The following is a 230,686-nucleotide window of genomic DNA, read 5'->3' as shown; positions in this document are numbered from 1 at the left end:
AGCCATACGAGCCAGACGTACGGCTGAAGTACACCGTCCGCTTGGCGTCCTTGATCATCTGGAGCACAAAAATGTCGGCACGCGCGAGGAATCGTGGCTGCACCACCGCGTGGATGTTCCCCACCTGGAACATTTGTGGCTCACGAATTTCCTGGCCGAGCGGTACAGCGTCGGCCTGATCCATCGTGATTTCCATCGGCGAGCCGGTGGGCTTGATCCACTTCTGTCCGCGATACACCGCAGGCCCCTTGGCCTCGTCATAATCGTATACGGGACGGCGAATCATCTGCCGCGTGTACCAATCGGTGTTGAGCAGCGAGGTGTTGGCAATGAGCACGTCCTTGCGCACGCCGAGCACTTCCTGAGCATACCAGAGCGGGAAGGTGTCGTTGTCGCCCACCGTCACGAGAATGCCGTACGGCTCAACGGAGTTAAGCATGTCAATGGCAAAATCAGCGGTGTCGGTTTGCCCACGGCGCGTGGACGACTGCCAGTTGGCAAACAGTGGCACAAAGGCCAGCACCAGCACCGGCGCGGTCAGCGCCCAGGCGCGATTCGTTGGCAGTTCAATCGTCTCGCGGCCGAGGACGTGCTTCTCGCGACCAATGATCGCGGCCAGCGATTCCCATACATAGATGAGGCCGAGCGAGGCCCACACGCTCCACGCCGAGAAACTCCACAAATAGAAGTAATCTCGATCGCGCACTTCTCGGTTCACGGTGTCGCCGAGTTCCGGGTCCTGACTCGCGCCGTACTTAAAGTTCAGATAGTAGATGAGGCCGAGCGTGAGCGTGAACATGAGCGGCCCAAAGAACGCAAAGCTGCGTGGGTCTCGCTTCCAGTGCACCCACCCGCCGAGCAGGCCGAGCACGAGGAACACCGACGCCAGCGCCAATTGGAGCGCCACATGCTCGCCGTGGGCGTCACGCACCCACTGCCACTTGAAGTAGAGCCACCACATGCCGATCTGCGCGCTCAACGGTGCCTGACGCTCGCTCAACTCGGGCTTGCCGTACTGGCCGCGGTTGAAGTTGTACATGAACGCGTCGTAGGTGCCCTTCGAGAACGTGCAGTTGACGTTGAGCCCCGCGCGGCAGGCCGTCGGTTCGCCTTCGTTCACGGCGGGGAAGTGCGCGGCGCGAATGGGCTGCGTGGCAAAGCTCGAGCCGCCCACGAACATCGCGGCGGCGCACGCCAGCAACAGCTGCCAGCGGAGAATCCATTTGGGACGACGAATCAGCACGGCGAGGCCTACGGCGGGCATCGCAAGAATGCCGGCCATGTGCACCGCGTAGCCGAGTCCAAGGATGTAGGCAATGAGTACCAACGTGCGGTCGGCCTTGGGGCCGTCCGGATCGTCGCACCAGCGCACCGTGAGCCATGCAATGATCGCGAGCCCAGCGAGCGACACCGTGTACACCTTCTCATTCACCACCGACTGCGACCACACGGTAAACGCGGTGCCGCCAATCAGCGCGGCCAACGCGCCGCCGGCAATGCGCTGCCAGCGCTGCGTGAACCAGCCCACGAGCACGCGCTCTGTGATGAGGAACCACATCCCTGCGCTCACAGCACTGGAGAGCGCGGCAAGGAGGTTCACGCGCATCGCGATCGTAGGAGCGATGGGCAACAGCGTGAACACACGCCCGAGCAGCACGAAGAACGGATTCCCCGGCGGATGCGGAATGCCGAGCACGTAGGCGGCGGAGATGTACTCGCTCGTGTCCCACATCGCCGTTTCGGGCGAGAGGGTGAGGATGTACAGGATCATCACCATCCCCGCCGCGATGGCTGCGGCGAGATAGGACGGGCGATAGTCGAGTTCCGTGCGGGCCGATGTCGTCATTAGATCTGAATTCCGGAGGAGCGATAACGAGGATAACCCTGAAATCTCATCGGAGGTCACCGAGAGGGGAAGCTCCAGCGCCTGCTCCAGGGCGCCCTCCCAGCGGCGCCCCTCGGCTGGCCCTGGGGGGCGGACTAGTGCCGGAAGGTGCGCCGGCCGGTAAAGATCATGGCAATGCCGTGTTCGTTGGCCGCGGCAATGACGTCGGCGTCACGCACCGAGCCACCGGGCTGCACGATGGCCGTGACCCCAGCTGCGGCGGCTTGGTCGATGCCGTCGCGGAAGGGGAAGAAGGCGTCCGAACCGAGCGAGGAGCCCGCGGTGGTGTGGCTGGCGGCGGTGGCCTTGTGCGCCGCAAGGAACGCGGCGTCCACGCGCGACATCTGCCCGGCGCCAATGCCAATAGTCGCGCCGTCGCGGGCAAGCACGATGGCATTCGACTTCACGCTCGCCACCGCACGCCACGCAAACAGGAGATCCTTGTATTCGGCAGCCGTCGGTTTGCGCTCCGATACCACCTGCCAGTCGGCGTCGTCGAGGCGGGCGCTGGCGCGCTCCTGCACCAGCACGCCGCCGCGCACGGTCTTGAGGTCAAACGAGCCCGCGGGCACCGTGGCCGTACCTTCGAGCACGCGCAAATTCTTTTTCTCAAGCAGAATGGCGAGCGCATCGGGCTCGAACTTGGGTGCCACCACGCACTCCACAAAGAGCGAGGCTACGGCCTTTGCGGCTTCCACGTCCACCGGCACCGTAAACGCAATCACCGAGCCGAAGGCGCTGGTGGGATCGCAGGCGAGCGCCTTCTTGTAGGCTTCCACCGCAGAACTTCCCGTGGCAAGGCCGCACGGGGTGGTGTGCTTGACGATCGCGCAGGCCGTTTCGCCTGCAAACGGATCGGAGGCGAGCAGCGCGCCTTCGAGGTCGAGAAAATTATTGAACGAAAGTTCCTTGCCACCAAGCTGACGCAGGGCGCCGAGTCCGGCGCCCGGTTCGTCAACATAGAACGCGGCATTCTGGCCGGGGTTCTCGCCATACCGCAGCGACTGCTGGTGTTCGAGCGCAATCGTGAGACGCTCGGGGAACCGGTCGCCGCGCTGTGCGGCAAACCAGCGTGCAATCGCGGCGTCGTACGACGCCGTGTGTTCAAAGACCTTGGCGGCGAGGGCTCGGCGCAGATCGCCGGCATCAGCGCTCGTCGCGCCGGCGGTGATGGAGGCAAGCACGCGCTCGTAATCCGCGGGGTCCACCACGGTGTAGACGCTATCAAAGTTCTTGGCCGCCGAGCGAATCATCGATGGTCCGCCAATGTCGATCTGTTCAATCACTTCGTGCGGTGCCACGCCAGCTCGGCGCGCGGTGGCGCGGAACGGATAGAGGTTCACGCAGACGAGATCGATAGGCTGAATGCCGTGGGCCGCGATTGCGGCCATGTGTTCGGGCAAATCGCGTCGCGCGAGCAGGCCACCATGCACGGCGGGGTGGAGCGTCTTCACGCGCCCGTCGAGCATCTCGGGGAACTGCGTCACGGCGCTCACGTCGGCGCACGGAATGCCGGCGTCGCGAATCGCCTTGGCGGTGCCGCCAGTGGAGAGTAGCTCCCAGCCGAGCGTGTGCAGAGCCGAAGCGAAGTCGGTGAGGCCGGTTTTGTCGGAAACGGAGAGCAGGGCGCGTGGCATGGGGCGTTCGCGAGGATGGAGTGAGCTAGGACGCGCGCTTGGCGCGTTGTTCTACAAAGGAAAGCAAGGTGCGCGGATACAGTTCATGCTCGGCGGCCAGGACGCGCGCGCCGAGTGATTGGGCGGTGTCGCCAGGGAGCACCGGGACGTGCGCCTGCGCGAGAATGGCGCCGCGGTCGTATTCGTCGGTGACGAGATGCACGGTGGCGCCGGATTCGGTGTCACCGGCGGCGAGCACGGCTTCGTGCACGTGGTGGCCATACATACCAGCGCCGCCAAACTTCGGGAGCAGCGCTGGGTGAATGTTGAGGATGGCGCCACTCCAACGACGCACGACTTCGGCGGGCACGAGTTTGAGATAGCCGGCCAGTACGACGACGTCCACGCGATGTTCGAGCAAGAGCGCTTCGAGCGCCGCGCCGTCGGACGGTTTGGCAATAACGGCCGTGGCAATGTGCCGTTGCCGCGCGCGTTCGAGCGCAAAGGCTTGCGCGCGGTTGCTGGCGACGAGCACGACCTGCGCGGGCGGCGCACTGCGTGAGGCAAGCGTTTGTAGGATGGACTCGAGGTTCGAGCCACTCCCCGAGGCGAGCACCGCGAGGCGCATCATACGTGCAGGATCATGTGCACGGCGTCGGTGAGCGTCGCGGCTACTTCCAGTTGCTCGCGTGCTTTGGCGAGGTCGTCGGGCGGCGTGGCGGCGTTGGGTACGAGAATGCCGCGCCCGCCAAAGTGCAGCGCGGGCGCAATGTCGCGCCAACGATCACCCACCCAAACGGAATCCTTGAGACTTACGGCGAGCTCGAGCGCGGCCTGCGTGTAGAGGGCCGTGCCTGGCTTGCGGCATTCGCACGGACCGCCGAAATCGGGGTGATGCGGGCAGAAGTAGTGGCCGTCAAGAAAAGCGCCGCGTTCGGCGAGCAGATCGTCGAGGCGCGCCTGCACCGCGCGATAATCAGCTTCGGTGAGCAGTCCGCGGGCGATGCCGGACTGATTCGTGACGATGATGCTGGCCCACATCGCGTAGTTGAGGCGACGCACCGCGTTGGCGGCGCTGTTCACCAGCTCCACTTGCTCGGGCGCTTTGATATAGCCCACATCCTGAATGAGCGTTCCGTCGCGGTCCAGAAAGACCGCGGCGCGCGCTTCGCGAATGTTTGACAAGTGGTCTCCTGTGACCGCGAGTTGGGCTCGTGCGAGCACGCCAGAATGCGGGTTATGCGTCATGGGGCAGCAACCGGCCGCGCGTCACCGGTCGCGTGCTGCGTGGATGCGTGCTGCGTGGATGCGTGCTGCGTGGATGCGTGCTGCGTGGACGCATCGAGGAGGCGCGCGGAAAGTCGCGCGTCGTCGTGGGGTGCAACGGCTCGCAGGTCGAGGAGCAGGCGTCCGTCGGCCACGCGTCCAACAATGGGCATCGCATGGTCACGCAATGCCGGCTCTAGCGCCGCGTCGGCCGCAATGGCGTACGAGGGAATGCGCGCGGTAGGGAAGGCGCCCCCGCCAACGGTTGCGTCGGTGGCCACGACTTCCACGTTCAGGTGACCGCCGCGCAGCTGTGCGGCCAGTGCCTCTGCGCGCGCTTTCAGTCCGTCGGCCGGTGCGGTGAGCATGGAGAGCGCGGGGATCTCACGTACGGCCCGCGCCGGATCACGATACAGCGCGAGTGTGGCGTGGAGTGCGGCGAGGGTGAGCTTGTCTACCCGTAGCGCACGCGCCAGCGGGTTCTGACGCAGCGCCCCAATGTGCGCCTTGCTCCCGAGCATGATGCCGGCCTGCGGGCCTCCGAGGAGTTTGTCGCCGCTCATCATGACCAACGAAGCACCGGCACGCACCGCGTCGCGCGCAGTTGGCTCGCCCTGCAGTCCCCATGGGGCGAGGTCGAGCATGAGCCCGCTGCCGAAATCGTACAGCAGCGGCACTCCGCCCTCAGCGGCCACCGGCGCGAGGTCGCGCACGCTCACTGACGCCACAAACCCTTCGAGCGCGAAGTTGCTGCGGTGCACACTGACGATGGCGCCCGTGGTCGCGGAGAGGGCGCGCCGATAGTCGTCGGCATGGGTGCGATTGGTGGTGCCCACTTCCACGAGTCGCGCACCACTGCGCGTCATAATGTCGGGTACGCGGAAGCTACCGCCGATCTCGACCAACTCCCCGCGCGAAATGATCGCGTCGCGGCCATCGGCGAAGGTGTTGAGCGCGAGCACCAGCGCTGCGGCGCAGTTGTTCACGACGAGCGCATCTTCGGCGCCAGTGAGTTCGGCGAGGAGCGCCGCGCAGTGCACGTGGCGCGAGCCGCGAGCGCCGGTGGTGGCGTCGTATTCGAGCGTGGAGAATCCGCCGGCCACCTCGCGAATGGCGTCGAGTGCGACCTCCGCGAGCGGGGCGCGTCCCAGGTTGGTGTGGAGTACGACGCCGGTCGCGTTGATGGCGCGCCGGAGCGTCGAGCGTTCGCGCCGCGTCACATGGGCGCGCACGGCGGCACACCACCCCGCCGCATCTACTGGCGCGGCCGCGGGTTCTCGGCGCGCCGCCTCAATGGCATCGCGCGCGGCGTCGGTGACGAGTGAACGCGGGGCGTCGCGGAGCAGGGCCTGCACTCCCTCATACTCGAGGAGAGTGCCCACCGCCGGCAATGCGCGACGCGGATCGGTCACGGTGTGTGCGACTCCGGTGGTTTTCCGGCGATGGGCGTCACGGGAGGCTTTTTGGCGGCAAGTGAATCGGCAACGGCTTTCTTGAGCGCAGTGCTGTCGACTGCCGGTTTTTTTACCGCGCTGCTGTCTGTCGTTGCCTTCTTCACCGCGGTGCTGTCGGCACTCGGCTTTTTTGCGGGCAATGAATCTGCTGCGGTTTTCTTTGTGACGGATGGCGTCGACGTCGCCGACGGTGCAGCGCCCGGCTTTGCGCCTGGGGCGCCGGCGCGTTTCGTCGTGTCCTTGGGTGCCGGCTTGGGGCGGTACACCATCTTGCTATCGGTTTTTCGCACGGCGCCGTCGAGCGCGATGGCACCGGTGAGATGCACACGTACAGTGTCGCCAATCTTGAGTGGCGCGACGAGTTGCAGCACGTAGTCGGACACTGGGGCGGCGCGGGCGGGTTTCGGCGCGGGTTCGCGTTTGACCGTGTCGCGCGACGCTTTCACGGCATCAATCTGCGCCTGCGCAATGGAGTCGCGTACCGCCACCGCTCGCACAGAATCCGCCTTGGCTCGCGCCGTGCGGGTGGCCTTCGTGGTGTCGGCCTTGGCGAGCGAGTCGTCGCGTTCTTTTTTGGCGATCACTGCGAGCGAATCAAAACGTGAGGACGCATAAAGCGCGCGAATCGCGCGTACCGACGAGTCTTTGTTCAGCAAGACGAACTGCGACACCGCGAGCGGCGACGCCGGGTTGATCGGTCGGTCGAACTTGATGCGGAGCGCCGTGGAATCCACCAACGCGATGTCCGACATCTTGGGCGGAATCGAGTCGTGCGAAAACACATAGAAGTCGCGGCGCGCCGAATCGGTGAGCGTCAGCGTCACCGTGTCCCACGGTTCGTTGCGATCCTTCTGCCGATTGCGATTCTGGTCGAAATAGGCGCGCACCCGCAGCTCTGCCGACGGCGGCGTTTGCGCGAGCGCAAAACGACCGAGCGAATCGGAGGCGGTGAGCCACACGAGTGTGGTGTCGGTGCCGAGCATTGCCTCAATGCGAGCGCCGGCAATCACCTTTTGGCCAATCCAGTCGAACACCACGCCGCGCACCACGCCACGGGGAATTGAATCGCCGGTGGAGAATACCGTGAACAGCGCCTTCTTGATGTCGTTGTTGCTCAGGTCCGAGAGCCCAGGGAGCAGCGTGACGGTGTAGGCCGTGTTAGGGCGCCATCCTTTCTTGGGATGAATGGCGATCTTGGTGCGCTGCCAGTCCACCACTGGCGGTCCGTCTGACGGAGACACCACCACGATTTGATCGAGCGTCGGTGCCGTCTTGGGGCGTTCACTCACCACTTCGTCGAAGGTGAACACTACGTCCTTCACCTTGGCGCGCAGCGCGCCAGTGTCAGGCGTCACCGACAGTAACACCGGCGCTTTTTTGTCCTTGGCGCCGCCCGGTGGCTGACCCATCGACGCGCACGCCACGACCAAGGCCCACGCGACCGCGGCCAACGCCATCACCGGTGGGCGCGTGCTCACTCGGCGACCAGCGCGCGCACTTTGGCGTCGAGTTGATCGCGGCGCGCGGTCCAATCGCGTTCCTTGGCACGTTCCGCTTCCACGAGCTCCGGCGGCGCCTTGTCGGTGAACTTGGTGTTGCTCAACCGGCCGCGTAGTCCGCCGAGTTGTTTGTCGAGATTCTCGAGCTCCGCACGGAGCCGAGCGATTTCCTTGTCGAGATCCACCACGCCAGCGAGCGGTAATACGAGCTCGGCACCGCCGCGCAGTAACGCGTGCGCGGCCGCGCCCTTCGGCGCCGCGTCGGTGCTGATGGTGCACTTGGCGAGGCGCGACACAAACGCCACTTCGGTGAGCAGCATGGCCACCGCGTCGCTCGCACCGGCGAGATGCGCGGTAATCTGCTGACCGGGTGGAATGGAATAGTCCGAACGCAACTGCCGAATAGCAGTGATGGCGCGCTGTGCAAGATCAAAGGCTTCGTCACCGGTGCGAAGCGCGGGAGCCGTGGGCCACTTTGCCACCGCGATGAAGGTGCCAGGCGTCCACGTGGGAAGCCGGCGCCAGAGCGTCTCGGTGATAAACGGCATCACAGGATGGAGCAGCCGCAGGGCTTGGTCGAACACGTGGGTGAGCACAGCGCGCGCCACTTCGCGGTCATCGCCGGGCTGCTGTAGACGACCCTTGGTGGCTTCGACATACCAGTCGGCGAGTTCGTTCCACACAAAGCGGCGACCGGCTTCGGCGTATGCATCCAACCGGAGGCCGGCGTTCCGCTCGGCTTCGGGCCAGTGCCCGTCGCGTGGACGCGCGGGGCCAAAGGCCGTTTCGCATTCGGCAATCGTCGCGGCGAGGCGATTCAGAATCCAGCGGTCGGCGCCGGTGAGGGCGTCTTCCGGCAGATCGTGGAAGGCACGCACCGGTTCGTTCCCGACGCTCATCAGCAAGAAGCGTCCGATGTTCCAGAGCTTCGTGGCAAAGTTGCGCCCAGGGGCAAATGATTTATCGAGATCGGTGGGGTCGAGCATCACATCCACGCCGAGTCCCATCCCCTGCACAATCGTGTAGCGCAAGGCGTCGGCGCCGTAGGTGGCCACTACGTCGAGCGGATCAATGCCGTTGCCGAGGGACTTCGACATTTTGCGATGTTGCATGTCGCGCACCGTGCCGTGCAGATACACGGTGTGGAACGGCGCTTCGCCAAGGCAGTAGTAGCCGGCCATGATCATGCGGGCCACCCAGAAGAACAAAATCTCTGGTGCGGTGATCAGCACGTCGGTGGGGTAGAACGCGCGCAGGTCTTCGGCGTCGGCGTTCGGCCAGCCGAGGGTGGAGAAGGGCCAGAGCCACGACGAGAACCAGGTGTCGAGAACGTCGGTCTCCTGCGTCACCGCGCCACCGCATTTTTCGCAGGCGGTGGGATCGTCGCGATACGCCTTCTCAAACTGGCACGCATCGCAGCGCCACACGGGCACGCGGTGTCCCCACCAGATCTGCCGCGAGATGTTCCAGTCGCGGATTCCTTCCATCCAGTTCACATACACGGCTTCCCAGCGCTCGGGGAGCACGCGAATGCTGCCATCACGCACCGCCTGCAGGGCAGGGGCGGCGAGAGGCGCCATCTTCACAAACCACTGGTCACTCAAACGCGGCTCCACCACAGTGTCGCAGCGGTAACAGTGGCGCACGGCGTGCACGCGTTGGTCGATTTTGTCTACTAGCCCGCGTGCGGTGAGCGCACGCACAATCGCTTTGCGCCCAGCGTCGCGGTCGAGCCCCACAAACTCTGCCGGCGTGCGCGCGCCTTCGGCGGCGGGGTCGTCGCGCAGAAAACCGTCGGGGGTGATGATGACGGGCTGGCCGAGGTTGTGTCGCTTGCCCACTTCAAAGTCGTTGGCGTCGTGCGCTGGTGTGATCTTGAGCGCGCCGGTGCCGAACTCACGTTCCACGTACGAGTCGGCAATCACGGGGATGAGCAGCCCGTTGAGCGGATGCACCAGCGTACGCCCCACGAGATCGGCGTAGCGGTCGTCTTCGGGGTGCACGGCTACCGCGACGTCGCCCGGAAGTGTTTCGGGGCGCGTGGTGGCGACCACGACGAAGCGTGATGCGTCATCGCTGACGGGATACCGAATGTGATAGAGCGCGCCCGTTTCGTCGGCGAACTCGGCTTCTTCGTCGGAGAGCGAGGTGAGGCAACGCGGGCACCAGTGAATGACGCGGTGGCCGCGGTAGATGAGTTCGTCGTCGTAGAGGCGCACGAATACTTCGCGCACGGCGCGCGAGAGCTCGGGGCTGAACGTGTAGGCGGTGCGGTCCCAATCGCAGCTGGCGCCCACGGCGCGCAACTGCTGGAGGATGACGCCGCCGGTCTGCGCCACATGTGCTTTGACACGTTCCACAAATGCGTCGCGCCCGAGGGCGTCGCGCGAGCTGCCTTCTTTGGCGAGCGCTTTTTCCACGATGTTCTGCGTGGCAATGCCTGCGTGGTCGGTGCCGGGCACCCAGAGCGCTTCATCGCCGACCATCCGGCGCCAGCGGATGAGCACATCCTGCGCCGTGTTGTTGAGTCCATGCCCCATATGGAGCACGCCCGTGACATTGGGCGGCGGAATCACAATCGTGAAGGGATCACGGTCGCCGCCATTGTGGCGCGAGCGCTTGGGGTCGGCGCGGAAAACGCCGGCGGCTTCCCACTCAGCGTACAGGGCACGCTCGGTGGCCCCCGCGTCGTAGAGCGGCGGGATCTCGGACGGGTTACTGGGATTCGTCATTTGGTTGAAAAATAGTCGCCCACGCCCCCCCTTTGCTATGGTTTGGCACATAGCTCCAACGAGACGCGCGGGTTAAGTTATAGGCATATCCCCCGCCGGAGATTCGCCGTGGCCGAGCCCAACAGTCGTGGAAGCAGTGTTCGGGGGCTGGCCCTCTGGGTGGCGTTTAGCCTCGTGCTGGCGTTTGGCGTGGTGCTCTACTTCCGATTTGCCGATCATATCACACCTCTGCTCGACGTGGTAACCGACCGATGACCGTTTCGACCGCCGACGCCTCTCAGATTCTGACCCTCGTCCTTCCCGATGGTGCCACCCGAGAGGTGCCCTACGGGACGCTGCCGAGCGTGGTGGTCGGGTCCATTGGCCCGCGCCTGCTACTGGCGGCGATTGCCGTGGCGGTGGACGGTGAGATTCAGGATTTGCACACCCCGCTCCGAAAGGGGGGCGCCTTTCAGGTGATCACCGATAAGGACCCGCGGGCGCTCGGTGTGCTGCGCCACTCCGGCGCGCATATTCTGGCCACCGCGGTCCGCCGCCTGCGTCCGGACGCCAAGATCGGCTTTGGCCCGGCTATCGACGACGGTTTTTACTACGATTTTGAGGTCTCCAAGCCGTTCACCCCCGAGGACCTCGAAGCCTTTGAGGCGGAGATGGTGAAGGTCACGGCCGAAAAGCTCCCGTTCGTGCGTGCCGAAGTCAGTCAGAGCGAGGCGCGCACAGTCTTTGCCGACGATCCGCTCAAGCTGGAGCGTCTCGAGGACTTTGAAGGGAGCGACGAGATTATTTCCACGTACACCGACGGCCCCTTTGTGGATCTCTGCCGCGGCCCGCACGTGCAAGACACGTCGTATCTCAAGCACTTCAAGCTGCTCTCGGCGGCCGGCGCCTATTGGCGCGGCGACGAAAAACGGCAGATGCTCCAGCGTATTTACGCGACGGCCTTCTTCAAACGCGAAGAGCTCGACGCGCATCTGCACCAGATGGAGGAATCGCGGCGCCGTGACCACCGCGTGGTGGGGCGGCAGCTCGATCTCTTCCATTTCTTTCCGGTGTCGCCAGGCGCGGCCTTCTGGACACCGCGCGGCACCACGCTCTACAACACGCTCCAGCAGTTTGTCGCCGAACGGCAGCGCGAAGAGTTTCTCGAGGTAAAAACGCCGCTGCTGTACACGAAGAAGCTGTGGGAGCAGTCGGGTCACTGGGGGAAGTACAAAGAGAACATGTTCCTCGTGCTCAATAACGAGACCGAAGAGCACGACATGTCGCTCAAACCCATGAACTGCCCGTCGCACCATCTGTTCTATGGTTCGCACAAGCATTCGTACCGCGAGTTGCCGCTGCGCTACGTCACCTTTGACGTGCTGCACCGCAATGAGCTCTCCGGCGCGCTCTCTGGCCTGACGCGCGTGCGGCAGTTTGCGCAGGACGATTGTCACGTGTATCTGCGTGAAGATCAGATTGCCAGCGAGGTGAAGTTCTTGATGGACTTCATTCTTGGCTATTACGACACCTTTGGCCTCACCGCGACGCTCAAATTTGCGACCCGTCCGCCAGAGCGCATTGGATCGGATGAATTGTGGGATCGCGCCGAGGGTGCGTTGCGCGCCGCGCTCGAGAGCACGGGCCGTCCGTATCAGTTGAAGGAAGGGGACGGCGCCTTCTACGGCCCCAAAATTGACTTTGACGTTACCGATTCCATTGGACGTCATTGGCAGTTGGGCACCATTCAGCTCGACTACAACGCGCCAGAGCGCTTTGACCTCGAGTACGTGGGCGAGGACAATGCGTCGCACCGTCCGGTGGTCATTCACCGCGCCGTGAGTGGGTCGTTTGAACGGTTCATCGCCATTCTCATTGAGCACTTTGCCGGTGCGTTCCCGGTGTGGCTCTCGCCCGAGCAGGTGCGCGTGTTGCCGATTGCCGACGACCTCGCCCCGCAGGCGCAGGAGATTGCGCGCAAGATGCGCGACGCGGGCATTCGCGCGTCGTGCGACGACCGTTCGGAGACATTGAACTACCGTATTCGCGACGCCGAAACCATGAAGGTGCCGTATATGGCGGTGCTGGGCCGACGCGAAGCTGAAGGTGGCACGCTCGCGGTGCGCGTGCGCGGCACGGGCAAGAAGCAGGAGATTTTGTCGGTGGATGACTTTATTGCGCGCCTTTCCGAAGAGATTCGCACGCGGGCTCTGACGCCGATGGGGGCGGAGGCCTGATGCGCCGCGCGGTTCGGGTGTTCGGCTGCGTTGGACTCACCGTCCTGTGCTGGTCGTCAGCCGACGCGCAGCGTACGCCGCTCCCGATTGGCGCTCGGTATTCGCCGCCGTCGCACGCGGTGACACTGCCTCGATGGTCCGCGCGCCCGACGTTGGACATGGTGTCGGTGGCTGGTACGCCGCTCTCTGCAACGGCGGCGGCGCCCATCACGCGTCCTGACCTTGAGCCAGGTCGCGTGGTCGGCGAGTTGGTCGTGGGATCGTACGCGGGCATCACGGGATTTTTCCTCGGTCATTATGTTGGGCAAGTCGTCACGGGTTGGGTTGCAGATCCCGAAGACGCGACGCGTAGCCGTATTGCTTTTGTCACTGGAGTCGCCGGCGCGTGGGTTGGTACCACGGCTGGCGTTTTTGCTATTGGCTCCATTGGCAACCAAACCGGATCGCTCGGCACCACCGCCTTTGGGGCGGGGATTGGTGCGGTGGCCGGTGCTGTGCTCGACCGTCTCGTCTTTGCGCCGCGCAGCGGCAACCCCACCGCGGGAGCATCGGCGGTGCGCTGGGCCGAGACAGTTGTGGAGTCGTTTCTTCCATCCATTGGCGCTACCATCGCCTTCAACTCAAGCCGGAAGTACAAATGACAGATACGTCGCGCATCCCCGTCATCATCGCGGGCGCTCGCACGCCCATCGGACGTTTTCTTGGTGGACTCGCGCCGCTCACCGCGCCGGAACTTGGGGCGGTGGCCATTCGCGCCGCGATTGCGCGTGCCGGCATTGATGCGTCGGAGATTGGCGAAGTGATCATGGGCAATGTGTTGCAGGGCGGCGTCGGCCAGGCGCCGGCGCGTCAGGCCGCGATGAAAGCCGGCGTGCCGGGCACGGTCCCCGCGCTCACCATCAACAAGGTGTGTGGTTCCGGGTTGCAGGCGGTGATGCTCGCAGCGCAGGCCATTCGCGCTGGTGATGAACAGCTGCTCGTGGCCGGAGGACAAGAGTCAATGTCCAACTCGCCGCATTATGTGAGCGGGATGCGCAACGGCATCAAGTTCGGCAATCAGTCGATGGCCGACGGTCTCATTCGCGACGGCCTCTGGTGCTCGTTCTATGATCGCCACATGGGCGGACACGCCGAGTATACGGCCAAGAAGGCTGGCATCACGCGGCAGCGGCAGGACGAGTTCGCGTATGCGTCGCACCAAAAGGCGGTCGCGGCGATTGAAGCGGGCAAGTTCGCCGGAGAAATTGCCAAGGTTGAGATCGCGGGCAAAAAGGGCGCGACGGTGATCGACACCGATGAGAGTCCGCGCAAAGACACGTCGGTTGAAGCGCTGGGCAAGCTGAGGCCGGCCTTTGCGAAAGACGCGCCCAAAGATATGAAGCCCGAAGAACTCACCGTGACCGCCGGCAACGCGCCGGGGCTCAACGACGGCGCCGCGGCGCTCGTGATAGCGAGCGAAGCCTACGCGAAGGCGCATGGCCTTCCCATTCTCGCCCGCATCACCGGCTATGCATCGGGTGGCGGCGATCCGCAGGATTTGTTCTTTGCGCCGATTCTCGCCGTGCAGAATATGATGAAGAAGACCGGCATGAAGATCAGCGACTACGATCTCATTGAGGCCAACGAAGCCTTTGCGAGCCAGGCGCTCGCCAATGGCGACGGGCTCGGCTGGGATCCGTCGCGCGTGAATGTGCACGGCGGTGCGATTGCGCTTGGGCACCCGATTGGTTCGAGTGGTGCGCGTATTCTCGTGACGCTGCTGTATGCGTTGCAGGATCGCGGACTGCGCACGGGTTTTGCGACGCTCTGTTTGGGCGGCGGCAACGCGGTGGCGCTCGGCGTCGAGCGCGTCTAACCGCGGTCCGGCACGCCCCGCAACGCGAGCGACCGCATGCGCGCGCTGTTTGAGACCGCCGACGGCGCGCTCCGCGCGCCGTGGCGGATTGTACTCTTCTTTGGCGTCACCTTTGTTGCCGGCGGACTGATTGGCGGGTTGGTGTATCCGCTGGTGGCGCTCACACCGCTTGTGCAGTGGGCGCGCGAGTACCGTGTGCCACTCGATCAACTCGGTGCGCTCCTCGCGTTAGGGGCGGCCAGCTGGTTTTGCCTACGGCTCGACGGCCGCGGCGTACCCGCATGGACGCGCGTTGGGCTCGCGCGCGCCGACTGGAATGTGCGTTCGGCGAGTTACGGCTTCGCCGTTGGTGCGCTGGCCATACTGGTGCCCTGTGCGCTGTTACTGGCGACAGGGCGCTTTTCATTTGAGAACGTGGCGACACCCGAGTCATGGTGGGTGGCCACGCGGTCGGCGTTGTTCATTCTGACGCCCGCGGCATTGGTGGAGGAACTGGCGATGCGCGGCTACCCGTTCACCGCGCTTCGCGAGTCGCTCGGTGCGGGGTGGGCGGTGGCGCTCACGAGCATCGTGTTCGCACTGCTACATCTGTTCAATCCGGCGCCCACGATGATGTCCACCGCGACCGTGGCATTGGCCGGTGTGCTGCTGGCGGCGGTTCGACTGGCCACGGGGAGTCTCGTGGCAGCGTGGACGGCGCACCTCGCCTGGAACCTCATGCAGGCCGCCGCGTTACATGCGCCGGTGAGTGGGCTGCCGCTCGGGACCCCCGGTTACCGGCTCCTCGATCATGGTCCGGTCTGGCTTACCGGCGGGGCATGGGGGCCAGAAGGCGGGCTGGCCGCTGCGGCGGGGATGCTGGTCGCTACTTTTCTATTACTGCGGCGTGGCAACCGAGTTGCTGTGCGCGCAACCGGAGAGGACCTCCTCTCCGCGACAACTGTGGAGAACTGACCAATGAGTGATACGATTGCCGTGATCGGCGCTGGGCAGATGGGGAATGGCATTGCGCACGTCTGCGCGGCGGCCGGCCTCTCCGTGACGATGATCGATGTGTCGGCCGAGGCGCTCGCGCGCGGCAAGGGCACCGTCGAGAAAAACTTGGACCGTCAGGTGAAGAAAGGAACGCTCGACGCCGCAGCCAAGGACGCCACGCTCGCGCGTATTGCGACCAACACCGACCTCGGCGCCGTGGCCGGCGCCTCGTTTGTGATTGAAGCCGCCACCGAAAATCCCGCGCTCAAGTTCAAAATCTTCGCGGACATCGACCGTCTGGCGCCGGCTGGCGCCATTCTGGCGACGAACACGAGCTCCATCTCCATCACGGAGATTGCCGCCAAAACAAAGCGGCCCGCCGATGTGATCGGGATGCACTTTATGAATCCCGTGCCCGTGATGCAGCTCGTGGAGATCATCCGCGGCCTGGCCACGAGTGAGGAGACCGTCACGCGCACATTGTCGCTGGCCACGCTGGTGGGGAAGACGCCGGTGCAGGCCAACGATTACCCCGGCTTCATTGCCAATCGCGTGCTCTTGCCGATGATCAACGAGGCCGTGTACTGCGTGATGGAAGGCGTCGGCACGCCGGAAGCGGTGGACACGGTCATGAAGCTCGGCATGAATCATCCGATGGGGCCGCTCGCACTGGCCGACCTCATTGGGCTCGACACCTGCCTCGCGATTCTCGAGGTGCTGCACGACGGGCTTGGCGACTCCAAGTACCGCGCCTGTCCGTTGCTTCGCAAATACGTCGCGGCCGGCTGGCTGGGACGTAAGTCGGGACGTGGCTTCTACGAGTACAAGTAACCTGCACCCGCTGAACGACTCGCCCCCCGCTTCCGTAATTATCTGTAATGACTGACGCATCACTCACGCCGCTGACCGCTGATCAGGCCGAAATTCAACGCACTGCTCGCGCCTTTGCGCGGGCGGAACTCGCGCCGAAGGCGGCGGAACTCGACAGAGAGTCGCGTTTTGACCCCGCGCTCATTGGTCAGCTCGGGGAACTTGGCTTTCTCGGCATGCTCTTGCCCGAGGAGTACGACGGACTCGGCATGGACAGCCTGACGTATCTCCTCGCTCTTGAGGAGATTGCGGCCGCCGATGCTTCGGCGGCCGTTTTAATGTCGGTGCACAACTCGCTCCCCACGCAGATGTTGCTGCGCTACGGATCCGAAGAGCAGCGCAAGCGTTGGTTGCCGCCGATGGCGCGCGGTGAGATGCTCGGTGCCTTCGCGCTCTCGGAGCCGGATGCCGGTTCCGATGCCGCCGCGTTGCGCACGCAGGCCGTGCGCGACGGTGACCATTGGGTGCTCAATGGCACCAAGGCGTGGGTCACCAATGGCAACTGCGCCGGCGTGATTCTCGCGATGGCGCGCACTGATACCTCGGAGTCGCGCCGCGGTGGGCGCGGGATCTCGGCTTTTATTATTACGCCCGACTTGCCGGGCTTCCACGTGAGCAAGAAAGAGAACAAGCTCGGGCTCCGCTCGTCGCCGACCGTGCAACTCACCTTCGACGACCTCCGCGTGCCAGCGGACCGGCTGCTCGGCGAAGAAGGGATGGGCTTTGTGTACGCGCTGCAATCGCTCGAACACGGACGGATGGGAATTGCGGCGCAGGCGGTGGGCATCGCACAGCGTGCGCTGGATCTTGCGATTCAGTACGCGAGCGAGCGTAAGCAGTTCGGTGCGCCCATTCACGATTTTCAGGGCATTCAGTTCAAGCTGGCCGACATGGCGTGCCGCGTGACCGCGGCGCGCGCGTTGCTTCATGCGGCGGCGATGATGAAAGATCGCGGCGAGAGTCCGGGCGCCTACACGTCTATGGCCAAGCTGATGGCGAGCGAAGCCGCGATGTGGGTGACCACGCAGGCGATTCAAGTATTCGGTGGCTACGGCTACACCAAGGATTACGACGTGGAGCGTTTGTTCCGCGACGCCAAGGTCACTGAGATTTACGAGGGCACGTCAGAAATTCAGCGGATTGTCATTGCGCGGTCGCTTCGGCTACCCGAGTAACACGTTCTTTCCCCCTTTCATTCGAGCTTTCCATGAAGGTGTTTGACACGCTCTCTGAGCTTGGCCACGAACAGGTCGTGCTCTGTCACGACAAGTCCACTGGCTACCGCGGCATTATCGCGATCCACGACACCACGCTTGGCCCCGCGCTCGGCGGCACGCGCTTTTGGAACTACGCGACCGATGACGAAGCCATCACCGATGCGCTCCGCCTTTCGCGTGGCATGACGTACAAGAATGCCGTGGCCGGCCTGAACCTCGGTGGCGGCAAGTCGGTGATCATTGGCGACAATCGCACCGCCAATCGCGAAATGATCTTCCGCGCGCACGGTCGCTTTGTGGAATCGCTCGGTGGCCGCTATGTGACCGCCGAAGATGTGGGCACCGGCACGGCCGACATGGACTACGTGCACATGGAAACAGACTATGTGGCCGGCCTCGCCAACAAGTCCGGTGATCCGTCGCCCGTCACAGCGCGCGGCGTGTTCCGCAGCATTCTCGCGTCGGCGCAGCATCGCTGGGGCTCCACCGATCTCACGGGGAGAACCGTGACGATCCAAGGGTGCGGTAATGTGGGCCGCTACCTCGCCAAGGAACTCACGGCGGTGGGCGCCAAGTTGATTGTGAGCGACATTCGCGCCGACAAAGTGCAGGCGATTGTGGATGACTGCGGCGCCAAGGCCGTGGAAGGCGACGCGATCTTCTCGCAGAAGGCCGACATCTTTGCCCCGTGCGCGCTCGGTGCGATTCTCAACGATGATACGATTCCAAAGCTGAACGTCGAGATCGTCTGCGGCGGCGCCAACAACCAGCTGCTCGAGCCCAAGAAGCATGGCGAAGCGCTGGAAAAGCGCGGCATTCTGTACGGGCCGGACTTTGTGGCCAATGCCGGCGGTGTGATTAACGTGTACTCGGAACTCGCGGGATGGACGCGCGAGCGCGCGCTCCGGAAGGCCGACGAAATCTTCGACACCTTGCTCGGCATCTATCAGATTTCCAAGGAGCAGGGCGTGCTCACGTACGATGCGGCCGACAAACTCGCCGAACGTCGCCTCGCCGCCGTGCGCGGACTCACCAAGACCTGGCCCCAGTGGCCACGGAAGAGCTGATGGCAGAACGAATCCCGATTGCGTCAGACCACGCTGGTTTTGCGCTAAAGGAATCGCTCAAGGCGCGGCTCACCGCGCTTGGTTTTGAGGTGCAGGACCTCGGCACCAGTTCCGAGGCGTCTACGGACTATCCCGACTACGCGCATCCGCTCGCCGAGGAAGTCTCGACGGGCGAGGTGACGCGTGGCGTGCTGATCTGCGGCACGGGGCTGGGTATGTCGTACGCGGCCAATCGTCACGCGCATGTGCGCGCGGCGGTGGCGTGGAACCCCGAAGTGGCAGCACTCGCGCGGCAGCACAACAATGCCAACGTGCTGGTGCTGCCCGCACGTTTTGTAACCGAAGTAGAAGCCGAAGCCATTTTGCAGGCTTGGCTCGACACCCCCTTCGACGGTGGGCGACACGAACGCCGCGTCGAAAAAATTGAACTCGAGGGAGATTCGCAATGAGTGGATGGCCTGCATGGGACCGCGCGGAAACCGGCGCCGCACTGCGCGCGAGTGATCCCGAAATCGCGCAGCTGATTGATGAAGAAGTGCGTCGGCAGACCGACGGCCTCGAGCTCATTGCCAGTGAAAACTTTGTGTCGCCCGCCGTGCTCGAAGCCATGGGGACGGCGCTCACCAACAAGTACGCCGAAGGGTTGCCGGGCAAGCGGTACTATGGTGGCTGCGAAGTGGTGGACAAGGTGGAGCAGCTCGCCATTGACCGCGCCAAGAAACTCTTTGGCGCCGATCATGCCAATGTGCAGCCGCACTCGGGCGCGTCGGCGAACTGGGCGGTGTACCTCGCGTTCTTGAAGCCGGGCGACACGGTGATGGGGCTCGACCTTTCGCAGGGCGGTCACCTCACGCACGGCTCGCCGGTGAACTTCAGCGGCTTGCTCTACAACATTGTGTCGTACGGATTGGACGACAACGGCCTCATTGACTACGACGCGATGCGCGCCAAGGCCCGTGAGCATAAGCCGAAGATGATCATTGCCGGCTATAGCGCCTACTCGCGCGTGGTGAACTTTGCCGCGTTCTCGGAAATCGCCAAGGAAGTTGGCGCGATTCTCCTCGTGGACATGGCGCATTTCGCGGGGCTCGTGGCCACGGGAGTGTATCCGTCGCCGGTGCCGTACGCCGATGTGGTCACCACCACGACGCACAAAACGCTGCGCGGCCCGCGCGGCGGCATGATTCTGTGCAAAGCGGAGCACGCCAAAGCGGTGGACAAAGCCGTGTTTCCTGGCACACAGGGCGGACCGCTCGAACATGTGATTGCGGCGAAGGCCGTCTCGTTCCGTGAAGCATTGGAACCGGCGTTCAAGGAGTATTGCACGCAGATCGTGGCCAACGCCCGCACCCTGGCCGCAGCACTCGCGGCGCGCGGCTATCTGATTGTGAGCGGCGGCACCGACAACCATCTCATGCTCGTGGACCTGCGCTCCAAGAACATCACGGGGAAGGTGGCGGAACTCGCGCTCAACAATGCGGGCATCACCGTCAACAAGAACACAGTGCCGCGCGAGACGCAGTCGCCGTTTATCACCAGCGGCATTCGTATTGGCACGCCGGCGGTGACCACGCGCGGAATGGGCGCGGCGGAAATGGAGCGGATTGCCGGCTTTATTGACCGCGTGCTCACGGCGCCCGAAGACGCCGCAGTGCTCGCGGCCGTGCGCGCCGAGGTCAAAGCGCTGACGGTCGCGTTCCCGCTGTACCCAGGGAAGTAGGCAGGCGGAAGCCCCCCACCCCCGCGGCGGAGACTGGTCGTTTACTAGCCTCCCTGCCGATATTATGAAGGTGCGTCGGGCCCGGTGGGCGGGTGCCGCGCGGGGGTGGCAATGGCTGAACTGGCATTTCGCGATGGCGTGATGGACCGCATTCGGTTGCGCGAGCCTCGGTTTTCCGAGGCCGGCTACCTATTTGTGCTTGCCGCCCTCGAGTTTTGCCAGACGCGGCTCCCGGAGCGTCGCCATCTCACCGGCGCGGAACTCGCCGAGGGATGCCGCGATCTCGCGCTGGAGCGCTACGGACTGCTGGCCCGCATGGTCCTCGCACACTGGGGCGTGACGCGCAGCGCCGACTTTGGCGACATCGTCTTCACGCTCGTGGATCTGGGATTGCTCCTCTCGCAGCCCAACGATTCGCGCGACGATTTTGCAAACGTCTTTGATTTTGCGACGGCGTTCGATCGCGACTATCCGTGGAATCGTCCTTTTACGGCGTAGGATGCACCGCATCATGACCGTGCGCGTTGTTACCGCCGCGGAAGCTGCCGAACTCGACCAGCGCGCTATTGCGGACGGCACGTTGTCGCGTGAACTGATGCGCGCCGCTTCTGCCGCGACGGCGCAGTCCGTGCTTCAACGCTTTGCCGCTGAGGCGGCGCGCGGCGTTGCGATCTACGCAGGTGTGGGCAATAACGGCGGCGATGCCTGGCGTGTAGGCGCACTCCTCGCGCGCTCGGGCCTGCAGGTGCGCGTGCACAGCACGGGCGCCGCGCGATCAGCAGACGCACAGGTGGAGCAGCGCGAGGCGCTCTCGGTGGTGCAGTCGGGCGAACCCGACGGCAGCGAAGGGGTTGTCATCGACGGGCTCCTCGGCACTGGTGCCACGGGCGCGCCGCGCGATGCGGTGGAGCATGCGATTCGGCTCATGCACGAACGGCACCATGCGGCGCGCGTGGTCGCAGTTGATGTGCCAAGCGGCGTGAATGCCACCACCGGCGAGTGCGCGGGGGTGCATGTGCGCGCGCACCTCACCGTTACCTACGGCTCGCTCAAACGCGGGTTGCTGCGCAATCGCGCGGCGGCCGGTGCAATACTCGTGGCGGATATCGGGCTGGGGCGTGTGGCGTCGGGGTGGAGCGATCTCCCCACGCTGGTCGATGCAGACTTTGTGCGCCGAGCGGTGCCACCGATTGTTGCCGATGCGCACAAGGGCACACGGCGCCGCTTGCTCGTAGTGGGCGGTGCGGCGGGAATGGCCGGTGCGTCTATTCTTGCCGCACGCGGTGCCATGCGTTCGGGGATCGGGATGGTGAAGTTGTGCGTGGCGCCGCAGAGTCTCGTGGCGGTGCAGGGTGGCGAGCCTGCTGCAATGGCGGCGCCCTGGCCTACCGACGACGCCGAAGCCGCCGCGCTCGGCGCGTGGGCACACGCGATGCTGATTGGGCCGGGGCTTGGTCGCTCGCCAGAAGCGGGTGCGTTGATTGAGCGTATGCTCGGGGCGTTCGCGGGACCCGTCGTGTTGGATGCCGACGCACTCAATGCCTTTGAGGGGCGTCGCGAGCAGCTCGCCGCGTTCCTCCGTGGGCGCGCGGCGGTGATCACACCGCACGCCGTCGAGTTTGGCCGACTGATGGGGGTGAGCCCTGCGGTGGCTGATGAGGAGCGATTTGATGCCGCTCAGCAGGCAGCTCGTGAGCTGGGATGCACCGTGCTGCTCAAAGGGGTGCCAACGGTGATCGCTAACTCCACGGAGCGATGGGTGAGCGCCTCAGGCACACCCGCCCTCGCCACGGCGGGAAGTGGCGACGTGCTCGGTGGCATGGTGGCCACCCTCCTCGCTCAGACCGGTGACAGCACCACCAGCGCGGCTGCTGGTGCGTGGGCACATGGGCGCGCCGCCGAGATGGCGGGGGCAGGCTGGGGAGTCCGCGGGGTGACGCTCGACGACATCCTGCTCGCGCTCCCCACCGTCTGGCAGCTCTCGGATGTGCCGCTTTCGCCTCCTTGGCTGGCGCAGCTGCAGGCTGTGGTGGAGCACTCGGCGGTCGTGTAGCGGCTGGCGCCTGCCGATACTCGAAGATTGGTGCTCCCCGCGGCGCCGACCCTCGCAGCAGAGGGGCTTCTACGCCGACGCGCTATGGAAGCCGGTGTAGGCGATTAGTTTTGATCACGGAATCCCCCTTCACGAACATGGCGAATATTCACCTCCCGCTCGGGCCAGGCAGCGAGTTCGACACCGTGCGCGCGACACTCGCGCGCTGGGGGTCGGTCGCGCGCGGCACCGGCGACGACGGCGCCGTGCTCGACGTGGGGGAGGGGCGCCAACTCGTGGTCAGCACCGACACGACAGTGGAGAACGTCCACTTCAAGCGCGGATGGTTTTCCAGCAACGAAATCGCCTATCGCGCCGCCGCGTCGGCCATCAGCGATCTCGCGGCGATGGGCGCCGAACCCCTCGGCATGCTGATCTCCATGACGCTGCCCGACCGGTGGCGCGCTGAGAGTATGGCCTTTGCGGACGGCTTTGGCGCGGCGGCTCGCGCCAGTGATATCACCATCATGGGCGGCGACCTTTCCAGTGGGAGCGAGCTGAACTTTTGCGTGACGGTGCTCGGGGCGGCTCTGCCAAACCGAATGCTGAGTCGCGCTGGCGCCATCCCCACGCAGGCGCTCTGGGTGACTGGGGCGCTCGGCGGTCCGCGATTGGCGTTGCAAGCGTTGCAGCGTGGGGTGGTTCCCATACCGTTGCATCGGGACCGATTCGTACGGCCATTGCCGCGCTTGCGCGAGGCGCGGTGGCTCGCCGCGCACGGTGCAACCTCCGCCATCGACATTTCCGACGGCGTGATTGGCGACGCCGCGCACATTGCGGCGGCGAGTCGCGCACGGTTAACGATCGAGCTCGAGTGGCTTCCCGTGATCAGCGGCGCCACCATGGATGATGCCGCGCAAAGCGGTGAAGAGTACGAGTTGCTCGTGTCGGCCACGGATCAGCTCGATGCGGCGGCCTTTGCGAAAGAGTTTGGTGTCCCCATTACGCGCATTGGTGTGGTAGACGTCGAGGACGAGCGTGGCCCAGGGTTGGATGTGCTACGCGGTGGGCGGCGAGTGCCAACGCCGCGTGGCCACGACCACTTTTTGGCCTAATGCGCACGGCCGCTGCGGTATTCGCGCTGATCGTCTCGACGATCTTCTTTGGCACCCTCGTCATTATTGCGTCCTTGCTCGGCGTCAAAGACCGAGACGGATCGATTTATGATTGGGCGCCGCGCTGGTGGGCACGGTGCATTGTCTGGGCGTCGCGCGTGAAGGTCGTGGTGCACGACGTGCCGGGCGCGCGCATTGGGCGCCACGTGTTTGTGGTCAACCACGTCACGCTGTTTGATGTGCTGGCGGTGGCCACCGTGGTGCCACGCGTGAAATTCGTGGCCAAAGCCGAGCTCGCGAACATTCCGCTGTTCAGCCGTGCCATGCGATCGGCGGGGATGGTGTTTATTGAGCGCGCTAATCGAAAGGCGGCGTTCGAGTCGTACCGCAACGTCGCGGGCCGCATTAGCGAAGGGGGCTCCGTGGTGGTCTTTGCGGAGGGCACGCGCGGTACGTCGTACGCGCTCCGACCGCTCAAGAAAGGCCCCTTTGTGCTCGCTATCGACGCCGCGGCCCCGGTCGTGCCCACGGTAGTGTACGGCACCATGCAGGTGCTCACCCGCAACCCGTTCCGGGTGTACGGGGGCACGGTGCACGTCCATTTTCTTGAGCCCGTTCCCACGGCGGGGCTCGATTATGACCAGCGCGACACCATCGCGGCCAAGGTGCACGCGCGGATGGCCGAGGTGCTCCGGTCGGAGTATGGGGTGGAGAGCCCACTCTGGGAGCCACGACGGGCTGTGATCGGCTAGATTTAGCGGTGCGGTGCTGCGTGTTGCACGCGGTGCCGTCGCGTCGGTGGCGCCGCTTCGCCGAATGGTTCGCGTGTTGGTTTGACCTCCGCTCTCACCTCTCCGATCATGTCCGCTATCACCAGCGTTCTCGCCCGCGAAATCCTCGATTCGCGCGGCAATCCGACCATCGAAGTTGACGTCCTCCTCGAAGACGGTGGCGCCGGACGCGCCGCGGTGCCGAGTGGCGCGAGCACCGGCTCGCACGAAGCGCTCGAACTGCGCGACGGCGACCCCAAGCGTTACGGCGGCAAAGGCGTGCGCAAAGCCGTGCGCAATGTCGAAGAAAAAATCGCCCCCGTACTACGCGGGCGCGAAGTGAGCGATCAGCTCGACATCGACCGTGCGCTCATTGAACTCGACGGCACCAAAAACAAATCCAAGCTCGGCGCCAATGCGATGCTTGGCGTGTCGATGGCTGTGGCGCGCGCCGCGGCGGTGGATGCGGGCTTGCCGTTGTATCGCTACCTCGGCGGCCCGCTTTCGCGCACCCTCCCCGTGCCGATGATGAACATCATCAACGGCGGTGCGCACGCCACGAACACGGTGGACCTGCAAGAGTTCATGATTGTGCCCGTGGGCGCCGAATCGTTTGCCGATGGTCTGCGCATGGGCGCCGAAGTGTTTCATGCGCTCAAGAAGGTGTTGGTCAAGCGCGGCTTTGCGACGGGTGTGGGTGACGAAGGCGGCTTTGCCCCCGATCTCAAGAGCGACGAAGACGCGATCAAGGTGATTCTCGAAGCGGTCACCGCGGCGGGCTACGCGCCTGGCACCGATATTTGCCTCGCGCTCGACTGCGCGGCCAGCGAACTCTTTGACAAGGGGAAGTACACCTTCAAGAAGAGCGGCGCCGGCACCAAGAATGCGGAACAGATGATTGAGCTGTATGACAGCTGGATCAAGAAGTATCCGATTGTGTCTATTGAAGACGGTCTGGCGGAAAACGACTGGGCCGGCTGGGCCAAGCTCACCGCTGCGCTCGGTGACCGTGTGCAGCTCGTCGGCGACGATCTCTTTGTGACGAACGGCGAGTTCTTAGGCCGCGGCATTGATGAAGATGTGGCCAACGCCATTCTCATCAAGCTCAATCAGATTGGCACCGTCACCGAGACGCTCGAGACTATTGAGATGGCGCGTCGCAACGGCTATCAGAATATCATCTCGCATCGCAGCGGCGAAACCGAAGACACGTTCATTGCCGATCTCGCGGTGGCGACGAACGCGGGGCAGATCAAAACCGGTTCGGCGAGTCGTACGGACCGCGTGGCCAAGTACAATCAGTTGCTGCGCATTGAGTCGGAGCTTGGCGCGCACGCGGAGTATCCGGGCGGCGCGGTGTACGGCATTGGCGACTAAGAGGGCCGCGGGCGTTGACCGCGCCACGACGATCAAGCGGGCGTTGATCGGCGTGGTGCTGTTAGCGGCGGTTTTCTTTGCGGTGCAGGGGGGCGAGTGGAGCACGCTCGACTTGCTGCGCCAGCGTCAGCGGCTCGCACGGATGGAAAAAACGGTGGATTCGTTGCAGAAAGAAGTGGATTCGCTCAAGGCCTACAAGAAGGCGTTGGAGACGGATCCGGTGTTACAGGAGAAGATTGCCCGCGAGGAGTTTGGGATGGTGCGGGGCAACAAAGAACTGCTCTACCGCTTCACGACGCCGGAGAAACGCGACACAGGGCAGAAGAAGCGTCGCTAACCGTGTTTTGCGTGTGAAACAGGGGCAAAAAGAGCGAAAAACGCTTGACTGCAGGCGTAACCGGACTAGCTTTCGATGTAATGACGCGGGGTGGAGCAGCCTGGTAGCTCGTCGGGCTCATAACCCGAAGGTCGCGGGTTCAAATCCCGCCCCCGCCACTGATATCGACGGCCGGTTCCGAAAGGGGCTGGCCGTCGTTATTTTCCGGAGGCTCGGGGAGAATTCCGAGAGTTTGGCAGGGTAGCTCAGCTGGTTAGAGCACGTCACTCATAATGACGGGGTCGCGGGTTCGAGTCCCGCTCCTGCTACTACGCAACACGAACAACGAAAAGGGCGGGTGTCACCAGATCGGTGACGCCCGCCCCTTTTCGTTTTCCCGGATGTCTTGCTTCCTCTCCTACGGAACGATCGGCGGACTCCAGAATCCTGGTGTGCTCTTGGCGGTGGCGCTCACTTCGCCAGAGAACATCATTGCGTTGAAAATCATACGGAAGCTACCGGTCGGCTGCCCGCGCCATTGCGGCTGAAATCCAAAGAGCACCACGTGGCCCTTGCCCTTCTTGACGTCGAGCGCAGCGGCCTGACTCTGCAGGTACTTGGCGCCGCCGAGGTAGCCAGAGCGGAGCGGGGAAGCAGTGAACTTGGCGATAACGGAGCCGTCGAAACCGTCGAGCGTAGCGAAGACTGGGCTACTGCTCACCACGACGTCCGCTGTTTCCGGCATGCCCGCCATCACCGGATGGAGCGGGTCCACATTCACCTGCATAATCGACACGCCGGTAAAGAACTCAGCGCGCGGCAACCCCGCTACCACGTTGCGCACGGGAAGGCGCAGTGCGGCGATCGCGGCCGTGGCGCCCTGATTCCAAGCGACAATCGTACCGCCGTCCGACACAAAGGCGTCCACGGCTTTGGTGCGTGATTCGCCCGCAAGAATGGCCGTGCTGTCGACGACGCCGCCACCGCGACCTCCGCGACCGCCGCCCGCTCCACCACCGGCACCACCGCGTCCACCACCAGCACCGCCCGCGCCGAACGCCTGTGACGCCATCACAATCACATCAAACTTCGTGGTGAGCTCACCGGCCTGCAGGTCGGCAGGGCCAATGAGTTTGTACGAATAGCCGTGCGTGTCGAGCAACCATTCGGTCCAGCCTTCATCCATGTTGCCCGCCGCCGCCTTGTAGAGCGCGATGCGCTTGGGCGCCAACGCTGATGCCGGTAGCGACGCCACACGCTCCGCGCGCAACGACAGTTCGGCGGCCCATGCATCGGCCTTCGCAGGGGCCACGCCAGTCACAGCCCAGCGTTCAGTGCCGCGGCCGCTGTTGCCGACATAGCGTGCGGTCGCACCGTCCGCGAGGGCCTTGGTGACAAAACGGAAGCTGTTGTTCTGCTTGGGATCGAGCAGGATATGTTCACCGCTGCCCGTGATGGCGCCGCTCGCAGCGACAATGCCAGCCGCGACGGCGTTGGTCGTGAAGGGAAAGTCTGCCGACTTGCCCCACGCTTCGGCGGTGCCTTTGACGGGCTTCATCGCGGAGCGGAACTCCGTGGAGAGCGGCGTCTTGGCTTCGACGACATTGACACCCATCTGGAACGGCAGCGTCCAGCCGGCGGCATCATACGGAAGATCGTCGCCCATGTCGGGATACTTCTGCACTTCAAAGATTTCGCGCACCAGCTCGCCGAACTCTTGGTCCATTGGAACGACCCACGTGCCCTTGGGATAGCTGGTGCCATCCACCGAGGCATCGCGATCGAGTTGGCTGATGCGGACGCCGTGAAAGGCAAAGCGGCGCAGGAGTTCCACCGGTGCCATAGCGTCGCGCTGTTCTTGCGGGACGATGTAGGCGTAGGGTCCGCTCGTGCGGTACTTCTTGATCACGTCGCGCCCGGACTGATAGCGATTGTACAAAATCTCTTCGCGAAACTTTGCCGCAAACTTGAGCGTGGCACGTGAGGCGGTGACCATGTAGTTCACCGCGTCGCGCAGATGCCATTCACCGCCGGCCCACGGACTCAGGTAGAGCGCCTGCGGGCGCAGGTCGCGGTATTCGGTGGGGAACGTCTCGGGACGGCCGATGGGTTTTGGCGTGGCGCAGTTTCCACCCTGCGTCTCGGTCCACCACGACGGGATGTTCTGATACACGGGCATGTAGTCGATGTAGCCCGGGTAGTACGCGTCGAAGGTGGCGAGCATATGTACGCCACCCGGCTGCCCGTGGGCGTCGAGTTCCTGTGCGATGTACGTGCCAATCGAGTTGACGATGCGCGCTGGGATGGCCGGCGCGCGCAAACCCACGGGGTCGGCGAACGGCGGAATCCACATCCGCGTCGGTTCCGGCGACGACTGATGGTGCACGTAAATGATGTTGGGCTCCCACTCGCGCCACACTTTCTGAATCACGCGCGACTCCACGACGTTCATCATGTAGCTGTCGCGGTTGTTATCGTGGCCCACGTACTTCTCGTAGAGCTCCATGGGGCCGGTGTTCTTTCCAGCGTATTGATCGCGGCACCAGTTCACCACAATGTCCTGACCATCCGGATTGATCGATGGCCATAGCACGAAGATCACATTGTCGAGTACCTCGCGGATCTCCGGTTCATTGGCGCGAGAGAGCACATCCCAGGCGAGCAACGGCGTGTGTTGCGATCCGGCAATTTCGGACGCGTGCAATCCGCCGCTGATGTCCACAAACGCGCGCCCTTCGCGAGCGAGCGCATGGGCCGCGCTGTCGGTCAGCCCCTCAGGGTGCGCGAGTCGCTGCGCGATTTGACGGTAGTGATCGAGTTTAGCCAGGTTCTGCGGCGATGAAATGACGGCCATCGTCCACGGCTTGCCGGACGCCGTCTTGCCGACTTCCAGCAGCTTGATCCGATTGCTCGAGGCCGCGAGCCGTCGGAAGTAACCGATCGACTGTTCGTAGTCCACCAGTTGGCTGTCGGCGCCGACGGCGAATCCGAACACCGATTGTGGCGTGGGGATCGCGGAACGGGCGGGCTGGGCGGCAGCAATCCCAGACGCAAAACCGCTCGCGGCGAGCAACGAAATCAGCAGTCGGCCGAGGGCGGCCGAACGGTGTTGCGCCAACATGAGGAACTCCCAGTCGGAGGGCTGGCGCAGAGACTCGGCGTCGCCCGGTGTGGAAATGCTTCTCGCTCTATCGTATGATGCATGCTTCTCCATCCTTTCGGGAGTAGCACACCATGCGCGGCATTCGAGTGATCCTTACCCTCGGGCTGGTCGTTGCGGCCACGACACCGGTCTTTGCCCCCCTCTCCGCGCAGGCCGCGAAAGGGCGTGTGCCCGAAGTGGACTACGGCAAATGGGAAACGCCCGCCGCCGGCGAACTCTCCCCCGACGGTACGTGGATGGCCTACGAAATCCGCCGCGTGAACGGGAGCAATGAACTCCGCTACCGGCAGGTCGGCGGCGCGTCAGAAAAGACCGTACGTATGGGCACGTCGCCGCAGTTCACACGCGACAGCCGCTGGCTCGTCTACACGATTGCGCCGGACACCGGCGCAGCGGCGGGTGGTGGTCGTGGTGGTCGTGGCGGCCGGGGCGGGGCAGCAGATGGTGGCAGTGCCGCAACGCGCAACAAGGTTGGCATTGTCGACCTTCGTGCCGGCACAACGCTCGCCTTCGACGACGTACAGTCCTTTGCGCTCTCAAAGAATGGCGCGCAGGTGGCCTTGCGGCGCTATCGCGGTGCAGGCGCTCCAGGGGCCACGGCGCCACGCGGCGCCGACCTCGTGGTGCGCGACCTCGACCGCGGCACACAGGTCACCTTTGGCAACGTGGCGGATTTTGCGTGGAGCGATACAGGAGCGCTCCTCGCCATGACCGTGGATGTGGAGGGTCGCACCGGCAACGGCGTGCAGCTCCTCGATGCAACCACCGGCACGCTTCGATCACTCGACGCGGGCGACCACACCTACTCCGGTATCCTCTGGCGCGCGAAGAGCGCCGACCTCGCCGTCTTCCGCAGTCGCACGGATACGGCATTCGCCGACACGAGCCAGGTGGTGGTGGCGTGGAAGAATGCCGCTTCAACGACCGCGGCCCGCGTGGTATATGATTTCTCGTCCGACGGACGCTTCCCCGCTGGCATGCGCGTGCCGTCGTACCGCGCCCTGCAGTGGAATGGAGACGGCAGTGCTCTGATCTTCGGCATGGCGCCGCGCGAGGCAAAGCCGGCGCCAGCGGGACGTGGCGGCGCAACGCCCGCCCGCGTGCAAGTGTGGCACTGGAAAGACGTGCGCCAGTTTCACCAGCAGGAAGTCAACGCGGTGCAGGATCGCACGCGCACGGTGCCGGTGGTGTGGCACCTCGCCACGAATGGCGTGGTGAAGCTGACCGACGATCCCTATGAGAATCTGCAGTTCTCTGAAACGCGGACCGCGGCGCTGGCGCTCGACGCATCCCCGTACTTCAAGGAATCGCTCTCTGGCCGCTCGTACCGCGACGTGATGCGTGTGGACGCAACCACCGGAAAGCGCGAGTCCGTGATCAGTAAGTCGATCGGCTCAGCATCGATCAGCCCGAGTGGGCGCTATGTGCTCTACTCGCAGAAGGGGCAATGGTGGAGTTTTGACGCCACCAACGGCAAGCGCGCGAATCTCACGGAAAAAACCAAGGCGAGTTTCGTCGACCTCCAGGATGATCATCCGACGCCAGAAGCCGGTATGTACGGCGTGGCGGGGTGGGGTCCGTCGGAAACGGCCGTGTTTGTGTACGATCAATTTGATGTGTGGCGCCTGAACGTGGACGGCTCCGCCGCCGAGCGCCTGACGCGTGGACGGGAAGATTCGACGGTCTATCGCAACGTGTCGCTCGATCCTGACCAAGGCGGCGGTGGTCGAGGCGGTCGCGGTGGGTTCGGTGGCGGCGGCGCAGCGACAATTGATCCGACCAAACCGATCGTGTTGTCCACCACTGGCGAATGGAATAAGAAGAGTGGGTACGCCAAGCTCGCCGGCGGAAAAGTGGAACGCCTGGTCTGGCGCGACAAAGCGATCAGCGGTCTTCAAAAGGCGCGCGACGCCGAGCACTATCTCTTTCTCGAGCAGAGCTACGCCGATTCGCCGAATTATTTTGTGGCGACCTCCGACGCGTTGGGTGCAGCGCAGGCGGTGTCGAAAACAAACCCGTTCCAGGGCGACTACGGCTGGGGCAAACAGGTGCTGATGGATTACAAGAACAAGCGCGGCGACAAGATCCAGATGATGCTGACGTATCCGGCCAACTACCAGCCGGGAAAGAAATATCCAATGCTCGTCTACTACTACGAAAAACTGTCGCAGGGCTTCCATGCGTACGTGGGGCCGAGTGACCGCACGGTGTACAACACGCAGAACTTTAGTCAGGAGGGCTACTTCGTTCTCCGGCCCGATATCCTGTTTCAAAAACGAAATCCGGGGTGGTCTGGCCTCGACTGTGTAACGTCAGCGGTGAAGACGGCGGTGGCGCGCGTCGCAGATATCGACGCCAAGAAGGTCGGCGCGATGGGACATTCGTGGGGCGGCTATCAGTCGGCCTTCTACGCGGTGCACGGGTCCGACACATTTGCGGCGGCGATTGCCGGCGCGCCGCTCACCGACCTCGTGTCGTTCTACGGCTATACCTCGGGCAACTCCGGACTCGCCGAAGCGCAGCATTTTGAAACGGGGCAGGAGCGCATGGACGTTTCGTTGTGGGAAGACCGCCAAGCGTTCATCAGGAACTCCACCGTGTTCGCCGTGGACTCGCTGCGCATTCCGCTCTTACTCGAGGAGGGCGACGCGGACGGCAATGTGAACGCGTATCAGAGCCAGGAGCTCTACAACTTCGCCCGTCGCCTCGGCAAGCAGGTGGTGTACCTCGTGTACGAAGGCGAAAATCACAACGTGGCCCGCGCCGAGAGTCAGCGCGACTACCACACGCGGCAAATCGAGTGGTTCGGGCACTTCCTCAAGGGCGATGCACCGGCCGACTGGATTGTGAACGGCGAGACGTATCTCCAGCGTCAGCGCATCCTCAAGGGCGCGACCACGCCAGCCGCTCGCCCGGGGGGCGACGGCGGCTCGCGGTAGGGCTGGAGACGCGGCATTTTAGTGTCCATGAGATGCGCATTCGATCGAACCCAGCATCTGCGTAGCGCTGGGCGTAGTACCGTTGATTCCCCATTGTCCCAGAAATCAGGAGCTCCACGCATGGCCCGCAGACTCCTCTTGGCAATTCCGCTGGCGTTCCCGATCGCCTTCGCGACCGCGTTCGGCCAAACCGCCGATCCCGGCAAGGCGGTCGCGCCCATCAAGGCCGACTACGCCCTCACCAACGTTCGCATCGTCATCGCCCCAGGCAAGGTGATTGAGAAGGGCACGGTCATTACGCACGACGGACGCATTGCTGCCGTAGGCGCGACCGTCGCCATTCCCGCTGGCGCGGTGAAGCTGGATCTCACGGGGCACACCGTTTACGCAGGGCTGATCGATGCCGCGACGAGCATCGGCCTCCCGAGCCCATCGCGCGCGTTGCCGGCTGCCGCAGACGCATCTGCCGCTGCCGCTGGTGGACGCGGCGGCCGCGGTGGCGCGGCGGCAGTCGCTGGTGGTCGCGGGCAGCCGCTTGGCGGTGCGGCCGCTCCGCAGCCGCCGGTGGTGCTCCCAGAAATTGATGCGGGCGCAGAAGCCGCCGAGATGTTCGCGCCGACCGACGATCAACTCAAGGCGTTTCGCGCCGGCGGCGTCACGACGGTTGGCCTCGTATTCGATGGCGGGATCTTCCCCGGCCGCGTCGGCGCCGCGCTGACTGGCGCGCAGGCCGGCGGATCGCTGTCGTTGCGTGCTGCCGCCGGGCAGGACGTGGCGTTCGGATCCAAGCGCGGTGGTGCCTACCCGGCGACGGGAATCGGCGTGGTCGCCTACATCCGGCAGGCATATCTCGACGCGCAGTACGAAGCGCGGCTCGACAAAGCATTCAAGGCCGGCGTTCCCGCCGCGCGCCCGTCAAACGACCCGATGCGCCGCGCCATGATGTCGGCGGCCATGAACGAAATGTCGTCGTGGTTCGTGGCCTCCACCGAGCGCCAGATTGCTCGCGTGGCTGAGATCGCCAAGGAGCTAGGACTCAAGAGCCCGGTGGTCGTCGGTTCGCAAGAAGGATGGCGGAGTGCGGCGGTCCTCAAGGCGAGTGGCGCGACGGCGGTGGTGAGTTTGCAATGGCCGTCGCCCGACTCCATCACCGGCCGCGAGTTCCTCGCCGTCGGTTCGGGCAAAACGGGGAAGGCGCCGAGCGCAACGGCTGCGGACTCCAATGAAGTGCGGGCTAATGCGGCGGCGCTGACCAAGGCCGGCGTACCGGTCGCGCTCGCGTCGTACGGTGGCGAGAGTGGCGCCACCTTCCGTGACCGTATTCGTATGACGATCGCGGCCGGTATGAGCCCCGACGATGCGCTCCGCGCTGCTACGGTCACGCCGGCGTCCGTGCTCGGCATCACCGCTGCCGTCGGCACCATCGAGGTGGGCAAGTTGGCCAACTTCGTCGTGGTGAGTGGCAACGATCTCTTTGCCGCCACGAACCCGATCAAGCACGTCTTTATTGAAGGCCGTCTCTACTAACCATGGACTCCCACATGCGAATCCTCAACGGATGTACCCTCGCAGTCCGAGCCCTCGGCGTTGTGAGTGCGGCGGTGGCAGTGGCCGCCACGCCCACGCGGCTCGCGGCACAGGACCTCGCGATTAAGAACGCGACGATCATTACGATCGCACGCGGCGACATTGCGAACGGCACCATCCTCGTGCGCGGCGGCAAGATCACGGCCGTCGGCACGAACGTCACCATCCCCGCGGGCGTCCGCACGATTGACGGCACCGGCAAGTTCGTGATGCCGGGCCTTATTGACGCGCACTCGCACTCCGCGCTCGAGAACGGCATCAACGAGGGCACGGAGTCGGTGACGCCCGAAGTGCAGGTGCAGATCAAGAACGACGATCCGGTTATTTACCGCGCCCTCGCGGGCGGTGTGACGGCGGCGCTCTTGCTGCACGGCAGCGCGAACACCATCGGCGGTCAAGCGCGCGTCATCAAGATGCGGTGGGGTCAGTCGGCGGACGAGATGCTCTTCAAGGGCGCCTTCCGCATTGTGAAGTTCGCGCTCGGCGAGAACGTTACGCAGGCGAGCTCCACGGCGCCGGCCGATCAGCGCCGGTTCCCCATGACCCGCATGGGCGTGGAGTTCACGGTGCGCTACTGGTTTCAGAAGGCCAAGGAATACGATCAGGAGTGGAAGGAGTATCGCGATGCGGTGAAGACGAACGCCAACGCGATGATGCCGCGCCGCGACCTGCGGCTCGAAGCGCTGACCGACATTCTGCACGGCGACCTCAAGGTGCACTCGCACAGCTATCGTGGCGACGAAATCCTGATGCTCATCCGTGTGGCCGAAGAAAATGGTTTTAAGGTGCACACCTTCCAGCACGTCCTCGAGGGCTACAAGGTCGCCGACGAAATCGCCAAGCACGGCGCGATGGCGTCGACCTTCGCCGACATGTGGGCGTACAAGGCCGAAGCCTGGGATGCGATTCCGTTCAACATGGCGCTGATGTCGCAACGCGGCGTGGTGGTGTCGGTCAACTCCGATTCCGACGAACGCATCCGCCGGCTGTATCAAGAGGCGGGCATTGGTGTGCGCTACGGCAACATGCCCGTGAACGAAGCGCTCAAGATGGTGACGCTCAATCCGGCGAAGCAGCTCGGCGTCGACAAAATGGTCGGCACGCTCGAGACGGGGAAAGACGGGGACATTGCGGTCTTCTCCGCGCACCCGTTCGCGCCTGACGCCATGGTGGAATACACGATTGTGGACGGCAAAGTGCTCTTCGAGCGCGCCGAAGCCAACACGCTTCGCAAGATTGCCGACAAGACGCAGGGAGGCACGCGCTAATGCATCTCAAGACGAAGCATCTCGCGCTATTCGTGGCGACCGCGCTGGTGGCGGCGAGCGCGACGAACGCGGCGGCACAGGCCGGCGCTGGTGATGAAGGGACCTTCTTCATCAAGGGCGGCACGGTCGTGAACCCCGGCGGGCAGAAGATGCCCAACACCAACATCCTCGTCCGCAACAACCGGATTGTGGAAATGGGCCCGGCGGCACAGCCGGCCGATGCCAAGGTGATTGACGCCACTGGCAAGTACATCTACCCCGGCATGATCGACGCCAACACGGGGCTCGGGCTTGGTGAAGTCGGTGGCGTCCAAACCATGGGATTGCGCACCGAGATGGGGGAGTTCAATCCGCACATTCGCGCCTTAGTCGGCCTCAATGTTGAGAGCGAACTGCTCGGCGTGACGCGCATGAACGGCGTGACGTCGGCGATCACCTCGCCGACCGGTGGTGTGATTAGCGGCCAGGCGGCGCTCATCAATACGGCGGGCTGGACGTGGGAAGATCTGTCCGTCGCCAAGTCGGCTGGGATGGTGATCAACCTGCCCGGCAGTGGCGGCGGTGGTCGTGGTGGTGGGCGTGGCGGTCGAGGCGGTGCTGCGGCGAGTCCGACGCTCGTCGCTGACTTTGAACGCTTCATGACCGAGTCCAAGGAGTACAACACGGCGCGTGCCTCGGGCTCGGCCAAGCTAGATCTGATTTATGAAGCGATGCGGCCGCTCCTGAACAAACAAATTCCGGCCATTATCACCGCCAACGGGGAAGCGAACATTCGCGCCGCGGTCGCGTTCGGTGAGAAGTGGGGGATTCGCGTCGTGATTTCGGGCGCCAGTGAGGCGTGGAAGGTCCGAAAGTTTCTCGCGGACAAGAAGATTCCCCTTATTCTCGGATCGCTGGAGTCGGCACCCGGCGACGACGTGCCATACGACGAGATCTATGCACAGCCCGGCCTGCTCTACGAGGCCGGCGTGAAGTTCGCCTTCTCCACGGGAGCGGGCTCCAACGCGCGCCACGTGGCGTTCCACGCCGCGCTGGCGATGGCGTACGGACTGCCGTCGGACGGCGCCCTCAAGGCGCTCACGATTTGGCCCGCCGAAATCTTTGGCGTGGAGAAGGAGATCGGGTCCATTGAGAAGGGCAAGCTCGCCAACTTCTTCATTACGACCGGCGACCCGATGGATCTGCGCACGCAGGTGGTGGAGGTGTTCATCAAGGGCCGCATGCTGGCCGACGATGATCGTCACTCGCGCCTGTATGCCAAGTACAAATCGCGTCCGCTGCCGATCAAACCGTAGCGGCGGCGCGGTGCATGACTCGTTCGCGGCAGCCCGTTCCTTGGGCTGCCGCGAATGCATTCAGGGGGGTGCGGCCGCATTCCCGGCGCCGACGTGCGCGTCTGACTTTGCGGAGCGCGCTTCCGTTTTGCTTGACGGGACTCTCCCGATGTCGTAATGTCCTCGGTCTCAAAGTGCCGGCCTGTCGCACATCCGTGCGTTCCAAGGCCAGCACGGCACGCCAATCGCCCCCCCCGATCGCGTCGCACCCCGTTTCTTTTGCGGTGTGACCGTGCCCGTCGCAAGCCGAGTGGACTGTTCCTGACGCCGCTGTCGCTCCGACGCCATCCCTAGGAGAATACCGCATGTCGAGTCTCACCCGCCTGAGGTCGTACGTTGCATTCGTCGCCGCATGGCTCCTGCTCGTTGCGGCGGCCCTGCCGCTCGCAGCACAAGGAACAATTGCCGGTACCGTGACGGGCGGCGAGTCCGCTGCGGCGCTCGCGAATGCCCGCGTGATCGTGGTTAACACCTTGCTCACGGCCACCACGGACGAGCAGGGCAAGTTCACGCTCCGCAATGTCCCAGCCGGAAGCGTCGCCGTCATGGTGATGCACGTGGGCTACCAGTCGTTGCGCAAACCGGCCACGGTGACGGACGGTGCCACCACCAGCCTGGACTTCAAGCTCAGCGTCGCGGTCGTGCAGCTGCAGGAGGTCGTGACCACGGCCATTGGCCAGCAGCGGCGCGTGGAGCTCGGCAATTCCATCACGACGCTCGGCGACGTGGGGAAGAAAGTCGAGGAGATGAAGGTCACCTCGGTCGCCGACCTCTTGGTGGCGAAGGCGCCGGGCGTTGTCATGCTCCCGGGCTCGATTCTCGGTGGCGCGCCGACAGTGCGCATCCGCGGCACCTCTTCGATTAGTCTCGGCAACCAGCCGATCTACGTGGTGGACGGCGTCCGATTCAACGCCAACACGACGACCGGCAATGGTAGCACCAACTTCTCGCTGTTGAATACGCTCAATCCTGAGGAAATCCAGGACATTGAGATTGTGAAGGGCCCGTCAGCGGCCACGCTGTACGGCACGTCGGCGGCCAACGGCGTCATCGTCATTACGACCAAGAAGGGCAGGGCCGGTGCGCCCCGCTGGTCGTACTTCGGCGAAATGGGCAGCGTGCAGGATCGCAATAACTATCCAATGATGTATATGAACTGGGGCCATGCTCCAGGCTCCACCACGCCAATCCGTTGCCAGCTCGCGTTGATGTCGACGCCCGCGGCGCAGGGTGGTTCGCCCTGTCTCACCGACAGCTTGACGCACTATCTCCTGCTGCGCGACCCGGCCCGCACGTTCATTCACGACGGGCAGACCAAGTCGTACGGCTTTAATGTGAGCGGCGGATCTGAAGCAGTTCGGTACTTTATCTCGACCGACGCCACCGACCAGTGGGCGCCAATCCAGATGCCGGCGTTCGACCAGCAGCGGTTTGCCGACGCCAAGGTGCCGGTGAAGTCCGACTGGCTGCATCCGCTCGCGCAGCAAACGGTGAACTTCCGCGCCAATCTTAACGCGACGATGTCGCCCAAGCTGGACATCGGTGTGAGCTTTGGCTTCAATAAGTCGAACAACCGGATCATGCCGTCCGACGCCGCGTTTGAGGCGCTCTTCTACACGGGCCTCCAGAACTACGGATTCCGCGGCCCTGGCCCAGGCAAAATCACGACGACGGCTGAGGGCGCACCGCTCAACGAGTACTACCAGTACGCGCCGGGCGACGTCATGCAGGAGAGCTACAAGCAGGATTTGCAGCGCTTTCTCCTGAGCAGCAATGCCCTCTGGCGTCCGTACTCGTGGATGCAGAATGACTTTACGATGGGCATCGACTTTGCCAGCTATGACTACTACCGCATCTGCCGACTGAACGAGTGCCCGGTGGCCAGCACGCAGCGCATCGGCGTGGTGGATGACCGTCGCACTGACCAGCGCAACTTCACCACCAAAGTCTCCAGCACGGTCAACTACGACGCACGGTCGTGGCTGAACCTGAAGACGACGGTCGGCGCGGAATACAACAACATTGAGTCGGACGGACTTGTCACCAACGGATCGGGGCTCCCGCCCGGTGGTAACAGCGTGGGCGCCGCGGCCACGCGCACGGCGAGCAACACCCAACCGACCGTGGTCAAGACGCTGGGCTTCTTCGTGCAGGAGCAGGCCAGCCTTCGCGATCGCCTCTTCTTGACCGCCGCGGTTCGTACCGACCAGAACAGCGCGTTCGGCTCGAACTTCCAGAAGGTCGTGTACCCCAAGTTGAGCGCCTCGTGGTTGGTATCCGACGAGCCGTTCTTCCCGCAGAAGAAGTGGCTCCAGTCGCTGCGCCTGCGCGCGGCATTTGGTGCGAGCGGCGTGCAGCCTGGCGCCACGGCCGCACTCGTCACGTTCACCGCGGCGAGCTCGAGCATCCCCACGCGCGGCACGACCTCGGGCATCAATACGCCGGGCCTCGTGGCTGCGCAGCCGGGCCTGCCAGATCTGAAGCCTGAGACCTCAAAGGAATACGAAACGGGCCTCGACGCGCAGCTCTTCGACGGCCTCGTGCACGTGGACTACACCTACTATCGCCGCCAGAGCTACGACGCGCTGATCAGCGTGCCGCTCGCCCCTTCGTCGGCGGCCTCGCAGCTCTCGGTGCTCCAGAACGTGGGCTCGATCCGGAACTCGGGTCACGAACTGCAGATTACCACGCAGCTGTTCGACCGCCCCAACTTTGGGTGGGATGTCACGATCAACGGCTCGCATAACACCAACATGGTGGTCAACCTCGGCTTCGACGCCTCCACCAATGCACGCCGCGTCATTGGGCAGGGCCTGACCACGCAGCAGCGTGAGGGGCTCCCGATCAACGGCCAGTGGTACCGTCCGTTCACGTATAACGACGCCAATCACGACGGCGTGCTGCAGTGGAACAAGGACGATGCACTGTCCGAGGTGCACGTGGACTCCGCCCTCAAGTTCCGTGGCGTGACCGCTCCACGTGACATTTTCTCCATCCAGAACGGCTTCGACCTGTTCCGGCACACGTTGCGCATCAACATGTCGTTCGACTACAAGGGCGGCTTCAACGTCCAGGACGGCGGCAACAACTTCCAGTGCAACACCGATCCGCGCGCCTGCGCCGAAACGCAGGATCCGAAGTCTCCTCTTGGTGAGCAGGCGCGGAACATTGCCAAGACCTACGGCTCGAACCTCGGGGGCACGAACTACAAGACCGCGGCCGGCTACTTTATGAACGGCCAGTTCTGGCGCTTCCGCGAGTTGTCTTTTGTGTATCAGTTGCCGGGGATCGCCACCAAGTCGTTGCGGGCGCAGAAGGGCTCCAGCGTGGTACTCAGCCTCCGCAACATTCATCACTGGACCGGCTTCTCCGACATTGATCCCGAGATCAATCAGGGGCTCGCCCAGAATGACAACCAGACGAACTTCCAGTCGGCCCCTCCGCCGACGTACATCACGCTCCGTTTCAATCTCAAGTACTAACTCACCCCATCGAGGACGAGATTCATGACACGAAATGATCATCGCGCTCGATCGGCCGTAGCGACGGGCTGCATTATTGCTGCCGCCTCGCTCTTGGCGTTCGCGTGCAAAGACTACACCAAGGAACTGCTCCAGCCAGAAAACCCGGGCATCGTCGGCTCTGACGCGGCGGGCTCGCCGTCGGCCGCCGCGGCCTTGCGGATTGGCGCCATCGGTCGCGTGAAGCTGCTGGTGAACTGCGCCAGCCTCGAATGCCTGTGGCAGGAAACAGGCATCATGACCGACGAGTTCAAGAACGCCGATTTCCAAAACACGCGGCAGGACATCGACCAGCGTGCGATCACAACCGATAACCCGACCATTCCGTACACGCAGGTCACGCAGGCGCGTGGATTCGTGATCACCGCCATCGATGCGATGAAGACCTACGTGCCCACGAACACGGCGGACATCGGCGAGCTTTACATGTCGCTCGGCTTCGTCGAGATGTCGATGTCCGAGGCCTATTGCAACGGTATTCCGCTTGGCAGTGCGCTCAAGGGCCAGGTGGTGCTCGGGCCGCCGCTCACGAACCTACAGGTGTACGACGTGGCGAAGGCGCATCTGGATTCGGCGCTCGCCGTCAACGTCGGCGGTGATGCCGGTAGCCTCTTCATCCGGCAGGCCTCGTCGATCATCAAGGCGCGCATTCTGGTCAACCAGGGTCAGTACGCGGCGGCCGCTGCGGTCGTGTCCGGCATCCCCACGGCGTTCCAGTACGTGTGGACGAGCAACCCGGGCGACAACGCTGACGACAACGGCATCTGGGGCAACATCAGCAACACCGCGCGCATGAGCGTGGCCGACAGCTTCGACATCGTGAACGGCACGTCGAACTTGATCAAGAACGCGCTCCCCTTTGCATCGGCCAAGGATCCGCGTGTGCCGGTCATCCCCGGCAGTCAGGCGGTTCCGAAGGTCATCGCCGAAGACGGCGCGACCCCGCATTTCGTGCAACAGATCTGGAACCGTGATGATCCGCTTCCGATCGCGTCCGGGATTGACGCTCGCCTGTTCGAGGCCGAGGCACAGCTCAATGCCAATGACTACACGGGCATGGTGGCTACGCTGAACGCCCTGCGCGCGGCCGCACCGAAGATTGGCGTCTATCAGGTGCCGGCCATGGCGGCGTTGGCCAGCGTGCCGGCCACCAAGAGCGATGCCGTCACCCTGTTCTTCCGTGAGAAGGGGTTCTGGACCTTCGGACGCGGACAGCGGCTCGGCGACCTCCGTCGCATGATCCGTCAGTACGGCCGCACCGAGGACAACGTCTTCCCGAAGGGGGTCTACTTCAAGGGTGGCGTGTACGGCGCGGACGTGAACATGCCCGTGCCGGACGGCGAGAAGGTGAACCCGGCGTTCACCGGCTGCATCGACCGCAAGGCGTAGCCCAACCGCAGGTTTGCAGGCACACCGCGCGCCACGGAGTCCGCTCCGTGGCGCGCCGTGCGTTTGGCCCCTTCGTTGCCCTTGTGCGTCCGCTCCAAGAGTCATAGCTTCGGGAGTATTTTGGTATACCAAATCGTATACTAAGGGGCCTGCCGCCTCGACGGCGCATGAACCCATTCTCTGATCTGCGGCCGATGGCTCCGGGTCGTGAGGCGGGGGAGGGCGTGGAGCGAGCAGGGCGCGTGGCGTGGAGCTGGTTGGACTTCCTCACATGAGGTACAGATGCTGAAGACACGGTGTCATATGCAGTTCGCGGCCGGAGTCCTGATTGCCGGACTGGCCTTCACCCGCCCACTCTCGGCGCAGGAACCGTATCCCGGATTCGACGCCTATGTGGCCAAGGCCTTGGTCACGCTTCGGGTGCCCGGCGCCGCGGTCGCCATTGTGCGCAACGACACGGTGCTCTACGTCAAGGGATTCGGCGTGCTCGCCGCCGGCAGTCAGACGCTGGTCAACGAACGCACCCTCTTTGAAATCGGCTCCAGCAGCAAGGCGTTTACCGCCACGGTCGTGAGCATGATGGTGTCGGACGGCAAGATGAAGTACGACGATCTTGTCTCCAAGTATTTGCCCGACTTCAAGCTGGCCGATCCGGCGGCGAGCGCGCAGGTCACCCTGCGTGACGCCTTGTCGCATCGCAGTGGCATTGGCCGTGGCGAGCTCATTTGGATTGACGCCGGGACGTCGCGCGATGATGTGTTGCACCGCGTGCGGTTCCTCCGTCCCGAGTCGAGCTTCCGCTCCAAGTGGTCGTATCAAAACATCATGTTCCTCGCCGCTGGTGTCGCCGCCGGCAACGCAGCGGGCAGCACGTGGGACGACCTCATTCAGCAGCGCATCTTCACGCCGCTCGGCATGACGTCGAGTGCGCCGACGTATAAAGGAGTCACGACCCCGAACGTCGCCACGCCGCACTCCATGGAAAAGGACACCGTGGTGCGAAAGGGGCAGTTCAACGCCGAGAACATCGCGCCGGCGGGATCTATTCTCTCGAATGCGGTGGATATGGCGCAGTGGCTGCGCTTTCAGATGAACGATGGTGTGGTGGGCGGCAAGCGCTTGGTGAGCAGCGCCGCACTGAAGGAGACCCACACCTCGCAGATGCTCGTCGGAGCAGGTGGTCCCGGTGGCGGCGAGCAGACGCTGTTCAATACCTACGGGATGGGATGGTTCGTGCAGGATTATCGGAAGGAGTTGGTCTGGCAGCACGGCGGCAACACGCCCGGCATGACGACCGCGGTCGGGATGATGCCGGAGAAGAAGCTCGGTGTCGTCGTGCTCAGCAACACGGATCACACGCAGCTGCCCGACCTGCTGATGCACTACATCTTCGACCGCCACCTCGGCGCCCCAGTGCGCGATTACATCGCGGAGGCCACCGCGCGAGCCGCGGCGCGTCGGCCACCGGTTGATACGACGGCGCCGCATGTCGCCGTGTCCGCGCCACTGCCGCTCACGACGTACGTGGGCACGTTTGTGGACAGCATGTACGGCGAGGCCACCGTGGCGCTCGTGAACGGCAAGCTCGAAATGTCGCGCGGTTTGGTGCGCGGAACGCTCGAATACTGGAACGCGAACAACTTCCGTTGGTGGAATAACGGTTCCATTAGTGCGCTGAGTGCCTTCATCAAGTTTGAAGTCACCCCCGACAACAAAGTGACAGGGTTGTACTACGGCATGGCACCCGACATTTCGCTGCTCACGCGCAAGGCGACGGCCGGCGGTGGCCGTGGCGGGCGCAGTGGTGGGGCGGGGAACTGACGCGATGACACTCAAGACGAACTACCTCACGCACCGCCGCCTAGCCGTGCATACCGTGGGTGCGATGGCGTTCGCGTTCGCGACGGGGTGCGCGGGCTTGCACACCTCGGCGACGAGCGGCAGCCCCGCAGCGGACGAACCGTACGATCTCGTGATTGCCAACGGCCGCATTGTGGATGGCGCGGGCAACGCGTGGTTCTATGGTGACGTGGCCATTCGTGGGGATCACATTGCCAAGATTGTTCGACGTGGGTCCGCCGAACGGCTCGTGGCGCGCCGCAGCATTGACGCCACCGGATTGGTGGTCGCGCCAGGGTTTATCGACATTCAGGCGGGCGGCAACTACGTCTCGGGCGACGGGCGCGACGTCAGCAAAGTGACGCAGGGTATCACGACCGAGATTTTTGGTGAGGCATACACGGGTGCTCCAATCAGCGAGCGCTCACTTGAGAATTCGTCTCCCGCTGCCGCGGCGGCGGCCCGCCCGTTTATGGGGCCGCACGGATTCGACGCCTGGCTCAGGGCGATGCAAACCCACGGCATCTCGCCAAACGTCGGCGCATTTGTTGGCGCGAGCACGCTTCGGGTGTTCGGCATGGGGATGGCGATGGGCGCGGCGACCCCAGCCGCAATGGATGCCATGCGCGGCGCGATGCGCAATGCCATGGAAGACGGCGCCTTCGGGCTCGGCACCGCTCTGATCTATCCGCCGGGCAACTACGCGAGCACCGAAGAGTTGATCGAGGTCACGAAATCGATGGCGCCCTATGGCGGCATCTATATCACGCATATGCGCTCCGAGGCCGATCAGGTGCTCGAGGCTATGGACGAGGCGTTGCGCATTGGCCGCGAGGGTGGTGTGCCCGTTGAGATCTATCACCTCAAGGCGGCGGGCGTTGGGAACTGGAGCAAAGAAGCCGCGATGATCGCCAAAATCGATTCGGCGAGAGCGACCGGCTTTGATGTGCAGGCCAACATGTATCCGTACACCGCCGGTGGCACCGGCCTCGCGGCCTGTCTGCCGCCTTCGGTGTCGGCCGACGGGAAATTGTTCGCCAATATTTCGAGCGACGCCGAGCGCGCCAAGATTCGCGCGGAAGTCGCGCACCCCACGAGTTTTTGGGAGAGTCTCTGCGAGCAAGCGACGCCGCAGGGCGTGCTGATTGCCGGGCTGCGCAGCCCCGCAAACCAAAAGTGGTCGGGCCACCGTCTCTCGGAGATTGCCGCAGGAATGGGCAAGGACTGGCTCGACACTGTCATGGACTTGCTGAAGTCCGAAGGGCGGGACATTGGCACGATGTACTTCCTGATGAACGAAGACAACGTCAAGCTTCAGCTCAAGCAGCCGTGGATGAAGATTGGCACCGATGCCGGTGGTAGCGATCCAGACAGCACCAAGGCGTTGGCGCATCCGCGGTCGTACGGCACTTATCCGCGCATCTTGGGCAAGTACGTGCGCGACGAAAAAGTGATTCCGCTCGAAGACGCCGTGCGCAAAATGACGAGCGCGGTCGCGCAGCGCCTGTTGATCACCGACCGCGGGCTTCTCCGTCCGGGGATGTTTGCTGACATTGTCGTCTTTGATCCGCAGCGCATTCGGGAGAACTCCACGTACGAAAAGCCGTTGCAGCTGTCGACGGGGATGCATCTGGTGCTGATCAACGGCGTCGAGGTGGTGCGGGACGGCCGTCACACGGGGGCGAAGCCGGGGCGCATTGTGCGCGGGTCGGCGTGGCGCTCCGGTGGGAAATGACCAGAAGCAGCTGGATTTGAGCGCTCGGAACGACCGTTGAATTAACGTATGTAAGGGAAAAGGGAAGATTCTACTCGGCGTTACAGGCCCGCCGGTAAAAGAGCGGAAGTCGTCCAACCCCTCTGAGGGTTGGGCGACTTCCGCTTTAACGGGCGATGGCCGACCGCATTTCGGCCACCGTCGGAAGTCCGTTTCACGACAGAATGGCCAATGGAGTCAGGGATATTCGGATAGCGCCTTTGCGCTCCTGTACGACAGATTGTGGGAGACGACTCCCATCTGCATAAGGCATTGATGACGCGGACGAAGCGGCGCGGCTTGTTGAAGCACTCACGGCTGGCGCCGAACGCGCCGCCGGTCTGCGTGTGGCGTTGTGCGCCGGAGCGTGCCGCCTATGACGGATCGCGAGCGCGCCCTCGACCTCGAAGAATGTTGGCGGACCTCCTCCGACATCTTCTTGTTGCTCGACCGGACGGGAACGATTATCGACGTGAATCCGGCAATCGTGCCGACGCTCGGATGGTCCGTGGCGGCTACTCAGGGTCGCGATATCGCCACTCTCGTGCATCCGGATGATTGCGCGCGGATGCAGGACGCACTGACCGGCCTGCGCGCGGGTGTGGCGCTCGGAAGTCTGAGCCTTCGGCTTACGCGCGAGGACGGTCAGTATCGCCAAATGAACCTCCGGGCGGGCGCCGTCTCCACTGACGGTCGGTTTATGGTGGTGGCGCGCGATGTCACGCTGTTTCAGCAGACGATGCGCGAGAACTTTCGCTTGACGCACGCCTACCACTTCCTGCGCCGTGCGTCCGATGTAAGTCGTCGCGCCGCCACTCGTGAAGCGTTGTTCGCGGACGCGTGCCGCTGCGCGGTGACCGACGGAAATTTCAGACTAGCCTGGATTGGCATGCTCGATCCTGTGACCGGGGTCCTGCGTGCAGTAGCGACCGCCGGTGTCGGCCACGACACCCCGAATGGTCTGCCGTTCAGTGCGGACCCTGACGGTTTCGGCCAAGCGGCGCGCGAAGGGCGCACGGTCGTGTTCGCAGATTTTGAACTCGATGCTACGCCAGCACCGTGGCGCGCGGCGGCGATCGTGTACGGACTCCGATCCTCGGCCTCGCTTCCATTGACGGCGAACGGCACGATCGTCGGCGTGCTCACGGTCTTCGCCGCAGAGGCGGGCGCCTTTGGCGACGACGAAGTGATCCTCCTCGGCGACGTGGCCGCTGAGATTTCTGCGTCGCTCGGTGCTCTTGAGCGGCGAGAAGAACAGCAACGCACCGAAGCCGCGGTGCGCCGTCTCGAAGCGCATCAGCACCGGACGCAGCGGCTCGAGAGTGTCGGCACGCTGGCGGGCGGCATCGCCCACGACCTGAACAACACGCTCGCTCCCATCGTCATGGCCGTCGGGTTGCTGGAGCGGCTGCCGCTCGACGAACGGGCCTCGCGCCACCTCAAGACCATCGAAAAGAGCGCGGCGCGCGGCGCGGCTATGGTGAAGCAGGTGCTGAGTTTTGCGCGTGGCCTCGAGGGAGAAAAAGTCGCGATGACGGTTCGGCACGTCGTCAACGATGTGGCGAAAATGCTCGACGATACATTACTCAAAGACGTTCGCGTCGAGGTCGTGGCCCCGCGAGAGTTGCCGAGTGTGATGGCAGACCCCGCGCAGCTCCATCAAGTGATGCTGAGCCTGTGCGTCAACGCCGTGCAGGCGATGGAAGGGCACGGGCTGCTACGGATCGTCGCGGAGGAGGTAACGCTCGAGCAGGCCGCCGCCCTCGGAATCGCGGGTGGACGAGCGGGGCATTTCATCTGCATCAGCGTAACCGACACCGGCCCTGGAATTGTCCCGGGTGTGCTCGATCGCATCTTTGAACCCTTCTTCACCACCAAGGCCGCGGGGCAAGGCACCGGGCTCGGACTATCGACGAGCCTGGGTATCGTGCGCTCGCACAACGGTTTCATTGGCGTCGAAAGCATCGTCGGGCGCGGCTCGATGTTCCGCGTGTATCTCCCCGTGGTCGAAGAGTCCGCAGAGCCGGCCGCACCTCGCACATTCGTGGGGACGCCAGAAGGGCACGGAGAGCTTGTCTTGGTCGTGGAGGACGAGGACGATGTGCGCGAGCTAGTGCGCGAAACCTTGGAACAGTTTCACTTCCGCGTGCTGACCGCGCGCGACGGCGCCGAGGGCGTGGCACTTTTTGCACGCGATGGAAATGACATCGCGGTGGTGTTGACGGACATCAAAATGCCGGTCCTCGACGGTATTGCGATGACCCACGCGATTCGCCGCCTGCGTCCCAACGTTCGCGTCGTGGCCATGAGTGGTGTGGATGCCTCGCTGGCCGACGCCGAACGCCTCGTACATGAGAGCGTGACGCGCGTGATGCAGAAGCCGTTCGAGGTCGCCACGCTCGTGCGCACCGTGCGTGAAGCGCTCGACGCACCCCTGCCTGCGACGGCAGCGATGCACAGCAACCCGCCTACCGGCGCGCCTCCGATACGAGGCGATCAATGACGACCGCTGCTCCGGTTTTCACAGGGGAGGCGCTCCCTGCCGTGCTAGTGGCGGCGTGGCAGGACGCGCCGTATGCGGTCGCGTTCGTGGATACCGAGTTGTGCGCCCGCTGGGTGAATCCCGCGTTTACGGCGCTCACGGGCCGTCCATACGCGGATCATCTTGGGCGCACGTTGGCGGCATTGCTCCCGACCTCGCATCCCTCACTGGAAGATCGGGCGCGCGAGTCATTGCAACGTGGGGTGGCGGTCAGCGGTGTGCGCGTGGAAGCCGTTTCGGGTGACGCACTGACTCACCGGCTCCGTGCCACCATCCATCCAGTGTACGATAGCGATCGCACGCGCGTCGGTGCGTGCGTGATGTGCACGGACATTTCGGACGAGAGCCGATTGGTCGAGGAGCTCTGGCACGCGCAGAAGCAGGCGGCCGCCAGTCAGCTCGCCAATGTGTTTGCGCACGATTTCAATAATCTGCTCGTCGTGATTCAAGGCTATTGCGAACTGCTGGCGATGAAAGCGAGCGACGAGACGTTGAAAGACCGGCTGGGCCGAATCCATTCGGCGGCGGAAGCGGCGGCAGGGCTTTCGCGTCAGTTGCTGGCGCTCAGCCGCCGGAGCGCCGGCGCCATAAGTGCGATTGATCTGAATCTGCTCCTCCGTACGCTGCGTGCGGCGGTCGAGCGCGCCTTACCTCCGAATATCAATAAATCATTTCTGCTCGACGAATCCCTCGGCCTCGTGCTGGCCGACGCCGGCCAGATTGAACAAGTGGTGATGACGCTGGTGCTGCAGGCCATCGGGGCGATGCCGACGGGTGGCACGCTCAAGGTGGAGACCGCGAATACCACGGTGAGTGATTCGAACGTGATGGCAGGGGTCCTCGTGGCGGGGGAGTACGTGCGGCTCTCGGTGAGCAACTCCGGAGCCGCAATGAGTGCTACGGAGCTCGCAACACTCTTTGAGCCGGAAGTCCCACCCGCTTCGCCCGACGTGTGGACTGGTATTGGACTGCTCGCCGTGCGTAGCATCGTGCGCGCGTTGCACGGAGAGCTTCAGGTGGAAAGTGTCCCAGAGCACGGAACGAGGTACACCGTATGGTTGCCGAGGCAGATCGCGGCGACGGTGGCCGCGATGCCAGCGATACCGCCGACTCCGGGTGCCCGCGCGATTTCCGTGCTCTTTGTAGAGCCCGACGCGCTCGTGCGTGACGCGATCTCTGCCGGACTAGCCGAGCACGGTTTTGAGGTGGCGGTCGCGTCTACCGTCAACGAAGCGCTTCGGATTGCCGCCTCGCCCACAACGACCGTGGATGTGCTGGTGACAAGTGATGTGTTTGCCGACGGCGATGGCCGAATGCTGGCCGTCGAATGCAAACGGATGCTCCCCGGCGTGCGTATGCTCGTCGTCACGAGTGGCACAACGCGTACGCAGCAAGGGGCCGGCTCTGACTCAGTGGCCTGGCCGTTGCTGGCAAAGCCATACACGCTGCAGGACGTCGTGCGCACCATTTACGCCACGCTGTATCCCGCGTCAGCGGGAACGATCGAATAATCGCCCCAACTTCTCCCACAGACTCGCCCCCCATGACTGACGACTTCTCCGCACTCCGCGTACTCATCGTTGACGACCAAGTCCACGTGCGCAAGTTTGTGCGCGACCAACTGCTCATGTTCAATGTGACGCAGGTCGAGGAGGCGTCGAGCGGCCGCGCCGCGCTCCAGACGGTGACGGCGCCTGGCGCGGCATTCGACCTCATCCTCTGCGATCTGCGGATGCCGGAGATGGACGGCATCGAGACCATTCGCACCATGGGCAAGCTGGGTTTGCAGTGCACGGTCGCCATTCTCAGCGTTGAGGACGAGCGCGTCATTGAAAGTGCCGGCCTGCTGGCCACGCTCGGTGGTCTCCATATTGTCGGCGAGGTCTCCAAGCCGCTTACGGCGGACAAGCTTGAGGCGGTACTGCGGAGAACCACGGAAGTTGCGGCACCGCCTCCCGAGGACGCACCGGTGATTTCCGAAGCCGAGGTCGCTGAGGCACTCGAGCGAAAAGCGATGGAAATTCACTATCAGCCGAGAATCGTGATGCGGAGTGGCGTGTGCGTCGGCGCCGAGGCCCTCGTACGGTGGACGCATCCCACACACGGCGTCATTCGGTCCGACGCCTTGCTCGCGCTCGCCGAACGGTCGAGCTCGCAGTTGAGCACGCTCACTCAATTTATTTTGCGCGAAGCCGTGGCGGCTTGCGCCCGCTGGCAGGCCGATGGACGCGAGATCGGCGTGTCGGTGAATCTGTCGCCCAAGGTACTGGGGCAACTCGATCTCCCCGAGTTCATTGAGCAGTTGGCGCGCGAACACAAAGTGCAACCGGCGCGGATCACGATCGAAGTAGGCGAAACGACCATTGGAAGCGATCTCGCCACCCTGATTGACGTGGCCGCACGGCTGCGTATCAAGGGATTCCGGCTCGCGCTCAACGACTTCACCGGCGTGCATTCCGGCATCGAAGAAATCCTCAAGATTCCGTTTGGTGAGTTAAAGTTGTCGCGCGAGTGCGTGGACGGTTGTTCCAGGTCCGACAGCAAGCGCGCCATGGTCGAAGCGGGCCTCGCCCTTGCGCGAAGTCTCAAGCTCGCGACGGTATGCGCGGGTGTGGCCAGTCGCCCAGACTGGAATCTGCTCGACGAACTCGGATGCGAAGTGGGACAAGGCAACTTTATTGCGCATGCCATGCCGGAGGCGGGACTCGGGATTTGGGTCACGCAATGGATGATGCACAACCAATAACGCGCACCACCGGTCACACGCACCACCGAACACCAGCGCCACCCACATCACGAGACGCCACCCCCCCCGAACTGCTGTTACGAAATGCCCCCCATTCCGTTGGCCCAATACGCGGCACTGGTCATTGACGACCAGGAAGAAGTGCGCGAATACGTGCGGCTCGTACTCGAGACGCTCGGCGTGGGGCGCGTGGTGACGGTTGGCAGCGGACGAGAGGCGTTGGCGGCCGTAACGGTGCCGGGCACACAGTTTGATCTGATCCTCTGCGATTTGCAGATGCCGGAGTCTGACGGCGTTGAGACGCTGCGGGCCCTTGCCGCCGTGGGAATTGAGGCGTGGGTGGTGGTGATGAGCGTTGAGGAACCGCGCATTCTCGAGACGGCGGGCATGTTGGCGGCGGCCCAAGGGCTACATGTGCTCGGCGCGGTGCGAAAGCCGGTAGACCTTCGCCGCATGGCGTCGCTCCTCTCGCAAATGACGACGGCCGCTGCCACGCCACAGCGCGCCGCCGTGGTGGCTCCGACGGGCGATCTCCCCGAGGCGTTTCGTCGCGGCGAGATGCACCTGCACTATCAGCCGAAGGTGCACATGAAGTCCGGCCGGTTCAGCTCGGCCGAAGCCCTCGTGCGATGGCAGCATCCCACGCTCGGACTCATTCTGCCAGGCGCCTTTGTTCCGTTCCTCGAGAGCTCAACGGAGTTCGCCGACCAGCTCAATGACTATGCGCTCCAGGCGGCCATTAGCTGTGCGGGGCGATGGCGCGCGGATGGACGAGACCTCGCGGTCGCGGTGAATCTCTCGGCGAGCGCCTTCGACAAGCTGGACCTTCCCGAGCGCATTGAGGCGATGGCGCGCGACGCCAACGTGCCGAATGATCGCATCACGCTCGAGCTCACGGAGACGCAGGTCGCACGCGATGCGAACCGAATGTCTGAAGTATCTACCCGGCTACGACTCAAGCGGTTCAATCTCTCCGTGGATGATTTCGGCACTGGGAATTCCGGTCTCTCGCACTTACGACAGTTGCCATTCAACGAGATCAAAATTGATCGCGGCTTTGTGCACGGTTGTTCTACGTCGTTTACGCAGCGATCAGTGGTGGAGGCGAGCCTCGCGCTTGCGCGCGATCTCGGGATGACATCAGTGGCAGAGGGTGTGGAAACACGAGAGGACTGGAATCTGTTGGCTGAACTCGGGTGCGATATGGTGCAGGGCTACTATGTGGCGCGGCCCATGTCAGAGTTAGGACTCACACAGTGGGTGCCGCAGTGGCAGGGTCGGGTCGCGTGATGCCCCCACGAATTCCACTCGCGCCCGCCCGCAGTCCGGAAGACCGGGTCGTGCCGCCGCGCGCGCTCGTGATTTCCCTCATGGCGTTTGCCGTGCCCGTGGTGGCCGTGTTGAGCTTTCCGGATTTCACCAATGCGGGGTTCGGAACGCTCGTGTGGCTCCCCGCACTGATCCCCGCGTTTCTGCTCGCGTACTATCGCGGGCTCCGTGGTGTTGCCGTGGCACTCGCCGGCGGCATGGCGGTGATCACGGCAACGCAGGTGAGCGTGGTGGCATTCGACATTGCCGAACCCAACTGGTCGCTCTTGCTGGCGATTGTGCTGGTGTATCTCGTGGTATCGATTGGCATTGCCGTGCTCGCGGAGGCGCTCAACCGTGAGCGGCGGTCGGCGGAGGATATGGCGCTTGTTGACCGACTGACGGGCTTGCCCAACCGCCGGCAGTTGGATGTGGCACTTGAGACGGCGTTCGCCGCCGCGGAACGCGGGCATCCGATCACGGTGGTGGTGTTCGATCTGGACCACTTCAAACGCGTCAACGATACCCACGGTCACGCCGCAGGTGATGACGCGTTGCGCCAGTTTGGGGAGGTGCTGCGTGACAATACGCGCGGGCAGGACCTGTCGGCGCGTTTTGGCGGAGAAGAGTTTGTGTCGGTGTTGCGGGCGAGCGAGGCGGCATCGGCGACGGTGTTTGCCGAGCGCGTGTTGCACCAAATGCGCGAACGGCAATTTGCGTGGGGCCGGCAGACGGTGAGCGCGGGTATTGCGGTGCATCAGCCGGGGATGGGGTCATATGAGGTACTCCTCGCCGCCGCTGATCGGGCGTTGTACACCTCCAAGAGTGAGGGACGCGATCGTGTCACCACCGCAGCGGAGTTCGCCGTGCCAACGCCGGAGTCGACAGCGATCGTGACGCCGATGAAAGCAGGCGAGGCGACGCCAAGCAAGGAACGTCTCTTTGTCGTGGATGACGACCGTGAGGTACGCGAATCGGTCCGGCTGGCGCTCGCGGGCGAAGGGTATGACGTGTGGGAGACGGACGATCCCAAGGAGGCGATCCGCCACTTTGCTGCGGTGGGTGAGGCGCGACGTCCTGCAGCGATCGTGACAGACGTGATCATGCCGGGCATGACCGGGATGACGATGATCGACCAGATCACGGCCATCACACCGGCTGTGCGCGTGATCTACATGTCCGGCTACGTGCACGGTCCCGTATCCTGGGCCGGAGCGCCCGGGGCGGTCGTGGCATTTCTGGACAAACCATTCACGGTCAATGCGTTGCTCTCGACCGTCGACGAGGTACTACACCGTGCGCTGGAGGCGCGGCTGACGGCTAGACCGTAGTAGGGGTGCAGCGGTGAAGATCACTGCGTGGCAACGGGTGCCACGACTGCGTGGAGACAGCATGGCGAAGATTCTGCTGGTAGACGACGAATTCGCGGTTCGCGAACTCTTGGCCGAGGTGCTGGAACTCGATGCGCACCTCGTCACGCAGGCCGACGACGGCGCATCCGCCATTGCGGCGGTCGAGCGTGAGTTGTTTGATCTCGTGGTCACGGATCTTGTGATGCCAGACAAAGAGGGCATTGAGACCATCATGGAAATCCGGCAACGGTGGCCGGCGTTGAAGATCATTGCGATGTCCGGCGGTGGGCGGGGCGACGCCGCCGACTATCTCGACATGGCGGCCTCACTCGGTGCAGCGGCCACCTTGCAAAAGCCATTCTCGTCGCAGCTGTTGCTCGATACCGTAGCGCAGGTGCTGGCCACGCCGCCGGCGGACTCTCCCTCGTCACCGCGGTAGGAGCGCGAGCGCCGATGTCCGTTGAACGCGACAGCGAAACGATCGCTCTTACTCGTGTCTCCCAGTTCGGTGGAGCGCTCGCCCTGCTGGGGATCTTGACGGCGCTCGCGTGGGGCATCGGCGAATCGCGGTGGACGGAGATCGTCGCCGATGGCACACGGCTGATGCCGGGGGTGGCGCTGCTCTTTCTTGCGTTCGGGCTTGCGGCCCGATCCGCGCTCCTTCAGCGCGAAGGCGTTACGACGGCGCGGTATGATGTGGCCGGCGCTGCCCTCACGTTCGCGTTGCTGTTGCAAAGTGCGGCGTGGACCCTGTGGCAGATTGGTGCGCCGCGACTGTCGCTGATCACGCGCGCAACGGATCCAGACGCCCTGTTGCCGCTGTTCTATGTCGAGTGGCAAGTATTAGTGCCGTTCGGAGTGATCGCGTTGCTGGGGCTCGACCGTGCGCTCTACCAGCGGTATGGTCGGCGCCTGCTCATGGGCCTGGGGGGGCTCCTCGCGATGCTCCTCCTCCTCCTCAGCGGGACGGCCCTCGTGTCGGCCCTGTTGGGCGCGCCTTTACAGTGGAACGATACGACCATCCTTCCCCCGGCGAGCGCACTGGCGATTGCGTTGCTTGGCACGAGCTTCGCCATGCGTCTCCAGCGCACGGAGTGGCCGCGGAGCGTGCTGGTAGATCGCGAGGGCAAGTCGGCCCATTTGTCGTTCGCATCGACGTTCGGGCTCGTGGTGCTGGTGTTCGGCGGAACTGTTGTCGTCGGGTTTCGTGTCGCGTACGAGCAAGCGGCGGCCGCTGCGCAGCAAGAGGTACGCGAAAACCTGCGTGTCATTGTACACGCCAGGTCACGGCAGGTGACGACGTGGTTGAGCGAGCGCCGCGGGGACGCCGAGATCGTGACGCGCGCGCCGGTGTTGGCAAATGCTGTCAGCGCGCTGTTAGCGAACCCTCGCGATGCGCGCACGCGAATGCAGGTGACGGCGACGTTCGAAGCCATGCGAAATGCCAAAGGCTTCACAGACATCACCCTCTTTGATCGCGCGGGTCGACTGGTGCTGACCGTTCCCGCCAGTGAGGAAGGCTTGACCGCTGGCGACGATTCCGCGATACGCCGGTTCTCGGCATCCCAGCAAACGGTGGCGTTTGAAGACTTGCATCGCGACGCGGCTGGTGGGCACACGCACCTCGCCTTTTACGCTGCGGTTGGGCGAGCGGCCGGCGGGGCGGCGGAACAGCAAGGCGTCGTCCGCTTTCAGTCGAACGCGGCGCAAAGTCTATTTGCGGTCACACATGACTGGCCATTTGAGAGTGAGACCGGTGAGTTCGTGCTTGGGCGCACCGGTCCAGACAGTGTAGAGTTTTTGAGCGATGTGCGATTCGACCGCGGACTCGCGATGACGAAGAAGGCGACGAACGATCCGACGACGCAGCTGGCGCTCGTGCAGATGGCGCGCTCCCCGGGTGAACTCACCGGGCGGGCGGTGGATTACCGCCAGCATGCGGTGCTCTTCGCAGGCATCCACGTTCCACGGACGCCATGGGTGTTGCTGGCAAAGATGGACCGCGATGAAGTGTTAACGCCCGTGCGGCGCACGTTCTTGCTCAATCTGCTCCTTGGGCTGCTCGTCGTCGTGAGTCTGTCGTATGCCGTCGCCACGCAGTTGACGAGAGGGAGCCATCAGGCCCTCGCCCGCGAGTTGAAACTCTCTCGGCAAATAGCTGCGGAAGCAGAGGCTCGGGCGGCCAGTGAGGCCCGGTTCGGTCGTGCGGCGCGCGCCACCAGTGACGGGATTTGGGAGTGGAACTACCGCGACGCGTCGCGCTACTATTCGCCTCGGTGCGAGCAACTGCTGGGCTACGAGGTCGGCGAGATGGCGGCAGGCGGGCTCCGGCTGATGGAGTTGATCCACCCCGACGATCGTGCCCGTGTGCAAGCCGCGCTCGATGCGCACGCCGCGACCGATGTGCCGTACGCGATTGATCAGCGTATAAGGAAGAAAAACGGCTCCTACCGTTGGTGCCACGTCCGCGGTGAACTGGAGCGCGACGCCGAAGGAATGCCTCTTCGCTTTTCGGGAACCGTCCGAGACGCCGAAGATCAAAAACAGGCGGACCTCGCATTGCGGGGCGCCCTAGCGGACGCGCAACGCTTCCGGGACGCGCTCGATCACGTGCCGACCGTCGTGTTCATGAAAGACACGCACGGTCGGTACACCTACGGGAATGTGCCAACGCTCGCCACACTCGGCGTATCCGCCGACCAGTTGATTGGGTCTGATGATCGCGACTATTTCCCGGCCGACGCCGTCGCGCGCATTCAGGCGGTCGACGAGCAAGTCGTTCGTGGTGAGCCGGCGACCAATGAGTTCGAGTCCGCTCTGAATGGCGAGTCCGTCACGTATTTGCAGGTCAAGACCCCCATCCGCGTGAACGGTGATAGCGGAGCGGTGACGGGCCTCCTCGGAATCTCCGTCGATATCACCGCGCGCAAGCAGCAAGAGGCACGCATCCGTCGCCTCAGCGAGTTCTACGCCGCAATTGCCTTTGCCAACGAGACGATGGCGTCGAGCCGCAGTGAAAGGGAGTTGTTTGAGGGCATCTGCCAGGCGGCGGTGAGTTACGGAAAGTTGCAAATGGCGTGGATCGGCGTGATCAACGAGCACACGGGGAACGTAGTTCCAGTCGCGAACGTCGGGGACGACAACGGCTACTTGCAGAATGTCGAAATCTCGGTCGATCCTCACCTGCCATCGGGCAGGGGGCCAACCGCGCGCGCTATTCGTGACCGTGTTCCGTTCTGGGTGCAAGAGTTTCTGCACGACCCCCTGACGGAGCACTGGCTGGCGCGCGCGGAGAAAAGTGGATGGAAGTCGAGCGCCGCGCTTCCCCTGTTCAGGAACGGTGAGGCGGTGGGCGCTCTGACGCTCTACTCGTCGGAGCCGAATGTCTTCGATGAAGAAGTGCGGCGACTGCTTGTCGATATGGCCGCCAATATCGGCATCGCCCTCGAACGCTTCAGCAACGAAAAAGCGCGTTTGGCGTCGGAAGTGGCGCTGAGCATCTCTGAAAAGCGTCTCCGGCTCGGACTGCAAACGGCGAGCACCACCGTCTTCAATCAGGACGCACAGTTGCGGTACGTGTGGATCTACCATCCACAGGGGCTGCACCTGCCATCCGATCCAATTGTCGGCGCCACGGACGCCGAGCTGTTCCCGGCGGATGTGGCCGCGCGGATCACCACGACCAAACAGCGCGTGTTGCAGAGTGGGAACGCGGAGCGCGAGGAGTTCGTGATTCGCCGGGACGGAATCGTGCATGTCGCCGACATGGTGATTGAACCGGAACGTGACGCGGGCGGCACGGTCATTGGAATCGTCGGAGCCTCGGTGGACGTGACCGCGCGTTGGGACGCCGAACGGGTACTCCGTTTGCAAGGCGCCGCCCTTGAAGCGGCGTCCAGCACCATTCTGATCACCGACCGCGAGGGCGCGATTGAGTGGTGCAACGCAGCGTTCACCACCACCACCGGATACACCGCGGAAGAAGCGCTCGGGCGCCGGACCGGCGACATCGCAAATACGGAGCCACAGAATCGGTCCGCGTACGAGCGGATGTGGGAGGCGATTCGTGAAGGTCGTGCGTGGACTGGCGAGTTGGTCAATCAACGCAAGGATGGATCACTCTTTACCGAAGACGTTACGATCACGCCGCTTCGTGACGACGCCGGCGCGATTACCCATTTTATCGCGGTAAAACAGGACATCACCGAGCGAAAATCTCTCGAGGAACAGTTCCGGCAATCGCAGAAAATGGAATCGGTCGGGCGGTTGGCCGGCGGCGTGGCGCACGACTTTAACAATATGTTGAGCGTCATTCTTGGCCGTACAGAGCTCGCCCTTCGGCAAGTGGAGGGAACGCCCAAGTTGAAAGCGGGCCTCAACGAAATTCATTCCGCCGCGCTACGATCGGCTGAACTCACGCGGCAGTTGCTCGCGTTCGCGCGCAAACAAGCGGTGATGCCCGTCGTGCTGGATATTAATGTGGCAGTGGCGAACTCTATCAACTTGCTCAAGCGACTCATCAGCGAGGATGTGGCGCTAGACTGGCAACCGAGCGAATCCGTCTGGCCAACCTATATGGATCCGGGGCAGGTGGATCAGATCATGGCCAACCTGTGCGTGAACGCACGAGACGCCATCATGGGTCACAGCGACTTCGCCCCCGCGTCTGGCTTTGGTACGGTGATGATTGCGACCTCCAACTGTCGACTCGACACCGAGTTCTGCGCGTTACACATCGACGCCCAGCCGGGTGACTACGTGCGATTGACCGTTCGCGACAACGGCTGCGGTATGTCGAGCGACGTGCGGGCGCGAATCTTCGAGCCGTTCTTTACCACGAAATCCGTGGGCGAGGGCACCGGACTTGGCCTCGCGACCGTGTACGGCGCGGTGAAGCAGAGTCACGGATTTATCCTCGTGACCAGTGCGCCTAACGAGGGCACGAGCTTCGATATCTATATCCCGCGGCACACCGGCGTGATGCCGAGAAGCCTTCCACAGCAACAGGAAGAGGTCGAAGGGGGCACGGAAACCATCCTACTCGTTGAGGACGAACAGCAGGTTCTCAACCTCACCAAGTTGGCCCTGCGCGAACTTGGCTACACTGTCATCGGTGCGGGCAGCCCCGCCGAGGCACTCCGTCGTTCCGTGGAGTACCAGGCGCCGATCCACCTCTTGCTCACCGATGTGGTTATGCCAGGGATGAATGGCCGGCAACTCGCAGAAATGCTCTCGGAGAGCCGCCCGGACATGAAGATCCTTTTCATGTCGGGTTATTCGTCCCAAGTGGGGTCGGGGACGCCCGTGCTCGATGCGCAGGCTCCCTCTCTGGCCAAGCCATTCACACTGGCGGCACTGGCGCTGAAAGTGCGCAGCGTCGTTGGGAGCGCGTCGGCGGAGTCAGAGCGGTAGCGAGCTACGCTGTGCCATCCAGTGTAGCAGTCCGGATTCCTCCATCGCGGGAGCGATGAATGGCCCCTGCGCTCCCTCGCACCGCAGGACGCCGAGGAGCTCCCAGTCGGCGCGCTGGGCAACGCCGAGCGCCACCGTCGAGAGTTGCATGCTCCGTGCCACCGCCAGGGTCGCCTCAATCGCCATCCGCTGGCGCGCCGACGCTGCGCATCCGTGCACGAGTGTGGGATCGAGCCGCACTTCGCTGAAGGGGAGTGTGGCGAGTTTGGCCATCTCGGGTACCGTCCCCGTGCAGTGGTCCAGCGCGAGCCGGAATCCTTTCAGCCGCAAGCGCGTCGAGCAATCAATCACAGATGCGGCGTCGCTTTGCAACACTTGCTCTGGCATCTCGATCGTGATCTTCGATGCCAGTACCTGACGTTCGAGCGCGAGCGACTCGATCAACTCCGGCAGATCGAGCGTCGTGAACTCGAGTGGCGACACATTGATTGCCACTCCCACGTCGCTACCGCTCTCCTGCCACCGTTCAGCGGCGGCAATTGCCTCGCGCACCGTGAAGGTTGTCAGCTGGTTGAGGAGGAACGTCGGCGCCTGTGCTGCACATTGCATCACCACGCCCTCAGTGAGCGGGCCGTGTGACGGGTGATTCCATCGGAGGTGGGCTTCGGCGCTTACGCAACTGCCATCGCTCGTTCGCACCGTCGGTTTGTAGAGGAGCGAGAGCTCGCCGTTGGTGAGTGCGGCGCTCAAGTCGAGGTCGGCCAACGCTGGCGTCGCCAGCTCCGGCGCTGCCTGCGGAGCAGGGGCGAGGCGCGCACGCACGCGTTGGAGCACCGGTTCCAATTTTTCCAGCGTCAGGGGTTTTTCCATGGCCCCCACAAGGTCGAGCCCGCCCAGTGTCGCCAGCAGCCCAGCGCTCTCAATGACGCGTTCCTGCTCCACACTGAGAATCGCGACCGCAGAGCGAACACCCATCCGCGCCATCGTGCGAATGGTCTCCACGCCATCGGTGTCGGGCATGCGCAAATCGCAGATAATGAGGTCGAACGCCGCGCCGGGCTCGGTCACCGCGTGAAGCGCGGACCGCCCATTACTCGCTTCGGCAATGCGCTCGACGCCCAAACTTCCGAGGACGGCACTTACCCATTGGCGCACGTGCAACTGGTCGTCCACAACCAGCACACTCAGGTCCGAATAATCTTCCGTCACGGGAGGGGGGTCCGCGTTGCGCGCCGGGGCGCGAGTGGCACCGCGAGTGGCGCGGCCGCCGAAATACATTGTATTAAAGGTAGCGAGGCTCCCCGTAAGTGCAAAAGGCACGACGGTAGGGGCCGCGCGCTTTCCCAACTGTCATCCCCTCGGCGTACAATCCAGCTATGCTCACAGAACTCAGCGTCATCGTTATCGTCGCCGTCGTTGCCCTCACGGCGGGTGTTGCCGGCTGGTTTATTGCCAAAAGCCGCGGCCCCGCGGAGCAGGGGGAGCGAATTGCGACGCTCACAGCCGAGGGTGCTGCCCGCCAGTTGCGCATAGCGGAGTGGGAAGGCGCTGCGCGCAAACTGCAGGAGGAGATGGGCGCGCTCCGCGCGGAGTTGTCACGCGCTCACGCGGAGCTGGCGGCGTCCGCAGCGGCGCTACAGGCCGAGCGCGCGCAGAGTGGCGAGAAACTCGCGCTGCTCACCGCGGCGCGCGAAGAACTCTCGAACCAGTTCCGCACGCTCGCCGGCGAAATTATGGACGACAAGAGCAAAAAGTTTGTCGAGCTCAACTCGGCGGCTATCACGCAGTTGCTCACGCCATTGCAAACCGATCTCACTGGCTTTCGGCAGAAGGTCGAGGAAGTGTACGTCAATGAGTCCAAAGACCGGAGTGCGCTCGGCGAACAGTTGCGCGCGCTCACGGAGCTCAATGGCACGTTGCGCGACCAGACCACAAGCCTCACCAAAGCCCTCAAGGGCGACGCCAAAGCGCAGGGCGACTGGGGCGAAGTGATTCTCGACAGGCTGCTCGACAGTGCTGGGCTCATTGAGGGACCGCACTACCGGCGTCAGGAGTCGCATCGCGACGGCGATGGCGAGCGCGTGATTCCCGACGTGGTACTCTATCTCCCCAACGACCGCCAGATGGTGGTGGACTCCAAGGTCACGCTCACTGCGTACGCCGAGTTTACCGCGGCGACGACTGATGAACTGCGCGAGGTTGCGCTCAAAGGGCACCTCGAGGCCGTGCGTCGCCACATTAAGGGGCTCTCGGAGAAGAACTACCAAACGCTGTACGCGCTCAAATCGCTCGACTTTGTGGTGATGTTCATGCCCATCGAGGGCGCCTTTATGGCGGCGCTCACGAGCGACAAAGATCTCTTTCAGCTCGCGTGGGAAAAGAACGTCTTGCTGGTGAGCCCGAGCACGCTGCTCTTTGTGGTGCGCACGATTGCGCATGTGTGGCGGCAGGAGCAGCAGTCGCGGAACTCACAGGAGATTGCCAAGCGGGGGGCGGCGCTCTACGACAAGTTCGTCGGATTCGCGGGAGACCTCGCAAAGGTCGGTGATCATCTCACCAAAGCGCGCGGGAGCTATGACGATGCGCGCGGGAAGTTGATTGATGGCGCCGGAAATTTGGTGCGGCAGGTGGAGATGCTGCGCGAGCTCGGGGTGCGGCCGACGAAGGCGATGCCAGCGGATTTGGCGGCGGCGGCGGGGGATGAGGGGGAGGGTGGGGAGGCAAAGCGGCTTCTGGTCGAGGAGTAACCGTCGCCGCCGGAAACGGTTTCACTCGGATACGCCTTGCCTGTTAGGCGGTGTGACTCGCGCTGGCTTCCAAAATAGTTCGGGACGAACTGTCCCACTCCCCGCGGACAAAACAATCTCTTTCTGGACAGTTTGTCCGTCAGAGGCCGCTGTAGCCTATGTGGTTCACGGCACACTTCCTGCCGCTCATGAGTCTGTAACCAAGACCCATCGCCGCTCCGATTGTGACCGGCGACTTGGTTTCCACCTCGTTAGCCCTCCCAGACTTCCGCGCCTGCGCGCGCGGTGGGTTCGGCAAATGACGCGGGCCCTCACGACGGTTGCGGAATGCACGCTACTTGCACGCATGCACGCTGGGCTGTCGATCGGGCCCCCGATGACGCGATGGGCGCGACGCGTACGACCGCCCGGTTTCCGTCCCGCTTGCGGCCCCGAGCTGGCTTCGGACTCGTAGAACTCATGATCGCCGTCACCATCGCCGCCATCCTCGCCTCGATGGGCGTGGTCCGCTACACACAGGTGCGTGAGCGCGCCGTCATCGCAGTGATGGAATCGGACCTCCGAAATCTCGTCACGGCCGAAGAGGCGTGGGCCTTTGAGCACGGGGGCGAGTATGTGGCGACGCTCGATTCGCTGCGTCCGTGGTTCCGCCCCTCCGCGGACGTCGAGATCAACGTGACGCTCGTGACTCCGCAGTGGTGGACCGCCACGGCGCACACAGAGGGCACGGCCACCCGCTGCACCGTCGCGGTGTTCCCTGGGAGCAGTGCGGGCTCCGAACTGGCGACCTGTTCCGCGACGCCTGCGGATTCTGTTGCGGCGGTCAAGAAGTAGCACGTCCTCAAATCGAGAGCGCTGGCGCTCGGTCGGCAGCGTTTGGCCTTGGCCTCTTGGCGCTTCCTGGCCCGATGTTGGGCGGGGCGCCGGCGGCAGGTGTAGTGATGGGCGCGCTACTCTATGGGCTCTCAGTGTGGGTAGACACCCAGACCGGCCGTATGTTCGTCCTCCCCACCGACACCGTTCACCTCTTAATCCCGGCCCGCTCCACCACCAGGCCATAAATGGCACTCGGTCGCTAAATTCCGCCTCAACCCCTCGGCGGAGTTCGCGCAGTGCAGCAACACATACTTCCGGATCACAGCCACATCGGCCGCGTCGACCTCCAAGTCGGCAACCTTGCGGCCTCGCTCGATTTCTACACCCGCATCCTCGGCTTTCGGGAGCACGCTCGCGACGGCCAGGTCGTGACGCTCACCGCGCAGGGCAGTGACTCCGCCCTCGTGGTGCTGCACGAACGTCCGGGTGCACCGCACGTGCCGGTGCGAGGCCGACTCGGACTATTCCACTTCGCCATTCTACTCCCCGACCGCCCCTCGCTCGCACGATTTTTCGCGCACCTCTCCGCGCTGCATGTGGAAGTCGGCGCCGGCGATCACCTCGTGAGCGAAGCGTTCTACCTGCAGGACCCCGACGGACTCGGCATTGAAGTCTACGCCGACCGCCCGCGCGACCAATGGACGCGCACCGCCAATGGCGTAGAGATGGCCACCCTCCCCGTGAACATCGCCGACCTGCTCCCCGCCGCAGGCAACATCCCGTGGAGCGGCATGCCTGCGGGGACGGTGATCGGTCATATGCATCTGCATGTGGGCGATCTTGCCGCGGCGCGTCAGTTCTACGGTGCAGAGATCGGGTTTTCCGAAATGGCCGCGCTCCCTGGCGCGAGTTTTCTCGCCGCGGGCGGCTATCACCATCACCTCGGCGTCAACACGTGGGCCCGCGGTGCTGAGTCGGCCCACGACGACGAAGCGCACCTGCTCGAGTGGACGCTCTGCGTTCCATCGGATGGGTTCGACGCTGTGCGCGATCGGCTCAACGCGGCGGGCCGCGCACTCGATGAGGCGGGCGCGAGTTTCTTGGTGCGCGATCCCTGGGGAACGGCTGTGCGCGTCCGCGCCGAGTAACTGAGGGGCAAAAAAACGTCGGCGCGGAATATTCTTCCGCGCCGACGTTTTGTATTGCGATCTTCAGCGCGAGCCGCTCAGCTCCGGACGCCCGCCGCGCCCGCCGCGCCCACCACGGCCGCCCCGCTCATCACCACGATCGCCACCCTGCGATCTGGCCTGCGGGAACTCGTTGTTGAACTCCACATCCTGCTCATCCAGAAATGCTGCCGCCTTCTTTCGTTGCGCGTCGTCTGGGAGCGCCTCCAGTACCTCACGCACATCGGCGCGCCGACGGTCCTGTAGCGAGTCGGCGAGCAACAACAGTTGACGCATCTGCGTGATCGACACGCGGCGGGCGTTTTGCGCGCTCGAATCGTTGGCCGACGCATCGCGTGGGTCCATCTTCGGCGGACGAAAATCCTTCTGCAGTGAGTCGTAGCGTACCAGCAGGGAACCGTTGCGCTCAAAAATGCGCATCTGCATCGCCTTGAACGCCGTCGTCTGAGAATCACTCAGCGAGAGTTTCTTGCGCTTGTCGAGTACGAGCGTGGCGGGGTTGTATTTCTCGAGAGACTTCGCCGCTGGAAACTTGATTTCCGGCTGCCGGCTTCCGCCTCCCATGCCACCGCCGCGACGACCGCCCATACCGCCGCCGCCCATTCCTCCCATGCCGCCCATCCCGCCCATGCCACGCTGCGCGTCCGCACTCGCAGCCGCGAACAGCGCAATGACGATCAACCATGATGCACGACGCACGTGTGCCTCTCCTCAAAAGTGATCAGCGCCCGAACAACGCCGCTGACTTGACGATGACCTGCGCTACTCCCCAGACCGCCGGGACCAGCACCACCAACCACGCGAGCGCCACCTTCCAGCGCTCGCCGCGCGATAGCTCACTCATGCGTACCCCGCCACCAGAGCGACGGATCCACGGGCCGCACGCGAGCGTTGGCCATCATACCGAAGACCAGTAGCCCCGCCATTATGTACATGGTAACGGTATACGCCTCGGCTTTGGGGACGCCCCGGCCAATCTGATACTCCCGGATGTAGTTCACGAGAACCGGTCCGGCTACCCCAGCCAGCGACCACGCGGTGAGGAGGCGCCCGTGAATGGCCCCCACATGCCGCACCCCAAAAATGTCTCTCAAATACGCGGGAATCGTGGCAAAACCGCCGCCGTACATCGACATAATCACCACATAGAACGCCACGAAGAGCGTCACGCTCCCCGCGCGTCCGACGCCGGGTACGGCGGCGTACAGGACGGCGCCGAGCGCGAAGTACACAGCGTACGTGCGCGGCCGACCGATATAATCCGACAACGATGACCAGATGAAGCGACCCGCCATGTTGGCGAGGCTCAAGAGCCCCACAAAACCCGCCGCTGCCCCTGCGCCTATGCTGCCGGGAAACATCTCCTGAATCATCGGCGACGCTTGGCCGAGCACGCCGATCCCAGCCGTCACGTTTAGGCAGAGCACCGCCCAGAGCAACCAGAACGTCTGCGTCTTGATGGCGCGATCCACATGCACGTCGCGCGGCGCCTCAGCGGCGCGCGCGGCGCGCGCGGCGTTCGCCGCTCCTGCTCCCATCGGTGGCGTCCACCCCGGGGCAGGGAGTCGCACCGTGAACACGCCAAACATCATCAACGCGAAGTACAGCGCGCCCATCGCAATAAACGACTCGGCGACACCCATGGAACTCGCCGTGCGAAAGTGCGCCATCAGCGCCACTGCGAGCGGCGAGCCGATCATCGCGCCGCCGCCGAATCCCATAATGGCAAGCCCGGTGGCCATTCCCGGGCGATCGGGAAACCACTTCATCAACGTCGACACGGGCGAGATGTAGCCGAGTCCGAGTCCGATGCCGCCCAACACCCCATAGCCGAGGTAGATCACCGCGATGTTATGCGACCGGACGCCGAGCGCTGCGACCAGAAACCCGCCCGCAAAACAGCAGGCGGAAGCAAACATCGCCTTGCGCGGACCGGCTGCTTCGAGCCACCGTCCAAAGGTGAAGGCGGACAGGCCGAGAAAGACGATCGCCACGCTGAAAATCCATCCGATGGTGCTCAGCTTCCAATCGTTGGGGGCCGCGTGGTCGATGCCAACGAGCGTGGAGAGTGGCAGATTGAATACACTGAACGCGTACGCCTGGCCAATGGAAAGGTGAATGGCGAGCGCCGCTGGGGGCACACGCCAGCGGCTGAAGCCGGCGTGTGCGATGGAGCGGTCGCGGTCCAGAAAGGTCAACAGTGGCATAGGAGAAGTTCGAGTGGCTAGAAAAATGGAGCACAGGCGCCTGCGCCGCATCTGGGGGAAGGCAATCCTGTTGGTCGCCGTCGTCGTCGGCCCATCCGTCGTGGCGAGCCAGAGCTCCGTTCACGCCGCCCCGTCACGCACCCGCATCGTGATGCTCGGGACCGGTACGCCCATCCCCGATCCCGACCGCAGTGGCCCCGGCGTTGCCATCATTGTCGATAGCGTCCCCTATTTGTTCGACGCCGGGGCGGGGATCGTCCGCCGCGCCAGCGCCGCGCTCCGCAATGGTGTCCCTGGACTCAAAACTTCGCAACTCAACCGCCTCTTCCTCACGCACCTCCATTCTGATCACACGCTCGGCCTCGCGGACGTGCTCTTCACCCCGTGGATTCAGGGCCGCCGCGAACCGCTCGAACTCTTTGGCCCACCGGGCACCGCGCGCTTGCTCCGCGGCATCACCGACGGCAACACCGAGGACATCGCCGAACGCGTCGCATCTGCAGGTGGCCCAAGTGCCGAGGGATGGAACGCGAATGTGCACGAGATAGCCGAAGGAATTGTATACAAAGATGCGCGCATCACCGTGCGTGCCTTTGCCGTGCCGCACAGCGCGTGGCGCTATGCCTTCGGCTATCGCATTGAAACGCCCGATCGCACCATCGTCATCAGCGGCGACGCGCGGCAGAACCCCGCCGTCGCCGAACAGTGCCACGGCTGCGATGTGCTCATTCACGAGGTGTACTCGGACGCCGGCTTTAGCACCGTTCCTGCCGCGCGACAGCCCTATCACGCGCAGGCGCATACCTCCGCCACTCAAGTCGGCGCCGTTGCGACCGCTGCGAAGCCCGGCGTGCTCGTGCTCTATCACCAGTTGTACTTCGGTGCGAGCGACGAGCAACTGCTACGCGAGGTGCGTTCGCGCTACACGGGGAAAGTGGTGAGCGCGGTGGATCTGCAGGAGTTCTAGCCCGCGACCACTGGCGCCGCGCACGCGCCGCCGCTATCCATTCTCTCGACAGCCGCCAGGGGTACCACGGCACAGTGCCGGGGTTGAGATAGTCTCTTGGAACCTGACCCGGTTTAGACCGGCGTAGGGAGTGCGGCGTGACGCATCGGAACATCGGCGCGCCACCCGCTCGTTCGGGAGGCGCGCATTCTTTTTTGCGCGTCGCTCGTGCGGGCACCACTCCGGATCGTCACTACCCGCCACGCGGAGCGACCCGGCAATGCGCAGGAACGTACGGAGCGTCAACACACAGTCCGTCTCACGCCATGCGGCACGACTCGACGGTGCTCGCACACTTGCAACGCGCGTCGCGCGCGTGACGCGCGTGGCGCTCGTGGCGTTGTGCGTGATTCCCGCGGTGGCACACGCACAGGCCACCGCCACCGCCAGCGACAGCGCCCGCGCGCGCCGCGACTCGCTCGAGCGTGTGGTCATCACCGCCGTGCGGCCCACCATCGCAGCACCCACCGCACAGTCAATGATGGGGCGCGACGACATCCAGCGCCGCTTCGCGGGTCAAGACGCGCCCCTCTTTCTGCAATCGCTTCCGGGTCTCACTTCGTACTCGGAGGCGGGCGGCTACTCCGGCTACAGCTACCTCCGCCTCCGCGGCGTCGATCAAACACGCCTCAACATCAGCGTAGACGGCGTGCCGCTCAATGATCCCGAAGATCAAGTGCTGTACTTCTCCAACGTCCCCGACTTTCTCTCGAGCATGCAATCGGTGCAGGTGCAGCGCGGCGTTGGCGCGAGCGCCTTTGGCACAGCGTCGTATGCGGGCTCGTTGAACTTTCAGCCCGTACCGCTCGCCACCACGCCGCGGGGCGGCGCCGTTGAAATCACTGGCGGTTCGTTCAACACGATGCGCGCCAGCGTGCAAGGCGCCACCGGCATGCTCGACGGTGGCTTTGCCGCCTACGCGCGCCTCACCAAGCAACACACCGACGGCTATCGCGAGCACTCGGGCAACGACGCCCAGTCCGGCTTTGTGAGCGCCGCCTGGTTCAGTGACCGCTCTGCGCTCAAGCTCACCGGCTTCGCGGGCGTTTCTGGAATCCGCGAAGCATACCTCGCCGCACCCGAAGCAGACCTCGCGGTCAATCGCCGCCTGAATCCGCTCACCGAGCACGAAGGCGATCGCTTTCATCAAGAGATGGCGAGTCTGCAGTACTCGCGCTCCATTGGCGCTGGCACCACCTGGTCGGCCACGGCGTATCGCAACTCCGCCGCTGGCGCCTTTGACGTGGACTTCGGCGACGGCACCATCGGCAATTATTTTCTCGCGCATGTGTGGTACGGCGCCTTTACCGCGCTCAATGTGCGACGCGGCACTCTCTCCTTCGATGCCGGCGCGCACCTGAGCGACTACCACCGCGATCACGCGCTCGCCATGCGCCCCACGCTCTCGCTCCGCGAGTACACGAACACCGGCTACAAACAAGAACAGAGCGCCTTTGCCAAGCTTGCCTACGACGCCGGCTCCTGGCGTTGGTCTGCCGACCTACAACTGCGTCGGGCTGCCTTCCGCTATGCCCCCGATGCGCACGCAGGCATTCCCGAAGCGAGCCTTGACTGGACCTTCGTCAATCCAAAAGTCGGCGTCACTTGGCGCGCGTCCAACGAGATCACGCTCTACGCCTCCTACGGCCGCACGGGCCGCGAACCGGCGCGAGGCGATCTCTTTGCTGGTGCCGATGACGTCAATGCGACCAACGCCGCCTCCGTCCTCCCACTCACGCGCGTCCAACCCGAAACACTCGGCGATCTCGAAGTCGGGGCCACCTGGCACGCGGGTGACTTGACGGTGCAGGCCAGCGCTTTTGATATGCAGTTCCGTAATGAGATCGCCCCCATTGGCCAGCTGAGCCTCACGGGGAGTCCGCTCCGCAAGAATGTTGGGAGCAGTGCCCGCACCGGCATCGAGCTCGATGCCACCTGGCAGGCGACGGCGCACCTCACCATCACCGGCAACATCGCACTGCTGCACGCGCGCATTGATCGCTACACCGACGATGCTGCCGCCATTACCTACAACAACGTCGAACCCCTGCTGTCGCCCCCGGTCGTAGCCAATCAGCGGGTGGAGTGGCAACTCTCCACCGAGTGGTCGCTCTCCCTCGGCGGGCGCTTTGTGGACCGCATGCGCCTCGCCAACGACGGCAACGCCGCGATGGTCGTCCCTGCCAACTGGCTCGCCGACGGCGGGCTCACTTGGCAGCACGGCGGCTGGCTGGTGCGGGCCCAACTCGCCAACCTGCTCGACGCCAATGCCTATGCTGGGGGCTACGCCGCCGAAGGAACGCGCTACTTTTATCCCGTGGCGTCGCGCAACGTACTCATCACAACGCGCCGCTCGTTCTGATCGACGCCGGGAGTCCTCGCGCGGCGCTCGAGTAGCGTGTCGCGCGGGGACTCTCTTCTTTCCCGGAAGGCGTCGTGCGTCTGTTTCGTTCCTCTCTTGTCTGCCTCGCCACCGTCCTCGGCACCTCCACCGCGGCCGCGCAGAACGCTGGCCCAGTGGCACAGCAATACCGCGCCGTCGCCGACCGCATCATCGATGGTGCGCTCGCCGACAGCACCGCGGCGTGGAACCGCCTCGCTGCCTTCACCGATTTCTCGGGCTCGCGCCTCAGCGGCTCCCCCGCACTCGAGCGCGCGATTGACTGGATGCTCGCCGAAATGAAAAAGAGCGGACTCGATAACGTCCGTGGTGAACCGGCCATGGTGCCGCATTGGGTGCGTGGGCGCGAGTCGGCCGCACTCGTGCAGCCGCGTGCCGCCAATCTCCCAATGCTCGGGCTCGGCGGCAGCGTTGCGACTCCTTCCGGTGGCATCACCGCCGAAGTGCTCGTCGTCAACAGCTTTGACGATCTCACCAAGAAAGCCGCGCAGGCCAAAGGAAAGATCGTGTTGTTTGATGTCGCCTTCACCAACTACGGCGCCACGGTGGCGTACCGTGGTGGCGGTGCGAGTGCGGCCGCGCGCGTTGGTGCCGTTGCGGCGCTGGTCCGTTCGGTGACGCCGTATTCGATGCGCACCCCGCACACCGGCGGCATGTCGTACGACACCACCGTCGCCAAAGTCCCGACGGCGGCCATCACCGTCGAAGACGCGATGATGATTCACCGCATGACGAACCGCGGTGAAAAGGTGGTTGTGCATCTTGAGATGGAAGCCCGCACGCTCCCTGACGCGCCGAGTCGCAATGTGGTGGGCGAGCTCAAGGGACGCGAATCCCCCGACGAAGTCGTGGTCTTCGGCGGTCACATTGATTCGTGGGACGTTGGGCAGGGCGCCATGGACGACGGCGGCGGCATCGTCGTGGCGTGGGAAGCCATCAACCTGCTCAAGAAACTCGGTCTTACGCCGCGCCGCACGATTCGCGTGGTGGGATGGACCAACGAAGAAAACGGAAGCCGCGGGGGTCGCGCCTACGCGGAGACGCATAAAGCCGAAGCCGGCAAGCATGTGCTCGCCATCGAAAGCGATGGCGGCGTGTTCTCGCCCGCGGGATTTGGTTTTACCGGTTCCGACTCCGCCCGAAGCATCGTGCGCCAAGTGTCTTCACTCCTCGCGCGCATTCACGCCGACTCGCTCGGCGCAACCGGCGGCGGTGCAGACGTGGGCCCCCTTGGCCCGCTCGGCGTACCGCTGATGGGGCTCGAAGTGGATGACAGTCGTTACTTCTGGTTCCACCACACCGAGGCCGACACCATGGACAAGCTCAGCCCCGCCGAGATGCAGCGGTGCGTCGCGGTAATGGCGGTGATGGCCTACATCGTGGCGGAGCTCCCGCAGCGTTTACCGCGGTAGGCAGAGCGCACGCCCTATTTCCCACGTAGGTGGTCGGCGGGGAGCCCGTTGTGTGCTCCCCGCCGTCCGCGTTAGGGGGGGCGCTTCCGCCCTCCCCCCTGTCGCTGGCGTGAACACGGGTGGATACTACATACCAGCGGTTTGCATCTATTCACCTGTCAACAGTTTCTCCTTCCGAACGTCCATGCCCGAACGCCTCGCGTTACAGGATGACATTCGTCAGAAGAGTCCGTTCCGAAACACGGCGGAAGAAGCGACGCTGAGCATCGTGCGCACCGCGACGCTCATTCGGCGCGCGGTGGCCGGTGTCGTGGAGCAGGCGGGGATTTCGCCGGCGCAGTACAACGTACTGCGCATTCTGCGAGGCGCGGGGCAGGGCGGACTGCCCACGCTCACCGTGCGCGATCGGTTGATTGACGAAGCGCCTGGCATCACGCGACTGCTCGATCGTCTCGAGGCCGCCGAGCTCGTGCGGCGCGAGCGCTCCACGCCGGACCGGCGTCAGGTGATGTGCGTCATCACCGCCCAGGGGCTCGCGTTGCTCAAGAAACTCGACGTCGTCATTTCGAACGCCGACGAAACGGGCGGCGCCGGCCTCACCGACAAAGAGCAACTGCAGCTCGTGACGCTGCTCGAAAAAGTCCGCGCCTCTATGCCGCGTCCCAGCGCGAAAGCCGGAACACCGCCCACCAAATGATGGTTAGCGCGTCGCGCTGAGTCGTACCACGCCGCGCATCACCAGCGCCGACGTCAGCGCGAGCAGGCCGGCAAAACACAGCGTGAGCGCGTACACGCCCACCGGCTTCACCGAGAGCACTCCACTCAGGACCGTGGCGACGCGTCCAATCGGCGCGCGCGCCGATTGGAGCAACAAGAGCGCAGCCCACGATGTCATCGCAGCAAGTCCGGTGAGCAGTGCGCCACCACGCTGACGCGCGGTCAGCGCGCCATCAGCGAGACCCACCAAGAGCACGCCGAGCCAACCGATGGCCACCGTGGCCGCCGCAAAGGCGGCGGCAATGAGCGCAAAGCGTAGCGTGCGCATTAGCGGGGCTCCGGTGTCAGAGTGAGTGTGGACCGCAGCACCGAGCCTGCGAGATCGGCCGGGCGGCGCGGAAAGCGCAGCGTGTCGAGCTGGCCTTCAGTCCATTTACGCAGCTGGTTGTCGTAGCGCGAGCTCACGGGGTTCCCCGATTGTCCACCAGGGTAAATCCCCCACGCGCGCACCTCTGCGCCCATTTCCACCACCATGCGCCAACTCGCGCCGTGCGTGCCATCGCCCGACGACGGGCTCAAGGTGGCCGGCGCCGACGGCACCGCCAAGTCGAGGCGTGAGAGTGCCGGCATCCGCAACAAATGCCAGATGTTCGCGTGCCGCACATTCGACCACTGCCACGCTGCACCAGGCGCGCCGAACTGCTTCACCAGCAAGGCGTAGCCCGCCACAATCGACTGACGCAGAATCGCGTCGCGATCCTCTACTACATCCTTCGTTTCACGCACATCCCACCAGGGACTATTCGGCTGCTGCAACAACTCGGCGAGCACCATCGTGTTGGGTGTGGCAATGCGCTTGGCGCGCTCGGGTCCGGTGGGAGCCGGAAGTTGGAGTTCGTCCCACGTGCGACGGCTAATCTCCGAGACAATCGCGTCATAAAGCGCGGCGTGATCGTTGTCCTTCGCAAACGAACCATCCCACTCGCGCAGCATGCGGGCCGCGTGCGCGAGAACGGTATCTGGTGCCGGCGCGTGATCCGCTGCCTGCAGGAGCGCCGGAAGGAAGAATCCAACCTGCTCACTGCGCGGATCTGTTTGATACCGGCGCATGGCGTCGGGTGTCACCTGCGAGTCCGCACGTAACAACGCGTTGATGCGCATCGCGCGCCACGGCGTGGGCCAATCCCAGCCGAGATACCCAGCATCTACCTTGGGGTCTTTGGGCTGCTGATTCGCCGACGCCAAATATCCCTGCGCGGGATCGAGCGACTGCGGATACTCCTTGAGCGCACGCCATCCTTGCCAATCGTTGGCGCTCACGCTGCCGTCAATTAGCACGTCGCCTTTCGCTTGTTGCGCGGGGCGACGCGGATACAGACCAGTTGAGCGAATGCCAATGTGCCCCGCACGATCCGCCGTCAGCACATTCTGCGCGGGGGCGGGGTAGGGCTCCCACGCCGTCATCACATCGAACACCGACTTCGCGGAGTTCGTATGACGGAACGACTCGAGTACCGGTGCCACCGACGATTCGGTCACCAGCCAGCGACGCGAAATCCAGCGTGCGCCGGCGTGCACCATAGCGCCGCGGTGCGTATGGTAAATCGTGTCGGCCGCCAGCGTCTCGCCACGCTTGCCGCGATATTGCTCCACGCGCACCGTGAGTGGCTTCCACTCGCCGTCGAGTTTGTATTTGGTGGGGTGCGCGGGGTCGTCCACCGTTTCTACGTAATAGTCGGCGACGTCGGCGCCCGTGTTCGTTTCGGTCCACGCCACATCGCGATTGAATCCAATGGCCACCAGCTGCGATCCCGCAAAGGTCACACCGTAGGCATCAAGCGTGTCCGGTACGATGAGATGCGCTTCGTACCACACCGACGGCAGCGACAGCGCAAGATGCGGATCGCCCGAGAGCAATGCGTGCCCCGCCGCCGTACGGCGCGGTGCGACCGCCCAGTTATTGCTTCCCACCACCACTTCTCCACCGGGACGATCACTCACCGCGAGCGTCGCCGCCTGCTCGAGCCCGAGCGCCAGCGCGAGTTTGACGCTATCCGTGGGGTGCGGGTCAGGAATTCTCACATAGTCGAGCCGCGGGGCGCGTTGCCCGTTGGGTTGAATCGGTTCGACGATCGGCGCGTTCTCAGGAAAGAGGGCGGCCACCGCCGCCGAACCAATCAACGCTTCCACCTGTGCGCGCTGGAGTTCCCCTTCGCTGTACGCGAGCGTGAGCCCCATCCGCGCCTGCAGATACGCGGTGTACACGGGCTTCCAATGCATGGGCGTGGCACCGAGCAGGTGATACTCAAATGGCACGTCACTCGGGGTCATCTGATCGATGAATGCGTTGACACCATCGGCATAACTCTGCATGGCGCGTCCAGCGAGCGAGGTGGGCGAGACCGTCGCAAAACTCCGTTCCGCGGACCAGGCGAGCCCTTGGGCTCGCGCGGTTTTGTCGAGCGGCAACGCACGTGCGCCGACGAGTTCCGCCAGCGTGCCGGCCACCGCGCGCGTCTGCATTTCCATTTCGAACAGACGGTCGCGCGCGTGCACGTAGCCGAGCGCGCGGTACACGTCGTCGGTGTTCTGCGCAAAGACATGCGGCACGCCGCGGTCGTCGTAGCGCACATCCACCGCGCTCCGCAATCCGGGGATCGTCGCACCAGCGCTCACGGGAAGTTCCGCGCGCGAGGCCACCGCCCATACGCCGTGTACAGGGTCGAGGAATCGGCCGAGGGCGGGCGCCGCGCCCACCGAGCGCGAGCCCATGAACAGCGTGAACGCTAGCCCGAGTGCGGCAAGCACCGTGGTGAACAGTTCGCGCGTGCGCGAGTGTGACGGAGGAGGAGTCATGGGATAAGCAGAAAGGTCAGTTGTCGCCGCTGATGAGCGAGCCGAGTCCGCCGAGCACGCTCCCTTCTTCGCGACGGCGCCCTCGGCCGAGGGGCGAGGACGCGACGATCTTGTCCGCGAGTCGCGAGAAGGGAAGGGTTTGCAGAATCACACGCCCCGGCCCCGTGAGTTGCACAAAAAACAATCCTTCGCCGCCGAAGAGCGCCGTTTTGATTCCCGGCACCCGCTGAATGTCATAGTCCACGCTGGGCTGCAATGCCACAAGACAACCGGTGTCCACGCGCAGCCGTTCCCCCGGCTTCAACTCCATTTGTACGAGCGCGCCGCAGGCATGCAAAAAGACGAGGCCGTCGCCGGTGAAGCGCTGGAGAATGAATCCTTCACCGCCAAAAAAACCAGCGCCGATCTTTTTGGTGAATGCAATGTCGAGATTGATGCCGCGTGCCGCACAGAGAAAGCCATCTTTTTGCGCCAGCAGTTCGCCGCCCCACTGCTGGAGGTCGCAGACGAAGATCTTGCCTGGCACCGGCGCGCTAAAGGCCACGTCCCGTCGCACCGTCGCGGCATTGCCAAAGAGTGTGACAAAAAATGACTCGCCGGCCAGCATGCGTTTGCCAGCGCCCAGCAGCTTGGTGAACAGGCCGCCCCCTTGGCTGTTGGGGTCGAGCGTCGTCTGCATTTCGATGCCGTCCTGCATGTACATCATCGCGCCGGCCTCAGCCATCACGGCTTCGCCAGGATCGAGCGTGATAATGACCCCTTGCAGGTCATCGCCAATGAGCTTGTAATCGATGATATCGGCGGGCATCGGGCTGTCCTCGGAGGCAGAAGCGACCGGATCGGGGGGAGCGCGGTCTATGTGCTGAACATAGAGCTCACATAACGGCGAGAGCAATCGGATAGTGCCAAGTGGTGCCAAAAAGCCGACATCGGTCAAAATGCCCGATTTTGCTAATTTGTGGCTGATTATTGGATCGTTTTTAGACTGCAGAATATTGAGGGGTGTTGTGACGCCAGAATCCCTTGCAGGGTAGATAGATAACAGAGGCCCGACCCCTCCCCGGGAACCTCTGGTGCAACGTTAATATTTGTTTCAACGTTACATGTTGTTCGACCCGCACTGCGGTCGTCCGATCGTTTCCCTCCTCCCGGGGCCGGACTGCTGCGTGCCGTTTCCCTACCCACCACGGAGTTCACGATGAGAGTTGCCGCTCAGCGGACCTTGGTGCGCGTGTTCTTGTTCTCGTTTGCTCTGCTTCTGGGGTCCGCAGCTGCGGCCCAGGCGCAGGCGACGATTACGGGACGCGTCACCGCCGAGGACAACAAGGAGCCGATCGGGGATGCCCGAGTTATCGCTCTTGGTACGAACGTGTTTACGGTCACGAACGCAGAGGGGCGGTATACCCTGCGGAACGTGCCCGCCGGCGCGCGAGAGATTCGCGTGCTGCGCGTGGGCTACACCGAAATGAAGAAGACCGTCACCGTGCCCGCCTCGGGTAACGTGACGCTCGACTTCTCGCTCGCGGCCTCCGTTGTGAAACTGCAGGAAGTCGTCACCACGGCAACGGGTGAGCAGCGTAAGGTCGAGCTCGGCAACACGGTCGCCACGATCGACGTGGCCAGCCGCGTGGCCGAAGCCCCGGTCAAGAACTTCGGCGATCTGCTCGCGGCCAAGGCGCCGGGCGTGCAGGTGCTCCCGTCGAACATGACCGCTGGTGGTAGCCGCGTGCGTATCCGCGGTACCAACTCCGTGGCACTCTCCAACGACCCGATCTACGTCATCGACGGCATCCGTATGACGTCGGGTAACGGCACGAACATCGGCGTGGGTGGCACGGCGCCGAACCGCGTGAACGACATCAACCCGGAAGAAATCGAGAACATCGAAATCGTAAAGGGTCCGTCGGCCGCCACGCTGTACGGCACGGACGCCGCCAACGGCGTCATCGTCATCACGACCAAGCGTGGTCGTGCCGGCGCCCCGCGCTGGACGGTGTTTGGTGAGCACGGCGTCATCAACGACCGCAATGACTATCCGGCTCAGTACGCCATCCTCGGCAAGACCCCGGGTTCCACCACGCAGCGCAAGTGCCTGCTCAAGGAACTCTCGGTGTCGAACTCCACGCAGTGCGTGATGGACAGCGTCTCGGTCAACAACATCTTCAAGAATCAAGATCTCACGATGATCAAGCTGGGCGTCCGTGACAACTACGGCGCGCAGGTGAGCGGCGGCACGGAGAACGTCCGCTACTTCGTGAGCATCGACAACCAGAAGGAAACGGGGCCGTTCGGTATGCCGGCCTTCAGCGACCGTCGCCTGCAGGACACCAAGACCGCGATCCTCGGTGAGTGGGGCCGTCCGAACGCCCTTGGTCAGACGTCGTTCCGCGCCAACATGAACATCGCCGTGAGCCCGAAGCTCGACCTTACCGTGAGCACTGGCTTCGTGCGCCTCGACCAGCGCCTGCCGCAGGTCGACAACAACGTGAACAGCTTCTGGTACAACGCGATGATGGGACCGGGTTGGCAGGGTGCCGGCCCAGGCTACACGGGCGTCGGCTCGCTGGGCCAGCCGCTGATGGGTTACCTCAGCTTCACGCCCGCCGAAATGTTCCAGTACACCACGAGCCAGAACCTGCAGCGCTTCATTAGCTCAGTGAACGCCAACTGGCGTCCGCTCGGCTGGCTCCAGGCTCGTGCTGACGTCGGCATGGATCTTTCCGATCGTGACGACTACCAGCTCATCCGCTTTGGCCAGGGCTCGGACTTCGGTACGAACCGCCTTGGTACCGCGGCCGATTCGCGCGCCAATATCCGTAACTTCACCTCGAACTTCAGCGGCACCGCCACCTGGCAGCCGCGCTCCTGGTTGAACGTGAAGTCCACGGTCGGCGTGCAGTACATCAACTTCAAGAACGACGCGACCACCGCGCGCGGCAGCACGTTGCCGCCGGGCGCCCAGACGCCGGCGACGGGCACCATTCCGTCCATCGGCTCGGGCACGACGCAGCAGAACACGCTGGGTGCTTTCATTGAAGAGCAGGCCGCGATTCGCGACCGTCTCTACGTGACGGCCGCCGTCCGCTCCGACCAGAACTCCGCGTTCGGCACGAACTTCCAGCGCGCGTACTACCCCAAGGCCTCGCTCTCGTGGGTGGCCTCGGACGAAGACTTCTTCCCGCGCCTGAAGTGGCTCGACCAGCTCCGCCTGCGCGTGTCGTCCGGTGCTTCCGGCGTGCAGCCGGGCCCGACGGACGCCCTGCGTTCCTACTCGACCACCACGACCTCGATCGCCGGCACGGATATCTCGGGCCTGCGCTCGAACCTCCTCGGCAATCCGGAGCTCAAGCCGGAACGCACGTCGGAGACCGAACTCGGCTTTGACGCCAAGCTGCTCAACAGCCGCGTGAACCTCGAAGTCACGTACTACAACAAGCACACCGAAGACGCGCTGTTCAGCCTCACGATCGCGCCGTCGGCTGGTACGAACGTGTCGAGCGTCCGCTACAACCTCGGCGGCACGCAGAACACCGGCATCGAAATGCTCCTCAACGCGCAGGTGGTTGACCGTCGCGCGCTGGGCATCGACATGACGCTCTCCCTCTCGCACAACGGCAACAAGCTGGTGTCGCTTGGTAAGGACTTCACCGGCAAGCCGCTGCCGACGGTGGGCCTCAACACGACCGTGCAGCAGGCCGCCGGCTATCCGGTGTCTGGCTACTGGTCGCGTCCGTTCACGTATGCGGATGCCAACAACGACGGCATCATCACGCCGAACGAAGTGCAGATCGACACGGTGTGGCGTTTCCGTGGCTATTCGCAGCCGCGCGACGAAATCTCGCTCACGACGGGCGTGGAACTGCTCCAGCGTCGTCTGCGCATCAACATCTTGGCCGACTACAAGGGTGGTTCGAACCTCTTCAACAACGAAGAAGGGTTCCTCTGCCAGCAGTCGACGAGCTGTCCGTACACCTCGACGCTGCATCCGTCGCTGTACAACCAGGCGCGGACGGTGGCCGAGCGCGATTTCGGCACGCTGAACACGCAGTGGGGCTACGCCGAGCCGCTCCGGTTCTGGCGTCTCCGTGAAGTGTCGGCGACGTACACGCTCGCTGATCAGTGGGCCACGCGTTACCTGCGTGCCAAGGGCGCCAGCATCAACCTCGGCGTCCGTAACATCAAGGTGTGGACCAAGTACACGGGTGTGGATCCGGAAGCGAACTACAGCGAGTCCAACACGCAGCAGACGCTGCTGACGGCGGGCCCGCCGACGTACTTCCAGTTCCGCCTCAATCTCCGTTACTAACCCACGGCCGAGATCCTAACGATGACCAATATGAACCAGATCATCCGCCGGGTTGCCGCCGCCGGGACCGTCATGGTCCTGGTCGGGTCGCTGGCTGCGTGCGAAGGCACGCGGCACCAGCTGCTCGACGCTGCAACACCGGATTTGATTAGTCCGAGCACCGCGACGTCGTCTGACGCCGCCGACGCCCTGCGCGTCGGCGCGCTGGCGCGCGTCCGTAACATCACCGCTGGCGGCGAAGGCGCCTGGTTGCTGGGTGGCCTGCTCGCCGACGAGTGGAAGTCGTCCGACACGTTCTCGCAGCGCAATGAAACCGATCAGCGCACGGTTCAGGAAAGCAACGCGAACGTGCAGTCGATGTACCGCGAGATCCACCGCGTGCGCAACTCGGCACGCGAAGCGATCAACGCGCTGAAGCAGTACAAGCCCGCGCCGGCGTGGGGCATTAGCCAGATGTACTTTGCGATGGCTCTTGCCGAAGTGGAGTTGGCTGAGTCGTTCTGCAACGGCATTCCGCTGTCGGATGCCAGCACTGGCTCCATCGTGTATTCGGCGCCGCAGACCAACGCCGCCATCTACGCGCTGGCCAAGGCGCACCTCGACACGGCACTGGCCAACGCAACACCGGCGACGGATGCCGGTGCGGTGGCGATCAAGAACTCCTCGCTCATCCTGCAGGCTCGGGTGCTCGTGGAACTCGGTCAGTTCAGCGCCGCCGCGGCTGCCGTCAATGGCATCCCGACGTCGTTCTCCAGCCTGGTCACCACCTACTCGCTCACGTCGGGCGACAACCAGATTTGGAGCTTGAACAACAGCGCCAAGCGCTGGACGGTGGGCGACAGCATGGATGCGTCCGGCGTCATCGGCAACGCGATTCCGTTCGCGTCGGCCGGCGATCCGCGTTTGAAGGTGACGGGCACGACGCTCGGCACGTCGTCGCTTGGCCGTGGTTTTGACGGCTCGACGAACTTCATTGTGCAGAACAATTGGGGCCGCAGTGACGCCACGAACATCGTGAGCGGTCTCGACGCGCGCCTCATCGAAGCGGAAGCGGCGCTCAACGCGAACAACATCTCGGGGATGATGACCATCCTCAATGCGTTGCGCACCGCACCGCCCCAGATCGGCATCAACGCCGCCACGGCTGTCACGCCAGCGGCGATGGCAACGCTCCCCGACCCGGCCACGCAGACGGCGGCGGTGGATCTGTTCTTCCGTGAAAAGGCGTTCTGGACGTTCGGCCGCGGTCAGCGGTTGGGCGACCTCCGCCGCCTCGTGCGCGTCTACGGCCGCACGCAGGACAAGGTCTTCCCGGTGGGTACGTTCTTCAAGGGTGGCCCGTACGGCACCGACACGAACTTCCCGGTGACGACCGACGAATACAACAACCCGAACTTCACGGGTTGCATTGACCGCAAGTCCTAAGCGATTGATGGCAGGGTAAAGGAAAGAGCCGGCCGGGGCAGGTGCCCCGGCCGGCTCTTTCTATTTGTGCGCTCACAAGGTGCGAAGGCTAGATCGTATTTGGTCGTTTGCGGTTTACGGTTAACCGTTAACGGTTAACGGCTAACTGTAAACGACCGAAAACGAGCAGTGCCCCTATTGCCCAATCCGCGCCCGCAACGCGGCCTTCCACTCCGGCGTCGCCGTAAACAAATCATCCGGAAACGCCCGCCCACGCACCATCGACGAAAAGATCGGTCCGCCTTCGTACGTGTTGAGCCCAGTCCCGGCCAAGTACTGCAACCGCAAGTTCCGGTCACGATTGATCTGCGCGTCGGCTACCCACGTCTTGAGATCGCTCGCGGAGGCTGCAAACGTGCTGAACAAGTCGAGCGGCGACTGGAACCCCACCTCCATGAGCGACGCGGCAACCGCAGCGTACTTGGGGTCGCGCATGCGCTGCTCGAGCGCCGGAATATCAATCTTGAGTGGTTCGTTCTGGCCGAGCAACACCACGTCGTAGCCTTTGCCTTCCATGTTGTTCGCCCACACGGTGCCGGTGGGGAACACCGCGAGAAAGGTGGCCACTTCGCTCTTCACGGCCTCGAGGTTGCTCTCGTAGAGCGGCACCCACTGCGTGACCACACCGCCTGGGTTCAGGTGCGCCTTGACCGCCTCGAAATATTCCTTGGTGTAGAGCGCCGCCGCGCCTTTGACCCACGGATGAATGGGGTCGGAGGTGATCACGTCGTACTTGTCGCGCGTGGTGAGAATAAAACTGCGCGCGTCGTCAAAGGTGATCTCGGTGCGATGATCGTGCATCACATCGTTGTTTTCTTTTTTGAAGTAGGTGCTCACCACCTGCGGAATCAACGGCTCAATCTCGCAAATGGAAATGTGCTCAACGCCAGGGTAGGGGACGAACGAACCCGCCGTCACGCCGGCACCGAACCCGACGATCAACACGGACTTGGGGTTCGGATGCACCAGCGCCGGCAGGTGCGCGAGCATCCGTTGGAGCTTCATGTCCTGCGAGAGGTTCGACGCTTCCACCTTGCCCGCCACGTGGAACTGCGTGGCGCCGCTGCTCTTGAGCGTGGCTACGGCAATGGACGAGTTCATCCCCTCGCCCACGTACACCACGTCGAGTTGGCCGAGCCAGGTCACCATGTAGCGCCCATACGCGACCAACAGCGCGGGTACTTCGGCCACGCGGGGGACGATGGCAACGGCGCCTACGAGCGTCGTGACGAGCGCCGCCTGCGCCGCGATGCGCGTGGAGAACAGTTCGCTCGCAAACAACAGCAACGCAGCGACGGCAGACACAATCACCAGCGCCTGCGATGCACCGTGTGTGCCGACCTGCGGAACCAGCACGAGACTGAACAGCAAGGCACCAATAATCGCGCCCACGGTGTTGGCCGCGTACACGCCGCCCACGAGGCGGCCGGAGTCCGCTTCACCACCGGCCACTGCGGCGAGGGCGAGCGGAAAACTCGCGCCCCAGAGCACCGCGGAGGGCAATACGGCCCAGGCAGCGCGCGTGACGTCGAGGTGCATCGTGAACACAGGGCTGGGCGCCAGCGACGGGTTGATGGGCCAATACGGGAGCACGTCGGCGATCATCCACGCGCCGTAGGCCACCATCACCATCTGCAGCGCCTGCACCCAACCAAAGGCGAGGCGCGGATTGCGCAGCCGACGCGCCATCGCCGAGCCGCCAGCGCTCCCAATGCCGAGCCCCGCGAGAAAGACCGCGAGAATAATGGAGAACGTGTATGTGGAAGCGCCGAGCATCAACGAGAGCAATCGCGTCCACACGACTTCAGCACCCAATGCCGCCAAGCCTGAGAGCGCGATTCCCACGTACACCACCCAGCGGAAGGGCAACGCGGCCACACCGCCAGCACCGCGGCCCACAAACGAGACGTCAGCCACATCGGGGGCAATCTGCGCCACACTCGGCGCATTCTTTGCCAACAACCACGCGGCACCGGCTACGGCGGCGTTGAGCGCGGCCGCAACAAATGTGGCGGTGGAGAGATCGTAGCGGCGCAGGAGGTAGAAGCCAGCGAACATCGCGCCAATCACCGCGCCCGCCGTGTTGCCGCCGTAGAAGAACCCAAGCCACGACACACCGCGCGGCGACGACTCAATCCAGCGCGCGATGGCGGGGAGGGTGGCCCCCATGAGAATCGTGGGGGGGAGTAGGCAGAGCGCAGCCACCACGGCTCGCATCACAATCGCTCCGGCTCCGTGCCCAACCGCGGGCGAGTAGAGCGCCCCTACCAACGGCACCAGCCCGAGCACGAGCAAGCCAATCACGCCAATCCCCAACTCGAGCGCGGCATACACGCGCAGCGGATGATGGTGCGTGGGAAGTAAACGGGGCAGGGCGAGACTGCCGATGCACATCCCACCCATAAAGGTGGCGAGCAGCACGCCGAGCGAAATGGCCGAAGAGCCGATCACCAGCTCGAGGAGCTGGAACCAGACCACTTCGTAGATGAGGGCGCAAAGTCCGCTGCCAACAAAGAGCAGGAGGAGCAGCGGGAGCGCGTTACTGGCGGGAGCGGCGGCGGAGGCGGATTGGCGTGTGGACATATGTAGACGATACGCACTCGCCGCCGAAATTGCTTATCCCGCCTACACGCCTGCGGCCGCTGCGGCGGCGGCGAACTCAGCGACGATCTGCGCGGCGGGCTCAATGGCGTGAATGCCGGCCACGCTCCGCCCCGCCTGCCAGTATTCGGCCTCCCCCACACCCTGATTGAGCGACGTCTTCATTTTGCGCACGGCATTGAGCGCGAACCAGGTACGCGCCCAGCGCTTGGTCCGGCGGCCGCGCAGCATCCACCGCGCAAAGGGCCCCGCCTTGGTGCCGAGTCGGCGCACGTAGTCCGTGGTGATCACGCTCACGGGAACGCCCGTGAGTCGTTCGGTGAGTGTGATGTCCGATTCCACAGCGTTGACAATCGCCTGTTTGTAGGCGTCGCTCGCAATGCACTCCGGCGTGGCAATGAAGCGCGTGCCGAGCTGCACGCCCGCATAGCCGAGTGTGAGTTGCTCCACAAACTCCGACGGTTGTCCCACGCCGCCGGCGGAGACGAGCGGCACGCCGAGTGACGCAAGGTCTTCGAACAGTTGCTGCGGGGTGGCACCACCCGTGTGGCCGCCGGCACGATTGTTCACCGCAATGAGTCCGTCGGCGCCACCGTCGAGCCCCTTGAGGGCCCAGCGTTTGTCGGTCACGTCGTGGTACACCACGCCGCCCACGGCGTGCACACGGTCGCACACCCACTTGGGATTCCCAAGCGACGTGATGAAAAAGCGGACGCCTTCTTCGAGTGCAATATCCACCCACTTCACCATGCGCTCGTGGTAGAGACTCGAGCCCGCCTCAACCAGCGCATTGAAGCCAATGGGTTTGTTGGTGAGTTGGCGAATGCGACGGAGCCCTTCGCGGTATTCGTAGCCGTACACATACGTGAGCGAGATGGGCTGCACGATGCCAATGCCACCCGCTTCACTGACGGCCGCGATGAGTTCCGGATTGCTGCACGGATACATCGGACCGCAAATGAGCGGTACTTCGATGCCGGCGTGTCGAGTAAAAGCGGTGGCAGTCATGATGTTTTGGTGGGCCCGAGACGCCAGCGGACTGTGGCGCGCGCTACGAGCGCGCCCGATTCGTCGGTAATGTCGGAGGTAAAATCGTACTCGGCTTCCACCGTGAGGTCGGGGAGTGTGACGCGGCTTTCGGCGGTCACGGTGCCGCGCGCCTTCTTGAAATACTCAATCGACAGCTTGGTGACGATGCCGCGATACCCCGGTGGGAGCATCGTCATCATCGCACCGCCACTCGCGAACTCAGCCACGTTGATCAGTGCCACGGCGTGAATGGAGCCCAAGTGCTGTTCCAGCCGCCGGCGCTGGCGGATGCTGATGCGCGCGTGCCCCGGTTCAAGGACTTCGACCCGTGGATTGACCGAGCCGGTGTAGGGCACCATCCACTTCACGAGCTGCGTGAACAGCCACCGTCCGCCGGGAAATCGGGAGAGGGCACGGTGCGTGCTGAGCAGGCGCTGGCCGGGCGAGTCGTTTCTTGGCATTCGCAGAACTTATCTTATTGTGGTCTCGTTCGCTTCCCCCGCGGCAACTGTGCCTGCGGCGAAGGTGGCTGTCCCCCTTTTTGCGTCCAACCGATGTCCGCCTCTGCTCCGATTACCCCGCCAGTTGCCCCACGCATTCCGCACGTGACCGTTCTGCACGGGGAAACCCGCGTGGACGATTACTCCTGGATGCGCGACCGCGAGAACCCCGAGGTGATCGCGTATCTGCGCGCGGAGAACGACTACACCGAGGCCATCACCAAGCCGACCGTGGCACTGCAAGAGGCGCTCTATCAGGAGATGATCGGGCGCCTCAAGGAAGACGACAGCCGCCCACCCGAGCGTCGCGGCGACTGGTGGTACTACTCGCGCACGGAACAGGGAAAGGCCTATCCCATCTTCTGCCGGAAGCGCGGCACCGTGGATGCGCCCGAGGAGATCTATTTTGACGAGAACGCCGAGGCGGCGGGACTCGAGTTCTATAATCTCGGCGGTTTCGAAGTCAGCCCAGATCACCGCTGGCTCGCGATTCTCGAGGACACCAACGGCTACGAAGATTTTGTGTTGCGCGTGCGCAATCTCGAGACTGGCGCCTGGCTCGTCGATCGCATTGAAAAGCTCGCCTTTGGACTCGCGTGGGCGAGCGACAATCAGACGCTCTTCTATTTGACCACGGACGACGCCAAACGTGCGGACCGCGTCTGGCGCCACGCGCTCGGCGACGCGCGGTCGAGTGACGTAGAGGTGTACCACGACTCCGACGTGCGCTTCAATGTTGGGGTGGGGCGCACGCGTAGCGGCGCGTACCTGTGCATTTCGAGCGCGAGCTTTACCACCAGCGAACTGTGGCTGATTGACGCCTACCAGCCGAGCGCCGCGCCGCGCGTGGTGGCGCCGCGAGTGACGGATGTGGAGTACGATGTGGCGCACGGCGGTGCGTGGCTTTACATCACCACGAATCGCGATGGCGCGCGCGACTTCAAAGTGATGCGCGCGCCGGTGCAGGAGCCCAGCGCGTGGGAAGAATGGATGCCGCATCGCCCCGGCGTGTTCGTGGAAGGGATTGATGTGTTCGCGCGCTACGTGGTGGTGCAGGAACGCCGTGCCGGCCTGCGCCGGCTGAGTGTGACGGCGCTCGCCGATGGCGCGCAGCACGACATCGCGTTCCCCGAAGCCGCGTACGGCGTGGACTTGATGCGCAATCCGGAGTTCGATCAGCCCGCGCTCCGTTTTCTGTATTCGTCGTTCGTGACGCCGCCGACGGTGGTGGATTACGACCTCACCGCGCGCACCCGCGTCATTGTGAAGCAGGATGAAGTGCTCGGTGGCTACGATCCCTCGCAGTACGCCATTGAGCGTGTGATGGCCCCCGCGCGCGACGGTACACTCGTGCCGGTCTCGATGGTGTATCGCACCCCGTTTGTGCGCGACGGCGCTCGGCCGTTGCTGCTCTACGCCTACGGATCGTATGGCTACACGATGGAGCCAACCTTTGCGTCGGCTCGCATGTCGCTCGTGGACCGCGGCGTGGTGTTCGCCATTGCCCACGTGCGAGGCGGGCAGGAGATGGGGCGCGCCTGGTACGACGACGGCAAGATGCAGCACAAAATGAACTCGTTCACCGATTTCATCGATTGCGCGGAGTATCTGCTCGGCGAGCGCTACACCTCGCGCGAGCGGCTTTCGGCCAACGGCGGGAGCGCTGGCGGCTTGCTGATGGGCGCCATTCTCAACCTGCGCCCCGATCTTTGGAAAGCCGTGGTGGCCGACGTCCCGTTTGTGGACGTGATCAACACCATGCTCGACGATTCCATTCCGCTCACCGCACAGGAATGGGAGCAGTGGGGAAATCCGCACGAGGCGGAGGCGTATGCGTACATGCGTCGCTATTCGCCGTACGATAACGTCGAGGCCAAGGGCTATCCGAGCCTCTTGGTCACGAGCGGGATCAACGACTCACGGGTCGCGTTCTGGGAGCCCGCCAAATGGGTGGCGCGGCTCCGCGCGCTCAAAACCGACACGAATCCGTTGCTACTCAAGATGCATCTTGGGGCTGGGCACGGCGGAGCGAGCGGGCGCTATGAGCGGCTCAAGGAAACAGCCTTTCGGTTTGCCTTTATTCTCGACCAAACGGCAGTGACGGCCACGCCGTAGCGGCGTGCGTTCGCCGCGTTCGGCGAGAAGCACGATGTTACGCGGAACATCACAAAGCTGATATTAGCGATATATCGAACATAGTATATTTGTGATTCAACTTTTCGGGGTGAGGGGTCGATGCTCCGAGTGATGCGTGTATCCGGTCCTCGCCCTGCTTTCCAATCCCGCCTGTCCGGCGGGGGGATGTTGCGCGCACAGATCGGCGTCCTGACCGGCGTGTTGACCGGCGTGTTGACCGGCGTGTTGACCGGCGCCCTGACCGGCGCCCTGACCGGCGCCCTCCTAGCCGTTGCCGTCCTGGCACCAACGCCGCTTCAGGCACAGAAGAACTGGACGCTGGGCTCCCCGTCCACCCTGGTGGAGCAGGTGCAGGGAAAGCCCGCGATGGTCGAACGCCTTACCTCGCTGGGGTACGAGGTGTGGCATTTTGGCGAGAGCTGGGTCCGCCTCGGCTCCCGCGAAGATCGCGTGGTGGGCTTTTTCAACGCCGGGTCGCTCAAGGTGCGCATGGCTCCGGGCGCCGACACCACGCGCGAAGCCACCTTCACCGTGGGCTCCTCGCGCGACGATCTGCTGCGGCTTGAGGGAACCCCGACCGCCGTGCAGGAGCGCGCCGACGTTGGTGAGCAGTTCCTGCGCTACGGTCGCGCGGTGGTGCGTGTGAATGTGGCGGACAGGAAAGTCCGTGCCTGGGACGATCCCGCGCGCACCCTGCACGTGCGCGCGGCAGGCGCAGTGGCGCAGCACCTCGCCCCACATCCCACCGCCCCGGCGTCGCTCTCCGCAACCGCCACGCTGGTGGACGACGGCAACGACGGCGTGCTCGATGCCGAAGAAGGTGCCGTCGTCACCGTGGTGCTGCGGAACGACGGCAAGGGGACCGCATACGGTGCCACGCTCGCCATCACGTCGCCGGGCGCGCACGCGGCCGTGCGCATCGTTTCTGCCGCGCGCGCCGACTCGATTCTCCCGGGCCGCTCCGTCACCCTCCGTGCGCAGATTGCCGCCGGTGCCACGGTCGGCGACGGCGAACTACCGCTCGATGTGACCGTGCGCGAGGACAACGGCTTTGATCTCGACCCGCCATTTCGCATCGTGGTGCGTACACGCGCCGCGCGCGCGCCGCGCCTTGTGCTCGACGGCATTGGCGTGGCCGATCAGTCGGGGAACGGGCGCATTGAGCCGCGCGAGATTGTGGATATCACCGCACGCATTGCCAACCGCGGAGCGGGGGATGCGCGCGAGGTGCGCGTGACCATCACGCCAGGCGCGGGCGTCCTCCTCACCCCCGAAACGGTCCGCGACGTTGCGCTCGGCACACTGCACGCGGGCGAGGTGCGCGACGTGCACCTCACCGCGTTCACCAACTCGCGCGCCGACGGCTTCCCGCTTTCGCTTTTGGTGCACGAGGCGCGCGAACGCTTTGATACCACGTTCGTGCTGCCACTGGCGCTCGATCGCCCGCTCGCGAGTGTGCCCGATCTGGTGGTACGTGCCCGCGACACGCGCGCCGTCACCGCCTCGCCGCCGCTCGTGGTGGACGTGGACAGCGGCATTCCCCGCGGACGCGAACGGCGCAACGTGGTAGCGGTGGTGCTCGGCGTGGAACGGTATCAGCATGCGCCAGCCGTGCCGTTCGCGCGGCGCGACGCCTCGGTGTTCCGCGAATACGCCACACGGCTCTTTGGCATTGGCGACGACGCCGACCGTCTGTTCTTCCGCACCGACGACGAACTCACCGGCAGCGAACTGCGCAAAGTGTTCGGCGCCGGCGGATGGCTCGCACGCCGGGTAAGCGCCGAGACGGACGTGGTGGTCTATTACGCCGGTCACGGTGTGGCCGATCTCAAGACGCACGCGCCCTATTTGCTCCCTAACGATGCCGACGCCAACTATCCGGCGCAGACGGGATACGCGCTCGACGAACTCTATCAACGCCTCGCCGCACTCGGTGCGCATTCGGTGACGGTGTTCATTGACGCCTGCTTCAGCGGCGGCACGCGCGAGGGCGGATCGCTCTTTCCTGGCGCGCGTGATGTGCTCGTGAGCGTGGAACATCCGGCACTGCGCAGTGAGTCGATGGCGGTGTTCACGGCATCCGGCGCAGACCAACTCGCGAATGTGTCCGCCGACGAACGGCACGGTCTCTTCACCTACTGGCTCCTCAAGGGGCTGCGCGGTGGAGCCGATGCCGACACCGATCGCCGCGTGACCGTGAGCGAGCTCGAACAGTTTCTGCGCGCCAAGGTGCCGCCGCAGGCCGCGCGGCAGGATCGCGAGCAGCTGCCGCAGGCCTTGGCGCGAAATAAAGGGCGCGTGTTAGTGGAGCTGCCATGACGGTGCGCCACGAAGGGCTCCCGGTGCGGTTGCGCGTGATGTTACTCACTGCGGCGTGCTTGCTATGCTCGCTCGCGGGGACCATCCGTGCACAGGGCACGTGGGTCGAGGTGGAGCGCTATGAGCCGTTGGTGGGATCGCGCTCATCCGACGACGTCAAACGCGACGCGCTCTACGGTGCGATCGCGGAGGCCGTGCGTCGCGTCGCTGGTGTTCGCGTGCAGGGGACGGAGTTTTCGTCGCGTACCGATTCTGCTGGACGTGTGGTGGACCATTACGCTGAGGCAGTTCGCCTCGATGCTGCTGGGCGCGCGACGGGGTGGACAGTTGTCAAAGAAGAGTGGAGCGCCGCCAAGCCGGGCACGAAGAGCGCCGCGGTGGTGTATCACCTCATTGTGCGTGTGCGGGTAGAGCGCGAGGCTGGCACAGCGGACGCGGGCTTCACGGTGCGTGTGCAGCCCAACAGCGACCGCTTGCGTGTGCGCGGTGCCGATTTGAAGGGGAACGACGAGTTGGTGGCGCGGATCACGGCAACCAAGCGCGCGACGCTCACGGTAGTGATTATTGTAGATGACTCGGTGTTCGTGCTCGCGCCGAGTGCGTATGTGGAGGCGCCAGAAGCGGCGCCGGGTGCGACGGTGGAAGTGCCGGATGCCGCCTCGCGAGAGGCGGGCATCCGCTTCCGGGCCGCGTTGCCAGCCGGTGTGGCATCGCGTTCGGAGCTGTTGGCGGTGGTCGCAACCCTGCGGCCAGTGCCGCTGTTTTCCGGTGCTGGGAATGGTCAGGGGCGCGATACCGGCGTCCTGACGCTCGGAGAGTTCAATAAGTGGCTGGTGGGGATCCCGCTGGACCAGCGGGCGGTGGCTCAGGTTGCCATTGAAGTGCAGAAGGTGCCGTAGGCGACCGATACTACAGTAGAGAAACCGTGGAGGGACGGTGAGACAGTCATGGGGAGTACTGGGATTGGCCGTATTGGCGATGTCGTGTGCGTCGGCCCCGACGCTTGAGGAGGGGCCCGCGAGCGCGCGCACGTTGAAGGCCATGCCGAATTGGTATAAAAAGCCACCGGCGAGCGACAACAAGTACGTCTATGCGCCGGCGACAGCGACGTCGCAGGATCTGCAGGTTGCGGTCAACAAGGCGCAGGTCGAAGGGCGTTCGGTGTTGGCTGCGCAACTCGAGGTCAAACTCGGCGCACTCACCACGCGCGCGACTGAAGAAGCGGGCGTATTGGGCGACGCCACGCTGCGTGATGCGTACTCGCAGGTCACGAAGGCTGCCGTGGCTTCCGTGCTCGTGGGAACGCGGGCCAAGGAGCAGCAGTTTGCCATCGAAGCGGGGCAGTACCGCGTTTGGGTGCTGATGGAACTGCCGTTCCCGGTGGCGGGCAAGCGGTTCTTAGATCAGCTGAAGAGCCAGGAGCAACTGTTCGAGCGCATCCGGAACACCGAGTCGGTGAAGGCGCTCTACGAAGATGTCATGAAATACGAAGGCACCGGCGGCGTGCGGAAGCCGTAGTCACGGCGCGGTGCAGAATTGAAAACGGCGGCGCGGGGAATTTTCCCCGCGCCGCCGTTTCGTTTTCCAGCAACGACCGCTAGTGCCCTTCGTCCAGTGCCTTGATCTCTTTGATCAAGTTGCCCAGCACGCCCTTGGCATCGCCGTACATCATGAGCGTGTTGTCCTTGAAGAAGAGCGGGTTCTCAACGCCGGAGAATCCGGTGCCCTTGCCGCGCTTGATCACGTATACGGTCCGAGCAGTCCACGGCCGGAAGATGGGCATGCCGTAGAGCGGGCTGCCCTTGTCGTCTTCGGCGTCCGGATTCACGATGTCGTTGGCGCCGATGATCACCGCGATGTCGGCGGTGTTGAGCACGCGGTTGGCGTCATCCACGTCGGTCAGCAGGGCGCCGTAGTCGATGCCAGCTTCCGAGAGAATGACGTTGAGGTGTCCGGGCATACGGCCGGCCACCGGGTGAATGGCGTACTTCACGTCGCCACCCTTCTTCTGGATGAGCTCGTGCAGTTCGCGGCACACGTGCTGCGCTTGTGCCACGGCCATGCCGTAGCCCGGGATGATCACCACCGAGCCCGCGTAGGCGAGCTGGAGTGCCGCATCTTCCGGCGTGATGGTCTTCGACTCGCGGGCCTCGCCAGCCTTCTTGGCGCTGCTCGCAGGGGTGGCGCCAAAGGCTCCGAAGATCACGTTGGCAAAGGACCGGTTCATGGCCTTCGACATCATCATCGAGAGGATGAATCCGCCCGCGCCCTCGAGCGCGCCAGCAATGATCAGCACGTTGTTGCCAATCGCAAAGCCGGTCGCCGCGGCCGCGAGGCCGGCGTACGAGTTGAGCAGCGAGACCACCACTGGCATATCACCGCCGCCAATCGGCAGCACCATCGACACGCCAAGGAACAGGGCGAGGCCCACCATCGCGTAGAACGCCCAGGCTGTTTCCGGGTGGAGTACCAGCATCGTGAGGCAGCCAAACGCCACTGCCATCAACAGCAGGTTGAGTGCGTTCTGTCCCTTGAACGTGATCGGGCGTCCCGTAATCAGTTCCTGCAGCTTGCCGAACGCCATGAACGAGCCCGTCACCGTCAGTGCGCCGAACAGCACTTCAAAGCCGAGCGCCGCTGCCGTGCCGCCGGTGAGTCCGGGCGTGAGCCCTTCAGCGCCGGGCGCATACGCGTGGCGGTATTCCACGATGCCCACCAGCGTCGCGGCAATCGCACCAAAGGCGTGTGAGAACGCAATGAACTGCGGCATCGCCGTCATTTCGATCTTCATCGCCATCGGATAGCCGGCCGCTGCGCCGATGACCAAACCGATAATGATCCACTGATACGTGATGATCTCATGGTTCAGCAGCGTGCCCACCACGGCGAACAACATGCCGAGGGCGGCCTGCTGCATACCGAGTCGCGCATCCGCTGGGCGCGTGAGCGACCGAAGGCCAAGAATGAACAGAATCGAGGCCACGAGGTACGAACCCTGCACAAACAAATCCTGCGCGCCCATCGCAGCGGAGGAATCGGCGACGAGAACCAAAAGTCCGTAGGTCACTTGGCACCTTCCGTCGTCGCGGACTTCTTGGGACCGCCGAACATCGCGAGCATGCGGTCGGTAATCAGGAAGCCGGCCACCACGTTCGTCGCCGCGCAGATCACCGCAATGAAGCCGAGGATCGTGGAGACCTTCCCGTACTGTCCGCCGGCGGCGACGATCGCGCCCACGAGCGAAATGCCGGAGATCGCGTTGGTCGCCGACATCAACGGCGTATGGAGCAGGGGCGGGACTTTCGAAATCACGAAGAAGCCGATGAAGCCCGCGAGAATAAAGACGTAGAGCTGGAAGATCTGGGTCATGATACGGCCTGTCCCTCGTGCGTCACCAGCATCGGGCCAGTGATCTCGTCCGTGGCGTCGAGCACAATCCCGTTGTCCTTCGTGATGTGCTGGAGGAATGTGAGGAAGTTGCGGCTGAGCATCTGCGACGCATGGAACGCCGCGGTGCTCGGCAGGTTGAGCGGGCCGAGGACGGTGACGCCGTGGGCGACGACCGTTTCGCCGGCCTTCGTAAACGAACAGTTGCCACCGGTTTCAGCCGCGAGGTCTACAATCACCGAGCCCGGCTTCATGCCGCGCACCGCGTCTTCGGGGATCAGAATCGGCGCTTTGCGGCCCGGAATCGCGGCCGTGGTGATCACGAGATCCATCTGTTCGAGATGTTTGGCGATGGCGGCCTGTGTGAGGCGCGCATCTTCCTCGCTCTGCTGCTTGGCGTAGCCACCGCTGCCTTCAGCGGAGGCGGTGAGCTCAATCTTGAGCGGCGTGGCGCCGAGCGACTGAATCTGCTCCTGCGCTGCGGGGCGAACGTCAAAGCCGCTCACCAAAGCGCCGAGGCGCTTGGCGGTGGCCATCGCTTGCAACCCAGCCACGCCCGCGCCAATCACAAAGCACTTGGCCGGTGCGAGCGTCCCTGCGGCGGTTGAAAGCATCGGGAGCATTTTGGGGAGCGCGCCGGCGCCCATCAGCACGGCTTTGTAGCCGCTGACGGTCGCCTGTGAGCTCAGCACGTCCATGGACTGCGCGCGCGTAATACGCGGCACGCGCTCCATGCCGAGCAAGGAGATTTTGCGACCAGAGAGGGCCGCAAGCACGTCAGGCTGACCCGCGGGGGCCCAATAACTCACAAGCGCGCTCCCCTCGGGAAGCGCGCGGCATTCGGCGGTCGTCGGTGGCTGCACCTTGCAGGTCAACCGAGCACCGGTCACGACGGCGGCAAAGTCTGCGGCAATCGTCGCCCCGGCGGCCTCGTACTGGGCGTTAGAGAAACCGGCGGACAGCCCGGCATCCGACTCGACGGCGACCGTTGCCCCGGCCTTGACGAGTTTGGCGACGCTCTCAGGAACCAGGGCCACGAGCGCTTCGCGCTCGGCACGTTCCCGTGGGACAGCTATATGCATGGATCGAACGGGTTCGAGGGTCGGTTTTGGGCGCGCACAGCGAGCAGCGCGCCGATACGGCTACAACCCCTAAATCTACAGTACGGGGCTTGCTCACGACAAATGCCGAGATGCCCTTCGTTGTGTCAGCGTTCTCCCCACAAACGGCCGCTTCGGCGGGCATTTCCTCTGATTGTCTCCGGACGTCCCAGGGGCGATTGTTCACCGTCACAATCCTGCCGCCACCGCCTACTCGGTACGTCTGCCATGCATAAGGAAGTGCTGGACCCCGTTGCGAGTCGCGCACTCGTCCCCGAGCTCGCCGCGACCCGTAACCCCAACGTCTGGGTCTATAAGTACCACGACGCTGCCAACGGTTGGACGCTGAGCATTGCCACCCACGCGGAGCCCGGGTCGCACAAACTCTCGCTCGGCGGCTTTCGCATTGCGCCGGAATCGCGCACCTCGGCACCAGGCTTTACGCCGGACCGCGAGGCCATTGGTCTTGCGATGGGAATGGAAGAAAAGGTGCACTGGTCGCGCGTCATCAAAGTCGGCGGCCCGCTCGCCGTGCGCGACATGACGCGCATTGTCGGCGGCAAGTGTGTGCTCGTCCCCGCATCCGATTCACGCGTGGGTCAACCCCGCGATGCGGCAATGCTTGATTGGGCCGTCGCGTGCTTAAAAGACATGGAAGCGTCGGCTGGCATCTATCTCACCACGGGGCAGGACCTCGGGCACGGCACGATGTTCGACGGCGTGACGCCCTCGCTGGCGTATCTCAATGCGCGCTACAAGGGCAGCGTCGTCGCCGATACGTCAAAGCCGACGGGCGAAGGCAACTACCAACTGCTTCACGGCATGCTGCGCGCGCTCGGCCGCGACATGCGCGGTGCCACCGTGGGGCTCCTCGGCTGCGGCAATATTGGTATGCATATGCTCGAGTGTCTGCGCACCGCCGGAGCGACGGTGCTCGCGATGGAAGCGCGTGAGGAGCGTCGTGCCGAACTCGAGGCGATGGGGATTCGCACGTGGGGCAAAGACGACAAAGTCGCATTTCTCGCGCTGCCCATGGATGCCGTTGCGGTCAACGCCGCTGGCGGCACGCTCGACGCAATTGCGGTGCAGGCGTGCGGTGCCAATCCCCGTCTCCGCGTGGTGTGTGGATCCGAGAACATGGTGATGCCGGATGCCGCACTCGCACTCCAACTGCGCGACGCCGGCAAAGTCTACGCGCCCACCGAACTCGGCGGGATGATGGGCTATCTCACCGCCGTCGAGGAATACATGGCGCACCTCGTCGGATTGCCGTTCGACGTGCACACCCTGTACGAAGCGGCCAAACGGCTTGAAGTGGCCGGCTTTGAAGCCACCGAGCGCGTGCGCACGGGTGGGTTCGTCGAATCGTTTGAGGACGCCGTGGTGGGACTTTACGGGGATGTGGTGTAGCGGTCGCAGCGCGTGCTTGCACTGAGGCGCGCGCTGCTATTGAAGGCCTTATCGCTGCCGGAACCGCGCGATCGCCGCGCGCGTGAACGGACTCAGCACGAGCGTACCGCTCATCCGCGCGCGGTCCGCGAGCAGGGCATCCCATCCCTCGGTACCGGCCCAAAACGCCTCCTTCATGAGGCGCATCGCATCGGGGTTCGACCCGGCGAGCGTGGTGGCCAGCGCGTCCATCTGCTGGTCAAGCGCCGCTTCGTCCGCCGCCACCGCGGAATACAGACCGTGCTGGGCACACCACTCGGCGCTCCGCCAATCCGCGTCCACCGACATGGCGCCGAACGCCGCTAGGCCAATCTTCTTTTCGATGACCGGCCCCACCACGAACGGGCCAATCCCCACGGCGAGTTCGCTGAGCTTGGCCGGGGCCGTCGCCACGGCAATCGCATAGTCGGAGGCCGCAATGAGCCCCACGGCGCCGCCGGCCGCTTTGCCGTGCACTCGCGTGACCACGAACTTCGGCGCGCGGATCATCGCAAGAATGACCCGCGCGAATCCACTGAAGAACTCGGCGCCGGCGTCGGGCGTGTCCACCGCCACGAGTTCATCAAACGAGGCGCCTGCACAGAACGGCCCGCGGCCACCACTGCGGAGCACGATCACCGTAGCCTCAGGGTTGCGCCCCTCCGTCTCCACCGCGCGTGCGAGTTGTGCGAGCAGGGCGGCGGGGAGCGAATTCCCCTTGGGGTGCTCAAAAGTGATGGTCGCGACGCCCGCGTGGTGCGAGGTCACGACTCCACCGGACGCAGCGGAACCTTGGTCGTGGGCCGTCATAGCAGGGATTGGTTCGATTGTCGAAAGACTGGAAGAACTCTAGATTAGTGGAATGATGCCGAATCCCCCAGAACTCGCCAGTGGTGCGTCCGCCGAAGCGGCCCGCGATGTAGCGCGCGAAGCCGCCTTTGACGCTCGCATCGCCGCCGGCGAGTCCATCGAGCCCAAAGATTGGATGCCGGAGCGCTATCGCAAACAGCTCATCCGGATGATGTCCCAGCACGCCCACTCGGAAGTGGTCGGGATGCTTCCCGAGGGGAACTGGATTACGCGTGCGCCGAGCCTGCGCCGCAAGATGTCGCTCATTGCCAAGGTGCAGGATGAAGGCGGGCACGGGCTCTACATCTACTGCGGCACCGAGACGCTCGGCGTAGACCGGCACGACCTCGTTGAGCAGCTGCTCAATGGCACCGCGAAGTATTCGAGCATCTTCAACTACCCGACGTTGAGTTGGGCCGATATGGGCGTCATCGGCTGGCTCGTGGACGGCGCTGCGATCGTGAACCAGACGATCCTCGCCAAAACATCGTACGGCCCGTACGCCCGCGCGATGATCCGCATTTGCAAGGAAGAGAACTTCCACAAGCGTCAGGGCTACGAGATTGTGGCGACCCTCGCCAAGGGCACGCCAGCGCAGCGGGCCATGGTGCAGGATTCCGTGAATCGCTTCTGGTGGCCGTCGCTCATGATGTTTGGGCCGTCGGATACCAACTCGCCCAACTCGGGTGAGCTCCTGCGCTGGAAGGTCAAGCGCAAGACGAATGACGAACTCCGTCAGCGGTTTGTGAATCTCACGATTCCGCAGGTGCAGGCCGTGGGACTCACGGTGCCGGATCCCGATCTCACGTACAATGCTGCCACTGAGGAGTGGGAGTTTGGCGCGATCGATTGGGCGGAGTTCAACGAGGTGATTCGTGGCAACGGTCCGTGCAACCGCGAGCGCATTGCGGCGCGACGCGCGGCGCACGACAACGGACAGTGGGTGCGCGAGGCCGCGACGGCTCATGCGGAGAAAAAGATGACGCACAAGACGGAGGCCGCATGACCGACAGCCAGTGGCCGCTATGGGAAGTGTTCACGCAGGGTGACCAAGGCGAGCCATTCGAGCATGCCGGCAGCGTGCACGCCGCCGACGCCGAGCAAGCGATGCAGAACGCACGGGACGTGTACGCACGCCGCGGCGAAGCCATCAACCTCTGGGTTGTCCCAGCCGCGGCCATTGTCGCGTCTGCTCCGAGTGACGCCGGCCCCTTTTTCGATCCCGGCAACGACAAAGCCTATCGGCATCCGCAGTTCTATAAAGTGCCCAAGGGAGTGAAAGTCTTTTGAGCGCCACGTCGCCCGCAGGACCGCGCTCGACCTCTGTCGAGAATCCGCTGTTTGAGTTTCTCGTGCGGCTCGGTGACGACCGCCTCGTGATCGGCCACCGCATGGCCGAGTGGTGCGGTCACGGCCCGATTCTCGAGGAAGACATTGCCCTCGCCAATATCGCGCTCGACTACACCGGGCAGGCGTCGGCATTGCTGGCGCTTGCTGGAGACGTCGAAGGGAAGGGGCGCTCCGATGATGCCCTCGCGTATTTCCGTGACGAAACCCAGTTTCGCAACGCGCAGATCACCGAACTGCCCATTGGGGATTTTGGGTTCACCATCGTCCGGCAGTTCCTCTTTGATTGCTATAGCGTCCTCGTGTGGGAAGCGCTCGCGTCATGCGGCCACGCCACGCTGGCTGGCATCGCCGCCAAAGCGATCAAAGAAGACACGTATCATGTGCGCCATTCCAGCGAGTGGATGCGGAAGCTTGGCGATGGCACAGCCGAGAGCCACGCGCGTGTGCAGGCGTCGCTCGACGCGCTGTGGCGCTACACGGGTGAGCTGTTCGAGCGTGACGCTGTTGATGATGCCGTCGCCGCGCTGGGCATTATTGTGCCCCACGACGCACTCGCGGCGCGCTGGCGTTCGCTGGTGGACGGCGTGCTGCGCGAGGCCACGCTCGTGGTGCCGGCGGCGCCTGGGCCGATGGTCACGGGTGGGCGTCGCGGACGCCACACCGAGCATTTAGGGCACATGCTCGCTGAAATGCAGATTGTGGCACGGTCGCATCCCGGCGCCAGCTGGTGAGCACCCCCGCGCTCACGCGCGATGAGCTGTTCGGCATTCTCGAAGAGGTCAAAGACCCCGAGGTGCCTGTGATCAGTATCGTGGAGCTTGGGATCGTGCGCGACGCAGTGGCAGGGGACGGCGGCGTGACGGTGACGATTACGCCGACGTATTCGGGCTGCCCGGCGATGCGCGTGATTGAAGACGACATCCGTGCGGCCTTCTCCGCGCGCGGCGTTCACGAGGTGCGCATCAGCACCGTGTACTCGCCCGCGTGGACCACGGATTGGATTGGCCCCGACGCGCGCGAAAAATTGCGAAAGTTCGGCATCGCCCCGCCTGTGCCCGTCGAGGCTGGTGGGCTCGTGACGCTCACGCGCCGCCGTGCGGCGGCGGTGTGCCCGTACTGCGGATCGCGTGACACGGTATTGCAGAGTGAATTCGGATCCACCGCGTGCAAGGCGATTCACGTCTGCCGTGGCTGCCGCCAACCCTTCGACGAGTTCAAGCCGCTATGACCGACACCGCACTCGAAGAAGGGTTCTTTGGATGGTGGCATGCCGGCACCCCAGCGGCACGCAAAGCACTGATGGCGGCGGCGTTCGGCTGGATGCTCGACGCGTTCGACGTGATGCTCTATGCGATGGTGCTCGCCTCGGTGATCACGGACCTTGGCCTCACCAAGCCGCAGGCCGGGTTGATGGGGTCAGCGACACTGCTGGCGGCCGCTGCGGGCGGCATCTTCTTTGGATTCATTGCCGACAAATTCGGACGCACGCGCGCCCTCATGGCGAGCGTGCTCCTGTACTCGGTCTTTACGGCGATGTGCGGGCTGGCGCAGAACCTCGCGCAGTTTGCGGCCTGCCGCGTGCTCCTCGGGATCGGCATGGGCGGCGAATGGGCGAGCGGTGCGGCGCTGGTGTCGGAGCACTGGTCGTCCAAACACCGCGGCCGCGCGATGGGCTTGATGCAGAGTGCGTGGGCCATTGGCTACGGCGCCGCCGCGATTGTGACGTGGATTGTGCTGCCGCGCTTCGGATGGCGCGCGGTGTTCTTTGTTGGCGTGCTCCCGGCGTTGCTGGTGTTTTGGGTGCAGCGCAACGTGCAAGAACCGCCGCTTTGGCTCGAGCGAAAAGCAAAGCGCGCCAAGGATGCCGCCGACCGCGCTGCGGGTATTGCCGTGCCGAATGCGGACGCGATTACACCCGCGCCTGGGTTCCGCGATCTCTTTCGTGGCCCGTTACGCCGCATTACGATCGCCGTCACGTTCATGAACGCGTGCACGCTCTTCGGCTGGTGGGGGCTCAATACGTGGATCCCCGCGTATCTCTCGTTGCCCACCACGCAGGGTGGCATTGGGGTGAGTACGGCCGTGATGAGCGGGCTCGTGCTCGCCATGCAGGTGGGGATGTGGTTCGGCTACATCTCCTTTGGCTACATCGGCGACGCGGCCGGCCGCAAACGCACCTACATCTCGTTTTTGTTGATGGCGAGTGTGCTGTTGCCACTGTACGGCGCCATGCGATCGCCCGTGGTGCTCTTGGCCCTCGGACCGCTCGTGGCATTCTTCGGGACGGGTTATTACAGCGGCTTCGGCGCACTGACGGCCGAGATTTACCCCACGGAGATTCGCGCCACCGCCCAGGGGTTCACGTACAACTTGGGGCGCGTGGCCAGTGCGGCGGCGCCCTTTATTGTCGGAACATTGGCTGCCTCGCGCGGGTTCTTTGCGGCCTTTGCCGTGAGTGGCGCGGCCTTTCTGCTGGCGGCGCTGGCCTGGCGCTGGATTCCGGAGACGCGGGGGCGGGAGCTGGCCTAGGACGCGGTCACGCGACGGCCGAACGTGGCTCTTTTTCCTAAAGGGTTGCTCGCAGGATTATATTTATAAGTTGTCGATCTCCTGCTCCCCGGACTGTTCCACCAACTCGCTCCTCCCATGCACATTCTGGTCGTTGACGATCACGATTTCACGCGCTCGATGACCGTGCGCCTGCTGCACGACATCGGCCAAACCGATATCGCCGAATGCCGCGATGGCGCGGAAGCGCTGGTCTCGGCGCGAGCGCAGCGCCCGGATGTCGTCCTCAGTGATTTGAATATGCCGGGCATGGACGGCATGACATTTATTCGTCAGTTAGCCAAAGAAAAACTCACGGATTCACTGATCATTTTGTCCGGACTCGAACTCAGCGTGTTGCGCGCCGTCGAGTCGCTGGCGGTGGTGTCGGGGCTCCGCGTGCTCGGAGCCGTGGCGAAACCCATCCGGAAGGACGCGCTCGCCTCCATGTTGCACGCGCACAATAATCCGCAGAGCGCGTCGGGAAACGGCGGCGACATCGATCTCGCGGGGCTCGAGCGCGGTATTGCGATGGAGCAATTCAAGGCGTGGTATGTGCCGATCCTCGATGTCACGTCGCTGCGTACGGTGGCGCTTGAGGCCGTGCCGCGCTGGGAATCGCGCGAGTACGGAACCCTCATGGGCATCACCGCGCTGGCCTCGGTGGATCGTCTCGCCGCCGCGCCGGAAGCGGCCAAACAGATCGTGCGCGATGCGATGCTCGGTGCCGCGCTCTGGCGTCAGATGGGATGGCGCGGGACGGTCATCGTGCCACTTGGCCTCGGGGCCCTCCGCGACGACAATTTGCTCGACTGGATTCACGCGCAGGCGCGAATCAACGGCATTTCCGGTCATGCCTTTGCGATTGCGCTCGAGGGTGCTGCATTTACCGAAGACGCGGGCACGGCGGCCTTTGCGTTGGCGCGCGCGCTGATGCACGAGTTCGCCGTTACCGTCCATCTCCGGACGCCGGAAGACCTCGCCGCCATGAACCTCCTCACGGCGAGTAGCACCATCACCTGCCCGGCGAGCTGGGTATCAGATCCAGTGCTCCTGCATCGCGTCCACGAATGCGCGAGCCGGATTCGCGCGGTGGTCGGTGTGACCAACGTGGATGAGGCGCGGCTGCTCGACACGATGCACGAAGCGCGGGTTCATCTGGTGCAGGGGGCCGCGGTCGGCGAGCCGTCTGGCGCGGCGGAAACGTACGAGACGCACTTGCGCGTGTCGGGCTGAGACTCGTCGGCATGGACCCGAACTATCTGCTCGACCTGACCGACGACAATCGGACCATCACGAAGGAAATCCTTCTGGACTTCGTGCGGAGCGATGCGGCAGACCGCGCGAACCTTGCTGTCGCGCATCAGGCGGGCGACACCAAGGCCCTGAATATGCTGGCGCATCGCATCAAAGGGGGCGCGCGGTCCATCGGTGCCGTGGAATACGCGGCAATCGCCGAGGATATTGAGAAGGGGGCCCTTAAGGGAATCGAGTTTCTGCGCGGCGACGTCGAAGCGCTGGAGCGGGCCGGTGTGGCGCTCGCCGCATGGGTCGCGCGGTTCCAGTAGTTTCGCTCTATACCGTGCGCGTTTTCCAGCGCCCACGCGCAAACAATGCGCGGCTGATGAGCGCGAGGAGCGAGTAGGCCACCGCCACCGCTATGAAGATCCCGCGGAATCCCGCCGTGGTGTGCTCGGCGAGAAGCCAGGCGAACGGAATCTCAAACGCCCAGAATACCGCCAAGTTGATTAATGTCGGCGTTCGCGTGTCGCCGGCGCCGTTGAACGCCTGTGTGTACACCATGCCGAGCGCGAACATCGGAAAGCCCAGCGCCATCGTGCGCAGGCCGAACGAGGCCACGTCGCGAACAGCCTCGTCATGCGTGAAGGCCGCGATTAACCAGGGCGCTCCAATCAAGAACAGCACGCCGACGATTCCGAGAAACCACACGTTATAGCGCGCCGCGGTTCGAACGGCCTGTGCGGCGCGATTGGGATTTTGGGCCCCGAGCGCTTGGCCGACCATCGTCGCGCCGGCGCTTGAGATGCCAAACGCGGGCATGAGCGCCAACATCATAATGCGCACCGCGATCGTGTAGCCAGCCATCGCCACACTGCCAAAGCTCGCCATCACGCGGACGAGTCCAATCCAACTCACCGTGCTCACGGTGAACTGAACCGTCGCGCTCACCGACATGCGTGCGAGCGTCTGAATCGTGTTCCACTCCACGGTGAGATGCCGACGCTTCACCGCGAGATGGCCCGACCCACGAGCGAGACGCGAGAGCGCAAACACCACGCCCGTGCCGCGGCCAATGGTCGTGGCCACGGCGGCACCCATCACCCCCAACTTGGGGAAGGGTCCGAGTCCGAAAATGAGAACTGGGCCCAGCAAGATGTTGATCCAGTTCGCGAGCCAGAGGACGCGCATCGCGACGGCCGCATCGCCGGCGCCGCGAAAGGTCGAGTTGATGATGAACAGGAGGAACGCCGAGGAACTGCCGCCCAACATCACGCGCGTGAAACCGGTGCCGGTCGCAATCACGGAAGGTGACGCCCCCATCAGCGCCAGCAGCTGTGGCGCAAACACGGCGCCCGCTACAGCCAGCACGGCAGACGCGAAGCCGCCAAGGAGGATCGCTTGCACGGCGCCTCGCGCCGCCGCGTCGGCATTCTTTTCGCCAATGCGCCGCGCGACGAAGGCCGCACCGCTAATGCTGAGCCCAATGGCCACCGTGTAGATGATGATCATCATCGTCTCGGTGAGTCCCACGGTGGCCACCGCATCGCTCCCCAACCGACCGACCCAGAACACGTCGGCCACGGCGAAGAGCCCTTCCATGATCATTTCCAGCACCATCGGCACCGCCAACAGAAATATGGCGCGGCCAATGTTGCCTTCGGTGTAATCGTGGTGCGAGCCACGGGTGGCGTCGCGCAAGTCGCGCCACCACGAGTGGGTGTCGGGCAACGCCAATTCGGCGGTGGACCCGCTGGGCTTGTGCACGGGGAGCTCCGAGACGAGAGCGGTGGCTACTGCGCCAAGACCGCGCGAATACGATCGGCGATTGTCTCCGCCGTCGGCACCACCACGTCGAGCAAGTCGGGGTGGTACGGCATCGGCACGTCGGCCACCGCAAATCGATCCACCGGCGCGTCGAGATGCCAGAACGCGTCACGTGCGATCGTCGCGGCGATCTCCGCACCAAAGCCGGCGGTGATGGTGTCTTCGTGCACAATCAAGCAGCGCCCCGTGCGCCGCACGCTGTCGAGGACGGCCTCGCGATCCCACGGTGCGATCGTGCGCAGGTCCAGCAGATCCACGTCGCCCACCGCATCGGCCGCCGCAAGGCACCGCAGCGCCATCGCGCCCCAGCTCACGACGGTGATACCGGTTCCCGAGCGCAGATGATTCGCGCGCCCAAATGGGATGACATAGTGGTCGCCGGGATACCGCGCACTGCCATCGCTGGTCATCAACAACGAACGATGTTCAAAAAAGATGGTGGGATTCCCGCTGCGCATCGCGGCGCGCAGGAGCCCGACCGCATCGGCCGCATTCGACGGCATGGCCACCTGCCAGCCGAGCGCATGGGCCCACGTCACTTCAGCACTCAACGAGTGCCAGGGATCGCCCACATCCTTCCCGAATCCGCCGGGGAGCCGCACCACCATCGGAGCGGCAAACCGATTCGCCGTGCGCCAGCGGAGCGTGCCGCAGTTGTTCAACTGTTCGGTGGCGGGGTCGGCATACTTTCGAAATTGAATTTCTGCCACAGGCATCAGCCCGGCAATCGCCATTCCCACGGCGCGCCCGATAATGCCTTCTTCGGACAAGCTCGTGTCAAAGACACGCCCCTCGCCGAATTGTTTTTGCAGGCCTTCCGTGACGAGATGCACGCCACCCTTGCGGCCCACATCTTCGCCAAACACCGCGACGCGCGGGTTCGCCGCGAGTTCGCTTCGGAGTGTGCGGCGAATGGCCTCAGCGAAACGCACCATGTCGCCTTCGGTCTCCGCGATTTCCGTGGTCGGGAGCGCCGCCCGTGCCGCCGGAGTAATGCCACCGAAGGCCACTGGGTCACCGGGCCGTGCAACCTCTTCGTACACAAAACGCGAAACAGTGGCGGGGTCCGGTGCAGGGCGGGCTCGTGCGGCTTCGACGCCTTCGGCCACTTCGCGCTCCACCACTCCCTCAAGCGCGGTCCATTCCGCGGCGCTCATCACCGCCGGAACGAGATAGTCACGCAAACGGGGCAGCGGATCGCGTGCGGCGTCGGCGGCAATCTCCGCTTCGGAGCGGTAGCCCTTTTGATTGTCCGGTCCCGAATGACTCGAGAGACGCGGCACCGTGAGTCGCACGAGCGCTGGGCCAGCGCCCGACCGTACATGCGCCACGCATTCTTTCAGGAGCGTGGCGGTGCTGTGCGGGTCGCATCCGTCGCCGTTGCGCACGAACAGATTTGCAAACGACGCGAGGTTGGCCGCGATGTTCGCGCCCGGCGTTTGCATGTCGCCCTTGACCGAAATGCCGAGGCCGTTGTCTTCGATATAAAACAGCATCGGCAGTTTGAGCGTCGTCGCCATCGTAAGCGAGGCCCAGAATCCGCTGGTGGCAACCGAGGCGTCGCCACCGAGCGCCGCGGCCACACTTCCCGTGTATGTGGCATCGCCAAGCTGATCACGATGATACGTAATCGCCTGCGCCCAACCGGCGGCGGGGGTGTACTGCGAGCCGACGTCACCCGACATCGGCAGCACCACCGCGCCCTCAAGGTTGGGGAAGTTGCACACCACACCAATGTCGCGGCCGTCGCTGAATCCGCCCGAGCGGCCGAGCGGGCTCGCTAGCGCATCTTCAATCGTGAGGCCGAGGGAGAGGAGGAGCGGGCGCGAACGGTAATACGCGCCCGCCGCATCGTGGCGGTGGTCCAGCAGCGATCCGAGGATCACCTGCGCCACATCGTGGCCGCGTGCCGAAAACTGGTAGAGCACCACGTGCTCGCGGGGCACGTTCGCCCGATTGCGATTCGTGGACTCCTCGAGGTCGTCGCACGCGCGCGACACCAGCACATGGTACGCGATGCGCTTCCAGTCGAAGCCGCCGAGGGGTTTGGCGCGGGAGCGCGGAGTTGATGCCATCCCTAAATCTGGCCGGGCGCAGGGGTGAATGGGAGAGCTGGCGTTCTCTGGCGCGTCGGGCGGCCCAACGCTCGGCTGAACGCGAATCGGCCAGCCTCCGTTCCCCGCGGCGTCCGCGACCTCGTCCTTCCGTATGGTGTGCCAGCCACCTCCGGCATCGTATCTTTAGGGATGGCAACGCGGCCGCCTCCCTCCGCGCCCACAGACCGAGGTCCCTCGATGGCCGACGACAGCATTCTCTATTCCGTAGACTCCGGCGTTGCGACGATTACGCTCAACCGTCCCGACGTCCTCAACAGCTTTACCCTCGCCATGGCGCGCGCCTTGCTCGACGCGCTCGCGCGCGCCGCGGAAGACGCGGCCGTGCGCGCCGTGTTGCTCACCGGCAATGGCCGTGGTTTTTGCGCCGGCCAGGATTTGGCGGAGGTACTCCCCGCCGCTGGTGGGCCGATGCCGGATATTGGCGCCGTGGTGATTGCGGGCTATAACCCGATCATCCGTGCCATTCGCGCGCTCGAAAAGCCCGTCCTTTGCGCGGTGAATGGCGTAGCAGCGGGTGCCGGCGCCAACATGGCCTTTGCCTGTGACATTACCATCGCCGCCGAAGAAGCGAGCTTCGTCGAGAGCTTTGCCAAGCTCGGTCTCATACCGGACACTGGCGGCACCTACTTCATTCCGCGGCTCGTCGGGCACCAACGGGCCACAGGGATGTTCTTTCTCGCCGAAAAGATTCCGGCCGCCAAAGCCAAAGAGTGGGGCCTCATCTGGGACGTGGTGCCGCTCGAGAAGTTGCAGGCCACCACGCACCATCTGGCAGTCACACTCGCTACGCAGGCGACGCGTGGGTTCGGCCTCACCAAGCGTGCGCTCAATCATTCCCTTGGCGCCACCCTCGACGATCAACTCGACTTTGAAGCCAAGTCGATGACCGAGGCGGGGCAGACCAAGGACTACGAAGAGGGCGTGCGCGCCTTTCTCGAAAAACGAAAGCCCTACTACACGGGACAGTGATGACGCTCTCGCAAGACTCCGTCATCGGTGTGGTTGGCGCGGGCGCGATGGGGCAGGGGATCGCCCAGGTCGCGGCCGTGAGTGGCCACCGTGTGATCCTCACCGATACGGCACCGGCCGCCATCGAAAAAGCGCGGGCATCACACCGTGCGTCATTCGATCGCGAGGTCGACAAAGGGCGGCTCACGCGCGCTGCGGCCGACGCAGCCGTGGCGCGACTGCACTATGCCGCCGGTGACGGCGACGTCAACCTTGCCGCGATGGCGGAGTGCGCGCTGGTCATCGAAGCGATCGTCGAAGACGCGTCTGCCAAGCAGCGACTCTTTCGTGCGCTCGAAGCCATCGTCGCTCCCGACTGCGTGCTGGCCACCAATACATCGTCGCTCTCGGTGGGGCTCATCGCCTCAGCCTGCCAAGCCCCGCAGCGCGTGGTGGGGATTCACTTCTTCAATCCCGCGCCCGTGATGCCGCTGGTGGAGGTGGTGCCCGCCATCACGACGGCGGAGCAGGTGACCGCCGAGTCGTGCGCAGTCGTGCGTGGCTGGGGCAAGACGGTCGTCGTGGCGAGCGATACCCCAGGATTTATTGTCAATCGCATTGCGCGACCGTTCTACGGCGAGTCGTTGCGTTTGCTCGAAGAAGGAGTGGCCGATTGCGCCACCATTGACTGGGCGCTCAAGAGCATCGGTGGCTTCAAAATGGGGCCGTTTGAACTCATGGACTTCATTGGCAACGACATCAACTATGCCGTGACCTGTTCAGTGTTCGAAGCCATGTACTACGATCCGCGCTATCGGCCCGCACTCACGCAGCGGCGCCTCGTTGAGGCGGGTCTGCTCGGCAAAAAGAGCGGCCGCGGATACTACGACTATCACGCGGGAGCAGTCGCGCCGAAGCCCCACACCGACGCGGCGCTCGGCCAGCAGATTGTCGATCGTGTGGTAGCGATGCTCATCAACGAAGCCGCCGAGGCGCTGCACCTGCGCGTGGCGACGGCGCAGGACATTGACCTCGCGATGACGAAGGGCGTGAACTATCCACGCGGGTTGCTCGCGTGGGCCGACGAGATTGGCGCGGGCGCCGTGCTCGCTCGACTCGACGCGCTGCGCGCCGAGTACAACGAAGACCGCTACCGCGCGAGTCCGCGCCTGCGCCGCGTTGCGGCCGCCGGCGGGAAGCTCAACGTATGACGGCCATCGATCCGCAGACCCTCGCCGAGCGCGTCGTCATCCAGATGATGGGCAACGACGCCTTCTCGCAATGGCTCGGTATTGAGGTGACGGACGTCGCGCCGGGCTGTGCGACGTGCACGATGGATGTCCGCGCCGAAATGGTGAACGGATTCGGAACCTCGCATGGCGGCGTGGCGTATTCGCTCGCCGACAGCGCGTTTGCATTTGCTACCAACAACTGTGGACGCCTCAGCGTCGCTGTGGATACGACCATGAGTTACCCGGCCGCCGTACGTCCAGGTGATCGGCTCACGGCTGTGGCCGTGCAGGAATCGACCAGTAAGCGCCTCGCGTTCTGCACCGTAACAGTGCGCAATCAACTCGGCGCCGTGGTCGGACATTTTCGCGGAACCGTATATCGCACGCAGGTGGATCACTTTCCCGAGCTCGGCAACACGCTCGGCCTTCCCTCGACTCCCGTATGACTGACGCATTCATCATTGACGGCGTGCGTACGCCGATCGGAAACCTCGGCGGCGCGCTGAGTTCGGTGCGCGCCGACGATCTCGGTGCACACGCCATTCGCACTCTGTTGGCGCGCAACCCTGCGCTCGACCCCGCTCGTATTGCTGATGTGATTATGGGGTGCGCCAATCAGGCCGGCGAAGACAACCGCAACGTGGCGCGCATGGCGTTGCTACTCGCCGGTCTGCCCGTAACGGTGCCCGGCGAAACAGTCAATCGGTTGTGTGCTTCTGGCCTGAGTGCCGTCGCACAAAGCGCGCGCGCCATTCGCTGCGGCGAAGGCGATGTGCTGATTGCCGGCGGTATGGAGTCAATGACACGCGCGCCCTTTGTGCTCAGTAAGGGCACCACACCGTTCGCGCGCGACGTACAGCTGTTCGACACCAGCCTCGGCTGGCGTTTTGTAAATGCAAAGATGAAGGCGCTGCACGGCACCGACTCGATGGGCGAGACCGCGGAGCATGTGGCCGCGCAGTACGGCATCACGCGAGCCGATCAAGATGCCTTCGCGGTGCGGTCACAACAGAAGGCGGCGGCGTCGCGCGCGAGCGGACGATTCGCGATTGAGATTGCGCCGGTGGAAATTCCGCAGAAGAAAGGCGACGCGCTGAAGGTGGAGCACGACGAGTTCTTGCGCCCCGATACGTCGCTGGAAACGCTCGCCAAACTCAAGCCCGCCTTCCGGACGGATGGCCAGGGCTCCGTCACCGCCGGCAACGCCTCTGGGCTCAACGATGGCGCGGCGGCATTGCTGCTCGCCTCGGGTGCTGCGGCACAGGAACTCGGCCTCACGCCGCGCGCTCGTGTCGTGGCAAGCGCGGCGGCCGGCGTAGAACCGCGCATCATGGGCATGGGGCCGGTGCCCGCCACCAAGATTGCACTCCAGCGCGCCGGCCTGACGCTGGCACAGATGGATGTGATTGAACTGAACGAAGCTTTTGCGGCCCAGTCCCTCGCGTGCGTGCGTGAACTTGGAATCGCCGACGATGATCCTCGCGTGAACCCCAACGGCGGCGCCATTGCCCTCGGACATCCGCTCGGCATGAGCGGCGCGCGCCTCGCGCTCACGGCGATGCGCGAACTCGAACGCACCGGCGGTCGCTACGCGCTCTGCACCATGTGCATTGGCGTGGGGCAGGGCTTTGCACTGATCGTGGAGCGCGTCTGATGCCGTCGCGCTGCTCCTCCCGCGCCACGGTCCTCCGATGATCTACGCTTTTGAGGGATTTATTCCCGTGGTGCATGAGTCGGCCTTCGTGCATCCGCAGGCCGCCGTCACGGGCAATGTGATCATTGGCCGCAACGTATACATCGGTCCCGGTGCCGCGATTCGCGGCGACTGGGGCGGCATTGTGATTGCCGACGGCTGCAATGTGCAGGAGAACTGCACCATTCACATGTTCCCCGGCGTGGTCGTGCGGCTCGAAGAGGGTGCGCACATTGGGCATGGGGCGATTGTGCACGGCGCACACATTGGCGCCAACGTGCTCGTCGGTATGAATGCCGTGGTGATGGACAACGCCGACATCGGCGATGGCAGCGTGGTGGGTGCGCTCTGCTTTGTGCCGTCGGAGATGCAGGTGCCCCCGCGCAAAGTCGTGGTGGGGAATCCCGCGAAGATCGTCAAAGACGTCACCGACGAAATGCTCGCGTGGAAAACCAAGGGCACCGCGTTGTATCAGGCGCTTCCAGCCGCGATGCGTGCAGGATGGAGCGCCGCCGAACCACTGCGCGAGGTGCCTGCGAACCGGCCCGCGCAGAGCGCGGTGCACAAAACGTGGGCCGACATCAAAGGCGAGCGCGCATAGCCGAGCGTATGCGGCGTGCGTGAGCAGGGCACAACGCGAAGCGCGCACGACGTGCGCTTCACACACGAGGAGAATCGGTCGTGCAGCAACTCCGGAATTTTGCGGGTGGCGAGTGGGTCGCGGGGACAGGCACGCAGGCGTTGATGCATCACGCCGTCACGGGCGAGGCCATCGCGCAAACATCCAGCGGCGGCGTCGATTTCAAGGCGATGCTCGAGTACGCGCGGACCGTGGGCGGCCCGGCCATGCGGCGGCTCACCTTTCATCAGCGCGCCGCGATGCTCAAAGCACTCGGCAAATATCTCATGGAGCGTAAGGACGCGTTCTACGCGCTGAGCGCCGCTACGGGCGCCACCAAAGCCGATTCGTGGGTGGACATTGAGGGTGGCATCGGCACTCTGTTCGCCTATTCGAGCCGCGGGCGCCGAGAGTTTCCGAATGAGACCTTCTATGTCGATGGCCCCACCGAGCCGTTGAGCAAGGGCGGCACCTTTGTGGCGCGGCACATTTGCGTGCCGCTCGAAGGCGCGGCGGTGCACATCAACGCCTTCAACTTTCCCTGTTGGGGAATGCTCGAGAAACTCGCGCCCACCCTCCTCGCGGGCGTGCCGGCCATTGTGAAGCCCGCCACCGCCACGAGCTACCTCACCGAGGCGATGTTCCGCGAGATCATTGCGTCGGGCATTCTTCCGCCTGGCGCCGTGCAGCTGATTGTGGGAAGCGCGGGGGATCTGCTCCAACATGTGACCGAGCAGGACGCCGTCGCATTTACGGGCTCGGCCGACACCGCGCTCATGTTGCGTACCGGAGCGGCGATTGCCTCCCACTCGGTTCGGTTCAACGCCGAGGCCGATTCGCTCAACTGTTCAATCCTCGGCCCCGATGCGGCGCCGGGAACCGAAGAGTTCGACCTCTTTATCAAGGAAGTGGTGCGCGAGATGACCGGCAAAGCCGGCCAGAAGTGCACTGCCATCCGCCGTTCCATCGTGCCGCGCGGGATGGAAGAAGCGGTCATCAAGGCGCTGGTGGCACGGCTGGAGAAGACGACGATCGGCGATCCGAGCGTCGAGGGGGTGCGGATGGGCCCCTTGGCCAGCAAGGCGCAGGTGCGTGATGTGGGCGCAAATGCCGATCGGATTCGGGCGGCTACCGAGCTGGTTTACGGCGGAGGGGACTTTGCCGTGGTGGGCGCCAACCGGGAGGCCGGAGCCTTCTTTGCCCCGATGCTGATGTTCGCGAATCACCCGCTGCAGACCGCCGAGCCCCATGACGTCGAGGCGTTCGGTCCGGTCAATACGGTGATGCCCTATGACTCCCTCGACGAGGCGGTCGAGTTGGCGAAGCGCGGTAAAGGCTCGCTGTGCGGCTCTTTGTTCACGAGCCAGGGGGAGGTGGCCCGAAAAGTGGTCCTCGGCGTGGCGCCATACCACGGCCGCCTGATGGTGCTCGACCGCACCAGCGCCAAGGAAAGCACGGGACACGGCTCTCCGCTGCCGAATCTGGTGCACGGCGGACCCGGTCGAGCCGGCGGCGGCGAGGAGATGGGCGGCGCGCGCGGGGTGCTGCATTACATGCAGCGGACGGCGGTGCAGGGCTCTCCGCAGCTGTTGGTGGAGGTCACCCGGGAGTGGACGGCAGGGGCCAATCAGGTGGCCGGAAGCGAGCATCCGTTCCGGAAATACTTTGACGATCTGGTGGTCGGCGAGACCCTAAACACCGCCACGCGGACCATTACGCTGGCCGATGTGGAGGCCTTTGCGGCGCTCTCCGGGGACAGGTTTTACGCGCATATGGACGACGCGGCGGCCCGCGCGAACGGGATCTTTGAAGGGCGGGTGGCTCATGGCTACTTCGTTGTTTCGGCCGCCGCGGGGCTCTTTGTAGACCCGGCGCCAGGTCCGGTTCTGGCCAATTATGGGCTCGAAAACCTCCGGTTTGTGAAGCCCGTCTACCCTGGCGACACCATCGGGGTGCGGCTGACGGTGAAGCAAAAGACCGCCAAGGACACGCCGGAGGGAGGGATTCCGCAGGGGGTCGTAGCCTGGGATGTGGAGGTCAGAAACCAGCATCAAGAGCCGGTGGCGCTGTACACGATCCTCACGTTGGTGAAGCGCCGCGGCGGTTGAGCGGGGGGGGGCCTGAAAGTGAATGGCGCGCGGCCGAAGTGGCTGCGCGCCATTTTGTCATATTAAGATCGGAGCCGAACCTTGAGGAGGGAGGGGGACTCAAGGTGGGCGAGTCTGCTGGATTGACGAAGTGGCTGGCCGACAGTGGCGACCATCGGCTGAGAGCGGGGGCCTAAGGGGCTACTTGGGTGCTCAGCCGGCCAACTTCAGGTCGGTGGAAAAGTACCATCAAATATGCCCGAGACGCTGGCCTATCGGAGTTCGAACCGGTAATCCACCTTCCATTGTGAATTGGAATGGATATGCAATATTTTACATTAGCTTCTATGCACTAAGTGTATAAAAAATGCCCAGATAACATATCACATATGATATGAAATCTAGGCTGTATTCACAATGTGGATATTCATTTTGCTACTGCATACGCCCTGCCGCTCTGGCGTTCTGTCTCAAATGATCACAAATCTTGTATTTGTGAAGTACCGTCGGTTCCAAGCTGGTATTGCTGCCAGGTTCAACCCTACTGCTGCTCAGGTCACAGAAGGCCCGTTTGAGGCCTAGCTGCTGGCCTTCCTGCCGTAGCGCTCGTTTCCGCTTCGAGCAATCTAACCCGTCAACTCAAAGACTGCCAAGACGGCTTACCGTCACAGCACTCCATCTTGATTGAGTATCGGCACCTTCGGCCTGAAAGTTGAACGGTTTTTGGGGAAGTTGGGAAAGGTAGTTGTCGCACCAGACACCACACCGCGCGCGCGATCCGGCACGTTCCGCACCGCCGCCGTGACCGTCGCACGGGTTAGTGGCTGGATGATGAAGCAGCCGCCGCCGACCTCCCTCCGTCCGGATGCTCAGGCCTGCGCAATGCTCCACTGCGTCGGGAGGTCGACCGAGAGATCGACACCGGGGATGGGCGCGACGAGCCCCAGCTTCACGGCATAGCCGCCGACGACGATCTTCGGAGGCGAGGGGACGGCCAGCGCTGCGATGCGCTCCACGATACGCACCACGTCATCTCGCTGCTCAGCGAGCGCCATAGAGATCATCACCATCCGGGGCTGACGCCGAGTGATCAGCGCCATCGCTACGTCGAGACGTGTATCCGGCGCGACCACGGTCACGTGGGCGCCCTGACTCGTCAGCCACAGCGCGAGAATCCGAGCGCCGAGCGTGTGGCGATTCCCGGGGGCGTTCATCAGCAGGGCATCCGTCCACCCGTCGGCAAATGGCGCATCCGCGTCTGAAACGTCGGATACGACGGCGATTCGTTCGTACAGCGCGTCGCAGAAGGCCGTGAACCGATGTTCTTCTTCCACCGTCATCGCCGCGCGTTTCCACGCCTCGCCGACCTCATACAACAGTGACGTCACGGTTGCCAGCAGCATATCGACGGACCGGATGCCTGCACCTCTGGCCTCCTCGAGAATGCGTGCGGCGGTGGCAAGGTCTCGGCGCCATCCGGCCTCCATCAGCCGCCCGTGAATGGCCTTGATCACCTCGATTCTCGCGACGTCGCCGTCGGTGAGCCGCTTCGCCAGGGGGGCGCAGGTCGGGCAGATGCCATGCGTGAGATTGAAATCGTCGAAGGGGGCCGCCTCCCCCTGAAAGCGCTGGCAATTTGCGCACCATCTCAGCATGGCGTGGGGCGCTCCGTCTGATCGAGCGCGGTTAGCAAATCATGCACGGCGGCAATCCACTGGATCGAAAAGCGGCTGGCGTCCACGAACCAGTCGCTTGTGGCCGCGAGCGCGTTGGGAATACCGCTCCGCTCATCGACCCAAGCGGCGTGAATGAGTTGGGCCGCGTGTGGGACGGTGTATCCGTCGCTTTGGCGAAGCCGGTCGTCAAACTCGTCGACGAGCGACTGGAGCGCCTGATGGCCGGCCGGCGCCGCACGCTCGGCGGCGAGCGTGGCCAAGAACGGTTCGAACCGCGTCCGCACGTCGAGGTCCTCGGGGAACTCCAGCGCCAACGCCTGCGCGATGGCAGTCAGGTGGGACTCGAGGACCACGGTGGGAATCCCACGACTCGCCAGGACGGTGCGCAGCCACGTGAGGTTCTTCGTGACGGACGGCGTAGGCGTGCGAGCCAGCGCAACCAGCCAGCAGCTATCGCTGTTGGTGAAACGCCGACCCCGGTCGCCGAACCGCTCCGCCAAGTAGGGATGCAGGGCCCACGCGGTCCGGGCGGCGCGCAGCGCCAGCGCGATCTCGCGCGGGTCCTGCGGCATCGCATGATGTCCGGCCTCGAAGTTGATGACCGCCACGTGATGCCGAACGTCCGACGCGTCATACGGCTCGAGCGCCCGATAGATCACCGTCACGAGCTCGAAACACCGCACCGCGGACGCCACGACTTCGGTCGCTTCGTCGTCGGTGAGGTCGAGCCCACGCAGGCGCTCCGTGAACGACGCCCATCGGGCGGGCGTGTCCTCCCCGTAGCATCCGAAGTACGAGAGCCGCTGGTCGGCCACCTCCAAGCAGCGGGCATACGCCTGCTGCAGCGCCCTGCCGCCAGCCTGCGAGCCTTCGAGGACATACAGCGTGCCGATGAGGCTCAATGGGCGATCCGCGTGCGCGAGCACCTCGGCCCCGCAGTCCAGCGCGCCATCAATCGCGGCCGGAATGCTCGGCAGGTCCGCGGCCCCTGCCAAGGCGAGATCGGCCACGAGGAGCGGGACTTTCGGCACGGTGTGCGCGGCCATCGCCGTCACGCGCTGCTCCGACGCCTGCGCGAGCGCTCGTTCGAGGACCGCATGGACGATGCTCAGGCTGCGAAGGAGGCTGAGCACGGCAAGCCCGGAGAGGCGACCGGCCGCGAGCGCCTCGAAGAACGGCAACGCCTCCAACGCCTCATGGAGGTCAGCGGTCTCCGATCTGAGCCGTGTATGTAGATCTGACAATGCGCTCCTCGTTGCTCGACGATTCTTGGACGCGTCCGTCTGCCAGACGCTCGTCAGCCTGATTCCCGTGACTCAAGCATATCACGGGGTGGGGTCGAAGGTCAGGCGCGTGGAGGCGCTCCATCGAGCACCGCGCGCACAGTGGAGGCCAGCTTTGCGTGGGTGAACGGCTTCGCAAGCAGTTGCCCCCGAAGGCCAACCGGATCAAGGCGAGTTCTTTCCCCAGCAGGTTGTTGAAGTCGTGGGCCACGCCGCCGGCCTGTCGGCCCACCGACTCTCCTCACACTGGGGGCGGGCGGGACGGTTGGGGGTGGACTGGACCGGTTGGCGGGTCCGAACAAAAAGAAAGGCCGACGCACTCGGCGCCGGCCCACCCTCAAAAATCCCGCCAGGCTCATCTCCTGGCTTTGGCGGCTCCAGCCGCCCTTAGGCGGACTGCGCCTTCTTGGCCTTCAGCGCGTCCTGAACCCAAGTCAGTGGAATCAAAAAGAGCGGCGTCAGAAAGAGCCCGAGGAGCATGTTGATCCAGATCAACGCCGCGTAAAAGGCGCCCATGCCTAGGCCGGCGATCAGGGTTCCCAGGGGTCCGCCGAAGCTATGCTCCACGAAGACATCCTCGCGCTCAAAGGGCACTTCCAAGTGCCCGCTGGTGGGCTCTCAAGTGACAACGCCCTTATGTTAGCGGAATGGCAACGCGCGCGGAAGCGGGGGGTGAAGGGCCGTCGGACTGGGGGCGAGACGCCGTGGAGTTGGCGGCGGCAGCGCTGCGGCCAGCGCGCTATCTGCTTGCCGTCTCTGGCGGCCGCGACTCCATGGCGCTCATGGCGGCCTGCGCGCGCGTCCGCGACGATGTGTGCGTGGTGGCGACCTTTGACCACGGCACTGGTGCCGAAGCGACGAAAGCCGCGGCGCTCGTCGAGCGTGAGGCGACCCGCCTCGGCTTTCCCGTCGTGAGCGGACAGCTCGACGCCCCCGTCTCGACCGAAGCCGAGTGGCGGGCGGCACGCTGGCGCTTCCTGCGCGGATGGGCACGCGAACTTCGCGCGATCGTCGTGACCGCGCATACTATGGACGACCAACTCGAAACGGTGGTCATGCGCTTGCTACGCGGGGCTGGGGCGCGTGGTCTCGCCGCGATGTACGCGCCGTCCCCGATCTGCCGCCCCCTGCTCGGCGTGTCGCGTGCGACGGTCGCGGCCTACGCCACCGCACAGCAGGTCCCCTTCATTGAGGATCCGTCCAATCAGCGCCGTGCCCACCTGCGGAACCGCGTGCGGCTCGACCTACTGCCCGCCCTGATGGTCGCGCGACCGGAGTTAGGGACGGAGTTGTTGGCCCACAGTCAAGAAGCGGCGGTCTGGCGTGCAGAGGTTGAATCACTGATTGACGGACTCGGAGTGGTTGTGACCGAGCCCGGACGGGTCGTGGTAGCGGCAGTGGCGTTGGAGTCGCTGAGCACGGACCAGTTGGCCGTGCTCTGGCCGGCCATTGCCGGTCGCGTCGGCGTCGCTCTCGACTGGCGTGGAACCGAACGCTTGGCAGCGTTTACCAGTGGAGCGCGCGCGGGCGGCGAGATTCCACTGTCCGGCGGCGCACGCGTTCAGCGGACGGCCACGAGCTTTGTGCTGTCCGCCACCCCGACGGCCGATGCGACTATATTAAGGCAATGATAGAGAACAACGACCCGCGGCTGCTTGGTCGCGAGGTGCTTCGCATCGCCTTTGACGAAGCCTCCATTCAGCGTCGCGTGCATGCGCTCGGTGCCGAGATCACGGCCGCCTACCCGGACGGCGATCTGCTCGTCCTTGGGCTACTCAAGGGCAGTTTTGTCTTTCTGGCGGACTTGGTTCGGCATATTCATCGCCCGCTGCACGTCGATTTTCTCGTCGCGTCGAGCTACGGGGAGGCCACCGTGTCGAGCGGACACGTGAACCTGGTGTACGATCCGGAAACAAAATTGGCGGGCAAACACATTCTATTGGTTGAGGACATCGTCGATTCCGGACGCACGTTGCAGAAACTGATGGATGTGTTGCAGACGCGTGGACCGAAGTCGCTGGAAATCTGTGCGCTGTTGGACAAGCGCATCGCCACGGAGTTGAAGCATCCGGTGAAGTTTGCTGGGTTCGACGCGCCGAGCGAGTTCTTGGTTGGGTACGGCCTCGACCATGCTGAAGATTTCCGCCATTTGCCGTATGTCGCAAGCCTGCGATGACGCAGGAAAAGCCTCCCAATATGCCTCCCAAAACACCGCCCGAAGACAATAACAGTTGGAGCCGTCGCTCCAAATCGCTGGCCTTCTGGATCCTCGTGATTCTGGTGCCGGTTGCGTTCATCGAGTTCTCGAGCGGCCAGCGCGATGCCGCCACGGAAATCGATGACACGCAGTATCAGGTCCAGCTCGCCAAGGACAACATTTCCAAGGTCACGATCATCGCCGGCAAGCAGGTGTTGGGCGACTTCCGCACGCCGGTGACCATCGAACGCCGTCCGGTGTCGAAGTTCACGACGCAGATGGCGATTGCCAACAGCGAAAAAGAAATCGAAAAGCTGCGCGAGAAGAACGTGCAGATTTCGGCGCAGGATGCGCGGCCGTCGATTGGCGGGCTGATTATTAGTTGGCTTCCGGTCGTGCTGCTCATTGCGTTCTGGATCTTCATTTTCCGGCAGATGCAGTCGGGCGGGAACAAGGCGTTTTCGTTTGGCAAATCCAAAGCCAAGCTGCTCGCGGGCGACACGCCGAAGGTGACGTTCGCCGACGTCGCGGGGTGCGATGAGGCGAAGGTTGAGCTGCAGGAAATCATTGAGTTCCTCAAGGATCCGCAGAAGTTCACTAAGCTCGGCGGTCGTTTGCCGAAGGGTGCGCTTCTGGTGGGCCCGCCGGGCACCGGCAAGACGTTGCTCGCGAAGGCGGTGGCGGGTGAAGCCAATCGCCCGTTCTTCTCGATGTCCGGTTCGGACTTCGTGGAAATGTTTGTGGGCGTCGGCGCGAGCCGCGTGCGCGATTTGTTCGAGCAGGGCAAGGCGCATGCGCCGTGCATCATCTTCATTGACGAAATCGACGCCGTGGGCCGTCACCGCGGTGCCGGACTCGGCGGCGGACACGACGAGCGCGAGCAGACGCTCAATCAGTTGCTGGTGGAAATGGACGGCTTTGAGTCGAACGACGGCGTGATTCTCATTGCCGCCACGAATCGGCCCGACGTGCTGGACCCCGCGTTGCTACGTCCGGGCCGTTTTGACCGACAGATTGTGGTGGATGCGCCTGATCTGCGCGGCCGCATTGGCATTCTCAAAGTGCACATGCGCAACAAGCCGGTGGCAGACGATGTCGACATCACCGTACTGGCCAAGGGCACGCCTGGGATGGCCGGTGCGGACCTCGCGAATCTCGTCAACGAAGGCGCGTTGCTCGCAGCGCGACGCAATCACGACAAGATCTACCGCGCCGATCTCGAAGACGCCAAGGATCGTGTGATGCTGGGCGCCGAGCGGAAGTCGCTCGTGATGAAGGAAGAAGAGCGCCGCTTGACGGCGTATCACGAGGGTGGACACGCAGTGTGCGCGATGAAGGTGCTCGGCAACGATCCGCTGCATAAGGTGACGATTGTGCCGCGCGGTCGCGCGCTCGGTCTGGCGTTCACGCTGCCCGAGGATGATCGCGTGAGTGTCACGCGTCAGCAACTCGAGGCGCGATTGGTCATGGCCTACGGTGGGCGTGTGGCCGAAGAGTTGGTGTTCGGCCACGATCGTGTGACCACCGGTGCCGCTGGCGATATTCAGCAGGCCACGGCCATCGCACGCCGCTACGTGAGCCAGTGGGGGTTGAGCGATTCGATTGGCCCAATCCTCGTGGGCGACAACGAAACGGAAGTGTTTTTGGGCCGTGAGTTGAACAGCCGGCGTCAGGTGTCGGAGCGCACGGCGCAGCTGGTGGACGACGAAGTGTCGCGCGTGATTCAGCAGGCCTACTCGCGCGCGAAGGATGTGCTCACGGCCAACCGGCCGTTGCTGGATGCGATTGCTGCGGCGTTGCTCGAGCGGGAGACGCTGGCGCGCGAGGACTTTGACGTGTTGTTGCGCGGGGAGAGCCTGCCGCCGCGGATCGATCCGCCTCCGACGGCTGAGATGGCGCCAGCAATTCCGGCCGCAGTCGAACCGCGCAGGGTGGTGCCGCCGCTGCTCGGTGGCGCGGAGCCGCATCCCGCCTAGGGTGGGTTGAGCCACGGTATTCGAAGTGAACGGGGGGCACGGCTTTGGCCGGTGCTCCCCGTCTCTTTTTGGGGTCCGGAAAAACGGGGCATTGTTCCGCTTCGGCAGGCAAAGAATGGGCTTGCCGAGAGGGGGTAACCCCTGATAATTTCATATGTTATGCCATTTCAGGGGATGGAACGCCGAGTGGCGGAAATTCGGGGCCGGATTGACGCGGCTGTCCTGCGTGGCGGACACGGACAGGTCGTGCGCATGATTGCGGTTACCAAGACGCACGGTGCCGATGCGGTCGACGCAGCGTTTGATGCCGGACTCGCCGATGTGGGTGAGAACAAGGTGCAGGAAGCGCTCGATAAGCAGCCGCTGGTGCAGGCGCGTGCGCGCGAGGCGCGTTGGCATCTTATTGGCCATTTGCAACGCAACAAAGTGAAACACCTCGGTGCGTTTTGGCTGTTGCATGCGCTCGATAGCGCGCGACTGGCCAATGCCGTGCACGAGTTTGGGGTGGCGCGCGGTGCGCCGATGGACGTGTTGATGCAGGTGAATGTGGCGGGCGAGGCGACCAAGGGTGGCTATGAACCGGCGGAACTCGAAGCGGAGGCCGTTCGGCTGATGGGTTTGCCAGGGCTGCGCGTACGCGGTGTGATGACGATGGCGCCCTTTGACGTGGACGAGCGCACGCTGCGCACGGTGTTCAGCGGAGCGCGTGCCGCGCGGGACGTGTTGCGTGGTGCGGGGCATGACGCGGTGGAGTTGTCGATGGGGATGTCTGGGGATTACGAGATCGCCGTGGAAGAAGGCGCCACGATGGTGCGTCTGGGAACCATTCTGTTCGGAGCGAGGGATTGATGAACGACGAAGGCTTTCATCTGACTCCCGTCGATGTGCGGCGTTACGACCTCGGGTCGGCGCTGCGCGGATACGACAAAGCGCGCGTGGACCAACTCCGCGAGCAAGTGTCCGACGAGCTGGAGCGTCTCACGCGGGTGAATCAGGAACTCGAGGCCAAGGCCAAGGGGTTCCACGAACAGTTGCGCGCCTTTCGCGAGCGCGACAAAGCGCTGAACGACGCGCTCATCAGCGCGCAGCAACTGCGTGCGGACACCAAGGATCAGGCGGAGCGTGACGCGCTTTTGACGGTGCGCGAGGCGCAGGCGGAAGGGCAGCGCTTGATCGACGAGGCCAAGGCGGAGGTGCGTCGGTTGTCGGTGGAGATCGATGCGCTGACGAAGTTGCGCCGCACTCACCTGGCGCAGGCGCGCGCGCTGGCGGAGCGACACCTGACCGATTTGCAATCGGCCGAAGCAACTGTCGCGCAGATTCCGGTCGCCGAAAAACCGCGCGACACGTGGCTGGATGCGCCGATCGATGCGCCGGTGCGTGCTCGGCCCAGTGATTCGGCGGATACGGCGAGTGATACGCCCGTCGAGGAAGAGTAGCAACAGCCGTGGCCACCATCGCGCTCGACCTGACCGCCGACCGTGCGGGGCACAGTGCTGCGCACACGGCCGCAGCCGTGGACGCTGCCGTGCACGCGATTCGCGCCCACACGGCGTTCGTGCCGGAGGTGGCGATTGTGCTGGGCACCGGACTCGGCGCCCTCGGCGCGGCGATCACGGTGGAGGCACGTGTGGAGTACGGAGACATTCCCGGATTCCCGTTGTCCACGGTGGAGTCGCACGCGGGTCGTTTGTTGTTTGGGATGCTCGGCGGCAAGCGCGTGGTCGCCATGCAAGGGCGATTCCATCGCTACGAGGGGTACTCGCTGCAGCAGGTGACGTTCCCCGTGCGCGTGTTGCAGGCGCTCGGCGCGCCGACCCTTGTGGTGAGCAACGCCTGTGGTGGTATGCACCCCGACTGGCATGCCGGCGACGTGATGTTGATTGCCGATCACATCAACTTGCTTGGCGATAATCCGTTGATTGGTCCGAATGAAGCGCGGTTCGGTCCGCGCTTTCCGGATATGAGTGATCCGTACGACGCGTCGTTGCGCTCGCTGGCGCGCCGCGTGGCGACGGCGGAAGGGATCACGTTGCGTGAGGGGGTGTACGTCGCGGTGCAGGGGCCAAACCTCGAGACGCGCGCTGAGTATCGTATGCTGCGCGGGTTGGGCGCTGACGTAGTGGGGATGAGTACGGTGCCCGAAGTGATTGTCGCGAAGCACGGCGGGATGCAGGTGCTTGGCTTGTCGATCATTACGGATATGTGTTTGCCTGACGCGTTGGTGCCCGCGACCCTCGATCACATTCTGGCGGTGGCGCGTGGTGCAGAACCGAAATTGACGTCGCTGGTGTGCGGCGTGCTGGAGTTGCTGTGAGCGAACGTCGGTACCAGGTGCTCCCGCCCGATCGGGCGGCGGATGCGGTCGAAACGGAACTCCTCGCGCGCTGGCGTGAGGAGCAGCTCGTGGCGCGCTCGATTGCGGGGCGCCCCGGTGCGCCGGAGTTTGTGTTTTACGACGGACCGCCGACGGCCAACGGCCGTCCCGGCATTCACCACGTGTTCGCACGCACGGTGAAGGATTTGTTTAGTCGTCACCGGGCGATGCTCGGGTATCATGTGCCGCGCAAAGCGGGATGGGATACGCACGGGCTGCCGGTGGAAATCGAAGTTGAAAAAGCGCTTGGCATTAGCGGCAAGCAGGATATTGAACGGATTGGTGTGGAGGAGTTCAATAAGCGCTGCCGCGAAAGTGTCTGGAAATACCGCGAAGAGTGGGAGCGGCTGGTGGAGCGCGTGGGCCATTGGCTCGACTACGAACAGCCGTATGTGACGTACAGCAATCACTACGTGGAGAGCGAGTGGTGGGCGCTGCGCACGTTGCACGACAAGGGACTGTTGGTGCAGGGGCACAAGATTTTGCCGTACTGCCCGCGGTGCGGCACGACGTTGTCGTCGCACGAGGTGGCGCAGGGGTATGAGGATGTTGAGGATCCGTCGGTGTATTTGGCGTTGGATCTGGTGGAACCGCAACCGCGCGTAGAGGGTGATCCGTTGATCGTTAGCGGTTCACCGGCAACGACGGTGCCCAGCGGCAAACCGACGCGTCGGCGCATTGTGGTGTGGACCACCACGCCGTGGACGTTGCCGTCGAACGCCGCGCTCGCGGTGCATCCGGATTTGACGTACGTGGAAGTGAAGAAGAATGGCCGCGATGATTGGACGCTCCTGCTCGCGGAGTCGCGCGCCGGTGCGGTGCTCGGGCAGGAATGGGCGTCGCGCTGGGAAGTGGTCGGTCGCTTTACGGGGCGTGAGCTCGAGGGAACGCGGTATCGCCGTCCGCTCGATTGGCTCCCGTTTGAGGATGGCGCGCACGAAATAATTATCGCCGAAGACTTTGTGTCGGCGGATGACGGCAGTGGCGTGGTGCACATGTCGCCGGCGTTTGGCGCGGATGATTACGCGGCCGGGCAGCGGCGTGGGCTGGCGTTCCTGCAGCCGGTGAATGCGCGCGGTGAATTCCCCGCGGAGATGCCGGTGGTAGGTGGCAAATTTGTGAAGGACGCCGATCCGTTGATTATTGAGGTCCTCAAGGAGCGCGACGTGCTCTGGAAGGCGGCGACGCTCACGCACTCGTATCCGCATTGCTGGCGCTGCCGCACGCCGTTGCTCTACTACGCGCGCGGCTCGTGGTTCATCAAGACGACCGCGTTCCGCGACCGCATGATTGCGCGCAACAAGGCCGTGCACTGGAATCCGCCCGAGGTGGGTGAAGGGCGCTTTGGAAGTTGGCTCGAGAACAATATCGACTGGGCGATTTCGCGCGATCGGTATTGGGGCACGCCGCTCCCGGTCTGGGTCAACGATACCGATGCGACCGAGATCGAAGTGATCGGCAGCTATGCCGAACTCGCGGAGAAGAGTGGGCGCCCGTTGCCGGCCGATTTTGATCCGCACAAGCCGTACATCGATGCCTATACGTGGCCGGCCAAGTCGGGCACCGGAACGATGCGGCGCGTGAGTGAAGTGATTGATGCGTGGTTCGATTCCGGCTCGATGCCGTTTGCGCAGTGGCACTATCCGTTTGAGAATCGCGAGATCGTCGCGGCCCAGTATCCGGCGGACTACATCGCAGAAGGGCTCGATCAGACGCGCGGGTGGTTCTACTCGTTGCTCGCGATTGCCACGGGGCTGGGTGATGCGTTGCCGAACAATGCCGATCCCGTGAAGCCTGGTGATGCCGCCGCGCCGTATAAGGCCGTGGTGGTCAACGATCTCGTGCGCGACGCGAAGGGGCTCAAGATGTCGAAGAGCCGCGGCAACGCGGTGGATCCGTGGAGCGTGATGGAACGCCATGGTGCCGACGCGGTGCGGCTCTTTCTTGTGGCGAGCAGTCAGGTGTGGACGCCGCGCAACTTTGACGAGCAAGTGATTCGCGAAGGGGCGGGACGCTTTTTGCTCACGCTCAAGAACGTGTACAAGTTCTGGGCGGAGCTGGCAAACTTTGGCTGGGCACCGTCGGCGGAAGATCCGCGTCCGGAAGACCGGCCGGCACTCGACCGTTGGGTGCTCTCGCGCTTGGCCGGAGTAGAGGCCGAAGCGAATCGCCAGTTGTTGAACTATGACGCGACCGTGGCGGCGCGCGCGGTGATGACGTTCGTGGATGACGACGTGTCGAAGTGGTATGTGCGCTTGTCGCGCGACCGGTTCTACGACGTCACCTCGCCGGACAACCGTGCCGCGTTCGCGACGCTCCACGAAGTGCTGTCCGTGAGTTGCCGGTTGCTCGCGCCGTTCGCTCCCTTTGTGACCGACTGGATACACCGGGAACTCAACGGGACGTCGGTGCATTTGGCAGATTATGTGCGCCCGTCCCCGTTCCCCGTGAACGCGGCGCTGGACGCGGCGATGAGCGACGTGCGCGCGCTGGCAACGCTCGGGCGCGCGCAGCGCGAATCGGTTGGCATTGGCGTGCGTCAGCCGCTGGGCGAGTTGGTGGTGTTTCCGCTGTTGCGGGACATGCGGTTTGACGATTCGCTCACCGCGCTGCTGGCGGGCGAGCTCAATATCAAGTCGGTGCGCGTGGCGACGGATTTTGCCCAGATCGGCACGGCTGAGGCAAAAGCGGACTTCAAGGTGCTGGGGAAGCGGGCCGGGAAGGACATGAAGGCGGTGGCGGCGGTGATTGAATCGTGGCCGGCGGCGTCGGTGCTCGAGGTCTACTTTGGCGCCTCGGTGAACGTGGCCGTAGACGACCGGACGTACGCCGTGGGGCCGGAGGACGTGAAGGTCACGCTCCGTGGAGTGGCGACCGACGGCCGCTGGGCGGTAGCGCTCGACACGACTATCACGCCGGCGTTGCGGACGGAAGGGATGGCCCGGGAAATCGTGAGCCGGGTACAAAGATTGCGGAAAGAAACAGGGTTGGCGGTGAGTGACCGCATCCGGTTGCAGGTGGCAGGGCCCGCGGAGGTGCAGGCGGCAGTTGAGGCGTACCGAGTCTGGATTTCTGGGGAAGTGTTGGCCCGCGAGCTCGTGGTGCTGGATGCGATCGCGGAAAACGTTGGCGCCGTGCCCGTCGAGCTCGACGGCGCGACGGCATTCATAGCTCTTACGAGGGAAGGCTGACGATGGCTGGAGCCACTGGCGGTGAGAAGAAGTTCAAGCCGATGCCGAAGAAGCAGCTCAACTACTTCGAGAAGCGGTTGCTGGACGAACGCAAGCGCGTCCTGAAGGAGCTGGGGCACTTCGACGAAACGTTTGGTTCGACGCCGCAGGGCGCCGATGGCGATCTCTCGTCCTACTCGTTCCATATGGCGGATCAGGGCACCGATGCCATGGAACGCGAAAAGGCCTTTCTTTTTGCGTCGAAGGAAGGACGATTCCTCTGGCACGTGGATCAGGCGCTGCGTCGTCTCTACCGCAAGCCCGACGAATTCGGCATGTGCCACCAGTGCCGTGGCGAGATTGCGTTTGACCGGCTCGATGCGTTGCCGCATGCGCGGTTTTGTTTTGAGTGCAAACAACGTGAGGAAGATGCCAAGAAGTAGTCGTCACGCCCCGCTGTTCTGGGGCGTCGGGGGGGCCGTGTTGGTGACGGACCTCCTCACGAAAGACGCGGCGGCGGCGCGTTTGCTGCCACCGTATCTGCCGCACGACGTGTGGGGCAGCGTGGTGCGACTGACGCTGGTCTACAACCCCGGTGCAGCCTTTGGGCTGCATGTGGGGGCACAGTCGCGCTGGATTTTCAGCGCGCTGGCGTTGGGCGCGCTGCTGGTGTTGTGGCGGATGTTTCGCGCGACACGCGCAGACGATCTCCGGCGCGTAGTGGCGTTGGGGCTCGTGTGTGGCGGCGCGGTGGGAAACCTCGTCGATCGCATGCGGTCGGTGCGAGGCGTGGTGGATTTTATCGATATCGGCATTGGTGGGTCGCGTTGGCCGACCTTCAATGTCGCCGACATCGCCGTGACGTGCGGCGCCATCCTGTTGGCGGCGGTGTTGTGGCGTGAGGACGCTGCGGTGCCGGCGCAGGAGCCCGTTCATGGACACGACACACCAGTTATCAGTTGACGAAGATGCCGGCACACGCCTCGATGTTCTGGTGGCGCGCCGGCTCGACATTTCTCGCACCATGGCCGCGACGCTGATCGCGACGGGGAAAGTGTTCGTCAATGACGGAGCACAAAAAGCGAGCTATCGCACCGAAACCGGTGACGCGATCTCGGCGACGGTGACCACGACCACGGAACGACCGGTGGTGGGCGAAGACATTCCGCTTCACATTATTTTTGAAGACGACGAACTGCTGGTGGTGGATAAGCCAGCGGGGATGGTGGTGCATCCGGCGCCGGGAAACTGGACCGGCACGCTGGTGAACGCGCTCATGGGGCGCGGGCAGGGATTGGCGGAAGGGGGCGGCGAAGAGCGCGCCGGGCTCGTGCACCGGCTCGATAAGGACACGAGCGGGCTGCTCGTGGTCGCGAAAACTGACCGCTCGCATCGCATTCTCTCCAAGGCGATTTCGGAGCGGCGGGTCTCGCGCCGCTATGCCGTGATGTGCTGGGGCCACCTGGACGGCGACAGCTTGACGGTGGACCGACCGATTGGGCGCGACCCGAATGACCGCACCAAGATGGCGATCGCGCTCGCGGGCCGTGATGCGCGCACCGATTTCGTGCGGCTGGCGCGGTTTCAGTCGTGTGATTTTCTGCGCGCGCATCTGCACAGCGGGCGCACGCACCAGATTCGCGTGCATCTGACGTCGGTGGGCCACCCTGTGGTGGGGGACGATACGTACGGGGGAGGCGGAGCGCGTCGGCTCGTGGAGCTGCCGGCCAAGCGCCATTTTCTGCACGCCGCCTGGCTCGTGTTCAAGCACCCGGTCACCGGGGAGGCGATGGACTTTCGGTCGTCGCTCCCGGCCGATTTACGGACGTCGTTGGGGGCCATCTCCGAGATGCCGGAGTTAATTGCCCACCCCGATCCCTTGGAGTACCTTGGCTTCTATAGAGTCGACGGCTGATCTGGACGTCAAACGCCTGCTGCTTTTTCGGGCAGCGGGGCGGTTGTGCGCCTGTGATTTGTCGGTGGTGCGGGAGATTGTGGGCGCGCGCGTTGCAACGCGTTTGCCTGGCGCACCGGCATGGGTGATGGGGCTGATCAACGTGCGAGGCACGTTGTTGACGGTGATGGATCTCGCGGTCCGATTTGGCGCGCCGCGCTCGGTCGACGGCGTCGGGTCGGTGATCGTCGTGGAGGGTGGCGGCAAGCGCTTTGGGCTGCGGGTGGATTCCGTGCGCGATGTGCGTGCGGTGGCCGATACGGCGCTGGAGCCGGTGGATGCGCTCCGCAATGCGGACGGAGTGGTGCGGGCGCTCGTGCCGGTTGGAGTGGTGGGTGACGAGAGCGCGCTGGTGTGTGACATGGACGCGATTGCCCGCGAAGCGCTCGCGGGCTAGCGCGAAACTCCACAAACGGGTGAGGCGATTATGGCTCCGACGGTCCTGATTTGCGACGACGCGATCTTCATGCGGACGATGGTCGGCGACATTCTGCAGCAGGCGGGGTTTGAAGTCGTCGGCGAGGCCGAGACGGGTTCTCAGGCGGTCGAGAAGTACAAGTTGCTGCGCCCCGACCTCGTGACGATGGACATCGTGATGCCGGATATGGGTGGCATTGATGCCGTGCGCGCCATTACGCAGTTCGATCCGAACGCGAAAGTCGTGATGTGCAGCGCCATGGGGCAGCAGGCGCTTGTGGTGGAGGCGATTCAGGCGGGGGCGAAGGATTTTGTGGTGAAGCCGTTCCAGCCCAGTCGTGTACTCGAGGCCGTGCAGCGGGTGTTGGGGTGATCGTGCGCCGCCCCCCCGGGCCGGCGCGCACTGGCGGGATTCGATGAGCCTCGACCCGGCACGGTACGCGGAGCTCTTTCGGACCGAGAGCCGAGAGCAGCTTGCCACCATGAATCGCAGTCTGCTCCTGTTGGAGCAGGGCGGCGCCGACGATCAGGATTCCCTGAGCGCGGTGTTTCGCGCGGTGCACACCGTCAAAGGGATGTGCGCGACGATGGGCTACCATGCGGTCGCCGAGTTCGCGCACGAACTGGAGTCGCTGCTCGACCGCGTGCGGCGTGGGGAGCAGGCGCACTCGCCGGCGCTGATGGATGCGCTTTTTGCGGCGGCCGATGCCTTTGAGAGTGGACTCGACTCTGCGTCCGACAGCTCGCAGGCCACGCCGGCGATGACCGCGGCGTTGCAGCGGCTCCACGATGTGGCGGGCGGAACGGGCACCGGTGAGTTTCGCGCCGTGCCGTTGGATGCGACGGCGGGAATCGGCGCCTTGGTGGAGGTCGCCGCGGCCGATCCGCTCGACGGCCCTGGGGTGATCGTGCGCGTGCGGCAGAGTGCGGACGCGATCCTCCCGGGCGTGCGCGCCTATTTGGCGGTCGAAAAATTGCGTGCGATCGGCGACGTCATGGCGACGTCGCCCGCAGAAGAGGTGCTGCGCGAGGCGACCACGCCACAAGCGTTTGCGTTGCGCCTCGTGACGACGGCGACGGTGGCCGAGATCGAGGCCGCGGTGCGTAGCGCGGGCGAGGTGGCGCAGGTGGAGGTGGATGCGAGTGGGCAGGTGCGTCGCAGTACGCGCGCCACGATCGAAGTAGTCCGCGAGGGCGAAGCCGCAGCGGTGCGCGCGGCCTCTCGCGCGACGCGCTTTGTGCGCATGGATCTGTCGCGTCTCGACGCGTTGATGAATCTGATTGGCGAACTCATGATCGCGCGCGGCCGCCTGCTGCAGTTGTCGGCGGGGATCGGCGACGCGGCGTTGGATGACACGCTGCAACAGGCGTCGCGGTTAATCGCGGAACTGCAGACGGAAATCATCACGGCGCGCATGGTGCCCGTGTGGCAGGTGTTCGACCGTTTTCCGCGTCTCGTGCGCGATGCGGCGCGTCAACTCGGCAAAGACGTGAATTTTGTGATCGAAGGCAAGGACATTGAACTCGATCGTTCGTTGCTCGACGAGATTGGTGAGCCGGTGGTGCACTTGCTGCGCAACGCACTGGACCATGGCATCGAAACACCGGATGTGCGGGTCGCCGCGGGAAAACCAGCGGCGGGTCGGTTGGTGTTGAGCGCCGCACGCGATCGTGCGTCGGTGCTGATTCGTGTGAGCGACGACGGCCGCGGGATTGATCGCGCCAAGGTGCTCGCGCGCGCGAAGGCGACCGGCCTGGTGGACGCGACGGTGCGTGAACTCGACGACGAGCAATTGCTTCGGTGTATTGCACACCCCGGGTTCTCAACGGCGGAGCAGGTGTCAGAGCTTTCGGGGCGTGGTGTGGGGGTGGACGCGGTGCAGACCAAGGTGCGTGCGCTGGGTGGGTCGGTGGATTTGCGGAGCGCGCCCGGCGCGGGCACCACGATCACCGTGCGGTTGCCGATTACGCTGGCGATTGTGCGCGCGTTGCTCGCCCGTTCGGGAACGGAGTGTTATGCGTTGCCGCTCACCCATGTGCGCGAGACGCTGGAATACGGCGGCGGAGCGGTGCAGCAGGTGAAGGGGCGCGATGTGCTGGTGCTGCGCGACGAAGTGCTGCCGCTGCTCGATTTACGGCAGGTCGTGCGTCAGGAGGGCGAGCCCGGTGATGCGCGCGAGATTGTGGTGATTGAGCGCGGAGAGCGTCGGTCGGGGCTCGTCGTGGATGAGTTGCTGGGACAGCAAGAGATCGTGGTCAAGCAGTTCGACGCCCCGCGGGATGGACTGGCGTTGTTCAGTGGCGCGACGATTCTCGCCGACGGCGCACCCGCGCTGATCGTAGACGTAGGTAGCCTCTTTCAGGGGACGTGACGGTGGACGACATCCGGCAACTCTCACCGCTTCAGCTTGACGCGCTGCGCGAAGTCGCAAACATCGGCGCGGGACACGCCGCGACGGCGTTATCGCAAATGACGACGCAGCGCATCATGATCAGCGTGCCGCGACTGACCATCACCCCGCTGTCCGACGTGCCCAATCATATTGATTCGGGGGAGGAGCCGGTCGCGGCGGTGTTGATGCGTATGCTGGGCGATCTCACGGGGCTCACGATGCTCGTGTTTTCGCGGCAGACCGCGCTGCGCGTGGCGGGCCTCATGATGAACAAGCCGGTGACGGAGCTCGGCGTGATTGAGCAATCGGCGATCAAGGAAGCCGGAAACATTCTCAGCGCGGCGTATCTCAATGCCCTGAGCGAGTTCCTCGGGATGATTCTGTTGCCCTCTCCGCCGTCGTTGGCGGTGGACATGAGCGACGCTGTGCTCAACACGAGCTTCATGGAAGTCGCGCGCGATCACGACGCGGTGTTCTGTGTGGAGAGTGAGTTCCAGTTGGCGGACAATGGCGAGCGGCTCCGCGGCTTCTTTTTGCTGATGCCGGACGTGCCGAGCTTGCACGCCATTTTGCGCGCGATCCGCGTCGACTGACGGCGCGTTGATGGCGGAGACGCATGGATCTGAACGCGATCGCGCGACGCTGCTAAGCTTCGCGCGCCGCATTGATCCGTCCGATGCCGGTGCGCACAACAATTTGGGCGTGTTGTACTTCAACAAAGGGTTGCACGAAGAGGCGGTCGCCGCGTTCACGAAGGCGCTCGAACTTGACGCTAAAATGCAGGTCGCGCAGCGCAACCTCGAGGTGGCGTACTTCAACACCGGGTTCTACGACCGCCGAGTGGGCGAACTGCGCGAGCGCTTGCGGCAGCGTGTGGATGACCGCGACGCGCGCTGGGAGCTGGGGCGTGCGTGTGCGCTCCTCGGTCGCGCCGATGAGGCGATCGTGGAATTTACGGCGTTGCTGCACCATAACCCCGGTGACCTCGCGGCGATCGTGCAACTGGCGTTGGCCGAAAAGGCGAATGGCAGTCTGGGCAACGCGATGGCCTGGCTCGAGGAGGCGTTGCGGCTTGATCCCGCGAGTTCATTGACCCACTTCTACCTCGGCGAAGTCCTGTACAATCAGGGGCGGGCCGAGGACGCGCTGGTGGAGTTGCAGCGTGCGATTGAGCTGAATCCGGACAATCCGGACGCGCTCTTCCTGCTCGGGTTTGTGTATGGTGAACTCGGCCGGCCGGACGAAGCGCGCGCGGCGAGTAAGCGGGCGATTCAGCTCAATCCGACCTTGTCGCGCGCGCAGGCGAACTTGTCGATCGACCAGTACAACGCGCAGAAATACGAAGAACTGCTGCCGGGGCATTCGGAGCGGAAGACGCAGCGGCTGATGCAGGTGGCCGAAGGGGAGCGGCTGGCGCATTACTCGCTCGGGCTCGCGTATCGGCAGAAGGGCTATCTGGTAGAGGCGGAGCGGGAATACACGCTCGCCCTTGAGCGCGGCGAAGATCAGGCGCTGGTACGGCAAGCGCTCGCCGAACTCTGCCTGTTGCGCAAAGACCCAGCGGCGGCCCTCGTGCTATACGACGCGTTGGTCGCGGAGCAGACCGACAGTCCCAAGCTCTGGAACGAGCGCGGGGTCGCGCTGCATCAGGCGGGGCGATATGCCGACGCGGCGGCGAGCTATCAGCAGGCACTCGTGGCGGATCCTCGCTACGCGCTCGCGCTCAATAACCTGGCGGTAGCTCGGTATCACGACGGCAATCACGACGACTCGGTAGACGCGTTCCGCGCCGCGCTCGACGTGAGTTCCTCGTTTACCAAGGCGCGTCTCAATCTCGCGCTCCTCCTCACGAAGGGTCGGAAGTATCAGCTGGCGCTCGAGGCGTATCGTCAGGTGTTGAACAGCGAGCCCGAGCAGCCGACGGCGTGGAACGGCGTTGGGTTAGTGTTGTCGGAACTGCGAAAGTATGAGGATGCACGGAATGCGTTCGCGCGGTCGATTCAGGCCAATCCGGACCTCGCGGAAGCGCACTACAATCTGAGCTTTGTACTTTCGAACCTCGGAGACTTCGAAGGCGCGCTACGGGAGACCAAGCGTGCCCTTGAGCTCGACTCCTATTACGTGCCGCAGAAATTTCAGTTGGCGATTGACCTCGAGTACGAAGACGCCGACTTCCAAGTGGTGCCTGACTTGGGCGGCGAGCAGCGGCTGAGTGGCGACGTCGAGACCTTCGCCTTTGACCCGCAGCTCCTGGATTCGCTATTCAAAGAGCTCAAGCCGGCACAGGAATCGGTGAGCGCGCTCGAAACGCCAGCGGAAGCGGATCCCTACGCGATGGCGGCGGACTATCTCACCAAGGGCATGCTCGATCGTGCGCGCGCGGAAACGAGCCGCGCGCTCGCGCGCGGTAGTGCGCCGGCCGACGGCAATGCGTTGCTCGGCGACATTCTGTGCCGCCAAGGCGCCTTTGGTGACGCGCTCGAGCGGTATCGCGCGGCGCGGCAGTCCGATCCGCAGCACGGGCGAGCGCTCCGCGGTGAGGCGCAAGCCTTGCTGATGCTGGGGCGGGGTGCCGAAGCGCGCGATGCGGCCGACTTGGTGCTTGCCACGACCCCAACGGATGTGGACGCGATGCTCCTTGCCGCGAGCTGCCGGTTTGAGGCGGGTGATCCCGCGGCGGCGCTCGAGGTGCTCGAGCAGGCACGTCGGCAAGCACCGGCTCGGGCTGACGTGTTGCGCTGGATGGGCAATATCACGCGATCGCTCGGTGACATTGAGGGAGCGATTGCGGCGTATCGTCACGCCCTCGAACTGGACGGCGACTTTGCGGCCGTGCGCTTTGATCTCGCCCGTCTGCTCTCGCAACGGCAGGCGTGGGATGAGGCCGAGTTGCATCTGCTCGCGGCCCTCGATGCGGTGCCGACGTATACCGAAGCGATCCTCGAGCTGTCCGCGCTGCGGCGCCTGGCGGGTCGTCCGCGCGATGCGCTCACGTTACTGGTCGAACTGCTCGTGCGTGATCCGTACAACTTCGATGGGCTGCTCTCGCTTGGCGAGACGTTGATTGAGATTGGGCGTCCGCAGGACGCGGCGAAGGCGTTCCATCGAATCTTGACGTTCGACCACGATCACGTGGGAGCGATCTATTACGACGGCGTGTTGCTCGCGGAACAAAAACGATACCGCGAGGCCGTCGCGCAGTGGACGCGCGTGAGCGATCTGGAGCCCGCCGGCGAGTTCGCCCGTCGTGCACGCCGCGACGCGCGTACGGCCGGTGATCTGCTCACCGTGTTCGGCGATCGCGCGCGGGAGGGCTGAGCCATGGCCATCGAAGGACCGCTCAAGGAACTTGGCGTACACGATGTCTTTCAGTTGCTCGATCTGAGCCGGAAGACGGGAACGTTGGCCGTGACCTCGGAGCTGCGCGACAACGAAGGGACGGTCCTCTTCGCGCGTGGTCGTGTGGTGGGCGCCACGATTCGCAGTAATCCGCACCGCATTGGCGAACTGCTGCTGCGCGCGGGCAAGGTGACGAAGGCCGACATCGAAAATGCCCGGTTGGCGCAGGCGGATGCCGGTGACGACCGACGACTCGGTGAGATTCTCGTGGAGTCTGGCGCGCTGTCGAGCAAAGAACTCGAGCGGCAGATGCGATTGCAGATTGAGGCGGTGGTGTTTGAGCTGTTGTCGTGGGGGGAAGGGTTCTTCCGCTTTGAAGAAGGGCCGGTGGGCGCCGGCTCGACGGTGGAGATCGGCACCGAGTCGTTGATGATGGAAGGAGCGCGCCGGATTGATGAATGGTCGCGCATTTCGGATCGTGTGCCGAGTCTGTCTGCGGTGCCGACGTTTGCGCCGGTCGCGGATGACGGTGGACCTCAGCTCGACCTGTTGCCGAGCGAGTGGGAGGTGCTCACGCGGATTGACGGTGAGCACGATCTCCGGTCGATTGCTGCGGAATTGAGCCGCAGCGACTTTGAAGTGGCCAAGGTGGTGTACGGGCTCGTGACCACCGGCGTCGTGGAACTGCGGATGGCGAGCGGGGCATCGGTGCAGCCGGTGGAGCGCGTGCAGACTCCACTGATGACGCCTGTGGTCACTGCGGCTGTGACGCCTGTGGTGACTGCGGCCGTGACGCCTGTGGTCACTGCGGCGGTGACGCCACTGGTTTCTGCGGCCGGTCAACGGTCGCCAGCCGACGACCTGACGCTGGGCTTTTCGTTGCTCCGTCAGGCAGATTTCCGTGGTGCCGCGGACGCGTGGTCGCGCGTGCTGGCTGAACGTCCGTTGCACCAACAGGCCGACGAGATTCGTGACGGGATGAACGCCGCCGCGCGTCTACAGGCAATGCTGGAGAAGTGGCATGGCGTCTGACGACATCCGCGCGCTGAGCGACGCGCTGGCGGCTGACCCGTCGAGCACGGTCTTCCTGCAGTTAGGGGAGACGTTGCGCCGTCGGGGACAGTTGGACGTAGCCCTCAAGGTGGCGACGCGCGGGGCTGAGCGGCATCAACAGCGTCCGGATGCACACGACCTTCTGGCGCGCATTGCCATTGATATGGGCGACTTCGCGCGCGCGCGCGCCGAGTGGGAGTTTGTGTTGCACCTCTCGCCGAGCGATGCTGCGGCGCAGAAGGGCCTTGGGTTCCTCTGCTTCCAACAGGGCGAATTCGAACATGCGGCGCTCTGGCTCGCCGCCGCGCTTGCCGCCGATCCGAGCGATCACTCGCTCGCGGCGGCGCTCGCGACCGTGCGCGCGACCATCGCGGCGGGCGAGGCGACAGCGGATACGACGGGCAATGCGGCGAGCGATGCGTCGGGCGACAACGCGTCGGCCCTACCGGATGGCGCGTGGGAGACCGCGCCGACAGTCAGGGCGAGCGCGCAAGTCTCTGACGCCCGCGCCCTCTTCGACGCGGTGATCGGGGACCAACCGCAGACCGTGCTGCTGATTGATCGCGACGGGTTCGTGGTGGCGGGGCAGTATGTGACCGCCGACGGCCGCGATCTCGGGGCAGATTTAGGCGCGCAGTTGTCCGGCATCAGCGACGAGGCCGCGCGCGCGGTACGGCACCTTGGACTTGGCGCGTGGCACCAGATCGTCTTTGAGTCGGAGGCGGCCAGTGTCGCGATGGCGCCGAGTGTGGATGGCGTGTTGCTCGTGGCATCGCCGCGCAGCGTGCCCTTGGGCTACGTGCGACGTCTCCTCGAGCGTTCGCTTGAGCGCGTGGGACGCTGGCTGGAGACGGGGACGTGAGCAGTCCATTCGCCGGCGTGCTCAGCGCCCTCATCCGTCACCGCGGGGTGTCGGGGTGCTTTGTGGTGGGCGAGCGCGACGGGATGATCGTGGAAGCCAATCTTCAGATTGGACTCAACGGCACCGCGTTCGCCGCGCTGACGGCATCGTTGTATCGCAAAGCACGCCGGTCGGCGTTGGCAGCAGGATTTGGTGAGGCGGCCTTCTTTGAACTCACGGCCGACGCGGGTCGCGTGTGCGCCGTGGGGCGCAACGAACTCGTGCTCGTCGTGATTGCAGAGCCGATGGTGAATGTGGGCTTGGTGCGTGTGGAGATGTTGCGTGCGCTGGAGCTGTTCGCATGAAACTCTCCGTTGCCGCCACCTGGGTAGAGACGCCGTTGCGTCAGCTGGTGTCCGACGCGCGGCTTGAGCTGGGCGTGCTGTTGCACCCGACAGGGCAGGTGCTCGGGCAGTTTGGCTTTGCGCGTTCGGTCGACGTGATGACCGCGTGCGCTCTCGCCGCGGCGGCGCATGCGTCGTCGGCCGAGCTCGGCCGTCAGTTGGAAGGCCAGCCGTTCAGCGGTGTGCATTATGTGGGGACCACTCGGCAGTTCTTTCGCGCGACGGTTCTCACGCAGGCGACTCCGCTCATTCTGTTCGCGGTGTTCGACGAAGAAAGTTCGCTGGGACTGGTGCAGTTGTTCTTCCAGCAGTTTTGCCGTGACGTGGCGGCTGTAGCGCCGAGCGCCGACGCCGAGCCCGCCGCACTCGCTGAGAACTTTGAAAGCGAGCTCAATCGCAACCTTGCCGTGATGTTCGGCCGAGCATGAGGCAACCGTGAGCCTGGTCAACTACGCGTCGCGCGAAATCACGTGCAAAATCGTCTACTACGGCCCTGGAAGGTCCGGAAAGACGACGAATCTGCACTACATTTATGGGCAGGTACCGGCTGACCGCAAAGGACAGATGGTGTCCCTGGCCACGCAGACCGATCGTACGCTGTTCTTTGATTTTCTGCCGCTCGACCTCGGCACCATTTCCGGTTTTTCAACGCGGTTTCAATTGTATACAGTGCCCGGCCAAGTGTATTACCAGACCACCCGCAAGCTCGTGCTGCAAGGCGCGGACGGAGTAGTGTTTGTGGCCGACAGCCAGGCGCGGCAAATGGATGAGAATATTGAGTCGATGCAGGACATGCACGCGAATCTGGCGGAATACGGCATTGATGCGCGCACGATGCCGCTGGTGCTGCAGTACAACAAACAGGATCTGCCGCCAGAGGTGCTGTTGACGGTGCCCGAGCTCGATGACCAGCTGAACTTTCGTGGCGTGCCGAGTTTTGGGGCGGATGCGTTGCATGGCCCCGGCGTATTCGAAACGTTGCGTGCCGTGTCGGAACAGGTGCTGCGCAAGTTGAGCGCGGCGGGTGGGGGGCGCTTCTAGCGTGCGTGTTGATTCGCGGCTCCGGTTTGACAACCTCGTGGTGGGGGCGGGCAACCGTCTTGCCGTCGCGGCCGCGCGTGCGGTGGCGGAGTCGCCGGGTGCCGTGTACAACCCGCTCTTCATTTACGGCGGCACGGGGCTGGGGAAGACCCACGTGTTGTCGGCGATCGGTCATCTGAGTGAAGCGCTGCACCCGGGTCTTGATGTTGAGTACCTGTCGCTGCTGGACTTTGTGGAGCAACTCCTTGCCGCGACGTCCGCGGGGCACCTCGACGCGTTCTCGAGCCGCTACGAGCGGGTGGGATTGCTGCTGATTGACGACGTGCAGTTCCTGACCGGCCATCGGGAGGTGCAGGCCGAGTTGCTGAAGTTGTTCGAGCGCATGCAACGCGCGGGCCGTCAGATTGTGCTGACGAGTGACCGTCCGCCGTCGGAGATCCCCGATGTGGACGCGCGGCTCGTCAGTCGCCTGAGTGGCGGCCTGATTGCGGATGTGACCGCGCCGGAGTTTGAGACGCGCATGGCGATTCTCCGCGCCAACTGCGACGAGCGCCAGCTCTCGTTCAAGGAGGGCGTGCTCGAGGAGTTGGCAGCGTTCAGTTTTTCGAGCGTTCGTGAACTGCAGGGCGCGCTCAACCGGCTCGTGGCGCATCAGGCGATCGGCGCCGATAGTGCCCCTGCGTCGACGTCGGCAGAGCCCGAGGGTCGGTCCCTTGGCGAGTTTGAAAGTTTCCTCTCCGATGTGTCGAAGGATGTAGCGCAGCAGCTGGAGTCATGGCAGTCGCGATTGTCAGCTGCGGTGCAGCATTGGCGTGGGGAAGGCTACCGCACGCGGGTTATTGAGCGGGCGCTCTCGCTCCCGAAGGAGCCGGATGTTGACGGGCTGCTGAAGACATTCGAAGCGGCCGTGGAGCATCTGCGGAATCTTGAACTGACGGCCACCGGCGTGGATCCGGCCCTCGGCGGCGAGGCCGTCTTTCGCGATCCCGAACGCATGGCGGAGGCAGAGGATCTGGTCGAACGCGCGCTCGCCGGCGCCACGCCGCCCGAGGGGCCGAGTCCGTCGTTCGTGCGCTCCGCATTTGAGGTGGGCACCTCCAACCAGCTCGCGGTGCACGCCGCCGATGCGGTGATCGCCGAACCCGGCACGAAATACAACCCGCTCGTGTTCTATGGCCCGAGCGGAGTGGGCAAAACGCATCTGCTCAACGCCATCGGCAATACGCTCACCGGAACAGGTGCGGCGCCGAAAGTCGTGGCGTACGTGCACGCGCAGAAGTTCGTGGATGAACTCATTGCGGCCATTCAGGGTGGATCGGTGGAGCGCTGGCGCATTCGCTACCGCAACGCCGACGCCTTGATCATTGATGATGTGCAGTTTGTGGCGGGGAAGGAGCGGACGCAGGAAGAACTCTTCTTGCTCTTCAACACCATCGTCGCGGCTGGCAAGCAGATCGTGATGACGAGCGATCGTCCGCCGGCGGAGATTCCCGATCTCGAAGCGCGCTTACGCTCGCGCTTTGAGGGCGGACTAGTGGTGCCCATTCAGGCGCCGGACCGTTCGTTGCGTGAACGACTCTTTGCCAAGTATTTGGCGGATGCCGGGCGCAATGCCGATGCCGCGCTGCTCGCCGTGTTGGCCGAGCAGCCGGTGCAGAGTGTGCGTGAAATCATTGGCGTTGTGAATCGGCTCGGTGTGGCCGCGGACGCCACTGGCGTTCCGGTGAATGCGGCGTTGGCGCGCGCGGAGTTGGGGCTTGCCACGCCCTTTGCTGGCGTCCACTCCGTGGGCAATGCGACGCGCTCGAGTCGTTCGTTGATGTTCGATGCCGAAAAGCTCGTCTGGGAATGGCCCGACGTCTCGGCGCGCATCGTTGAGGATCTCCGCTAATGGCCATTCGCGGCAGTCTCAAGGAAGCCAGTCTCCCCGACGTCCTGCAGCTCCTCTCGATGGGCAAGAAAACCGGCTGCTTGTCGGTGACGCATCGCAACAACTTTGGCTCGATCTATTTCGACAAGGGAAAGATTTGTTACGCCGCGATCGTGAATCGGCGCGACCGGCTCGGCGATATCCTGCTCAAGAGCGGAGTGATTACCGGGGGACAACTCCAGCAGGCGATTGACGCGCAGTCGAAACAGCGCGACAAGCGGCTCGGGGATGTGCTGGTGTCGCTCGGCATCATTTCGCGCGAGGGATTGCACGGGCAGATCCGCATTCAAATCGAAGAGGCCGTCTACTTCCTGTTCACCTGGTCGCAGGGAACGTTCAACTTTGAGGCCGACCTCAGCCCAGAAGAGCAGGACTTTCTCGTGTCGATCAATCCCGAGTCGCTGTTGCTCGAGGGTGCGCGACGGGTGGATGAGTGGGGGCTGATCGAGAAGAAGATTCCGTCCTTCGATATTGTGTTTGATCTCGACCGGCGGAAGCTCGAAGAAAATCGCGGCAATCTCTCCAAGGAACAGGAGTTGATTCTGCCGCTGATTGACGGACGTTTGGATGTGGCGGCGATCGTTGAAGAGTCGGGGCTTATTGAATTCGATGTGGGGAAGGCGCTCTACGGTCTTGCGACGGCGGGTTTTCTGCATCGCGTCGGAAAAACCAAAACCTCCGAGGTCACGGCGCCCGATACGCGCGTGGAGGAGCATCGCAACCTCGGCATCGCATTTTTCAAAACCGGCATGCTCGACGAAGCGGAGCGCGAGTTCCGTCGCGTGGTGGAGCTGCGCCCCGGCGATCTGCAGGCGCGGTTTATTGTCGGGCTCGTCCATCTGCGACTCGGGCGCTGGGACGACGCGATCGCCGATTTCGAAGCCGCCACGCATTCGCGCGGCGCCTCACCGTGGGTGTATCACAACCTGGCGTACGCGCACGAACGGCGTGGAGAGTACGCCAAGGCGCGCGCGGCGTTACAAGAAGCCGTGGCGCGCGGCGCCGAGGGCGATCCGCGCGTGCACACGTCGTTCGGCGTGCTCGCGTTGCGCGAGGGTGATCTGGGCACTGCCCGCGCCTCCTTTGCGCACGCGCGGGAACTGCTCGGCGATGGCAGACCCACGGCGGCGTGGTACCACTACGCCGCGCTCGAGGCGTGGCTCAGTCAGCGTGCGGACGATGCCGTGGCGCTGTTGCGAGAGGGCACGGAGCGCTACCCACATGCGGCGGTGCTGTACAACAATCTGTCGGTCGCGTTGGACCGGCAGCGGATGTACCCAGAGGCGCTTGCGGCCGCGGAGCGTGGCGCGATCGAAGAGCCTGGTATCGCGCAGCTTCACAAAAATATTGGTGACGCTCTGTACCGGAGCGGGCGCTTTGATGAAGCGTACGACGCCTTCCAGCGCGCCGTGAAGTTCAATGAGCAGATCGGACCCGACGCGTGGTTCAAGCTGGGCAACATTCGCTTACGTCGCAACGAACGAGCGGATGCGATTCGCTGCTGGGAACGTGCGCTTGTGCTCGACCCCGACAACGCGATTATCCGCCAGAACCTCGCGGCGGCTAAGGCGCAGTCGTGAGCGAACCGCTCGCCGACGCGGAAGCCTTTCTCGCGCTCACCGACAAAATCGCGCGCGATCGCGGGTTTGGCACGGCGAGCTATAAGGGCACTTGCCTCCGCCGGCGCATTGCGGTGCGGATGCGTGCGCGAGGCACCGAGGATTATGCGGCCTATAGCCATGTCCTCGACGACGACCCCGCGGAGTACGATCAACTGATTGACGCGCTGACGATCAACGTCACAAAACTCTTCCGCAACGCGGAAACGTGGTTGTACTTGCGCGAGCAGCTCCTGCCTGCCTTGTGGGACTCGCCGGCGCCGGAGTTGCACTGCTGGGTGGCGGGGTGCTCGTCGGGTGAAGAAGCGTACACGCTGGCGGTGCTCTGGCATGACCTGCTGACTGCACGCGGTGAACTCCACCGGCGCTCGCGGGTGCGCATTGTCGCGACGGATATCGATCGCGCCTCCCTTGAGGCGGCACGCGTTGGTCGGTACGCCGAGTCGGCCTTCGCGGAAATGCCCGCGGCGTTGCGAGAACGGTACTTCGACGCGACCGGCAGTGCGGTGCCGGCGGTGCGCGAGTGGCTCACGTTTACGCGGCATGATCTGCTGCAAGAAGCGCCGCCGGCCGCACCCCTGCATCTGGTCACCTGTCGCAATGTGGTCATCTACTTTGACCGTGACGCGCAAACGGCGCTGCTGCAGCGGGTGCACGATGCCCTCGCGCCGGGCGGCGTGCTGGTGCTGGGCAAAGTAGAAACGCTCCTCGGCCCGTCGCGCACGCTGTTCGATGTGGTGGATCAGCGGCAGCGGGTATTCCGGCGTCGATGATGGAACAGCTCGTGCGCATTGCGCATCACGCGGTGGCCTCCGGCGACGATCTGCTCGTGACGGTCGGCCTGGGTTCGTGCGTGGCGATCGCCGTGCACGATGCGCGGGCGAAGGTCGGTGGCTTGGCGCATGTGTTGTTACCCGACATGCTGGTCGGCCGTTCGTCCGACAATCAAGCCAAGTATGCGTCCACGGCCGTGCCACTGTTGCTGACCGAGATGCGCGCCCTCGGCGCGCGCGGACCATTTGTGGCGAAGCTCGCCGGTGGCGCGCGGATTTTTGGGGATCTGCTCGGTGGCCGCGCGAACGGCATGGGCACGCGCAACGTCGAAGCCGCGCGGGCTGCACTGGCGGCCGCCGATGTGCCAATCGCCGCGGAAGATGTGGGCGGAGAGTCCGGACGCACCGTGCGCTTTGACGTGGCCACTGGGGCGATGACGGTGCGGACGGTGCGGGGAGGAGCGCATGTCCTCTGAGCGCCCGCATCGCACCGTGCTCGTGGTGGACGACAGCGCGCTCATGCGCACCGTCATCAGCGAGGTGATCGGCCGGTTTGCGCAGTTCACGGTCATTGGTACCGCCGTGGATGGTGAGGACGCGCTGCGTCAGGTGCATGCCCTCGATCCGGACATCGTCACGCTCGACATCGAGATGCCCGGTCTCGACGGACTCGCGGTGCTCGGCTACATCATGAGCGAATCGCCGCGCGCGGTGGTCATGCTGAGTGGCGCGGACACCGTGGGGCAGGTGAGTGCTACACTGCGGGCGCTCGAACTCGGTGCGGTGGACTTCGTTCGGAAGCCGCTGGCCGCCGGTGTGCGGCAGGTGACAGAGATCGAGGAACGTCTGCATCAGGCGCTCTTAGCGGCGGCGGTGGTGAATCTCCGCGGCGTGCCTATGCTCGCGCGACCGGTGTTCGTATCCAAGCGCGGTGCGGATGCCAGCGGAGGCGCTCACACCGCGCTCGTGATTGCGGCATCCACCGGAGGCCCCCGCGCACTCGCGGAGGTGATTCCGCTGTTGCCAGCGTCACTCGACGCCGTCGTGCTCGTGGTGCAGCACATGCCGCGCGGATTTACCGCCGGACTCGCGGAGCGCCTCGACGCGCTGTCTGTACTTGACGTGAGCGAAGTGGTGGATGGCGAACTGCTGCGGCCGGGCCATGTGTATATCGCGCCAGGCGGGCGGCACTGCACGGTGGTGGCGACGCACGGAGGCCCGCGGGCCGCGTTGCACGACGGACCGGCCGTGTGGGGCGTCAAGCCTGCGGCAGACCCGCTGTTCGAGTCGGCAGCGGCGGTATTCGGTGCCCACTGTGTTGGCGTGGTCCTGACGGGGATGGGGCGCGACGGCAGCGCGGGGCTCGCCGCGGTGCGCGCCGCCGGTGGAGGCGCTGTGGTGCAGGATCGAGAGACGTCCACTATTTACGGCATGCCTCTCGCCGCGCTCGAAACGGCGGGCGCTGATCGTGTGGCGCCACTCAGTGAAGTGGCGGGCGCCGCCGTGCTGCTCCTCGCGCGGCATCGGCCTGTGGAGCACCGCCCATGACCCGCGCTACGCTCGAGGAGCTGCACGTGGTGGCGCGCGTAGGGGATGAACGCTTTGCGTTCGCGGTCGCCGACGTCGAAGAGGTGATCGATGCGCCGTCGCTCGAATGGGTGCCGAGCGCTCCGCTGGGCGTGGCCGGCCAACTGCGGCACCGGGAACGCACACTGAGCGCGTTCGACGGCGCGTGGGCGTTTGGACTGGCCGTGGGGCGGGTGGGAGGCACCGCGCTCGTCCTGCGCGCGGGTGACGCACGCACGGTGCTAATGGTCGATGATGTGGATGATCTCGCCGTGCTCGACGTGCGCACGCTCCGGCCCGTGCCGGCTGGGGCGGACGCCGAAGGCGTCCTCGCGGGCGTGTGCATTGGCGCTCGTGCGGATGGCGGATTAGTGAACTTGGTGCGGGTAGACGCGCTGCTCAGCAGAACTGCCGGGATCGCGCCGCCGCGAGAGGAGAACATGGCATGACCGGCTCCACCCCCGCCGCGAGCGGCGAACGCCTGCAACTCGTCACGTTCCGAGTGGGCGAGGATCGGTTTGCGGCCGACATCGTCGCGGTGGAACGCGTGTTGCGGTTTACCGCGCCGCGTCCGATTCCCAATGTGCCGAGTTGGCTCGAGGGGGTCATTGATTACAGCGGCCGCGTGGTGCCGGTGATTGACCTGCGCAATCGCTTTGAACTCGCGCCGGCGCCGTCACGTGTGGGTGCGCGCATCCTCGTGATGAGCGCGGGCAGCGACTGGATTGGCGCCATCGTGGATGCGGTGGATGAAGTGATTGTGGTGCCGGTGGAACAGCTGGTGCCGCCGCCGGCATTGTTCCGCGGACTCGCCAAGCCATATCTCAAAGCGCTGGTGCGCCGTGGCAAAGACGGCGAAGACACACTGGTGGTGCTCGACGTGGCGCATCTGCTCACCTCGCGCGAACGATTGGTACTCGAACAGGCAGTTGCTGGAGCCACGGACCATGTCTGACGAAACGCTGCGCGTACTGCGCGCTCAGTACACCGAACTCGAACGTCGGCTCGACGCCGGATTGGCCGACGCCGAACGCGCGGCGGTAAAGGCCGAGATCATTGCGTTGTTTCGCATGGCCGAGCAGCAAGCCTCGGAGCTGACCGCGCTCAAGGAAGACGTCAAGCAACTCGTGGACAAATGGAAAGCGGGGGAAGGCGCGGCTAAGGCGTCGATGGCACCGCAGTTCGCCGGCGAGCGCCCGGTGGTGCACGCCGATCATTTGGGTGCGTCCACGTTCGCAGAAAAAGGGTGGAGTCTGCTGTCGATTGGTGACTATGACGGCGCCGAGGCCGCGCTGCAGCGAGCACTCGAACTCTCCCCTGGGGATGCGCAGAGCACCGCCCTCCTCGGTTGGGCGCAGATGCTCAACGAAAAACTCGACGACGCTATGATGAGCTTTCAGGTCGTGCTCATGAAGGAGCCGATGAATGCGCTGGCGCGCATCAACGTGGGCTATATCTGTTTCAAGAAGCACATCTTCGGCGAGGCGATCGAGCATTTGTCGAAAGCCATTCGGCTCGACAACGACAAAAAGGCGTCGCTCTATGCGCACTTCTACTTGGGCCTCGTGTACCTCGAGCGTGAGATGTACGAAGACGCCGAGAATTTCTTCTTGAAGACGCTCGTGCTCGGCCCCAATCTCATTGAGGCGTACTACGAGCTTGGGCGGTCGTATTGGTTCAATGGCCAGAAGGACGACGCCAAAGAGACGTGGCGCAAAGGGCACGCGGCCAACAGGTTCAATCCATGGGGCCAGCGTTGCGAGGAGCTGTTGCAGGTGGTGGAGGCTGGCGGAGTGCCGACGCGGCCGTGAGTGTGGCGCGCGTGCTCGGCTTGGCGCGCGTGCTCGGCGTGACGCACGGTCTCCGTGTGGCGCGGGCCGCGGTGGTTGCCGTGAGTGTCGCGATTCGTAGCTGGGCGCACGCCCAGAGTGTCGTTCCCCCCTCCGATGCCGTGCAGATTACGGGCGGCCGATTCTCGGTGATCGCGCTCCCCGGCGATCGGCTGCTCGCGCAGTCCATGCTGAGCGAGGCCCTCGCGCGCGACACGTTTCCGGGATTGGTGCGTCCTCGCGCACACGTGGTCATCGCGATTGCACCCGATACCCGTCGGTTTCGTGAGTGGGCCGGAAATGGCGCGCCAGAATGGGGCGCAGCCATCGCGTTTCCGGCGCAGCAGCGGATAGTCATGCAGGGGCACCGCGCTCCCTCGACGGCCGGCGATCCGCGCGTGACATTGCGCCACGAACTGGCCCACTTGGCCCTTCACGAGGCCATGGGCGCCCGGCCTTCGCGCTGGTTTGATGAGGGGTATGCCTCATTTTCGGCCGGAGAATGGGGGCGAGACGAGATGTTGGCTACGAACATTGCGTTGCTGATTCGCCGCTTCCCGGGACTTGACGAACTCGACCCCATGTTCGAGGGCGGGTCGTCCCGGGCGCAGCAGGGGTACGCCCTTTCGCAGCGTGCCGTGGCAGAGCTCTCTGCGCTGGACCCACAGCGTGGGTTGACCCTGTTTTTCGAGTATTGGCGCTCGACCGAGTCCTTTGACCAGGCGCTCCGGAGGGCCTACGGCATTACCGAGGCCGGATTCGAACAACGCTGGAAGTCCAATACCCGTAGTAGGTTCGGAGCTTTGGCCCTCGTGGCCGATGTGACGTTTGGCACGCTCCTGATGTTGATGGTCTTAGGACCGCTCTGGTGGTTGCGCAGGAAGCGGGATCGGCGGCGTCTCCTGTCGATGCAGGCCGCGGATGCGCTGCAGGACCGCCGGGAACGGGAGAGCGCGCTGGAGGCTTTGCTCGGCCTGACGGGGGAAGTAACCACATCGGATCCGCCGCCATTTGGGGGCGGGGAACGTCCCAAGGCCGATGAGGATAACATTAAGTGACGGTGAACTGTGCTCCGATTGCTTGACTCCACCTATAAAGGCGCGTAAACTCCGCTCCCTATGGCAGATACGCAACGCATTGGTACTAACAAGCCCGGGCTCAAGTGGGGAATCGCGGTCGTCGTGCTCGCGGCCGGGTATGCCGACCTCGCACGCGGCGGTGTGACCCTCGCTCCGATTCTTTTGGTTATCGGGTATGCCGTCTTGATTCCCGTGGCCATCGTATCGTAGCAGCTCGGGCGAATAGCTCAGCTGGTTAGAGCACCTGCCTTACACGCAGGGTGTCGGGGGTTCGAATCCCTCTTCGCCCATTTCGAAAGCCCCGGCGGAGTTGCCGCCGGAACAGATTGTATGGTCGTTCACTGCACTGGAGGAACACCCGTGATGGATCGGACACCGCGCGCGCTGGCGACGATGGCAGTGGTGCTGTACGGCACTTTTGGTGCGTCGCTGGACGCGCATGGCCAGGCTCCGCGCTCTATGAACCCGAACGCCCCGAAGCTGGTGGTGGTGACGTTCAAGAGCAGCGACAAGAAGCTTGGACCCGACGCGGCTGAAGCAGTCCGCGACAAGATCTCTGGTGACGTGTCGTACCGCTCCTTGTACGTCGTACCCAAGAACGACATCAACGCCACGCTCGAGGCCTCTGGCTACTCGACGACCGACGCGCTCAGCTCGTCGGACGCCAACCTGCTCTCCAAGCAGCTGCGCGGCGATGAGTACATCGAAGGTGTTGTCACCAAGACGGCGACCGGCTTCACCATGGAAGCCTGGATTGTGCTCACGCGCGATCAGTCGCTCGTGCAGCCGCTCGGCGGTTTTGACGCCGGGAAGCTCGACCAGGTGGCCGACAAAGTCAGCCGCGCCTATCAGGACGTGCACAACAAGACGTACGACAACGAAAAGCGTTGCCGCACGCTCTCGCGCGAAGGCAAGACGGCCGATGCGCTCAAGGAAGCGGAGTCGGGACTGAAGGCGTTCCCGAAGTCCACCTGGCTGCGCTACTGCCAGCTGCAGATTGCCAAGGAAAAGAAGACTCCCGCGGCCGACCTCCTCAAGACGGTCGAAGAAATCCGCGCCAATGATCCGAAGAGCCGCATCGCGCTGCGCGAAGCGGTCGGCATTTATGACGAACTGAGCAAGACCGACGAAAAGGACGAGAAGGGCTTCCGCACCAAGAAGATTGAAGTTTTGATGGCGCTCCGTGAGGCTGACCCGACCAACGCCACGCTGATCACGCAGATCGGCAACGAACTCGCCGCGAGCGGCAAGCTCGACGTCGCGTTGCCGATGGTGGAAAAGGCCGTGGTCGAAAACGCCGGCGACATCAACCTGATCAAGCTTTACTTCGCGATCTTGGGCGCGACCAACAACGTCAAGAAGATGCAGTCCATTGGTGAAGATCTGGCCAAGATGGACACGTCGGTGGTGGATGGCGGCTTCCTCGATAAGATGGTTGGCGCCTACGCGGTGGACAGCAACTACGCCAAGGCGCTGGAGTGGGCGTCGAAGGCCACGGCCAAGTTCCCGGCGATTGCCTCGAACTGGATGGCGCGCAGTCAGATCGAGAAGAAGCTCGGGCAGGGTGGTCCGTCGATGCAGTCGTTGCGTCGCGCGTTCCAGGCCGACCCCAAGGCCGTGCCGAGTGCGCACGTGCAGTTTGCCGACGCATTCCTCTCGGCTGGACAGGCGGACTCGGCGCTTGCCGAAGTGCGCGCCTCCAAAGCCGCGAACGAAGACAAGGCAATGACCGGCGGTATGGCGGTCAAGCTGGGCGATGCCCTCCGCAAGACGGCCAAGACGCCGGAAGAGTGGATGAACGCCTACAACGTCTTGGCGTTTGCCGACTCGATTGCCCCGGCCAACGTGAAGCCGCAGGCGAAGTTCCTGCTCGGCCTCGCCGCGTATCAGCTCGCGGCGCCGTTGATTCAGGACAACCAGACCAAGAAGTCGTGCGAACAGGCCAAGAAGGCGGCCTCGTTCCTCCTCGAAGCGCAGATCAATCTGCCTGCGGGCGGTGCCTTTGCGCCGGACGCGACCAAGCAGTTGCTGGGCGCCGTCGCGCAGTATTCGCCGGCCTCGGACTCGCACGTCAAGGCGTTCTGTAAGTAACGGCCTTCGGCATTGTTGACGCCCGCCGGCCCTGCGCCGGCGGGCGTCGTCGTTTAACTCGCTATCTTTCTTTCGTGACTGACTCCACACGATTTGATTCGCCCTACCACGCCCCGGTGATGGTCGCCGAGGTGCTGACGTTGCTCGCGCCCTGCACGCGGGTGGTGGACGGGACGCTCGGCGGCGGCGGTCATACACTCGCGCTACTCGAAGCGGGGAAGTCGGTGATCGGGGTGGATCGCGACCCCAACGCGCAGGCCGCGGCGGGCGAGCGGTTAGCCGCGTTCCGAGAGAGCGGTCGGTTCACGCTCGTGCCAGCGACGTTTGCCGAGTTCGCCGAGTCGGCGGCGCAGCATGGGGCTTTTGATGGGGTGCTGCTCGACCTTGGGGTGTCGTCGCATCAGTTTGACGACGGTGCGCGAGGGTTCTCGTTTCGTGAAGGTGCGCCACTCGACATGCGGATGAGTTACGGTCCCGGCGCCGGCGCTTCGATGATGACCGCGCGCGACGTGCTGAACGATTCCGACGAAGACGAGCTGGTGCGGATTTTCCGCGACTACGGCGACGAGCCCAAGGCGCGACGGCTGGCGCATGAGTTGGTGCGCCGGCGGGGGAACCGGCCGTTTGAGACGAGCGACGATTTTGTGGGGGCGATTCGCGCGGTGTTGGGGCCGAGGTCGGGGCCGTCGGAGTTCGCGCGACTTTTTCAGGCGTTGCGCATTGCGGTGAACGACGAGTTGGGCGAGCTCGCGCGGGCATTGGCGGCATTCCGTGACGGATTGGCCCCAGGCGGCGTCTTTGCAGTAATCAGCTACCACTCGGGAGAGGACCGGCTCGTGAAGCACGCCTTTCGCGAGTGGAGCCTGTCGTGCGTGTGTCCGCCTAAACAATTCATGTGCACTTGCCGCGGGAAGGCTCTCGGGGAGGTGCTCACGAGGAAAGCCGTGAACGCGAACGCCGAAGAGACCGCGCGCAACTCGCGCGCTCGCAGCGCCCATCTGCGCGCCTGGCAAAAGGCCCGCGCGGAGGACTGACCGTGCGCGGGCGCTCGATTCTCGCGCTGGTACTCACGGGTTTCGTTCTGATGACGACAGGCGTCATCTATAGACGGAGCTACGGAACGCTCCAAGGCAGAAAACAGAGCCAACTCGAGGCGCGTCGCGCGACGCTTGAAGCGGAGCGCGCCAAGCTCGACGGCGATATCCGGGACGCGGCGAGTGGCGCGCGGCTGGCCAAGATTGCCCAGGAGCGGTTGAACATGCGCATTCCTAGTGACAGTCAGGTGTTTGTGGTGCCACGTCCGGCCCGTAAGGCGCCGTAGGTGATTCGCACCTCACGCGTCGGGCTTGTGCACGGCGGGTTCTTGCTCTTTGCGGTGCTCCTCGTGGGGCGCGCAGCCAAGGTGCAGGTGCTCGACGGCGACAAGTGGCGTGCGCGCGCGGCCAAGCAGCAGTTTGTGGACTCGCCGCTTCCCGCACCGCGGGGCCGGATTCTCGACGCGTCCGGCGATGTGTTGGTGGAGAGTCGGCAGCTGGTGCGGTTCAAAGTCTCGCCCAAGGAAGTGTGGGGCGACACCAAAAAGACGATGAAAGGTGGGGCCCGGCGCATGGAGGTGCTCGCACGCACACTCGCGCGCGTGGGCGTCTCATCAGAGTTCGTGCACCGCGCCACGGACACCACCCGCAAGTCGGTCGAGGTGCCCGGGCGGTTTCTGGCGTCGGACGTCGATTCCATTCTCACGATGCGCGGGATTCACGCGGAGCCGGCCATTGAGCGCGTGCCGCCCTCGGCGGACGGGCTGCGCCGCCTGATTGGCCACGCCGACGAGAATGGCGAGCCCGTGGATGGGCTCGAGAAGTCGCTCGACGCTATGCTCCGCGGCGTGAAGGGGAACGTGACGGAGTTGCGCGATGCTCGCGGTCGCAAGTTCGATTCGCCGACGGTCGAAGGGACAGCGGCACGCCCCGGCCACACGGTGCGCCTGACGATCAATCAGCAGCTGCAAGACATTGCCGACCGTGCCCTCGCCGACGCGGTGACGAGCCAAGGGGCCAGCGGCGGCGACATCGTGGTGATGGATCCGCTCACGGGCGAAGTGCGTGCAATGGCCAGCAAGCGCGCCGATCCGCTCTCGACGATCGCGACGGGGCTCACGGAGCCGTATGAGCCAGGCTCGACGCTCAAGCCGTTTGTGGCCGCACGCCTGCTCGACCTCAAGCGCGCGCGCGTGGACGAGGTGATGAACGTCTACGGCGGCAAGTGGGAGTATCAGGGCCGCAAGATTGAAGATGATCACCCCGCCGCGAGCTTCACGCTGTTTGATGTGATTCGGTTTTCGAGCAATATCGGCATTGTGCAGTTTGCCCAGCGTCTTGCGCCCGGCGAGCAGTACGAGCTGTTGCGCGATCTTGGATTTGGTGTGCAGACAGGGCTGCCGTATCCGGGCGAGAGTCAGGGCGTGCTGCGCGTTCCGAAGCAGTGGGACAAGCAAACGCCTGCGTCGCTCGCCATGGGGTACGCGCTCAACGTAACGCCGGTGCAACTGGCCGCCGCTTACAGCGCGATTGCCAATGGCGGGGAACTTCTTGAGCCCGCGCTCGTGAAAGAAGTGCGTAGCGCCGACGGCACCGTGCGCTACCATCACGAACGGCGCGTGGTGCGCCGCGTCATGAGCGTGGAGGCCGCCGCTCAAGTGCGTGCGATGCTCCGTGGCGTGGTGGAAGGCGGCACGGGTGAGTTTGCCAAACTGTCGACCTTTGAGATGGCCGGTAAGACGGGCACCGCCAAGCGTACGTTGCACGGCAAGTATGTGAAGGGCGCGTACACGGCGAGTTTTGTTGGACTCTTCCCGGCCGATAAGCCACAGATTGTAATTCTGGTGAAGATCGACAACCCCACCAAAACGATTTATGGCGGCAAGGCGGCCGCCCCGGTGTCGAAGAACGTGCTGCAGGCCATGATTGCCGCGCGCGACGGGGGGCTGGATCGTGGTACCCTCGCGGCGTCGCGCATTACGCCGCCGGTGGCGCCAACGCCGGCGCCTGGTGCGCTGGCAAATAGTGCGGCGCGCGCGGGCGCTAATCCACCGGTCGTGGCATCCGCGCCGAGTGCTGCTTCGCCTGCGGCCGACACGGAGCCAGCGAGCGACACGACGGTGCAGGGCGCGCCTGCGGGCAGCGTGCCATTCGTGTATCGCTTGGATCAGCCGCATCGGGCGACGCCGGTGGTGGTGGGGGCGCGGGCTATTCCGGATGTGCGAGGGCTCCCGGTGCGGCGCGCGGTGTATGCGCTGCATCGCGCGGGGTTCCGCGTGACGATGGGTGCCACGGGGAATGGCGACGCCGCAGCGACCGCGCCAGATGCGGGCACGGTGTCGCCGTCAGGAACCACCGTTCGACTCCTCAGGGCGCCGTGAGCATGGTCGCCACGGAACTCATTACGGGCGCGTTGTCACGCGCCGGGTTGCTCGTGTCGGTACGCGGCGTGCTGCCGTCGCAGGTGAGCCTCGTGTGCGACGATAGTCGCCAGGCGGCGCCGGGGGCGCTCTTTGCGGCGGTCCGTGGCTCTGCGCGCGATGGACACGATTACCTCGACGCGGTGGCGGCTGCGGGTGCGACGGTGGCGATCGTCGAGGACGCGTCGCGCACGTCGCTGCCGGCGATTGTGGTGCGTGATGGGCGTCGTGCGGCCGCCGCGGCGGCGGCTGCGTTCTGGGGTGAGCCGGCGAAGGGGATGCGGCTCGTGGGCGTGACCGGAACGAATGGCAAAACGACGACCGTTGGTATGCTCCGGCATTTGCTCGACACGCCCAGCGCACGCAGCGCCAGCATCGGCACGCTCGGTGTGTTGATTGGGAGCGAAGGCACGCCGATGCCAGGCGGCGGCGGACTCACGACGCCCGGACCCGTGGAGCTGCAGCGCATTCTGCGCGCGCTTGCGGACGCCGGCGTGAAGACGGTGGCCATGGAGGTGTCGAGTCACTCGCTCGATCAGCGGCGCGTGGAAGGGCTCACGTTCGATGCGGCGGTGTTTACCAACCTCACGCGCGATCACCTCGACTATCACGGCACGATGGAGGCGTACTTTGCCGCGAAGGCGCGGTTGGTCGAACAGCTCGCACCGCTCAGCACCATCGTGACGAACGCCGATGACGTCGCGTGGCAATCGTTGCGGAACGTCGCAAGGCGTCTCACGTTCGGGCACGGCGACACGGCGATGGTCCGCGCGGTGGACTTTGCGTATCAATCGCGAGGGAGTGCGTGGCATTTGAAGACGCCCACCGGCGAGGCGGCCGTGTTGCTGCCATTGATCGGCGACTTCAACGTGGACAACGCGCTCGCCGCGGCCGCCGCGGCGTTGGCGCTCGGGCTCGACACCGACACGATCGCCGCACGACTGACGTTGATGCCGCAGGTACCAGGCCGACTTGAAATCCTTGGGAAGCGGCCGACCGTGTTGCGCGACTATGCGCACACGCCGGACGCACTCGAGCGCGCGCTGCGAGCACTGCGCCCGTTCACCCCCGGCCGCCTGATTGTGGTGTTCGGGGCTGGTGGCGACCGTGATCGGGGCAAGCGACCGCTGATGGCGCAGGTGGCGCAGGCGCATGCCGACGTAGTGATTGTGACCAGCGACAATCCACGCACGGAAGACCCCGAGCGCATTCTCGATGACATCGTCGCGCCGCTCGCGGCTGGGAGTTATGAACGCATCGAAGATCGGCGCTCGGCCATTGCGCACGCGTTGGCGATCGCCGATCCGGCGCGCGATGTGGTGTTGCTTGCGGGGAAGGGGCATGAGACCTATCAGGTCCGTGGCACCGAGACGCTGCATTTTGACGAACTCGAGATTGTCGCCGAATTAATGCGCGTCAAAGCGAGGGGGCGTTCATGACCGTTGCATTTTGGACACTTGAGCGGGTGGCGGATGCACTCGGCGGCGGTCCGTCGTCACCGCACGCCGTGCGGGCCATCTCGACCGACACGCGCTCAGTTGGCGCGGGCGACGTGTTCGTGGCGCTGCGCGGCGAGACGTTTGATGGCCACGACTTTCTGCAGCACGCGGTGGCGCAGGGTGCGGTGGCCGTGGTCGTGAACGACGGGAGTCGCGCCAAGGGGCTGGGTGTGCCGGTGTATGTGGTGGACGACACCTTGCACGCGCTCGGGCTGCTGGGACGCTATCGGCGACGTGCATGGGGACGCACGGTGATCGCGGTGGGCGGTTCCAATGGCAAGACGAGCACCAAAGAACTTGTGCGCGCCGCACTCGCGGCTCGGCTGCAGGTGCATGCCACGCAGGGCAACTTGAACAACCAGATTGGCGTGCCGCTGACGTTGCTCTCGGTGCCGGATGACGCCGACGTCGCGGTGATTGAAGTGGGCACCAATATGCCAGGCGAGATTGCGCTGTTGCGCGATATTGTCGAAGCGAACATCGCGCTCGTGACCACCGTCCAGGAAGAGCATCTCGAAGGATTCGGCGATCTTGCCGGCGTGCTGCGCGAAGAGGCCTCGCTGTTTGACGGTGTGGCCTGCGCGATTGTGCCAACGCAGGATGAGGCGCTGGTCGCGGAGGCCCGCAAACGCGCCGCGCGCGTGGTGACCGCAGGGCTCGGCGACGGCGATGTCCGTGCGACGGCGTGGGGGTTGCACCCCGATGGGAGCGGCTGGCTTGACCTCGAGGCGGCACATGTGGACGTGCCACTCAAGGGCGAACACAATCTGCGGAATACGATGCTGGCGATTGCGCTCGCGCGAGAGTGCGGGTTGTTCGACACCGAATCGGCCGAGACGATTTCTTCTATTGATGTGGGCGCGCTTCCGGGAATGCGCTCGGCCATCACGGCGCTCGGCTCCGCGTTGCTCATCAACGATGCTTACAACGCCAACCCCGGGTCTGCGCGCGCGGCGATTCAGTTGCTCACCAAAGTGGGGAACGTCCGCCAGCGAGTGGCGGTGCTCGGGACGATGCGCGAACTCGGCGCGGCAGCCGAGCGGTCGCATCGTGAGATCGCGGCCGCGGCGCTCGACTCTGGCGCGGATGTCGTGGCGGGGATCGGCGAGTTCGGTCCGGCGCTCGCGGCACTCGCCCCACGCGATCCGCGCGTCCTGATTGCGCAGGATGTGGATGACTTGTGGCCGCAACTCGCGCCGCGCCTCGCGCGCGATGCGGTGATTCTGTTGAAGGCATCGAGGGGCGTGCGTCTCGAACGTCTCGTGCCGTATCTGTCCACGTGGGCCACCAACCCCGCCTAGGATGCTCTACTACTTTCTGTTTCCGCTCCGCGACCACTTCGGTCCGCTGCGCGTGTTCGGGTACCAGAGCTTCCGCGCGGCTGGCGCGGCAGTGACGGCGCTCCTCGTCGCGTTCATTTTTGGGCCGATGATTCTGCGACGTCTGCAACAGATGCAGATCCACCAAGTGGTGCGCGCCGGCACGCCCGACTCGCATGCGGGCAAGGGCACCACGCCCACGATGGGCGGCCTGATCATTCTGGTGGCCACCTTGCTGCCCACGCTGCTGTGGATGCGGCTCGACAATCGATATGTGTGGCTCGCACTCGCCGTTACGCTTTGGATGGGCGGCATCGGCTTTCTCGATGACTACCTCAAGATTCGGCAGAAGCGCGAGGGAAAAGAGAACAAGGGACTCGTGGAGCGTTACAAGCTTGCAGGCCAGGTGATCTGCGGCCTCGTGCTCTCGATTTACATCTGGCAGTTCCCGCTCAATCAACTGCCTGGCGCCTCGACCACCGTTCCTTTTGCCAAATACGTGTTGATCGTGCCGGCGACCATCGGCATGGCGTGGCTCTACGTGCCGTTCGTCACCTTCGTGATGACCGCCACCAGCAACGCGGTGAATCTCACCGACGGACTCGACGGACTCGCCACGGGGCTCATGGCGATCGCCATCGGCACCTTCGCCATTTTTGCGTACGCCATGGGACGCGTGGATGCCTCCGCGTATCTCCAGCTGTTTTATCTGCGCAACGCGGGCGAGTTGACGATCTTCTGCTCGGCGGTGTTCGGCGCGGCAATAGGCTTTCTCTGGTTCAATGCGCATCCGGCCCAGGTGTTTATGGGGGATACCGGATCACTGGCCCTCGGCGGCGCGCTTGGTGTGGTGGCGATTCTCTTGAAGAGCGAGTTTCTCTACCTCTTCATTGGTGGCGTGTTTGTGACGGAGACGTTCTCGGTGCTGATTCAACGGACCGTGTTCAAGTACCGCCGGAAGCGTTTTGGACTGGAGTACGCGCAGCAGAACCGCGTCTTTCTCCGAGCGCCGTTGCACCATCACTTTGAACTCAAGGGATGGCCAGAAACACAGGTGGTGGTGCGGTTCTGGATTCTGGGCATCCTCTGCGCGTTCGTGGCCCTCGGTACGCTGAAGCTCCGGTGATTCGCGAACTCCTCGGTCGCGGCGAAGTCGCGGTCCTCGGCCTTGGCCGAAGTGGCCAAGCGGTGTCGCGGCTCTTGGCTCGCGAAGGGGCGCGTGTGTATGCGTCGGACGGAAGTTCCGACGCGGCTGTAGCCGCCGTCGCCAATTCACTCAACGCGCTGGGGATTGCCACCACCGCTGGCGCCCACGATCTCGAGCGCATTGCGCGTGCCGTACTGGTTGTGACGAGTCCCGGTGTGTCGCCCAAGGCGCCGCCCCTCGTGACGGCCGCAGCGCACGGCGTGCCGATTGTGAGCGAAGTTGAAGTGGCGCTGAGTTTTCTGCCAACCACCCGATGCATTGCGGTGACCGGCACCAATGGCAAAACCACGGTGACGGCGCTGATTGAGCAGCTGCTCCGCTCACTCGGGGTGGATGCGGTGGCGGCGGGGAATATTGGCACGCCGTTGTCGGAGGTGGCGCTGCGTGCGGCGCCGCCCGCATGGGTGGCGCTGGAGCTCTCGAGTTTTCAACTGCACGACACGCCGAGTCTCGCACCGGCCGTCGGTGTGCTCACGAACCTCGCCCCCGACCATCTCGATCGGTATGACGCGATCGACGACTATTACGCCGACAAAATGCGACTGTTCGCGCGCGCCACGCCGGCGAGCCGTTGGGTGGTGAATGGCGATGACGCCGAGGTGATGCGGCGGACGGCTGGCATTGCGGGCACGCGGTATACGTTTTCGCTTCGTCCCGGTACGCTGGGTATTGGTGGCACGGCGGGTACGGCGAGCGTCGGGAACTTAGTCCCGTCTGCTGCTCCGGCTGTGCATGCCGACCGATGGACGGTCTTAGGGCACGATCTCTTGAGTCGTGCGGACATTCCGCTCCTCGGCGACCACAACGTGGCAAACGTGCTGGCGGCCGTGCTGGCAGTCGCTGTTGCCGACCCAGCCCACGCGACGCCCGACGCCTTGGCGCGTCTGGTGAGCGGCGTGCGCGCCTTTCGCGGCATGCCCCACCGCCTTGAGATTGTGGCGGAACGCGACGGCGTGCTCTGGATCAACGATTCCAAAGCGACTAATGTGGCGTCCACGCGCGTGGCGCTGGATGGCATGACCCGTCCGACGGTGGTGCTGTTGGGCGGTCGGCACAAAGGAGAACCGTATACGGGGCTTCTCGACGGGCTCTCGCGCCACGCTCGGGCCGTGATTGCCTATGGGGAGTCGGCGGCGCTCATCGCAGCCGACTTGGGCGGCCACGTGCCGCTGGAGCGGATCGAATCGTCCTTTGAGGATGTGATGCGTCGCGCACGCGCGTTGGCCCAGCCGGGCGACGCGGTGTTGCTGTCTCCTGCCTGTTCGAGTTTCGATATGTTCACCAACTACGAAGAGCGCGGCGCCGAGTTCCGGCGCCGCGTCACGAGCGTATGACCACGGCAGCGCTGCCGATGGCTGGCGGCGCCGTACGCGACCGCTGGCGTATCGGCCTCGATGCGCGCGGGCTGATTATCGTCACCGCGCTCCTGCTCGCCTTTGGCTTGGCCACGCTCTATAGCGCGAGCGCTTTTGAGGCGACGCAAGAGGGCAAGGGGAGCGCATACTTCCTGCTCAAGCAGCTCTCCGGAATTGGCGTAGGGGTGATTGTCTTTGCGGTCGCTGCCAAGTTGGACGCGGAGCTCTGGAGCAAATACGCCTGGTGGGTGATGGGGCTCGCGCTTTTCCTCATGCTCCTGACGGTGCTCCCTTTTACGAAATTCATTGCGCCGCCGATTCTTGGCGCGCGCCGGTACTTGTTTCACGGCTCGGTGCAGCCCTCGGAGTTCGCGAAGCTGGCGGTGATCGTGTGGACGGCGATGCTTGTGGTGAAGAAGGGCGATCAGCTGCGCCGACTCACCAAGGGCTTGTTGCCCATTCTTGTGGTGATTGGCGCCCTCGCCATCACCGCCGCGCTCGAGCCTGATCTGTCGACGGTGCTGTTCTACCTGTTGCAGATGGGGATCATCGTGTTTGCCGCCGGTGCGCGCGTCGGGCACTTTGTGTTCCTCGGCGTCGTGATCTCGCCGGTGCTCCTGCGCGAGACACAGCGCCTGCAATACGTGATGGAGCGCATCCTCGGCTTTGCCGACATGGCGGGGCAAGCGCACGCTAAGGTGAACTATCAGCTCGATCAGTCGCTCATTGCTGTAGGGTCGGGTGGGTGGTTTGGCGCCGGCTTTGGTGAAGGGCGTCAGCAACATGGGTTCCTTCCGCTGTCGTACGATGACTTTATTGGCGGCAGCATTGGTGAGGAGTGGGGCTTTGTTGGCATCGCGGCGCTCATTGCCGTGTACGCCCTGTGGGGGTGGCTCGGTTTTCGCATCGCTCGTCAGGCGCGGTCCACCTATCAACAGCTCGTGGCCATCGGCATCACCGTGACGATGCTCGTCACGGCCTATTTGCACATTGGCGTGGTTACGGGATTGCTGCCGACCACAGGGCTCACGCTTCCGTTCATTTCGTACGGTCGCTCCAACTTGATCCTGTCGTTTTTGATGACGGGGATTCTCGTGAATATCGGGAGCCAGCCGGAACGGGTGATTGGCGATCGCGCCTCGGATCCGTTTGGAGGAAGCCGGTGAACGTGATCGTCGCCGGTGGTGGCACCGGCGGACATCTGTATCCTGGGCTCGCGATTGCGCGGGCTCTCGTACGACTCGACCCGTCGGTGGTGCCGCACTTCGTGGGCGCACACCGCGGCATTGAGCGCGACGTACTCCCGCAAACAGAGTTCGCGCACACGCTCCTCGACCTGCATCCGCTCTATCGCCCAAAGTTCTGGCGCAACTGGCGAACGGTGCGCGGGGCCGTGAGCGCGTGGGGCGCGATGGGCACACTCGGACGGGCCCTGTCGCCGCGCGTCGTGATTGGCACCGGCGGGTACGCCAGCGGTGCCGCACTTGCGTGGGCTTGGTCGCGCGGCGTGCCGGTGGTGCAACACATTGGCGATAGCCATCCAGGGCTGACCGCGCGCATGTTCTGTCGCATTGCGACGGAGGCGTATCTCGGCTTTCCTGAAGCGGAGTCGTACCTCCCCCATGGCGGGTGCCAGTATCGCGACACGGGAAATCCCATTGAGCCGCCGCCCGACATTCGCCAAGACCGCGCCGTCGCGCGAGCGCGCTGGGGTTTTCCATCGAACGCGCGGGTGTTGCTCGTGTTCGGCGGCAGCCAAGGGGCGCGTGCGCTCAATCAAGCGGTGGCTGCCTGGGTGGAGCGTGGGCTTCCTAAGCAACTCTGCGTCATCTGGGCGACCGGCAAAGCGCAGTACGACGCGTACAGCCAGTATGATCGCGCCGACGTGAAGGTGGTGCCCTATCTCTCGCCGATTGCCGATGCCTACGCCGCGAGCGACGTGGCCTTTGTGCGCGGGGGGATGATGGGCACGTCCGAGTTGTGCGCGTGGGGCGTGCCTATGATCATCTGTCCATTGCCGACGGCCGCTCAGGATCACCAAACGTCGAATGCCGTGGCGCTCGAACGCTCGGGCGCCGCGCTGCATCTCGCGCAGCGCGACCTCTCGGCTGAGCAACTGGATGCGACGGTGCGCAGTCTGCTCGACTCGCCCGCGCGTCTCGCGGCGCTGGCCGCGAGTGCCGCCGCTCGTGCGCGGCCGCACGCGGCTGTTGAAATTGCGCAACACATTCTTCACGTCATGCGCGCCGGCACTGCCGGTGCGGCCTGAACCCCACCGACCATGCCGCTGATCGATCCGATTGACCCTCGCCCCATTCACTTCGTTGGCATTGCTGGTGCAGGGATGAGCGCACTCGCTGAGCTCTGCGCGCGGCGCGGCGCAACGGTCACCGGTTGTGACCAGAATCCAGGCGGCGCCGAAGACCTCACGCGACTCGGGCTCGCCGTATCGCACGGACACGATGCGGCGCACGTGGATGGCCATCGCGCCTTGGTGGTGTCGAGCGCGATTCCCAAAATGCACCCGGAGCTCGAGCGCGCTCGTGCGCTCGGTATTCCTGTGATCCGACGCGCGGAAGCGCTCGCTGAAGCTACCGCAGGCGGTCAGCTCATTGGCATTGCCGGCACGCATGGCAAGAGCACCACCACCGTGATGACCACCGAAGCGCTCAAGGCCGGCGGTGTGGATGCCACTGGCGTGGTGGGTGCCCGCGTGACGGCGTGGGGCGGCAACCTCAGCACCGGCAATGATAAAGTCTTTGTCGTTGAGGCCGATGAGTATGATCGTTCGTTTCTCGCGCTCAAGCCCGACGTGGCGGTCGTCACGAACATTGAAGCCGACCACCTCGATATTTACCGCGACCTCACCGACATCACCGACGCGTTCGGCCAGTATGTGAGCGGCGCCCGATGGATTGCCATTTGTGCCGATGACGTACACGCGAATGCCTTGGCCACGCCGGCGTCCGCGGAAGTCGTGCGCTACGGCATCGAAAGCCGCGACGCACGTCTGATGGCGCGCGACGTCGAATGGGTCAACGGCAGCACCAAGTTCACCGTCGTCTTTGATGGCAAGGTCCTCGGCCCCGTGACCCTCGGCGTGCCGGGCACGCACAACGTGCTCAATGCCTTGGCCGCGTTGGCGGTGGGACTCGGGACCTACGGCATGACGGTGCCGCTGATGGGGGAAGGGCTCGCACGGTTCGTTGGCGCAGAGCGGCGCTTCACGCGAGTTGGCGAGGCGGCGGGCGTGCTGATTGTGGACGATTATGCGCATCACCCCACCGAAATTCGCGCCACCATTCAAGCGGCCCGCGCGGCCTACGCCGATCGCCGACTGGTGGTGGCCTTCCAGCCGCACCTGTTCTCGCGCACACGCGACTTTGCCCCAGAGTTCGCCACGGCGCTCGGTGCGGCCGACGTGGTCTTTCTCTCGGACATTTATCCGGCGCGGGAACAACCGATTGTGCGCGTGACGAGTGCGTTGATTTCGGACGCGATGGCGCTGGCGGGGAAGACCCCGTCGTGGACCGGCGCGCGGGACGCGATGGCCGAAGCGCTGAGCCACACAGTGCGCGCCGGCGATCTGGTGTTGACGGTGGGCGCCGGCGACGTGACCCACACTGGCCCGGAACTGCTCGCCCTTCTTCGCGCGCAGGGCACGGCTCGATGAGTCAGGCGTCCGCCGAGGGCGAGCGCGCCCCGGGGGGCTGGCGTCGGCGCCTGCGCCGCATCGGGTTGGTGCTCGCTGGGATGGCGCTCGTGTCGAGCCCGTGGTGGGGGCGGAGCGCGTTGCAGCGCCTGTCGTTCTTCAAGGTGCGGCGCGTGGAGATCGAGGGAACGCGTTACGTCAGCCCCGATGAGATCGTTTCGCGATTGAGGGCCGACACCAGCGCGTCCATTTGGGACGATCTGGCGCCGTGGGAACAGCGGGTCCGGGGACATCCGTCGGTGCGCGACGTGCGCATTGTGCGGCGGTTGCCGGGAACGCTCGTGGTCAAGGTGACAGAGAACTTGCCCGTTGCGCTGGTGCAGGCAGCGGCGGGGCTCGTTGCCGTGGATGCGACGGGAAGATCCCTTCCTGTGAATCCTGCAGCGGTCGACGTGGATCTGCCCGTGCTCGCGACGCGCGATACAACCGCGCTCCGTGTGCTCGGTGAGATGCGCGGCGCGCAGCCGGCTCTGTTCGCCCGCATTGGCGAGGTGCGGCGGTTGGCACACGGCGATTTCTTGTTTCGGTTCACGCAGCCATCGCCGGCCGCTTTCCGCGACATCCTGGCCGCCGCCGATATTTCGGTGGAACGTCTGAGCGATCTTCTGCCCGTCGAGCAGGACCTCGTGCACCGTCAGGTGCGTGCGACCGAACTCGACCTTCGTTACCGCGACCAAGTCATCGTGCGACTCCCATGAATGTAGATCGCCTCGTAGCTGGCCTCGACATCGGTTCCGCGAAGACCACAGCGGTCATCGCGGAAGTTGTTGGCGACCTGCCCAAGCATCCTACGCTGAACATTCTCGGCGTCGGCCAAGCCCGCACCACCGGCCTTCGCCGTGGCGTTGTGGCGGACATCGACGAAACGACCCGTTCGATTACCAAGGCCATGCAGGATGCCGAGCGGATGGCAGGGGTGAGCGTCCCCACGCTGTACGCGGGCATCTCGGGCGCACACATGCAGGCCATGACCTCGCGCGGCATTGCCTCGGTGAATGGCGCTGAAATCAGCCGCGCCGACGTCGAACGCGCCAACGCCGTGGCACGGGCGCAGGCCATTCCGCAGGATCGCGAACTCATTCACGCGATTCCGCAGGAATACACCGTCGATAAAAACATTGGCATTCGCGATCCCCTCGGCATGATCGGCACGCGCCTCGAGACGGAGATGTACCTCGTCACGATTGGCTCGAGCCCGGCCATGAATCTGCGGAAAGCCGTGGAGAAGAGTGGATACAAAGTGGGCGAGCTCGTGCTCGAGCCGTTGGCGAGCGCGCTCAGCGTGCTCACCGAAGACGAAAAAGAACTTGGCGTCTGCCTCGTCGAGATGGGGGCGGGGACCACGGACATTGCCGTTTTTCACGAAGGGAAAATCCGCCACCTCGGCACTATTCCGTACGGCGGCAACAATGTCACGTCCGATGTGGTGCATGGGCTGGGTGTGACGCAGGCCGACGCCGAACGACTGAAGGAGGCGTACGGCTGCGCGTATGAGCCGATGATCGACCACTCCGAAGTGATCAAGCTGCCGAGCACGATTGCGCAGGGGGATCGCCAAATCCCGCGCGAACTGCTGGCGCACATCATTCATCAGCGCACGGCCGAGATTTTTGAGTTGGTGATGCGCGACGTCGAGGCCGCCGGCTACATCAAGAAGCTCGCGGCGGGCGTCGTGGTAACCGGTGGCGCCGCCGCTCAGCCTGGCACGGGCGAGCTGGCGAGCGACATTTTCGGCACGGGGGCCCGCGTGGGTGAGCCAGGCGAGTTCCTTGGCGGCTTGGCTGACAGCGTGCAGGCCCCCCGTTTTTCGACGGTCGTTGGGCTGGTGCAGTACGGTGCTCACCGCGTGGCGCTTGGCAACAGCTCCGGCAAGGGCCGCCGCCTCTCGATGTCCGCGTCGACCCCCACCTTCGACGGGATGGCGAACCGGTTTAAGGTCTGGCTGCAGGACTTCTTTTAGGCGGAGTTTTCTCCAGTCTCACAAAGCGCTCCGGTCGCTCTGCCGTGTGGAAAACCGCGCTTGCTTGCTCCTGTGCTTTTTTTACCGATTGGTCGTCATATACACGTGGTGCGAACGCACCACGCGCGTATATTTCCGCCCAGCAAGCGGGCCGCGATCGGCCCTAGGTGAAACTTGAGCGAGAAAAAGGGAGCGCCACGCGCCATGAGCATCTTCGAGTTCGACGAAGCCCCTGCACAGCAAGCCCGCATGAAGGTGGTGGGTGTTGGTGGCGGCGGTGGCAATGCAGTGAATCGAATGATCGAAGAAGCGCTCGCTGGCGTTGAGTTCATTTCGGTTAACACCGACGCGCAAGCGCTACTCAGTTCCAAATCCGACGTCAAAATCCAGATTGGCAAAAAGCTGACGCGCGGTCTCGGCGCTGGCGCCCGTCCGGAAATCGGCCGACAGGCCATTGAAGAAAATCGCGACGAAGTGCTGAAGGTGCTGGCGGGCGCCGACCTCGTGTTCGTGACCTGCGGCATGGGTGGCGGCACTGGTACCGGCGCAGCGCCAATCGTGTGCGAGCTCGCGCGTGAAGCGGGAGCACTGACCGTTGGCATTGTCACCAAGCCGTTCCTCTTTGAAGGACGCAAGCGTATGCGTCAGGCCGAAGAGGGGATCGCCGAGATGGCCAAGCACGTCGACACGATGATCGTCGTGCCCAACGAGCGGTTGCTTGCCGTCGTGGGCAAGGGGATTCCGTTCCAGGACGCGCTCAAGAAGGCCGACGAAGTGCTGCTGCACGCCACGAGCGGTATCTCGAACATCATCAGCGGTGTGGGCCTCATCAACGTGGACTTTGCCGACGTACGCACCATTATGAAGGACGGTGGCGCGGCACTTATGGGCACGGGCATCGGTCGCGGTGAGAACCGCACGATGGAAGCGGCTCAGCAGGCGATCTCCAGCCCGCTCCTCGACAACGTCTCCATCCTCGGCGCGCGCGGCGTGCTGATTAACGTCACCGGCGGCGACGACCTCACGCTCGGTGAAGTGACCGGCGTTGCCGACATCATTCACGATGCGGCGGGCGACGACGCGGAAATCATCTTTGGTACGGTGCGCGAGCCGGCCATGACTGGCGAGATTCGTGTGACCGTCGTGGCAACAGGCTTCGGCAAGGCGGCGGGGTCGGTGGGAAGTTCCTCCGCTCGCACGTCGTCGGCCACTGGCACACCGGTGATCCCGATCGACGGCAGCCGTCCCAAGCCAGTCATTGGCAGCGCCTACCAAGGCTCGGCCACGGGTGGAGCCGCTCCGGCTCGTCGCCCCGCGCCGGCCGCCGCGCCTGAGCGCCGCCCGATGAACGACCTCGACGATCTCGAAATCCCGACGTTCATTCGGCGACAGATGGATTGATGGCGCTGCCGCGAACGACGGCGCTTGGAGTTTTCGCGGCGGCGGCCCTCTCGGCCGCCGCCGTGTTGTATGTATGGCCCAATACGGCGTCTACAGACGAGCGACGGCCGGACGGCGCGGGACGCGCGCGCGGCGCCTGGCAGCAGTTCGACACCCTCGATGCTGGGCAAACGTTGCTTTCGCTCCTCCAGAAGCACGGATTGACCGCGGTCGAAGCCTCCGCTGCGCTACACGCCGCCACGGCTATCGACCCGCGGCACATTCCCGCAGGCCTCGTGGTGGGCTTTGTAGGGCTGCGACAGGGCGATGCGCGGCTCGCGCCCAGTAAGGTGTCGGTGCAACTGTCCCCCGAGCGTACCCTGCACCTGACCCGGCGGCCCAACGGCCCCTGGACGGCGCGCGACGAGCGCGTGGAGTGGGCGCTCGACACCGTGGTGGCTCATGGCGTGGTGCATTCCACGCTCTACGACGCGCTCGACGAAGGGGCCGGTAAGACCCTCCCGTCCAAAGCCTCCCGCGTCGAACTCGCCTGGGCTATTGCCGATATCTTTGAGTATCGCATCGATATGAGTCGCGAACTCCAAGACGGCGACCGCGTGCGCGTGGCCTTTGTGCGAGCGCGCTCCCCATTGGGTGCGACGCGAGTAAAGGCCGTCCTTGCCGCCGGTGTGGAGCGTGGCGGCAAAGAGTTGCAGGCGTTCCGCTATACCCCCAAGGGGGCGGCGGGAGCGGCGTTCTTTGATGCCACAGGGCGTTCGCTCCGGGCCGCGTTTCTCAAAGCGCCCCTCAAGTTCAATCACATCTCCAGTGTCTTTGGCCCCCGCAAGCACCCCATTCTTGGCGAGTGGCGCGCGCACAAAGGCACCGACTATGCGGCCGCCGCCGGTGCTCCAGTGCGAACGGTGGGCGATGGCGTCGTCGTGTTCGTTGGGGAACGCACCGGTTACGGCAACTGCGTGGATGTTCGGCACGCCAATGGATACGTCACCCGCTACGCGCACCTGCGCGGCTTCGCCCCCGGCATCAAGGCCGGTGCGCGCGTGAAGATGGAGCGTACCATCGGCTTTGTGGGGACGACGGGGCTCGCCACGGCCCCGCATCTGCATTTTGAGGTGCTCGTGGCCGGGGTGCAGCGCGATCCCCGCGTGGCGCTCGCCGCCAAAACGGGGATGCCGCTCGCGGCAGCCGACCGAACGCCCTTTTTGGTGGCCCAGCGGCTGGAGGCGGCTCAGCTCGACCGCCCCTCTGGTGCCGGGGTAGCACTCAGGAACTGAGCCGGGCCGCAGGTGAGGCCAGAGGCCACGCGCCGCGCCGCGGGATAAGTTTATCCGATGCTCATTTGGCTGATCGCACTCGTGCTAGGGCCCGCGCTGACCGTCGTGCACTACCGCATGACGGGCGCCTCGCGTGCCACCCTGCCACTCGCATTGCGCGCCTTTGCGCTGACGATGATCATCGCGCTGGCGCTCGACGCGCCGCTGGGTCGCGCTGGCGCGGCGCGGCCGTACGCGGCACTCGATGCATCCTCGAGCTGGCTTGTGACCGGCGACAGCGCCCTCTGGATGCAAGCGCGCCAGAGCGCCGAAAAGATTGGCGCCGACTCACTGTTATTGATTGGCGACTCCGTTCGTTCCGCGGCGGCGGCGGCGCTGCCGACCGACGGCGCGTCGCGCGTTGGCCCGCTGGTCGAGCGTGCACTCGGCGCCGGACGCGCGGTGGTGCTGGTGACCGACGGGCGTCTCGACGATCCCGAACGTCTCACTGAACTTCCTGGCGGTTCGCGCGTCGTGTTGCTCGATGGCGTGCCGCGTCGCGATGCCGCAGTCGTGTCGCTCGACGGCCCGTCGGCTATCGTCAGCGGCGATACCGCCGAATACGCCGTGGTGGTCGCGGCCGGTGGCGCTGGTGGCGGTGCAGGGCGCGTGGATATCACGCTCGACGGTGCGCTGTTCGGCACTGTGCCGCTCGACTCGCTCTCGCCCTTTGCCGAGCGAGAGCTGCGCGTGCGCGGCATGGTGCAGGGCGCAGCCGGTGCGCGCGTGCTACGCGCCGTGCTGACGAGTGCTGGAGATGCCCTCTCGCGCAACGACACGTTGCAAGCGGTGTTGGAAGTCGCACGCGGCGCGTCGGCGGTATTTGCGAGCACGTCGCCAGACGAAGACGCGCGCTATGCGCTGGCGGTGTTGCGCGGCACGTTGGCCGTGCCAACGCGCGGCTATCTCCGAGTGGCCCCGGGTCAGTGGCGCGTGGATGGTGCGCTCACGCCGGTGACCGAAGAAGAAGTCAAACGCGCGCTGGCCGATGCGCCGATCGCCATTCTCCATGGCGACACGTTGCTCTTTGGCCCCCCGCGCGCGCTCACCCGTGGCGCGCTCGCGCTGTTGGCGCCGCCCGTGCAGCACGGCGAGGATTACTACGCTACGTCGGCACCGACGTCGCCCCTCGGGCCGGCGCTTGGTGCGTTCCCGTGGGATTCATTGCCGCCCGTTGAGCTTGGTGACGTGGGGCATGACTTTGACTGGGTGGGTGTGATGGCGCGTCGCGCGCGCCGTCTGGATGAGCGTCCATTGGTTGCCGGGTCGGCGCGACCGCGACGCGTGGTGGTGGTGCCAGCAACGGGGCTCTGGCGCTGGCGCTTTCGCGGCGGTCGAAGCGCCGACGCCTATACCGCGCTCTGGGGTTCGATTTTCGATTGGCTCACGGGCGACGCCACCGACGCACGCGCCGCGCATACGGCGACGGCGTGGCTGCGGGCTGGCGAACCAGTGCGCTGGCGTCGCGGTGTTGGGCACGACTCGTTGGCCACGGTGGCCATCCGGCGTCGAGGCGCGGCGAAGTTCGACACGCTGCAACTGCGGTTTACCGGCGATGATGGCACCGCGGTTTCCCCAGCGATTGCGGCGGGTGTGTACGAAACGAAGGTTGGCGGCGCCGACGGCTTGCTCGTGGTGAACGCGAGCGCCGAGTGGTTGCCGCGCCGTCCGTCGGTGCGAAGCGGGGCGATTGGGGCCGCACCTCCCGGCGATCGCGCGCCGCGGGCACGCGCGGCGTGGTGGCTCTACGCACTCATTCTCACGGCGCTGTGCGTGGAATGGATGTCGCGGCGTAAAGTCGGTCTTCGCTGAAACCCGCACCGTAGGCATCGTTCTCAATTATGGCTTGGTTCCGCCGTTCCGAATCCATCGCACCGCGCCGCTCGTTGTGGCAGTGCTTCAAGGATGTCGCGCTCACCGACGTCGGGGTGCTCGCGCGCGGTGGCGTGGATGCCGGCTCGCTGGAGCATCTCGAGCGAATGTTGCTCGAGGCCGACTTTGGTGTGCCGGTCACCACACGACTGGTAGCCGAGGTACAGCGGCGCGCCGCCAGCGGCGAAGTGCGTTCGCGCGACGACTTTGAACGTGCGTTGCGTGAAGGGGTGGAGGCGGCATTGCGTTCCGGCCATCACGACCCCGCGCTCGTTTTTGCGGAATCCAAGCCGACGGTGATCCTCGTGCTGGGTGTGAACGGGGCGGGGAAGACGACCTTCATTGGGAAACTCTCGTCGCGGCTGCGCGATCAAGGGAAGAGTGTGTTGATTGCCGCGGGCGACACGTTCCGCGCCGGAGCCATTGACCAGTTGAAAGTGTGGGCGGAACGTTCGGGCGCCGATTTTGTGGCGGGCGCAGCCGGCGGCGATCCCGCTGCGGTGGCATTCAGTGCGATCGACGCCGGCGTCACGCGTGGCGCCGATGTGGTGATTGTAGATACCGCCGGTCGCTTGCACACGAGCGATGGGCTGATGGAAGAACTGCGCAAAGTGGCACGCGTGATTGCCAAGCGCCTTCCGAGCGCGCCGCATGAAGCGTTGCTGGTGCTCGACGGCACCATCGGGCAAAACGCCGTGGCGCAGGCGCGGAGTTTCTCTGCCTCGGTGCCAATCACAGGCATCGTCGTCACCAAACTCGACGGGACGGCACGCGGTGGCGTGGTGCTCGCCGTTCACGAAGCGCTGAATGTGCCCGTGAAGTTCGTTGGCATTGGGGAGCAGGCCGCCGACCTCGTGCCGTTCGACGCCGCCCAGTTCGCCCGGGAGTTGCTCGACGCGTGAAGAACAGCCGCGTGCAGCAGCGGACGCTCGACACGGCCGTCACCTATCTCTCCGGTGTCGGCCCCGCACGGGCGGACGCGCTGCGCCGGCTCGGCATCTTCACGGCACGCGATCTCTTTCTGCATATCCCGCATCGCTACGAAGACGCGAGCACGGTCACGCCAATTGCCAAGCTTCGGATCGGTGACGATGTCACCGTCGTGGGGCACGTGGTTTCAAAAGGTGTGCTCCCCACGCGCAAAGGGTTGCGGGTGTTTCAGGCGGTGCTGCAAGACGACAGCGGACTGATTGAGTGTTCGTGGCCGGGGCAGCCGTTTCTCGACCGCACCATCAAAAAGGACGACGTGCTGCTCGTCACCGGGCCGGTGCGATTCTTTCACGGCCGTCAGTTGGTGCCGCGCGAGTTCGTTAATCTTGGTGCCGATGAGGTGGGAACCGCCGAGGGGCGGGTGCTCTCGGTGTACCCGGCCACCGAAGGGTTTTCATTCAAACAGATTCGTGGGCTCATCGAGCGGCACCTCGATGAGTACCTCCCCTGTTTTGAGGAGTATCTCCCCGCTCCGATGCTCGCGCGGGCCGGCGTGCCCACGTTGCCCGAAGCGCTGCGCGCCGTGCATCGGCCCAACTCGCTCGTCGCGGCGCATTACGGACGCGCTCGGTTGGCATTCGAGGAGCTGCTCTCCGTGCACGTGTTGCAGGCGCGTGCTAAGGCGCTGGCCCGAGAGGCGCGCAGCGGCATTCGCTTTGAGAATCGACGCGATCTCACCACGCGCCTCAAGGCCGCGCTCCCCTTTGAGCTGACGGGCGCGCAGGTGCGTGCCACGCGCGAGATCGTGGCCGACATGTGTAGCGACCGCCGCATGCACCGTTTGTTGCAGGGCGACGTGGGGAGCGGCAAGACAGTGGTCGCGCTGTTCGCATCGTTGCTTGCAATGGAGAACGGCTGCCAGGCCGCCGTGATGGCGCCCACCGAACTCCTGGCCGAACAGCACGCGCGCACCTTCACCACACTCTTGGCACCGCTCGGCATTGAGCCTCTGCTTGTCACCGGTAGCCTTGGAGCCAAAGCGAGGCGCGAGGTGGCCGCGCGATTGGCCAAGGACGAGCCCGTGCTCGCCGTGGGCACGCACGCGCTGGTGCAGGACGACACACAGTTTGCCCGACTCGGCCTCGCGGTGGTGGATGAACAACATCGGTTTGGCGTGGAGCAACGTGGCGCCCTCGCCAAAAAGGGCGCGCGCCCCGATGTGCTCTTGATGTCGGCGACGCCCATTCCGCGTTCGCTCGCCCTCACGCTGTATGGCGACCTCGACGTGAGTGTGCTCGACGAGCGTCCGCCGGGCCGTCAGCCGGTGACCACGGCGCGGCGTCCGTCGCGCGCGCGCGAAAAAGTGTATGCCTTTCTCGAGCAGCAGGTAGAGGCGGGGCGGCAGGCATACGTCGTGCTGCCGATCATCGAGGAAAGTGAGAAGCTCGTGCTCCGCGCAGCCACACAGGCCTTTGATGAACTCCGCTCAGGCCCATTTGCACACCGTCGTGTGGCGCTGTTGCACGGCAAACTGTCGTCAGACGAGAAGGACGTCACGATGCGTGCGTTCCGCGACGGCAGTATCGACGTCCTCGTCGCGACCACGGTGATCGAAGTTGGCATCGATGTCGCGAACGCCACGGTCATGCTCATTGAGCATCCCGAGCGCTTCGGCCTCTCGCAACTCCACCAGTTGCGCGGCCGCGTCGGACGCGGCGCGGCGGAGTCATTCTGTATTCTGCTTGGCGACGTGGGGCCGGAGACGGCCGAACGCCTCGACATTTTTGTGGACACCGAGGACGGCTTTGAGATTGCGCGTGCCGACCTTCGCCTACGCGGGATGGGTGACCTGTTCGGCGAGCGTCAGCACGGCGAGGCCATGTTCCGCATTGCCGACCCGCTCCGTGACGAGGCGCTCAACGACGTGGCGCGCGAGGCGGCGGCAGAACTCCTTGCCGACGACCCCGCGCTCACCAAGCCCGCGCACAAGCCCTTCCACGACGTGCTGCGCAAACGCTACGCACGCGCCATCGAACTGTTCCGCGTCGGTTAGGGCGAAACGTTCGGGAGGTACGCCATGCCGTCCGGCTCGCGGCCGGCGGTGAGCATGCGCAGCACACGTCGCGACGCGATGTCGACTTCGGCGAGCCGATCATGCGCGGCGAGTGCCACCCACGCGCGCTTGCCGTCTGGGGCAATGAGAATGCCGAGCGGCGTGGCGGAGCGACCAAACTGATTGAGCATGGTCGACTTGGCGATCGTTTCGTCGTAGGCAAATGCGATCGTGCCAGCCAGCGTGCGCGCTTTGGCATCGTAGACGCTCACGGTGCCCGACTGCGCGTTGGACTGGAGCACCCATTTGCCGTCTGGGGTAAAGTGCAGACGGTTGGGAAAGAGTCCCGTGGGCCAAGCGGCGAGTGAGTCGAGCGTGTTGGCGTCGAGCACGGTGAGGCGGTTGAGCGGCCGGTCGGCGGTCCAGAGTTCTTTGCCGTCGGGGGAGAGGTCGATGGCTTCCGGTCCCTTTCCGTTCGCGGCGGTCTTGACCACCACGCCGCGTTCGAGATCGATGAGCGAGTTGGTGCCGGAGTTGATGTTGGAGGTCCAGACGCGCGAACCGTCCTTGGCGAGCACCAGCAGGTGCGTGCCGCCCACGTTGGTGCGGATGGTTTTTTCGATCTTCCCCGTTTCGGCGGCCACCACAATCACGGCCTGCGCCAGCTCGCTCGTGACGACGACGCGTTTGCCATCGGGGAGCCACGCCATGCCGTGGGGGCGCTGAAACTCCCCCAGCTCGATGGTGCGCACGACGGTTCGGGTCCGAAGGTCGAGGAGCGTGAGCGAGTGGCCGGGGGTGGTGCCGCCGTAGTTGGCAGCCATCGCCCACCGGCCGTCTGGGGAGACGGCCACTTCGTGCGGCCCATCGCCCACCGGCATGGTGGCCAGGGTGCGCCCGTCGGCCAGGTCGAGGATGGACGCTGTGGCTTCGCTCTTGTTGAGCACAATCAGCCCGGGCCGTTGGGCCGCGGCCGAACGGGTGAAGCTGAGGCAGAGGGCGACCGCGGGGATCAGGACGAAAGTGCGCATGAACTCTCCGTTCGGGAGGAGGTATAGACTATACTTTACGCGATTGCACCGCCGTCCAGAACCATCGCCACGAGGTATTGATGTCCCGAGGGCTTATTCGCCGCGCCGCCGTTCCCGTGTTTGGCGCTCTGTTGACCATCGCCGCCGCCAGCTCCGCGCCGTCGCGCGCCGCCGTCCCCTGCGACGCGGATAATGCGAATCTCACTCTGCCGGCTGGCTTTTGCGCCACGGTGTACGCCACGAATGTCGGAGCCCCGCGCCACATGGTGGTGGCTCCGAATGGCGACATGCTGGTGATTGTGAACCCGTACTCCACCTCCGCTGAGGCGGGTGGCGGTGCGGCCGGAACCGGCCGGCAAGCGGGATCGCTCACCTTGCTGCGTGACGCGAACGGCGACGGCAAGGCCGAGTATATGAAGCGGCTCGCCCCCGGCAGCGGTTCGGGCATCGCGCTCTCGGGCGGCTACGTCTATTACTCGAGCAGCAACTCCATCGTGCGCTCCACGTACAAGACGGGGGACACCACGGTTGGTCCGGCCGAGGTCGTCATCTCGGACCTGTACCGCGGCGGGCACGTGTCCAATGCCTTTGTGATTGTTGGGTCCACGCTGTACCTCAACATTGGGTCGGGCACCAATAGCTGCCAGGAAACCGATCGCCGTCCAATGGTAAAGGGCGCCGATCCGTGCGTTGAGCTCGAGACGCGTGCGGGCATCTGGTCATACGACGCCACGAAGGTCGGCCAGAAAGTGACCGACGGCGTGCGCTTTGCAACCGGTATGCGCAACTCTGTTTCGCTCACGGTGGACTCGCGTGACAAGTCGCTCTGGGCCACGATGCACGGTCGCGATGGCCTGCAGGCGCCGCCGGTGGGGCAGTGGACCTTCTCCAACGAGTACGGTTCCGAAAACCCGGGCGAGCAGACCAACCACATCCTCAAGGGCGACGACTTCGGCTGGCCCTACTGCTACTTCTCCACCGAAGAGAAGAAACTGGTGAACGCGCCAGAGTACGGCGGCGATGGCAAGAACAGCGACCGCTGCGAGAGCCGCAAGAAGCCGGCGTATGTATTCCCGGCGCACTGGGCGCCGAACGACATGATGTTCTACACGGGCACGCAGTTCCCGGGCGAATACAAGTCGGGGGCGTTCGTCGCCTTCCACGGCTCGTGGAATCGCGCGCCCTTCCCGCAGCAGGGCTTCCGCGTGGTGTTCCTCCCGCTCAACGGCGAGAAGGCCAGCGCCCATCGCGATTTCGCCACAGATTTCTCTGCGAACGGCGGACCGGGCAAGGACGGCAAGTTGCATCGACCGACTGGTCTCGCGCAGGGCACGGACGGTTCGCTCTACATTGCCGACGATGTCGGCGGCATCATTTACAAGGTCAGCTACAAGGGCAAGTAATGACGACGTACGCGCGCATTAACGAACTCTCCGCCCACGCTGGCGCGACGGTCACCGTCCGCGGATGGGTGACGCACCTTCGCTCGTCGGGGAAGGTGGCCTTTGTTGTCCTCCGCGATGGCACCGGCATTTTGCAAACGGTGCTCGTGAAAAATGCGGTCACGCCTGAGGCGTGGGCACTCTTCGGCGAACTCACGCAGGAAGCGTGTATTGCCGTCACGGGTGAAGTGCGGGCCGACGCGCGCGCGCCGGGTGGCTACGAACTGGGGATTGCCGAACTCTCGCTGATTGGCGCGAGTCCGCTCGACTATCCCATTCAGCCGAAAGAGCACGGTATCGATTTTCTGCTCGACAATCGCCACTTCTGGCTCCGCACGCCGCGTCAGGTGGCCATCTTCCGCATTCGCAACGAAATCGAGCAGGCGATTCACGATTTCTTCTACGAGCGCGGCTTCCTGCGTGTGGATACGCCCATCCTGACGGCTGCCATCGGCGAACGCTCAGGATTGTTTAGCACTGAATACTTCGAGGAAGGGAACGCCTACCTCGCGCAGACGGGCCAGCTCTACGGCGAAGCCGCTGCCGCCGCGTTCGGCAAGATCTACACCTTCGGCCCAACCTTCCGCGCTGAAAAATCGAAGACGCGCCGGCACCTCACCGAGTTCTGGATGATCGAACCGGAAGTCGCGTTCAACGACAGCGAAGACAACATGAAGTTGCAGGAAGATCTGCTCGCCTACCTCGTGCAGCGCGTGCTCGAGCGGCGGCAGGCCGAACTGAAAGAATGCGAGCGAGACGTTACCAAGCTCGAGAACATCAAGACGCCCTTCCCGCGCATCAACTACACCGATGCCGTGGCCACGCTCCAAAAGAAGGGGAGCAAAGTCGTGTGGGGCGACGACCTCGGCGCCGAAGACGAAGCGTTGCTCGTGGAAGATTACGATCGGCCGATCTTCATCATGAACTACCCCAAGGAGGCGAAAGCCTTCTACATGAAGGAGAATCCGGACGACCCGCGCACGGTCCTCTGCGATGACTGCCTCGCCCCCGAAGGCTACGGCGAAATCATCGGCGGGTCGCAGCGCGAAGATGATCTCGACAAAATCTTGCACCGCCTGCGCGAAGAAAAACTTCCTGAAGACGCCTACAACTGGTATCTCGATTTGCGGAAGTACGGCACCTTCCCGCATGCCGGTTTCGGCCTCGGGCTGGAGCGTACCGTAGCCTGGATTTGCGGCTCGCAGCACATCCGTGAGTGCATTGCGTTTCCGCGGATGATGCACCGGTTGCGTCCGTAGCCAACGGTTGCAGTAAGCAGAAAACGAAAAACGGAAAACGGAAAACGGAAAACGATAAACCGTCCACCGTTTTCCGTTTTCCGTTTAACCAACTGTCAGGCTTTCGCCTACACGCCCGCGCCCCAGCCACCCTTGTAAAGCCCCCCCCCCTCCGGCTACCGTGCATCATCTACCGGAGCCGTTCTCAACATGTATTGGCTCGCCCGCCGCATCCAACGCCTGCTCCCTCGCCACGCGCTTCGCCGTGTGGTGGGCTTGCTCGTGCTGGCCGTTATGGCGAGGCAGGCAACGGCTTTTGCGTGGGTGCGGTGCGAAAATCGCAGTGTACCGGCTCCGACCACCGCGTCGATGCCGACTGGCGCGCATCATCATGCCGCGCCAGCGCCCTCCCAGGACACGGCGCCCCAAGCACCCGTTGGATGCAACCATCAGTCGCCCGCGGACTGCTGCGGCGTGGGGAGCGGCTGCGTGTCGCTCGCCGTCACGCCACCCCACCTGGTGTTCGTGAGTGTGGCAACACACACGCTCGTCGCGTCGATGACGCCGAGCGCTCCGCTCGCGCTCTCGCTCGCCCCGGCCGACCCACCGCCTCGAGCCTGACCTGATTGCTCGCGCAGCCCTCGGGCTGCGCCGCTCGGCGCGTCCGCGTTCGAGCCGCATCCGCACTCGTCGGATGCCACAGCCATCAGGGGTGGAGGAAGCTCGTGCATTTCGTCATCACGTATGACGCATTGCGATCGTGGTCGCGGTCGATTGCGTCACTCACGCTCGCCATTCTCGCCGTCGTGTCGCCAAGTGCGGCGCAGTCGCCGATGCCGCCATCGGCCGTGCGCGACACGCTGCGCCTTGGCTCGCTGCTCGAGGCCATCGAACGCGGCAATCCGAGAATCGAAGCCGCACGCGCTACGGCGCGTGCCGCACGGGCACGGATTCCAGCCGCCACCCGCGCGCCCGATCCCCAACTGCAACTCGGGCTCATGAACCGTGAACTCCCCAATCTGCGGCCCATGGATCTGCTCGGTATGACGCAAATCCAAGTGATGCAGATGGTGCCGGTCGCCGGGAAACTCCGTCTTGCGGGACTCGCCGAAACGGCGCGCGCCGACGCGACCGACACCCGTGTCCTCGACGCCTCCGCCGAACTACGTGCGCGTGGTACGATGCTTTTTTACGACATCTACGCCACCGACGGCACGCTCGGCGTCGCCCGCGATACCAAGCGCTTGCTGCAGGACATCGGCGATCTCGCGGGGAAGATGTATGAGGTAGGCGAGGGACGGCAGGCAGACGTGCTACGCGCCAATGTAGAACTGGCGCGCATGCAGGAAGATCTCATTCGCATGGAGACCATGCGAACGACGATGGCCGCCCGGCTGAGCGCACTCATTGCCGCTCCCACCGACGCACCCGTCGGCGTGGCGCTGTTGCCACGCTTTCCCGCCGTGCTCCCCACGCTCGACTCGCTCCAGCGGCTCGCGGAACAGTTCCGCCCCATGCTGCGTGCGGGCGCGCAAGACGTCGGCGCCGCCGATGCCTCGGCGCGACTCGCCGAGCGCGAGATTTGGCCCGACCTCCAACTGGGGATGCAGTTGGCCACGCAGGGAGGTCCCATGGGTCCGCAGCGCATGGGCAGCCTGATGGTCGGGGCAGCGATTCCGATCGCAGCTGGCACGCGCCAACGACAGGTGCGTGAGGAAACGGGCGCGATGCGCGCCATGGCCGCGGCGGAGCTCGCCATCATGCGGGCCGACACGCGTGGCGCCGTGGCCGAAGCGCACGCCAGTCTCGTGCGGGCGCGCCGACTCGCCGATCTCTATCGCACCTCCGTGGTGCCTCAGGCATCGGCCACTGTGGCGTCGTCGCTGAGCGCGTACCGCGTTGGCGGCGTGAACTTCATGACCTTGCTCGACGCACAGATGACGCTCAATCGGTATCGCCAAGAACTCTTCACGCTCGAAGCCGACGAAGGCAAAGCGTGGGCCGAACTCGAAATGCTGACCGGACGCCCGCTGGTGGACGCGCATTCCGCCCAGCCGGCACGTCCGGCAGGAGAACCACTGCAATGATTGATCACGAAACTTCTCCGACGCGCGCCGAGCGCTCGCCCTTTGATTCCGCGTCCGCCGCCGGCCGCAATACGGCGCTCCGCTGGGGGCTCTTTACGGTGATCGTCGGTGGAGGCGTGGCAGGGGCGTGGTGGTTCACGCGCGCGGCCAGCGTGCCGCCTGTGCCGGTGCCCGTCGCCACTGACGCGACGAACTCGGTGGGCAACCCCGTGATGCTGACCGCCGATGCGGCCAAACGCATTGGCGTCACCTACGCCGTGGTCGAACGCACCGCACTGCGCCCGGAAATTCGGGCCGTGGGCGTGGTGACCTATGACGAAACCCGCATGAAGAGTGTCGCCGCCAAGGTGGACGGGTACGTCGAACAACTGTTTGTGTCGTACACGGGGCAGCCGGTGGAAGAAAACGATCCCGTGCTCCGCCTCTATTCGCCGATGCTCGTCACGGCCCAAGAGGAACTGCTCCTCGCGCGCAAACTGCTCGCCGATGTCGCCAGTGGCGACGCGGACGCTGTGCGCAACGCGAGCGCGCTGGTGGCGAGCGCGCGCCGTCGCTTGCAGTACTGGGATGTCCCGGACGCCGACGTGGCACGCATCGAACGCACGGGCGAAGTGCAAAAGACGCTGACACTGCGATCGCCGCTGCGAGGCGTGGTGATGCAAAAGAACGTGCTTGCCGGGCAACGCATCATGGCTGGTGAGGCGGTGTATCAGGTGGCCGATCTGCGCACCGTGTGGCTAGAGTGTGAGCTCTTTGAACGTGATCTCGCCGCAGTTCGCGTTGGCCAGTCGGTGACGGCGGAGTTCGAGTTTGCGCCAGACAAACGTCGCGAGGGGCGCGTCACCTTCGTAGCGCCAACGGTCGCGGCGGAAACGCGCACCACCAAAGTGCGCGTCGAACTCCCCAATGCCGACGGTGCGCTTAAGCCAGGGATGTACGCCACCATCATTCTGCGCGGCGATGCCCGACGCGACGTGCTGAGCGTGCCACGTTCCGCTGTACTTGTAACTGGCACCCGCGTGCTCGTCTTTGTGAAAAGCGCCGATGGTATGCTCACGCCGCGCGAAGTCACATTGGGAGAAACCACCGAGGATCGCGTCGAAATCCTGCGCGGCGTGGTGGCGGGGGAATCGCTGGTCGCATCCGCCACCTTCCTCGTCGATGCCGAATCGAATCTCGGTTCCGCCCTCGGCGCGATGGCGAACATGCCCGGAATGGATATGGGTGCGCCCAAGCCCGCCTCGGGTTCACAGGCTCCGCCGGCCGGAGCAACTGGCGCCGCAACGTCAGACCCAATGGCGAATATGCCGGGCATGGATCACGGCGCAAAGAAACCAGACCCAATGGCGAATATGCCGGGCATGGACCACAGCGCGAAAAAGCCAGACCCTATGGCCAACATGCCCGGTATGAATCACTCTCCGAAGAAGCCCTGAGGCTCCCATGCTCAAACGCATCATTGCATGGGCGGTCGGCGAGAAGCTCATCGTTCTGCTCTTTACCCTCGGCGCGATCGCGGCCGGTGTCTGGGCACTCAAACGCACCCCGCTTGAGGCACTTCCTGATCTCAGCGACGTGCAAGTGATTGTGCAGGCCGAGTACAGCGAGCAGGCCCCGCGCATTGTGGAAGATCAGGTCACGTATCCGATTGCCGCCGGCATGCTCAAGGTGCCGGGGGCGCGGGCGGTGCGCGGCTATTCGTTTTTCGGCATCTCGTTTGTCTACGTGATCTTTGAGGACGGCACCGATCTCTATTGGGCGCGCAGTCGCGTGCTCGAATATCTCAACGGCATCGGCGGAGAGTTGCCGAAGTCTGTTGTCCCAACCCTGGGTCCCGATGCCACGGGGCTTGGGTGGGTGTACCAGTATGCCATTGAAGACACCACGGGCCGCATGTCTCTCGCCGAGTTGCGCGGCGTGCAGGACTGGTATGTGCACCATGCGCTGGTGTCGGTGCCCGGCGTTGCTGAGGTGGCGAGCATTGGCGGCTACGAAAAGCAATATCAGGTCGATGTCGATCCCGCCAAGCTGCAGGCGTATCGTATTCCCATCACGCGCGTGATGTCTGCCATTCAAGCCGCCAATGCGGACGTGGGTGGTATGGTGATGGAATTGTCTGAACGCGAGTACATGGTGCGCGGGCTCGGCTACATCCGCTCGCTGGCGGACATTGAAAACATCGTCGTGGGCGCGACGGCGTCTGGCACGCCGGTGCGTGTCGCCGAGTTGGGTCGCGTGTACGTTGGGCCCGCCGTGCGCCGCGGCGTGGCCGAGTATGACGGTCGCGGCGATGCCGTGGGTGGCATTGTGGTGATGCGGTTCGGGCAGAACGCGCTCACAACCATCGCCAACGTCAAAGCGCGCCTAGCCGAGATTCAGCCGGGGCTCCCGGCTGGTGTGGTGCTGCGGCCCGTGTATGATCGCAGCGGCTTGATCGAGCGGGCGATTGCCACGCTCCGCGACAAACTGGTGGAAGAGAGCATCATCGTGGCGATCGTGTGCATCGTGTTCTTACTGCACGCGAGCTCGGCGTTGGTGGCCATTCTCACACTGCCGGTCGGCATTCTTATGGCATTCGTCGCGATGCGCTTCGTGCCGGTGGGCGCCGATATCATGTCACTCGGCGGTATTGCGATTGCCATCGGCGCTATGATCGATGCGGCCATCGTGATGATCGAGAATATGCACAAGCACCTCGAGCGGGCCATTGTCGAAAAGGAACGACTCAACCCCAGCGGCTCGCCGCTGGTTGACCCTGCGCGGATGGATACGGCGGTGCTCTCCTCGGCGGAGCGATGGCGCGTGGTGATTCGCGCCGCGCAGGAAGTGGGGCCCGCGCTGTTCTTCTCGCTGATGATCATTACCGTCGCGTTTCTGCCGGTGTTCACGCTCGAAGGGCAGGAGGGAAGGCTCTTCAAGCCCCTCGCCTTTACCAAAACGTTCTCGATGGCCGCCGCCAGTTTACTCTCGGTCACGTTGGTGCCGGTGGCGATGGGCGTGTTCATTCGGGGCAAGTTGTATCGCGAGCGCGCCAATCCGATCAATCGGTTTCTCGTGGCCGTGTATCGGCCAATGATTACTGCGGTGCTGCGGCAACGCTGGTTGGTGATTGGCGCGGCGTTGGCCGTGGTCGCGCTGACGTGGATTCCGTGGTCGCGCATTGGCAGTGAGTTCATGCCGCCCTTGGAGGAAGGGACGATTCTGTACATGCCCACCACGCTTCCGGGTGTGAGCGTGGCGCGTGCGCGTGAGATTCTGCAAACACAGGACCGCATTCTCAAGTCTTTCCCCGAGGTGGCCCACGTCTGGGGCAAGGCCGGTCGCGCAGAAACAGCGACCGATCCTGCCGGCCTCGATATGTTCGAGACCACCATCACGCTCAAGCCCGAGAGTGAGTGGCGCCCCGGTATGACCTACGATGGCCTCGTGGCGCAGATGGACTCCGCCGTGCGACTCCCGGGTGTGACCAACGCGTGGACCATGCCCATCAAGGCGCGCAATGACATGCTCGCCACCGGCATTCGCACGCCCGTTGGCGTGAAGGTGTTCGGCCCGGATCTCGCGACACTCGAACGCGTGGGGCGCGACATCGAACGCGTCGTGCAGCAGGTGCCTGGCACGCGCAGCGCCTTCGCTGAGCGCGCGGTCTCTGGCTACTACCTCGACATCGATATCAACCGCGCCGCCGCCGCGCGCTACGGCCTCAACGTCGGCGATGTACAAACAGTGATCGCCACCGCGATCGGTGGCATGGTGATCACGCAAACCATCGAGGGGCGCGAGCGCTACGGCGTGCGCGTGCGCTATGCGCAGGAGCTGCGCGACACACCCGAGAAACTCGCAGCGGTGCTCGTGCCGGTGGGCGTGAGTAGCAGTGGAGCAGGGGCGAGTCCGTCCGGTGGCATGGCCATGGCTGGCCGCGCACCCATCAACGGCGTCACCCAAGTGCCGCTCGGGCAACTCGCGACCATCAAGGCCGTGGCTGGCCCCATGGTGGTGCGCACCGAAGGCGCGCAGCCCACCGCGTGGGTGTACGTCGATGTCGTGGGGCGCGACATCGGCAGCTACGTCAAGGAAGCGCAGGCAGCCGTGGCCAAACAGGTCGTGATGCCAGCGGGCTACAGCATTATTTGGAGCGGGCAGTACGAGTACATGCTGCGCGCCAAGGCTACTATGAGCTTAGTGATTCCCACCACGCTCGTCATCATCTTTTTACTACTGTATTTCAACTTCCGCCGTGTTGGCGAAACCGTCATCGTGATGCTTTCGCTGCCGTTCGCCATTGTCGGCGGGCTCTGGTACGTGTGGGCGCTCGGCTACAACTGGTCGGTCGCTATTGCCATTGGGTTCATCGCGCTGGCCGGTGTGGCCGCTGAGACCGGGGTGGTGATGTTGCTGTACCTCGATCACGCGTGGCACGCCCGCGTCAGCACGGGACGGCCGCTCACGCTGCGGGACCTCTACGACGCCGTCATGGAAGGCGCGGTCGATCGCGTGCGTCCGAAGATGATGACCGTCACCGCGATCATGGCAGGCCTGTTGCCAATCATGTGGTCCACGGGCACCGGCGCGAGTGTGATGAAACGCATCGCGGCGCCAATGATCGGCGGGATGGTGAGCAGTACCATCCTCACGCTGCTCGTGATTCCCGCCATCTACTCGCTGTGGAAGGAGCGACAACTGCGCTGAGGAGCTTACTCGCCTTTCTTCACCTCGTCCCACAGCACGTCCAACGCCTCGAGTCCGGCGGTCTTCACATCAATGCTGCGTTCCGCCGCGAGGCGCTCGATCCCTTCAAAGCGCCGTTGAAACTTCGCGTTCGCTTTATCGAGCGCGAGTGCGGGATGCACGCCGGCTTTGCGGCAGAGATTCACCACAGAAAACAGCAAATCCCCCAACTCACCTTCGAGCAGCGCGTGCCGCGCGTCGCCACTTGGCACGCCGTGCGTATCGAACGTCCCGCCGTGTGTCGCAACCACCTCTTGGACCTCGGCGAGCTCCTCGCGCACCTTCTCAATGGGGCCAGCCACATCGGGCCAGTCGAACCCCACTCCCGCCGCCCGTTCCTGCAAACGATGTGCGCGGTGGAGTGAGGGCAGTCCCGCTGGCAATCCGTCGGCGAGTGAGCGCCGCGATTTGGACTTCATCTGCTCCCACGGTTCACGTGCCGGTGCATCGCCGTAGAGCCACGGGTGCCGCGTTTCCATTTTGTGCACCAACGAGCCCGCCACGTCTTGGACGTCAAAGGCGCCGCGCTCTTCGGCGATGATCGCGTGAAAGAGCACCTGCAGCAGCACATCGCCCAGCTCGCTCTTCATTTCCGCGTCCTGCCCGGTGAGGATCGCATCGTCGAGCTCGTGCATCTCCTCGTTCAGGTACGGGCGGAGTGAGTCGTGCGTCTGCGCGCGGTCCCAGGCGTCGCGCGTGCGGAGGTCGCGCATGATGGCGAGGGCGTCGTCGAGCGTGGCGCGGTGCGAGGAATCGGCGGTCATCGGCGGGGCGGCTGGAGGAACCGGGAAGATCGAACGGCGGAGCGCGTCGGACGACATTATTATAGCGGTCGGCCCGCCGTGCGCCTCCCATCAACCGCTTTATCGTGCGCTTTACCACCCCCGCCTTCGCGCTCGCTGTTGGCGCGATCCTCCTGCTCTACTACTGGCCGCCGCTGCGCCGAGTCCAGGTGGAGTTGCTCGTGCTCGCCAGTCTCGGCTTCTATGCGGTGGGGCAGGGCGCGGCGCTCGTCGGCCTTCTGATCGCGAGTTGGGCGCTCACCGCGGGCACGGCCTGGCAGGTGGCGCACCGCGCTGGAGTGGCGGAACGCCGGGCGTGGGCCGTGGCCGGGGTGGGCATCAACCTTTCTGTTCTCGCCGCCTTCAAGTACGGCGCGCTCATCGCCGCAACGCTCGGCATCTCCGCCGCCGTCAGTACCCCCAGCGCATTCCTGCTCGCGTTACCGCTGCCGGTCGGGATTTCGTTTTACACGTTTCACGGCGTCAGTCTGCTGGTGGATGTCTGGCGCCGCGACTACGTGCCGCCGGCGCGCGCCGCGCAACACGCGCGTGGGTCGCTGCTCTACCTGGTGTTCTTCCCGCAGCTGATTGCCGGTCCCATTGCGCGGGCGCGCCGCTTCCTGCCGCAGGTGGCAGAGAAGCGCCTGCGCGACGTCCGCTGGCGCGCGGCGACGCGCGCGCTCATCGCCGGCTACTTCCTGAAACTGTGCGTCGCCGATCACCTGCGCCTGTTCACGGCGCCGCTCGACGCGCCCAGTACGTTGCAGCTCCCGGCGGCGAATCTGGCGGGCCTGCTCGTGGGATTCTCCGCGCAGATCTTTGCGGACTTCGCCGGCTACTCGCTGATCGCCGTCGGACTCGCGGCGCTCTTCGGCTACGTGCTGCCGCGAAACTTCGACCGCCCGTACGCCGCCGCCTCGTTGCGCGACTTCTGGCGCCGCTGGCATCGCTCGCTCTCGTTCTTCCTGCGCGACTATCTCTATCGCCCGCTCGGCGGGAGTCGGCACGGCGCGTGGCGCACCGCGCGCAACATCCTCGTCGTGATGATTCTCGGCGGCCTTTGGCACGGTGCCTCGTGGGGATTCGCGCTCTGGGGGCTCTGGCACGGCGTGGCGCTCCTGCTCGAACGCGGGCTCGCGCACGTGGTGCCGACGCGTGTCCGCGTCGGCGCACGGGCGGTTCGGCCGCTCCTCGTGTTCACGGTGGTGACCGTCGGCTGGATCTTCTTTCGCTTCACGACGCTGGCGCGCCTCACGGCCTTCGCCGCCACTTTCCGTACCGGCATGGGTGAAATGGCGATGGTGTTGCCGCTCGTGATGCTCGTGTTCTGGACGTTGCCGGTGCTGCTTCTGCACGTACTGCCCTCGGTGTTCCGCCGCTTCCACTGGCGCGCGCCGCAACTCGCGTTGGCGCTCGACGGACTGATGCTGGCGCTCATCGCGCTCGACGCGGCGCCCCCCGCGCCGTTCATCTACTTCCAGTTCTGACATGCGCGCCATCGCCCTCTGGACGTTTGGTTGGCTCGCCTTGCTTGGTGCTGCGGCGGGGGTGTCACCACGCGCGCCGGCTATCCCGGATGCTCCACTCAACAATGCCATCGCCGCAGAGCGCCTCGTCCTCGATGGCGCGCGCGCCCGCACGTTGTACGTCGGGAGTTCGATGATCGGCCAGCTGCCGCTGAGCGATACCGCTGCGCTTTCCGTGGCGCTCAGCGCGCGCGGAGCCGCCACCGGCCTGTTCCTCGTGACGGGCACCGGCGCGCATCCCGCCACGGTGGTCGTAGAAACGAATCGCCTGCTCGAGTCCGTCGACTCGGCGTACGTTGACTCACTGCTGCAGCGCGCGCGGCCGCGCTGGCCGTGGCTGCGCATGACGCGCCTCGAGTTCCGACCGTCTTCGCAAGCCGAGGCGCTGGTCGTGCGCGTCGAGCGCGCGCTGCGAGGGCTGCGCGGAGAAGCAGGGAAGCGCGCGGCGGAGGCGCGCGCGGCGGACGCGTTCGTTGCGAACGCCGCCGAAGGCGCATTGCCGTCCGGGCCTGGCGCGGCAGCGGCTGCCCTCGCGAAAGCGGGCGTTGCCAGCGCGGCCGTCGATTCCGCCCGCGAGGCCGCGACCGCTCGCTGGGCCGCCGCTCGCCTCGCCGAGTGGCAGCGGACCGGTGTGCGCGTGTTCCTGGTGGAACTGCCCATGCACGACGCCATCGCCAGGAGCCCGCGAGAACTCCGGCGTCGGCAGATGGTAGACGCGATGCTCCCCGCGGGTGCCTTTCCACGCCTCACCCTTCCGGCTCGCGCCTGGCGCACCAGCGACGGCCGCCACCTCGAGCCCGACGACGCGCGCGCCCTCGCAACTTGGCTCCAGAATGCCGTTGCCCACCCCCCTCAAGAGGGCTATCATTAAAGGTTACCAATGAATCCTTCCTCTGACTCGTTGCGCGCCTGGATCGACATCGATCTTGGCGCGCTTGTGCGCAACGGAACGCGGCTCGCGGCTCACGCCGGCGTGCCGCTGTTGCCGATGGTGAAAGCCGACGCCTATGGACTGGGGGTCGGCCCCGTCGTGCGTGCGCTGGAGGCGGTGGCACCGTTCGGCTACGGCGTGGCCACCGCCGACGAAGGGCGCGAACTCCGCGACCTCGGCATCACCCGTCCGGTGCTGGTGTTTACTCCGGTCCTGCCACTCGACTTCGCCCTGTTGCGTGCCGCGAAGCTCACCCCGACCTTCGGTGATGCCGAGCGGATTGGCGCTTGGATTGCGAGCGGCGGCGGCGACTGGCACCTCGCCATCGACACGGGGATGATGCGCGCCGGCCTTCGCTGGGACCGCATGGCGGAGGTCGCCGAGTTGGCGCGTACCGCGCCTCCCGCTGGGGCATTCACGCACTTCCACTCATCCGAAAACGATAACGGGTCGATGGAGGTGCAGGAGGGGCGGTTCCGCGATGCGGTCCGCGCGCTCCCCGCACGGCCGCCATTGCTCCACAGCGAAAACAGCGGCGCCATTGTTCGCCGCTCGCCCTCGGAGTGGAACCTCGTGCGGCCGGGTGTCTTTCTGTACGGCATCGGGAGCGGTGCCGGCGCCGCATTCCAACCGGAGCCAGTGGCGCACCTGCGCGCGCGGATTGTGGATCTGCACGATCTCAATGCCGGCGACACCGTCAGCTACGGTGCGACCTGGACCGCCGCAAAGCGCACGCGCCTTGCCACGGTGAATGTTGGGTATGCCGACGGCTACCGTCGTTCGCTTGGCAACGCAGGCACGGCGCTACTCCATGGCACGCGCGTGCGCGTAGCCGGCACCGTCACGATGGACATGACGATGCTCGACGTCACGGGCACGGCATGCTCGCTCGGAGATGTGATCACGCTCATGGGGCGCGATGGTGATGCCCTCGTCACGGCGGAAGATGTGGGCGCAGCCTGCGGACTCTCGCCGTACGAAGTGCTGACCGGACTCCGTCAGCGTTTGCCGCGAGTGCCGGCGTGACCGCGCGTCGTGCGCTCATTGTGGTGCTCGACGGCGTCGGCATTGGCGCCGCCGGTGATGCGGCGCACTATGGGGACGTGGGAAGCCACACCCTCGGCAACGTGGCTCGCGCCGTGGGCGGCGCGGCGCTCCCCAATCTCGAGGCTGCTGGTCTTGGCCGCATTGCGCCGCTCGACGGCATCAGCGTCACGGTGCCCCCAATCGGCGCGTACGGATTGCTCGAGCCCAAATCCGCAGGAAAAGACAGCACCACCGGCCACTGGGAGTTGGCTGGTGTCTGCCTCAAAGAACCCTTTCCCACCTATCCGCAGGGTTTTCCGCAGAGCGTCATTGACGATTTTGCCGCCCGCACGGGCCGCGGCGTGATTGGCAATGTGGCGGGGAGCGGCACGGCGATGCTCGAACAGTGTGGCGCCGAACACGTGCAGAGCGGAAAATGGATTGTCTACACCTCGGCGGACTCTGTTTTTCAGATAGCGGCGCACGAGTCCGTGGTACCGCTGGCGGAGCTGTATGCGGCGTGCGAGACAGCGCGGGAGCTGCTCGTGGCCCCGCACAACGTGTCGCGCGTCATCGCCCGCCCGTTTACGGGCGCCGCTGGGAGCTGGAGCCGCACCCCAAACCGGCGCGATTTCTCGCTGGAACCGCTCGGTGAGACGCTGATTGATGCCTTGGCCGCGGCCGGAATCCAGCGGACAGGGGTGGGCAAGGTGGACGACCTTTTTGCCCGCCGGGGGATCGTGGGGGGGCATACGACAGGTAACGCCGAGGGAATCGAGCGAATTCTGGCCTGGATTGGCTCTGGAAGTGGGTTCCTCTTCGGCAACCTTGTAGATTTCGACCAGCTATTTGGGCACCGAAACGACGTGCCGGGGTTCTATAGAGCGTTGCGGGAGTTCGACGCCGCGCTTCCGAGCCTTATTGCCGCCCTTCGCGAGGACGACCTGCTGTTCATTACCGCCGACCACGGCAACGATCCAACGACCGCCTCCACCGATCACGCCCGGGAAAATGTCCCGGTGCTCGTGCTCGGCCCGCAGGTGCGTGCCGGCGCCATTGGGCGTCGGGACACCTTCGCTGATCTTGGGGCGACGGTGGCCGATTGGATGGGGCTGTCGTTCCGCGGGACTGGCCGCTCGTTCCTCCCGCTGGTGGTGTCACAGTGAGCGGCATGGTGGCGCTCCGCGACGCTGCACGTGAGGCGATGACCCGCGCGTATGCGCCCTACTCGCAGTTTCGAGTGGGAGCGGCGCTCCAGGTCGCGGACGGCTCGGTCTTTGTGGGGTGCAACGTGGAGAACTCCGCGTTTCCGTCCGGAATTTGTGCCGAACGTGGTGCCGTGGCTGCGGCCGTCGCAGCAGGGCATCGCGGGTTTGATCGCATTGTTATTTGTACCGAAGCGGACGTACCCACCCCGCCGTGCGGCGTTTGCCGTCAGGTGTTGGTGGAGTTCGCGCCGTCGCTGGACATTCACAGCATGACCGCCTCGGGCGCGGAGGCGCGCTGGTCGCTCGCCGACCTGCTGCCGCATCCGTTCACTCCGCAGTCCCTGCATCATCTATGAGAAGTCGCCTGTTCGTTCTGTTGGCCGTGGTGCTCGCGTCTAGCGCAATCGCCTGTGGCGAATCGCTGACCACGAGTAACACGTGTCCCATGCTCTGTCCGTCGCAAGATGTGGCCGTGCGCGATACGATCATCAATCCCGTGCTGGTCTTTGACAGCACGTTCGTCGGCTTCCCCGATCGTGGGAATGAACTCGGGATGTTGCTCACGACGCGTGGCGACACGGTCGAAACGCGCGGCGTGGTGCGCTACGATTCGCTCACGTACTACTACCCGGTGGTCAACGACACGGCGCGCCCAATCGCCTACGTGGATTCGGCGCGACTCAAACTCGTCGTCGACACCACCTATCCGCGGTTGTTGCCGGCGTCGGTGCGGTTCGAGCTCTACGATGTGGATGACTCCACGGCGTCGGACACGAGCAGCGCCGCCCTCAACGCCAAGTTCATTCGGTCGCGCCTGATCGGTCAGATCACGTTGTCCAAGGATTCGGTGGGCGACACCGTGCGCGTGCCGTTGGCCGACTCCGCCGTGCTCGCGAAGATCGCCGCCAAGGGGCGCCTCCGTATTGGGATTCGCGCTGATGGGAGTGGGCCGGTGGCACTCGTGCTCAAGACCATCGAGTCGGGGATCACCCCGGTGCTGTCGTACCGCGGCACCAAGGACAGCAGCATCGCCAAGCTGGTGGTCACGCCGTATTCGAGCTCGCCGCTGGCGGAGCCGGATATTCAAGCCGAACTGCTCGACTTTCAGGTGATTGCGAAATACAAAATGCCCGCGGTGCCAACCGGCACGATGTCGATCGGTGGATTGCCTGGTCGCCGCGCGTATCTGCGCTTCGACCTCCCGCGGCGCATTACGGATTCCACCACCATCGTGCGCGCCACGTTGCGGCTCACACAGCAGCGTGTGGCCTTCGGCGGTGGGTATGACACGGTGACGATCCACGCGCATCCGGTGCTGGCGAGCGGGCAGGTCACCGACCTGCGACGCGCCTCCACACTGCTGGCCGCGGCCGGCACCGGCATTTACGACTCGCTCCTCGTGTCTCCTCGCGACAGTGGGCAGCGCACCATCGAGATGTACGGGTTAGTGCGCCTCTGGGGATCGCAGGCCGTGCTGATCAACTCGGTGCCGCGCTCGCTCGTGTTGCGTGCGGGGCGCGAATCGCTTGCCTCCTCGGAAATTCGGTTTTTCGGTACCACGGCGCCGCTCGCGGTACGGCCGTCCATGCGCATTTCGTATATCCCACGCGTCACCTTCGGAGTTCCTTGATGCGCGCCGCGTTGCCTTTCTTCCGGCTTGCCGCGCGCACGACCGCGGCGGTGCTGTTCGGCTCCTCCGTGGTGGCCGCGCAGGGCTCCTTGAGCGTGCAGGGGTTTGGATTCCCGAGCGGTCAGTTTAGCACGCGCACGCTCGGCACCGGTGGAGCGCTCGCCGATTTTGATGCGCAGTCACCGATCAACCCCGCGTCCATTGGTTCCGGGCTTCGGTCCACCGTCTATGTGCAGTATGACCCCGAGTTCCGCACCTCCGTCACGGCAGGACGTACCTCGCAAGTCACGGTCGCGCGTTTTCCGATCTTCATGATCAGCGCAGCATACGAGAAAGCCACGTTTGGACTTTCCTATTCGAATTTTCTCGATCGCACCTGGTCCAACGAATACGCAGATACCGTGGTGATTGGCGCCGAGCGCCTCCCCACGCGCGTCAAAGCGTCGAGTCTTGGCGGTATTGCGGATATTCGCGGTGCGTTTGCGTGGACGTTCAGTCCGCGCTTCGTCGTCGGGATCGGCCTGCACGCCTTTTCAGGCAATAACACCACGGTCATTGGCAGAACGTTCGACGACTCGCTCCGCTTCGGTGGATTCAATCAGTCGGGAGTCGTGGGATACGGCGGCATGGGAACCTCGATCGGCTTTGTCGCCGTGCCCTTCGAGCACTTCAACATTGCCGCTGACGCCCGCTTTGGCGGATCACTCAACGTTCGGCAGGGTGATTCGACAGTGCTGGGAAGCGCCAATGTTCCGCAGCGCCTTGGTGCGTCGTTTGCGTACGATGGTATTCCGGGGTCCACCTTCGCAGTGCGCTGGGCCAAGGAGCGGTGGAGCGATCTCAAGGGACTCGGGTCCGCCGGGCTCGGCATTCAGGACGCGACCGATATCTCCATCGGGGCGGAGATTGCGGGCCCCAAACTCAACGGCAGTGACATCGGCATGCGTATTGGCACGCGCTCGCGGGAGCTGCCGTTTGCCGTGCGCAACGCGGCCGTCAAGGAAACCTCATACAGCGGTGGACTCGGCATTCCCGTGGCGCGAAATGCCTTGGTGGACCTTGGGCTCCAGCACGCGACCCGCACCGCGACCGGCGCCAACGAGACGGCGTGGATCGTGAGCGTCGGGCTCTCGATCCGTCCCTAACGGCCGACGGCGGAACGATGGACGCCGCCGCGGGCCGTGAAGCAAGCGAGGCGCTCATCCTCGTAGCGGATGACGTTGAGGCCAACGTCGAACTGCTCGTCGATCAGCTCGAAACGCTGGGGTTTCGCACCGTCACGGCCCACGATGGGCCGTCGGCCATCGCGGCGTGCCTGGAGCACCGTCCCGATCTCGTCATTCTCGATGTCTCGATGCCCGTCGGCGACCTCGGCGGCGATGACCGCGACGCCGGGTTCGAGGTCTGTCGGCGACTGAAGCGCGATCCTCGAACGGCGCGTATTCCCGTCATCTTTGTGACGGCGCTCAGCGAGACCGCGGACCGCGTGCGCGCCATTGAAGCGGGCGGCGATGATTTTCTCGCCAAGCCGCACCATCGGCTCGTCCTCAATGCGCGCGTGCGTGCGCTCCTCAAGCTGAAGGGCGCCACCGACGCGCTCGAAGAAAGCCTGCGCCGCTTGCGTGAACTGCAAAAAGTGCGCGACGATCTCATGAAGATGATTGTGCACGATCTCAAAACGCCGCTCACTTCCATTCTCGCGACGATGGAAATGTTGCGCGACGGGGATTTTGGAGCACTCGCCCAGCCGCAAGCACGCGCACTCTCGGACGCGGAAGGGAAGGCCGAAGATCTGCTCGGGTTGATCGAAGACCTGCTCGAAGTGGCGCGCATCGAAGAGCAAACCATTACGCTCAACCCTGAGCCCATCGCGCCGCCCGCGTTGCTCGCGGAGATTGTCTACGATTGGTCGCTTCGCTTTCAGCAAGAGGGCGCCACCAGCGCCACAGAGTGCGCCGATGACGCGCCGGTGTTCCAGGCCGACAAAGTGTTGCTGAAGCGCGTTCTCTCGAATCTCGTGCAGAACGCCATCACGCACTCCGCGGGGCCGGTGCACCTCGTGCTCACGGCGCGCGCCGATGCCGGCGGCATTCTCTTTACGATCAGCGACAACGGCCCCGGAATTCCTGCCGAATACCAGGATATCATTTTCCGGAAGTTCGAGCGTGTGCGAACGCCCAATGCGCCCCGCGTGCGGAGCAGCGGGCTCGGCCTCACCTTCTGCCGCCTCGCCGTGGAATCGCATGGCGGTCGCATCTGGGTGAAAAGTGCAGACGGCGAGGGAAGTACGTTCTACGTGCAACTGCCCGTGGAGCCGCGCGTGCCATCCCGCGATGGAGCGGCCCGCGCGTGAAGGTGCATCTGCGCACCTTTGGCTGCCGCGCCAATCAGTACGACACCGAAGCGGTGCGCGGCATGATCGAAGCGTCCGGCGGCGAGGTGGTCGACGCCGCTGCCGATGCCGACGTGGTCGTGTTCAACTCATGCACGGTTACCGCCGACGCTGAGGCGGATTTGCGACGAGCGGTGCGCGGCGCGCGGAAGCCAGCCATTGTGATGGGCTGTGCCGCGGCACGCAGTGGCGCGACCATTGCCGCGCTCCCGAATGTGTCGCACGTCGTGGCGGGCGCCGATCTCCCTGCGATTGCCGCTGCGCTCGGACTCGATCGCGCGCGCGCGGAAGATCGCCCTGCCGTGCAAACCGGCGCGCGCGCTCTGCTACGCATTCAAGATGGCTGTGGCGAGCACTGCACCTTTTGCGCCACCACACTCGCGCGCGGCGAGCACCGTTCGCGCAGCGCCGATGCTATCGTGCGGGAAGCCCTCGCGCTGGCCGAGGCGCATCCGGAGATTGTGATCACCGGCATTCATATTGGGTCGTATGGAAGTGAACGCGGGTCCACGCTCGGCGCGCTCATGGCGCGGCTCGTGCGCGAGGTGCCAACGGTGCGTTTTCGGCTGACGTCGATCGAAGCCACCGAGGTGGACGACCAACTCGCCGAGCTGTTTGCCGACGACCCACGCCGCGTGGCGCCGCATCTGCACGCGCCGCTGCAGAGCGGTGCCGATGCCGTGCTCAAGCGTATGGGGCGCCATTGGTACACCGGTGGCACGTATGCGGCGGCAGTCGAGCGGATCGCGGCTCGCGTCGCGCGCGCGGGGAAGGCCGCGCATTTTGCGCTCGGCGCCGATGTCATGACGGGGTTCCCCGGTGAGACCGCCGCCGATCACGACGCCACCATGGCCCTCGTGCGGTCGCTCCCGTTCACCTCTCTGCACGTGTTCCCATATTCGGCGCGCCCTGGCACCGCGGCAGCGCGACTTCCTCACCCCGTGGACGCGCGAGTCTCGCGGCAACGGGCCGCGGAGTTGCGCGCGCTGGCGACCACCATTGGGGCCGCGCATCGTGCCGCTCGAGACGGACAGGTGGCGGATATTGTGGTCATTGGCGATGGCCACCGCCGCACAGGGCTCACCGAGGACTATCTTTCAGTCGCGTTGCCGGAGCCGGCACCGCCGCGGCGGGCGCGGTTCTCGGCCCCTCTCGTGTTACAAGGTGATCAGCTCAGCGTGCGGCCCGCGGATCTTCCCGCGTCGGTCGGTCAGGTGAGCCCTGCACTCACCTCCTCGCGCGTCCTTCCGACTCTCGCCTTCCAGTCCTGACATGCCGACTGTCTACATCGAAACCTACGGCTGTCAAATGAATGTGAGCGATTCCGAGCTGATGCTCGGCAAGCTCATTGCCGAAGGCTACGTCGCAGTCAGCAGTCCCGAAGGCGCCGATGTGGTGCTCGTGAACACCTGTGCCATTCGCGAAAACGCGGAGCAACGCGTGATCGGCCGACTCGGCGAAATGCGCCGGCAGATTGGAAAAGACACGATCCTCGGTGTCACGGGCTGTATGGCGCAGCGGCTCGGGACTCGATTGCTCGAGACCGACACCCGCGTGTCACTCGTGGTGGGCCCCGACGCGTATCGGTCGCTGCCGCATCTCATTGAAGCGGCGCAAAAGGGCGAACGGTTCACGGCCACCGATTTTGATCTCGAAGAGCACTACGAAGATTTTCAGGCGCGCCGCTTTGAGGGGGTCAAGGCGTGGATCCCCGTACAGCGCGGCTGCGACTACCGATGCACCTACTGCATCGTGCCGTACACGCGCGGGCCCGAGCGCAGCCGCCAGCTCGACGATGTGGTGCGGGAGACCGCCGAAGTCGTCGCACAGGGATTGTCGGAAGTGGTGCTGCTCGGGCAGACGGTCAACTCGTATACCGATGGCACTCACGACTTTGCCGATCTCTTGCGCGCCGTGGGCGCGGTGGAGGGAATCCGGCGCGTGCGTTTCACGAGTCCGCATCCCAACGACTTCAGCGATCGCGTGATTGCCGCGATGGCTGAGGTGAGTACCGTGTGCGAGCATGTGCATCTCCCGATGCAGAGCGGCTCCACGCGCACACTCAAGCGCATGCTCCGTCGCTACACGCGCGAGGAGTACCTCGATTGTGCCGCACGTCTTCGCGCGGCGATTCCGGGGCTCGGGCTGACCACGGACATTATCGTCGGCTTCCCGGGCGAAACGGACGAAGAGTTTGAAGAGACACTCAGCGCCGTGCGCGAGTTGGCCTTTGACGATGCCTTTCTCTTCAAGTTCTCGATGCGCGAGGGAACGCCGGCCACGCGCCTGCCGGCGGAGCTGCTGGTGCCCACGGAGGTGGTGGACGAGCGCTTCAACCGTCTGCTACAAACCGTGCGTGGCATTGCGCGCGACAAAAACATGCGGCGCCTCGGCGAGCGCATGGAAGTGCTCGTGGAGAAGGAGGCACGCAAAGGCGGCGATATGCTCCAAGCCCGGTCGCGTGATTTCAAGACGGTTATCGTCCCTGGGGCGCTGTCGATGATCGGCTCCTACCTGACGGTGGAGCTCACCGGGACCACCGGATCCACATTCACGGGGACGCCGGTCAGTACGCGGGCGCCGTTGCCGACCGCCTGACACGCAGTCTGCGATGCGGTGGGTGAAACATCACAAATGAGTGCTTGGGCGGACTTTTGGACAGATTTTAGACTTGGTTCGCTCCTGACGGGCGCAATTTCGGTGGAAATTGGAGACGTTTTGCCGTAGCGGCGAGGCGTTCCAGAGGTCAGAATTAGGAAGGTTCCGTTCGGCGCCGCCCTGCGGCGCTTTTGGTTGTGTCCGAATCCCATCTCTTGAGGCATGCATGCAGACAGCGCTCCCTTCATTGATTCAGGGAGGCATGGGAGTGGGAGTTTCCAACTGGCGCCTCGCCCGCGCGGTCGCGAGTCGCGGCCAGCTTGGCGTGGTGTCGGGGACCGTGCTCGACACGCTACTCGTACGGCGTCTGCAGGACGGCGATCAGGACGGGCACATGCGCCGCGCCATGGCGCGGTTCCCCATTCCTGGCGTGGCGGAAGAAGTCTTGAGGAAGTTCTTTGTCTCCGACGGCATCGCCCCGGGGACGCAGTACGCCCTGCTCCCGATGTGGCGCCAGCGGGTGAGCGCCTTCCGCGAGCAGGTGGCCGCACTGTCCGCGTTCGTGGAAGTGTCGCTTGCCAAAGAAGGGCACGACGGTCCCGTGGGGATCAACCTCCTCACGAAAGTGCAGATGCCCAACATGGCCACGTTGTACGGCGCCATGCTGGCCGGCGTGAATGTGGTGTTGATGGGCGCTGGCATCCCCAAAGAAATCCCGGGCGTCCTCGACGCCCTTGCGCAGCATCAGGCCACGGAAATGCGGTTCGATGTGGATCACCTCGCGGCTGGGCGCGTGGAAATGCTCACCTTCGATCCGGCCCGCGTCTGGGCGTCGACGGCGTCGCTTGAGCCACTGCAGCGTCCGCAGTTTCTGGCGATTGTGTCGGCGAGTTCGTTAGCCGCAAATCTGGCACGCAAATCCACGGGAGCGGTCAACGGCTTTGTCGTGGAAGGACCAACCGCTGGCGGACACAATGCGCCGCCGCGCGGTGACATGAAACTCAACGATCGCCACGAGCCAGTCTATGGCGAACGCGATGTCGTGGATCTCTCGAAGATGCGCGAAATCGGCCTTCCGTTCTGGCTGGCGGGCGGCACGGGATCGCACGGCGCGCTCCAACGCGCACTCGATGCCGGCGCCGCTGGTGTGCAGGTTGGCACCCTCTTCGCCTTCTGCAATGAGTCGGGCCTTGAGCCAGAGCTGAGGACGCGCGCGCTCGCCTCGGTTAACTGCGGCAAGGTGGAGGTGATCACCGACGCTCTGGCCTCGCCAACGGATTATCCGTTCAAAATCTTCCATATGCAGAACGATCCGGACGAAGCGCGCCGTGCCGCGCGCGAGCGGATTTGCGATCTTGGCTATTTGCGCACCGCATACGCGCGCGACGATGGCCGCATCGATTACCGCTGCCCCGCAGAGCCAGTCCATAATTTTGTGGCGAAGGGCGGCGAAGAAGCCAAGACCGACCACCGCCGTTGCCTGTGCAACGGGCTGTTGGCGAACATTGGGCACGGACAGTCGCGTGGTGACGCGGGATCCGAGCCGCCGCTGCTTACGTCAGGCTCCGAAATGGACGTCGTGCGCGAACTGCTCGCCGGGCGCCCGGGCTACTCGGCAGACGAAGTTGTCGACTTTATCATGGCCGGAACCTCGGCAGCGGCCGCGATCGTCTAAGGCAGCGCAATAGAATGACGGCGTCGGCAATGCGACGCTGGTGATGGCTGAGGGGCACGACGGCAGATTGCCGTCGTGCCCCTCATTGCTTGGGCGGTGGCGGTGTATGCGGCCGGATTGCTGCTGGGGTTTGCGGCACTCACGGTGGCCTCAGCGTTCATTGCAGCAGGCGCCGTCGGTGTAATCGGCCGCCTCTTTGCGCACGTCGGCGCGCGCTCGTGCGTTGCCCTCGCACTCATCGCCGTCCTTGGCTTCTTCGTGGCGCGTGATGCCGCATCGCGCGATTCGGCGTGCGCGTCGCAGCGGCCAGCGTCCGCCGGTTCGTCGCGTGGCGCGCAGGCCTGTCCCAATCTGCCGATGCAGGAGCAGGGCGCGCTGGCGCGCTGGAGGCAGGCGACCGCACTCCGGCTCGACACAGTGTTTGCATCCGACGCGCCCCTCGCACGGGCCTTGCTCATTGCCGACATGCGCACCGTGCCGGTGGAATTGCGCGATCGCTTCGCGGCCAGTGGATTGGTGCACGTGCTCTCGATTTCCGGCCTGCACGTGGCGATCGTGGCGGGGGCGGTGCTGCTGCTGTTTGACGCGCTGCGGTTCGGACGCCTGCGCGCGCGCTGGGCCGCGTGCGCGGTGACTATATGGTATGTCTTGGCGATCGGAGCGCCGCCGCCCGCCGTGCGCAGCGGGGCGATGCTCGCGGCCATGACATTCTCCCGTTCGCTGCAGCGCCCAACGTCACCATGGGCCGCCCTCGCCATCGGTGCGGCCATCCCGTTGGTTGACCCACACGTGGTGCTCGACCTCGGGTGGCAGCTGAGCGTTGCCGGGTTCGCGGCCCTTACCGCGGCGCAGACGTGGACGCGCCGCACCCTGCCGCGTGAGTGGCGCGGATGGCGGCGCGCGCTCGTCACCGATCTTGCCGTGTCGACGCTCGCAACATTCGCAACAGCACCGCTAGTGGCGTGGGCGTTCGGGCGACTCAGCCTCGTCGCGCCGCTCACCAATATTGCGGCGGGGCCCGTGGTCGCGGCGCTGCAGCCCGCGCTCTTTCTCTCGATGCTCCTCGCACAGTGGTGTGGCACGGCGAGTGTTGCGGCTACTCTTGCGGCGGATGCCACGCGTCCACTGCTGCACGCGTTGATTACCGTGGCAGCTGTCGGTGCCCGAGTCCCGGGTGGCACATTGATCGTCGCTCCTTCATTGGCCGTCGCCATCTGCTGCGGCATCGCGGGTGCGGCGGTGATTGTGGCGGCGGCGAGTCGTCGTGCAGCGCCCGCGCTCGTATGTGCGATCGCCGCGATGACCGCGGCCGCGTGGTGGCCACCGCCGCTAGCGACCGGTTTCGCCGAACTCCACATGATTGATGTGGGGCAGGGAGATGCCATCGCGTTTCGTACACCGGCAGGTCGATGGTTGTTGTTTGATGCAGGGCGGGCGTGGCGCGGCGGCGATGCCGGGCGCAGTACAGTGATTCCCTATCTGCGCCGACGAGGCGGTGAGTTGGTGATGTTCTCGCTTTCACATCCGCATGCGGATCACGCCGGTGGTGCGGCTTCGGTGTTGCAGTCGTTGCGTCCGTCGGTCTATTACGACGCTGCCTTCGCCGGTGGGAGCGAGCCGTATCGGGCGTCGCTGGCCAGCGCGCAGCGCCTCGGCATTGCGTGGCGACGCGTGCATCCAGGGGATTCCACCGTCGTGGACGGGGTCGTCGTGACCTTTTTGGCGCCTGATTCAACGTGGACGGCGTCGCTCAAGGACCCGAATTTGGCCAGCGCCGTAGTGCTGGTTCGGTATGGGCGCGTCCGATTCCTGTTCACCGGCGATGCAGAGGCCGCGGAGGAAGCGCGACTCGTCGAGCAGTGGGGCGGACAACTTGTCGCGGATGTCTTGAAAGTGGCTCACCATGGAAGTCGCACAAGTACAACGTGGGACTTTTTATCCCACGTGCATCCGCGCGTCGCACTCATTTCGGTCGGCGCGGACAATATGTACCGACATCCTGATGACGATGTGTTGCACGCACTACAAAACATTGGCGCAGAAATTTTTCGCACGGATCAGTTAGGGAATATCATTCTGCGCACGGACGGAATATTGTTGCAGTGCATTGCTGGCGCGCGCGAGTGGTGGGTGCCATAATGCATACAACGTTCTATATTACTCAGCGTAGTGTAGTTGCAGTATCTGCACGACGAACGCGGAGGGTAGGGGGGCCGGGGGGCTCTCTGCCCTTCGCGTTTCGCCGTTACGGCGGTGCGCGATGCGCGCTACGTCTGAGGGAGTCGCCGTGCGGTGTGTTGCTCGCACACGATGCGCGTTCGGCGCGTGACGTCAATCACAAAGTATTAAAACATTGCAATCGCATGAGCATCGTGCGTGGATGTTGTGCGTGGATGTTGTGCGTGGATGTTGTGCGTGGATGTTGTGCGTGGATGTTGTGCGAAAGGATCGCGCATGAGTTTCGCGTGCGAGTATCGTGTACGATCAATGTCGTGATCAGTTCGCTTGCGTCACGCGCGCGATCAACGTGCATGGTCCGGTGAATCATTAACGTGCATGATCAACGTGCGTCAGTAACATCCGCAGCCGCCGTTCGGTTGCCCTGTATCAGCGAGGACGTGCCGCAGCGGCACCCTCATCGGCGCGCCGCCGCGCGCCGCCGCGCACCGCCGTTGATGGGTCTCTCGCGGAGTCAATGCCTATGGACCGCGCGTTGTCAGGTATCTTCCACTTGCCCCACTTCCTGCCACGGCCTCACTTTTCTTGAGTCTGGCGAACCTCTGCGGGAGATTTGGCGTGGTCCACAACACCGACACCTCGGTTGTCACGATCGAGCGCTTCATTATTGAACAGGAAGCGCTACACCCGCACGCCTCGGGTGACCTCTCCGGCATTCTCCGCGATCTCGCGCTTGCCGCGAAAATGATTGCCAGTAAAGTGCGCCGAGCCGGCTTGGTCGACATCCTCGGTACCGCGGGTTCGGAGAATGTGCAGGGCGAGATGCAGCAGAAGCTCGACCTCTTTGCCCACGAGACCATTTTCAAGGCAATGGACCACGGGGGGCGCTTGTGCGCCATGGCGTCGGAGGAAGTCGAACACCTCATTCCGATTCCTGAGCAGTTCAAGCGTGGGAAGTATGTATTGCTCTTCGATCCGCTCGACGGCTCTTCGAACATTGACGTGAACGTGCCAGTCGGCACGATCTTCTCCGTGGTGCGCCGCGTCACCAAGGGCGACCATGGAACCATCGACGATATGCTGCAGCCAGGACGCAAGCAGGTCGCCGCAGGCTACGTCGTGTACGGGTCCAGCACCATGTTCGTGTATACCACGGGGCAGGGGGTGCACGGCTTCACGCTCGACCCGTCGATCGGCGAGTTTTTACTCTCGCATCCCGACATGAAAATCCCGGCGCACGGTCGGTACTTGTCCGTGAACGACGCGTACGAGCAGCACTGGGCCGAGCCGGTGCGTGCGCTCATGCGCCGCTACCGCGGACTCGACGGCAAGCGCGAGGCCATGAACGTGCGCTACATCGGTTCGCTCGTCGCCGATTTCCATCGCAACCTCCTGGGCGGCGGCGTATTCGCCTATCCGGTGAGCGCCAAGAGCCCATCCGGAAAACTACGTCTGCTGTATGAGTGCAATCCACTCGCGCTCATCTGCGAGCAGGCGGGGGGCGCCGCCATTGACGGCGTGCAACGTCTGCTCGACGTGAAGCCAACCGAACTGCACCAACGTTCGCCTCTATATATAGGAAGCAAGGCTGACGTGGACATCGCGCTCCAGATGCTCGCCGGAACCACAAATCGCCACGCGTAGCGTTTACGACGCATCCGCAGTTCCCCGGCCCCGCTCGGGGGCCTAGATTCCGACCCGTAGGCGCGTCAGTGCCTGCGGGTTGTCGTCTTTTCCCAGCGAGCCATGTCCGAACCGGTCGTCTCTCCCGCGGGCATCCCGATTGCCGCGGTCTATCACCCGACGGATGCTGCCATTGACCTTCCCCGCGATCTGGGGGAGCCTGGTGCTTTTCCGTTCACGCGCGGCGTGCAGCCCTCGATGTACCGCGGGCGACTCTGGACCATGCGCCAGTACGCGGGCTTTGGGACCGCCCAGGAAACCAACACACGATTCAAACATCTGCTTGCCGCCGGCCAAACTGGGCTGAGCGTCGCCTTTGATCTTCCCACGCAAATGGGAATCGACAGCGACTCGCCGCGCGCGCAGGGTGAGGTGGGGCGCGTCGGCGTGGCCATTGATAGCGTGGACGATCTGCACACGCTCCTCGACGGCATTCCGCTCGAGAAAGTCTCCACCAGTATGACCATTAATGCCACGGCGAGCACGCTGCTGGCGATGTATGTGGTGGTCGCCGAGGAGCGGGGCATCAGCCGCGACAAACTGAGCGGCACCATTCAGAACGACATTCTCAAAGAGTACGTGGCACGCGGCACCTACGTGTATCCGCCCGAGCCGAGCCTCAGCCTCATCGCCGAAACCTTCCGATTCTGTGCGGCAGAGGTCCCCAATTGGAATCCCATCTCAATTAGCGGTTATCACATTCGTGAAGCCGGCGCGACTGCGGTGCAGGAGCTGGCCTTCACCTTTGCCGATGGCCTCGCGTATGTGGAACGGGCGATCGCGGCCGGCCTCGCCGTGGACGAGTTTGCGCCGCGGCTCTCGTTTTTCTTTGCGTGCCACAGCGATCTCTTTGAAGAAGTGGCGAAGTTCCGCGCCGCGCGCCGCATCTGGGCGCGCCTCATGCGCGAGCGATTCAACGCCAGCGACGCGAGCTGCAAACTGCGCTTTCACACGCAAACGGGTGGCGTGACGCTCACGGCGCAGCAACCGCTCAACAACGTGGTGCGCGTGGCGGTGCAAACACTCGCCGCCACACTCGGCGGCACGCAGTCACTGCACACGAATGGCTACGACGAGGCGCTCGCGCTCCCGACCGCCGAAGCGGCCACGCTCGCGCTCCGCACGCAGCAGATCGTGGCGTATGAGAGCGGGATTGCCAGCACGGTCGATCCGCTTGCCGGCTCGTACTATGTGGAGTCGCTCACCAATGAGGTGGAGCGCCAGACGCTTGAGTTGCTCGCAAAAGTTGAGGAGCAGGGGGGCGCGGCCAAGGCTATTGAGTCGGGCTTCATGCAGGACGAAATCGGCCGCAGCGCCTACGCCCATCAGCTCGCGGTGGAAGCCGGGAGCCGAGTGATTGTGGGCGTGAACAAGTTTGCCGATGGTCAGTTACCGCCGATCATTCCGGCACCGGATTACTCGAGGCTCGAGGCCGAGCAGATTGCGCGAGTGCAAGGGGTGCGCGCGGGCCGGAGCGCTGAGAGTGTGCGGGTGGCGCTCGAGGCGCTGGAGTATGCGGTGACTCGCTCGGAGACCCTTTTGATGCCCCTCATCATCTCTGCGGTGCGCGCCCGTGCGACCGTAGGGGAAATCAGCGACACGCTCGAACGGAGCTGGGGCAGGTATCGGCCGGCGTAGGGGATTTCCGGCTGTTTTCGGGCGAAAATACCTGCCGCTGCGATTGAACCAACTCGTTTGAAGGGTTAGATTTAACAGGCTACGCCCTGACCCTTTCAAGCCGAATGCCAACCTACGAGTATCGCTGCCCAGAAGGCCACGATTTCGACAAACTGATCCTCAAGATCAGCATGTCGCAGGCCACGCTTCCCTGTCCGGTTTGCGGCAAAACCGCCGAGCGTCGCATTTCGGCCGGTGGCGGACTGCTGTTCAAGGGATCCGGCTTCTATATCACGGATTACGGCAAGGACGGAAAGAAGGATCAGCGCACGGCGTCTGACGCGGCATCCAAGGCATCACCGTCTTCCTCGTCGTCCACGCAAGCGTCTTCGTCGACATCAACGGATTCGAGCGCGTCGTCCGCCTCGGGTCCTTCCGCCGCACCGGCTGCGCCGGCTTCCACGCCCGCGCCCACTGCTCCAAAGTCATCAAAACCGTCAAAGCCATCCGGCGGTTCGGAATGAACGGCGCCACCGCTTTACGTGACGAGCTGACCCGCGCCGCGCGCGCGATCGGCGCGCCGGACGATGTCGTGGTCGTCATCGAACGTCCGCGTGATCCGTCGCACGGCGACTGGGCCACCAACGTGGCCATGACACTCGCTAAAGCGCTCAAGCAGAAACCAGCGGACATTGCGAAGTCGCTCGTTGAGGCGTTGAACCTCGCGAATGCGGGCGTGGCCGAAGTGAGCATCGCGGGTCCTGGCTTCATCAACTTCCGCATTGCCTCGGGATCGCTGGCATCGTCGCTCGCGACGATTCTCACGCAGGGCGCGAAATACGGCCACGCGAACACTAAGCAGAACGCGCCGGTCAACATTGAGTTTGTCTCGGCGAATCCCACGGGGCCGCTCCATGTTGGCCACGGTCGTCAGGCCGCGCTCGGCGACGCGATTGCGGCGTTGCTCACGGCCGAAGGATGGGACGTCACCCGCGAGTTCTATTACAACGATGGTGGCGTGCAGATTCAGCGGCTCAGCGAGAGCGTGTTTTTGCGCGCGGTGGAACGCGAGCTTCCCGAAGATGCCTATCACGGCACCTACATCACGGAGATGGCGGGGGAGTACCTCAGCGCGAAGGCCGCGCAGTGGGGCATTGATGTGCCGGCGGCGCGGGCCCGACTCGCGGCCTCGTGGGATGCCGATCTCGATCTGCGCGATGACGTTCGCAAGTTTTCTGTGGCGTATCTGCGCGGTGAGCAAGACCTCGATCTCAAAGCATTCGGCGTCACCTTTGACGTCCATTACCTCGAGTCGTCGTTGTATTCCGACGGCAAGGTCGAGGAAACCGTCGCCGCGCTCAATAAGGCGGGGCACACGTTTGAGCAGGACGACGCGCTCTTTTTGCGCACCACGGATTTTGGTGACGATAAAGACCGCGTGATGCGCAAGCGCGACGGCACCTATACGTATTTCCTGCCGGACGTCGCGTACCACGTGGTGAAGTGGCAGCGCGGCTTTCAGCGCGCCATCAATGTGCAGGGCGCCGATCATCACAGCACCGTGACGCGCGTGCGCGCCGGTTTGCAGGCGTTGGAGATCGGCATTCCCAAGGGCTATCCGGAATACGTGCTGCACCAGATGGTGACGGTGATGAAGGGCGGCGAGGAAGTGAAGATTTCCAAACGCGCCGGCAGCTATGTCACCGTTCGTGATTTGATTGACGAAGTGGGGCGCGATGCTGTGCGCTATTTCTTCCTGATGCGAAAAGGCGACAGTCAGCTCGTCTTTGATGTGGACCTCGCCCGCTCGCAGTCCGAAGACAATCCGGTGTATTACATCCAGATGGCGCACGCGCGCCTTAGCGGCATTTTCCGCGTGGGTGAAATCGACGCGGCGACTGTTACCGGTGAGGGTGTGCAGTGGGACTGTCTCTCAGAGCCGGAAGAGCGCGAGCTCATTAAGGCGCTGCTCGATTGGCCGCGCCTGTTGGCGGGTGCGGCCGACTCGCTCGAGCCGCACCGCGTGGCGGCGTATCTGCTTGAGATCACGCGGCTCATCCACACCTGGTACCATAAGCACCACGTGTTGGGCGAACCGGAGCACATCACCAAGGCGCGGCTCGTGCTGGCCAAGGCCGCGCGCATTGTGTTGCAGAATGGATTAGCGGTACTCGGCCTGTCGGCGCCGGAGCGGATGTAGTAGAAATGCAGAGGTTGTCAGTCGTTAACGGTTCACCGTTAACGGTTAACGGTAAACCGTCAACGTGTTTTGTAGTTCACCACACTCGCCCTGCCCAAACATGTCCGTTCTCGTCGTTGGTTCCGTCGCCCTGGACTCCGTCGAAACCCCGTTCGGCAAAGCCGACGAGGTGCTCGGTGGGAGCGCCACCTACTTTTCCGCCAGCGCTAGCCACCAGACGAAGGTGCAGCTCGTCGGCGTCGTCGGTGCCGACTACCCGGTAGACAAACTGCAGGCGCTCGCCGAGCGCGGCGTGGATTTGTCGGGGCTTGAGCACGCGGAGGGGGAGAGCTTTCGGTGGCGTGGTCGCTACCGCCACGATCTCAACTCTGCCGAAACGCTTGAGACGCGCCTGGGCGTGTTCTCGCACTTCCGGCCGAAGATTCCGGCCGCCTTCAAGAGCGCTGAGTTTGTGTTCCTCGGCAATATCGATCCGCGGCTGCAGCTCGAAGTCTTGAAGCAGGTGGACAAGCCGCGCCTCGTGGCGTGCGACACGATGAACTTCTGGATTGAATCGCGCCGCGACGATCTGATTGAGTTGCTCAAACACGTGGATCTCATCACGCTCAACGACGGTGAGGCGCGGCAACTCACGGAGCGCGCGAATCTCGTGCAGGCCGCGCGGTGGATTCTCGAACGCGGCCCCAAGACGGTGGTGATCAAGAAGGGCGAGCACGGCGCCTTTATGTTCACCTCCAGCAGCGTGTTCTTTGCGCCGGCGTATCCGTTGGAGTCGGTGTTCGATCCCACGGGTGCGGGCGATTCGTTTGCGGGTGGCTTTATTGGATACCTCGCGCGCACCGGTGATCTGTCCGACGCGAGTCTTCGTCGCGCCGTGATTCACGGTTCGGCGATGGGTTCGTTTGTGGTGGAAGGGTTCTCCATTACGCGGCTCCTCGAAATCAATCGCGCGGACATTGCGCGGCGCGTCGCCGAGTTTCATGAACTCGTGGCCTTCGACAAATCGCTCGACTCGTGAACGCCAAGACGCCACTCGATTATCGGAGCGCCGGCGTCGACATCGACGCGGCCAACGACAGCAAGGCGCGCATCAAGCGCCATGTTGAGAGCACCTTTACGGCTGGCGCGCGCGGTGCGTTCGGCGGTTTTGGCGGACTGTTCCGCATGCCACCCGAGGCGAAAAACGCATTGCTCGTCTCGAGCGCCGACGGCGTGGGCACCAAGATCAAAGTGGCCATCGACGCGGATCGTCACGACACCGTGGGGCACGACCTTGTGAACCACTGTGTGAACGACATTTTGGTGCAGGGCGCGGTGCCGCTGTTTTTTCTTGATTACGTGGCATTCGGCAAGCTTGTGCCAAGTACTGTTGAAGCGATTGTGGCCGGCGTGGCTGCCGGGTGCCGTGAGAATGGCTGCTCGCTGATGGGTGGAGAGACGGCCGAGATGCCCGGACTCTACACGCCTCCGGATTACGATTTGGCCGGGTTTGTTGTCGGCTGGGTAGAAGAAGATCGTGTGCTCACGTCGGCGAATGTTCGCGAGGGTGACGTGCTGGTCGGTCTTGCCAGTTCGGGATTGCACACGAATGGCTATTCGCTCGCCCGGCGGATTGTGGCGGAGCGCATGGGGCTTGCACCGCACGACGCGTGGCCCGGAACGAATCAGTCGGTGGCCGACGTGCTTCTCGCGGTCCACCGTTCCTATCTCAATGTGATGAAGCCGTTGCTGGGTGGCGTGCACGCGATGGCGCACATCACGGGTGGCGGACTGCTTGAGAATCTTGATCGCGCGCTACCGCCTACGATGGACGCGGTGGTGGATCTCGGTTCGTGGGAGGTGCCGTCGTTGTTCCGCACCTTGCAGGAGGCCGGTGGCGTGGCGCGCGACGAAATGTTCCGCGCCTTCAATATGGGCGTTGGGCTCGTGGTGATTACGGATGCCGCTGGCGCTGATGCGGTGATCGCTGGCGCGGCGGCTCAGCAGGTGCAGGCGTGGCGCCTTGGACATGTGGCCAAGGGCACGGGGAAGGTCATTCTCAGCGGAGGAATAGCATGATCAAGCATCGTGTGTTGGCATTAGGCGCCATGGTTTTGCTCGCCGCGCCGTTGGCGCGGGCACAGAACTGCAGTGGGTCAACGGAGGCGATCGACGCCTGCCGCAAGACGGCTGATCTTGTGACGTTTCTCTCGCCGCAACTCGCCGGCGCGCTCGCCGGCGGCAATCACACGCTCGGACAGGGCGGCGCCACGGGTGGCTTCCCGCACTTTGCCATCGATGTGCGGGCCACGGTCATCAGCGGCAGCCTTCCCAAGCTCGATGGCGTGGGTTTCAATGTGGCCGGCGCCACCGGTTCGACATTCAAAGCTGAAAACCAAATGATCCCCGGCCTCGTGGCCGACGCTTCCATTGGCGTGTGGGAAGGCATCTCGCTCGGCGTGACGCACGTTGGCGCGGTGGATGCGCTCGTGAGCGCCACCTATTTGCAGAGCTTCAACGGCGGAGACGTAAGCGCGAAACTCTCCGGCGGCGGCATCAAGCTTGGCTACGGGCTTCGGGTGGGGCTGTTGGAGGAGTCGCTCCTCACTCCCGGCGTCGCCGTTAGCTATCTCACGCGCGAACTGCCGACCATCAGCATCACGGGCAATGTGCAGGCCTCGGGGAGCAAGCCCGGTGGAACCATTGCGATCAATGACTATTCCATCAAGACGTCCGGCTGGCGCCTCACGGCGTCGAAAAATCTCCTGATCTTCAACGTCAACGCCGGCATCGGCCAGGATAAGTACGACGCCAGCGCCAATATCGCGACCACCGTCGTGGCGCCGGCGCCGATTGGCAGCAAAACCTCGACGGGGTCGTCCGTCGTGTCGATGAATCGCACGAACATGTTCGTCGGTCTCAGCCTCAACCTGCTGGTCGCGCAGCTTGTGGCCGAAGCCGGTCAGAGCACGGGTGGAAGCCTCACGACGTTGACGAACAACTTCGGATCGGATCCTGCCAAGGCACGTCCGTATTTCTCGGCGGGTGTCCGGGTCGGCTTCTGAGCCGGTGAGCCCCTCCGCGGCCACGCCGGAGCGCGAGCAGCGCAGCGAGCGCGCTTGGATGCGGCGCGCGCTCGCACTGGCGCGCCGCGGGTGGGGGCAAACGGCGCCGAACCCTATGGTCGGCGCCGTGCTCGTGAACGATGGTGTGGTGGTAGGGGAAGGATTCCACGCCAAGTTCGGCGCGCCGCACGCCGAAGCCATGGCGCTTGGCGCGGCAGGTGAGCACGCGCGCGGTGCCACGGCGTACGTCACGCTTGAGCCTTGCGCGCATGAGGGGAAAACACCCCCCTGCGCTGATGCGCTGATTGCCGCCGGTGTCTCGCGTGTGGTGGTGGCCGTTGCCGATCCCAATCCCCTGGCACGGGGAGGCGCTGAGCGACTGCGCGCCGCGGGCATCGGCGTTGAGTTTGGGCTTGAGGCCGAAGAGGCCCTCGAACTGAATGCCCCCTTCTTCTTTGCCGCGGCCAACCCGCCGCGCCCTTGGATCACCCTCAAGCTCGCCGTCTCCGTTGACGGAGCCATTGCCAGCGCTTCACGCGAACCGCGCTGGCTCACGGGAGAGGCCGCTCGGCACTACGTGCATCGTCTTCGGGCCGTGCACGACGCCGTGGCGGTGGGGGTGGGGACCGCCCTCGCTGACGATCCCAAGCTGAATGTGCGCCACGGCCGCCGGCCCAGAGTGGCGCCTCTCCGGGTGATATTCGATCGCACCGCGAGGCTGCCGGCCGAGTCACATCTCGCGCGCACTGCCCGCCGGAACCCGACGCTGGTGATGGCCGAGCTGCCGGACGCTGGCCAAGTGACGGCGTTGGAGCGCCGAGGGGTTGAAATACTGACCTCTTCGGGGCTGGAGGGGGCGCTTCAGGCCCTGGTGCGCCGAGGGGTTCGGTCGATGTTCGTGGAGGGTGGGGCCCAACTTGCCCAATCATTATTGGCCGCCGGCGTGGTCGATCGCCTGATTATCTTTCAGGCGCCGGTTTTGCTCGGTCCGGGGGCCTTGGCGGCCTTCGTCGAAGCACCATCGGTCGATCGATTCCGTGTGGTCGAACGCCGCGAGTTCGGCGACGACCTCATGGCGGTGTACGCGCTCAACGAACTGCCCGGCGTGGCAGCACAGACGTAACCGCTAACCGTCCTGTTTTCCGCTCACCCGCTTTTTGAATGTTCACCGGCCTCATCACCGACACTGGCACCATCGACCGCGTCCGCACCACGGATGCGGGGCGGGAGTTCCGCATTCAGTGCGCGTACGAGGCTGTACGCGACGGTGAGTCGATTGCCGTGAATGGTGCGTGCCTCACGGTACGCGAGTGCGGGGCGGGGTGGTTCACGGTTGCGGCCGTGGTCACGACGCTCGACCGCACCACGATCGCGGCGTGGACCGAGGGGAAGCGCGTGAATCTCGAGCGTGCGCTCGCCGTTGGCGATCGGCTCGGCGGACATCTCGTGCAGGGACACGTGGATGGAGTGGCGACCGTTCGCGTGGTGACGCAGCGCGGCGACGCCACGCTGATTGACATTGAAGTGCCGGCAGAACTGATGCCGCTGACCGTGCCGCACGGCTCCATTACCGTGGATGGCGTGAGTCTCACCGTGAATGCGATTCCGCAGGAGCGGGTGGTGCAGCTCTCGATTATCGAGTACACACTGCGCCACACCACACTGGGCGCACTCGCGCTTGGTGATTCGGTGCACGTCGAAGCCGACGTGATCGGAAAATTCGTCCAACGACTGACGGCGCCGCATCTGGCGGCCGCCGCGGAGCGATAGCCATGCCATTGGGAACGATCGAACAGGCGCTCGACGATCTGCGCGCCGGAAAATTCCTCGTCGTCGCTGATGACGAGGACCGCGAAAACGAAGGCGATCTTATCGTCGCGGCGGAATTCATTACGCCCGAGAAGGTCAACTTTCTCATGCAAGCCAAGGGGATGATCTGCCTTGCACTGAGTCAGGAGAAAGTGCGCCAGCTCGACCTGCCGATGATGGGCGCGGAGAACACCGATGCATTGCGCACGGCGTACACGGTCACGGTGGATGCATCGCCGAAATTCGGGGTCACCACGGGCATCAGCGCGTCCGATCAAGCGGCGACCATACGCGCGGCGTCGAGTCCGGAAGCGGTGCCGAGCGATCTGCGTCGTCCGGGGCACGTACACCCGCTGCGCGCACGTGAGGGCGGCGTGCTGCAGCGCGTCGGGCACACCGAAGCGGCCGTGGATTTCATGCGTCTCGCGGGGCTGCAGTCGGCCGGCGTGATCTGCGAAATCCTCAACGACGATGGCACCACCGCCAAGCGGCCGCAGCTCGATGTGTTCGCGCAGAAGCACAACATCACCTTCGTCACCGTGGCCCAGTTGGTGGCGTATCGCCTGCGGAACGAGCGCCTCGTGCACCGCGAAGCGGAAGCGCGACTCCCCACGGAGTTCGGCGAATTCCGCATCATCGGCTATCGCAACGACGTGGATGACCGCGAGCACGTGGCGCTCGTGTTTGGTGAAGTCACAGGGGCCGAGGGGGTGCTGGTGCGCATGCACTCCAAGTGTCTCACGGGCGACGTGTTCCATTCGCAGCGCTGTGACTGTGGCTGGCAGTTGCACCACGCGATGTCGATGATCGCGGGCGAGGGGCGCGGGGTGATCGTGTATCTCGATCAAGAAGGGCGCGGCATCGGCCTCATCAACAAGCTCAAGGCCTACGAGCTGCAGGACAAAGGCGCCGACACGGTGGAAGCCAACGAGCGACTCGGCTTTGCGCCGGATTTGCGCAACTATGGCATTGGGGCGCAGGTGCTGCTCGACCTCGGCCTCAAGTCCATCCGTCCCATCACCAACAATCCCAAAAAACTCATTGGGCTCGAAGGCTACGGGCTGAAGGTCGATGAGCGCGTGCCACTCAACGCGCCTGAGTCTGTGGAGAATGCCGAATATCTAGAAACCAAACGCCGGAAGCTCGGCCACCTCCGAGCGCTCTGATGGCGGAATTTCTAGGGACTCCGGACGGCGCGCACCGACGCATGGCAGTGATCGGCAGTCGTTTCAACGAGACGATCACCACCAAACTCGTCGAAGGCGCGGTGGATTGCCTCGTGCGGCACGGCGTGCCGTTTGACGATGTCGATGTCGTGTGGGTGCCTGGCGCGTGGGAACTTCCGGCGGCGGCGGGTCGATTACTCGCCTCTGACCGTTACGATGCGATCATTGCCGTGGGCGCCGTGATTCGTGGCGACACGCCGCACTTTGATTTTGTCGCAGGGGAAGCGTCGCGCGGGCTCGCCGAGCTGCAGCGCGCGTACGACCGACCGATTGGCTTTGGTTTGCTCACGACCGATACGATGGAACAAGCCGAGGCGCGCGCTGGTGGCGCGCACGGCAACAAGGGATGGGACGCGGCACTCGCCGCACTCGAAATGGCTGACCTGTTCAGCCGTCTCGATGCCGCCGCAGGTCACGAGGAAGGTGATGGCGAGAGTTGAATCACGCGGGCGCATTCGCGCCCTGCAGGCTGTCTATGCGTGGGACATGCGAGACAAATCTGATCTGCCCACCATCGCCTTGCGCATGTGGGATGATCTCGGCGTGCTTCCCGAGGAGCGGGAGTTTGCCAATCAGTTGCTCCGGGTCATTGTCGCTGAGGGCACGGCACTCGACGACGAACTCGCCGAAGTGACCACGAACTGGCGCATCGAACGGCTGGGCGCCATCGAACGGTGTGCCCTCCGCCTCGGCGCCGCGGAGCTTCGCGTGGGCATCACCCCGCCGCGCGTGGTCATTCAGGAGATGGTCCGGCTCGCCGAGCGCTTTGGCTCGACGCAAAGTGCGCGCTTTGTGAACGGCGTGCTCGACGCGCTTGCGCGCAAGATGGGCCGGCTCGCTTGAAGATCCTCGTCGTCAACTGGCAGTGCCGAGAGAATCCGCTCGCCGGAGGCGCCGAGATCCATCTGCACGAGATCTTTGAACGATTGGCCGCCGCCGGTCACGAGGTGACGTTGCTGTGCGGCGGTTGGCCCGGATGCCCGCCGGTGGCCAACCTCGGAGGCATCGAGACGCTCCGTGTGGGAACGCGCCAAACGTTCGCGCTCAAGGTGTGGCGTTTCTGGAACGAGCAGCTGCGCCACCGGCCGTTCGATGTGATTGTCGAGGACATCAACAAGGCGCCCCTCTATACGCCGCTCTGGGGCGCGTCGTGCAAGACGGTCGCCTGCGTGCCGCATCTGTTTGGCGGCACCGTGTTTCAGGAACTCGTCTTTCCGCTCGCCGCCGCGGTGTGGCTGAGCGAACGCCCCATTCCGCTGGTGTATTACGACGTGCCGTTCCAGGCCATTAGCGAAAGCACCGCCGACGACTTGGCCGCTCGTGGTCTGCCACGATCGCATGTCCAGGTGATTTATCCGGGCGTGTCGTTCGATCATTACACGCCCGATCCGGCCGTGCGCGCGCCGGTGCCGACCTTTTCGTACATCGGACGACTCAAGAAGTACAAAGGAGTGGATCTCGTGATCCGCGCCTTTGCCGAACTCGCGCATCCGTCGGCGACGTTGGAGATTGCTGGACAAGGAGACTTCAAACGCTCACTGGAAGCGCTGGCGGCCTCGCTTGACCTCGGAGACCGCGTGCGGTTTCTTGGCTTTATCAGTGACGAAGAAAAAGTCGCGCTCCTGCGTCGGTCATGGGCCGTCTCGTTGGCGTCGCCAAAGGAAGGGTGGGGACTCACGAACGTGGAAGCGGCGGCGTGCGGAACACCCGTGGTGGCCTCCAACTCGCCGGGCATTCGCGAGTCGGTGCGCGATGGCGAAACGGGCTTCCTCGTGCCCCACGGTGACGTGCGCGCGATGGCGGCTGCGTTTCGCCGGTTGGCAGTAGCACCGGCACTGGTGGCAGAGATGGGAGCAAAGGCCCGTGCCTTTGCCGAGACGTTCACGTGGGAGCGCGCCGCTGAACAGACGATTGCGCATCTGGAGCGATCGATTCGCGGAGGAGCAACGCAATGGAAGTCGTGATCCCCTGTAACCGCCGCGAGCAAAGCTAATGGCCGCGAAAACGCTTACCGTCGCCGTCCTCTTCGAGCGGCTCAAAGACGTCTTGCAGCTCGACTTGCTCGGGAGCCCCGCTGGGCTCGAACGCGAGATTACAATGCCCGACGCCTCCGGCCCGGGACTGGTGCTCGCTGGGTACGTGGGACGCTTCGTGCATCAGCGCATTCAGGTGCTCGGCGAAACCGAAGTGTCGTACGTCGCCCAGCTGAGCGATGCCGACCGCACGCGCATGCTACGCGCCTTCTTTTCGTATCCGATCCCCTGCGTGATGGTCACCAAGGGGCTGACGCTGCCCCCTGGGTTCGAGGCGGAGGCGACCGCGGCGGGTGTCGCGATTCTGCGTTCACAGCTCAAGACGCTCGAGTTTTACAAGCGCATTTCTCCGTTCCTCGAGCTTGCCTTTGCGCCGGTAACGAATCTACATGGATCGCTCGCCGACGTATTTGGCGTTGGCCTGCTCTTTACTGGAGCCAGCGGCATCGGAAAATCAGAGTGCGTCCTCGATTTGGTCGAGCGTGGACACCGCCTTGTGGCTGACGATCTCGTGATCGTGTCGCGCCGCGGCGCCGACGTGCTGATTGGGCGTGGACACGAACTCTCGCGTCACTATATGGAAATCCGGGGCATCGGGCTCATCGACATTCCCAAGGTGTTCGGCATTCACGCGGTGCGTCAGCAAAAGCGCATTGAAGTGCTGGTGCACCTCGAACACTGGGATGCCGTGCACGACGTGGATCGCACCGGCCTCGACGGCCAGACCAAGGAAGTGCTAGGCGTCAATCTGCCGTACATCACGGTACCGCTCAATCCCGGCAAGAACATCACGGTGATCGCGGAAGTGATCGCCATGAACCATCTGTTGCGGTACAGCGGCCATCACGCGGCCGAAGACTTCAACGAGCGCCTCAAGGCCAAGATGTCCCGTGCGGCGAGTGCGACGGATATCTATCTGCAGGATGATGACGAGTAACATCGACGCCCCCCGCGCAGTGATTGCAGGCCACGGCGACGTGGCCCAGGGCTTCGTGTCTGCCGTGCAACAGATCGCGGGGCTCGGGGCGGTATTTTGCGCGGTGAGCAACGCGTCGCTCGATGCGGCGTCGCTCGAGGCCGCGATTGCCAGTGCGATCAGCGATCACCGCGCCACTATCGTTTTCACCGATCTGCCGGCCGGTAGCTGCACCATCGCTGCGCGCAAGGCGACCCGCGGACTCGCGGGCGTGTCAGTGGTGACGGGCGCGAATCTCCCAATGCTCCTCGACTTTGCGCTCAAGGGCGGTGTGGCGCCGGATGATGCGGTGGCCTCCGCGGCGAAGGGACGTGATGCGATCATCGTGCACGCTGCACCCGAGGCTCGCTGATGGCGGTCGCGCTCTATCGCATTGACGACCGCTTGATTCATGGGCAGGTCATCGTGGGCTGGGGCCAACCCCTCAGTTTGTCGTTCATCGTATTGGTTGATGACGCGGTGGCGGAGAGCGATTGGGAACAAGACCTGTACCGTGCCGGTGTCCCGCCCGAGATGGAAGTCACCTTTGAGTCCGTGGCGAGCGCGGCGGCCAAAATGGCAACGTACGAGTCCCGGCCGGACAAGGGCATCGTCCTCACCGGCGACATCGAGACGATGCGCCGACTCGTTGAGGCGACCGCCAACGCCATTCACCACGTGAATCTCGGCGGCATTCATCATCGGGCCGGCCGTGCGCCACGCCTGCGCTACGTATTTCTCGCGCCGGCAGAAGAGTCGGCGCTGCGGACGCTCTCTGACGCCGGGGTGGTCGTGAGTGCGCAGGACGTGCCTGCCGCCGCGCCGGTGCCGCTGAATGCCGTGCTCTCGGGGAGCGGCGCATGATGCAGTTGCTCAGCTTGTTGCCGATGACGATCCTCGGCGCCATCCTCGGCCTCGACGTCGTGAGTTTTCCCCAAGCGATGATCTCGCGACCGATCGTGGCGGCGACGTTGGCCGGTTCGCTCATGGGGGAGCCGCTCCGCGGTTTGATAGCCGGCGTCACCCTCGAACTGTTCGCGCTCGAAACGCTACCCTTCGGCGCCAGTCGCTATCCCGAGTGGGGCTCGGCGGCGGTAGTCGGCGGCGCGATCTTCGCTGGACAGCGAGAGACATCGGCTGGAGCGCTCACGGTGGCGGTGTTCGCGGCCCTCGTCACCGCATCGGTGAGCGGATGGTCCATGATTCAGCATCGGAAAGTGCTCGCACGCTGGGGCGGCGGGATGCGTGAACTGCTGGCGCGCGGATCGTCGAGTGCGGTGACGCGCTTGCAGATCGGCGGACTCACGCTCGACCTCGTTCGTGGTGCGCTGATGACCTTTGTGGCTCTGGCCGTCTTTGTTCCGCTTTCGCGAAATCTGTTGAACACCTGGACCTTCACCAACGGTCAGTCGCGTGCGTTTGTTGTGGCGCTGGCCGGTGCAGTGGGAGCGGGTGCGGTCTGGAAGGTGGTGCACACAACGTCGGGCGCTCGCTGGTACCTACTGGGCGGGCTCGTCGTCGGCGCGCTTCTTCTGGTGGCGCGCCCATGACGCAGCCCCCGACCTTGCCAGTCCTCACGCGCTTGTCGATGCTGCTGCGATTGCTCGCGGTGCAGGGCTCGTGGAACTACGAAATGATGATGGGGAATGGCATCGCCTTTGCCGTAGAGCCAGCACTGCGGCTGCTGCCCGGAGGGAAGAACGGCGATGCCTACCGCGCGGCGCTTGCACGGCAGGGCGGATACTTCAACGCGCACCCGTATCTCGCCGGTGTGGCGGTGGGCGCGCTGGCGAGCGCCGAACTCAGCGGAGAACCGCCCGAACGCATCGAACGGTTTCGCACGGCGTGCTGCGGTCCGCTCGGGAGCGTGGGTGACCGACTGATCTGGGCGGGCTGGCTTCCGGCCTGTTCCGTCGCCGCGATGCTCGCATTCGGACTTGGGGCCTCCCCCGTGGTCGCCGTCTTGCTGTTTCTCGGCGCCTACAACGCAGGGCATCTCACGTTGCGGGTGTGGGGGCTCCGTGTGGGCTACCGTGACGGACTGCGGGTTGCATCGGCGCTCGCGCATCCGGCGTTGCGTAGTGGACCTGCGCACGTCGCGCGAGCTGCCGCGTTGATCGCGGGCATCGCGCTTCCGCTGGCCGTGCGCGGCATTGTGGGGCCCGCGCGCGAAAAACTGGCGGTGGTCATGGGATTGGCCGCGCTGGGGGCATTTGTCCTCGCGCGGTTGCAGGGACGTGTAGAAGGGTGGCGCGTGGCGATGGGGCTGCTTGCTGCATTCATTCTCTTTTCCGTGGTGCGATAATGCTTGAACGCCGAGTGATGGTCGTTAACAGCCACGGCATTCATGCGCGGCCCGCGGCCGAAATTGTGAAATGTTCTGCCAAGTTCACCTCGCACATTACGCTCGTGCGCGATGATCTCGACGTGAACGCCAAGAGCATCATGGGCGTGATGATGCTCGCGGCGGAGTGTGGATCGGAGTTGATTATCCGTGCCGAGGGCGCCGACGCTGAGGCGGCACTCGATGCCCTCGCGGCCCTGATTGCCGGCAAATTCGGTGAAACCTAGGAGCCCCGCATGCCCGTGACGCTGAGCGGTATTCCCGCATCGCCTGGCATTGTCGTCGGCCCAGCGCATCTCCTGCGCTGGGAAGTGCCGGAGGTTCCGTTGCGTGCGATTGGCCCGCATGAGGCCGAAGCCGAAGTGGCGCGCATCCACGACGCATTCGCGCAGGCGATTGGCCGCCTGCAGGAAGTGCGTGAGCGTGCGGCACGTCAAGCGGGCCAGGCGGAATCTGCGATCTTCGATGTGCAGATCTCCATCATCGAAGATGTGGAACTGCGCTCGCGAGTCGAGTCGGTGATCCGTCAGGGCTTTGCGGCCGAAAGAGCTTTTGACGTGGTGATGATCGAGTGGCGAGAACACTTCGCCCGCTCCGTGCACGCCATGATGCGCGAGCGCGTGGGCGATCTTACCGACGTGCACATTCGCGTGCTCACGATCCTGCTCGGGCTCGGGGACCACGATCCGGTGGATCTGCCAGCTGGTGCGAACGCGATCCTGGTGACGCACGATCTCACGCCGAGCCTCACGGTGCAGCTCGACCGTGGGCGTATCATTGGCATTGCGACCGATGCGGGCACGCGGACGTCGCACGTCGCGATTCTGGCGCGCTCGCTTGGGCTCCCGGCGGTCGTCGGATTGCTCGAGGCCACGACGCGCATTGAGAGCGGCGATCAGGTCATCCTCGATGGGGCCGCGGGCACCTTGATGGTGCGCCCCAATGCGGCCGAGCTGGCCGCGGCGGCCGCACGCGCCAAGAGTGAACAGCGCGAGCAGGTCGCGCTCGCGCAGCTCGCGAACGCCGAGGCCATCACGCTCGACGGCGTCCACATTACGCTTCGCGCCAATGTCGATTTGCCCGACGAAGCGGAGGCGGCCGCCCGGAGCGGTGCCGAAGGCGTAGGGCTCATGCGCACCGAATTCCTGGTTGTCGGCCGCGCCACGATGCCGGATGAAGACGAGCAATACGAGGCGTATCGCAAAGTCATTCAGGCCTTTGGTAGTAAGCCAATCGTGATTCGCACCTTCGACATCGGCGGCGACAAACTCCCGGTGGGTGGATTCCCACACGAGCCGAATCCGTTCCTCGGCTGGCGCGCCATTCGGATGTGCCTCGACCAGCCTGCGATCTTCAAGACGCAGCTCCGAGCCTTGTTGCGCGCCGCCGTGCACGGCGACGTGCGCATTATGCTCCCACTTATCGTCAGTACCGACGAAGTGCGCCAATCGCGGTTTCTGCTGGCGGAGTGTGCGAGTGAACTTGCCGCGCGCGATGTCCCGCATCGCGCCGACGTCCCGCTCGGCATCATGATTGAGACGCCCGCGGCGGCCATGATTGCGGACGCGCTCGCCAAGGATGTCGCGTTCTTCAGTATTGGCACCAACGACCTCGTGCAGTACACGCTGGCCGTGGACCGCGGCAACGCGAGCCTCGCCTCGCGCTACACGCCGCTACACCCGGCCGTGCTCCGTCTTATTGCACGCGCCCAGCAAGTGGGTGCCGCTGCCGGGCTCGAAGTGAACGTCTGCGGTGAAATGGCGTCCGAACCGCTGATGGCCTACGCCCTGATTGGGCTCGGCATACGGCAGTTGAGTGTGAGCGCGATCTCTGTTCCGATGGTCAAGCGGATTGTCCGTGGGTTGCATACGGAGCGGGCTGGGGCGGTGGCGCGGCAGGCCCTCGAGGCTGGTACCGCCGAGATGGCCGAGCAGGTGCTACGGGCCGGACTCGACGCCGAACGGGGGGCGGGGGGGTAGGGACGTATCGGGCGTGCCCGTGGTTTCACGTCCGCCTAGGGGTTTACATTAAGGAAGGACACGCGGCACGAGATCGTGCTCCGTGCAACATCACTCTTTGCCTCTGCCTCCTGTGCTTCATCGCCACCTGTTCACCTCCGAATCTGTCACCGAAGGGCACCCCGACAAAGTCGCCGACCAGATCAGCGACGCGGTGCTCGACGCCCTGCTGGCAATCGACCCCGCCTCACGCGTGGCCTGCGAAACGATGGTCACCACGGGCCTCGCCACCATTTTCGGTGAGATCACGACGGAAGCCTACGTCCATCTTCCCGCGCTCGTGCGCGAGACGATTCGGCGCATCGGCTACACCGAAGCGGGCTATGGATTCGATGCCCACACCTGCGCCGTGATGTCCACTATCGACCAGCAGTCGAGTGACATTGCGATGGGTGTGGACACCGGTGGCGCCGGCGACCAGGGAATGATGTTCGGCTACGCGTGCGACGAGACCGAAGAGCTGATGCCGCTCCCGATCACGCTCGCACACAAGCTGACGCGCGCCCTCGCGGCACGCCGCAAAGATGGCACGCTCCCTTGGCTCCGCCCCGATGGCAAGTCGCAGGTGAGCGTCGTGTACGAAGGCGGCCGGCCGGTGGCGGTTGATACGGTCGTCATCTCCACGCAGCACAGCGAGTCCGTCAAGAACAAGACGATTCGTGAGTCGGTCATCAAGGACATCATCGAAGCGTGCATCCCGGCAGAACTCCGCCCCAAGGGGATCAAGTACCACATCAACCCCACGGGTCGCTTTGTTGTGGGTGGCCCGCAGGGCGATGCCGGTCTCACCGGCCGCAAGATCATCGTGGACACCTACGGTGGCATGGGACGTCACGGCGGTGGTGCCTTCAGCGGCAAGGATCCGTCCAAGGTCGATCGCTCGGCGTGCTATGCGGCGCGCTGGGTGGCCAAGAACATCGTCGCGGCAAAGCTCGCTACGAAGTGCGAAGTGCAGGTGGCGTACGCGATTGGCGTGGTCAAGCCGGTCTCGGTGATGGTGGACACCTTCGGCACCGCCAGCGTGGACGAACGCAAAATCATGCGCGCCGTGGAGTCAGTGTTCGACTTGACGCCCAAGGCGATCATCGACGCGCTCGACCTCCGCAAGCCGATTTACAGCGACACCGCAGCCTACGGTCACTTCGGCCGCACGGCAGAGAAAGCCGTGCGCCACGGCAAGAAGGTGAATCTCTTCACCTGGGAGCGCACCGATAAGGTGGCCGCGCTCAAGCAGGCGGTCCGCGCGTAAGCGGATCGCCCACAGGAGGAGGCACGCGTGATTGAGGTGGCTGTCTCGCGGCTCGGATTGGACAGCTCCACGAACTCGTTCGTGGTGATCCTCGAAGAGCGTGCGGGCTCGCGCATTGTACCCATCTGGATTGGGCGCGCCGAGGCGGAGTCGATTGCCGCGCACCTCAACGGTGTGCCCAGTGCTCGTCCGATGACGCACGATCTGGCACGCGCACTGATCGTGACGTTGGGTGGCACGTTGCAGCGCGTGCACATCACGCGCGTGGAAGATGCCACGTTCTATGCGGAGCTTCACCTCACTCGGAATGGTGAACAGTTCGTGGTCGACGCCCGCCCCTCTGACAGCATTGCCCTCGCCTTGCGGTTCGGCGCGCCGATCTTTGCCTCCGAATCGCTCCTCGCGGAGCATGAGCCGGCCAGCGCATCAACTCCTGATGCCGCGGGCAATGCCGATGCCGATGCGTCGGAGGTCGCCGAAGCCGACGTTGCTGACGACGGGTTTGCCGCGGCAGAGCCCGACGCCGAACTCAGCGGCGCCCAGTTACTCCAGCGGCACCTCGAGCGCCTCCGTCCAGAAGATTTTGGAAAATTCACTCTGTAGCGGCCATCGCATGATGACCGGTTCGGGTGCGCGCGCATTGCGCGCGACGTGCGTCGTGGCCGTCGCGCTCCTCGGCGGCATCGGCATCGGCATCGGCGCCGCGCCGCTCCGTGCGCAAGCACCGCACAATCGTGCGTCGGTGCCGGCAGACACCGCTCTGCGCGAGGTGCGCGGTCGCGTGCTGCGCCCCGGCGGCGACTCCGGCCTCGCCGTGGCGAACACGCGCGTCACCCTGCATCGCGTGGGGCGTGACGCAGCCGCGCCTCTCGACTCGCTCCTCACCGACGCCGCCGGACGCTACACGTTCCGCTATCGGCACTCGGGCGACAGCACCGCGCTCTATTTTGTCTCGGCTCTCCGCGGTGGCGTTGCATACTTTACGGCGCCACTCCGCGACTGGCGCGTGGAGGGCGATGCCGCCACGGTGCTCGTGTTCGACACAACGAGCGCGCGCCTCCCCATTCGCGTGCGGGGGCGCCATCTGGTGGTCGGGTCCCCCGACAGTGCGGGGATGCGGAGATTCGTGGAGGTGTACGAAATTTCGAACGACTCCATTGTCACCCGCATCTCCGCGGCGACCAGTGGTACCTTCGACGCTCGACTCCCCGCTGGCGCGACCGACGTCGCGGCCGGCGACGGCGAGGTGAGCGCCGACGCCATGCAGACGAGTGGTGAACGCGTGCGCATCATAGCGCCGATTGCGCCGGGCATTAAGCAATTCTCGTTCAGCTATAAGGTGCCAGCGCGCGTCACGGCCGTCACATTGCCCGCCGACGACTCCACGATGGTGCTCGAGGTGCTGCTCGAGGAAACCGAGGGCACGGCGGCTGGGGCAGGTTTGAAAGCGGTGGCAAACGCCGCTAGCGGAGGCCGTTCGTTCCGGCGGTACCTTGCGCAGGATGTCGGCGCGGCGACCATCGCGCTCACGTTGCCGGCAACGGCGCGAGTGACGGCGAGCCTGCGACTGGCGATTGCGGTCACGGTGGCTGGCGCTGTCTTGCTGATTGGGTTCGCCCGCGCGTTCAAGCGACGCGGCTCAACGCCCGGCGTGTTGTCGGCGCAGGGTGCTGAGTCCGTCGCTGAGCTCGAGCGCTTGGTCACCGATCTTGACGACGCGTTTGCGCGCATCGCCGCGCCCAATGCCGATCAGCGCGCCGACCACTTTCAGGCGCGGGCTCGACTCAAAGCAAGGCTTGCGGCGGCGGTCGCGTCGCGTGACGGTCTCGCCTGATGCGGGTGGCGGTGATTTCGCGTCTGGTAAGACGCGCCATGAGTGCGAGCTGAGCCCGCCGTGAAGCTGTTTGCCTCGCCGTATCCCTGGTTGCTCCTGACGCTCGGCGCTTTACTGCTGACGTTATGGCGCCGTCACGTTGACGCGAAGCCGGAAACTCGGCGTTTGGTGGGGGCCGCGTGCGCGGTATGGGTTGCGCTGCTGCTGCTGTCTCTCCGACCGGTGTCCGTGGCACTTGGCCGCACGCTGATAGTCGCTGACTCCCCAGTATCCGCGCCGCCTTCGGTCATTTTGGTGCTCGGCGATGGGCTTTCGCTCGGCCGCGATTCCGCCGATGACCGCATTACGCTCAGTCAGTGGAGTCGGGCGCGCCGCGCGATTGCGTGGTGGCGCGAGTCGCCGAGCGCGCGCATTGTGCTCAGTGGGCAGAGTGCCGCGCGCAATCGTCCACCGGAGCGGCTGGCAGTGCTCACGCGCGACGTATTGCTTGCCGCCGGTGTGCCGGATTCGTTGATCGTGCTGGAGCCGCGATCTCGCGTGACGCGCGAGCATCCGGCAGAGGCGCTGCGCATCCCTGGGTTGCAACGCGATACGCCGGTGGGAATTGTCACGTCGGAGTGGCATATGCGCCGCGCGCGCGCCGTATTCCGCGCCGAATTTGCCAGCGTGCAATGGCGCTCCGCGGACATCAGCGAATGGACGCCGAGCTGGCTGGATGTTGTGCCGTCGGCGGAGTCGCTGAGCGCAAGCGCGTTCGATGCGGTGGAGTGGGTGGGAAGTGTGGTGTACGGTGCGCGGCGGTTGTTCTCGACGCGCGAACTTGCCGCCGGTGCGCCCGCGGCGTAGCTTCCCTGTACAATTGATTTGCAAGCGCGGGACACGGAAGCCGGTGAAATGCCGGCGCGGCCCCGCCACTGTAACGGGCATTTGTACCACGCCCCCTCCATCACGCCACTGACGACCGTCGGGAAGGCGAGGGGACGGCCCGGAGCCAGGAGACGACCCACGCTTGCGCCACTGTATTCAGTTCCTCGGGGGAGGGCTGGTGGCGTGCGTTGCGTGCCTCGCCGATTGGCGCACGTGGCGGACGTTCCGGGCTTCTTCCTTTGAGGGGGGAGCCCTTTGTGTTTCTGCCGCGTGCGTTGATGACTGTCGTGCTTGCAGTGAGTGTTGCCGCCTGTCGCGGTGACGCCTCGCGCACGTCCGTCACCGCCGCGTCGCTTGACCGCGATGACTTTGGCGACACCATTCGCGTGAACGCACCGGCCACCCGCATTGTCTCGCTGAGTCCGGTGACCACCGAAATACTTTTCGCCATCGGCGCTGGCGATCGCGTGGTGGGCCGCACGCATTGGGACACCTACCCCGCGGCCGCGCGCGCCGTGCAGGACCTCGGCAACGGCATGCAGCCCAATGTCGAAGCCATTCTTGCCACGCGGCCGGATCTCGTGGTGATCTACGGGAGCCCGTCGAATCGGGCGGCGGCGCTGCAACTGCGTCGTGCCGGTATCGCGACGATCGCTGTGCGTACGGACCACGTGTCCGACTTTCGTCGTGCGACCACCTGGATTGCGCGGGCCATTGGGGACAGCGCCGCCGGCGCCGTGGTGAGTGATTCCGTCGAGCACTCAATTGCGGCCGCAAGCCAAGCGGCCACTGCCGGTACAGGCCCTACGGTGCTCTGGCACCTCTGGGACGCACCGGTGATGACCATTGGCCGCGGTAGCTACATGAGCGAGCTGGTGGCGGCCGCCGGCGGACGAAATCTCTTTGATGATCTCGAAGCGCCGTCGCCGCAGGTGACGATCGAAGAAATCGTACGTCGAAATCCTGATTATGTCATCGCCGGTCCCAGCGGCGCCGAGAGTATTCGGAAGAAGGGCGCGTGGCAGGCGATCCCCGCCGTGCGTGAGGGGCGCATTCTCATTGTGGATACCGCGCTCGTGAGTCGGCCCGGCGTGCGCATGGGAGAAGCGGTGCGTCATCTCCGCACGCTCCTGCATCCAGAGGGGCGCCGATGACGCGTCGCCTCGTGGCGTTGCTCGTGTTGGCTCTCGTCGTCGCCGTGCTTGCCGCGCTGACGTTTGGCTCCGCATCGCTTCGGCTCTCCGATGTATTGCGCGCGCTCCTGACTACGGCGCCCAGCACGGCGCGCAGCATTGTGTGGGAGTTGCGTTTGCCGCGCGCCGCTCTCGGGATTGTGGTGGGAGCGGGACTCGGGATGAGTGGCGCCGCGTTGCAGGCCACCGTGCGCAATCCGCTGGCCGAACCGTATCTGCTGGGTGTCTCTGGAGGAGCGGCGATCGGCGCTGTCTTTGCAACCGTGTGGGGATTCGGCACGGCGCTGGTGCCGCTGGCTGCCTTTGGTGGTGCAGCGGTCGCCGTATCACTCGTGTTGCTCGTGGCGCGCGTGGCACGCGCGCCGCATGACGCGCGCGTGCTCGTGATGGCCGGCGTCGTCGTTGGCGCCTTTGCGAATGCGGCGATTATGCTCGTGCTCGCTGGTGCACCGGCCGAAACGGTCCGTGGAGCGCTCTGGTGGATGATGGGCTCACTCGCGGACGCTAGCTGGAACGGCATAGCGTGGTCGGCCGTGTATGTGGCGCTCGGTGGTGCCGTGCTCCTCGCCACCGCGCGCGACATTGAGTTGCTCGCGCTCGGAGAGGACGCCGCCGCCGCGCTCGGGGTGCATGTCGAGCGCGCGACGCGCCGTGCCTTTCTTGCGGCCTCGCTCGTCGCCGCCGTAACCGTCGCCGGTGCCGGGTTGGTGGGATTCGTTGGACTGGTTGTGCCGGCCATCGTACGAGCGCTCGGCGCGCGGAGCGCACGAGGCGTGATGATTGGCGCCGCTATCGGCGGCGCCGCATTGGTGGTGGGCGCCGACGTCGCGGCGCGCACGCTGCGCGCGCCACACGAGTTGCCGCTGGGAGCGGTCACGGCGCTCCTCGGCGTACCCTTCTTTCTGGTGCAGCTGCGGAGAGCGCGCTCGTGATTCGCTTTGAGAACGTCACGTTGCGCTACGCGGGCGCGCCGAACCCAGCGGTCACTGACGTTTCATTCGTGGGCGCCCGCGGCGCGCTCACGGCCGTGGTTGGCCCCAACGGCAGCGGCAAGAGCACGCTCGTGCGCGCGCTCCTCGGCCGCCTCGCGCCTCGGCCGGGCACGGTCACCCTCGACGGCGTGGATCTCGCGACCCTCTCCCGTCGCGCCGTCGCGCGCCGCCTTGCGGTGGTTCCGCAGCGCGAAGAACCGGCGTTTCCATTGAGCGTGCGCGACTTCATTGCCCTTGGCCGCTATCCGCATGCCGGCGCCTGGTCGGTGAGTTCCAGCGACGATCGCACCGCGGTACACGCGGCTGCGGAACGCGCGGAGGTTCAGTCGTTTCTGGATCGCGACACCGATGCGTTGAGTGGCGGCGAATGGCAACGCGTGCGCATCGCGCGCGCCCTCGCGCAGGGTGGCGACGCCCTCGTGTTCGACGAACCCACCGCTTTCCTCGACATCGCACACGAAATGTCGGTGTTCGAGTTGCTCGGATCACTGGCGCACGAGGGCAAGGCCGTCCTCCTCGTGAGTCATCAACTGAATCTCGTCGCGCGTTTTGCCTCGCACATTGTGCTTATGCACGCGGGGCGAGTGGCCGCGGCTGGGTCTCCAGACGACGTCATGACCGACCGCGACACCCTCGAGCGTGTGTACGACTGGCCCCTCCTCGTGCGGCGCGACGCCGTGGGTGGAGCGCCAGAGATTGTGCCCCTGCGCGAAAGAGGTCCCCGATGATCATTTTCCACCCCCCGACCAAGAGTCCCGTGCATACGTCCCATCGCCTTCGGAACCGCTTGACCCTGCTGTGCGCCTCGGTGCTCGTGGTGAGCACGCCACTCTTTGTCTCCGCACAGGGGCTGGGGCGTGATACGCTCGCTACGGTGGTTGTGACCGCAACGCGTGAGGCCGTGGCCACGGCAGTTCCGACGGCCGCGGTTACGGTGCTCTCGGGTGAGCAGTTGCGCGGCCGCGGATTATCCGTTGTCTCAGATGCCCTTCGGCTCGTGCCGGGAATCTCGGTGGTGAGCGCCGGCTCTGTCGGTGCCCAGACCTCGCTCTTTGTGCGCGGTGGCAATAGCAACTATGTGCGCGTGTTGGTCGATGGCGTTCCGCTCAACGACGCGGGCGGCGCGGTGGATCTTTCCACGTTGAGTCTTGAGAACATCGAGCGCATTGAAATCGTCCGCGGCCCAGCCAGCGTGCTCTACGGTTCCGATGCGGTCACCGGCGTCGTGCAACTCTTTACGCGCCGTGGCACGCAGCCCGTCGCTTGGAACGCGCTCGTCGGCACCGGCTCGCACGGCGCGCGCCGCAGCGAACTCGGCGTGAGTGGCGGTGGCGTTGGGGCAGGGTTCTCCCTGTCGGGCGGCCGTCAGTCGACCAACGGAGAACTCGCCTTCAATAATCGCTTTGCGTCCGACGTGCTCAGCGGCGCGGCGCACTGGACGCCGGATTTAGCCACGCGCATCTCCGTGGCCGCGCGCTGGTCCGGGTCGGCCTTTCAATATCCTACGGACTTTGCGGGCGCGATTGTCGACCACAACGCAGAGCAAATCGAACATCGGTTTGTGGCATCGGCCGACGTCGAGCATCACTTTAGCGACGCGGTCACCGCGCACCTGCTGCTGACCTCCAACGAATACCTGCCGCGGTCGAACGACGCCAAAGACAACGCGGCCGACACCCTCGGCTTTTACGCCTACTTCTCACGCAGCGTGCGTACGCGCCGTGCCGTGGAACTGCGCGTGTCGGCCAAGCTGTCGGCGCATACGTGGTTGACGATTGGCGGGGAAGTGGCGCGTGATCGCGAACGCACCACGTCGCACTCGCAATCGCAGTACGGTCCTTCAAATGACGCGTTCGAAGCCAGTCGCCACACGGACGCTCTCTTTGCGCAACTCCTCGGCGACGCCTCGCCATCGGTGTCGTACGTCGGTGGCGTTCGCCTCGACCGCAACAGCGCGTTCGGTACGTTCGGCACGGCGCGCGGTGGCCTCGCGTGGAAGGGCGGTGATCATTGGCGCGCCCGCGCCTCTCTCGGCTCCGCCTTCAAGGCGCCGTCGTACTATGAGAACTTCGCCGTAGGCTACGTCAAGGGAAATCCGGCGCTGCGTCCCGAGCGCGCGCAGAGTGCGGAGATGGGCGTGGATGCCGATCTCTCGCCTACGCTCGCCGTGAAAGCCACCGCGTACGCGCAGCAGTTTCGCGACGTCATTCAGTACACGGGCGCACCGCCATCACCGAGCGCACCGAACTATTTCAATGTGGCCGCAGCCGATGCCCGCGGCGTGGAACTCGAAGCCGACTGGCGCGCCGATGCCGTCACCACGTTGCGTGCGAGTTATGCGTACACCGCCACACGCACCACGCGCGCCGGCTACGACGCCTCGGCGGGTGCCAACTACGTCGTGGGGGAACGGCTCCTGCGCCGTCCGCCGCACGCCTTTTCCCTGATGATCACGCAGAAGATGACAGGTGGCGGCTCCTTCGACCTCGGCGTCACGCGCATCGGTGAGCGGAGTGACCGCGACTACGCCGTGTACCCGGCGGCTCCCGTGGTGCTCCAGGGCTACACCAAGCTGGACGTCTCCACGACGATCCCGCTCGAAGGCACCATTGAGGCGCCCGTCTCGCTTATCCTGCGGGTGAATAACGCGCTCGATGCCAGGTACCAGGACGTGCTGCACTTTGACTCCCCGCGGCGTACGCTCTTCGCAGGGGTGCGGTGGGGGCACTAGGCGCGGCGGCCAGCCCCTCAGCCTGGGCTGAGAGGGCTTACCTTTAGGGCGTGCATCCCGTCGCTACGCAGGCCCTCGTCCTCCACGCGTTCGATTACCGCGAGTCCTCGCGGATCGTGCGCCTCGCTACCGCCGAGTTGGGTATTGTCTCGGTGATCGCGCGGGGGACGCGCTCGCCCAAGAGCAAAATGGGAAGTGCGCTCGACCTCTTCACCGGCGGCATCGCGCATCTCCGCGTGCATCCCTCGCGTGATCTGCATTCCCTTGCCGGTTTTGACGCCACGCGCTCGCGCCCCGAACTCGCCGAGAGCCTCGCGCGTTTTCGCGCAGCGTCGGCGCTCGCCGAGCTCTGTTTACGGTTTGGCAAGGAAGACGAGAGCGGCCGCGTGCACGACGCCGCGGTTCGCGTGTTCGATGCCATTGGCGTGGCTGACGACGATCAAGTCGCCGCGCTCGCTATTGCTGGTGCGTGGCGCCTCATCGGCGAACTCGGCTTTGCCCCCGCCGTGGAAGAGTGCGCGAGTTGCCACACGCTGCTCGACGGCGACGCGGCCGTCACCTTCGATCACCGCGCGGGCGGCGCGCTCTGCGCCACCTGTGGGCTACAGGCGCGCGGCGGACGTACGATTCCCGGCGAGGCGCGTCGCACCCTCGCCGCGTGGCTCGCGGGCGACGAGGCGCCGCTCACCGACGACACCATGGCGCGCGCCCATCGGCGGCTGCTGCGTGAGTTCGTAGAAGAACACATCGGCGACGACCGCCCGTTGCGCGCCTTTCTCGCCTGGGAAGAAGCCTCGGTGGTCGCGGCCCGGGACTCGGCGTGATTCTCGGAACGGCCGGTCACATCGATCACGGCAAGACGGCGCTCGTGCGTGCCCTCACCGGCGTGGACACCGATCGCCTCCCCGAAGAAAAACGCCGCGGCATCACCATCGAACTCGGCTTCGCACCGCTCACGCTCGACGACGCGGAGATGAGCATCGTCGATGTGCCAGGGCACGAAGCCTTTGTGCGCACGATGTTGGCCGGCGCCACTGGGGTGGATCTCGCGCTGCTCGTGATTGCGGCCGACGAAGGCCCCATGCCGCAAACGCGCGAACATCTGGCGATTCTTACCCTCCTCGGCGTACGCGCTGGTGTCATTGCGCTCACCAAGAGCGACCTCGTGGAAGCCGAGTGGCTCGCGATGCTCACCGACGACGTGCGCGCACTCGTGGCGGGCTCACCGCTCGAGGGCGCGCCGATCATCGCCTGTTCAGCCATCACCGGTGCAGGGCTCCCCGAGTTGCGCGCCGCCCTCGCGGCGGCCGCGCGCGACGTTCCCGCGCGTGACGCTGCCGATCTCGTGCGGCTACCGATTGATCGCGCGTTCACGGTGAAGGGAACTGGCACGGTTGTCACCGGAACTCTCTGGAGTGGCACACTGGATCGCGATGCGACGGTTGTGGTGCATCCCGGCGCACGCCCCGCGCGCATTCGCGCGCTCGAGTCGCACGGCGCCACCGTCGCAAGTGCGCAGCCGGGGCATCGCATAGCAGTCGCCCTCGGCGGACTCGAGCGCGCAGATGTTTCACGCAGCGGCGTGCTGGTGCGCGCGGAGGATGCGTGGCGGGAGAGCACGGTGCTGCGTGCCGACGTCGCGTTGCTCGACGCGGCGGCATCGCTTGGCCCACGCACCCGCGTGCGCTTTCACCTCGGCACTACAGACGTCGGCGCTCGTGTGAGTGTGGTGGGCGGACGTCTCGAGAATGGAAAGACGGTGCCCGCACGCCTCGTGCTCGACGCGCCAGTGGTGGCGCGCGCCGGCGATCGTTTTGTATTGCGCACCGCGTCACCGCCGCTGACCATTGGTGGTGGCATCGTGACGGACCCGCATCCGCCTGGTCCGCGCTCTAAACCGTTTGCCGCGGCGGGAGCGAGCGTTGGCGAACGCGCCGAGTGGATGGTGCGCGAGTGTGGCGGCGCCGGACTCGCCGTGGCGGATTTGCCCGTGCGCCTCGGTGTGTTGCCGAGCGTGGCCGCGGAGTATCCACCGACGCGCGCACCCTTCGTGCGCATCGGTACGCGACTGTTTGATACGGCGCTTCGCGACACACTCCGCACTCGCCTCACGTCAAACGTCTCATCATTCCACGCAGCTGATCCTCTCGCCGCGGGGCTTCCGCTTGAACGCGCGCGCACGGCGCTGGGTGCTGCCGCCGAACTCTTTGAAGACATCCTGGGCGAGCTCGTGCGAAAGGAAAAGCTCGTGGCGCAGGGAAGCGTCGTGGCACGGAGAGGGTTCTCGCCGGCTTCGGGCGCACGCGACGCGCAGCGCCTCGACGATCTGGCGGCCGCGCTTCTGGCCGGGGGGGGCGAGCCGCCCTCCGTGCCCGAACTGGCCGCCAAGTTCGGGCCCGACACCCCCGCGCTGCTGCGCCTGCTGGAAAAGCAGAAACGCGCGGTGGCCGTGGCGTCCGACCGCTATTTTAGCCCTGAGGCAGTTTCCTCATTGCTGGCGACCCTTCAGGCAGGGCTAGCTGCCGGAACGCCAGTGACAGCATCGCAAGTCCGTGAAACACTTGGACTTAGCCGGAAATTCGTGATTCCGTTTCTGGAATACCTCGATCGTCGAGGTATCAGCCGCCGCGACGGTGATTTTCGGACGTTCGACTGGAGCCGGCTCGGGTAGCCCTGAGTCGACAGTGCACCCCGATTCAGCGGTTGGGCCACCGTGACGGCTCCAAGGGTTGGGTTGGAGCCGATACTCAGGGAGAGCGGGAACCTCCCCTCCGGGGGTGGGTACCCCTACTCGTTGACATGCGGGGCCGTTTCCAATACGTTACCCCTTGGGTACTTACGTCAACCTTTCACTGGAGCAGCTGACATAGATCCTGCTTAGTCAGTCGGAGAAAACATGAAGAAACGTTGGTTAGCACTCGTTGGTGTGCTGACCCTCGCTCTCATGCCACATTTCGGAAGCGCGCAATCCATTGGGACGGCGCAAGGCTCTAAACCAGGCAAGCTGCAGCAGAACTACCCCAATCCGTTCAATCCAGAGACATCCGCCAGATTTGCCATTGGCGATTCGCCGGCTTGTGCGGAAGGTAGCAAGCAGTACCGGGTTTCAATCCGGATCTACAACATTCTGTCGCAGTTGGTCGCTGTGCCGACCATGCAGGGCAGCGCAGGAAACGTGGTAGGAGGCGTGACACCGCTGGAAAACGTGCAGTTGCCGTGTGGTGAGTTCGTGTGGTACTGGAATGGCAACTACAAGGGGACCTCGCAGGAAGCGGCATCGGGTGTGTATCTCGCAGTGCTCGAAGTCGACGGAAAGCGAGTCAGCGTGGTCAGGATGCTCAACAACAAGTAGTGTGCAAACGCCCGGGCGATTCGCTCGGGCGTTTCACGTTTCTGCCACTTTGACGCACTCGGCGCGGCATCAATGTTGCTTTCTTCTCGAGTGGAATATGCCGTGCGCGCCACATCGATGCGACCGTAACCCATGATCCCCGTCTCGGAGCTGTCTCCGTGAATCCCGACCGCCTCACTGTAAAATCCGCCGAAGCGCTCAACGATGCCGTCGCCCTCGCACGGCGCACCGGCAATCCGCTCGTGCACGACGCGCATCTGTTCCGCGTGCTGCTCGACCAGCAGGACAGCATTGTCGTTCCCATTCTCCAGAAGATGGGGATCGCCGTTGCCACGCTGCGTGAGGGATGCGACACGGAAATCGGGCGCTATCCCAAACAGAGCGACGCCAACCCGCAGCTCTCGCGCGAGCTCAACGCCGTGCTCGACACCGCCGACGCGCGCGCTAAGACCCTTGGCGACGCCTACATCTCTACGGAACATCTGCTCATTGCGCTCGCCGAAACAAAGGCCACCGACAGCGCGATGTTGCTCAAGAAGGCCGGTGTCAAACCCGAGGCGCTCGCCGAAGCCATGCAAGTGGTGCGCGGTGCACACAGCGTCACCGACCAGACGCCCGAGAATCAGTACCAAGCGCTGCAGAAATTCACGCGCGACCTCACCGAGGATGCGCGCAAGGGTAAGCTCGATCCCGTGATCGGCCGCGACGAAGAAATTCGTCGGGTGATTCAGGTGCTGTCGCGCCGCACCAAGAATAACCCGGTGCTCATCGGCGAACCTGGCGTGGGCAAGACGGCCATCGCCGAAGGGCTCGCGCAGCGCATCGTGAATGGCGACGTCCCCGAAGGACTCAAGAACAAGCAACTCCTCTCGCTCGACCTCGGCGCGCTGATTGCTGGCGCCAAGTTCCGTGGTGAGTTCGAGGAACGGCTCAAGAGCGTGCTCAAAGAAATCGTCGCCGGTGAGGGGCAGTTCGTGGTGTTCATTGACGAACTGCACACCATCGTTGGCGCCGGGAAAGCCGAAGGCTCGATGGACGCCGGCAACATGCTCAAACCGATGCTCGCGCGCGGTGAACTGCGCGTGGTGGGCGCCACCACGCTCGACGAGTACCGCAAGCACGTGGAGAAAGACCCCGCGCTCGAGCGCCGCTTTCAGCCCGTGTTTGTGGGCGAGCCGACCGTGGAGAATACCATCGCGATTCTGCGCGGGCTCAAGGAGCGCTATGAGTCGCATCATGGGGTGCGCATCACAGACGGCGCCATTGTCGCTGCGGCTACGCTCTCCAATCGCTATATCGGCGATCGATTTCTGCCCGACAAAGCGATTGATCTCATGGACGAGGCAGCGAGTGGGCTCCGGATTGAGATTGATTCGCTGCCGCAGCCGATTGATGAGGTCAAGCGGCGCATTGATCAGCTGAAGATTGAGCATCTCGCGCTAGCGAAGGAAAAGGACGCGGCATCGCAAGAACGTCGCACGGCCATCGAGAAGGAACTCTCGGAGGCCGGCGAAAGCATGGCGTCGATGACCGCGCAGTGGCAGATGGAAAAGAACGTCTTGGGCGATGTGGGCAAACTCAAGCAGCAGATTGAAGAAGCGCGCACGGACGCCGAGCGCGCCACGCGCTCCGGTGAGTTGGGTCGAGCGGCGGAGATTCAGTATGGTCGCGTGCCGCAACTCGAAAAGCAGATGAAGGACACCGAGGCGCGCCTCGCGTCGCAGCAGCAGGGTGGGGCGCGGTTCCTCAAGGAAGAAGTCACGGCCGACGACATTGCGGTTATCGTCGCCAAGTGGACCGGCATTCCCGTGACGCGCATGATGGAGAGCGAGCGGGAGCGTCTCACCAAGCTCGGCGAGGAGCTCGCGCACCGTGTGGTTGGTCAGCCCGAGGCGGTGGAGGCCGTGGCGAACGCCGTGCGCCGGTCACGCGCCGGGCTGCAGGACCCCAACCGGCCGATCGGGTCGTTCATTTTCCTCGGACCCACGGGCGTCGGCAAAACCGAGACGGCGCGCGCCCTCGCGCAGTTCCTGTTCGACGACGAACAGGCGATGGTGCGCATTGATATGTCGGAGTACATGGAGAAGCACGCCGTGGCGCGGTTGATTGGCGCACCTCCGGGCTATGTGGGCTTTGAAGAGGGCGGGCAACTCACCGAGGCTATCCGTCGCCGGCCGTATAGCGTGATTCTCTTTGATGAAATCGAGAAGGCGCATCCGGATGTGTTCAACATCCTGCTGCAGATTCTCGACGACGGGCGCCTCACCGACTCGCAGGGACGCACGGTGGACTTCCGGAACAGCGTCATCATCATGACGAGCAATGTGGGGAGTCAGTGGATTCTGGAGCACGCCGGGTCGGAGTGGGCGCTGGTGGAAGCGCAGGTCACGCAAACGTTGCGCGGGCAGTTCAAGCCGGAGTTCTTGAACCGCGTGGACGACATCATCATTTTCCGTCCGCTCACGCGCGAGCACATTGAGCAGATTGTGTTGCTGCAGCTCGCGCGGATGACGGCGTTGCTCGCCGATCGCAAGTTGACGCTCGAGCTCACGCCGGAGGCCAAGGCGTTGCTCTCGCGCGAGGGATACGAGCCGGCGTTCGGCGCGCGGCCGCTCAAGCGGGCCATCCAGCGGCTGCTGCAGAACCCGCTCGCGATGGCGGTGCTCGACGGGACGTTCGTTGAGGGGGATCACCTCAAGGCGACGGTGTCGGGCGATAAGCTAGTGTTTGAGAAGGCGTAGCTACCGACGCAGCAGTGGAAATGACACGAGGGGCCGGCGACATCGCCGGCCCCTCGTGTGTAGTCGGGTGAGCCCCTTACTTCGTGCGCACCAGCAACAGTTCGATGGTGGCCGGTACTGACGCCGAGCCGGACGCGCTATTGATCGAGGCGGTGGCATTGGCAATGACGCCAAAGCGCACATACCCAGCGGCACCGCTCCGCAACGTGAACGCGGCTGGGATGGTCGGCGTGAGGGGGTGCGTGAGGAGCGGGAACAACTTGGACGTGGTAATCGCCGGGAGTATGCTGCGGAAATTCCAGCTCGCGTAGGCGTACTTGGTATCGGTACTGATGCCGGAGTTGTCGAGGAAGCTGGCTAAGGCCATCTGCCGCACGGCGGTGACAATACCGCCACTGAATGCGCCGCTGAACGCGTTGTTGAAGTTGGCCGTGCCCACCAAGTTCGAGTTCACCAACGCGCGCGTGTACGTCGCCGGGGCGTTGGCGCCTTGATCGAGCGCATAGCGGAGCAGGGACCAGGTGGAACCGCGCGTTTCGAGGCTGTCGTTCATCGCCACGGGAGAGTGCGTCTCCGGCGCGGCGAGGTAATCCATAAAGTTGCCGAGGTTGTCCACCTGGTACGCGTTGATCGCGTCCACCTTCACTTGCGTAGAGGCAACGGTGCTCAAGTTGAGATCGCTCTTCGGCGTGAAGCCGGAGACCTTGTAGTAGAGCAACTCCTGCGCGAGATGGGAGAGCCCTTCGTCGAGCCACACCTGCTCGTAATCGTCGGCATTGTTGATGTAGATGCGCCGCGAGTCGTTGATGAGATGCTGCATCTCGTGCGCGAGGGTGCCGACCGCGTCTGTTTGCAACGCCGTCTTCGACGTGAAGAACTTGTTGTACACCTGGGTCGGGTCCACCACCGGCATGTAGAACATTTCGGCGTAGTTGCTGCCCGGGCAGGCGGCGATTCCGGGCTGCGCCGTCGGCGGAAAGAGATCGCGGGAGTAGAAGAAGCCCGCGATGTAGCCACCATCCGCGTCCTTGGAGAGCGCGTTCACGGCCGGCGTAAAGAAAATGACGATCTTGCTGTTGCCGTCGAGGTCCGTTGGCGCACCGAATGCCGCCGTGTCGAGGGCGTAAATCAGCGTATCGAACGTTGTAGCGAACGTCGCGTAGTCGGCGTCGGTGAAGCCGCCCGCGGGGGATGCGGAGTCTGCCACGATGATGGCGTTCTTCGATACGGCGGCGACGCGTCCGGTCCGGTTCGAGCGGTTGGTGCAGGCATCTTTCACGTTGATGTTCATCTGCACCGTCGTGCCCACCGTCGGCGTGACGGGGAGCCCCGTGATGTTCGACTGGGCGAATGCCGAGCGGCCAGCGGCTCGGCGTGCGCGCCACATGGGCCCGAGGTCGCGCCGCTCGCTGGCGCGGAGTCGCGCTTCAAACGCGTCGTGCACGCGATTACGCGGGAACAGCCCGCTCAGGCTCGAGGTGACGGGAGACGAGAGCGCGCTGCTCGCGAGCGGGCTGGTCGTCACGGTCACGGTGCTCTGCGAGGTAAAGGAGAGCGGGACGATCGAGGTAATCGTGTCCGCCGTCTTGTACGGAATGAGGACGTATTCGCTCCCCGAACTGCCGCCGCTCAAGCAGAATCCGCTGCGCTCAGCGCCCGAGAGCGTGCGCACTTCTCCGAGCGCCAATGAGAGGGGCACGGTGCCGCAATTGGAGGTGACCGTGATGGTCGCCTGAGCGGACTTGGCGTCGATCGTGGCGGTGATTTGGGCCACGCCGGCGGAAACCGCGGTGACCAATCCGGCCGAGCTCACCGTCGCGACACTCGTGGAGGAGCTCGCCCAGGACACGGTCTTGCCGCTGATCGACCCGCCGGTCGAGTTGACCGCCGTCGCGATGAGCGTGACCGTGCCACCGGGCTGCAAGGTGGCGGCAGTCGTTGAGAGGCTCACGGTCGCCACGGTGGTTGCCGTGGAGGTCGTAGTGGTCGAGGAGGGGGCCGTGGAGCTGTTGGAGCCTCCCCCACACGAGGCGGCGGCTACAAGGGCAAGCAGGGCAGAGAGCGAACGTCGCATACGCGGGTTTCCCAGGTCGGGGCCACACAAAGTTTATCGGAGGCGCGCCCTGCCGCCACCTCCCGTTGGACGCGTGAGCCGCGCCATTATTAGTTGTCCTCCGTACCCCAGTCTGCAACGACCGTTCAAATGCCCACGAATCGCCTCACAAAAGACAGTGCCTGGATGCGCCTCGCCCTCGAAGAAGCCGAGGATGCGGGAGCCGCCGGTGAAGTGCCCGTCGGAGCCGTCATCGTCCGTGAGGGTGACCTGCTGGCTCGGGGCGCGAACGCCATGGTGGCCTCCGGCGACCCAACCGCGCACGCCGAGATGATCGCCGTACAGGCGGCCCTCGCGGCCCTTGGGGTGGCTCGGCTCGAGGGCTGTACCCTGTATGTGACGCTCGAGCCCTGTGCGATGTGTGCCGGGGCGATCGTGCTCGCGCGACTCGATCGCGTGGTGTTTGGGGCCTGGGACGATAAAGCCGGCATGGGCGGTTCGGTGGGGGATGTGCTCCGCCATCCCAAGCTGAATCACCGTCCTGAGGTTGCGGGCGGGGTGTTGGCCAGCGAGTGCGGCGCACTGCTCAAGGATTTCTTTGCCTCGCGCCGATAATTGTCCCGTAACTCGTTGACCTGCCCCCCGTTCCCTGATTATTTTCAAAGGCTACAGCGCGACCTGGACAGGTGGCCGAGTGGTTGAAGGCACCGGTCTCGAAAACCGGCGTACCGGCAACGGTACCGTGAGTTCGAATCTCACCCTGTCCGCTGGAAGTGGCCGTTTCCGACGCGTGATGCTGCATCTTGGCACGCGCGTCGGCTTGTTTTGAGCAAGGTTTGGACGGGTGGCCGAGTGGTTTAAGGCGCACGCCTGGAAAGTGTGTGTACGTGAAAGCGTACCGTGAGTTCGAATCTCACCCCGTCCGTGG

Annotated in this window: 187 protein-coding genes, 5 tRNA genes and 2 riboswitches (1 of these 194 cut by a window edge); of the genes, 162 read left to right on the top strand and 30 right to left on the bottom strand. The window is 64.5% G+C overall.

What is annotated here, in order from left to right; genetic code table 11:
• The 7 genes from NTZ43_07920 to NTZ43_07890 form a co-directional block, all read right to left on the bottom strand.
• On the bottom strand, nucleotides 1–1,846 hold the 5' portion of the coding sequence (locus NTZ43_07920; protein ID MCX5767132.1) for a DUF2723 domain-containing protein. Its footprint begins 428 nt before the window's first position; the window shows 1,846 of its 2,274 coding nt (coding positions 1–1,846); its start codon is at nucleotides 1,844–1,846; its stop codon lies beyond the left edge, outside the window.
• Nucleotides 1,847–1,980: 134 nt separating this feature from the next.
• Complete coding sequence (gene purH / locus NTZ43_07915; protein ID MCX5767131.1) at nucleotides 1,981–3,522, bottom strand: bifunctional phosphoribosylaminoimidazolecarboxamide formyltransferase/IMP cyclohydrolase; 1,542 nt, start codon at nucleotides 3,520–3,522, stop codon at nucleotides 1,981–1,983.
• A gap of 25 nt (nucleotides 3,523–3,547) precedes the next feature.
• The gene (purN, locus tag NTZ43_07910) at nucleotides 3,548–4,132 is read right to left on the bottom strand and encodes a phosphoribosylglycinamide formyltransferase (protein ID MCX5767130.1); all 585 of its coding nucleotides are present in this window, start codon (nucleotides 4,130–4,132) and stop codon (nucleotides 3,548–3,550) included.
• The gene (locus NTZ43_07905) at nucleotides 4,129–4,749 is read right to left on the bottom strand and encodes an HAD family hydrolase (protein ID MCX5767129.1); all 621 of its coding nucleotides are present in this window, start codon (nucleotides 4,747–4,749) and stop codon (nucleotides 4,129–4,131) included. The genes purN and NTZ43_07905 overlap by 4 nt, the downstream gene beginning before the upstream one ends.
• Nucleotides 4,746–6,179 carry an L-seryl-tRNA(Sec) selenium transferase gene (gene selA / locus NTZ43_07900; GenBank protein ID MCX5767128.1) on the bottom strand — a complete coding sequence of 478 codons (1,434 nt, stop codon included), beginning with the start codon at nucleotides 6,177–6,179 and terminating at the stop codon, nucleotides 4,746–4,748. The genes NTZ43_07905 and selA overlap by 4 nt, the downstream gene beginning before the upstream one ends.
• Entirely contained in the window at nucleotides 6,176–7,699 is a 1,524-nt protein-coding gene (locus NTZ43_07895; protein ID MCX5767127.1) for an Ig-like domain-containing protein, read from the bottom strand. The genes selA and NTZ43_07895 overlap by 4 nt, the downstream gene beginning before the upstream one ends.
• Nucleotides 7,696–10,452 (bottom strand): valine--tRNA ligase, encoded by a 2,757-nt coding sequence (locus NTZ43_07890; protein ID MCX5767126.1) that lies wholly within the window; start codon nucleotides 10,450–10,452, stop codon nucleotides 7,696–7,698. The genes NTZ43_07895 and NTZ43_07890 overlap by 4 nt, the downstream gene beginning before the upstream one ends.
• Nucleotides 10,453–10,560: 108 nt before the next feature.
• Here NTZ43_07890 and NTZ43_07885 point away from each other — a divergent pair, with 108 nt between their 5' ends.
• From NTZ43_07885 to NTZ43_07800, 18 genes are all read left to right on the top strand, one after another.
• Nucleotides 10,561–10,707: a hypothetical protein gene (locus NTZ43_07885; protein ID MCX5767125.1), complete on the top strand. Its 147-nt coding sequence runs from the start codon at nucleotides 10,561–10,563 to the stop codon at nucleotides 10,705–10,707.
• Nucleotides 10,704–12,668 (top strand): threonine--tRNA ligase, encoded by a 1,965-nt coding sequence (thrS, locus tag NTZ43_07880; protein MCX5767124.1) that lies wholly within the window; start codon nucleotides 10,704–10,706, stop codon nucleotides 12,666–12,668. Before NTZ43_07885 ends, thrS begins: the two co-directional genes overlap by 4 nt.
• The gene (locus NTZ43_07875) at nucleotides 12,668–13,309 is read left to right on the top strand and encodes a hypothetical protein (protein MCX5767123.1); all 642 of its coding nucleotides are present in this window, start codon (nucleotides 12,668–12,670) and stop codon (nucleotides 13,307–13,309) included. Before thrS ends, NTZ43_07875 begins: the two co-directional genes overlap by 1 nt.
• A complete protein-coding gene (locus NTZ43_07870) occupies nucleotides 13,306–14,523 on the top strand; it encodes an acetyl-CoA C-acyltransferase (protein ID MCX5767122.1) in 1,218 nt (405 codons plus the stop codon). Before NTZ43_07875 ends, NTZ43_07870 begins: the two co-directional genes overlap by 4 nt.
• 36 nt (nucleotides 14,524–14,559) lie before the next feature.
• Nucleotides 14,560–15,477 (top strand): CPBP family intramembrane metalloprotease, encoded by a 918-nt coding sequence (locus tag NTZ43_07865; protein MCX5767121.1) that lies wholly within the window; start codon nucleotides 14,560–14,562, stop codon nucleotides 15,475–15,477.
• Between the two features lie 3 nt (nucleotides 15,478–15,480).
• Nucleotides 15,481–16,329 carry a 3-hydroxybutyryl-CoA dehydrogenase gene (locus NTZ43_07860; GenBank protein ID MCX5767120.1) on the top strand — a complete coding sequence of 283 codons (849 nt, stop codon included), beginning with the start codon at nucleotides 15,481–15,483 and terminating at the stop codon, nucleotides 16,327–16,329.
• A gap of 47 nt (nucleotides 16,330–16,376) precedes the next feature.
• Nucleotides 16,377–17,543 (top strand): acyl-CoA dehydrogenase family protein, encoded by a 1,167-nt coding sequence (locus tag NTZ43_07855; protein MCX5767119.1) that lies wholly within the window; start codon nucleotides 16,377–16,379, stop codon nucleotides 17,541–17,543.
• A 32-nt stretch (nucleotides 17,544–17,575) separates the two neighbouring features.
• On the top strand, nucleotides 17,576–18,652 hold the full coding sequence (locus NTZ43_07850) for a leucine dehydrogenase (protein ID MCX5767118.1): 1,077 nt from the start codon (nucleotides 17,576–17,578) through the stop codon (nucleotides 18,650–18,652).
• The gene (gene rpiB / locus NTZ43_07845) at nucleotides 18,652–19,101 is read left to right on the top strand and encodes a ribose 5-phosphate isomerase B (protein ID MCX5767117.1); all 450 of its coding nucleotides are present in this window, start codon (nucleotides 18,652–18,654) and stop codon (nucleotides 19,099–19,101) included. Before NTZ43_07850 ends, rpiB begins: the two co-directional genes overlap by 1 nt.
• Nucleotides 19,098–20,372 (top strand): serine hydroxymethyltransferase, encoded by a 1,275-nt coding sequence (locus tag NTZ43_07840; GenBank protein ID MCX5767116.1) that lies wholly within the window; start codon nucleotides 19,098–19,100, stop codon nucleotides 20,370–20,372. The genes rpiB and NTZ43_07840 overlap by 4 nt, the downstream gene beginning before the upstream one ends.
• 111 nt (nucleotides 20,373–20,483) lie before the next feature.
• Nucleotides 20,484–20,870 carry a hypothetical protein gene (locus NTZ43_07835; protein MCX5767115.1) on the top strand — a complete coding sequence of 129 codons (387 nt, stop codon included), beginning with the start codon at nucleotides 20,484–20,486 and terminating at the stop codon, nucleotides 20,868–20,870.
• A gap of 13 nt (nucleotides 20,871–20,883) precedes the next feature.
• Nucleotides 20,884–22,425 (top strand): NAD(P)H-hydrate dehydratase, encoded by a 1,542-nt coding sequence (locus NTZ43_07830; GenBank protein MCX5767114.1) that lies wholly within the window; start codon nucleotides 20,884–20,886, stop codon nucleotides 22,423–22,425.
• Nucleotides 22,426–22,562: 137 nt separating this feature from the next.
• Nucleotides 22,563–23,519 (top strand): thiamine-phosphate kinase, encoded by a 957-nt coding sequence (gene thiL / locus NTZ43_07825; protein ID MCX5767113.1) that lies wholly within the window; start codon nucleotides 22,563–22,565, stop codon nucleotides 23,517–23,519.
• The gene (locus tag NTZ43_07820; protein MCX5767112.1) at nucleotides 23,519–24,271 is read left to right on the top strand and encodes a lysophospholipid acyltransferase family protein; all 753 of its coding nucleotides are present in this window, start codon (nucleotides 23,519–23,521) and stop codon (nucleotides 24,269–24,271) included. Before thiL ends, NTZ43_07820 begins: the two co-directional genes overlap by 1 nt.
• A 108-nt stretch (nucleotides 24,272–24,379) precedes the next feature.
• Nucleotides 24,380–25,666, top strand: coding sequence for a phosphopyruvate hydratase (gene eno, locus NTZ43_07815; protein ID MCX5767111.1), 1,287 nt, complete (start codon nucleotides 24,380–24,382; stop codon nucleotides 25,664–25,666).
• Nucleotides 25,656–26,003 carry a septum formation initiator family protein gene (locus NTZ43_07810; protein ID MCX5767110.1) on the top strand — a complete coding sequence of 116 codons (348 nt, stop codon included), beginning with the start codon at nucleotides 25,656–25,658 and terminating at the stop codon, nucleotides 26,001–26,003. Before eno ends, NTZ43_07810 begins: the two co-directional genes overlap by 11 nt.
• A gap of 84 nt (nucleotides 26,004–26,087) precedes the next feature.
• Nucleotides 26,088–26,161 (top strand) — tRNA-Met (locus NTZ43_07805).
• Nucleotides 26,162–26,237: 76 nt separating this feature from the next.
• A tRNA-Met gene (locus NTZ43_07800) sits at nucleotides 26,238–26,311 on the top strand.
• 89 nt (nucleotides 26,312–26,400) lie between these two features.
• Here NTZ43_07800 and NTZ43_07795 read toward each other — a convergent pair.
• Nucleotides 26,401–29,103 (bottom strand): M14 family metallopeptidase, encoded by a 2,703-nt coding sequence (locus NTZ43_07795; protein MCX5767109.1) that lies wholly within the window; start codon nucleotides 29,101–29,103, stop codon nucleotides 26,401–26,403.
• Nucleotides 29,104–29,216: 113 nt separating this feature from the next.
• On the opposite strand from NTZ43_07795, the gene NTZ43_07790 reads away from it, so the two are divergent.
• The 15 genes from NTZ43_07790 to NTZ43_07720 all read left to right on the top strand — a co-directional run bounded on the left by NTZ43_07790 (nucleotide 29,217) and on the right by NTZ43_07720 (nucleotide 58,135).
• Entirely contained in the window at nucleotides 29,217–32,084 is a 2,868-nt protein-coding gene (locus NTZ43_07790; GenBank protein MCX5767108.1) for a prolyl oligopeptidase family serine peptidase, read from the top strand.
• A gap of 120 nt (nucleotides 32,085–32,204) precedes the next feature.
• Nucleotides 32,205–33,611: an amidohydrolase family protein gene (locus NTZ43_07785; GenBank protein MCX5767107.1), complete on the top strand. Its 1,407-nt coding sequence runs from the start codon at nucleotides 32,205–32,207 to the stop codon at nucleotides 33,609–33,611.
• A 14-nt stretch (nucleotides 33,612–33,625) separates the two neighbouring features.
• Nucleotides 33,626–34,939, top strand: coding sequence for an amidohydrolase family protein (locus tag NTZ43_07780; protein ID MCX5767106.1), 1,314 nt, complete (start codon nucleotides 33,626–33,628; stop codon nucleotides 34,937–34,939).
• Nucleotides 34,939–36,234, top strand: a complete 1,296-nt coding sequence (locus NTZ43_07775) for an amidohydrolase family protein (protein MCX5767105.1) — start codon at nucleotides 34,939–34,941, stop codon at nucleotides 36,232–36,234. Before NTZ43_07780 ends, NTZ43_07775 begins: the two co-directional genes overlap by 1 nt.
• Before the next feature lie 344 nt (nucleotides 36,235–36,578).
• A complete protein-coding gene (locus NTZ43_07770; GenBank protein ID MCX5767104.1) occupies nucleotides 36,579–39,755 on the top strand; it encodes a SusC/RagA family TonB-linked outer membrane protein in 3,177 nt (1,058 codons plus the stop codon).
• A 24-nt stretch (nucleotides 39,756–39,779) separates the two neighbouring features.
• Nucleotides 39,780–41,183 (top strand): hypothetical protein, encoded by a 1,404-nt coding sequence (locus NTZ43_07765; GenBank protein ID MCX5767103.1) that lies wholly within the window; start codon nucleotides 39,780–39,782, stop codon nucleotides 41,181–41,183.
• Between the two features lie 282 nt (nucleotides 41,184–41,465).
• Nucleotides 41,466–43,004 carry a serine hydrolase gene (locus tag NTZ43_07760; GenBank protein ID MCX5767102.1) on the top strand — a complete coding sequence of 513 codons (1,539 nt, stop codon included), beginning with the start codon at nucleotides 41,466–41,468 and terminating at the stop codon, nucleotides 43,002–43,004.
• A 4-nt stretch (nucleotides 43,005–43,008) separates the two neighbouring features.
• Nucleotides 43,009–44,757, top strand: coding sequence for a D-aminoacylase (locus NTZ43_07755; GenBank protein ID MCX5767101.1), 1,749 nt, complete (start codon nucleotides 43,009–43,011; stop codon nucleotides 44,755–44,757).
• 394 nt (nucleotides 44,758–45,151) lie between these two features.
• On the top strand, nucleotides 45,152–47,278 hold the full coding sequence (locus NTZ43_07750; GenBank protein ID MCX5767100.1) for a response regulator: 2,127 nt from the start codon (nucleotides 45,152–45,154) through the stop codon (nucleotides 47,276–47,278).
• Nucleotides 47,275–48,828 (top strand): PAS domain-containing protein, encoded by a 1,554-nt coding sequence (locus NTZ43_07745; GenBank protein ID MCX5767099.1) that lies wholly within the window; start codon nucleotides 47,275–47,277, stop codon nucleotides 48,826–48,828. The genes NTZ43_07750 and NTZ43_07745 overlap by 4 nt, the downstream gene beginning before the upstream one ends.
• A 32-nt stretch (nucleotides 48,829–48,860) precedes the next feature.
• The gene (locus NTZ43_07740; GenBank protein ID MCX5767098.1) at nucleotides 48,861–50,063 is read left to right on the top strand and encodes an EAL domain-containing response regulator; all 1,203 of its coding nucleotides are present in this window, start codon (nucleotides 48,861–48,863) and stop codon (nucleotides 50,061–50,063) included.
• Between the two features lie 84 nt (nucleotides 50,064–50,147).
• Nucleotides 50,148–51,353: an EAL domain-containing response regulator gene (locus tag NTZ43_07735; protein ID MCX5767097.1), complete on the top strand. Its 1,206-nt coding sequence runs from the start codon at nucleotides 50,148–50,150 to the stop codon at nucleotides 51,351–51,353.
• The gene (locus NTZ43_07730; GenBank protein MCX5767096.1) at nucleotides 51,353–52,702 is read left to right on the top strand and encodes a diguanylate cyclase; all 1,350 of its coding nucleotides are present in this window, start codon (nucleotides 51,353–51,355) and stop codon (nucleotides 52,700–52,702) included. The genes NTZ43_07735 and NTZ43_07730 overlap by 1 nt, the downstream gene beginning before the upstream one ends.
• Nucleotides 52,703–52,763: 61 nt before the next feature.
• Nucleotides 52,764–53,162 carry a response regulator gene (locus tag NTZ43_07725; GenBank protein MCX5767095.1) on the top strand — a complete coding sequence of 133 codons (399 nt, stop codon included), beginning with the start codon at nucleotides 52,764–52,766 and terminating at the stop codon, nucleotides 53,160–53,162.
• A 14-nt stretch (nucleotides 53,163–53,176) separates the two neighbouring features.
• Nucleotides 53,177–58,135 carry a PAS domain S-box protein gene (locus NTZ43_07720; protein MCX5767094.1) on the top strand — a complete coding sequence of 1,653 codons (4,959 nt, stop codon included), beginning with the start codon at nucleotides 53,177–53,179 and terminating at the stop codon, nucleotides 58,133–58,135.
• Here the strand turns inward: NTZ43_07720 and NTZ43_07715 are convergent.
• The gene (locus NTZ43_07715; GenBank protein ID MCX5767093.1) at nucleotides 58,124–59,344 is read right to left on the bottom strand and encodes an EAL domain-containing response regulator; all 1,221 of its coding nucleotides are present in this window, start codon (nucleotides 59,342–59,344) and stop codon (nucleotides 58,124–58,126) included. The genes NTZ43_07720 and NTZ43_07715 overlap by 12 nt on opposite strands.
• A gap of 167 nt (nucleotides 59,345–59,511) precedes the next feature.
• Between NTZ43_07715 and NTZ43_07710 the strand changes: the two genes are divergently transcribed.
• From NTZ43_07710 to NTZ43_07700, 3 genes are all read left to right on the top strand, one after another.
• Complete coding sequence (locus tag NTZ43_07710) at nucleotides 59,512–60,882, top strand: DNA recombination protein RmuC (protein ID MCX5767092.1); 1,371 nt, start codon at nucleotides 59,512–59,514, stop codon at nucleotides 60,880–60,882.
• A gap of 384 nt (nucleotides 60,883–61,266) precedes the next feature.
• Nucleotides 61,267–61,716 (top strand): prepilin-type N-terminal cleavage/methylation domain-containing protein, encoded by a 450-nt coding sequence (locus tag NTZ43_07705; GenBank protein MCX5767091.1) that lies wholly within the window; start codon nucleotides 61,267–61,269, stop codon nucleotides 61,714–61,716.
• A 278-nt stretch (nucleotides 61,717–61,994) separates the two neighbouring features.
• Nucleotides 61,995–62,846, top strand: coding sequence for a VOC family protein (locus NTZ43_07700; protein ID MCX5767090.1), 852 nt, complete (start codon nucleotides 61,995–61,997; stop codon nucleotides 62,844–62,846).
• A 63-nt stretch (nucleotides 62,847–62,909) separates the two neighbouring features.
• Here NTZ43_07700 and NTZ43_07695 read toward each other — a convergent pair whose 3' ends face one another.
• Genes NTZ43_07695 through NTZ43_07685 form a run of 3 tightly spaced genes read right to left on the bottom strand, consistent with a single transcriptional unit; the run spans nucleotide 62,910 to nucleotide 65,092 of the window.
• Nucleotides 62,910–63,584 (bottom strand): hypothetical protein, encoded by a 675-nt coding sequence (locus NTZ43_07695; protein MCX5767089.1) that lies wholly within the window; start codon nucleotides 63,582–63,584, stop codon nucleotides 62,910–62,912.
• 22 nt (nucleotides 63,585–63,606) lie between these two features.
• Nucleotides 63,607–63,729, bottom strand: a complete 123-nt coding sequence (locus tag NTZ43_07690; GenBank protein ID MCX5767088.1) for a hypothetical protein — start codon at nucleotides 63,727–63,729, stop codon at nucleotides 63,607–63,609.
• Entirely contained in the window at nucleotides 63,722–65,092 is a 1,371-nt protein-coding gene (locus tag NTZ43_07685) for an OFA family MFS transporter (GenBank protein MCX5767087.1), read from the bottom strand. Before NTZ43_07685 ends, NTZ43_07690 begins: the two co-directional genes overlap by 8 nt.
• A gap of 13 nt (nucleotides 65,093–65,105) precedes the next feature.
• Here NTZ43_07685 and NTZ43_07680 point away from each other — a divergent pair, with 13 nt between their 5' ends.
• The 4 genes from NTZ43_07680 to NTZ43_07665 all read left to right on the top strand — a co-directional run bounded on the left by NTZ43_07680 (nucleotide 65,106) and on the right by NTZ43_07665 (nucleotide 70,608).
• Entirely contained in the window at nucleotides 65,106–66,059 is a 954-nt protein-coding gene (locus NTZ43_07680; protein MCX5767086.1) for an MBL fold metallo-hydrolase, read from the top strand.
• A gap of 47 nt (nucleotides 66,060–66,106) precedes the next feature.
• Nucleotides 66,107–66,207, top strand: a riboswitch (TPP riboswitch).
• Nucleotides 66,208–66,318: 111 nt separating this feature from the next.
• On the top strand, nucleotides 66,319–68,460 hold the full coding sequence (locus NTZ43_07675) for a TonB-dependent receptor (GenBank protein MCX5767085.1): 2,142 nt from the start codon (nucleotides 66,319–66,321) through the stop codon (nucleotides 68,458–68,460).
• Nucleotides 68,461–68,534: 74 nt separating this feature from the next.
• Complete coding sequence (locus NTZ43_07670) at nucleotides 68,535–69,911, top strand: M28 family metallopeptidase (GenBank protein ID MCX5767084.1); 1,377 nt, start codon at nucleotides 68,535–68,537, stop codon at nucleotides 69,909–69,911.
• Nucleotides 69,912–70,095: 184 nt separating this feature from the next.
• Nucleotides 70,096–70,608, top strand: coding sequence for a MarR family transcriptional regulator (locus tag NTZ43_07665; protein MCX5767083.1), 513 nt, complete (start codon nucleotides 70,096–70,098; stop codon nucleotides 70,606–70,608).
• A gap of 3 nt (nucleotides 70,609–70,611) precedes the next feature.
• On the opposite strand, the gene NTZ43_07660 is transcribed toward NTZ43_07665, so the two are convergent.
• From NTZ43_07660 to NTZ43_07650, 3 genes are read right to left on the bottom strand one after another with little or no spacing between them, the layout of a single operon-like run.
• Entirely contained in the window at nucleotides 70,612–70,956 is a 345-nt protein-coding gene (locus NTZ43_07660; protein MCX5767082.1) for a hypothetical protein, read from the bottom strand.
• Nucleotides 70,956–73,484, bottom strand: a complete 2,529-nt coding sequence (locus NTZ43_07655; GenBank protein MCX5767081.1) for a penicillin acylase family protein — start codon at nucleotides 73,482–73,484, stop codon at nucleotides 70,956–70,958. Before NTZ43_07655 ends, NTZ43_07660 begins: the two co-directional genes overlap by 1 nt.
• Nucleotides 73,485–73,500: 16 nt before the next feature.
• Nucleotides 73,501–74,292 carry a TIGR00266 family protein gene (locus NTZ43_07650; protein ID MCX5767080.1) on the bottom strand — a complete coding sequence of 264 codons (792 nt, stop codon included), beginning with the start codon at nucleotides 74,290–74,292 and terminating at the stop codon, nucleotides 73,501–73,503.
• 390 nt (nucleotides 74,293–74,682) lie between these two features.
• Here NTZ43_07650 and NTZ43_07645 point away from each other — a divergent pair, with 390 nt between their 5' ends.
• Both NTZ43_07645 and NTZ43_07640 read left to right on the top strand, forming a co-directional pair.
• Nucleotides 74,683–77,790 carry a SusC/RagA family TonB-linked outer membrane protein gene (locus tag NTZ43_07645; GenBank protein MCX5767079.1) on the top strand — a complete coding sequence of 1,036 codons (3,108 nt, stop codon included), beginning with the start codon at nucleotides 74,683–74,685 and terminating at the stop codon, nucleotides 77,788–77,790.
• A gap of 21 nt (nucleotides 77,791–77,811) precedes the next feature.
• A complete protein-coding gene (locus NTZ43_07640) occupies nucleotides 77,812–79,215 on the top strand; it encodes a hypothetical protein (protein ID MCX5767078.1) in 1,404 nt (467 codons plus the stop codon).
• 174 nt (nucleotides 79,216–79,389) lie between these two features.
• Here the strand turns inward: NTZ43_07640 and NTZ43_07635 are convergent, their stop codons facing one another.
• From NTZ43_07635 to NTZ43_07625, 3 genes are read right to left on the bottom strand one after another with little or no spacing between them, the layout of a single operon-like run.
• A complete protein-coding gene (locus NTZ43_07635) occupies nucleotides 79,390–81,837 on the bottom strand; it encodes a fused MFS/spermidine synthase (GenBank protein ID MCX5767077.1) in 2,448 nt (815 codons plus the stop codon).
• Nucleotides 81,838–81,879: 42 nt separating this feature from the next.
• Nucleotides 81,880–82,863: a nitronate monooxygenase gene (locus NTZ43_07630; GenBank protein ID MCX5767076.1), complete on the bottom strand. Its 984-nt coding sequence runs from the start codon at nucleotides 82,861–82,863 to the stop codon at nucleotides 81,880–81,882.
• Nucleotides 82,860–83,345: a hotdog fold domain-containing protein gene (locus tag NTZ43_07625; protein MCX5767075.1), complete on the bottom strand. Its 486-nt coding sequence runs from the start codon at nucleotides 83,343–83,345 to the stop codon at nucleotides 82,860–82,862. Before NTZ43_07625 ends, NTZ43_07630 begins: the two co-directional genes overlap by 4 nt.
• A gap of 93 nt (nucleotides 83,346–83,438) precedes the next feature.
• Between NTZ43_07625 and NTZ43_07620 the strand changes: the two genes are divergently transcribed.
• The 4 genes from NTZ43_07620 (at nucleotide 83,439) to NTZ43_07605 (ending at nucleotide 89,357) form a co-directional block, all read left to right on the top strand.
• Entirely contained in the window at nucleotides 83,439–85,499 is a 2,061-nt protein-coding gene (locus NTZ43_07620; protein ID MCX5767074.1) for a S9 family peptidase, read from the top strand.
• 186 nt (nucleotides 85,500–85,685) lie between these two features.
• Nucleotides 85,686–87,839, top strand: coding sequence for a caspase family protein (locus NTZ43_07615; GenBank protein MCX5767073.1), 2,154 nt, complete (start codon nucleotides 85,686–85,688; stop codon nucleotides 87,837–87,839).
• Nucleotides 87,836–88,738, top strand: a complete 903-nt coding sequence (locus NTZ43_07610; protein ID MCX5767072.1) for a hypothetical protein — start codon at nucleotides 87,836–87,838, stop codon at nucleotides 88,736–88,738. Before NTZ43_07615 ends, NTZ43_07610 begins: the two co-directional genes overlap by 4 nt.
• A gap of 37 nt (nucleotides 88,739–88,775) precedes the next feature.
• Nucleotides 88,776–89,357, top strand: coding sequence for an LPP20 family lipoprotein (locus NTZ43_07605; protein ID MCX5767071.1), 582 nt, complete (start codon nucleotides 88,776–88,778; stop codon nucleotides 89,355–89,357).
• Between the two features lie 79 nt (nucleotides 89,358–89,436).
• Here NTZ43_07605 and NTZ43_07600 read toward each other — a convergent pair whose 3' ends face one another.
• Genes NTZ43_07600 through NTZ43_07590 form a run of 3 tightly spaced genes read right to left on the bottom strand, consistent with a single transcriptional unit; the run spans nucleotide 89,437 to nucleotide 92,308 of the window.
• Nucleotides 89,437–90,861 (bottom strand): NAD(P)(+) transhydrogenase (Re/Si-specific) subunit beta, encoded by a 1,425-nt coding sequence (locus NTZ43_07600; protein ID MCX5767070.1) that lies wholly within the window; start codon nucleotides 90,859–90,861, stop codon nucleotides 89,437–89,439.
• 41 nt (nucleotides 90,862–90,902) lie between these two features.
• Nucleotides 90,903–91,208: an NAD(P) transhydrogenase subunit alpha gene (locus NTZ43_07595; GenBank protein MCX5767069.1), complete on the bottom strand. Its 306-nt coding sequence runs from the start codon at nucleotides 91,206–91,208 to the stop codon at nucleotides 90,903–90,905.
• Entirely contained in the window at nucleotides 91,205–92,308 is a 1,104-nt protein-coding gene (locus tag NTZ43_07590; protein MCX5767068.1) for an NAD(P) transhydrogenase subunit alpha, read from the bottom strand. The genes NTZ43_07595 and NTZ43_07590 overlap by 4 nt, the downstream gene beginning before the upstream one ends.
• Before the next feature lie 246 nt (nucleotides 92,309–92,554).
• On the opposite strand from NTZ43_07590, the gene NTZ43_07585 reads away from it, so the two are divergent.
• Nucleotides 92,555–93,736: a hypothetical protein gene (locus NTZ43_07585; GenBank protein MCX5767067.1), complete on the top strand. Its 1,182-nt coding sequence runs from the start codon at nucleotides 92,555–92,557 to the stop codon at nucleotides 93,734–93,736.
• 48 nt (nucleotides 93,737–93,784) lie between these two features.
• Here the strand turns inward: NTZ43_07585 and NTZ43_07580 are convergent, their stop codons facing one another.
• Nucleotides 93,785–94,564, bottom strand: coding sequence for an enoyl-CoA hydratase/isomerase family protein (locus NTZ43_07580; protein ID MCX5767066.1), 780 nt, complete (start codon nucleotides 94,562–94,564; stop codon nucleotides 93,785–93,787).
• 55 nt (nucleotides 94,565–94,619) lie between these two features.
• Between NTZ43_07580 and paaA the strand changes: the two genes are divergently transcribed.
• From paaA to NTZ43_07545, 7 genes are all read left to right on the top strand, one after another.
• Nucleotides 94,620–95,609, top strand: a complete 990-nt coding sequence (gene paaA / locus NTZ43_07575) for a 1,2-phenylacetyl-CoA epoxidase subunit A (protein ID MCX5767065.1) — start codon at nucleotides 94,620–94,622, stop codon at nucleotides 95,607–95,609.
• The gene (gene paaB, locus NTZ43_07570) at nucleotides 95,606–95,893 is read left to right on the top strand and encodes a 1,2-phenylacetyl-CoA epoxidase subunit B (protein MCX5767064.1); all 288 of its coding nucleotides are present in this window, start codon (nucleotides 95,606–95,608) and stop codon (nucleotides 95,891–95,893) included. The genes paaA and paaB overlap by 4 nt, the downstream gene beginning before the upstream one ends.
• Nucleotides 95,890–96,684, top strand: a complete 795-nt coding sequence (gene paaC / locus NTZ43_07565; GenBank protein ID MCX5767063.1) for a phenylacetate-CoA oxygenase subunit PaaC — start codon at nucleotides 95,890–95,892, stop codon at nucleotides 96,682–96,684. The genes paaB and paaC overlap by 4 nt, the downstream gene beginning before the upstream one ends.
• The gene (paaJ, locus tag NTZ43_07560; protein MCX5767062.1) at nucleotides 96,681–97,181 is read left to right on the top strand and encodes a phenylacetate-CoA oxygenase subunit PaaJ; all 501 of its coding nucleotides are present in this window, start codon (nucleotides 96,681–96,683) and stop codon (nucleotides 97,179–97,181) included. The genes paaC and paaJ overlap by 4 nt, the downstream gene beginning before the upstream one ends.
• Nucleotides 97,178–98,482, top strand: a complete 1,305-nt coding sequence (locus tag NTZ43_07555; GenBank protein ID MCX5767061.1) for an MFS transporter — start codon at nucleotides 97,178–97,180, stop codon at nucleotides 98,480–98,482. The genes paaJ and NTZ43_07555 overlap by 4 nt, the downstream gene beginning before the upstream one ends.
• Nucleotides 98,483–98,599: 117 nt before the next feature.
• Nucleotides 98,600–99,736, top strand: a complete 1,137-nt coding sequence (locus NTZ43_07550; GenBank protein MCX5767060.1) for a response regulator — start codon at nucleotides 98,600–98,602, stop codon at nucleotides 99,734–99,736.
• Nucleotides 99,737–99,747: 11 nt separating this feature from the next.
• On the top strand, nucleotides 99,748–100,068 hold the full coding sequence (locus tag NTZ43_07545; GenBank protein ID MCX5767059.1) for an Hpt domain-containing protein: 321 nt from the start codon (nucleotides 99,748–99,750) through the stop codon (nucleotides 100,066–100,068).
• Nucleotides 100,069–100,075: 7 nt separating this feature from the next.
• Here NTZ43_07545 and NTZ43_07540 read toward each other — a convergent pair whose 3' ends face one another.
• Nucleotides 100,076–101,506, bottom strand: coding sequence for an MATE family efflux transporter (locus NTZ43_07540; protein ID MCX5767058.1), 1,431 nt, complete (start codon nucleotides 101,504–101,506; stop codon nucleotides 100,076–100,078).
• 26 nt (nucleotides 101,507–101,532) lie between these two features.
• Entirely contained in the window at nucleotides 101,533–103,641 is a 2,109-nt protein-coding gene (locus NTZ43_07535) for a thiamine pyrophosphate-dependent enzyme (protein ID MCX5767057.1), read from the bottom strand.
• 219 nt (nucleotides 103,642–103,860) lie between these two features.
• Between NTZ43_07535 and paaG the strand changes: the two genes are divergently transcribed.
• From paaG to paaZ, 6 genes are all read left to right on the top strand, one after another.
• Entirely contained in the window at nucleotides 103,861–104,652 is a 792-nt protein-coding gene (paaG, locus tag NTZ43_07530; GenBank protein MCX5767056.1) for a 2-(1,2-epoxy-1,2-dihydrophenyl)acetyl-CoA isomerase PaaG, read from the top strand.
• A complete protein-coding gene (locus NTZ43_07525; protein MCX5767055.1) occupies nucleotides 104,652–105,842 on the top strand; it encodes a 3-hydroxyacyl-CoA dehydrogenase NAD-binding domain-containing protein in 1,191 nt (396 codons plus the stop codon). The genes paaG and NTZ43_07525 overlap by 1 nt, the downstream gene beginning before the upstream one ends.
• Entirely contained in the window at nucleotides 105,839–106,309 is a 471-nt protein-coding gene (locus NTZ43_07520) for a hotdog fold thioesterase (GenBank protein ID MCX5767054.1), read from the top strand. The genes NTZ43_07525 and NTZ43_07520 overlap by 4 nt, the downstream gene beginning before the upstream one ends.
• A complete protein-coding gene (gene pcaF, locus NTZ43_07515; protein MCX5767053.1) occupies nucleotides 106,306–107,517 on the top strand; it encodes a 3-oxoadipyl-CoA thiolase in 1,212 nt (403 codons plus the stop codon). Before NTZ43_07520 ends, pcaF begins: the two co-directional genes overlap by 4 nt.
• A gap of 37 nt (nucleotides 107,518–107,554) precedes the next feature.
• Entirely contained in the window at nucleotides 107,555–108,157 is a 603-nt protein-coding gene (locus tag NTZ43_07510) for a transferase hexapeptide repeat family protein (GenBank protein ID MCX5767052.1), read from the top strand.
• 80 nt (nucleotides 108,158–108,237) lie between these two features.
• The gene (paaZ, locus tag NTZ43_07505) at nucleotides 108,238–110,283 is read left to right on the top strand and encodes a phenylacetic acid degradation bifunctional protein PaaZ (protein MCX5767051.1); all 2,046 of its coding nucleotides are present in this window, start codon (nucleotides 108,238–108,240) and stop codon (nucleotides 110,281–110,283) included.
• A gap of 848 nt (nucleotides 110,284–111,131) precedes the next feature.
• Here the strand turns inward: paaZ and NTZ43_07500 are convergent.
• From NTZ43_07500 to NTZ43_07490, 3 genes are all read right to left on the bottom strand, one after another.
• Nucleotides 111,132–111,917: a cobalamin-dependent protein gene (locus NTZ43_07500; GenBank protein ID MCX5767050.1), complete on the bottom strand. Its 786-nt coding sequence runs from the start codon at nucleotides 111,915–111,917 to the stop codon at nucleotides 111,132–111,134.
• On the bottom strand, nucleotides 111,911–113,182 hold the full coding sequence (locus NTZ43_07495) for a biliverdin-producing heme oxygenase (protein MCX5767049.1): 1,272 nt from the start codon (nucleotides 113,180–113,182) through the stop codon (nucleotides 111,911–111,913). Before NTZ43_07495 ends, NTZ43_07500 begins: the two co-directional genes overlap by 7 nt.
• 426 nt (nucleotides 113,183–113,608) lie before the next feature.
• A complete protein-coding gene (locus tag NTZ43_07490; GenBank protein ID MCX5767048.1) occupies nucleotides 113,609–113,821 on the bottom strand; it encodes a hypothetical protein in 213 nt (70 codons plus the stop codon).
• 47 nt (nucleotides 113,822–113,868) lie between these two features.
• Between NTZ43_07490 and tilS the strand changes: the two genes are divergently transcribed.
• From tilS to recG, 49 genes are all read left to right on the top strand, one after another.
• Nucleotides 113,869–114,852 carry a tRNA lysidine(34) synthetase TilS gene (gene tilS / locus NTZ43_07485; protein ID MCX5767047.1) on the top strand — a complete coding sequence of 328 codons (984 nt, stop codon included), beginning with the start codon at nucleotides 113,869–113,871 and terminating at the stop codon, nucleotides 114,850–114,852.
• The gene (hpt, locus tag NTZ43_07480) at nucleotides 114,849–115,397 is read left to right on the top strand and encodes a hypoxanthine phosphoribosyltransferase (protein MCX5767046.1); all 549 of its coding nucleotides are present in this window, start codon (nucleotides 114,849–114,851) and stop codon (nucleotides 115,395–115,397) included. The genes tilS and hpt overlap by 4 nt, the downstream gene beginning before the upstream one ends.
• A gap of 20 nt (nucleotides 115,398–115,417) precedes the next feature.
• A complete protein-coding gene (gene ftsH, locus NTZ43_07475) occupies nucleotides 115,418–117,394 on the top strand; it encodes an ATP-dependent zinc metalloprotease FtsH (GenBank protein ID MCX5767045.1) in 1,977 nt (658 codons plus the stop codon).
• 186 nt (nucleotides 117,395–117,580) lie between these two features.
• Complete coding sequence (locus NTZ43_07470) at nucleotides 117,581–118,243, top strand: YggS family pyridoxal phosphate-dependent enzyme (protein ID MCX5767044.1); 663 nt, start codon at nucleotides 117,581–117,583, stop codon at nucleotides 118,241–118,243.
• On the top strand, nucleotides 118,243–118,833 hold the full coding sequence (locus tag NTZ43_07465) for a DivIVA domain-containing protein (protein MCX5767043.1): 591 nt from the start codon (nucleotides 118,243–118,245) through the stop codon (nucleotides 118,831–118,833). Before NTZ43_07470 ends, NTZ43_07465 begins: the two co-directional genes overlap by 1 nt.
• A gap of 77 nt (nucleotides 118,834–118,910) precedes the next feature.
• Nucleotides 118,911–119,711 carry a purine-nucleoside phosphorylase gene (locus NTZ43_07460; GenBank protein ID MCX5767042.1) on the top strand — a complete coding sequence of 267 codons (801 nt, stop codon included), beginning with the start codon at nucleotides 118,911–118,913 and terminating at the stop codon, nucleotides 119,709–119,711.
• Entirely contained in the window at nucleotides 119,708–122,962 is a 3,255-nt protein-coding gene (gene ileS / locus NTZ43_07455; protein ID MCX5767041.1) for an isoleucine--tRNA ligase, read from the top strand. The genes NTZ43_07460 and ileS overlap by 4 nt, the downstream gene beginning before the upstream one ends.
• Before the next feature lie 2 nt (nucleotides 122,963–122,964).
• Entirely contained in the window at nucleotides 122,965–123,384 is a 420-nt protein-coding gene (locus NTZ43_07450) for a TraR/DksA C4-type zinc finger protein (GenBank protein MCX5767040.1), read from the top strand.
• Complete coding sequence (lspA, locus tag NTZ43_07445; protein MCX5767039.1) at nucleotides 123,371–123,904, top strand: signal peptidase II; 534 nt, start codon at nucleotides 123,371–123,373, stop codon at nucleotides 123,902–123,904. The genes NTZ43_07450 and lspA overlap by 14 nt, the downstream gene beginning before the upstream one ends.
• On the top strand, nucleotides 123,876–124,856 hold the full coding sequence (locus NTZ43_07440; GenBank protein MCX5767038.1) for an RluA family pseudouridine synthase: 981 nt from the start codon (nucleotides 123,876–123,878) through the stop codon (nucleotides 124,854–124,856). The genes lspA and NTZ43_07440 overlap by 29 nt, the downstream gene beginning before the upstream one ends.
• Nucleotides 124,831–125,292 (top strand): chemotaxis protein CheW, encoded by a 462-nt coding sequence (locus tag NTZ43_07435; GenBank protein ID MCX5767037.1) that lies wholly within the window; start codon nucleotides 124,831–124,833, stop codon nucleotides 125,290–125,292. The genes NTZ43_07440 and NTZ43_07435 overlap by 26 nt, the downstream gene beginning before the upstream one ends.
• Before the next feature lie 30 nt (nucleotides 125,293–125,322).
• Nucleotides 125,323–125,685 carry a response regulator gene (locus NTZ43_07430; protein ID MCX5767036.1) on the top strand — a complete coding sequence of 121 codons (363 nt, stop codon included), beginning with the start codon at nucleotides 125,323–125,325 and terminating at the stop codon, nucleotides 125,683–125,685.
• A 43-nt stretch (nucleotides 125,686–125,728) separates the two neighbouring features.
• A complete protein-coding gene (locus NTZ43_07425; GenBank protein ID MCX5767035.1) occupies nucleotides 125,729–127,684 on the top strand; it encodes a chemotaxis protein CheA in 1,956 nt (651 codons plus the stop codon).
• A gap of 2 nt (nucleotides 127,685–127,686) precedes the next feature.
• Nucleotides 127,687–128,298, top strand: coding sequence for a chemotaxis protein CheC (locus NTZ43_07420; protein MCX5767034.1), 612 nt, complete (start codon nucleotides 127,687–127,689; stop codon nucleotides 128,296–128,298).
• A 10-nt stretch (nucleotides 128,299–128,308) separates the two neighbouring features.
• On the top strand, nucleotides 128,309–131,023 hold the full coding sequence (locus NTZ43_07415) for a tetratricopeptide repeat protein (GenBank protein ID MCX5767033.1): 2,715 nt from the start codon (nucleotides 128,309–128,311) through the stop codon (nucleotides 131,021–131,023).
• A gap of 3 nt (nucleotides 131,024–131,026) precedes the next feature.
• Nucleotides 131,027–132,076 carry a DUF4388 domain-containing protein gene (locus NTZ43_07410; GenBank protein MCX5767032.1) on the top strand — a complete coding sequence of 350 codons (1,050 nt, stop codon included), beginning with the start codon at nucleotides 131,027–131,029 and terminating at the stop codon, nucleotides 132,074–132,076.
• Complete coding sequence (locus NTZ43_07405; GenBank protein ID MCX5767031.1) at nucleotides 132,066–132,959, top strand: tetratricopeptide repeat protein; 894 nt, start codon at nucleotides 132,066–132,068, stop codon at nucleotides 132,957–132,959. The genes NTZ43_07410 and NTZ43_07405 overlap by 11 nt, the downstream gene beginning before the upstream one ends.
• Nucleotides 132,956–133,303 carry a hypothetical protein gene (locus tag NTZ43_07400; GenBank protein ID MCX5767030.1) on the top strand — a complete coding sequence of 116 codons (348 nt, stop codon included), beginning with the start codon at nucleotides 132,956–132,958 and terminating at the stop codon, nucleotides 133,301–133,303. The genes NTZ43_07405 and NTZ43_07400 overlap by 4 nt, the downstream gene beginning before the upstream one ends.
• Nucleotides 133,300–133,770 (top strand): hypothetical protein, encoded by a 471-nt coding sequence (locus tag NTZ43_07395; GenBank protein MCX5767029.1) that lies wholly within the window; start codon nucleotides 133,300–133,302, stop codon nucleotides 133,768–133,770. The genes NTZ43_07400 and NTZ43_07395 overlap by 4 nt, the downstream gene beginning before the upstream one ends.
• A 7-nt stretch (nucleotides 133,771–133,777) precedes the next feature.
• Nucleotides 133,778–134,383: a GTPase domain-containing protein gene (locus tag NTZ43_07390; GenBank protein ID MCX5767028.1), complete on the top strand. Its 606-nt coding sequence runs from the start codon at nucleotides 133,778–133,780 to the stop codon at nucleotides 134,381–134,383.
• A 1-nt stretch (nucleotide 134,384) separates the two neighbouring features.
• Nucleotides 134,385–136,274 (top strand): DnaA/Hda family protein, encoded by a 1,890-nt coding sequence (locus NTZ43_07385; protein MCX5767027.1) that lies wholly within the window; start codon nucleotides 134,385–134,387, stop codon nucleotides 136,272–136,274.
• Complete coding sequence (locus tag NTZ43_07380; GenBank protein MCX5767026.1) at nucleotides 136,274–137,893, top strand: tetratricopeptide repeat protein; 1,620 nt, start codon at nucleotides 136,274–136,276, stop codon at nucleotides 137,891–137,893. The genes NTZ43_07385 and NTZ43_07380 overlap by 1 nt, the downstream gene beginning before the upstream one ends.
• Complete coding sequence (locus NTZ43_07375; protein ID MCX5767025.1) at nucleotides 137,890–138,705, top strand: protein-glutamate O-methyltransferase CheR; 816 nt, start codon at nucleotides 137,890–137,892, stop codon at nucleotides 138,703–138,705. Before NTZ43_07380 ends, NTZ43_07375 begins: the two co-directional genes overlap by 4 nt.
• Entirely contained in the window at nucleotides 138,702–139,181 is a 480-nt protein-coding gene (locus tag NTZ43_07370; GenBank protein ID MCX5767024.1) for a chemotaxis protein CheD, read from the top strand. The genes NTZ43_07375 and NTZ43_07370 overlap by 4 nt, the downstream gene beginning before the upstream one ends.
• Nucleotides 139,171–140,253 (top strand): chemotaxis-specific protein-glutamate methyltransferase CheB, encoded by a 1,083-nt coding sequence (gene cheB, locus NTZ43_07365; GenBank protein MCX5767023.1) that lies wholly within the window; start codon nucleotides 139,171–139,173, stop codon nucleotides 140,251–140,253. Before NTZ43_07370 ends, cheB begins: the two co-directional genes overlap by 11 nt.
• Nucleotides 140,250–140,720 carry a chemotaxis protein CheW gene (locus NTZ43_07360; GenBank protein MCX5767022.1) on the top strand — a complete coding sequence of 157 codons (471 nt, stop codon included), beginning with the start codon at nucleotides 140,250–140,252 and terminating at the stop codon, nucleotides 140,718–140,720. The genes cheB and NTZ43_07360 overlap by 4 nt, the downstream gene beginning before the upstream one ends.
• Nucleotides 140,717–141,226 carry a chemotaxis protein CheW gene (locus NTZ43_07355; GenBank protein MCX5767021.1) on the top strand — a complete coding sequence of 170 codons (510 nt, stop codon included), beginning with the start codon at nucleotides 140,717–140,719 and terminating at the stop codon, nucleotides 141,224–141,226. Before NTZ43_07360 ends, NTZ43_07355 begins: the two co-directional genes overlap by 4 nt.
• Nucleotides 141,219–142,082, top strand: coding sequence for a tetratricopeptide repeat protein (locus tag NTZ43_07350; GenBank protein ID MCX5767020.1), 864 nt, complete (start codon nucleotides 141,219–141,221; stop codon nucleotides 142,080–142,082). Before NTZ43_07355 ends, NTZ43_07350 begins: the two co-directional genes overlap by 8 nt.
• The gene (locus tag NTZ43_07345; protein MCX5767019.1) at nucleotides 142,079–143,158 is read left to right on the top strand and encodes a hypothetical protein; all 1,080 of its coding nucleotides are present in this window, start codon (nucleotides 142,079–142,081) and stop codon (nucleotides 143,156–143,158) included. The genes NTZ43_07350 and NTZ43_07345 overlap by 4 nt, the downstream gene beginning before the upstream one ends.
• A 60-nt stretch (nucleotides 143,159–143,218) precedes the next feature.
• On the top strand, nucleotides 143,219–143,389 hold the full coding sequence (locus NTZ43_07340; protein MCX5767018.1) for a hypothetical protein: 171 nt from the start codon (nucleotides 143,219–143,221) through the stop codon (nucleotides 143,387–143,389).
• A gap of 6 nt (nucleotides 143,390–143,395) precedes the next feature.
• Nucleotides 143,396–143,469, top strand: a tRNA-Val gene (locus NTZ43_07335).
• 70 nt (nucleotides 143,470–143,539) lie between these two features.
• On the top strand, nucleotides 143,540–145,270 hold the full coding sequence (locus NTZ43_07330; GenBank protein ID MCX5767017.1) for a hypothetical protein: 1,731 nt from the start codon (nucleotides 143,540–143,542) through the stop codon (nucleotides 145,268–145,270).
• Nucleotides 145,271–145,344: 74 nt separating this feature from the next.
• Entirely contained in the window at nucleotides 145,345–146,304 is a 960-nt protein-coding gene (gene rsmH / locus NTZ43_07325; GenBank protein ID MCX5767016.1) for a 16S rRNA (cytosine(1402)-N(4))-methyltransferase RsmH, read from the top strand.
• 2 nt (nucleotides 146,305–146,306) lie between these two features.
• Nucleotides 146,307–146,591, top strand: a complete 285-nt coding sequence (locus NTZ43_07320; protein MCX5767015.1) for a cell division protein FtsL — start codon at nucleotides 146,307–146,309, stop codon at nucleotides 146,589–146,591.
• The gene (locus NTZ43_07315; GenBank protein MCX5767014.1) at nucleotides 146,592–148,685 is read left to right on the top strand and encodes a penicillin-binding transpeptidase domain-containing protein; all 2,094 of its coding nucleotides are present in this window, start codon (nucleotides 146,592–146,594) and stop codon (nucleotides 148,683–148,685) included.
• 2 nt (nucleotides 148,686–148,687) lie between these two features.
• Nucleotides 148,688–150,163: a UDP-N-acetylmuramoyl-L-alanyl-D-glutamate--2,6-diaminopimelate ligase gene (locus NTZ43_07310; protein ID MCX5767013.1), complete on the top strand. Its 1,476-nt coding sequence runs from the start codon at nucleotides 148,688–148,690 to the stop codon at nucleotides 150,161–150,163.
• Nucleotides 150,160–151,524: a UDP-N-acetylmuramoyl-tripeptide--D-alanyl-D-alanine ligase gene (locus tag NTZ43_07305; protein ID MCX5767012.1), complete on the top strand. Its 1,365-nt coding sequence runs from the start codon at nucleotides 150,160–150,162 to the stop codon at nucleotides 151,522–151,524. Before NTZ43_07310 ends, NTZ43_07305 begins: the two co-directional genes overlap by 4 nt.
• Nucleotide 151,525: 1 nt before the next feature.
• Nucleotides 151,526–152,668, top strand: a complete 1,143-nt coding sequence (gene mraY / locus NTZ43_07300) for a phospho-N-acetylmuramoyl-pentapeptide-transferase (protein MCX5767011.1) — start codon at nucleotides 151,526–151,528, stop codon at nucleotides 152,666–152,668.
• Nucleotides 152,665–154,083: a UDP-N-acetylmuramoyl-L-alanine--D-glutamate ligase gene (murD, locus tag NTZ43_07295; protein MCX5767010.1), complete on the top strand. Its 1,419-nt coding sequence runs from the start codon at nucleotides 152,665–152,667 to the stop codon at nucleotides 154,081–154,083. The genes mraY and murD overlap by 4 nt, the downstream gene beginning before the upstream one ends.
• Nucleotides 154,080–155,270, top strand: a complete 1,191-nt coding sequence (locus NTZ43_07290; GenBank protein ID MCX5767009.1) for a putative peptidoglycan glycosyltransferase FtsW — start codon at nucleotides 154,080–154,082, stop codon at nucleotides 155,268–155,270. Before murD ends, NTZ43_07290 begins: the two co-directional genes overlap by 4 nt.
• Nucleotides 155,267–156,373: a UDP-N-acetylglucosamine--N-acetylmuramyl-(pentapeptide) pyrophosphoryl-undecaprenol N-acetylglucosamine transferase gene (locus NTZ43_07285; GenBank protein MCX5767008.1), complete on the top strand. Its 1,107-nt coding sequence runs from the start codon at nucleotides 155,267–155,269 to the stop codon at nucleotides 156,371–156,373. The genes NTZ43_07290 and NTZ43_07285 overlap by 4 nt, the downstream gene beginning before the upstream one ends.
• Nucleotides 156,374–156,385: 12 nt before the next feature.
• Nucleotides 156,386–157,777 (top strand): UDP-N-acetylmuramate--L-alanine ligase, encoded by a 1,392-nt coding sequence (murC, locus tag NTZ43_07280; GenBank protein ID MCX5767007.1) that lies wholly within the window; start codon nucleotides 156,386–156,388, stop codon nucleotides 157,775–157,777.
• Nucleotides 157,774–158,514 (top strand): FtsQ-type POTRA domain-containing protein, encoded by a 741-nt coding sequence (locus NTZ43_07275; GenBank protein ID MCX5767006.1) that lies wholly within the window; start codon nucleotides 157,774–157,776, stop codon nucleotides 158,512–158,514. Before murC ends, NTZ43_07275 begins: the two co-directional genes overlap by 4 nt.
• On the top strand, nucleotides 158,511–159,776 hold the full coding sequence (gene ftsA / locus NTZ43_07270; GenBank protein MCX5767005.1) for a cell division protein FtsA: 1,266 nt from the start codon (nucleotides 158,511–158,513) through the stop codon (nucleotides 159,774–159,776). The genes NTZ43_07275 and ftsA overlap by 4 nt, the downstream gene beginning before the upstream one ends.
• Nucleotides 159,777–159,980: 204 nt before the next feature.
• Nucleotides 159,981–161,177: a cell division protein FtsZ gene (gene ftsZ / locus NTZ43_07265; protein MCX5767004.1), complete on the top strand. Its 1,197-nt coding sequence runs from the start codon at nucleotides 159,981–159,983 to the stop codon at nucleotides 161,175–161,177.
• Complete coding sequence (locus tag NTZ43_07260; GenBank protein MCX5767003.1) at nucleotides 161,177–162,451, top strand: M23 family metallopeptidase; 1,275 nt, start codon at nucleotides 161,177–161,179, stop codon at nucleotides 162,449–162,451. Before ftsZ ends, NTZ43_07260 begins: the two co-directional genes overlap by 1 nt.
• A gap of 57 nt (nucleotides 162,452–162,508) precedes the next feature.
• Nucleotides 162,509–164,302: a hypothetical protein gene (locus NTZ43_07255; protein ID MCX5767002.1), complete on the top strand. Its 1,794-nt coding sequence runs from the start codon at nucleotides 162,509–162,511 to the stop codon at nucleotides 164,300–164,302.
• 29 nt (nucleotides 164,303–164,331) lie between these two features.
• The gene (gene ftsY, locus NTZ43_07250) at nucleotides 164,332–165,264 is read left to right on the top strand and encodes a signal recognition particle-docking protein FtsY (protein ID MCX5767001.1); all 933 of its coding nucleotides are present in this window, start codon (nucleotides 164,332–164,334) and stop codon (nucleotides 165,262–165,264) included.
• Nucleotides 165,261–167,345, top strand: a complete 2,085-nt coding sequence (gene recG / locus NTZ43_07245) for an ATP-dependent DNA helicase RecG (protein MCX5767000.1) — start codon at nucleotides 165,261–165,263, stop codon at nucleotides 167,343–167,345. The genes ftsY and recG overlap by 4 nt, the downstream gene beginning before the upstream one ends.
• On the opposite strand, the gene NTZ43_07240 is transcribed toward recG, so the two are convergent.
• Complete coding sequence (locus NTZ43_07240) at nucleotides 167,342–168,376, bottom strand: beta-propeller fold lactonase family protein (protein MCX5766999.1); 1,035 nt, start codon at nucleotides 168,374–168,376, stop codon at nucleotides 167,342–167,344. The two genes, recG and NTZ43_07240, sit on opposite strands and share 4 nt — an antisense overlap.
• 80 nt (nucleotides 168,377–168,456) lie before the next feature.
• Between NTZ43_07240 and NTZ43_07235 the strand changes: the two genes are divergently transcribed.
• The 6 genes from NTZ43_07235 (at nucleotide 168,457) to NTZ43_07210 (ending at nucleotide 177,832) form a co-directional block, all read left to right on the top strand.
• A complete protein-coding gene (locus NTZ43_07235) occupies nucleotides 168,457–169,779 on the top strand; it encodes a PQQ-dependent sugar dehydrogenase (protein MCX5766998.1) in 1,323 nt (440 codons plus the stop codon).
• Nucleotides 169,779–171,077: an asparagine--tRNA ligase gene (asnS, locus tag NTZ43_07230; protein MCX5766997.1), complete on the top strand. Its 1,299-nt coding sequence runs from the start codon at nucleotides 169,779–169,781 to the stop codon at nucleotides 171,075–171,077. Before NTZ43_07235 ends, asnS begins: the two co-directional genes overlap by 1 nt.
• A gap of 189 nt (nucleotides 171,078–171,266) precedes the next feature.
• Complete coding sequence (locus NTZ43_07225) at nucleotides 171,267–171,677, top strand: hypothetical protein (GenBank protein MCX5766996.1); 411 nt, start codon at nucleotides 171,267–171,269, stop codon at nucleotides 171,675–171,677.
• Nucleotides 171,678–171,781: 104 nt separating this feature from the next.
• Nucleotides 171,782–173,143 (top strand): TolC family protein, encoded by a 1,362-nt coding sequence (locus tag NTZ43_07220; protein MCX5766995.1) that lies wholly within the window; start codon nucleotides 171,782–171,784, stop codon nucleotides 173,141–173,143.
• Nucleotides 173,140–174,579 (top strand): efflux RND transporter periplasmic adaptor subunit, encoded by a 1,440-nt coding sequence (locus NTZ43_07215; GenBank protein MCX5766994.1) that lies wholly within the window; start codon nucleotides 173,140–173,142, stop codon nucleotides 174,577–174,579. Before NTZ43_07220 ends, NTZ43_07215 begins: the two co-directional genes overlap by 4 nt.
• A gap of 7 nt (nucleotides 174,580–174,586) precedes the next feature.
• Nucleotides 174,587–177,832, top strand: coding sequence for a CusA/CzcA family heavy metal efflux RND transporter (locus NTZ43_07210; protein ID MCX5766993.1), 3,246 nt, complete (start codon nucleotides 174,587–174,589; stop codon nucleotides 177,830–177,832).
• 5 nt (nucleotides 177,833–177,837) lie between these two features.
• On the opposite strand, the gene mazG is transcribed toward NTZ43_07210, so the two are convergent.
• Nucleotides 177,838–178,635, bottom strand: a complete 798-nt coding sequence (mazG, locus tag NTZ43_07205; GenBank protein ID MCX5766992.1) for a nucleoside triphosphate pyrophosphohydrolase — start codon at nucleotides 178,633–178,635, stop codon at nucleotides 177,838–177,840.
• A 104-nt stretch (nucleotides 178,636–178,739) separates the two neighbouring features.
• Here mazG and NTZ43_07200 point away from each other — a divergent pair, with 104 nt between their 5' ends.
• From NTZ43_07200 to clpB, 44 genes are all read left to right on the top strand, one after another.
• Complete coding sequence (locus NTZ43_07200; GenBank protein MCX5766991.1) at nucleotides 178,740–180,140, top strand: MBOAT family protein; 1,401 nt, start codon at nucleotides 178,740–178,742, stop codon at nucleotides 180,138–180,140.
• Between the two features lies 1 nt (nucleotide 180,141).
• Nucleotides 180,142–181,050 carry a hypothetical protein gene (locus NTZ43_07195; protein ID MCX5766990.1) on the top strand — a complete coding sequence of 303 codons (909 nt, stop codon included), beginning with the start codon at nucleotides 180,142–180,144 and terminating at the stop codon, nucleotides 181,048–181,050.
• Between the two features lie 9 nt (nucleotides 181,051–181,059).
• Nucleotides 181,060–182,136, top strand: a complete 1,077-nt coding sequence (gene alr / locus NTZ43_07190; GenBank protein ID MCX5766989.1) for an alanine racemase — start codon at nucleotides 181,060–181,062, stop codon at nucleotides 182,134–182,136.
• Entirely contained in the window at nucleotides 182,133–183,302 is a 1,170-nt protein-coding gene (locus tag NTZ43_07185) for a phosphopentomutase (GenBank protein MCX5766988.1), read from the top strand. The genes alr and NTZ43_07185 overlap by 4 nt, the downstream gene beginning before the upstream one ends.
• Before the next feature lie 5 nt (nucleotides 183,303–183,307).
• Nucleotides 183,308–183,700 (top strand): cytidine deaminase, encoded by a 393-nt coding sequence (gene cdd / locus NTZ43_07180; protein MCX5766987.1) that lies wholly within the window; start codon nucleotides 183,308–183,310, stop codon nucleotides 183,698–183,700.
• Nucleotides 183,701–183,789: 89 nt separating this feature from the next.
• Nucleotides 183,790–184,974 carry a hypothetical protein gene (locus NTZ43_07175; GenBank protein MCX5766986.1) on the top strand — a complete coding sequence of 395 codons (1,185 nt, stop codon included), beginning with the start codon at nucleotides 183,790–183,792 and terminating at the stop codon, nucleotides 184,972–184,974.
• Entirely contained in the window at nucleotides 184,974–186,119 is a 1,146-nt protein-coding gene (locus tag NTZ43_07170; protein ID MCX5766985.1) for a hypothetical protein, read from the top strand. Before NTZ43_07175 ends, NTZ43_07170 begins: the two co-directional genes overlap by 1 nt.
• Nucleotides 186,083–187,327 (top strand): hybrid sensor histidine kinase/response regulator, encoded by a 1,245-nt coding sequence (locus NTZ43_07165; protein ID MCX5766984.1) that lies wholly within the window; start codon nucleotides 186,083–186,085, stop codon nucleotides 187,325–187,327. Before NTZ43_07170 ends, NTZ43_07165 begins: the two co-directional genes overlap by 37 nt.
• On the top strand, nucleotides 187,324–188,637 hold the full coding sequence (locus NTZ43_07160) for a MiaB/RimO family radical SAM methylthiotransferase (GenBank protein ID MCX5766983.1): 1,314 nt from the start codon (nucleotides 187,324–187,326) through the stop codon (nucleotides 188,635–188,637). Before NTZ43_07165 ends, NTZ43_07160 begins: the two co-directional genes overlap by 4 nt.
• A gap of 1 nt (nucleotide 188,638) precedes the next feature.
• Nucleotides 188,639–189,964 carry a tRNA (N6-isopentenyl adenosine(37)-C2)-methylthiotransferase MiaB gene (miaB, locus tag NTZ43_07155; protein ID MCX5766982.1) on the top strand — a complete coding sequence of 442 codons (1,326 nt, stop codon included), beginning with the start codon at nucleotides 188,639–188,641 and terminating at the stop codon, nucleotides 189,962–189,964.
• A 262-nt stretch (nucleotides 189,965–190,226) separates the two neighbouring features.
• On the top strand, nucleotides 190,227–191,639 hold the full coding sequence (locus NTZ43_07150) for a nitronate monooxygenase (GenBank protein MCX5766981.1): 1,413 nt from the start codon (nucleotides 190,227–190,229) through the stop codon (nucleotides 191,637–191,639).
• A gap of 75 nt (nucleotides 191,640–191,714) precedes the next feature.
• The gene (locus NTZ43_07145) at nucleotides 191,715–193,778 is read left to right on the top strand and encodes a DNA internalization-related competence protein ComEC/Rec2 (protein MCX5766980.1); all 2,064 of its coding nucleotides are present in this window, start codon (nucleotides 191,715–191,717) and stop codon (nucleotides 193,776–193,778) included.
• A 657-nt stretch (nucleotides 193,779–194,435) separates the two neighbouring features.
• Nucleotides 194,436–195,461 carry a class 1 fructose-bisphosphatase gene (fbp, locus tag NTZ43_07140; GenBank protein ID MCX5766979.1) on the top strand — a complete coding sequence of 342 codons (1,026 nt, stop codon included), beginning with the start codon at nucleotides 194,436–194,438 and terminating at the stop codon, nucleotides 195,459–195,461.
• Nucleotides 195,462–195,563: 102 nt separating this feature from the next.
• Nucleotides 195,564–197,138 (top strand): methylmalonyl-CoA mutase family protein, encoded by a 1,575-nt coding sequence (locus NTZ43_07135; protein MCX5766978.1) that lies wholly within the window; start codon nucleotides 195,564–195,566, stop codon nucleotides 197,136–197,138.
• Between the two features lie 104 nt (nucleotides 197,139–197,242).
• Complete coding sequence (locus NTZ43_07130; protein ID MCX5766977.1) at nucleotides 197,243–197,641, top strand: zinc ribbon domain-containing protein; 399 nt, start codon at nucleotides 197,243–197,245, stop codon at nucleotides 197,639–197,641.
• A complete protein-coding gene (gene argS / locus NTZ43_07125) occupies nucleotides 197,638–199,317 on the top strand; it encodes an arginine--tRNA ligase (protein ID MCX5766976.1) in 1,680 nt (559 codons plus the stop codon). The genes NTZ43_07130 and argS overlap by 4 nt, the downstream gene beginning before the upstream one ends.
• Before the next feature lie 100 nt (nucleotides 199,318–199,417).
• Complete coding sequence (locus NTZ43_07120; GenBank protein ID MCX5766975.1) at nucleotides 199,418–200,335, top strand: PfkB family carbohydrate kinase; 918 nt, start codon at nucleotides 199,418–199,420, stop codon at nucleotides 200,333–200,335.
• A complete protein-coding gene (purM, locus tag NTZ43_07115; protein MCX5766974.1) occupies nucleotides 200,332–201,375 on the top strand; it encodes a phosphoribosylformylglycinamidine cyclo-ligase in 1,044 nt (347 codons plus the stop codon). The genes NTZ43_07120 and purM overlap by 4 nt, the downstream gene beginning before the upstream one ends.
• Nucleotides 201,372–202,361, top strand: a complete 990-nt coding sequence (locus tag NTZ43_07110) for a hypothetical protein (GenBank protein ID MCX5766973.1) — start codon at nucleotides 201,372–201,374, stop codon at nucleotides 202,359–202,361. Before purM ends, NTZ43_07110 begins: the two co-directional genes overlap by 4 nt.
• A gap of 4 nt (nucleotides 202,362–202,365) precedes the next feature.
• The gene (gene ribD, locus NTZ43_07105) at nucleotides 202,366–203,484 is read left to right on the top strand and encodes a bifunctional diaminohydroxyphosphoribosylaminopyrimidine deaminase/5-amino-6-(5-phosphoribosylamino)uracil reductase RibD (protein ID MCX5766972.1); all 1,119 of its coding nucleotides are present in this window, start codon (nucleotides 202,366–202,368) and stop codon (nucleotides 203,482–203,484) included.
• 38 nt (nucleotides 203,485–203,522) lie between these two features.
• Complete coding sequence (locus NTZ43_07100; GenBank protein MCX5766971.1) at nucleotides 203,523–204,131, top strand: riboflavin synthase; 609 nt, start codon at nucleotides 203,523–203,525, stop codon at nucleotides 204,129–204,131.
• A gap of 2 nt (nucleotides 204,132–204,133) precedes the next feature.
• Complete coding sequence (locus NTZ43_07095; GenBank protein ID MCX5766970.1) at nucleotides 204,134–205,336, top strand: bifunctional 3,4-dihydroxy-2-butanone-4-phosphate synthase/GTP cyclohydrolase II; 1,203 nt, start codon at nucleotides 204,134–204,136, stop codon at nucleotides 205,334–205,336.
• Nucleotides 205,336–205,836: a 6,7-dimethyl-8-ribityllumazine synthase gene (gene ribH / locus NTZ43_07090; GenBank protein MCX5766969.1), complete on the top strand. Its 501-nt coding sequence runs from the start codon at nucleotides 205,336–205,338 to the stop codon at nucleotides 205,834–205,836. The genes NTZ43_07095 and ribH overlap by 1 nt, the downstream gene beginning before the upstream one ends.
• Nucleotides 205,823–206,239 (top strand): transcription antitermination factor NusB, encoded by a 417-nt coding sequence (gene nusB, locus NTZ43_07085; protein MCX5766968.1) that lies wholly within the window; start codon nucleotides 205,823–205,825, stop codon nucleotides 206,237–206,239. The genes ribH and nusB overlap by 14 nt, the downstream gene beginning before the upstream one ends.
• Nucleotides 206,236–207,360 carry a glycosyltransferase family 4 protein gene (locus NTZ43_07080; protein MCX5766967.1) on the top strand — a complete coding sequence of 375 codons (1,125 nt, stop codon included), beginning with the start codon at nucleotides 206,236–206,238 and terminating at the stop codon, nucleotides 207,358–207,360. The genes nusB and NTZ43_07080 overlap by 4 nt, the downstream gene beginning before the upstream one ends.
• A 28-nt stretch (nucleotides 207,361–207,388) precedes the next feature.
• Nucleotides 207,389–208,366 (top strand): HPr(Ser) kinase/phosphatase, encoded by a 978-nt coding sequence (gene hprK, locus NTZ43_07075; protein MCX5766966.1) that lies wholly within the window; start codon nucleotides 207,389–207,391, stop codon nucleotides 208,364–208,366.
• Nucleotides 208,353–208,757 (top strand): hypothetical protein, encoded by a 405-nt coding sequence (locus NTZ43_07070; protein ID MCX5766965.1) that lies wholly within the window; start codon nucleotides 208,353–208,355, stop codon nucleotides 208,755–208,757. The genes hprK and NTZ43_07070 overlap by 14 nt, the downstream gene beginning before the upstream one ends.
• A complete protein-coding gene (locus tag NTZ43_07065) occupies nucleotides 208,757–209,248 on the top strand; it encodes a PTS sugar transporter subunit IIB (protein MCX5766964.1) in 492 nt (163 codons plus the stop codon). Before NTZ43_07070 ends, NTZ43_07065 begins: the two co-directional genes overlap by 1 nt.
• Nucleotides 209,245–209,934, top strand: coding sequence for a PTS sugar transporter subunit IIC (locus NTZ43_07060; protein MCX5766963.1), 690 nt, complete (start codon nucleotides 209,245–209,247; stop codon nucleotides 209,932–209,934). Before NTZ43_07065 ends, NTZ43_07060 begins: the two co-directional genes overlap by 4 nt.
• Nucleotides 209,931–210,689 carry a PTS system mannose/fructose/sorbose family transporter subunit IID gene (locus NTZ43_07055; GenBank protein ID MCX5766962.1) on the top strand — a complete coding sequence of 253 codons (759 nt, stop codon included), beginning with the start codon at nucleotides 209,931–209,933 and terminating at the stop codon, nucleotides 210,687–210,689. The genes NTZ43_07060 and NTZ43_07055 overlap by 4 nt, the downstream gene beginning before the upstream one ends.
• Nucleotides 210,689–210,955, top strand: coding sequence for an HPr family phosphocarrier protein (locus NTZ43_07050; protein MCX5766961.1), 267 nt, complete (start codon nucleotides 210,689–210,691; stop codon nucleotides 210,953–210,955). Before NTZ43_07055 ends, NTZ43_07050 begins: the two co-directional genes overlap by 1 nt.
• 9 nt (nucleotides 210,956–210,964) lie before the next feature.
• Entirely contained in the window at nucleotides 210,965–212,707 is a 1,743-nt protein-coding gene (gene ptsP, locus NTZ43_07045) for a phosphoenolpyruvate--protein phosphotransferase (protein ID MCX5766960.1), read from the top strand.
• A gap of 112 nt (nucleotides 212,708–212,819) precedes the next feature.
• Nucleotides 212,820–213,995 (top strand): methionine adenosyltransferase, encoded by a 1,176-nt coding sequence (metK, locus tag NTZ43_07040; protein ID MCX5766959.1) that lies wholly within the window; start codon nucleotides 212,820–212,822, stop codon nucleotides 213,993–213,995.
• A 27-nt stretch (nucleotides 213,996–214,022) separates the two neighbouring features.
• Nucleotides 214,023–214,598, top strand: coding sequence for a bifunctional nuclease family protein (locus NTZ43_07035; GenBank protein MCX5766958.1), 576 nt, complete (start codon nucleotides 214,023–214,025; stop codon nucleotides 214,596–214,598).
• 10 nt (nucleotides 214,599–214,608) lie between these two features.
• On the top strand, nucleotides 214,609–215,829 hold the full coding sequence (locus NTZ43_07030) for a hypothetical protein (protein ID MCX5766957.1): 1,221 nt from the start codon (nucleotides 214,609–214,611) through the stop codon (nucleotides 215,827–215,829).
• A gap of 60 nt (nucleotides 215,830–215,889) precedes the next feature.
• The gene (locus NTZ43_07025) at nucleotides 215,890–216,675 is read left to right on the top strand and encodes a YdcF family protein (GenBank protein MCX5766956.1); all 786 of its coding nucleotides are present in this window, start codon (nucleotides 215,890–215,892) and stop codon (nucleotides 216,673–216,675) included.
• A 35-nt stretch (nucleotides 216,676–216,710) separates the two neighbouring features.
• A riboswitch (cobalamin riboswitch) is annotated at nucleotides 216,711–216,829 on the top strand.
• A 124-nt stretch (nucleotides 216,830–216,953) separates the two neighbouring features.
• Nucleotides 216,954–217,850 carry a helical backbone metal receptor gene (locus NTZ43_07020; GenBank protein ID MCX5766955.1) on the top strand — a complete coding sequence of 299 codons (897 nt, stop codon included), beginning with the start codon at nucleotides 216,954–216,956 and terminating at the stop codon, nucleotides 217,848–217,850.
• On the top strand, nucleotides 217,847–218,821 hold the full coding sequence (locus NTZ43_07015; GenBank protein ID MCX5766954.1) for an iron ABC transporter permease: 975 nt from the start codon (nucleotides 217,847–217,849) through the stop codon (nucleotides 218,819–218,821). The genes NTZ43_07020 and NTZ43_07015 overlap by 4 nt, the downstream gene beginning before the upstream one ends.
• A complete protein-coding gene (locus NTZ43_07010) occupies nucleotides 218,818–219,609 on the top strand; it encodes an ABC transporter ATP-binding protein (protein MCX5766953.1) in 792 nt (263 codons plus the stop codon). Before NTZ43_07015 ends, NTZ43_07010 begins: the two co-directional genes overlap by 4 nt.
• Nucleotides 219,610–219,638: 29 nt before the next feature.
• A complete protein-coding gene (locus tag NTZ43_07005) occupies nucleotides 219,639–221,612 on the top strand; it encodes a TonB-dependent receptor (protein MCX5766952.1) in 1,974 nt (657 codons plus the stop codon).
• Nucleotides 221,613–221,662: 50 nt separating this feature from the next.
• Nucleotides 221,663–222,436: a DNA repair protein RecO gene (gene recO / locus NTZ43_07000; GenBank protein ID MCX5766951.1), complete on the top strand. Its 774-nt coding sequence runs from the start codon at nucleotides 221,663–221,665 to the stop codon at nucleotides 222,434–222,436.
• On the top strand, nucleotides 222,433–224,283 hold the full coding sequence (gene selB / locus NTZ43_06995; protein ID MCX5766950.1) for a selenocysteine-specific translation elongation factor: 1,851 nt from the start codon (nucleotides 222,433–222,435) through the stop codon (nucleotides 224,281–224,283). The genes recO and selB overlap by 4 nt, the downstream gene beginning before the upstream one ends.
• Before the next feature lie 225 nt (nucleotides 224,284–224,508).
• Nucleotides 224,509–224,964 (top strand): hypothetical protein, encoded by a 456-nt coding sequence (locus NTZ43_06990; GenBank protein MCX5766949.1) that lies wholly within the window; start codon nucleotides 224,509–224,511, stop codon nucleotides 224,962–224,964.
• A gap of 158 nt (nucleotides 224,965–225,122) precedes the next feature.
• Nucleotides 225,123–227,705: an ATP-dependent chaperone ClpB gene (clpB, locus tag NTZ43_06985; GenBank protein MCX5766948.1), complete on the top strand. Its 2,583-nt coding sequence runs from the start codon at nucleotides 225,123–225,125 to the stop codon at nucleotides 227,703–227,705.
• Nucleotides 227,706–227,781: 76 nt separating this feature from the next.
• On the opposite strand, the gene NTZ43_06980 is transcribed toward clpB, so the two are convergent.
• Nucleotides 227,782–229,656 (bottom strand): Ig-like domain-containing protein, encoded by a 1,875-nt coding sequence (locus NTZ43_06980; protein MCX5766947.1) that lies wholly within the window; start codon nucleotides 229,654–229,656, stop codon nucleotides 227,782–227,784.
• A gap of 252 nt (nucleotides 229,657–229,908) precedes the next feature.
• Between NTZ43_06980 and tadA the strand changes: the two genes are divergently transcribed.
• The 3 genes from tadA (at nucleotide 229,909) to NTZ43_06965 (ending at nucleotide 230,683) form a co-directional block, all read left to right on the top strand.
• Complete coding sequence (gene tadA / locus NTZ43_06975) at nucleotides 229,909–230,373, top strand: tRNA adenosine(34) deaminase TadA (protein ID MCX5766946.1); 465 nt, start codon at nucleotides 229,909–229,911, stop codon at nucleotides 230,371–230,373.
• Nucleotides 230,374–230,438: 65 nt separating this feature from the next.
• Nucleotides 230,439–230,525, top strand: a tRNA-Ser gene (locus NTZ43_06970).
• Nucleotides 230,526–230,596: 71 nt separating this feature from the next.
• Nucleotides 230,597–230,683: transfer RNA gene (locus tag NTZ43_06965), tRNA-Ser, on the top strand.
• Nucleotides 230,684–230,686: the final 3 nt, after the last annotated feature.

The organism is Gemmatimonadota bacterium (assembly GCA_026387915.1).
In the GTDB taxonomy this organism is placed as follows: Bacteria; Gemmatimonadota; Gemmatimonadetes; order Gemmatimonadales; family Gemmatimonadaceae; genus Fen-1231.
The sequence above is the reverse complement of the archived record's forward strand: the minus strand, read 5'-3'. Positions and strand labels throughout refer to the sequence as shown.

Coding starts and splice junctions, on each gene's coding strand:
- purH (MCX5767131.1), bottom strand. CDS start 3,522: ATGCCACGCGCCCTGCTCTCCGTTTCCGACAAAACCGGCCTCACCGAC.
- purN (MCX5767130.1), bottom strand. CDS start 4,132: ATGATGCGCCTCGCGGTGCTCGCCTCGGGGAGTGGCTCGAACCTCGAG.
- NTZ43_07905 (MCX5767129.1), bottom strand. CDS start 4,749: ATGACGCATAACCCGCATTCTGGCGTGCTCGCACGAGCCCAACTCGCG.
- NTZ43_07890 (MCX5767126.1), bottom strand. CDS start 10,452: ATGACGAATCCCAGTAACCCGTCCGAGATCCCGCCGCTCTACGACGCG.
- thrS (MCX5767124.1), top strand. CDS start 10,704: ATGACCGTTTCGACCGCCGACGCCTCTCAGATTCTGACCCTCGTCCTT.
- NTZ43_07875 (MCX5767123.1), top strand. CDS start 12,668: ATGCGCCGCGCGGTTCGGGTGTTCGGCTGCGTTGGACTCACCGTCCTG.
- NTZ43_07870 (MCX5767122.1), top strand. CDS start 13,306: ATGACAGATACGTCGCGCATCCCCGTCATCATCGCGGGCGCTCGCACG.
- NTZ43_07865 (MCX5767121.1), top strand. CDS start 14,560: ATGCGCGCGCTGTTTGAGACCGCCGACGGCGCGCTCCGCGCGCCGTGG.
- NTZ43_07860 (MCX5767120.1), top strand. CDS start 15,481: ATGAGTGATACGATTGCCGTGATCGGCGCTGGGCAGATGGGGAATGGC.
- NTZ43_07855 (MCX5767119.1), top strand. CDS start 16,377: ATGACTGACGCATCACTCACGCCGCTGACCGCTGATCAGGCCGAAATT.
- NTZ43_07850 (MCX5767118.1), top strand. CDS start 17,576: ATGAAGGTGTTTGACACGCTCTCTGAGCTTGGCCACGAACAGGTCGTG.
- rpiB (MCX5767117.1), top strand. CDS start 18,652: ATGGCAGAACGAATCCCGATTGCGTCAGACCACGCTGGTTTTGCGCTA.
- NTZ43_07840 (MCX5767116.1), top strand. CDS start 19,098: ATGAGTGGATGGCCTGCATGGGACCGCGCGGAAACCGGCGCCGCACTG.
- NTZ43_07835 (MCX5767115.1), top strand. CDS start 20,484: ATGGCTGAACTGGCATTTCGCGATGGCGTGATGGACCGCATTCGGTTG.
- NTZ43_07830 (MCX5767114.1), top strand. CDS start 20,884: ATGACCGTGCGCGTTGTTACCGCCGCGGAAGCTGCCGAACTCGACCAG.
- thiL (MCX5767113.1), top strand. CDS start 22,563: ATGGCGAATATTCACCTCCCGCTCGGGCCAGGCAGCGAGTTCGACACC.
- NTZ43_07820 (MCX5767112.1), top strand. CDS start 23,519: ATGCGCACGGCCGCTGCGGTATTCGCGCTGATCGTCTCGACGATCTTC.
- eno (MCX5767111.1), top strand. CDS start 24,380: ATGTCCGCTATCACCAGCGTTCTCGCCCGCGAAATCCTCGATTCGCGC.
- NTZ43_07795 (MCX5767109.1), bottom strand. CDS start 29,103: ATGTTGGCGCAACACCGTTCGGCCGCCCTCGGCCGACTGCTGATTTCG.
- NTZ43_07790 (MCX5767108.1), top strand. CDS start 29,217: ATGCGCGGCATTCGAGTGATCCTTACCCTCGGGCTGGTCGTTGCGGCC.
- NTZ43_07785 (MCX5767107.1), top strand. CDS start 32,205: ATGGCCCGCAGACTCCTCTTGGCAATTCCGCTGGCGTTCCCGATCGCC.
- NTZ43_07780 (MCX5767106.1), top strand. CDS start 33,626: ATGCGAATCCTCAACGGATGTACCCTCGCAGTCCGAGCCCTCGGCGTT.
- NTZ43_07775 (MCX5767105.1), top strand. CDS start 34,939: ATGCATCTCAAGACGAAGCATCTCGCGCTATTCGTGGCGACCGCGCTG.
- NTZ43_07770 (MCX5767104.1), top strand. CDS start 36,579: ATGTCGAGTCTCACCCGCCTGAGGTCGTACGTTGCATTCGTCGCCGCA.
- NTZ43_07765 (MCX5767103.1), top strand. CDS start 39,780: ATGACACGAAATGATCATCGCGCTCGATCGGCCGTAGCGACGGGCTGC.
- NTZ43_07760 (MCX5767102.1), top strand. CDS start 41,466: ATGCTGAAGACACGGTGTCATATGCAGTTCGCGGCCGGAGTCCTGATT.
- NTZ43_07755 (MCX5767101.1), top strand. CDS start 43,009: ATGACACTCAAGACGAACTACCTCACGCACCGCCGCCTAGCCGTGCAT.
- NTZ43_07750 (MCX5767100.1), top strand. CDS start 45,152: ATGACGGATCGCGAGCGCGCCCTCGACCTCGAAGAATGTTGGCGGACC.
- NTZ43_07745 (MCX5767099.1), top strand. CDS start 47,275: ATGACGACCGCTGCTCCGGTTTTCACAGGGGAGGCGCTCCCTGCCGTG.
- NTZ43_07740 (MCX5767098.1), top strand. CDS start 48,861: ATGACTGACGACTTCTCCGCACTCCGCGTACTCATCGTTGACGACCAA.
- NTZ43_07735 (MCX5767097.1), top strand. CDS start 50,148: ATGCCCCCCATTCCGTTGGCCCAATACGCGGCACTGGTCATTGACGAC.
- NTZ43_07730 (MCX5767096.1), top strand. CDS start 51,353: ATGCCCCCACGAATTCCACTCGCGCCCGCCCGCAGTCCGGAAGACCGG.
- NTZ43_07725 (MCX5767095.1), top strand. CDS start 52,764: ATGGCGAAGATTCTGCTGGTAGACGACGAATTCGCGGTTCGCGAACTC.
- NTZ43_07720 (MCX5767094.1), top strand. CDS start 53,177: ATGTCCGTTGAACGCGACAGCGAAACGATCGCTCTTACTCGTGTCTCC.
- NTZ43_07710 (MCX5767092.1), top strand. CDS start 59,512: ATGCTCACAGAACTCAGCGTCATCGTTATCGTCGCCGTCGTTGCCCTC.
- NTZ43_07705 (MCX5767091.1), top strand. CDS start 61,267: ATGGGCGCGACGCGTACGACCGCCCGGTTTCCGTCCCGCTTGCGGCCC.
- NTZ43_07690 (MCX5767088.1), bottom strand. CDS start 63,729: ATGAGTGAGCTATCGCGCGGCGAGCGCTGGAAGGTGGCGCTCGCGTGG.
- NTZ43_07685 (MCX5767087.1), bottom strand. CDS start 65,092: ATGCCACTGTTGACCTTTCTGGACCGCGACCGCTCCATCGCACACGCC.
- NTZ43_07675 (MCX5767085.1), top strand. CDS start 66,319: ATGCGCAGGAACGTACGGAGCGTCAACACACAGTCCGTCTCACGCCAT.
- NTZ43_07665 (MCX5767083.1), top strand. CDS start 70,096: ATGCCCGAACGCCTCGCGTTACAGGATGACATTCGTCAGAAGAGTCCG.
- NTZ43_07660 (MCX5767082.1), bottom strand. CDS start 70,956: ATGCGCACGCTACGCTTTGCGCTCATTGCCGCCGCCTTTGCGGCGGCC.
- NTZ43_07655 (MCX5767081.1), bottom strand. CDS start 73,484: ATGACTCCTCCTCCGTCACACTCGCGCACGCGCGAACTGTTCACCACG.
- NTZ43_07650 (MCX5767080.1), bottom strand. CDS start 74,292: ATGCCCGCCGATATCATCGATTACAAGCTCATTGGCGATGACCTGCAA.
- NTZ43_07645 (MCX5767079.1), top strand. CDS start 74,683: ATGAGAGTTGCCGCTCAGCGGACCTTGGTGCGCGTGTTCTTGTTCTCG.
- NTZ43_07640 (MCX5767078.1), top strand. CDS start 77,812: ATGACCAATATGAACCAGATCATCCGCCGGGTTGCCGCCGCCGGGACC.
- NTZ43_07635 (MCX5767077.1), bottom strand. CDS start 81,837: ATGTCCACACGCCAATCCGCCTCCGCCGCCGCTCCCGCCAGTAACGCG.
- NTZ43_07630 (MCX5767076.1), bottom strand. CDS start 82,863: ATGACTGCCACCGCTTTTACTCGACACGCCGGCATCGAAGTACCGCTC.
- NTZ43_07625 (MCX5767075.1), bottom strand. CDS start 83,345: ATGCCAAGAAACGACTCGCCCGGCCAGCGCCTGCTCAGCACGCACCGT.
- NTZ43_07620 (MCX5767074.1), top strand. CDS start 83,439: ATGTCCGCCTCTGCTCCGATTACCCCGCCAGTTGCCCCACGCATTCCG.
- NTZ43_07615 (MCX5767073.1), top strand. CDS start 85,686: ATGTTGCGCGCACAGATCGGCGTCCTGACCGGCGTGTTGACCGGCGTG.
- NTZ43_07610 (MCX5767072.1), top strand. CDS start 87,836: ATGACGGTGCGCCACGAAGGGCTCCCGGTGCGGTTGCGCGTGATGTTA.
- NTZ43_07600 (MCX5767070.1), bottom strand. CDS start 90,861: ATGGGCGCGCAGGATTTGTTTGTGCAGGGTTCGTACCTCGTGGCCTCG.
- NTZ43_07595 (MCX5767069.1), bottom strand. CDS start 91,208: ATGACCCAGATCTTCCAGCTCTACGTCTTTATTCTCGCGGGCTTCATC.
- NTZ43_07590 (MCX5767068.1), bottom strand. CDS start 92,308: ATGCATATAGCTGTCCCACGGGAACGTGCCGAGCGCGAAGCGCTCGTG.
- NTZ43_07585 (MCX5767067.1), top strand. CDS start 92,555: ATGCATAAGGAAGTGCTGGACCCCGTTGCGAGTCGCGCACTCGTCCCC.
- NTZ43_07580 (MCX5767066.1), bottom strand. CDS start 94,564: ATGACGGCCCACGACCAAGGTTCCGCTGCGTCCGGTGGAGTCGTGACC.
- paaA (MCX5767065.1), top strand. CDS start 94,620: ATGCCGAATCCCCCAGAACTCGCCAGTGGTGCGTCCGCCGAAGCGGCC.
- paaB (MCX5767064.1), top strand. CDS start 95,606: ATGACCGACAGCCAGTGGCCGCTATGGGAAGTGTTCACGCAGGGTGAC.
- NTZ43_07555 (MCX5767061.1), top strand. CDS start 97,178: ATGACCGACACCGCACTCGAAGAAGGGTTCTTTGGATGGTGGCATGCC.
- NTZ43_07550 (MCX5767060.1), top strand. CDS start 98,600: ATGCACATTCTGGTCGTTGACGATCACGATTTCACGCGCTCGATGACC.
- NTZ43_07545 (MCX5767059.1), top strand. CDS start 99,748: ATGGACCCGAACTATCTGCTCGACCTGACCGACGACAATCGGACCATC.
- NTZ43_07535 (MCX5767057.1), bottom strand. CDS start 103,641: ATGGCATCAACTCCGCGCTCCCGCGCCAAACCCCTCGGCGGCTTCGAC.
- paaG (MCX5767056.1), top strand. CDS start 103,861: ATGGCCGACGACAGCATTCTCTATTCCGTAGACTCCGGCGTTGCGACG.
- NTZ43_07525 (MCX5767055.1), top strand. CDS start 104,652: ATGACGCTCTCGCAAGACTCCGTCATCGGTGTGGTTGGCGCGGGCGCG.
- NTZ43_07520 (MCX5767054.1), top strand. CDS start 105,839: ATGACGGCCATCGATCCGCAGACCCTCGCCGAGCGCGTCGTCATCCAG.
- pcaF (MCX5767053.1), top strand. CDS start 106,306: ATGACTGACGCATTCATCATTGACGGCGTGCGTACGCCGATCGGAAAC.
- NTZ43_07510 (MCX5767052.1), top strand. CDS start 107,555: ATGATCTACGCTTTTGAGGGATTTATTCCCGTGGTGCATGAGTCGGCC.
- NTZ43_07500 (MCX5767050.1), bottom strand. CDS start 111,917: ATGCTGAGATGGTGCGCAAATTGCCAGCGCTTTCAGGGGGAGGCGGCC.
- tilS (MCX5767047.1), top strand. CDS start 113,869: ATGGCAACGCGCGCGGAAGCGGGGGGTGAAGGGCCGTCGGACTGGGGG.
- hpt (MCX5767046.1), top strand. CDS start 114,849: ATGATAGAGAACAACGACCCGCGGCTGCTTGGTCGCGAGGTGCTTCGC.
- ftsH (MCX5767045.1), top strand. CDS start 115,418: ATGCCTCCCAAAACACCGCCCGAAGACAATAACAGTTGGAGCCGTCGC.
- NTZ43_07465 (MCX5767043.1), top strand. CDS start 118,243: ATGAACGACGAAGGCTTTCATCTGACTCCCGTCGATGTGCGGCGTTAC.
- NTZ43_07450 (MCX5767040.1), top strand. CDS start 122,965: ATGGCTGGAGCCACTGGCGGTGAGAAGAAGTTCAAGCCGATGCCGAAG.
- lspA (MCX5767039.1), top strand. CDS start 123,371: ATGCCAAGAAGTAGTCGTCACGCCCCGCTGTTCTGGGGCGTCGGGGGG.
- NTZ43_07440 (MCX5767038.1), top strand. CDS start 123,876: ATGGACACGACACACCAGTTATCAGTTGACGAAGATGCCGGCACACGC.
- NTZ43_07430 (MCX5767036.1), top strand. CDS start 125,323: ATGGCTCCGACGGTCCTGATTTGCGACGACGCGATCTTCATGCGGACG.
- NTZ43_07425 (MCX5767035.1), top strand. CDS start 125,729: ATGAGCCTCGACCCGGCACGGTACGCGGAGCTCTTTCGGACCGAGAGC.
- NTZ43_07415 (MCX5767033.1), top strand. CDS start 128,309: ATGGCGGAGACGCATGGATCTGAACGCGATCGCGCGACGCTGCTAAGC.
- NTZ43_07410 (MCX5767032.1), top strand. CDS start 131,027: ATGGCCATCGAAGGACCGCTCAAGGAACTTGGCGTACACGATGTCTTT.
- NTZ43_07405 (MCX5767031.1), top strand. CDS start 132,066: ATGGCGTCTGACGACATCCGCGCGCTGAGCGACGCGCTGGCGGCTGAC.
- NTZ43_07395 (MCX5767029.1), top strand. CDS start 133,300: ATGAAACTCTCCGTTGCCGCCACCTGGGTAGAGACGCCGTTGCGTCAG.
- NTZ43_07380 (MCX5767026.1), top strand. CDS start 136,274: ATGGCCATTCGCGGCAGTCTCAAGGAAGCCAGTCTCCCCGACGTCCTG.
- NTZ43_07370 (MCX5767024.1), top strand. CDS start 138,702: ATGATGGAACAGCTCGTGCGCATTGCGCATCACGCGGTGGCCTCCGGC.
- cheB (MCX5767023.1), top strand. CDS start 139,171: ATGTCCTCTGAGCGCCCGCATCGCACCGTGCTCGTGGTGGACGACAGC.
- NTZ43_07360 (MCX5767022.1), top strand. CDS start 140,250: ATGACCCGCGCTACGCTCGAGGAGCTGCACGTGGTGGCGCGCGTAGGG.
- NTZ43_07355 (MCX5767021.1), top strand. CDS start 140,717: ATGACCGGCTCCACCCCCGCCGCGAGCGGCGAACGCCTGCAACTCGTC.
- NTZ43_07350 (MCX5767020.1), top strand. CDS start 141,219: ATGTCTGACGAAACGCTGCGCGTACTGCGCGCTCAGTACACCGAACTC.
- NTZ43_07340 (MCX5767018.1), top strand. CDS start 143,219: ATGGCAGATACGCAACGCATTGGTACTAACAAGCCCGGGCTCAAGTGG.
- NTZ43_07310 (MCX5767013.1), top strand. CDS start 148,688: ATGGTCGCCACGGAACTCATTACGGGCGCGTTGTCACGCGCCGGGTTG.
- NTZ43_07305 (MCX5767012.1), top strand. CDS start 150,160: ATGACCGTTGCATTTTGGACACTTGAGCGGGTGGCGGATGCACTCGGC.
- mraY (MCX5767011.1), top strand. CDS start 151,526: ATGCTCTACTACTTTCTGTTTCCGCTCCGCGACCACTTCGGTCCGCTG.
- NTZ43_07290 (MCX5767009.1), top strand. CDS start 154,080: ATGACCACGGCAGCGCTGCCGATGGCTGGCGGCGCCGTACGCGACCGC.
- murC (MCX5767007.1), top strand. CDS start 156,386: ATGCCGCTGATCGATCCGATTGACCCTCGCCCCATTCACTTCGTTGGC.
- NTZ43_07275 (MCX5767006.1), top strand. CDS start 157,774: ATGAGTCAGGCGTCCGCCGAGGGCGAGCGCGCCCCGGGGGGCTGGCGT.
- ftsA (MCX5767005.1), top strand. CDS start 158,511: ATGAATGTAGATCGCCTCGTAGCTGGCCTCGACATCGGTTCCGCGAAG.
- ftsZ (MCX5767004.1), top strand. CDS start 159,981: ATGAGCATCTTCGAGTTCGACGAAGCCCCTGCACAGCAAGCCCGCATG.
- NTZ43_07260 (MCX5767003.1), top strand. CDS start 161,177: ATGGCGCTGCCGCGAACGACGGCGCTTGGAGTTTTCGCGGCGGCGGCC.
- NTZ43_07255 (MCX5767002.1), top strand. CDS start 162,509: ATGCTCATTTGGCTGATCGCACTCGTGCTAGGGCCCGCGCTGACCGTC.
- ftsY (MCX5767001.1), top strand. CDS start 164,332: ATGGCTTGGTTCCGCCGTTCCGAATCCATCGCACCGCGCCGCTCGTTG.
- NTZ43_07240 (MCX5766999.1), bottom strand. CDS start 168,376: ATGCGCACTTTCGTCCTGATCCCCGCGGTCGCCCTCTGCCTCAGCTTC.
- NTZ43_07235 (MCX5766998.1), top strand. CDS start 168,457: ATGTCCCGAGGGCTTATTCGCCGCGCCGCCGTTCCCGTGTTTGGCGCT.
- asnS (MCX5766997.1), top strand. CDS start 169,779: ATGACGACGTACGCGCGCATTAACGAACTCTCCGCCCACGCTGGCGCG.
- NTZ43_07225 (MCX5766996.1), top strand. CDS start 171,267: ATGTATTGGCTCGCCCGCCGCATCCAACGCCTGCTCCCTCGCCACGCG.
- NTZ43_07215 (MCX5766994.1), top strand. CDS start 173,140: ATGATTGATCACGAAACTTCTCCGACGCGCGCCGAGCGCTCGCCCTTT.
- NTZ43_07210 (MCX5766993.1), top strand. CDS start 174,587: ATGCTCAAACGCATCATTGCATGGGCGGTCGGCGAGAAGCTCATCGTT.
- mazG (MCX5766992.1), bottom strand. CDS start 178,635: ATGACCGCCGATTCCTCGCACCGCGCCACGCTCGACGACGCCCTCGCC.
- NTZ43_07195 (MCX5766990.1), top strand. CDS start 180,142: ATGCGCGCCATCGCCCTCTGGACGTTTGGTTGGCTCGCCTTGCTTGGT.
- alr (MCX5766989.1), top strand. CDS start 181,060: ATGAATCCTTCCTCTGACTCGTTGCGCGCCTGGATCGACATCGATCTT.
- cdd (MCX5766987.1), top strand. CDS start 183,308: ATGGTGGCGCTCCGCGACGCTGCACGTGAGGCGATGACCCGCGCGTAT.
- NTZ43_07175 (MCX5766986.1), top strand. CDS start 183,790: ATGCTCTGTCCGTCGCAAGATGTGGCCGTGCGCGATACGATCATCAAT.
- NTZ43_07170 (MCX5766985.1), top strand. CDS start 184,974: ATGCGCGCCGCGTTGCCTTTCTTCCGGCTTGCCGCGCGCACGACCGCG.
- miaB (MCX5766982.1), top strand. CDS start 188,639: ATGCCGACTGTCTACATCGAAACCTACGGCTGTCAAATGAATGTGAGC.
- NTZ43_07150 (MCX5766981.1), top strand. CDS start 190,227: ATGGGAGTGGGAGTTTCCAACTGGCGCCTCGCCCGCGCGGTCGCGAGT.
- NTZ43_07135 (MCX5766978.1), top strand. CDS start 195,564: ATGTCCGAACCGGTCGTCTCTCCCGCGGGCATCCCGATTGCCGCGGTC.
- NTZ43_07130 (MCX5766977.1), top strand. CDS start 197,243: ATGCCAACCTACGAGTATCGCTGCCCAGAAGGCCACGATTTCGACAAA.
- argS (MCX5766976.1), top strand. CDS start 197,638: ATGAACGGCGCCACCGCTTTACGTGACGAGCTGACCCGCGCCGCGCGC.
- NTZ43_07120 (MCX5766975.1), top strand. CDS start 199,418: ATGTCCGTTCTCGTCGTTGGTTCCGTCGCCCTGGACTCCGTCGAAACC.
- NTZ43_07110 (MCX5766973.1), top strand. CDS start 201,372: ATGATCAAGCATCGTGTGTTGGCATTAGGCGCCATGGTTTTGCTCGCC.
- NTZ43_07100 (MCX5766971.1), top strand. CDS start 203,523: ATGTTCACCGGCCTCATCACCGACACTGGCACCATCGACCGCGTCCGC.
- NTZ43_07095 (MCX5766970.1), top strand. CDS start 204,134: ATGCCATTGGGAACGATCGAACAGGCGCTCGACGATCTGCGCGCCGGA.
- ribH (MCX5766969.1), top strand. CDS start 205,336: ATGGCGGAATTTCTAGGGACTCCGGACGGCGCGCACCGACGCATGGCA.
- nusB (MCX5766968.1), top strand. CDS start 205,823: ATGGCGAGAGTTGAATCACGCGGGCGCATTCGCGCCCTGCAGGCTGTC.
- hprK (MCX5766966.1), top strand. CDS start 207,389: ATGGCCGCGAAAACGCTTACCGTCGCCGTCCTCTTCGAGCGGCTCAAA.
- NTZ43_07070 (MCX5766965.1), top strand. CDS start 208,353: ATGATGACGAGTAACATCGACGCCCCCCGCGCAGTGATTGCAGGCCAC.
- NTZ43_07065 (MCX5766964.1), top strand. CDS start 208,757: ATGGCGGTCGCGCTCTATCGCATTGACGACCGCTTGATTCATGGGCAG.
- NTZ43_07060 (MCX5766963.1), top strand. CDS start 209,245: ATGATGCAGTTGCTCAGCTTGTTGCCGATGACGATCCTCGGCGCCATC.
- NTZ43_07055 (MCX5766962.1), top strand. CDS start 209,931: ATGACGCAGCCCCCGACCTTGCCAGTCCTCACGCGCTTGTCGATGCTG.
- NTZ43_07050 (MCX5766961.1), top strand. CDS start 210,689: ATGCTTGAACGCCGAGTGATGGTCGTTAACAGCCACGGCATTCATGCG.
- ptsP (MCX5766960.1), top strand. CDS start 210,965: ATGCCCGTGACGCTGAGCGGTATTCCCGCATCGCCTGGCATTGTCGTC.
- NTZ43_07030 (MCX5766957.1), top strand. CDS start 214,609: ATGATGACCGGTTCGGGTGCGCGCGCATTGCGCGCGACGTGCGTCGTG.
- NTZ43_07015 (MCX5766954.1), top strand. CDS start 217,847: ATGACGCGTCGCCTCGTGGCGTTGCTCGTGTTGGCTCTCGTCGTCGCC.
- NTZ43_06990 (MCX5766949.1), top strand. CDS start 224,509: ATGAAGAAACGTTGGTTAGCACTCGTTGGTGTGCTGACCCTCGCTCTC.
- tadA (MCX5766946.1), top strand. CDS start 229,909: ATGCCCACGAATCGCCTCACAAAAGACAGTGCCTGGATGCGCCTCGCC.